Origin of the sequence: Parasedimentitalea huanghaiensis (genome assembly GCF_009753675.1) — a bacterium.
GTDB classification, from domain to species: domain Bacteria; phylum Pseudomonadota; class Alphaproteobacteria; order Rhodobacterales; family Rhodobacteraceae; genus Parasedimentitalea; species Parasedimentitalea huanghaiensis.
Map to the genome: position 1 here is coordinate 1 of NZ_WQLV01000002.1, position 230,686 is coordinate 230,686.

The window sequence follows — 230,686 nt, forward strand, 5'->3', positions numbered from 1 at the left end:
GGAAAAGCCCAGTCGCCTTCGAACGGATGGTGGCTTAAACGAGCACTTGGGGCGGCACGAAAGCGCGACAGGTCCACTCCTTTAGGATGATAACTTCCTCACCCTTTGCCCGGCCTACATCATCACGCTCGAATTTGGCTTTAGCGAACCACTCCTGAAATTTCTCCGATGCCCTGATACGGGTGCTACGGTTTTTCCTAGATCCGGGTGCCGTGTAGCTGTGATTGGATTTGTCGATTAGCCCCGCCTCATGCAGTGTGTTGATGATCGGGATCATCTTCTTAGACAGGTGCAGGGCATTGTACCGGGAGCCTGTTTTCCAAGCATTCACTGACATGGAGACCCCAATACAGAGCTCAGGATCATCCTGCCAAGCCACATACAGATCCAGGATCAACACCCTAAGCTGCTTACGGAACGCCATCTTAGGCTTCGGCCCAGACTTCCCCACCACCTCCGCAGGCAAGTACTTGTCCCAGATCCTCCCCACGAACTCCTTCACCTCAGGATGATCAGACCACCTATGAACGTCTATGGGGCGGGAGTGCCATGGATCTTCTATCTTGCTCATTGTCAAAGGCCTTGGTCAGGAAAGTCTCTAGTGTAGAATACTGGTATTACTTAGGTACCTAGGGGACTTAGGTAAGGACCTCTAGTAGGGGAATAGTACTTAGATCTTCCTATTCTATCTATCTTTATCCATTACTTATACCTATTCAATAGAGGGTATCTTCCTTACCTAGGATCTAGATGGGCTGACGACATGTGTGGGATTAGTTCTTGGGGATCATACTTGGGACGCAGATAGGGCCACTGGATGCCCAGTTCACTGACTGACTAACCTCACTGACGGTCACAGGATAAATCGCCACAGAACCCCACTGAGAGCCCCTATAACAGCCGGGGTTCATCACCTCAGCACAAGGGGCATAAACAGGGGCATTCTGAGCCACAGAGAGCCAGTAATGAGGCTACTACATCATGTCAGGAAGTACTGGCTGGGGTGGTAGGATTCGAACCTACGATCTTCAGTACCAAAAACTGTTGCCTTACCACTTGGCCACACCCCATCAGTGAGCGGCTGTCTAATGTTACTTGCGCGGGCGCGCAAGGGGGTTTGAAGAAAAAGACAGTTCTTTTTTTACTACGCTGTGCGCCATCACTTTGCCCCCCTAACTCAATGGGTCTAACGCGCATCAACCTATTGTCAGTGAAGACAACAATGTCCCCTGCTGGCCAGCGTTATTCTGAACGCACAAATTCCATCATCGGCGCTGCGAAGAACAGCTAACAACTGGCTATAGCCCACAAAATTGGCGCCCAGCTAGAACAAGACTATAGAAGTCTACCGGTCATAGCAGTTTTGCACAGCTACTTACTCTGGCACCCCTGCAGCACGCAGAGCACGTGTCCACTCCCGGCCTGAAGAAACAGCGGTCGCAGGGACTTCACAACGATAGCGGCTGAGTGTGAAATCAGGAGACACCTCCATCAGTTCGCGAACCACATTCCGGGCCTCCTCGCCGCGACCAGACAACTCCAGAGCAATTGCTTTGGTTCGCAATGTCGACGGGAACAACCTATTTGCCTGCAATGAACGATTGGCCAAGGCCAATGCCCGGGCGTAATGCCCTGCAGACAGCTGCACAGTGGCCGACACAGAATCAAAATAGTACCGCTGTGGTCCCAACGGTGACAGGCGTCGGGCGGCGTCTGTGAACTTAACCGCTTCGTCTGGCGCATTCTGAAAGGCCCGCATGTCCCCCATCAGCAAAAGCGCTAATGCCTCATTCGGATTGTCTTTCAAAGCCAGATCATACGAGGTCTGTGCCAAATCAAAGCGAAACAGAAGGTGGCTGGAGATCATTCCTTTGAGTGTATGCGCAAGTGAAAATGCGGGATCCACTTTCAGTGCACTTGCGGCCAGATGGGTGGCCAATTGGGTGTCGAGTTGCCGATCATGCGTCAACCCTTTTTGCACCCGCATCACATACCAGAATCCCATCCAGGTCAGCGCGAGAGGATGACCGGGTTCACGCTGTAACAACACACCAAGCAAATCCTGGGCGGCATTAAACTGGTCTGGCCGCATATCTTGGATCAAAGAGATAGCCGCCATCAATAACGTATGGCTTTCCAAATTGGCCAATGGTTTGAACTGTACAAGGCGAACAGCCTCACCTACCGCTGTCTGCCCGATCTGCTGTGACACATCCTGTAGCGCCTCACATTCTCCAGCCATCAACTCTTCTAGTGACCCGTCGTATTCACGCGACCACAAAACCCGTTCACGGCAGGCATCCTGGAGATCAACTTTGAGCCGGAATTCACGGCCCCTGACATGCACCATCCCTGATACCAGATAGGTCACCCCAGTCACCGAGGCGACCTCTGTCGGGGTTACCGTCTGAGGGTCAAACTGACGCGAGGCCAGATAGGACGTTACAGAGAAGGCCTGACTACGTGACAGATGTCGCACCAGCTCTTCAGAGAGCATCGACCCCAAAGGTGTCGTTCCACGACTGGGGGCCCGGTATACAAACGGCAACACTGCAATTCTGGGCAACAGCTCGTCCAAAACGGCACGACTATACTCTCGGCCCTCCCCCAGCTCAGCCCGACGGCGTGGCGATGAATAACTGGGTTCATCACGAACCTGCAACAACCAGTCAGAAAAGAGCGCTTCGTGGGGGAGCTCGAAGCCATCCATAAAGCTGCCGTTCTCAGAGTTGCCAATCAAGTCGACCTTATCCAGATCTAAAACGACCCGCTCCCGGTTGGCGGAAATAAGCTTGGAAAGCTCGGGGCCCAAATGGCGCCGCAATGTACTTAGCGCGGTGCGCAAACTGGCCTTGGCCTGCTCTGGTTGCGCCAGGCTCCACAGCGTATGCTCTAGAAATGCCCGAGTACGCACGCCGCCATCCGCCTTGGACAACAACGCCATTAGCGCCTGATGTTTAGCCCCTAACGGGATTTCTCCACCACTGGAAGGAAAGACACCAAACGCACCAAAGTGGTTTATTCTTAACACTTTATTCATACTAACTACTCCCCAAAACAACGGGACAAAAAAAACAGTAAAAAGTCGTGTCATCGACCAGTAGATAATAAACACACCGATAGATCAACACACTTAATACACCAATAGGTGTATTAAGTGTTCAACCTTAAGGAGGCTCAGCTCTTTGGTACGTCACCAAATTGGCGACTTCCCTTGGCTGTTGCCGAAACTTGGCAGCCAAGAAAGGCTCTGCTGAGGAAGTACGATTACCACCGTTTACACATCAACGCACGCAGGTCTAACCGCTAGCAGGTACAAAACGATATCCTTCGCCCGAGTTTTCGGCGAATCCAATACCACCCTCGGGCAAGTGGTACCCAATCAGTTTCATTTTCTCATGGCTGATCTGATCTAGGAGCGCCATTCGGGTTTTAGCAGCGGTTTCGCGATCCTGATCAGCGCCAGTTTCCCACCCCGGTCGAGCAAAACTGATATGGTGATTGTTTACTGCATCTCCCAGCACCATGACGCTGTTGTTGCCATCGCGGACCTCAAACGACATGTGCCCAGGTGAATGACCAAAACTGGCACGAGCAGCGACGCCCGGCAAAACTTCCTCTCCGTCACCAAATAGGGTTATCTGCTCCTTTATGATTTCCATTCTACGCCGGGCTCCAACAGCTTGGCTGGTCCGATTGGAGGCAATAGTGTGAACCGTTTCCGGATCGAACCAATAGTCCCACTCCCCTTGCCCCATCAAATGTTGAGCCTCAGAAAACAGTGGGTCATCAAAATCGTCCAACACCCCCCAGAGGTGATCAGGGTGACAATGTGTGAACAGCACATGGGTCACATCTTCAGGGGCCACTCCAACGGCATCTAGAGCATCAACCAGTTGACCAGCCCCCGATTGAAAATCAGGCCCAGAGCCAACATCGAACAACACAATTTTGTCGCCATCCTGCATCAGCGTCACGTTGATGTCAGGGGTCAGCTGATCACTGGATGTCATGCCAAAGTCAGCTAAAACCGGGATCAGATCCGGCTTATCCATCGGCCCAAATATAAACTCACCCGGCAGCGACAGATGCCCATCCGACAGGGTCTGCAGACGCTTGGACCCAAGGTTCAGCTCGGTACTGGCCCAGCTTCGCGATCCCGCTAGGGCCAGACCGGCCCCCATCCCCTGCAATACCCTGCGCCGTGTAACTGTCATACCCCTGCCCTTCGCATTCAACTAGTCGATGTAAACTCACATTCAGATACATGAATAGGACGGAGAGGCCAACAAAAAATGGCCGGACGCTGAGCCCGACCAACAAGCAATCAGTACTCTCAGTTACTGACGGCTCAGTTCTCTCCACATTCCGTTTTCGACCACTGAAATCACGATATCATCAGCACCACGGTGATCGTCCGCCGCATAAGTAATGTCGGTATCAGTCAGTGCATCAAAGTAGCTTAGGCTTTCCATTCCCGCCAGAAATGCCTCTTGGGTCAGATCCGGACCTGCGGCCTCAAGCGCGCGGATCAGAGTATCAGCGGCGGTGTATCCCAGCATGGAAAATCCACTCGCCGGTTTGTCAAATTTGGCATTGTAGTCGGCCATGAACTTGGCCGGGACCTCGTCATCGGCGCGCGCTGTCAGATCAACCCATCCTGCCGAAGCATAGAGCCCCTCTGTCACGCCGCCGGGAACGGCTGCCACCACTCCGAGAAAACCAGCTGAGGTATTGAGGAATTTAACGTCCGTCCAGCCGAGCTTCTTAGCAGTGCCAACCACGGTGATCCCCTGGCGCACGCCCAGCGCCATGGTCACGATATCGCAGCCCGCAGACTTCAACTTGGTGAGTGAGCCAACAAAGTTCAGCTCATCCGGCTTATGCGTCGTCTCGGCAGCAAAACTCAGCCCCAGTGAACTTGTAATTGCCTTGGTGCTATCCGAAATTTCTTTGCCGAAATCTGATGGAATATACATCGAACAGATCTCTTTGGAGTCGAACTCACCAGCCAGATAGCGTACCCCTGCCTGCACCTGATCCCAATAGCTGGAAAACCCGGTGAACTTGTTGTGTGCCGGTTCCTGCAGCATCTGTACAGAGGCAGACAATGGGCTGATGTTTGGGATGCCCTTAGGGTCCAGCAATTTGAACCCTGCAGTGTTCATCGGCGTGCCCAGCGACAGCAACATGGCAAACACCTTGTCGCGGTTCAGTAGCTTGTTATAGCCCTGCATCGCGCGTGGGATCTGATAGCCGTTGTCCTCAACCACAAAACGGATCTGACGGCCATGCACACCACCTGCCGCATTGATTTCATCAAAACGCAGATTGGCACCGTTCACAGCCGGAACGCCGACGGCTGCAAAAATGCCACTCAGATCGTTGACCGAGCCAATAACCACCTCGGTGTCGCTGACCCCTTGAGTATCTGCATGAGCGGAAAACCCAACTCCAACGGCCAGTGCCGCTGCCGTCAGTACGGATGTCACTTTAGTCATTCAAAGTTCTCCCTATGATATCGTCCTCGTGCGGGGAAACCGCACCTCAATACATTTGATCGATCAATGCCTTGTGCTTCTGCTCTACCAGATTTCGTTTCAACTTCATGGTGGCAGTCAACTCATCGTCTTCGGCAGTCAGCAGCACATTGATCAGGCGGAATTGTTTAATCTGCTCCACCCGGGCAAATTCATGGTTCACGGCTTCGACCTCACCCTCGATCAACGCTACAACTTCCTGCGCGGCACAGAGCGATGCAAAATCGCTGAATGGTATCTTATGATCCTGAGCAAATTTTTCCACGTTTTCCTGATCAATCATAATCAGACAGCTCAAATATTTGCGCTGATCACCGATGACCACTGCATCAGATATGTAGTGACTGAACTTCAAACGGCTTTCGATCTCGGCGGGGGTAATATTCTTGCCCCCGGTAGTGATAATGATATCCTTGATACGACCAGTGATCGTCAAATACCCATCTTGATCCACCTGCCCGACATCACCTGTTCGCAACCAACCATCGCTGGTATATGTTTCGGCAGTCTTTTCAGCGTTGTGCCAATAGCCCTGAAAATTGTTCAAACCTAGCGTTTGGATCTCTCCATCGTCTGCAATGCGTATTGTGATGCCAGGAACTGGCTGTCCAACCGAGCCCAAACGGTTCGCCTCGACGGTATTGACCGCTGTCAATCCAGCGTTCTCGGTCATACCATATCCTTCGACGAGCCGGACACCAATCGACCAGTACCATTTTAGCAACTCGGGTGAAATCGGCGCCGCCCCAGAGCCACCGCGGCGCATCCGGTCCATGCCCAACATTCTGCGCAGATTCCGAAGAACCAGCACATCCCAAAACAAGTAGCGTGCGGCAACCCTTCCAGGTACAGGCAGGTTCTGCATCAAATAATCTGCACGCGCCATACCCGCCTTGATGGCGCGGTTAAATGCCCATCGCCCTATCGGGGTGGCCTCTTGCATCAGCACCATCACCTTGGAATAGATTTTCTCCCAAACCCGAGGAACTGCAAAAAACGTCGAAGGAGAAACTTCACTCAGGTTGTCGAATACCGTTTCCGGGCTTTCGGCAAAGTTCACCGTACAAGAGGCGGCAAGCGGCAGATATACCGACACATTTCGTTCAAGAATGTGGCACAACGGCAAAAAACACAGCAACTCATCGCTTCGCATGAAAGTCAACGCTCGCGCGCTCGCTTCCATGGTGCTTAGTATATTTTCATGGCTTAGCATCGCCCCTTTGGGCTGGCCAGTGGTACCTGACGTGTAGATCAAAAGAGCCGTATCATCAGGTTGAGATTTGGCAATCTCATCTCTGAAACATCCCGGATTTTCAGCTTCAAAGGTCCGACCGACTTCATACAGATCTTCGATAAATAAGCACTTGCTATGGTTCAGGTCATGCAAGCCCTCTCGTTCAAAGATAACCACCCTGGCCAGCCCTGGCACCTCATCTTGAATTTCCAGAAACTTATCCAGTTGCTCGTCGTCTTCAACGAATAGGACACGGCTTTCACTATTATTCAGAATGTAGGCCAGCTGCGCTGGGGAATCTGTGGTGTAGACCCCCGAGGCAATCCCACCCACACCTTGAATACCCATGTCAGCATAGATCCACTCCTTGCGGTCTTCGCTCAGAATGGACACCACTTCTCCGCGCTGCAGTCCCAGAGCGCGGAGACCTAGGCCAAGCCATTTGGCATGTGTCCAGTAATCGGTCCAGGAACAGGCCTTCCAGATGCCCATGTCCTTTTCTCTGTGCGCAGTCTGGTCACCCAGTTCAGAGCAGCGCCGTGCGAATAGTTTTGCAATGGTGTCACAGCCGTCCACCCGAACAGGGCGCACCCCCGGAGTGGCATTATAAGACACACCATTCAGCGTTACCTGAGGATGTGGAGCCATATGCATATCCATCATGCGCTCTTTACCGCCATGTTTTCTTGCGCTTCCAGCGTCGCTCGTCACGCTGACCCGCCTCTTGGTGGCCCAGGTAGAACGCCTTGATGTCCTCACTCTGCATCAATCGTTCTGCGGTTCCGTCCATTACAATCCGCCCGATCTCCATCACATAGCCAACGTTAGCCAGATCCAAAGCGATACGAGCATTTTGCTCGACCAGCACCATAGTCACTTTTTCTTCAGCGTTCAGTCTTCGCAGAATCGCAAAAATTTCTTGTACAAGCAGCGGTGACAACCCAAGCGAGGGTTCATCTAACAACATAATTTCAGGGCTCAGCATCAGCCCGCGGCCAATCGCCAACATCTGTTGCTGACCACCCGACAACGTACCCGCCTCTTGCCCGCGCCGCTCGGCCAGGATTGGAAAATAGTCGAAAACCATTTCGCGGTCGCGTTGCACCCCAACCTTGTCATTGCGAGTATAAGCGCCCAGTGTCAGGTTCTCGTCCACCGTCAACAGTGGAAACACTTCACGCCCCTCGGGAACATGCACGATCCCATGCTGCACTATACGGTGCGGCTCCTGCCCCTGGATCTCACACCCCTTGAATATCACCTGCCCCTTTTCGGGATCCATGATGCCCGATATTGTCTTTAACAGTGTCGATTTACCGGCCCCATTGGCACCCAGAACCGTTACGATCTGGCCTTTTTCAACTTTCAACGACACGCCGCGAATGGCCATAATTGGACCGTAGAAACTCTCAAGGTTCTTGATTTCAAGCAGCGCATCACCCATCACACCGCCCCCACACCCAGATAGGCCTCGATCACCGCAGGGTCAGCCTGTACTTCAGCAGGGGTGCCTTCGGCCAGCTTGGCGCCATCCGCCAGTGCAAGAACTCGATCACTAACCGAAGACACCAACCCCATGTCATGCTCGACCATCAGCACGGTAATGCCCATCTGCTTGCGGATGTCATCAATCCACCAACGCATGTCCTGCGTTTCCTCAACCGAAAGCCCCGAGGCCGGCTCATCCAACAGAAGTAGTTTCGGCCCTGTTGCCAATGCACGCCCCAGCTCAACCACCTTGCGCACCCCGTAAGGCAAACCCGCAATCATCTTGTCGCGATAAGGCTGCAGATCCAGAAAGTCGATCACCTCCTCCACCACCTCGCGATGCGCGATCTCTTCGCGCCGCACGCGTGGGGCAAAGAACAGTTCTTCAACCAGCGATGTTTTGCGGTGCCGGTGCCGCCCCACCAGAAGATTCTGTAACACAGTGGCATGGTCAAACAGTTCAATATTCTGAAACGTCCGTGCGATACCCAAGTCCGCCACCTGATCCGGCGCCCGGTCCAGCAGGTTCTGTCCGTCAAAGGTGATACTGCCCGAAAATGGCTGATAAAACCGCGAGATCAGGTTGAACACTGTGGATTTTCCCGCCCCGTTTGGCCCGACGATGGCATAGACCTCGCCTTCCTCGACCGACAGACTTAAGTTGTTCACCGCCACCACGCCGCCAAACTTCAGCGTCGCCTCCTTGATCTCCAACAGACTCATCGCAGGCGCTCCGTTTTCAGATAGCTTTTCTGGCGCCGGAACATGTCCTTGCGAGCAAAGGGAAACAGTTCAAACCAGGTGCGAATTTTCAGCCAACGGCCATAAAGCCCCATCGGTTCAAACAGAATGAACAGGATCAAAATCAGCCCGAATACGCCAGTCTCAAGCCCCGGAATAGCGACGCTACCGCCGATCATGGCACCTTTCGCAATCGACAAAACTTGCGGGAGGAACGCCACCACCACCGCGCCAAAGAACGCACCGTGGATAGACCCCAACCCGCCAATCACAATCATCATCAACAGGGTGATTGATATCACCAGCGAGAAGGTCTCGTTGTTGAAGGCCCCCGCGTAATACCCCATCAATGCCCCGGCCCAGCCTGTGATCATGCAGGACAGGCCAAACGCCTTAACCTTGGTCCGCGCAATATGCACGCCCATCGCTGTCGCTGAAATCTCGCTGTCCCGCACCGCGGCAAAGGCCCGGCCCAATGGCGCGCGCAACAAGTTGCGATAGAACAGCGTACAAATCATCGTCACCACCAAGACCAGGTAATAAAATCGCACAGGCATCGTCCAACGCTCTATTTCGAGACCGAATATGGTGATCACAGCGGGAAATTTACCAGACACGCCGCCAGTCCAGGGATCTAGCAGTACAATGATGTCATCCGCCAGGATCGACAGAGCAATGGTGGCAATCGCTAAATAAATCCCATGCAACCGCAGTGCCGGAATGGCAATAATCGCGCCAACCACACCGGTGATCACCCCGGCAAGAGGAAAAGCCACAATAAATGGCAGGCCCGCTTCGATCAGAATGGTGTTTGTGTAGCAGCCAATCGCCAGAAACGCCGCATGGCCCAAGCTAACTTGGCCGGTCTGACCGGTCAGAAGCATCAGACCAAGTCCTGCGATGGCCCAGATCAGCACATTGGTGACCTCGCCGATGTAGAACTCGTCCAGCAGCACCGGCAACAAAACAGCCAGTGCCAGCAATGCTGCATAAACTGCCAAGGTCCAGCGATCCGGGAACAGTCGGATGTCATCGTTGTATGAGGTTTTAAACAGGACACGCATGGGATCAGACCTTTTTGACCCGGACCTGGCTAAACAGCCCATTGGGTCGGAACACCAGAACCAGCAACAACAAAACGTATGGCGCGATTTGCGAATACCCAGCCGCGAAATAACGCGAGGCAAAGGGTTCAATCACTCCAACAATAAGCCCACCAACAAGCGCCCCGGGCAGCGATCCAAAGCCACCTATCACCGCCGCAGCAAAGGCCTTAATGCCCAATAAACCTGCATTGGGATCTATCGCCCCTTTTGAAGCGAACAAAATGCCCGCGATGGCTGCTGTTGCGCCTGACAGTCCCCAAATCAGCCCCTGCACACGCTTCACCGGGATACCCATGTAGTAAGCCGCCATTTGATTTTGGCTGGCAGCCTGCATCGCCAAACCCAGCTTGGTACGCTGAAAAAACTGAAACAAGAAAAGTGTTAGCAGCACCGTCACCACGATCACTGCGACATCCGCCATCCCAAGCACCACACCGCCAATGTTGATGTCTCCAATACTCAATGGGCTTTCCAATGTCTGTGGTTCGTGCCCCCAGATCACCCCGGCAACAAAGCGGATCACAAAACCCAGCGCGATGGTCAGGATCACCACCGCAGTCTGGCTCTGCCCAAACAACCGCCGCAACACGAAGAAATCCAGCAGATAACCCAGCGCAGCCATGACCAAGATAGCCAGCGGCGCGGCCACCCAGAACGGCAAGTCCATATGTTCAGCATTGGTCAGGCCCAGGGTCACAAATGCCCCCAGCATCATAAAATCGCCCTGAGCAAAGTTCACCGCTTCTGTGGCTTTGTAAATCAAAACAAACCCAAGTGCGATCAGACCATACACACAGCCATTTGCAAGACCACTGACAAGCAGCTGCAAAACTTCCAATGTGCCCTCCCCTACTTTTCAAAAGCAGTATTTCAACTGGGCTTTGCCGGGTAAACATCCCCGCACTTAGAATTTAGGCCCCTTCATAAGTGCGAGACCCAAGAGCAAAAATTCAGGCAATCCAACCCAGTTGCAGCCGCTTCATCCAACAGATCGTAGTAAATTCATCGAAACAATGTTATCTTTGTAAGCTTCCAGCGGTTACCCAAAAACTCAAAGCTCTTTTTACGCTACGTTACGTAAAACAAAACAACTAGCCGTATAATTGCTGCAACTTTGCCAAACCCATCATCCACAAAGCTCTCGCAGGGTATCACAGAACCGCTGAGCTGCTGGGGACAACTGGTGTTCACTTCGGATGCACAGGCCAACAGGGCCAAGCGTGCTACCGGTGTTGATGGGTAGGTGGCTCAACACCCCTGCCTCCAGTTCAGCCCGTACCACGCCATGACTGATAATCCAGACCGCTTTATGCGCCAAAGTAAACCGCCGACAGAATGTCGAGGACACCGTTTCAATTGGAAACCGGGGGGGTAAGATCCCCTGTTCCAAGAGCATCCGATCAACATAGGGTCGAATAATCGATCCTTGATTGGGCATCAACACAGGGAAATCCTGAAACGCCATGTCCGGCAATCGGCCGAATTGGGTTAACGGATGGTCTGCCGCCACCACTGCAACCACGCGTTCGCGAAATAGGGGGTCAAAATCCACCCCTGCCATATGTTCCGGCGCAGGAAGCCGCCCAACAACGACATCCAAAAAACCCCGCCGAAGCTGATCCAGCAGGTACTGATTGTCGCCACTCATCACAGAGAACCGACTATGACTGCCTTCCTCTCGCAATTGCGCCAGCGCATCAGGTACAACTGTAGCTGATACCGTCGGCAAGGCACCGATCGCCACCTTGGGACCCTCAGCCTCGCTCAGCCCCTGCAACATCGAAACCCCGTCACGAGCCAGCGCCAGACTGCGCCCAGCAGGATCTCGAAACATCTCACCATAGGCCGACAATCGGATACCGCGACCATGTTTTTCAACCAATTTTTTGCCGCAAACAGTTTCAAGTTCGCGTAAAGCGCGGGTTACGGCAGGTTGGGTCATTCCCAGTGCATCAGCGGCTTGCGTAACACTAGACTTGCGAGCAACCTCAACGAAGACTTCCAAGTGCCGCAGCTTGAGATGATCCGACAAACGCATATCATTTCCGATATAAAAAGATCCAATAATTCACATTATACAGGTCAATTTTGATATGCGATACTAAGGAAAAGGGAAGGAGTGGCAGATGTGCAATTCTCGTTACGATCAAGGGATGAAAGTACGCCGCGCTGTGTTGGGCAACGCACACGTTGATCGCGCAGAAGCGGCAAAGACACCCTTTGACGAGGGATTTCAAAATCTTATTACAGAAGGCGCCTGGGGCACAGTCTGGTCCAGCGAAGGTATCAGCCAACGTGAACGGTCAATGCTAACTCTGGCCCTGCTCGCTGCGCTAGGTAACTTTGACGAGATCCCAATGCATATTCGCGCCACAGCCCGAACTGGCGCAAGCAAACAGGACGTCATCGAGGCCTTCCAGCATGTCGCTATTTACGCAGGCGTTCCACGCGCCAACCACGCGCTAAAGCTGGCCAAACAGACCTATGCCGAAATGGAAGCTGAGCAAGCCGCCGACTGAGGAGACCCCAAGATGACAAAACCAGCTGAATTCTATCAACGCGACCGTGAATGGCATCCGCCAGCATTGGATCGCAACTATAAGACTTCGGTGGCACGCTCGCCACAATACCCGCTGATCAGTTTAGAAAACACCGCCAGTGAGATCACTGGCCCGGTGTTTGGTCACAACGACTTTGCTCCAACTGACAATGACTTGCTAACCAACTACGCTCAACCCGGGCAGGCCCCGGTGGGGGAGCGTATCATTGTGCATGGCCGGGTCCTGGATGAAAACGCGCGCCCAGTTCCAAACACTTTGGTTGAGATTTGGCAGGCCAATGCCAGTGGCAAGTACCGCCACAAAAAGGATGCTTATCTGGGGTCGATGGACCCCAATTTTGGCGGCTGTGGCCGCACCATGACGGATAGCGACGGTTACTACTACTTCCGCACAGTCAAACCCGGCGCCTATCCTTGGCGCAACTGGGTCAACAACTGGCGGCCGGCGCATATTCATATTTCGGTCTTCGGAACTGGCTTTGCCCAGAGATTGATCACACAGCTATATTTCGAAGGCGACCCACTGATTGATCAATGCCCGATCGTCAAAACCATTCCCGATCCCGACGCCGTCCAGCAGTTGATTGCAGCGCTGGATATGAACGCCAGCATCCCGTTGGATACCCTCGCCTATAAATTCGATATCGTATTGCGGGGCCGCCGCTCCAAGCTGTTTGAAAACCGTTTGGAGGGCAACTGATGAAACAGAAACTGAACTACCTGAAAGAAACGCCTTCGCAAACCGCTGGGCCTTTTGTTCACATCGGCTTGGCCCCGGGGGCCGCCGGCTTTGATATCTACGATCAGGAACTTGGCACCGACATTGCTGGCCCCAATGCCTGCGGCGAACGTATCCGGGTTGAGGGGCTGGTCATCGACGGAATCGGCTCGCCGGTCAAAGATGTGATGCTGGAAGCTTGGCAAGCCAATGCCACTGGCTCCTATGCCCATCCCGAACATCCGGGCGATGTCGAAGACGGGTTCCGCGGTTGGGGGCGAGTAATCACCAATTTCGAAACGGGTGAATGGGGTTTTGACACGATCAAACCCGGCCCTGTGATGGGTCGCTACGGGCAAATGATGGCGCCACATATTAACTTGTGGATTGTGGCACGGGGTATCAATGTTGGTCTGAACACCCGATTGTATTTCTCGGACGAGGAAGAAGCGAACTCAGCTGATCCTGTAATCAATCTGATTGAATGGGAACGACGTAGGAAAACACTGATCGCACAACGCGTGGAACGTGATGGTGCAACCGTTTATCGTTTTGATATCTGCCTGCAAGGCGACAATGAAACCGTATTTTTTGACATCTGAGGACTTTGCTAAATGAGTACCCCCTGCATTATCTGCGTCGCGATTACCGGCTCGGTTCCGCGCAAGGAAAACAACCCGGCGGTGCCGATCACCGTAGCTGAACAAATCGAAAGCACTCATGAAGCTTTCGAAGCGGGTGCCTCAATTGCACATTGTCACGTGCGCAACGATGACGAGACACCAACGTCGGACCCCGAGAAATTTGGCCGTCTGCTAGAAGGCTTGAACACCCACTGTCCCGGCATGATTGTGCAACTGTCTACTGGTGGGCGATCTGGTACCGGCAAGGACCGTGGCGGCATGTTGTCCCTGCGTCCCGACATGGCATCGTTGTCAGTAGGGTCTAACAATTTCCCAACACGAGTTTACGAAAACTCGCCTGATCTGGTGGATTGGCTTGCCTCTGAGATGCGCACCTATGAGGTCAAGCCAGAGGTCGAGGCCTTTGACCTGTCCCATATCCACCAGGCGGTGAAAATGAACCGTGAGGGGCGCATTGCGGGCACCCTATACGTGCAGTTTGTCATGGGTGTTAAAAACGCCATGCCCGTCGATAAGGATGTATTCGATTATTACGTCAAGACTATGCAACGTCTTGCCCCCGAGGCCCAGTGGTGCGGCGCAGGTGTTGGGCCGGGTCAAATCCAAGTCAACGAGTGGGCCATTGCCGCCGGCGGCCACACCCGGACTGGGCTGGAAGACAACATGCGCCTGAACCGCGAAACCTTGGCACCTTCGAACGCCGCACTGGTCGCGCGTGCTGCTGAACTGTGTGAAAAGTATGAGCGCCCAGTTGCAAGCTGGCGTGAAGCGCGCGAAATTCTTGGGCTGCGCGCCGCCTAAAAGACCTACGGCCGCCGATGAAACATTGGCGGCCGTAGTTGGATTTACTCTTCGGCCTAAAGTACCAATCCGTCAGGTCATCCCGGAACTGATCCCCGATAGATCGCTTAATATCGGGCAGTTGGGACGGTCATCCCCTGCACAGCACTCCACCAGCTCCGTCAAGGTATCGTGCATCATCTGGAGGTCGCTGATTTTGGCTTCAATCTTGGTCAGATGCTCCTGAGCAAGATGTTTAACATCGGCACTGGCCCGACTTTCATCGTGATACAGCGCCATCAGCATACGACAGTCCTCTATCGTGAACCCCAGCGCCCTTGCCCGCCCAAGAAAAGCCAACTTGTGCAGATCGGCAGCAACAAAACTGCGGTAGCCATTGGCCGAACGTAGGGGCTTAATCAGGCCAATATCCTCGTAATAACGGATAGTCTTGGCAGGCAGGCCAGAGCGAGTGGAAACGTCTCCAATATTCATGATGTGCGTCCTATTCTGCTGGGCTGGTGGCCAGCCTTAGACAGTGCATCAGTCATGTCAACAAGTGTCAAACCTGCCGTTCCCTCGACCTGCGCACTGGCAGTCGCGAGGTTGACCGACGCCGACACAACGCCATCGACGCTGGCGAGTGCACGTTCTGCGCGCCCTACACAGCTAGCACAGCTAAGACCGGTCAGTTGTAATGTGATTTGGGTGGCGGTGGACATGGGAAACCCTTCTGCAGTCATTCCTATGTTATGCCATATGGAGGTTCCCGTCACAGGAAGGTCAAGGGCCGATTGAAGAAAATCTCCAACTAGGCGAGAAAATCTTCTGACAGCCTGAGACGACCAATTCAAGATAGTGTGCTGTGTTCAATTCAATGGTCTAGATGCCGCTACTGATCTCTACTTGTCGCATTATAGCAGCTGAGATGCTCCTCGCTAATGCTAGATAACTTGCGTGGTATAGTGAGCTTGGATAAGTCTTGAAAAACACTTCGTTACGCTTTGGGCAAACATTGCCCCCCCCAAAACGATAGCTAACCGCCATCACAACACTTGGTCCAGCACCAACAGAACAAAGGAATTTAAGATGATGAAAACGCGCGCCGCTGTTGCTGTTGCACCTGGTCAGCCATTGCAAGTCATGGAGGTCAATCTGGAAGGCCCTCGCGCTGGTGAGGTTCTGGTTGAAATCAAGGCCACAGGCTTGTGCCACACTGATGAATTCACCCGCTCAGGTGACGACCCCGAAGGCATATTTCCCGCGATCCTTGGGCACGAAGGTGCTGGCGTGGTGATTGAAGTTGGCGAAGGCGTGACCAGCCTGGAAGTCGGTGATCATGTAATCCCACTATACACGCCAGAATGTCGTGAGTGTGACTATTGCCTGAACCCAAAGACCAATCTGTGCCAGTCGATCCGCTCCACCCAGGGACAAGGACTGTTGCCCGATGGATCAACAAGGTTCTCGATGCTGGATGGCACCCCAATCCATCACTACATGGGCTGCTCCACTTTTGCGAACCATACCGTTGTGCCTGAAATCGCGTTGGCCAAAGTTCGCAAGGACGCTCCGTTTGACAAAATCTGTTACATCGGTTGTGGCGTCACCACGGGTATCGGCGCGGTAATCAACACCGCCAAAGTAGAAATCGGCTCAACCGCCATTGTGTTTGGCCTTGGCGGCATCGGTTTGAACGTAATCCAAGGGTTGCGTCTGGCCGGGGCTGATCAGATTGTTGGCGTTGACCTAAACGCTGGCAAAGTCGAAATGGCGACGAAGTTCGGTATGACCGATTTCGTCAATCCTGCGGATGTAAGTGGCGACCTGGTTGCACATTTGGTTGAACTGACCGGCGGTGGCGCTGATTACACTTTTGACGCCACAGGCAATGTCAACGTAATGCGCACTGCGCTAGAAGCCTCCCATAAGGGTTGGGGGGAAAGCATCATTATCGGCGTAGCACCAGCCGGGGCCGAAATTTCGACCCGCCCGTTCCAGCTGGTCACTGGTCGTTCCTGGCGCGGAACTGCCTTTGGGGGGGCATCAGGACGTACTGATGTGCCCAAAATCGTTGATTGGTACATGGATGGTAAGATCGAGATCGACCCGATGATCACGCATAAGTTGACACTCGACCAGATCAACGAAGGGTTCCAACTGATGCACGATGGAAAATCAATCCGCGCAGTAATAGAATTCTAAACCCCAACACAGCACTTTTGACCTAATCGAACGCGGGCATTCAGCCCGCGTTTTTTTTCGCCCTTCCTCCGTCAAGGCTCAGCTTGACTTTCTTTTCTTCGGAATATAACCATCTAGTTATGCAAGTAACAACCAGCTCCATGCCCCCACAGAATCTCGACGCAATTTTTGCGGCACTGGCTGACCCAACCCGGCGGGCCATTTTAACCCGTCTTGCCAGTGGCGAGGCAGGAGTGAACGAACTGACCGAGCCATTCGAGATGAGCCAACCGGCAATTTCCAAACATTTGAAAGTTCTGGAACGCGCCGGACTGGTTGAGCGCGCGATAGACAAACAGCGCAGACCCGCCCGACTAAAAGCCAAACCTATGGCAGCCGCGGTAAACTGGCTGGAAGAATTTAGGGAGTTCTGGTCGTCAAGTTTCGACCAGCTTGATGATCTTTTGACGACATTGAAACAGACTGAATTAAAGGAGCCAGGGAATGAGTGAATTACCAACATATGTATTGGAACGAGAATTTGATGCGCCCCGCGAAATGGTATGGCGCACCTGGACAGAGCCAGAATTGTTAGCCCGCTGGTATGGCCCCGGCGCAGAAACCATAATTCACGAACTGAATGTTACACCGGGCGGGCTGTGGCTTAACGAAATGAAATGGGGCGGTAAGTCCAACTACGAACGCGTGGAATACACCAAGGTCGATCCACCCGCGCTGTTGGTCTGGCTCCACTCGACAGCAAATTCTGAATGGGAAGCTTCTGCTAATTCGATGATGCCAGATTGGCCTCTGGTGCTGCTCACCACTGTGACATTCACCGAGAAAGACGGCAAAACTCAACTCCGCCTCACCTGGCAACCTCATGAAGCCAGCGCAGCGGAACTTGCCTGCTTTGCCGCAGCTATTGGTGGAATGGACAAAGGTTGGGCATCCGGAATGGAAATTCTCGCCGAACTGTTGGTCGAGCTACAAGACTAGGCAAAGCCACCAAATCTACTCCACAACAAAGATGCACCTGCCCCGCTGCTGGCAGGTGCTTTTCAAACGTTCCAATATCTGCCTCTTCCAGATCGGTTCGGCGTGAAGCTGTTGACCCATCTTCTGAGCTAAAACATTCAACACTGTGATTTGATGACTGGTCTTAAGGCACAGACTTGCTACATTACGCCCTGCCCCAGCTACACTTACCACCAACAATCCAATGAAAGGCCGAATGCCGTGAAGTTTCAGTCAGTTGATATCGGAAAAGCGGCCTCAGCGGCGACCATAATCTTTCGCGCCCTGCGCAAGTCGATCATCGAGGGCGACCTGAGTGATGGTGATCCCCTACGCCAAGATGAAATCGCCCGTGCATTTAACACGTCCCGTATTCCAGTACGCGAAGCGATCACAATGCTGGAACAACAAGGGCTGGTTAAAGCAGTACGTTATAAAGGTGCTGTCGTGGCCTGCTTGTCGATGCAGGAAGCCGACGAAATATTTGATTTCCGTTGCCTTTTGGAACCCGAGGTCATTCGCGCTGCAGTCCCTAAAATGACACCCGAAATATTGAACACTGCGCGCGGACATTTGGAACAGTTTGCGGCCGCTCAAGATCCAATGGAATATGGTAATCTGAACCGGCTCTTTCACTCAACCCTCTATGCTGCAAGTGAAATGCCTTACCATATCTCAGTAATAGAGAACTCAATGGATCGGATCGACCGACACCTGAGGGCGCAATTGGTGATGACGGATGGCATTGAACGCAGCAACCAAGAGCATCTGGAAATTCTAAGTGCATGTGAAATTGGTGACGCTGAGAAAGCCGCGCAGCTAACCTATACTCACATTCACGACGCAATGGTTTCGCTACAGGAACAGTTGCAGTCCAGCAAATGAAACGGGGGCCGAAGCCCCCGATCTGTTCTCATAGCGAATGATAGCAAGCCACTTGTTGTGCATCACCTTCCAGTTCCCGCCGTGGAGGGCGGTAAGCATCCCAGACTGATTTCCTAGTGACGTTAATCGGTCATGCCGCGTTCACCTGCCGGATGAAAGCAAAAGAATTCGACACAACGCCAAGGAACTTGAGCAGTCGGGAGTGTGTTGCGAAACATCAGCGACCCACAATGATCAGATCTTTGGGGAACTGGGTCAGTGACCGGTACCCTGTTTCGGTAATAAGCACATCATCTTCGATACGCACGCCAAAATTGCCGACGTCATATAGACCCGGTTCATTGGTATAAACGGTGCCGGCAGGTAGAACCTGATGGTTGCCACGCATGATATACGGCGCTTCGTGAACGTCGCGTCCCAATCCGTGGCCAGTCTTCGTGCGGATACGGTCCGCATAGGGCGAAGCTTCCAGTACACCGGTAACAACATCGTCAATATCGTGCGCAGTCACACCGGCGCGGGTCATATCCAGACCAGCCAAATTGGCCGCAAGTACGGTGTTGTACACATCGCGCGCCTCGTCGCTCGGTTCACCCACAAACACGGTTCGGGTAATATCGGCAGCAAACCCGTCCTTACGACCACCAAAATCAAATAGCAGCGGGTCGCCTTGCTGCACCTTGTAGTCGCCAGCGTGGGCATGTGGCATCGCGGAATTCGGACCAGCAACAACAATAGGTGAGAACGCCATTCCATCAGCCCCTTCGGAGAACAGAGCCTGGATCAGCGCACTTTCGATTTCTTTTTCGGTCTGTCCTACGCGCACACCATCAAGCACTCGGTGCAACGCACGCTCGGACAGAGCAATCGCAGCTTCCAGCGCGGCGACGTCTGCATCAGTCTTGATCATCCGCAATCCGGAAATTTCAACTTCGGCATCTATGATCTCCAGTTCGGGCTGCGCCTTTCTCAGCGCATGATGCACAAAAACCCGCATCACCTGACCTTCGACAGCGAGCCGCCCCATGGGCATATGCTGCGCCAGCGCTGCAAAGGCATCCGCATACCCATCCTGATCGCGCCAATCGAACACTTCACCGTCAAATCCAACCAAATCCCAAGAGCTCAGCTCAAGATTGGGAACAATAGCAGCGGAAGGACCCTCTGCTGCAATGATCAGTACAAAGGGGCGCTCGTGGCTCATAAAAGTATGACCCAGGGCGCGGGTGAAGTTGGGACCTGGAACCAGTGCCAGCGCATCAACAGCCAAAGTTTTGGCCAACTGGCGGTATTCGGTTAGTGAATTCGGCATTGCTTGTCTCCGGAAAGCATTAATGTGAACCGAGGCCCGACTTGGGCTCCGGCTTGGTTCGGTTATCCAATTCGCCGGAAAACCCGCAGAAAATGTGGCCACTTGGTGGGTGAACTTTGTAGTCGCTGACTTTGTTGCACATTGGCATGTAAACAGACGAGTGCGCGATAGCCACCCCGCTCGCCCGCAGCTTTGGATACCAAGCCGAAGCATCAGGGGGGATTGCAAAAATCAGTTTGTCGATCCCGGCGTTGTCTTTCCAATAGCTATCATGCGCTTGATAAACAACTTACGCATTCAGTTCATAGTGCATTCAATCTGCGATCTACACTGTCAATCCGTTCAAAGCCCAATCTTGCGCAGCTCATATGGGAAGGATTGAGCGCTAACGGCGACATATTATCAACCGCTTGCGCCCCCCCACCTTTGGATCCCCACTCAAAAAAGGCGCTAAAACGAAAAACTTCCCATTTTGACCTGATTTTGAACGTTTCCATCGGATGGAAGTAGGCATAATGTTGACCTTATCCCCCCCAGGGGGATACATGAAGTATGTCCCAGTCCCATAAGCACAGCTCACACCCGCAAATCTCAGCGCGTCTAAAACGCGCCAATGGTCACCTGTCTGCGGTCATTGCCATGATCGCAGATGGCCGCCCATGTAATGACATTGCACAGCAACTACAGGCCGTTGAAAAGGCCATCACAAACGCCAAACGGGCGTTGATCCACGATCACATCGACCATTGCCTTGACTCAAACGACAGCGATCAAGTTATCGACACAAAAAGCTTCAAAGACATAACCAGGTATCTGTAACCCATGCTGAGCGTTCTTAAAAATCGAACCTACCGCCATTTATTCGCAGCTCAATTGATTGCACTCATGGGCACCGGAATAGCGACTATAGCTCTTGCCCTGCTCGCATATGATCTGGCCGGAGACCGGGCTGGGTTGGTCCTTGGCATGGCGCTAACCATCAAAATGGTCAGCTATGTGACTATTGCGCCGATTGCCTCAGCATTGGCCGAAACCCGCTCTCGACGGGCCTGGTTGGTCAGTTTGGATGTCATCCGCGCCGCTGTCGCCTTGGCATTGCCTTTTGTAGACCAGATCTGGCAAATCTATGTACTGATCTTCATGCTACAGGCCTCTTCAGCAGCATTTACGCCAGCATTTCAGGCCTCGATCCCGGATGTGCTGCCAGATGAAGAAGACTATACAAACGCGCTATCACTGTCGCGGCTTGCATATGACCTGGAAAATCTAATTTCGCCTGCCCTGGCGGCTGCACTCCTGTCAGTCATGGCCTTTAGTACAATGTTCTTTGGCACAGCTCTTGGGTTCATAGCTTCGGCCTTACTGGTCCTGACCATTGCATTACCTTCGCCAAAACCAAGCCGCAGCCGCGGTATTTATGACCGCACAACCCGAGGGATACGCATCTATCTGACAACCCCGAGATTACGTGGGTTACTTGGGCTCAGCATGGTGGCATCGGCAACTGGCGCTATGGTAATTGTCAACACCGTGGTGGTGATACGCGGCGAACTCGGCCTGAGTGAGAACATGGTCGCACTGGTCCTGGCTAGCTTTGGTGCAGGCTCGATGCTTGCGGCCATGGTTCTACCGCGGCTTTTGTTACGTAGGTCAGACCGCCCTATTATGTCAGCAGGGGCCATCCTGGCAATTTCTGCCCTAAGCTTCCTAGCGGTGAAAACGCAGTTGACCGGTCTGTCTCTGACAGCTGTGTCAATAACCTGGCTGGCAATCGGGATTGGCTATTCGGCAATCCTGACCCCATCAGGTCGACTGCTGCGTCGGTCAGCCCAACCTGCGGACAGACCGGCCATTTTTGCGGCGCAATTCACACTGTCTCATGGCTGCTGGTTGGTGACCTACCCAATGTCTGGATGGCTGATGAGCCAGTATGGTATTGTGATCTCCCTTTGGGGATTGGCTGTACTGGGGTTGGCCGGGCTAGTTTTTGCCTGGCAACAATGGCCAGCGCAGGCCGAGCCCAATAGCGTCAGTTCCCCACCCAATCAGAACTAGGTGCTAAAGGGGGTAGAGCCTACGGATGATTTTCTACGAAAATAATCGGTCGCAAAGGACGACTATATATGAAAATTCGTCCAAATTGGAACGAGTTACGCGATCAAACATTTTGGCCGTCACCTTCGTTCGTGGCTGTCATTTTGACCCCGTAGCCCCATAGCTTACGTGCATGTTTCAGCACCTCTTCACAATTAACAGTATCCAACTGAATGCCATTGCGCACCAAATGCGTCAGCTTCAACTCTCTGTCACCACGCAAGTCCACATCGGTTACCTGAATATCCGGTTCCAGATGGGCCAGGTTATAGGATTGGGCTAAATCACGGCGAATATCCCGATAGCCCGCCCGATTATGTATCTGGCTGACCAGTAGACTGGGATGTTTGGCGTCATTGGTAAGGGTGAAGAGTTTGAATTTGCGGATGAGGTGCGGAGACAGGAATTGCTGAATAAAACTCTCATCCCTGTAATTTGCCCAGGCATGCCGCAGCACCCCCCTCCAGTCAGGGTCTCCCGCAAAATCGGAGAACCATTCGCGATCTTCATCGGTTGGTGATTGGCATATCCGTCTGATATCCACCATCATTGCAAAGCCCAGCGCGTAGGGATTGATGCCCCCATATCTTGGATCGTCATACTCCGGTTGCAGCACAACATTGGTATGACTGTGCATCATTTCCATATATGCACCCTGCGTCAGCTGACCCCGCTCATGAAGCTTATTGATGATGTAGTAATGCACAAAAGTCGCGCAACCTTCATTCATCACCTTGGTCTGTTTTTGCGGGTACAGGTACTGCGCTAGGCAACGTACAATGCGCAGAATTTCGCGCTGCCACGACCGTAGGATCGGGCTGTTTTTCTCAAGGAAGTACAGAATGTTTTCCTGCGGCAAGTTCAGCTCTTTTTGTCGGGCACTGATCTGTGGGTCTTCATCCTCGCCGTCCTCGTCCTCATGACGCATTGTGCTGTCTGTCCACAAATCCAGCAAGCTCTGGCTACTTTCATACCCATCACGTACCCGCTGCATCGCCTGCCTCTCCGCAGCGGTGGGCTGCGGTGGGCGTCCATACCGAAACACCCCTTGTGCTTGCATCGCATGGGCGGCATCCAAAATCTCTTCAACTGCGTCCAGTCCGTAACGCTCTTCGCATGCAGAAATGTAGTTTTTTGCAAAAGCCAAGTAGTCATGGATCCCGGCCGCATCGGTCCATTGCAGAAACAGATAGTTGTTCTTAAAGAAATGGTTATGCCCAAAAGCCGCATGTGCCATCACCAGCGTCTGCATCGCCATGGTATTTTCTTCCATGTTGTAACTGATGCAGGGGTTTGAGTTTATGACGATCTCATAAGCCAGTCCCTGTCGACCCGTCCTATACAACGTATCATCGCGGACAAAATGTTTGCCGAATGACCAGTGTTGATACATCAGTGGCAGCCCCGCGCAGGAGTAGGCATCCAGCATTTGCTCGGACGAAATGATCTCTATCTGGTTTGGATAAATTTCCAGTCCCAGATCGTTCAGCGCGATGTCCTCAATCGCGTCGCGCGCCTTCTCCATCAGTTCAAATGTCCATTCTGGCCCGTCAAACAACACCTTGTTGGTGGTTTCAGCTGCCTGCATGCTGCGCCCCTTTTATTTTGGGTAAAAAGAACTCCCGGAATATTGGATAGATATGAGAGGGCAGCGAGACCCTCTGCATTTCAAAATGCTGAACTTTGCTTTTCACCTGTCTGTAGGCCTGCCAAAGATCTTCACCAGCTTCTGCATTGCTTAACAGCATGTCGGCGTCTTCATCGACGATTTCGACATAAGCATAAAACTGACAAACCGGCAGCAGGTCCTGTAACAGCAGAGTCTTGCACCGCTGCGAGTCATTGCCAAAGTTTTCCCCGTCTGACGCCTGGGCACCATAGATGTTCCACTCATCTGTCGGATAGCGGTCTGCAATAACCTCTTTCATTTTCTCCAACGCTGTTGAAACAATAGTCCCTCCGGTTTCGCGGGCATAGAAGAACGCCTCTTCGTCTACTTCCTGAGCGTGATGGGTGTGGCGAATAAACACAATCTCAGTCTGCTCATAGCCTCGTGTAAGAAACAGATGCAGCAGCAGGAAAAACCGCTTCGCCAGGTCTTTTTCACGCTCTTGCATAGAGCCGGAAACATCCATCAGGCAGAATACAACAGCCTTGGAGTTACGGATCTTTTCAGGAACATAGGTATCAAATCGTAAATCCAACGGATCGATGTATCCAACCACGCGGCGTTTACGTTCGATGCCTTCCAGACGCGCCTGCAACTCTTGCAACAGTTTCTGCTGCTTGGCCGTCAAAGGCTCTTTCATCTCCAGTTCTTCTATCTGGCTTTCTATCTGTTTCTGGGCCGCCATGGTTGGCCGCTGCAAGGCGATACGGCGCCCCAGAGAATTGCGCATGGTGCGAACTAAATTCAGGTTATTAGGGGATCCGGCCGTGGTCAGCCCAGCGCGGCGTGTACCAACAGTAAGCGTTTCAAAGGTGTTCTTTTCAACCAGATCCGGAAGTTCCAGCCCATCGAACAGGATCTCCAGGTATTCGTCCTGCGACAGGGTAAAGGAGAATTCATCCTCCCCCTCGCCATCTTCGGACGCCTTACTCCCGCCCTGCCCCGCCCCACCTTGAGGTCGCGGGATGGTGTCACCAACCACAAATTCCTTGTTGCCCGGCAACACATGGTGACGCAGACCACCTGTGGCAGAGTGGGCCAGGCGCGGCTCCTTTAACCCTTTGGCAGGGATAGTGACTTTTTCACCCTCATTCGGATCACCACTGTCCTGCTGCAAAGTTTTGCCGCGCACAGATCGGTCAACGCGCTCTTTGATGTTGTCGCGTGCCCGGCGTAGGAACCGTTGCCGGTTGCCAAGACTTTTACCCTTTGGGTTGCGGCGCCTGTCAATGAAGTGATGCATCTAGCCCGCCTTGTTCACCCGCATGTACCATTCAACCAGCCGCCGAACTTGACGGTCGGTGTAACCATGGCTTCGCATACGATCGACAAACTCAAGATGCTTGCCCTCAGTTTTACTGTCTTTTTTGCTGCCAAAACTGATCACCGGTAGCAGTTCTTCGACCTGTGAGAACATGTGGCGTTCAATTACGTCTCTTAGCTTTTCATAAGAGTTCCATGCCGGGTTACTGCCACTGTTCGCGCGATGACGCAGTGCAAACTTGACCACTTCGTTCCGGAAATCCTTAGGATTGGCGATACCCACGGGTTTCTCGATCTTGCTAAGCTCACTGTCCAAAACATCACGATCATACAACTGGCCTGTATCTGGATCCTTATAGTCCTGCTCTTCAATCCAGGCATCCGCATATGAAATGTAGCGATCAAACACGTTCTGCCCGTATTCGGAATAGCTCTCCAGATAGGCTTTTTGGATCTCGTTACCGATGAACTCTTCATAGCGAGGAGCCAGCTCAGTCTTGATGAACTCCAGATACAGCGTCTCGGTCTCTTGCGGGAACTGCTCACGCTTGATCATCTGTTCCAGAACAAACATCAGATGCACTGGATCCGCAGCCAGCTCTTCAGTGTCAAAATTAAACACCGAGCTCAGGACCTTAAATGCAAATCGGGTAGAAACCCCTGTCATGCCCTCATCAACGCCAGCCCGATCTTGATACTCCTGCACTGTCTTGGCTTTGGGGTCTGTATCTTTCAGGCTTTCGCCATCGTAGACCCTCATCTTAGAATAAAGATTGGAATTTTCATGTGGCTTCAAACGGGACAAGACTGAGAAGCGGCTGAGAATTTTCAACGTCTCCGGGGCACAGGGCGCAACTTTCAGCTCACTGTTGTCCAAGAGTTTTGCGTATATTTTCGCTTCTTCCGTAACGCGCAGGCAATAGGGCACTTTGACGATACTTACACGGTCAATAAAGGCCTCGTTGTTTTTGTTGTTCTTAAAGTTCTGCCATTCACTTTCATTTGAGTGCGCTAACACCAATCCGTTAAAGGGGATGGCACCAAAGCTCTCGGTGCCCATATAGTTGCCTTCTTGGGTGGCGGTCAGCAATGGATGCAACATCTTGATCGGAGCTTTGAACATTTCGACAAATTCCATCACCCCCTGCGTCGACCGGTTTAGCCCACCCGAAAAACTATAGGCGTCCGGGTTATCCTGGCTAAAGTGTTCCAGCATGCGAATGTCGACCTTCCCAACCAAGGTCGAAATATCCTGATTGTTCTCATCACCGGGCTCGACTTTGGCGACACAAATCCGACGCAGCCGCGAGGGATGTAGGCGCACCACCGAGAACCGGTTGATATCACCATCAAATTCATCCAGTCGCTGCACCGCCCAGGGTGACATCAACCCAGGAAGCCTGTGCAGGGCAACACCATATTCCTGCTCCAGTATTTTGCCCATACGAACCGGGTCAAACAGCCCCAGTGGTGATTCAAAAATCGGCGAAATTTTATCGCCAGCCTTTAGGACATAAATAGGCTCATCTTCAACCAGACGCTTCAGACGTTCCGCCAGAGAGGATTTGCCACCTCCAACCGGTCCTAGAAGATACAATATCTGCTTACGCTCTTCCAAACCCTGGGCTGCGTAGCGAAAAAAGCCCACGATGCGTTCTATGGTATCATCCATGCCATAGAAATCTTTGAATGCGGCATAGCGCTTGATAGTGCGGTTTTGAAAAATCGGACCCAACCGTGCGTCTTTGGATGTATCCACCAGCTCTTCCTGGCCAATAGCTTTCAACATCCGTTCCGCAACACTGGCATATAAGCCAGGGTCATCGCGGCACCCGTTCAAATAGTCCTGCAGTGACATTTCCTGTTCACGTGTTTCGCCGTACTGCTCGGCAAAAAGTTCGGCAAGGTCTTTCATTTGATACTAGCCTCCTAGATTGCGACCGCCCGTATGGGTTGAAACCCCCTTCTCGAACAATTGCACCCAGCTAGGGCAAAACTGTCCAAGTTGTTCTATAGTCTGAAACTATTCAGTGCCGGTGTCGGCAATCGACGAACCTAAGGTTGCGCAAAATGGCAGTGTTCAGCGTGCGAATTCGGTTTTCGTCATCACGATATTGCCTGTAACCATGCTCCAATTACGAAGACCATATTAACTAAAACTGGTGTAGTTTTGCTTAATTGCCATAAAGTTTTAATAGAACGATTGTTCACTATACAGAGAGCATTGCTGGCGCGGCATCGAGAACAACCAGCATTTATTGGCCGGTCTGCATCTTTGGCCGAAGGCTAACTGGCCCAATTCCAGCGCCCAATCCACATACACTGCACAGTTTCAGAGCCGCGCAAACATGTAGCAGCCCCAAACTCGGCACAATTTGCCCTTAATTGACGAGACCGTTAACCATTTGGTAACTTGTGAAGCAAACGAGTTACACATTCGACAAAGATCAATGAAGATGAGGCAAACAAGACACTACCTGGCCTAATTCCGGGTAGGAATATCCATTCAAACTATAGACAAATGACTTAAAATTGTCGCATGATACACCAAAATAGGCCGCAAAAGACGGTCGATGAGCGACAATACAATCAGGCACCTGCGTAGCTAAGCTACGGATAACAGGTAAATTAGCGAGCGGTAAAACTATGAGCACTGTCGGATACATCGTCCGTGATATGACGGGCACGAAACAGCACGGCAATTTCGCCGAAGGCACTCCCTCCACCATTGATACAGGTTTGTCAAAAGACATATCCCTGAATCTTGCCCCTTCGGATGTTGAAAGCTATGCGCGTCGCGGACAAGATCTGCACATCACGCTGGCCAACGGTGAAAGCCTTGTTCTGGACGGTTACTTCAACACATCGGCAACTGGCGGCAAGAACTTGTTCTTAAGCCAGGAAGGTGAATTTATCGAAGTGGTTCTGGAGGATCGCGCCGAGGGGATGCTGTTTGCATCTTATGAGTCGCTGGATCTGACCGGAAAATGGAGCGCCTACGACGAGATGGTGTTCCTTGACGTTGATCGCATCGAACCTGTTGTTGCCCCTCTGATTGCCGCGCCCTTTCTCGGTGGCGGCGTCGCAGCCGGAGCCGCAGTGGTTGGTGGCGCAGCTGTTCTAGGCGGCGGAGGAGGCGGCGGCGGAGGATCAACTGATACGACGCCACCTACAGTTGACATCACTGCGGGCACTCAATCCACTGGTCATGTTGTCAATGCCGACGACCATACCAACAATCCGACGATCACCGGCACGGGCGAGCCCGGCGCAACGGTTTCATTGGAAATTAACGGCACCACACGAACCACAACGGTCGCTAACGATGGTAGCTGGTCGGTTAGCTTTGACACCAGCGAGATCTCAACTGGTGAATATGACACCAACATTACCATTGTTACAACTGACGCGAGCGGCAACAGCACCACCACGACTGATGTACTGGAAGTCGACACCATTGCCCCGACGGCCTCAACCGACACAGTTGAAGGTGACGATGTTATCAACGCCGTAGAAGCCTCTGATGGTGTTGTACTGACGGGCACAGGTGAAGCTGGTGCCTCGATCGAGGTCACGTTCCAAGGTGAAACCCAGACGACCACTGTTGCCAGCGACGGCAGCTGGTCTGCCAGTTATGCAGCGTCAACCATCACTGCGGGCACCTACGACAGCACCATAACTGTAGTGTCGACAGATGCGGCCGGGAACAGCTCGACTTCGACACACACAGTCACAGTCGACACCACAACCAGCATTTCCATAGATTCACTATTGGCTGGCGACAACGTCATAAACGCAGCTGAACATAGCAGTGGCGTGACAGTGACAGGCACCGCCGAAGCGGGCTCAACTGTAGTTGTCACCCTAGGGTCGGTGACCCATACGGTTACCACAGACGCAAGCGGCAACTGGTCCTCGACATATTCCAGTGCCGAGATTCCAACCGGGACATATACGTCCACTTTAACCGCTGTTTCGACCGACCTGGCTGGCAACACAGCGACCACCACAGGATCAGTAGCCGTTGATACAGTCGCTCCGACCGCAACTGTGAATACCGTCGAAGGCAACGATGTCATCAATGCAGCCGAAGCCTCGAACGGAGTCCTGCTAACTGGCGCCGGCGAGCCTGGAGCGTCGATTGATGTGACATTCCAAGGTGTAACACAGTCTACGACAGTTGCAGCCAACGGGAGCTGGTCAGTCAATTATGCGGCATCCAGCGTTGCTGCAGGCACCTACGGCAGTGTTGTCTCTGTCGTCACCACAGATGCAGCTGGCAACAGTTCGACTACCACGCATAATGTTGCAGTAGATACCGAAACAAGTGTCACACTCGATGCTGCTGTTGCTGGTGACAACATCATTAATGGTTCCGAGCGTAGCAGCGGTGTGACCCTGACAGGAACCGCCGAGGCGGGTTCCTCTGTGATTGTAACCTTGGGCGCGGTCAGCCACACGGTGACTGCTGATGCCAGTGGCAATTGGTCCTCAGCATTTTCCAGTGCTGAAATCCCATCTGGCGACTACAATGCTACAATCTCTGCAGTTTCAACCGATCTGGCTGGCAATACCGCGACTGCAACTGGAAACGTTGCGATTGACACAAGCACTTTTGTCAGTATCGACGGCAACCAAGCTGGCGGAGACAACATCGTAAGTCTGGCCGAAGCACAGGCCGGTGTCACGTTGACAGGCGTTGCCGAACCTGGAGCCACGGTTATCGTAACGGTTGGTGGGGTCAATCGTACCGCAACAGTGGATGCCTCAGGAAACTGGTCTGCCTTGTTTGAATCCGGCGCGATTGCAACGGGCGAATACAGCACAACAGTTAGTGTGACCTCCACAGATTTGGCCGGAAACTCTCGGACGTCTACAGCACCTTTGACAGTTGACACGTTTGTCGACAACCCAGAGGTGACAACTGTGACGTTCAACGGCAGTGGCGATGTTCGCCGCATCAGCACCGAGGGCATTGGCGACACTTACACTGTACATAGTCTGGAAGCCGGAGGCGTTGTCGGCGTCCCAGCCGCAACGCAGGATCCACTTCTTCCGTCAGAAACCGAATTCACCTTTGGCACAGCTGTCTCAGATGGGACACATCTGGTGATCTCGGGCGCAGACGCTGTGGGCAACAGCGCGAGCACCCTATTGGTGCTCGAAGACAACGCAACAGAGGTCGGATCAACCGACCACACTGGTCTGTCGCAATTCAACGTCGATACTGTGAACCTCGATTATGCCGAGAACGTAAACCTCACCCTGACCGAAGCTGATATCAGAGCTCTGTCCAACAACTCTGATACCGTGACAATCCACGGCGGCACTGACGATACTGTCAATGTGTCTGGGGCGGTCGCCACTGGCGCGACACAGGTGCACAATGGTCAAGTCTACGATGTCTACACCATCGGCAGTGACGGCGCGACTTTGGTGATCGAAGACGACATCAACGTGATCATCTGATCATCCGACCCGGCGGCCCATTGCAGGCAGCCGGGTCCAACAAAAAACCCGAAAACAAACGGGCAAGAGGGCACAATGCACTTGGGACGACGTATCAGCGCGATTGCACTGCTATGCAGCCTGTCTGCTTGTGCAGACACATTGCCGTTCTTGAACAACTCGGCCACTGACACTGACACATCCCAACAAAGCAACTTTTCCCAACCGGAAGGGGATCAAAGCTCCGAGGTGATCGCCACCTTGCTAGAGCGCCGTTCCTTGCTGGAAGAAGGAAGTTCTTATGATACCGTCGGCACTGCGGCACTTGACGCGTCAGCGCGATCATCCGAAGCAGAACTGACAAGCGCAAAACTCCGGGCTGAAGCCAGCTTGAAAAACTGGCTTCCTACCCTTGGCCCCTCAGTCAGTCTGACCGATCTGGGAGACCTGGTGGCTGGGATTCTGATTGAACAGGTATTGTTCGACAACGGACGCCGTAAGGCCGAACGTGAATTTGCAGCCGCAGACGTTGAAGTCGCGGCCGTAAACCTGTCAATCGACATGAACAATAGGGTTGAAACCGCAGTAGCGCTTTATGTATCAGCCCTACGTGGTGACGAGAAAGCAGCTTTGGGCAGTCGTGCCTTGGGCAGAATGCAAGAGTTTGAACGGGTCGTCCGTGGCCGTGTCGAAGGCGGCGTATCAGACGGCGCAGACCTAAGGGTGGTTCAAAGCAAAATAGATGGCATCCGATCAGCGCGTGCAACAGCAAATGACGCGGCAACGACTTCACGCGCCGAGCTCAAGGCGCTGACCGGACAAGAGTTCGACATCGCACCCACCCATTTATCGCTGGGCACACCCGCCGAAGGCTCTCATTTCTTGACTGTTCTAAAGGCCAGCGCAGAAGCGACCCGTGCGGTCGCCCAAACCAAAGTTGAGCGCTCCGGGCTGCTGCCTCAGGTGGCGGCTGCGGGAAGTGTCACCTCTGACGGTTCTGGTGCGGGACTGACACTGGATATGCCGACGCCACTTGGTTTTGGCACTCCGGCCCTTCTGAAAGCCATTGAATCGGCTCGTGAAACTGCCCAAAGGCAGGTCGCAGAGGCGGAAGAAGACGCACGCCGCAACTATAGCCGCCAGACCCAGAGACTGGCGTCATACCGTCGGCAAGAAGCCGAGGCCGCCTCCCTAGCCCGCACCAGCCGCGAGACTTATCAGCTGTTCCAAGCACAGTTTGATGCTGGACAGCGCTCTGTTCTGGATGTGGTCTCAATTTATGAAGAATGGGTACAGCGCGAACATGCCCATATCGATGCCAAATACGAAGTCGTGCTGATCCAACTGGCACTTGCCCGGGATCTTGGCATTTTGGCGGACGGAGATGCAATTTGACCCAGTTTGAGGATCAAAAACCGCCTGCCAAAAGCAAGGCCAGAAGCAACAGCGCAGGTGTTGTGAAGATGACCAAGGCGGTGACCCTGACAATGGGCCACTCCAAACCACCAGCATCTGACCAAGCTATTGCCAATCCACAGTCGCAGGTCTCAGTGCAGCCCCCTGCCCCGGTTTACAACAATAGTGACAGTCAGGAAGTCAACGCCCTGATCGAGGGCACAGCTGCCCGCATCGAACACCGCGCCACTCTTATTTCTACCTTTGCGGGCCTGAAAGGCACCGAGGTGCCTGTCAGCGATTTGAGCGAATATCTGTGGACGCACAGCCCCGGCGAAGAAGTCACTCTTGATCTGCTGGCCGATGCCCTGGAAACCACAGGCATTCTTCCCAAGATCAGCCACAATGCCCAGGTTCGTCCTGAGACATGGCCGGCGCTGACAATGATGCGCGGAGGTCAATGTGTTTTGGTGTTGTCGCAGAACGGTGACACTCTCTCTATCTTTGACACCACCTGCCCGGACAACCGCGCTGAAGTTCCAGTGAGTGAATTTGCGCCGGTTTTTAGCGGAACCACACTAACCGGGCGCGCCTCGCTGAAGCAAATGGCAGCACGCCATACGCCCAAACTGGCCAATGATCACTGGTTCTGGGGCGAGTTCCCAAAATATCGCCGCCAAGTCGGTGAAATCATGCTGGGATCACTAGTGTCCAACCTGTTGGCGGTCTCTGTCGCCTTATTCTCCTTGCAGGTCTATGACCGGGTGATCCCGCACCAGTCTCAGGCGACATTGTGGGTCCTAGCGATGGGTGCACTTCTCGCCATCGGTCTAGAGGCGATGTTGAAGCTGGCACGCGCGCGATTGACAGACGCGGCTGGTCGACAGATCGAATTGTCGGTGCAACGCAACCTGATGCAGCGTCTCATCGGGATGCGTTCGGATAAAAAGCCGCTCCCGCCTTCGGGTTTGTTTGCCGCGATGCGGGATTTTGGCTCGGTGCGCGAGTTCTTTACGTCCTCCACCATCGCCACCCTGGCTGACGTGCCTTTTGTTGCCGTATTCTTGCTGCTTGTCGCTTCAATTGCCGGGCCGATTGTCTGGGTCATTGTATTGGGCGGCATACTGATGCTGTTACCCGCCTATTTCATGCAGAAACGCATGATTGCCTTAACCCGCCAAACCCAGGGTGCAAATGCCAAAGCCGGACGTCTGCTGCACGAGGTGGTGAGCGAACTGGACACCCTGAAAACGCAACGCGGTGAAGAGCGTATGTTGCGGATCTGGGATGAGCTGAATGCACTGTCATCGCAGTCCTCAACTGAACAGCGTCGCCTGTCTAGTGCCCTGACGTATTGGTCGCAGGGCATTCAGCAGGTTACTTATGTTGCGGCGGTGGTGCTTGGCACATTCATGGTGTTTGCCGGTGAGTTCACAGTAGGAACCATAATCGCCACCGGGATCTTGACCAGCCGCACCCTGGCTCCGCTGACCCAATTTGCTGGTACAATGGCCCGCTGGACCAATGTCAAAGCTGCACTCGAGGCATTAGACGCCATTGCGCTGGCACCGCAGGAAAAAGAGGCAAATCGGTCCTATTTGCGCCGCCAGACGCTGCAGGGGCGGTTTGATCTGCGCGAAGTTGAATACCGTTATGAAGAGGATGGCGCTCCAACTTTGGATGTCGCTGGCATCGCTATTACCCCAGGCCAGCGCATCGCGGTGCTGGGGGCCAATGGCTCAGGTAAGTCAACACTGCTAAAGGTACTCTCGGGCCTGTATAGCCCCGATCGAGGTCGAGTGATGATAGATGGCACCGACATGGCCCAGATCGACCCCCGCGATTTGCGCCGAAATGTCGGGTATCTCAGCCAAGAAGTTCGGCTGTTCACTGGCTCGCTACGTGACAACTTGAATTTAAACCAGCTGGAACGCAACGACGAGCGACTGCTACACGCGCTGGAGTTTGCCGGCCTTGGGGCCTATGTGCGCGGCCACCACAAAGGGCTTGACCTGCAGATCAGTGATGGCGGCGAAGGGCTGTCTATAGGGCAACGGCAATCCATCGGCTGGGCGCGGCTGTGGCTGCAAGACCCATCCGTTGTGCTCCTGGACGAACCCACCGCCGCGTTGGATCAAACGCTTGAACGCACTTTGGTCAGTCGGCTCGAGACATGGCTACAGGGTCGCACAGCCGTGATTGCCACCCACCGGATGCCAATCCTGTCACTGACCAACCGGACCTTGATCCTGCAAGCGGGCCGCATGGTTGTGGATGGACCGCGTGATCAGGTCCTGGCTCATCTGGCTGCCGGGGAAGGTAAATGAGCGAAGCCGAAGAGGATCTAGCCGCATCGACGCGCGGTGCCAGCCGGATCATCTATCTTGTCGGGCTCGCTCTGGTTCTCTTTCTGGTGTGGGCCGCAATTGCCTGGGTTGATGAGATTGTACGCGCTGATGGCGAAGTTGTCTCTTCGTCGCGTGCTCAGATTGTACAAAACCTTGAAGGTGGTATCCTCGCCGAGCTTAATGTTCATCAGGGCGATACAGTGGCAGCCGGTCAGGTCCTCGCCAAGCTACAAGATACCAAGTTTCGGGCCGCGAAAGACGACCTGCAAGACCAGATCGACGCACTTGAAATCCGTCGCCTGCGCCTCGAGGCCGAGATGGAGGGCGCATATGATTTTATGGTCCCCGAAGAACTGGCGAAACGATCCGCCCAGACACTGTCATCGGAACGGGCATTGCTAAACGCACGCCAAACCAATTTTGCAGGCCGCCGCGATGGCGCCCGCGAGATTATGGATCAGTTGCAAGACGAGCTGACCAATATGGAACAGCTATACAAGAAGAAGATCGTCGCCCTGATCGAAGTGAACAAAGCCAAACAAGCTGTCAGCGACGCGCGTCTGAAGTACAACGAAATCGGAACTCAGGCTGGCTTGGAATTAGCCGAGGAGTATTCACAAACACTGCAGGATCTGACCTCGCGCAGGCAGGACCTGCGGCTGGCACAGGATCAACTAAACCGGACTGTGATTACCTCACCTATGGCTGGCATCGTTAACAGTCTTGCTATCACAACGATTGGCGGTGTCATTCGCCCGGGCGAAGAAATTCTGGAAATCATTCCAATGGGCGAAGAGCTGTTTGTCGAAGCGCGCGTAAAGCCGGAGAACATCGCTAGTGTCGAACCCGGTCAGGACGCGACGATAAAACTGTCGGCCTATGACTACACAATCTACGGCACCCTCAAAGGCAAAGTGGATTTTGTATCGGCTGATACGTTTGAAGATGAACGCAACCCTCGAGCTCCGCCCTATTACCGCGTGACTGTCAGGGTTGATAGATCAGGTTTGACCGAGAGACAGCAAGACATCGAGATCCGCCCGGGCATGCGAGCGACGGCCGAACTTCAAACCGGTTCAAAGACCATCCTGCAATACCTGCTCAAACCGCTTTACAAATCCCGCGAGGCATTTCGGGAACCCTAAAAGCACCAACGGCTTGCATCCCCCAGGATACAAGCCGCTGTTGGTGTTAGCGCAGATCGACAACGTTGCCCGGTGGGTTAGCCCGCCCGGCGGATCAGCAGCTGTACAGCTTGGTCAAGTGTCGTCCCAATAGACACTCGTCTGTTCCCCATCGCCGCCTTGGCTGACACAACCGAGACGACCCTTGGTGCCTGTCCAGGTGTCACCGCTAGCACCGGCGCACCGGAGGCTCCAAATTCAACCCGGCAAGACATAACCAAGGTCTCACTCTGGCGTGCAAGCACATGGCAGGGCTGTTCCAGGCTCGGTTTGGTAGCTTGCAGGTGGGTATAGGACAGCACCCCCACCGCATCGCCCCTCTGAGGAGCAGCAGCCATGGCAAAAGGCTGGATTTCACTTCCACTTATTGGCCGGTCCAGTCGAAGGACGGCGATATCATGCCCAATCTGCGACTGCCCTTGGCGCCGAAACTGATACTTAGGGTGCACAGCAACCTTGGTAACCGTTCTAGCAGCTTTTATCCTTCGACCATTTAGGCCCGCCTCAAATCTGATCGACGTTGGTTTGATTGCCCGGCCAGAATGCTGATCATAAACGCAATGCGCCGCTGTCAGCACAAGGTTCGGCGCAATCAATGCACCGGTACACATACTTCGCCCAGCAATGTTCAGCCGACCTACGGCCTCCCATCCCGGTACGGATCTGACGCTTACAGACGGATCACCCGCCGTCGCGCCTTGCGGCAATGCCCACATAAGGCAAACCGCGACCACTCCAAAAAATAGTCTCATCATCCACTCCAAATTCCCACGTCGTCATCGTCATTCAGGCGTGCGGCTGGAATGAGGCCCAATGTTGCAAAGCATGGACTAATTCATGGACAGATTGTGACAGTCTTAACAATTTACTAACCCCCCAGGTTATTGTTTCCCAACATGCCAGTAAAACATGGGAATTACACAGGGTTTCGGTAACATTCGTTAACTTTTTTTCTAAATTACTAATAAAACATGAGTTTATTTCTTAAGCCACCACCCCCGATTGTTAGGGTTTGGCACGGTCTTGGTAACAATTTGGCGATTCGAATCCTCTGCTTCACCGTAAATTTGGGCAGCATCTCCCTTATTGAGCCAAGATTTGGTCCAAAATCGGAGTTCAAAAACCTTAACGAAGGCCCCAATCTGTTAATGAGGCACACGCGGCCTTTTAGGATGAGAACAAACACAACAGGGCTCAGCCCAAGATGTGCTCATTCATGAGGCCGCAAAATGTTGCATTAGCAGAGCTATAGATGGTGCAACCCTTCTGTTTTCAGGTCGAATTGGGAATTTCCCTGTTCAAGCCCAAACCCCGCACCATTTTGTTTCTCCGACAGTCGCGGCCTGGGCACAATTTCAAACAATGGAAAACCGGTCCGTTTTCGGCTATGCTCTTGGTCTGGGAGATGCGCATGACACAACGACTTGCCGCCGTTCTTGCTGCCGATATGGTTGGTTATAGCCGCCTTATGCAGGCCGATGAAGCGGGTACCATTGCCCGACTGCGCACCCATAGGCTGGAACTGGTCGACCCAACCATCCTCGAAAACCGTGGTCACATCATCAAAACTACCGGGGACGGTATGCTGGTTGAGTTCTCCAGTGTCGTTGATGCGGTGCAATGTGCCGTCAAAATTCAAACCATCATGAAGCGTCGAAATCGGGATGTGGCGCAGGACCAACGCATTGAATTTCGTATCGGTATCAATCTGGGTGATATTGTTTTCGAAGAGGGTGATATTTTTGGCGACGGCGTAAACATTGCCGCCCGCCTGGAACAACTGGCCGGGACAGGTCAGGTCTGTGTATCTGGCGCAGTGCACGATCAAGTGTCGGGCCGACTTGGGGTTTTCTTTCAAGATCTTGGTGAGCAACACCTGAAAAACATGAAGCGTCCGGTCCAAGCTTATCAGGTCAAACTCGACATCCAGCAAGCTAGTGACCCTCTCCATGAGGAGCCACAGCCAATCGCCACCAGTAGTGCTATCAAACCAACAATTGCGGTGTTGCCCTTTGACAATCTAAGCGGAGATCCTGAACAAGAGTTCTTTGTTGATGGTTTGACCGAAGATATCCTGACTGAACTGAGCCGCCGACATGAACTGTTTGTAATCTCTCGCAATTCGACCTTTGTCTACAAAGGTCAGGCAGTGAACCTGCGCGATGTGGGCGAGAAGCTGGGCGCGCAGTATTTGGTTGAGGGCAGTGTTCGCAAGTCTGGCCAGCGGCTACGGGTGACAGTGCAGTTGATAGACACTGCAAATGACGCCCATATCTGGGCCGAGAAATACGACCGGACCCTTGATGACATTTTTGCCATTCAGGACGAAATCACCGCAGCCATTGTGGCAACACTCCCAGGTCGGATCGAAGCCTTGCAGCAGGATCAGGCCGCGCGCAAAAAACCAGGGAGCCTCGCGGCCTATGAGTGCATGTTGATGGCCAAAGTCCTGCACCACCGCAGCTGTCAGGAGGACAACGCCAAGGCACTTGATCTGGTCAACCGCGCCATTGCACTGGATCCAGAATATGCCCATGCCCATGTCTGGCGCGCCTGCATTCTGGCACAAGGCTGGGGCTATGGATGGTGCGAGGACAAAGACGCGACCTTTGCCTTGGTGCAAGAGTCCAGTCAACGCGCAGCCCAATTCGACGACAACGATGCAGACATTCACCGCGTACTGGCGGCAATCGACATCATGCATCACAAGTTCACCCGGTCCCTGTACCATCAAGAGCGGGCATTGGAGCTGAATCCAAATTATGATCTGGTGGTCGTGCAGATGGGTGAGCTGTATACTTGGACCGGAAGCGCCGCCAAAGGGGTGGAATGGATCACCAAAGCCATGCGCTTAAATCCACATCATCCCCTACGGTTCTGGAGCCATCTGGGCAAAGCGCATTTCACTAACAAAGACTATCGCGCGGCGCTTGCCGCTTTTGACCATCTACCCACCCTGGATGCCGCACAGCATGCTTTTGTGGCTGCCTGCCATGGTTGGTTAAGCGATCCGCAATCAGCAGCAACACAACTTGAGCAGTTGCTAGAGCTAGATCCAAACTTCGGCATGGAAGAGCTGCAGGCCACCCTGCATTACCAAGATGAGGCCGACCTAGAGCACATATGTACGGGCTTGCAAAAGGCAGGTTGGAAGGAATGCACTACGAGCCAAAACAGTGATCAGCTCCAGCCCACATGACCCGGCCCGCGCGGCAAAGATCGGAATTTATACGATAAATTAATTGGGCAAAACTGGATTTCGCATCCTCCCCTCCTATCCTTATCTCCAATTGTCGATTGCCTAGGCGTTTCAATCGCCACCAGTCGACGCGGACAGGCGGGATATTTCCGATATGGTCATTGCGATTGTTCTGGTTCTTATAGTTGTGGGTTCGGTAGCCTTTCACATGCTCAGCCCGTGGTGGTGGACCCCCATTGCATCAAATTGGGGCTATATCGATACCACTCTGGTCGTCACCTTTTGGATCACCGGCATCGTCTTTGTAATGGTAGTGCTGTTTTTGGCCTACTGTGTCTTTGCCTTTCGCCATCGCGAAGGTCACAAGGCAATATTCGATCCCGAGAACAAGCGGCTAGAAGTCTGGCTGACCGTCATCACCGCCATCGGTGTCGCAGCCCTGTTGGTGCCAGGACTATTCGTGTGGAAGCAATTTGTCACCGTACCGGACAACGCCACCGAGGTTGAGGTCGTAGCCCAACAATGGAGCTGGAACTATCGGCTTCCCGGAGAGGATGGCCGACTTGGCACCTCGGCGGTGGAACATATCAGTGACGAAAACCCGCTGGGCATCAATCCCTTTGATCGCTTTGGCAAGGATGACGTGATCATCGAAGGCGGAGAACTGTATCTGCCCAAGGGACAGCCGGTGAAGATGCTGCTGCGGTCGATTGACGTGCTTCACAATTACTACGTGCCCGAGTTCCGCGCCAAAATGGACATGGTTCCCGGCATGGTCACCTTTTATTGGTTCACACCCACCCGGATCGGAGAGTTCGAGGTCTTATGTGCCGAGTTCTGCGGCACCGCTCATGGGTTTATGCGTGGCGACGTCTATGTGGTGAGCCCCGAGGACTATCAGGAGTGGCTAACGGAACAGGACACCTTCGCTGATTATGCTGCAGCCACAGAACCCGAACAGGACACCCAAATTGCACAGAACAGCCAGCCCTAAAGTCGCGGGGCAGATAAGGACATAGAACCATCACCGCCGCAGGTGAGGACACACAGGAGGAACAGAATGGCCGACCTGCCCCATGACACGGACCCTCAACTGCCGCCGGCCGAGGTTGCGGATGTTATGCCGCCCCACGCGCACAGTTGGTGGAGCCACTATGTCTTCTCGCAGGATGCCAAATACATCGCCATCCAATATTCCGGCACTGCAATCGCCATTGGGCTGGTTGGGCTGGTGTTAAGCTGGCTGATGCGATTGCAACTTGGGTTTCCCGGCATTTTCGACTTCATCACCCCGGATGCCTATTACCAGTTCATCACCATGCACGGCATGATCATGGTGGTATACCTGCTAACTGCGGTGTTTCTGGGCGGGTTTGGCAATTACCTGATCCCATTGATGGTAGGCGCCCGCGACATGGTGTTTCCCTTCGTCAATATGCTGAGCTTCTGGATCTATCTGCTGGCGGTGCTGGTGCTGGTCGCCAGCTTCTTTGCCCCAGGTGGTCCAACCGGCGCAGGCTGGACACTGTACCCGCCACAAGCGATCCTGTCCGGCACGCCGGGCGGCGCGCAGTCCGGGATTATCCTGATGCTGGTGTCGCTGATCCTGTTCATCATCGGTTTTACCATGGGCGGGTTGAACTATGTGGTCACGGTGCTGCAGGCCCGCACCCGTGGCATGACCATGATGCGGTTGCCGCTGACCGTCTGGGGTATTTTCACCGCAACGGTGATGGCCTTGCTGGCCTTTCCCGCCCTACTGGTCGCTGCCATCATGATGTTGTTTGACCGACTGCTGGGCACCTCGTTCTTTATGCCCGCCCTGGTCGAGCTGGGTGAGACGCTGAGCTACGGCGGCGGCAGTCCCATCGCATTCCAGCACTTGTTCTGGTTTTTTGGCCACCCCGAGGTTTATATCGTTGCCCTGCCCGCCTTTGGCATTGTGTCGGATCTGCTTGCGGTGCATGCGCGTAAAAATGTCTTTGGCTACCGCATGATGGTCTGGGCCATCGTCGGTATTGGCGCGCTCAGCTTTATCGTTTGGGCACACCATATGTATGTCAGCGGCATGCACCCCTATTTTGGGTTCTTCTTTGCCACCACCACGCTGATCATTGCGGTACCAACGGCGATCAAAGTCTATAACTGGGTGCTGACCCTGTGGAAGGGCGACATCCACCTGACCCTACCCATGCTCTTTGCGCTGGGGTTCATTGTCACCTTTGTCAACGGCGGGCTGACGGGTCTGTTCCTGGGCAATGTGGTTGTAGATGTGCCGCTGTCGGACACCATGTTTGTGGTGGCGCATTTCCATATGGTGATGGGGGTCGCGCCGATCATGGTGATCCTGGGCGCGATCTATCATTGGTACCCGTTGATGACCGGTCGGATGTTGAACCAGGCCATGGGGCATTTCCATTTCTGGATCACCTTTATTGGGGCCTATGCCATCTTCTTCCCGATGCACTACGTTGGGCTGGTTGGTGTGCCGCGGCGGTATTACGAGATTGGCGAGCCTGCCTTTATGACCACACCAGTTGAAGGCCTGAACGCCTTTATCACTGTGGCGGCACTGACGGTTGGCGCAGCGCAGATGGTGTTCCTGTTCAACCTGTACTGGAGCAGCCGCCATGGTCGCGTGGCAGGGTCCAATCCCTGGAAAGCAACGACACTGGAATGGCTAACCCCTGTGGTGCCGCCAGAACATGGCAACTGGGGCGACGATCTGCCGCTGGTCTATCGCTGGGCTTATGATTATAGCCTGCCCGGCGCGCCCGAGGATTACATCGTTCAGACCGATCCCGGACCTAAAACCCCGGCGGCGGGGCCGCTATGACGGTCATCCTGACCTTTTTGGCGACGATTGCCGGGATTGCCGGGTGGTGGCTGTCACGACAGGGATTGATGTCAAAACCCTGGCTGGAATCCGTTGGTCCAGTGCCACAAACCGATCCATCGCATCCGCCGCCGTATCGGCTGGGGACTGCGGTGTTACTGGCGGTGATCGGCGGATTGTTTGCCATGCTTGGCAGCGCCTTTGTCATGCAGATCGACGAGACTCCCTGGCAATTGGCCCCGCTGCCCGATCTGATTTGGCTCAACACCGGCCTGCTGGTGCTGAGCAGCTTGGCCCTGCATTTTGCATCCCGCGACGAGGGCCAAGGCAGACAGATCTGGTTGGTCGTTGGCAGTGTGACAGCAGTCGGGTTCCTACTGGGGCAGCTACAGATTTGGACCACGCTGACCCAGAACGGCTATGAATTGTCCGGCGCGCCCGCTGCCAGTTTTTTCTATCTGATCACTGGGTTACACGGACTGCATATACTGGGCGGGCTGGTTGCCTTGGCCTGGGTCTGGCTAAGGCTGTCCCCAACCGACGAGCGCACGGACGGCGAAGCCCCCATCGGCTTATGCGCCTTGTACTGGCATGGGTTGCTGGTGATCTGGCTGCTGCTTTTGGCCCTGTTGTTGGGGCTTGGAAATGAATTTCTGGCGCTGTGCCGCAGCGTTTTGACCTGAGGAGGAGATCCTGATGCAGGAGGCACCCCTGAAACCACCCTCAAACCCGCCAACACCGGGACTGCAGGGGTTTGTTGAGGACTGGAGCTCGGATCAGCGGGCGTTCAAAAAAGTGTCCTGGGGCAAAGCGATGATGTGGATTTTTCTGCTGAGCGATACCTTTGTTTTTGGCTGTTTTCTGGTCGCCTATATGATTGCACGCAGTTCAACCGTGACAGAATGGCCCAACGCCAGCGAGGTCTTTGCCCTGCATATCGGAGGGGTGGAACTGCCCTTGATCCTGATTGCTATCATGACCTTTGTGCTGATCACATCGTCAGGCACCATGGCGATGGCAGTGAACTGCGCCTACAGTCGCGCGCGTAAACCCACCGCATTGCTGATGGTTCTGACCGCCGCACTGGGGGCGGGTTTTGTTGGCATGCAGGTGTTTGAGTGGTCAAAACTGATCCATGAAGGCGTGCGGCCCTGGGGTAATCCCTTTGGTGCAGAACAGTTTGGCGCCAGCTTTTTCATGATCACCGGCTTTCACGGCACCCACGTTTCGATTGGGGTGATCTTCTTGCTGATTGTAGCACGCAAAGTCTGGAAAGGTGAATTTGACCGTGATGAGCGCACCTGGATGTGCAGCGGCAAGGGCGACTACGAAGCGGTCGAGATCATGGGCCTGTACTGGCACTTTGTTGATCTGGTCTGGGTGTTCATCTTTGCATTTTTCTATCTGTGGTAGGGGGTCGACATGTCGCAATCCGAGGATCATGAAGAACATCAACAACATCCGCTGAAGCTCTATTTCGCGTGTTGGATCTTGCTGTTTGTCCTGAGCGCGGGATCTTACTTTGTCGATTATGTGCAGCTGCAGGGGTTATTACGCTGGAGCTTAATCCTGATCTTCATGATGCTAAAAGCCGGGCTGATCGTGGCCGTGTTCATGCACATGGCTTGGGAACGCTTGGCGCTGAGCTATGCCGTTGTGCTGCCACCGATCGCTATTTTGATGTTCATGGTGATCATGATGTTTGAATCCGACTACACGGCGCTGACCCGGATGGAGGAATTCAGCCCTTAGGATCTATGGCTACAGATCCGTCTATCCGAACCAAACGGCGGTATAGGTGCCAGGTCGTGTGCCCCAAAACAGGTAGGGCCACAATCAACCCTGCCAGTGCCGGCAGGCTACCCAGTATCAGGATCAGCGCAACGCAAACTCCCCAGCCAAGCACAGGCAACGGGTTCTTCAATGTAGCCAGAAGCGACACAGCAACCGCAGTTCTAAGGCTCACATGTTGATCCAGCAGCAGCGGGAATGCGACGACAGTTGTCCCCAACGCAGTAAGCGCAAAACAAAACCCAATCAAATGACCGAGGATCAGCAAACGCCAACCCCTGCCCGTCCCTATTACGTCGGCCAGCAATGCCAGTGGTCCAGAAGGGGCGCTGCTGCTTCCAAACAGCGATAGATACAACCATTCAGCTGTCAGCAACCAAGCAAAGAATAGCACCAGCAGCCATAGTGCCAGCATTCCAATGGTTGGAAACGCAGGCGAGCGCAGGGCGCTGAACCAATGTTGCCACTCGATTTCCAACCCCAACTCTCGGCGACGGCTGATTTCGTACAGGCCCAATGCTGCAACCGGCCCAAGCAAGGCAAACCCAGCCAACAGCGGATAGATCAAATGCCATGCGTTTCCTTGTGATGCCCAGAGAAACAAAGCCAACCCAATCACCGGGTAGATCAACAGAGCAAAAAAGTAATGCGAGGGCTTCTCGAGGAAGTCCTGCAATCCACAGCTCAGCACCTCTGGGATGTCATGCAGCCCAATCCTGCACACAGAAATTATGGTACCTTTGCGGTGCATTGCGTCGGTGGGTTGAGAGAGTGTCATCTGGCCTCCTGTCAGGTCGGGCAGAAACAACCCTCCTGACAAATTCAACTGGGCCACATGGGGACGGAGTCAAACAACAGGCCCGCAAATTGCGAGCCTGTTGGGTCATCTTATCTGTTGCTGTTTTCAGTTCACCTAAAGTCAGGCCCGGCGCAAGGAATGCTCTGGCTCTACAAATGGATCTGGTACAGCACCCTCGTCGCCCATCTCGAACCTGGTCACGATGCCCGACAAGTTCTGCGCCTCCCGCTGAAGCATCTGGCTCGAGGCAGAGGCCTCTTCAGCCATAGCAGTGTTTTGCTGTGTCACAGCATCCAACTGCTGCATCGCACCGTTGATGTTCTCTAGCCCCGTGGATTGCGACCGGACACCATCCGAAATTTCGGTAACCAGATCCGAAACGGAGGTCACCTGAGTGATGATGCTAGACAAAGCCTCTCCGGCACGACCAACCATCTCGACCCCATGCGAGACATGTTCCTCGCTGGCATTTGTCAGTTCCTTGATCTGACCCGCTGCCGTCGAAGCGCGCAACGCCAGTGCCCGTACTTCGGACGCCACCACCGCAAAACCACTGCCGGCACTCCCGGCCCGGGCCGCTTCTACACCCGCGTTCAGGGCCAACAGATTGGTCTGGAAAGCGATGTCATCGATCATACTGATGATTTTTGAAATCTCATTGGATGCGTCCTGAATTTTGTCCATCGCTTCAACCGCCGAAGTCACCACCACATTGCTCTTTTCGGCTTCTGCACGCGCACTTTGCATGGTCTCATCCACTCGTGTGGCACGATCGGCTGTAGCCTTGACCCCATCAGAAAGATCATGGATCGCATTTGCCGTTTCTTCCAATGTGACAGCTGCGCTTTCGGTGCGGTGCGCCATATCCGTCGCAGCAGATCGCTGTTCCGCCGAATAGCTGTCAACGTTTTGAGAGGCGTTCACAACGCTCGACATCGACTCACGTAGGTTGACCAGACTGTGGTTAAAGTTTTCTCTCAGGGTTTCATAATTCGACACAAACGGGGTCTCGATATCGCAGGCCAGATTGCCGCGCTCCAACTCCGACAGGGCTCCACTCATCGTCTCAACAACATATGCAGTTTTTCTGGCGGCCGCGGCTTCGCGTTCTGATGCTATGTCGGCTTGTTTCAACCGGTCGCGAAAATCCGCCATACTGCGCGACAGATCGCCAAGCTCATCGCCCCGTTCCCGTCCGGATATTTCGATTTCATAGTCCCCTTCGGCCAAAGCATTGGTAACGCCGCGAAGACCCTGGATCGGTTTTGTAACCCGGCTTGCGGCAACCCAAGATACGATTGTGGCAATGACAACTGCGGCGGCAATCATGCCGATGGCGACTAAGCGCATTTCTCGCACCACAGCAAAGGCGGCACTTCGATCTGTTTCCATTACCAGTGACCAAGAGTAGCCAGGAATGTCCAACGGCTTAACCAAGGCAATCGCTTCTTGCCCATTGGCTCCGGTCACACTCTCAAAAAGTGCCTCCTCCCGAGCGATGGCAGCTTGTATATGCGCAGCTTCAGGGAGGGGGTCTGATACATTAAACAGGCCTTCAGTAATCGAAGGACTACGCGCCAACCCATCTTCACTGATCAAAAAGATGTTTTGATGAACTTCGCTTTCTAGGTTCCCAGCCAGTGCATTAACAACTCGCTCACTGGACAGCTGAACAGCCAAGACACCAACAACAACTTTCTTTTTGCTCAAGATTTGTATGGCTAAGAATGCCCCCGGTGCCCCACCAGTCACATCATACGCAGCGAAATCAGACGTGATGATATCCCCTGGTGCTGCCAGAAGGGTCGCTTGGAACACCTGACCCAGACCAGATTCTGCGTTTGGTCCAGTTGAGAAATCCTGCGCAAAGTCATCCCGTTTGTTCACCGTATACAACAGGCGGCCCTCGGTGTTCAGCAGGTAGATATCCTCATACCCGTTCAAACGTAGCGAGCGCAGAAAGGTTGGGTGATAGCTGTTGTGTGCCTGGCTATAATATTCCCCGTCACCCGGATCGACCAACTCGGCCCGTTGGTCCTCAGCGTTTGGATTGTTGGTGATATACGTACGCGTCAAATACCCGACAGGCTCTTCTTCGATCATTTTGTAGACACGGTCAAAATTGCTGATGGCCCGGAACGTCGTCGGCTGATCCGCATTCATCACCAAGTCGCGGCGCACCGCATCTATCAGTGTACTCAACGCCTGTTGGCCTGCATTGGTTGCCGTTTCATGAGACAAATACGCATTCTGCCGAATGTTCTGCTCGGCCATTCTGTAAACTAGGAATGATACAGTAACCAAAAAGGTTGCGGTCAAGGCAACCATGATCAACGGCAGCTTAAGTGTAAGCGACAACTTGGGGGCCTTGAGCATTCGTAATGTCTCCTAAAAATTTCCCCCGCACCAACGGATGTGAGAGTCACACAATCGGTACGCTCAAGAACCCTGCCATTTCTTTAATGATAAAAATTTCGGAAATTCAGAATTGGCGAAATTGACGACAGCCAAACCTCGAAACAGAGGTAAGTTCAACGTACGACTACACTTAAGGTTGCAATTCAAACCGATCCGCGTCGTAAAAAGCCGTTACAAAACACCCACCTATTAGTGCGTAAAACGCACTACCGATTTTCCAGATCACTTCAGATTTGCTCGTAATGAGGGAAAAGCGGATCACAACGAAAAAAATGCTCAGTGCCCGCGAAAACAATCAGGGTGGGCGGTTCCCACTTTCAATTGCGGCCCTAGCTCTACCTTTTCGAAGTATGCAGGCCAACTAACGGGGAACCATACAAAATGGGCAACGCTCCAATTTGAGAGCATTGCCCAACTTCAATGTCAGTATTCGATAGCCGAATAAGATTTTAGTCCAGATCGCGACCTTCTGTATCGGACATGTCGAACCCTAAGTGGCGAGCAACAGTAAAGACGTCCTTGTCGCCGCGGCCACACATGTTCATTACGATAATATGGTCCTTAGGCAGGTCCGGTGCGATCTTCATCACATGCGCCAAGGCATGGCTTGGCTCCAGCGCGGGAATGATGCCTTCCAGCGCACAGCTCAACTGAAAAGCCTCTAGCGCTTCAACGTCTGTGATCGACACATACTCGGCACGTTTGGTGTCATGCAGCCAGGAATGCTCTGGCCCGATGCCTGGGTAATCAAGACCAGCCGAAATTGAAAACCCTTCCATGATCTGCCCATCTTCGTCCTGCAGCAAATAGGTGCGATTGCCGTGCAACACTCCGGGACGACCGCCAGTCAGCGAGGCACAATGCTGCATGTCGTCGTTGACACCCTTGCCGCCAGCTTCAACACCAATGATCCGGACCGACTTGTCGTCGAGGAACGGATGAAACAGGCCGATGGCGTTTGAGCCACCACCAATGGCGGCAATCACGGTGTCCGGCAGACGACCTTCGCCTTCCTGCTCGGCCAACTGCCAACGGACCTCTTTGCCGATGATCGACTGGAAATCACGCACCATCGCGGGATAGGGATGTGGCCCCGCCGCCGTACCAATACAGTAGAATGTATCTGCAACGTTGGTCACCCAATCACGCAGGGCGTCGTTCATCGCGTCCTTCAAAGTACCACGGCCTGAGGTCACCGGGATCACTTCGGCACCCAACAGGCGCATGCGGAATACATTGGGGGCCTGACGCTGTACATCGTGCGCGCCCATGTAGACGATACATTTCAAGCCAAACTTGGCACAGACGGTGGCAGTTGCAACGCCGTGCTGCCCGGCACCGGTTTCAGCAATGATCCGCGTCTTACCCATGCGTCGTGCCAGAATAATCTGACCCAGTACATTGTTCACTTTATGCGCACCGGTGTGGTTCAACTCGTCGCGCTTCATATAGATCTTGGCACCGCCAAGATGCTCAGTCAGCCGCTCAGCATGGTACAGAGGGCTTGGACGACCAACATAGTGCGTCCACAGATCCTTCATTTCAGCCCAGAAACTGTCGTCATCCTTGGCCCGGTTGTATTCTTCTTCAAGGCTCAGGATCAGCGGCATCAGCGTTTCAGATACAAACCGCCCGCCAAAGATACCAAAACGACCCTGTTCATCAGGTCCGTTCATGAAGCTGTTAAAAAGATCTTCGGCCATGGTTTCTTCCTTCTTCGCGTCGCCGCCCATGAGTATCGCGGGTACCTGCACGGGTAAAGAGAGGCACTGCGGAATCCACGATATAAACAGAGAATTTCAAGGGCATTAGCCCTGCTTGCCAAGTGCCGACCTGGTAAAGCTTTCGATCAGCGCCTGATCTTTAACACCAGGGGCGCTCTCAACCCCGGAAGAGACATCAACCTGAGATGTACCCGTCATCCGGATCCCCTCGTTCACGGTTTCTGGCGTCAGCCCCCCTGCGAGCATCCATGGCCGTTGCCAATACTTGCGGCCTGCCAGCAGCCGCCAGTCAAACGCCAGCCCGTTTCCTCCGGGCAGATCTGCATTCTTGGGTGGTTTGGCATCAATCAGTAGTTGGTCAGCTACAGCAGAATAGATGTCAATTTGTGGGAGGTCCGCCTCGTCGGCAATGCCGATAGCCTTCATAACAGGCAATCCGTACCGAGCTTTGATTTCCGTAACACGCTCAGGGCTTTCGGATCCATGTAACTGCAACATATCTAGTGGTACTGCTGCGGTAATGGCGTCCAACTCACTGTTGCTTGCATTTACCGTCAACGCCACCTTGCACACCCCCATTGGAGCCAGCGCAGCCAATTCGGCTGCGTCTTCCAACGATACATGCCGTGGGGATTTAGCAAAGAACACAAAACCGACATAAGCCGCACCCGCCTTGGCTGCGGTTTCAATGTCGTCAGCTGTGCGCAAGCCGCAGATCTTAACCCGGATATCACTCATTGGATTAGCCTCAGCTGGCGTCGTCGAGAATGGCCAGAACTTCGTCTTTGCCTTCGTTCTTTTGCTTTTTCAGCTTGTTCACTTCCCGCGACAGCTTACGCACTTCGCGGGCTTGCCCACCAGCAGCACGTCGATGTTTGTGCTCACGAATCCATTCCCAGATGAATCCAATGATCAATCCGGAAGCTACCCCGCCCAGAACCACAACAAACAGGGGAAGTCCGATGGAGGGATTAAATCCCAACAACTCAGCAACTGCGTCAGGCATCAACTTTAGATCTACAATGGCACGATTGGCCAGACTCACCGAAATCAGAATGATCCCGAGAGCGCCCCAGAAGGCATAGCGAACATAACGCATCAATTTATTTTCCGTTCAAACGGTCCCGCAGCAACTTGCCGGTCTTAAAGAACGGGACATGCTTTTCATCAACTTGGACCGTTTCACCAGTACGAGGATTGCGTCCAACCCGCGAGTCGCGCTTTTTCACCGAAAAGGCACCAAACCCACGCAGTTCGACCCGATCACCACGCGACATGGCGCCAGTGACTTCCTCGAATACCGTATTAACGATCCGCTCAACGTCTCGTTGATACAGGTGCGGGTTTTCGTCTGCAATCTTCTGAATCAATTCCGAGCGGATCATAGTTTCGGCCCTCCCAAGCCAACGGCAAAAAGCTGTGTGATTTGAAACAACTATAGGAAATAAATCTAGAATCGGGAACAGAAACTGCGCACCCCCAGTATGAAAACGCACCACATTTGGCACTTTTCCGCTGACATCGAACCCAATTCGGGCAAGTCGTCTCTCATTTTCAGGTACTCGAACGATAGAGGCGGGCCTCAGCTAAGGCTGAAAACTGTTGATTCGGAACCCCAACTAATCACCCTACCAATGCCGCCTCGATTTCAATTACCCAACAATCACAAAAAAGGCCCCGCTATTACACGGGGCCTCTCTAATTTCGATACGCTAGCGAAGCGGAAGATTAGTCGCCAGACTTCAGTGCTGCGCCCAGGATGTCGCCCAGCGATGCGCCGGAATCCGAGGAGCCATACTGCGCCACTGCTTCTTTTTCTTCAGCAATTTCGCGAGCTTTGATCGACAGACCCAGACGACGTGTCTTGGAGTCGACGCTGGTGATGCGAACGTCGACTTTGTCGCCAACGTTGAAACGCTCAGGACGCTGCTCAGCACGGTCACGCGACAGATCGGAGCGACGGATAAAGGACTTCATACCTTCATACGCAACTTCAATGCCGCCTTCTTCGATCGCGGTGACTTCAACAGTCACGATTGAACCGCGCTTCACGCCGCCAACAGCTTCAGCGAACTTGTCGCCACCCAGGGCTTTGATCGAGAGCGAGATACGCTCCTTTTCAACGTCCACTTCGGAGACAACGGCCTGAACCATGTCGTTCTTGTGGTAGCTCTGGATCGCATCTTCGCCGCGCTCGTCCCATGACAGGTCGGACAGGTGAACCATGCCGTCGATGTCGCCTTCGAGACCAATGAACAGACCGAATTCGGTGATGTTCTTGACTTCGCCTTCGACTTCGGTGCCCTCGGGGTTGGCTTCTGCGAAGACTTCCCATGGGTTACGCTGTGTCTGCTTGAGACCCAGGGATACGCGACGCTTGGAGCTGTCGATATCCAGAACCATAACTTCCACTTCCTGGCTGGTCGAAACGATCTTGCCAGGGTGGATGTTTTTCTTGGTCCAGGACATTTCGGACACGTGAACCAGACCTTCAACACCTGGCTCCAGCTCAACAAATGCACCGTAGTCGGTGATGTTGGTGACGCGACCAGTGTGCACTGTTTCCAGTGGGAACTTCGCAGCAACCAGATCCCAAGGATCGTCCTGCAGCTGTTTCATGCCCAAGGAGATACGGTGAGTCTCTTTGTTGATCTTGATAACCTGGACCTTAACGGTCTCACCGATTGTCAGGATCTCGGATGGGTGGTTCACACGACGCCATGCCATGTCAGTGACGTGCAGCAGGCCGTCTACGCCGCCCAGGTCAACAAACGCACCGTATTCAGTGATGTTTTTCACAACACCATCAACAGCCTGGCCTTCGGTCAGGTTGGCGATAACTTCAGCGCGCTGTTCGGCACGCGACTCTTCGAGGATCGCACGACGCGATACAACGATGTTGCCACGGCGACGGTCCATTTTCAGAACCTGGAACGGCTGCTTCAGACCCATCAGTGGGCCAGCGTCGCGCACGGGGCGAACGTCAACCTGCGAACCGGGCAAGAACGCAACTGCGCCGCCGAGGTCGACAGTGAAGCCACCTTTGACGCGACCAAAGATTGCGCCTTCGACGCGCTCTTCGCTTGCGTATGCTTTTTCCAGACGATCCCAAGCTTCTTCACGGCGGGCCATCTCACGCGAGATAACAGCTTCGCCTTTGGCGTTTTCAGCGGAACGCAGGTAGACTTCTACCTCGTCGCCAACAGCCAGTTCAGCTTCTTCACCAGGATTAGCGAATTCTTTCAGATCAACGCGGCCTTCCATCTTGTAGCCGACGTCGATGATAGCTTGGCCAGCCTCGATTGAGATGACTTTGCCTTTTACAACGGAACCCTCATCAGGGGTGTCCATTTCGAAGCTTTCATTCAGAAGGGCTTCGAAGTCCTCCATAGATACGTTTTGAGCCATGAGGTCTCATGTTTCCTTTTACATTTGTTTTCTGGCCGTGCGGTTGTCTCCGCCGGTCTTGGGGTTTGGTCAGTATGGGCGCCGCGCAAACGGTATAAGCAAACAAACACAAAGGGCCGGAGGATACCCCAGCCCTGCTCATAATGCCGTGTGGACGTTAGCCGCCTCTATACTGACAGCGCGCGATATATTCGGATTCTCTTGTCGGTGCAAGTGGAACCGTTGTTTGCAACCGCGCATTTTACGGAAGATAATAGTCGAAACGGCCCTCGCTCGGCACATTTTCAGTCACCTCAGCACTCGCGAATACAGCTGCTTAAGCTCCCACCAGACCCCAACCGACATTGTCGTTCCTAGGATGACGGGCGACCAGAACAAGCTGGAACTTGGTGATAAAACAGCAATAGCCAAGAAACCGCAGTGACTAATTTCATGCGAACCGTTCAGAAAACACTAGAGCCTAGGGCATTCTTTGCGCTGATATCTCTTTCAATGCAACCTGCAGCGCCTGCTCGATGCTCAACTCGCTGGTGTCTATCGTCAGCGCATCCGCGGCTGGCTTCATCGGTGCCTCGGCCCGGTTCATATCGCGATCATCACGCGCCATAACATCGGCAAGAACGGTCTCCAGAGAGGTCACCTCGCCCTTACCAGTCAACTCCAGAAACCGCCGCTTCGCCCGCACTTCTGCGCTAGCGGTAACGTACAGCTTAACCTCGGCATTGGGGCAAATCACGGTACCAATATCGCGCCCATCCAACACCGCACCGCCAGCGCGGCGGGCAAAAGCGCGCTGAAAATCGACCAGTGCAGCGCGCACTTCGGCAATCACGGCTACTTTGGAGGCTGCTTGTGCCACCTCGGCCGTGCGCAGGTCGTCGCGGTCCAGGTCCTCGGCTTGCAGGGTTATAGCGGCCTCGATGGGCTCAACCCCAGCCAACACCCGCGCCCCAACTGCGCGATACAACAAACCAGTGTCCAAATGAGCAAAACCAAACTGAGCGGCTATCGCTTTGGAAATAGTGCCCTTGCCCGCAGCGGCAGGCCCGTCGATTGCAATAGTGAAGGTATCAGTCATTTGCTTGTCCAGCCTCGCCAACCCGACCGGATCAAGCCCGCCAGTACAGCGAACATAGCAACCGAGGTCAGGACAGATTTCATTACCGTCGAACGAGAGGCCGAAGCTATGGTCAGATCACTGGTATCGCCTGACAACAGCAGGGCCACCCGCATGTTTTCCAAGTAGTCCGATCCCATTGCGGCCAGTACCACAAAGACCAATAGCGTCAGCAGCCAGCCCTTGGCATAGAGATGCTGCAACGCGCCGATCAGCACAAAGCCAAGAAGCGCTGGATAGGCCATATCCAGCAGTCGTTGAGGACCGGTGTAGAGCGCCCGTCCTTCGGCCCCCAGTGCAGATAGAAAGGCGCGCGCCTCCTCAGCGCTATAGCCCATCGGGCGCAAATCAAACGGTGGCAGACCGCCTGCGGATTGCGTAATGCTCGGCAAAGTCCAGACGATCATGACAGCGTAAACACCAAGAGCCGCAGCAAAGACACCCCAGTATATCTGCCGACCTTGCATCAGCCGTGGCTCAACTTGGCGCCCAATGCACCCATCAGCGGTTCAAATATCGGAAACGACGTTGAAATCGGGCCGCCATCATCCACTGTGACCGGATTTTGGGCTGCCATGCCCAGCACCATAAAGGCCATTGCGATACGGTGATCCAGCTGGCTGGCGCATGTTGCCCCACCTGGCACACCTTCGGGGCCCAAACCTGTGACCTGCCACCAATCCTCGCCCTCGTCCACAGTCACGCCGCAGGCGCGCAGCCCTTTGGCCATGGCGTCGATGCGGTCGCTTTCCTTGACCCGCAGTTCTTTGACCCCGGCCATCATGGTCTTGCCAGTAGCATGGGCAGCCACAACCGACAGGACCGGGTATTCATCGATCATCGAGGCGGCCCGCGCAGGCGGCACCTCGATGCCCGTCATGTTAGGCGAGTACTTGGCGCGCAGGTCGGCAACAGGTTCGCCGCCTTCTTCGCGCTCATTCTCATATGTAAGATCAGCCCCCATGTCGCGCAGGGTAGTAAACAGACCGGCACGGGTCGGGTTCAGGCCAATACCGGGGACCAACACGTCCGAGCCTGGTGTAATAATTGCAGCGCAAACTGGGAACGCAGCACTGGACGGATCACGCGGCACTGCAATCACTTGTGGTTTCAACTCAGGCTGACCAGTCAAGGTGATCTCGCGGCCTTCGTCGGTGTTTTCAATAGTGATCTCTGCGCCAAACCCGGCCAGCATCCGTTCAGAGTGATCGCGCGTGGCTTCTTTTTCGATAACGACGGTCTTGCCCGGCGCGTTCAGGCCAGCAAGCAGCATTGCTGATTTCACCTGCGCTGAAGGCACCGGCACCACATAGCGCACCGGCACTGGATCAGCGGCCCCGACGATGGTCATGGGCAGGCGCCCACCCTTGCGGCCAACGGCTTGAGCGCCAAACAGTGCCAGCGGGTCAGTGACGCGGGCCATTGGACGGCCATTCAAACTGGCATCACCCGTAAAGGTCGCGGTGATCGGCTGTGTTGCCATTGCCCCCATGATCAGCCGCACACCGGTGCCGGAATTGCCACAATCGATCACATTGCCCGGCTCTGCAAAACCGCCAACACCAACGCCAAAGACCGACCACTCGCCGCCACCGTGGTTCACCACTTCGGCGCCAAAGGCCTGCATGGCCTTGGCTGTGTCCAGCACATCTTCGCCTTCCAACAACCCGGTAATCTTGGTTTCACCAATCGCCATCGCTCCCAAAATAAGGGAACGATGTGAAATCGACTTGTCGCCAGGCACCTCGGCCACGCCTTGCAACGGGCCGCAGCGGTGAGAGATCATCGGGGTTGGGGCGCCGTGTGCAGACATTCGTGCGACTTCCTTATGTGAGCGTTAGCAATTTCCTACTCAATCACCCCAGCCCGGTCCAGAGCGATTTATCTTCACTGCCCCCATCCAGCCAGACTTCTGGGTTGGTTTGTGCAATTTGCTTGAACAATTCCTCACCCAAAGTATTGCGCAGCCGAATGCTGACGGCACGTTCACTCAATTCCTCCTGCCGGGTCATATAGAAGTCCGAGCCAAACAAAACTCTGGAGCGCAACCGCCGGCTTGCGACATCATCGCCTTTCAGCAACATGCGCAGGATCGGTGCAAAAGCCTCGAAATGGAACATGGTGTAGGAAATGTCGGTCCAAAGGTTGGGGAATTCACCGCCCCCAATCATCTCGCGGATCTGTTCCATCCAGTTTTCTTTGCCACGGGTGTCTTTCGCATTGGAATAGGCCGTCCAGTCAACCTGCCCCCCAAAATGGGCAAAGCACAGGCGCATTTGAGGGAACTTTCGTAACACCGGCAGGTACGCATGTGGTCGGGTGTATCCATCACCTTTGTAATCACACACATAACGCCCCTGTACCCCGCCACGAGAACAATGGGTCATCACTGGCAATCCCAGTTCAATCACGCGTGGATAGATTTGCTGCATCAGCAAAGGGTTATCAGGTGCAAAGCCAAGCCTTGGGTAGATCTTCAGCCCTTTGAACTCCAGTTCATTGAGGGCGCGCAAGCATTCCGCAACACTTACAGGGTCGCGCGGATCAACCGTTGCAAATGGCACGACACTGCCAGCAGGCTCTGCCGCATCCCTAAGCTGGGCCAGTTCATCATGCTGGTCTTTCAACCCCACAGGTACCGGACCACGTTCAATTTTGGACATATCCATTGGCAGCACCACAAACCGTGTACCGCGAGGATAGTGCCGGACCACATCAGCAAGAATATGCGCCTGCGAGGGCTGCGAGCCCTGCAATAGAAACTGATGCAGGCGTACCACTTGTTCCGAGATGTGTTCTTGCCCGATTGTCCGCAGAAACTTGGCCAACCCTAAAACGAGCCCCGGTTCACTGCGCAAAAACCGTATCGCAGGAAACGGAAAGCTCCGCGGTATATGCTGTGCTGTAAAGGTATGAATATGGCAATTTGTGATACGAATATCCGACATGAAATAGCTCCCTAAAATATCAGGCGAGCATGACATGCCGGATCACTGAATCAAAGCCGTTTGAACGTCAGGTAATGTGGTGTCCGGCCTTCGCGCAGGGCTTTCTGCTCGTATCGGGTGGACAGCCAATCATCCCATGAATCCCTCCAGTCCGTAGGCCCTTCTGCCAGCCACTCGAATCCTGCTTTGGGCACTTCTTCAAGCGTTTGGCGCACATAATCAGGGATGTCGGTGGCAACCCGAAAGATGGCTCCGGGTTTCAACACCTGCGCCAGCGGCTCAAGATGTTCCTGCGTCACAAAACGGCGGCGGTGATGGCGGCTTTTGGGCCAAGGATCTGGATAGAGCAGAAAGGCGCGTGAAATCGACGCCTCGGGTAAAACATCCATCAGATCCCGCGCATCACCGGGGTGCACTGCAATGTTCTCGCATTTGGCCTGACGAATTTTGCCCAACAACGTGGCAACACCGTTGATATACGGCTCGGCGCCAATGATCCCGACATCCGGATTGGCCGCAGCCTGATGAACCAGATGTTCGCCGCCGCCAAACCCAACTTCAAGCCAAACGTCCCGACCACCGAACAGCGCCTGCAGATCCAGATTATCTCGGTTGGGGTTCTCGTCCCAACCCACCGCACCGGGACTGAGCAGCGCAAGATCCTCGTCCAGATAGACCTTCTGGTTGGGCTTCAGTGTTTTGCCCTTAAACCGGCCATAAAAATTGCGCCATGGCGCTCCACTCGCGTGGGCGTCGCCCTTAGGTTTGTCACTGGAGGTCTGATCGTCGGACATCTGCGGTTTCCTGTTTGGCGCTATGGCAATACTAGCAGCTCCTGTGCCGCAACCATCCGGCTGGGTCAAGTCACCCGGCGATGGTCAGTTTGCCATCGGGCTTTCGCGCAGCACCCCAGCCGCAATCATTTTCAATCGCGACGGATACCATTCGCCGCCAGACTCAACCCGCAGAGTTTCGATCGCAAAGCCGGGGTCGACCCCCCGTTCCACCAGATAGGCAAGATGTTCATAAATCTCAGACTGAGTATCCGCGTAAATCCAGCTGCCAAAGTCGAAAGGCGAGTCCCAGGCTTCGTCTTCCTTCCAGCTGTCGTAGTATTTCTTGACCGAATTAGAGGACCAACTCCGTTGGTGAAATCCTATTTTTGACCCCAACATCATCCGACGCCGATCTCCCGCAAGGAAGACATCAATACAGGCGCTTACACATTCACCAGCCACAACCGTGTCGAGACCGAAATCGATAACGATCCAGGCCATTTCCTCGCCAGCGTAAACACTGCCACCACTGCTGTTCAGGCGTAGTTCGGTGACATCGGGATGGCTGCTCAACACGGTCCGCAGCGCCTCGATGTCGTCGTTGGTCATCTCGGCATTACTGCCTTTGATTTCGGTTTCGGTATCATAAATCAGCACATGCCCGTCGATGGTAAATTTCTCCGGCAACGTGTCCTTGGCCCAGAGGGACAAAGGGCTTGCAATCAAAAAACAGACCAGCAGGGTTCGAAACATAGAAGGATCCAATCGTAAGCTAAGTAACGATTTTAATTATGCCTATGTTCGTGCCTTCAACCAAGCGTCAATTGCAACCTGCCTTGTTGGCCGGATTTTGCCTGGTTCACGGCAGAGAAAAAGGCAGGCACGCGGCCCGCCTTTTCAGTGTCATCAGATCTATTATCAAACCGCTTTTTTCAGCGCCTCAACCAGATCAGTCTTTTCCCAGCTAAAGCCGCCGTCGGCCTCTGGCGCGCGACCAAAGTGACCATAGGCAGCTGTCCGCTGATAGATTGGCTTGTTCAGTCCCAGATGCTTTCGAATCCCGCGCGGCGTCAGGTCCATGACCTGGTCGATTGCCTTTTCGATGGCTGCGGCATCAACATCACCTGAACCATGAGTATCGGCGTAAATCGACAGTGGTTTAGATACGCCAATCGCATATGACAGCTGGATGGTGCAGCGTTCGGCCATACCCGCTGCCACCACGTTTTTAGCCAGATAGCGCGCTACATAGGCCGCTGAACGGTCAACCTTAGTCGGATCTTTGCCCGAGAATGCACCGCCACCATGCGGCGCAGCACCACCGTAGGTATCAACGATAATCTTTCGTCCTGTCAGCCCAGCGTCGCCGTCAGGTCCACCGATGACAAACTTTCCGGTTGGGTTGACGTGCCATTGGGTAGCATCAGTCAGCCAGCCTTCGGGCAGAACTTCGGTGATGTAGGGGGCGACCAGTGCACGAATGTCACCCGAAGTCAGCGTTTCGTCCAGGTGCTGTGTTGACAGCACGACCGAGCTAACACCGACAGGCTTGCCGTTTTCATAAACGACAGAAAGCTGCGACTTTGCGTCCGGGCCCAAAGCCGGCTCGGTGCCGTTTTTGCGAACTTCGGCCAGACGACGCAAAATCGCATGCGAATACTGGATCGGAGCAGGCATCAACTGCGGCGTTTCAGTTGTGGCATAACCAAACATAATGCCCTGATCGCCAGCGCCTTCGTCTTTGTCGCCCGCGGCATCAACACCCTGCGCAATATGCGCGGACTGTTCATGCAGCAAGTTGGTTACTTCCACTGTTTCGTGGTGAAATTTTTCCTGCTCATAGCCAATATCTTTGATACACGCGCGGGTGATATCTTCGATACGATCCATATAGTCGTGTAGTTTCTCCTGATCGGACAGTCCGACTTCGCCGCCGATCACCACCCTATTGGTGGTTGCAAAGGTTTCAGCTGCAACACGGGCCTCAGGCTCTTCTGCTAAGAAAGCGTCCAAAACGGCATCCGAAATGCGGTCGCAAACCTTGTCAGGATGCCCCTCGGAAACGGATTCCGAGGTGAAAGTAAAGTTCTTACGGGTCATGAAAATGCTCCATTGGGTTTCGCCTACCACGTCAGGAAGCCGTTGTGGTGGGTATTGGGCGGAAATACGCGGCTTTTACGCGAGGGTCAATCTATAAGCAGCAACGGTTAATTAGCTATGTGCAAGTTGCGTTAGACCGGTGCCTCCACACCACTATGCCAGCTAGCAACAGCAGAAGCAAAAACACAGGCAAATCGCCAACACGGCTGTACAGCGTCGGGGGTAGCGGCTGTGGCAGGACAGCATCAACGAAACCCGCTTCTCCCAGCGGTAGGCTTTCGCGTATCCGACCGTGGCCGTCGATCATTGCCGAGACTCCAGTGTTTGCCGCACGGATCATCGGCAAACCCTGTTCTGCTGCGCGCATCTGAGCCTGCACCAGGTGCTGATAGGGACCGGAATAGATGCCAAACCAAGCATCGTTGGTGATCTGAACCAACATATCGGGCCGCTCGGGCGCCTTGTTCACAAGCTGGGGAAACACTGCCTCATAGCAGATAAGTGGCAGAGCCTTACCAATTGCCAGGTCCAATATCTGAGCGCCCTGCCCCGAAGTATAGCCTGAACCGGCCTGCGAGGCAAAACCAGCAATGCCAAAACGTGCGAAAAAATCACCAAAGGGTACATATTCTCCAAAGGGCACCAGATGGGTTTTGTCATAGATCTGGTTCGTCGAACCTTGTTCATCCAGCACCAGCAACGAGTTGAAATACCGTAGCCCCTCAGAGCGTTGAATTCCTGTAATTACCGGCACTCCATCTGCGGCATTCGCAATCGCCGCCAGAGTTTCGTCAGCATAATTCAATAATTGCGGCACAGCGGTTTCCGGCCAAACGACCAGATCCGGACGCGGTGTAGCAGAGGTATACCCCAATTGCCGACGTACAAATCCCCAGCGATAATCCGGGTGCCATTTTTGGTCCTGAGGGGCATTTGGCTGCACCAAGCGCACCACATTCTGTGTCAAAAGCGGCTCAGCTGGCGACGGCAATAAAACCATTGCGAAAAGTGCCAGTAGCGGTGGAATACCAGCCAAAACCGGGCGGCGAGGAAGCAAACCAAGCGGCAGCACAGCTGCCAATGTCAAAAAAGCCAGCCCGTGCGGCCCAATCCAAGGCAATAAAACGGCAGCGGGACTATCGATCCAAAACTGACCAAAAGCTGCCCAGGGCAAGCCGCTGAAAAGATACGCCCGACCAAACTCGGCCAGCGACCATGACACAATTAGCGCCAGCACGCGCAAACTGCTGTGGAAAGCCCGTGCTGCTACTCCAAAGGCTACAGCCCAGAATAGCGCTAGTCCCCCTGCTAAGAAGAACAACGCAAACGGCGCCATCCAGGCGTGCCGGTCCGGATCAACTTGAAACGGTTCGACAATCCAGGACAGCCCAAATCCAAAATATCCAAGCCCAAACAGCCAGCCAATCCATGCTCCGCTGCGAACTGAAGTGGCCCTAAGAAATTGTAGCGACACCAGCCCCAAAGCGAAGGGCACGGCCCACAAATACTGCAGAGGCGCTAATGCCAGCGCCAGTACAATACCAAGCCCGAGACTCAGGAGAGTTGTAGCGGACCGAATTAGGATCGGTCCGTTCGCCAGCCGCTGAACTGCAATCACCCTGTTTTGTCCGGCAGTCGCACCCGAAGCCGCTTAATTCGGCGTGGGTCTGCATCCATCACCTCAAATTCCGGCCCATCCGGGTGCAGCACAACTTCGCCACGGGCAGGCACACGGCCGGACAACATGAACACCAAGCCACCCAGTGAGTCGATTTCTTCTTCATCTACGTCCTCGTGACTGGTCAGTGAACGGCCAATTTCAGCCTCGAATTCATCCAGCGGCGTGCGCGCCTGAGCAATGTAGCAACCCGGCTTTTCCTTGAACCATGTCTGATCTTCACCGGTATCATGTTCATCTTCGATCTCACCCACCACCTGTTCGATCAAATCTTCGATGGTCAGAAGCCCGTCCACACCACCATACTCATCGATCACCAGAGCCATATGGCGGCGTTCGGTCTGCATCTTGGACAACAAGACCCCGATGGGCATAGACGGTGGCACAAACAGCAGCGGTCGTAACATCAACTTGAGATCAAAATCACGGTCATCGCTGCTAAACCCATGGGTCAGCGCAAGGTCCTTGAGATGAGCAAACCCCAGCGGCGTATCCAGCGTACCCTCATAGACCGGTATCCGGGTCAATCCACTGTCGCGGAACATCTGCACCAACTCTTCCATCGGAATGGTGATTGGGACGGCCATAATTTCAGCCGTGGGAATTGCCACGTCTTCGACCCGCATCCGGGAGAGATTGATTATGCCATGGGGTTGAGCCAGCGAGACCTGCTGCACAACGTGACCGTTGGCTTTAGGCTCTTCGTTGGAAGTTGTCTGTGTCCAAGACCCGAATATTCGACCGAGAAACCCGGTATCTTGTACAGGTTCCGCCCTGGTATCGTTCGGCTGCGCGCGTTGCGCCGCGTTAGAACTGCCGTCTATATCGCCCATTTTTCCTATCCGTTAGGTCCCGTTCAGGGACTGTCATTTTCTGTATATGGGTTATCCACACCCAATTTGCCAAGTATCTCGACCTCTATGGCCTCCATCAGAGTGGCATCTGGGTCACGAATGTGATCATAACCCAATAGATGTAAGACCCCGTGAACGACCAAATGAGACACGTGATCCTCCATTGGCTTACCTGCATCTGCAGCTTCGCGAGCGCAGGTGTCATATGAAATTGCGACATCCCCGAGAGGGATCTCACCGGTAAAATCAGGCTCAGGCTTATCGGGTTTTCCACCCGCCAGTTCCGGCGCAAGGTCTTCAGCTGGCCAGCTGAGCACGTTGGTTGCCGTGGGTTTATCACGAAATTCGCCATTCAACTCTGAGATACGCGCATCGTCACACCCCAGAAGGGAGAGTTCGCAGATGTCTGAATCGATCCCGAGATGAATTAATGTGGTGGCAATGACCTTGGCAGCCAGAACGTTAAAGCCATCCTGCTGCCAGCGGTCGTCTTCTATACTGATTTCAAGGATCATGGTTCGCTTGCATAGGTTGGGGGCCAGCCCCCAAACCCCCGGGATATTTCTGGCTAGATGAACAGGGGAAGGGTTCAGGCTTTGTCATCAGCCTCATAGGCTTCGATGATGGCGGCGACAAGTGGGTGGCGCACGACATCCCGCGAGGTGAAATAATTGAAGCTGACTTTTGGGATCACTTTCAACAGGCGCTCGGCATCCTGCAGGCCAGAGGGCACGTTTCGTGGCAGGTCGATCTGGGTGCGGTCGCCGGTAATCACCATACGTGATCCTTCACCAAGCCTGGTGAGGAACATTTTCATCTGCATGGTGGTGGCGTTTTGTGCCTCATCCAGAACAACATAAGCATTTGAAAGGGTTCTCCCGCGCATAAATGCCAGTGGTGCGATTTCAATCCGCTTTTCTTCCAACAGTTTGGCCAATTGCTTACTGGGGAGGAAATCGTTCAGCGCATCGTAGAGCGGCTGCATGTATGGGTCGACTTTGTCTTTCATGTCGCCGGGCAAATAGCCCAGCTTTTCGCCGGCCTCGACCGCTGGGCGCGATAGAATAATTTTGTCCACATGCCCGGTAATGAACATGGAGACACCCACAGCAACAGCCAGATAGGTTTTACCAGTACCGGCAGGGCCGATACCAAAGGCCAGTTCATGAGCAAACAGCGACTGGACATAAGCCTTTTGTGCGTCTGTGCGGGGTTCGACCAGTTTTTTGCGGGTCTTGATCTCGACGTTTCCGCCTTTGAACATTTCCAACTGATCACCGGGAGATTTTTCCTGACTGGGCGCCATCCGCAATTCGCGATCTACATCGCCGTGTTCAACCACCCGGCCGCCTTCCAACCGCTGATACAACGCCTGTAAAATCTCTGCCGCACGTTCCTTGGCATCCGCAGGTCCAATGAGTCGTAACTGATTGCCACGACGGACAATCTGTATCTCTAGCTTTTTTTCGATATCAGCCAAGTTGCGATCATATTCACCGCACAGATCTATCAGCAGGCGATTGTCGGGAAATTCCAGCAGTACATCCAGATCTGAGGGTTGGTCTTCTGTTGGGTTCAGGATGCCAAGGGCCAAACTGATCTCCTGTTTTGGGCGTTACCTTTATACTGTGACTCTGCGTGAGCCGGGGTGCAAGCACCAGCGCGGTATTTTTACACAATTGAGACAAAAACGGCCGCCTATAGGGGCGGCCGCTTAAAGATCAATGCCAAACAAGACTACAGCGCGTCAGGGAAAGAAGATCCGCTTTTATATGGGCCAGTAGCGGTATTACGTGGCAACTCACTGTTACAGACGGGTTTGCCATCAGGCGTGCGGCGCAGATCGGCGTAGCCTTCAAGGCCATCGTCGATCAACCAGTGTTCACAGCCTTGGGGATCAACCCAGATCCCAGCCTGCATCCGAGACAGATCGCCAGAACTGGCATCACCAAAATGCTGGTCAACAGTTTTATTGCCTGTCTCAGAACAAGCGGACAACATAGCTACAGCAGCGACAAGCGCAGCGGCTTTGGACATTTGCATGAGTTCTCTCCCTCAGCGCAGGCAATAAATTTCAACACGGCGGTTCTTCGCCATGTTAGCGGCACTGGTGTTCGGCACGGCAGGATCGCGTTCACCATAGGCACGGACGTCGGCGATACGCGCTCCGACTGAGCTACCAACCCGCGCAACTGCATTTGCACGCCGTTCAGACAGGCGGATGTTATACTCGTCGGATGCCCGACTATCGGTATGGCCGACAATGACGAAGGTACGCGCATTGGCTGTCTTAAAGAACTCTTGCAGACGTTGCTTGCCGGCAGCATTAATTGAATGCCGGTCAGTCGCAAAGAACTGATCGGTGGGCATAACGCCGCAAATGTTACCACGGCGGCACACAGGTTTGCCATCTGGCGTCACATGGGGCGACATGAAGCCTTCGGCACCGTCATCCATCACCCAGTGCTCACAACCATCCGGGTCAACCCAGATCGTTGGCACATAGCGTTCCCCTACAACAGTTCGTGTTTGTTGCGCCTGCACCGGCGCGGTCAACAGCCCCAGGGTGGTCGCGACAGCGGCCAGCGTGGCAAGTGCACCCTTCGCTTTGAAATTCAACACAACGAGATATCCTTCACCTAAGTTCCCCCACAACGCCGCAAAGCCCCACAACGCGACGCGCACAATAAATATATTCTACCCAACTTTTAGACATTTAACCTGCGTATTCATATGCTTTACAAATTAAATTATGCCAGATCCCTGAACACTCAAGCGTTTTTGGGCGGATTGTGTTCAATTTAACTCCTTAATCCAGCATTACCTCTTAAAGGAGGGCCGCCCATCAATTGATTTCTCATAGGCGAGTCTCTCAACGGATAAGCTCACCCGCCAGCGAATTGGTTGAAGAGGCCATGATGCGCACCCGTGCCAGATCGCCAACCTCTCTATTGCAGTCAGACACATGAACCGAATGCAGGTAGTCTGATTTGCCAACCATCTGCCCCGACAAACGGCCAGGCTTCTCGAGCAAGACACCGACTTCGCGCCCAACCATGCTTTCTTGGATCTCACGCTGCTGTCGACTCAACAAGGCTTGCAAGCGCTGCAACCGTTCGGAAGCTTCTGCATCATCGACCTGAGGCCTTTCTGCAGCGGGCGTCCCCGGCCGGGTAGAGTATTTAAAGGAGTAGGCAGTGCCGTATTTAACCTCTGCGATCAAATCCAATGTCGCCTGGAAATCCGCCTCGGTCTCTTCTGGGAAGCCAACGATGAAATCACCGGACAACAAGATATCCGGCCGCGCGGCTCTGATTTTTTCCACCACACGCAGGTAACTCTCGGCTGTATGACTGCGGTTCATCCGTTTGAGGATCTTGTCAGATCCCGACTGCACCGGCAGATGCAGATAGGGCATCAGTTTGGTACATGTGCCATGCGCCTCGATCAGGTCGTCCATCATGTCGTTGGGGTGCGAGGTGGTAAAGCGGATCCGCTCCAACCCGTCGACCTTATCCAACTGCCAGATCAACTGCGCCAGTGTCAGGTCTCCGTTTTCACCGGCGCCGTGATAGGCATTGACGTTTTGCCCCAACAGGGTGATCTCGCGCACGCCCCGCTCAACCAGATCACGCGCCTCTGTCAAAATACGATCTGCCGGGCGCGAAACTTCGGCACCACGGGTATACGGCACCACGCAGAAAGCACAGAACTTGTCACATCCTTCCTGAACGGTCAGAAAAGCGGTCGGGCCACGCTTGGCCTTTGGGCGGCTTTTTAGCTTTTCGAATTTGTCTTCTTCCGGAAAATCTGTGTCGAGCGCCTTTTCTCCCTGCCGGATCTTAGTCTCCATTTCCGGCAGCCGGTGATAGCTTTGCGGACCAACCACCAGATCCACCATTGGCTGGCGGCGCATGATCTCCTGACCTTCGGCCTGTGCCACACAGCCAGCAACACCAATTTTCAAATCGGGCTTGGCCGCCTTCAATCCCTTAAAACGGCCTAATTCAGAATAGATTTTTTCGGCCGCTTTTTCGCGAATGTGGCAGGTATTCAGCAGGATCATATCCGCATCATCGGCGGTTTTGGCTTCCACATACCCCTTCTCGCCCAGCGCTTCGGCCATGCGCTCGCTGTCATAGACATTCATCTGACAGCCATAAGTCTTGATAAACAGCTTCTTCGGGGCGCTCATTAGGTCAGCCTTTCAGCACGGGAGGGAAGTAGCCGCCTGCCATAAGGGCAAAAGCGACTGCTTGCAATGCCGGCGCAATTAACCGATTTTGACACAAAACGCCAGTACGGCAGGGACAAGCAGGCATGATGTACACTTCGCTGGATGATTTTATTGACCAAAGCAAAGACCTGCTGGTCAAAGGGCCGGTGGCTCTGATCTTCGTAGAAGATGAAGTCGAAATTGCCACCACCCTGCGCCACCATCTACAAACGGGCTTCAACACTGTACTCGCGCTGATGCCGGATGCTTTCGATCTGCCCAAAGACATCATGTCCAAGGTACACCGCATACCCTATGATGCAACTCGGCCACAGGCGGTGTTTAACGCAGTTAACAAAGTCATCTCCGCAGCAGAGCCCGGGTGCTGGCTCTACTACTGCTACAACGCCGAATACCTGTTCTACCCATTCTGCGAGACACGCAGCATAGCCGAAATGCTTAGTTTTCACACCGAAGAACGTCGTGAGGCAATGTTGACCTATGTGATCGACCTCTACGCTGGGGATCTGCAGGCCACGCCCAGCGCAGTCTCACTGGAACAGGCCTATCTGGATAAGTCCGGCTATTACGCCCAGGCGCGGCCAGACCCGGAGACGGGTCACCCCCGTGACCGGCAGCTTGATTTTTTTGGGGGGGTGCGCTGGCGTTACGAAGAACATATCCCTCAGAGCAGCCGCAAGATCGACCGAATTTCACTCTTTCGCGCCAAAGCGAACCTGAATCTTTTGCCTGATCACCGCTTTGACGATCAGGAATACAATACCTACGCCTGCCCCTGGCATCACAACCTGACGGCTGCAGTCTGCTCCTTCAGAACGGCCAAAGCACTAAAGCGAAACCCAGGATCTTCGTTTGATATCGACAGTTTCCGCTGGCACAACTCGACCCCGTTTGAATGGCACTCGCGTCAGTTGCTGGATTTGGGATTGATGGAACCGGGCCAGTGGTTCTAAAACGCCACTACTACTCAGATCCGGTCTTCATCTAGCCCTAAATATCCCGGGGGAGCCGCCCAAAGGGTGGCGGGGCAGCGCCCCCATTTTTGTTCAACGCTGCAGTAACATCGGAAACCAATCTTGGCGCAGCCGTTGACCTGGTACCATCTCATGCCCCGGATAAGGCGGCGATGTGGGGCCCGGGCGCTCAACATAGCGTGCATCATCCCCCACTAAGCGCAGCGAAAACGCGCGACGGCGGGATTTGCTCGTATTGCCACGCGCCCCGTGCAGAGTTTTAAAATTAAACGCGACCGCATCACCGGGCTGCATTGGGTATTCAAGCACCGTCATGCCCTCGGCATCAGGATCCGGGACAGGCATGTACTGCCCATCATCGGCAAAGAAATCCTGCTCTGACACCCAACGCGTTGGCAACACCTCTTTTTCCCACCTATGTGACCCGGCAACACAGCGCAGCGCCGCATTGGTCACCTCGTCGAGCGGCGACCAGAAGCTAATGGTCTGTTGTCCTTCGACGAAATAATACGGCCCATCCTGATGCCAGGGCGTCGCCATAGAGGTCCCCGGCTCTTTGACCAACACATGATCATGGAACATCTGTACGGACTTGGATCCCATCAGATCTGCAGCGACCTCAGCCACCGGTGAGGTTTCTATTGCGTCTTTGAACTCACTTATCCGGGTCCAATTGCAATAGTCGTCAAAGAACCTGCCGCTTTCGCCCGCCTTGTCGTTGTTCGACGCATAGGGACCAGGATCTTCCATGTTAACCGCCACGCCAGCGCGGAGCTGCTCCACCTGATTGGCAAACAGCCCACGGATCAACACGACCCCGTCACGTTGATACTGGTCGATGTGGTCCTGAGTGATGAGAGGGTGAACCATGGTGGGCTCCTTTAACTATCTGGTTTGTCCTTGCCTGCAACCTGCCCCGCCAGACATATGCTTTCAAATAATATGTTTTAACTATACCCTTAATCTCATGTTATACCTCACCCTACGCCACTATGAATATGTTGCAGGTGTTGCCCAGCACGGTGGGCTGACAGCTGCAGCTGAGGCCCTGCACGTCAGCCAGCCTGCTCTGTCGACTGCGCTGGCTCGAATCGAAGAGCACTTGGGACACTCCTTGTTTCTACGCCGTCGCGGTGCCGCCCTGATATTGACCCCACAGGGGCGTGACTTTGCGGCCCGAGCACAAACTCTGCTTGATCAGGCGGCATTACTGGAAAACCCGACGTTGCCCCTCAAAAGCGCGCAGCCTCTTTGTTTTGGCTGCTTCTCCGACCTCGCGCCCTTTTTACTAGCTCCAGCTCTCAGAACCCTACGTGCGGCCCTTCCCGGACACCGCATCGATTTTCGGGCTGATCCCTTCGATCCGCTGATCTCGGCATTGGGCAAAAGCGAAATAGATCTGGCTATCAGCTACGACCTTGGCCTGGATGCCAGCTTCAACCGCACTGAACTCTGCCGTCTCACACCAAATGCATTGGCGACCCCCGACCACCCTGTTTCGGTGCAAGCCTCTGTTACACTGGCTGAACTGGCCCAGTTTCCGCTGACACTGTCACATGAAGGGCTGTCCGTGCAGCACATGTTATCCTTGTTTAAGGCACAGGGTCTGATGCCAAAAATCGCCCATCGCGCAGCATCGCTAGAATTGCTCAGAAGCCTTGCTGCCAACGGCGAGGGCATTGGGATTAGCTACAGCTTGCCACCCGGGTCACTCAGCTATGACGGCAAACCGCTCAAGGCGATCCCCATCTCCGACCCAGAAGCGCGTGAACCCATCGTTCTGATCAGTCATGGTCAGATGCCAAAAGACAGCCCACTTGGCGTCGCTTTGTCTGCATTGTCCAAAGAGTTGCCAAAATACCTGGCGTCCCGTTAGCTTTGCGTCAAACCCTGCGCAGGCGGATCACCACATCAACCGAGGCAATCTCAACCCCGTCTGGGGCCTTGGGCAATCGCTGTATCACCAGTTGATCCGCCGGAGCATCCGATAGCCGCCCTTCGTCTTCCCAGAAGAAATGAGGGTGATCATGGGTGTTGGTGTCAAAATAGCTCTTAGAGCCATCAACGGTAATTTCCTGCAACACCCCTGCCTCACAAAATGCGCGCAGCGTATTGTAGACGGTTGCAAGGGAAACCGCAGCGCCCTCGGTCTGCGCTGAGTCAAACAGGCTTTCGGCGGTGACATGGCGGTGATTGCCATCGCCGACCAGTAGCTCTGCCAACGCAACCCGTTGCCGAGTCGGCCTTAGGTTGGCTGTTTCCAGCCAGTTGGTTGCGATTTTCACGCTATTTGGCGTCATCAGCAGATCCTGCATCGTGTTGCTGCCTGCATATATAGGGGAAAGTCACCCCCAATTTCAAATGAAATTCATTCGCAACTACGCTGAACCACTTGCCTCACGCACTCGACCTGCACTTGCAGGACCCTTTCGCAGGGTGCTACATGGACTTAACACCATTTGATATATCAGGCAGGAGATGCGCCAGTATGGCCGATTACCCCAGCAGCTTTGACAAAGACGACTTGCTGAAATGTGCCCGTGGCGAGCTATTCGGCCCCGGCAATGCGCAGCTCCCTGCCCCGCCGATGCTGATGATGGACCGTATCACCGAAGTCAGCGGTGATGGCGGCGCCCACGGCAAGGGCCACATTGTGGCCGAGTTCGACATCAACCCCGAGCTGTGGTTTTTTGACTGCCACTTCCCCGGCAACCCAATCATGCCCGGCTGTCTGGGCCTTGATGGTTTGTGGCAGTTGACCGGCTTCAACCTCGGCTGGCGCGGCTGGCAGGGTCGCGGCTATGCGCTGGGTGTGGGCGAGGTCAAACTGACCGGCATGGTCCGCCCCGAGCGCAAAATGCTGACCTACAAAATCGACTTCACCAAAGCGATCCAAACCCGCCGCCTGACCATGGGGGTCGCCGATGGCATCGTCGAAGCCGACGGCGAAGTGATCTACGACGTCAAAGGCATGAAAGTCGCGCTCAGCGAGAGCTGATTGCGTCGACATATGGAGAAATTTGATAGAGAGGCTCTATCGGCCTCTTTATTGAACCTCATTTCATTCGAAAACCCCGTTTGATTTGCCTGAAAGAGATCTTTTCTATCGTTGCCCAGAACGGATATACCTTAAAAAACTTCCTGCAAATGTCGACTTTGTTTAGCTGCCGTCTTTCACGTATTCCAACAACTTCAACGGAGAGAGTTATGCACCTATTTAAGACAGCCAGCGCGGCAGCCAGTTTCGCCTTATCGGTTTTTGTTGTTACTCCCTTGGTCTCTCAAGAATTACCGTCCATCTATCCAGGCGTCACGACGCTAGGTGAGCGCACTATCCCCGCACCAGTCGGCCTATCACCTGAGATGCTCGAAGTTGTAAAGGAACGGCAAATTCCACCGTTCATCCCAGCCCCAAATAACACCGATGATTGGCTGGAATTTCAAGCTATGTTCGACAAGGCGGGTGTAGAGCTTGGCCTTGCAGCCGTCGCCCACAACGAGGCGACTTACGAAGTAAAAGACATTGCTGGAGTGCGCACATACGTAGTCACACCAAAAAAAGTCAATGACCGCTGGGGGGATCGTGTTTTCGTCCACATCCACGGAGGAGCCTGGGTATTCGGTGGTGGCGACAGCGCCCTTCGCGAAGCGGTATGGGCTGCAAGCGGGCTTGGTGTGAAAGTGATTTCTGTCGACTACCGTCGACCACCGCTCCATCCTTTTCCAGCCGCAATCGAAGACTCTGTAGCTGTTTGGCAAGAGATCCTCAAAACTCAGGACAACTCGCAAACAGCTCTGATAGGCACATCTGCCGGAGGCAACATTTCACTCGGCACGGTGCTCCGTCTAAAGGAACTTGGGCTACCACTTCCGGGCGCCATATTTGCAGGCACACCGTCGACGGACCTTCAGAACATCAGTGATACCTGGCGCACATTAGAGGGGTTAGATCCGCTTGGCGCGAGGAAAGAAGGAGGCGTCATTCAAGGAGCTATAGATCTCTATGTTGGCACCTCGGATCCCTCAAACCCGCTCCTATCGCCTATCAATGGCAATCTGAACGGGTTTCCACCAACTATACTCATATCAGGTACACGGGATATTCTACTAAGCGATACGGTCCGAATGCACCGAGCCTTAAGAGGAGCTGGAGTAACCGCAGATCTCCATGTATATGATGGTCAAGCACACGCTGACTATATGCAAAACCTCCTCCGCCCCGTGCCGGAAGCTACAGATGCTCAGCGCGAATTGTACGAATTTTTTGATAGGCACTTGAAGTAAACGAAGTTGCAACTCGATTATCACGGAACATCCGATTGCCAGCACGGCCGCTAATCGGCCTGCGGGCTCGTTCAGTGCCTCACCCACCTCGCACCAGGCCTTTGCAGAACCTTGTAAGACACAAGCAAACAAGGGAGTGCACGTCTGCGTCCCATCGTCATCACTCGACTAGGATTGTCTTCTATACCGGAGGTTAAGCCGGAAATGTCACCTGCGATGTCAAAGGCATGCAAATCACGCCCTGCGAGACTTAAAGCGAACCAATTTCGTTGAATGGGAAGAGGCCTAGAGCCTTTTCCCTTTTAAAATTTCGTTTGCTCGAGCGGCTTCTACAAGCCCAATACGGACTGAATTCAAAATTGCAGAAAGCAATTTCTAGGCTCCTCTGCTTGTGATGAGCCGTATTTTTAGTTGCGTTCTGCTTCCACCCCAACTTTCCTGACTAAGACCGCAAGCGGGAGAAGCCAGACATGACGAACCGAAAGCTCTACCTCGGGCCTCTAACCGACAACAGACGTTGGGATAAGGTCGACATCCGCGCCGATGATGTATTCGTCGTGCCCCCCCCCGAAATGCGGAACCACCTGGATGCAAACCATCGTGTCTCTGCTTTTTTCCGGTGATCCTGAGGTCGAAACAGAGTTGTCTGTCAAAATGCCATGGGTCGACATCCGTATCCGCGAGATGTCCGAAGTCGCGGAGAGGCTCGAAGCCATGCAGCATCGACGCAGCATGAAAAGTCACACACCGATGGACGGGCTGCCGTTCGACGATCAGGCGCAATACATCTGCGTGTTTCGCCACCCTCTTGACGCGCATTTCTCGTATCGCAAACATGTACACAACATTTCGATGACATGGTTCGACACATGGTTTCCCGAGGATGATGCCGAAGGCATCACAATCCGCCGCTTTCTGGACGGTGGCGCAGAGGGCTTCGATGGAGATGCGATGCCGCTCGCGAATATCCTTCAGCATTACAAAGCCGTCTCGGCCCTTGCTGAGCGGCCCAACGTGTCACTTTTTCACTACGCGGATATGACCACAGATTTAGCAGGCACGTTCACCAGAACGTGTCAGATTTGCTGGGCATTTCCCACACCGAAACAGACATGGAGCAACTTATTCAGGCCGCAACGTTCAACAACATGAAGGGCAAAGCCGAACGTTTTGCTCCATCCGGTGGCAAGGGGTTCGTCAAGTCGGACGCTGAGTTTTTTCACAGCGGCACCAGCGGCAAATGGCATGGCAAACTGACGAATGATGAATTGGCCGCTTACGACGCAATAATGGATGAATACTTGTCTCCAGAGGACCGCAAATGGTTGGAGTATGGCTCGGAGGGCGCCGCCTAAGGGTAACGCCCCAACTCACCACGCAAGTCTGGTTTGTCCCCGCTGCATCTTGTCACCAATAGCTGGGCCAGAACACTTGTACAAACCAGGTTCGAAGGGCCAATCTAAAATTGCGCATTGTTCCCACTCTGTTTTGTCTATGCTGCAATCAAAGTGAAGGTCAAACGACCCTATCAGCCGACATTTGCCCCAACTTTCAAACAACACATAAAGCCAACGCCACTGCAACCTATCTTGCACCTCACCTCTGCAGTGCATAGTAAGACATAAGCAAACAAGGGAGTGCACGTATGCGTCGTGTCGTCGTCACCGGACTGGGAATTGTCTCCTCTATCGGGAATAACGCCGCCGAGGTTCTGGCCTCGCTCAAGGCAGGTAAATCTGGCATCGAAGCCAGCCCTTCAATGACCGAACACGGCTTTCGCAGCCAGGTGGCCGGTACGCTGAAAATCGACACCAAGGAACTGGTGGACAAACGCACCCTGCGGTTCATGGGCGACGGCGCGGCCTATGCCCATATCGCCATGAGCCAGGCGATTGCCGATGCAGGCCTGAATGACGACCAAGTGGTCAACACCCGTACGGGTCTGGTGGCCGGTTCCGGCGGCCCGTCAACCAGCGCCATGCTGACGGCCCACCAGGTTGTTGCCAAAACCGGCGCCACCAAACGCATTGGGCCTTTTGCGGTGCCAAAATGCATGAGCTCGACCATCTCTGCCAACTTGGCAACAGCGTTCAAGATCAAGGGTATCAACTACTCGATCACCTCGGCCTGTTCGACCTCACTACATTGCATCGGCAATGCGGCCGAGCAGATCATGATGGGCAAGCAGGACGTGATGTTTGCTGGTGGTGGTGAAGAGCTGGACTGGACCCTGTCCTGTCTATTCGACGCCATGGGCGCGATGTCATCCAAGAAGAACGATGACCCAACAGCCGCCAGCCGCGCCTTTGACGCCAACCGCGATGGTTTTGTCATCTCGGGCGGTGGCGGCATTGTGGTTCTGGAAGATCTGGAGCACGCCGTTGCGCGCGGTGCGAAAATCTATGCCGAGGTCACCGGCTTTGCCGCAACATCCGACGGCCACGATATGGTTGCCCCATCTGGCGAAGGTGGCGAACGCGCCATGCGTCTGGCACTTGAAACCCTGCCAGAAGGTCGTTCGGTATCCTATATCAACGCCCACGGCACCTCGACCCCAGTCGGCGATGTCGGAGAAGTCGAAGCGGTGCGCCGCGTCTTTGGCGAAGGCTCCACACCGCCGATCTCGTCTACCAAGTCGATGACCGGCCACGCACAGGGCGCTGCTGGCGCATTGGAAGCCATCTTCTGCCTGTTGATGCTGGACAATGATTTTATCACGCCATCAATCAACGTCGACGAGCTGGATCCGGCGATCAACGAAGGTGAGATCGCAACGGCCTATGTAGAAAACGCCGGTCTGGACAGCGTCATGACCAACAGCTTTGGTTTTGGCGGTACCAACGGATCGATGATCCTAAGCAAGTACAAAGGGTAATCGGATATGTCTGGACCACTACAGGGCAAGCGCGGCCTGATCATGGGCGTCGCCAACGAGCGTTCTATCGCCTGGGGCATCGCCAAAGCTATGGCCGAAGCCGGTGCCGAACTGGCCTTCACCTATCAGGGTGAGGCCTTTGGCAAACGCCTGCAGCCACTGGCTGAAAGCGTCGGCAGCGACTTCATGGTCGACGTCGATGTCACCGATGACGCCTCGCTGGATACTGCATTTGAGCAACTTGGCAGCCGCTGGCCCACCATCGACTTTGTCGTCCACGCGATTGCATATTCTGACAAGAACGAGCTGACTGGTCGTTTCCTCAACACCAGCCGCGCCAACTTCAAGAACTCGCTGGATATCTCTGCTTATTCCTTCATCGAGGTTGCCCGTCGGGCGCATCCGCTGATGGTTGATAATGGCGGCACGCTGCTGACCCTGACGTATCAGGGCTCAAACCGGGTCTGCCCCAGCTACAACGTGATGGGCGTGGCCAAAGCGGCGCTGGAATCCGCCACCCGTTATCTGGCCAACGACCTCGGTCCCGAAGGCATTCGCGTCAATGCGATTTCGCCCGGCCCGATGAAAACTCTGGCTGGCGCCGCGATTGGTGGTGCGCGCAAAACCTACAAGCACACTGATCAGAACGCACCAATGCGGTCAAACGCAACGCTTGAAGCTGTAGGCGGCACCGCTGTCTATCTGGCGTCTGATGCTGGTGCTTGTACCACAGGCGAGATCATCCGCGTTGACGGTGGGTTCCATGTGCTGGGTATGCCGCAGCCCGATCACCTGTAAACAACCGACCTCAGACATTACATCAGGGCACCCTATGGGTGCCCTTTTCATTTGATTAACCCGCCATCGCAATCTGCATTTCAGCTGCCAAATCCGCAACCAAATCCGCGGCTGGCATGCTGCGCGAGCGCGGCGCCCCCATCCCAGCCCACTGCGCGCCAAACCCGGTTGAACCCGCCGCCTTTGCGGCCGCATTCAGTGCTTTACCTGCGTCATAGGCAATCGGATAGTCTGGCACTTGGACATCGCCATTTTGTGCCGCCCAAACTGTGAAATCATTTGCCAAACAGCGCGCGGCACGCCCAGAGATCTGCGCCAGCATCATGGTGTCCTTAGCCGCATCCGAATGTAGGGCAGTGCGATAGCCGGCATCAGCCAGACTCTCTGGACAGTCAATAAACGCCGTGCCCAACTGCGCCGACGACGCCCCGACTGATAAAGCCGCCGCGATATCGGCCCCATCCATCAACCCACCAGCCGCAATCACTGGAATATCCAAAGCCGCCACCAGCGTTTGCGTCAACTCCAGTGCCGGCAGCCGTTCATCCGCGCCTTCAGGATCAAACACACCACGATGACCACCGGCCTCCCAGCCTTGCGCCACCACGCAATCTATGCCCGCGGCCTGAACCTGCCGTCCCTCAGCCAAGGAGGTGGCACTGGCCAACAATATCACACCTGCGTTGTGAAGCGCCGAAATGACCGCAGCAGGTGGCAATCCAAAGTGAAAGCTCACCACTGATGGACGTTCTTGCACCAACATATCCTGCATATCAGTGTCTGCGCTGAAGCTTTTATAGATTTCATGCAGTTCAACTGGTGGAGCAGCAGAAAAGCGTTCAAACAGAGGTGTCAATTTTGCTAGCCACGCGCCCTCGACTTCTGCATCAGCCTGGGCCGGCGGATGACAAAACACATTGACGTGGAATGGCTTATCTGTGGCCGCGCGGATTTCGTGGATCATTGCGCGGGCTTGATCGACACTGGCGGCGCCAATGCCTACGGCGCCCAATCCACCAGCATTGCTGACTGCGACAGCCATCGCCGGAGTGCTCACCCCAGCCATCGGGGCCTGAAAGATCGGCCAGCGCAGGCCGATCTTCTTGGTCAATTCATTATGCACCGCGCCCATTCCACGTCTCCCTGCCTGTTAGCGGCAAACAAAACCCGGATTAAACGATGGTGCAACCCCGTGAGATCAGTTGATCGAGACCAGTTCGATTTCAAATGTCAGGTCTTTACCCGCCAGCGGGTGGTTGGCGTCCAGCGTAACAGTCGCCTCATCAACTTCCACCACTGTCACCGGCAGTGCATGTCCGTCAGGCGACTGCATCTGCAACTGAGTTCCAATTTCCAATGGGATATCGTCCGGAATTCCTTCACGTGGGATGGCCTGACGAGCGTCCGGGTTCAACGGACCATAGGCTTTGGCGCAGGGGATCTGGATCGTTTTCTTACTACCGGCAACCATGCCCGGCATTTCTGCATCCATACCTTCGATGACCATGCCGCTGCCAACTGTGAATTCCAGCGGATCGCGACCTTCAGAGCTGTCGAAAACACTGCCATCCAGCAGGGTTCCGGTGTAGTGGATGCGCACGGTGTCGCCGGTTTTGACCTCGGTCATAGGGGGTCCAATCTGTCTGGAACTTCAAAGCGCGCTAACCTAATCCCTGACCGCGAAATGTAAAGTCCAAGCACAGCGGTTCAGGTCTTTGTGTGGCATACAATATCCTGCTTCCCCCCTGCACAGGCCTGTGTCACTGTTCCCGCAAGGGAGAACGACATGCCAATCACAACCTGTATTTTTGATGCCTATGGCACCTTGTTTGATGTCTCAGCCGCCGCCCGACAGGCCGCGGCAGAGCCGGACTTCCCGCAACTGCGCGACAGCTGGATTGAATTGGCCAACCATTGGCGGCTGAAGCAACTGCAATACACTTGGCTGCGTGCAATCACTGGCGCCCATGCCGATTTTTGGGAGGTCACCCAAAACGGGTTGGACTGGGCGCTCGAGGCCATCGGGTTGGATGGTGACGACAAGCTGCGACAACGGCTGCTGGATCTTTATTGGCAGTTGCAAGCCTATCCCGAGGTCCCTGCAATGCTAAAGGCTCTGAAAGAGGCCGGGCTAAACACCGCGATCCTCTCCAATGGGTCTCCAGCCATGTTGGACGGTGCTGTGCAATCCGCCGACATCGGCAATGTGCTGGACGATGTGCTGTCGGTTCAAAGCGTCGGCATCTTCAAACCTGATGCACGGGTCTACGATCTGGTCGGCGCTCGTTTTGGCTGTGCCAAGGACGAAGTGTTATTTGTCTCTTCTAACGGTTGGGATGCCGCAGCGGCCACTGGCTATGGGTTCATCACCGCCTGGGCCAATCGCGCAAGCGAACCCGTCGACAGGCTCCCCTGGACACCCCGGTATATTCTGTCCGACCTCACGACAATTCCGGAACTGGCCGCTGGCTAGATAGCCTGAACAAGAACTCCAAGATACTATCCAAGAAAGTCTGCCCCATGACATCCATTGCCATGATCGAAGCCGCCGCACAGCGACTAAAGGGCCACGCCCGGAAAACACCGCTGTTGTCCTCCCCCTTTCTGGATGACATCGCCGGACGTCGCGTTCTGGTAAAACCGGAATGCCTGCAGCATACCGGATCGTTCAAGTTTCGCGGTGCCTGGTCTGCCCTGTCGGCGCTGGACGAGGTCGCGCGCAAGAAAGGCGTCATCGCCTATTCCAGCGGCAACCACGCACAGGGTATTGCCCATGCCGCCAGCCTGCATGGCGCACCTTCCGTGATTGTAATGCCTGCCGATGCGCCAAAGCTGAAAATCGACAACACCCGCGCCTTGGGTGCTGAGGTCGTGCTGTATGATCGCGCCAGTGAAGATCGCGATGCCATCGGTCAAAGTCTTGCGAACGAACGGGACCTGACGCTGATTAAGCCGTTTGACGAACCACTGGTGATCGCCGGTCAGGGCACCGTTGGACTAGAAATTGCCAGCCAAGCGGCCGAACAGGGCGTCACCGAAGGCGAGGTTCTGGTCAATTGCGGCGGCGGCGGTCTGACCTCGGGCATAGCGCTGGCGCTGGAATCCCACGCGCCACAGATGCAGGTCCGTCCTTGTGAACCACAGGGCTTTGATGACGTCACGCGCTCGCTGGCATCAGGTCAAATTGAGCGCAACACGCAGACCGCCGGTTCGATCTGTGACGCCATTCTGACACCCGAACCAGGGCAAATCACCTTTCCCATCCTAAAGCGGCTCTGCGGCCCCGGTCTGGTTGTGAGCGAAGACGAAGCCCTGCACGCCACTGCGCTGGCATTTTCGCGGTTAAAGATCGTACTGGAACCCGGCGGTGCCATCTCCCTGGCCGCAGCCCTGTTTCACGGTGACAAACTGAACAGCGAAACGGTGATGGTGGTTGCCACGGGCGGCAATGTGGACCCCGCAATGTTCACCGAGGCGCTTCAACGTTTCAACTGACGCATCTTGCCTGTGGCTTCGCCCTTTACCCCCCAGCGCCTCCCCGGTTACATGTGCGCCAAACAATACAAAGAGGCAAACCATGCACATCGCAGATCTGGGAGATGTTCAGCTACACTATCGGGTTGACGGCGATCCGGATGGCGCGCCGGTTGTCTTTGCCAACTCGCTGGGGACCGATCTGAGGTTGTGGGATGCAGTGCTGCCATTGCTGCCAGCCGGGGTGAAGCTGATCCGCTATGACCTGCGTGGCCACGGGCTTTCCTCGGTGCCATCCGCGCCCTATTCCATGGGCACGCTGATCCGGGATGCCGAGCAACTGCTGGATTTTCTGGACATCCGGGACTGTATGTTTGTCGGGCTATCCATTGGCGGCATGATCGCACAGGGCCTGGCCGTGAAACGGCTGGACCAAATCCGCGCGCTGGTTTTGTCGAACACCGCAGCAAAAATTGGCACCGCCGATATGTGGAAGCAGCGTGTCCAGGCGGTGAACCAAAACGGTATCGAACCGCTGGCCGATGCGATCATGGACCGTTGGTTTGCTCGTGGATTTCGCGCCTCTCCGGACATCACCCTGTGGCGCAATATGTTGGTTCAACAATCCGCCGCTGGTTACGCGGGCTGTTGTTCAGCCATTGCCGGCACTGATTTTTACACCCCAACCAGCGGTTTGCGTCTGCCCACACTGGGTATCGCTGGATCTGAGGATGGCGCCACACCACCCGATCTGGTGCGCGAAACAATTGACCTGATCCCCGGCTCCTCGTTCTCTCTGATCCGCAAGGCAGGCCACCTGCCCTGCGTTGAACAGCCTGCTGAATACGCAGCCCTCTTGTCCAGGTTTCTTGATGACACCGGCCACATTGCAAAGGACACCTAATGGCAGCCTCCGTTTTTGACAGCCAGCTTTATGGCGACCTTTTCACCAGCGGCGACGCTGGCAGGCTATTCACCGATAGCGCCGAGGTCCGCGCCATATTGCTGGTGGAAGGGGCCTTGGCCAAGGTTCAAGGGGCCGCCGGGGTGATCCCCGCAGACAGCGCCGCTGCCATTTCGCGCGCCGTGATGGAGGTACAGGTAGATCCTTCCAGCCTGCGCAAACCCACTGGCCAGAATGGCGTGCCAGTGCCGGGTTTGGTCTCGGCATTTCGTGCAGAGATGAATGCTCCCGAACACGCGCAATATGTCCACTGGGGGGCCACATCACAGGACATCATGGACACGGGCCTGATGTTACGTCTGCGTCAGGCGCTGATGCTGATCGAGGCCGACCTTCTGTCCACAACCCAGTCGTTGGCTAAGCTGGCCGACGCACACGCAGATCTGCCGATGCCTGCCCGTACCTACGGTCAACATGCGACACCCACCAGTTTTGGCGCGGTTGCCGCAAGTTGGGGTGCGCCTTTGCTGGCGTTGTTGCAAGAACTTCCCAGCCTGCGCGACACCTGCCTGCTGGTTTCATTGTCCGGCGCAGCGGGTACAGCCGCGGCTTTGGGCATGCAATCCGCAGATCTGCGCGCAGAGCTTGCCAAGGCCCTATCACTGGGGGATCCGGGCCGCAGTTGGCACACTGACCGCAGCCCGATTCTGCGCATTGCGGACTGGATGCTGCGCGTAAATCTGGCGCTTGGCAAAATTGGTGAAGATTGCACCGCTCTGGTTCAGACCGGCATTGGAGAACTCGTTTTGAGTGGGTCCGGTTCCTCTTCGACCATGCCGCAAAAACAAAACCCGGTAGCGCCTTCCGTTCTGATTGCCTTGGCCAGGCAAAACACGGCTTTGATGTCTGTGCTGCACTCTGCCTCCATGCACCAACACCAACGCGATGGCGCCGCATGGTTCAGCGAATGGCTGTGCCTACCGCAGATTGTTCTTGCATCAGCAAGCGCAGCACGGGTCAGCCGCGAGCTGTCTGCCGGTATCACGCCCAACCCTGCCGCCATGCACTCTGCACTAAACGCCGGGTTCGACATGATCCACGCCGAAGCCCTTAGTTTTGCGTTGACCGAAACCCTGCCACGCCCCGAGGCGCAGGCCATCACCAAAACGCTGTGCAAAGAGGCCGCAGCTACGGGTACACCCCTACGCACACTGGTAAAACGCGACTATCCACAACTGGATTCCGCCGCTCTCTTTGATGCCGACCAACAACTGGGACAGGCCCCAACCGAAGCCCGGTGTTTTGCCACCGACGTTGCGGCATCTCTGGCAGATCCCACCTCCTGACACCTTCCCCCTGCTGCAGGCCGCCGCTACGGTCACGTCCAATCTAACCAGAGAATGACTAACGATGCGCCTGCCCTTTCTGTTTATCCTGACCACCGTGATGATCGATGCCATGGGCGTTGGTCTGATCATGCCCATCATGCCTGGCCTGATTGTTGAGGTGCAGGGCGGCAGCCTGGCCGATGCAGCCCTATGGGGAGGTATTCTGGCCACCTCTTTTGCGGTGATGCAATTCCTGTTCAGCCCAATCCTTGGCAACCTGTCTGATGCCTACGGCCGTCGGCCGGTGCTGCTCTTGTCCCTGTTTGTCATGGTGCTGGACTATGTGCTGATGGCGCTGGCCCATACCATGTGGCTGTTGCTTTTGGGGCGTCTGATCGGTGGCATCACTGCGGCGACCCATGCCACGGCCGGGGCCTATATGGCCGATGTTTCTGATTCCAAAGAAAAAGCCGCCAACTTTGGCATGTTGGGTGCCGCGTTTGGTGTTGGCTTTGTGCTGGGTCCTCTGGTTGGCGGTCTATTGGGCGAATTGGGCACCCGCGCGCCCTTCTATGCCGCCGCCATATTGGCTGCCATGAACTTCACCCTTGGCTGGTTTGTGATGAATGAAACCGTCACCGACAAAACCCGACGCGCCTTCGACTGGCGTCGTGCTCATCCTTTTGGTGCGTTCCGCTCCATGGCGCGTATCCCCGGCATCCAACGGCTGCTTTGGGTCTATTTCCTGTATTCCGTTTCGATCTATGTCTATCCGGCCATCTGGTCCTATTTCACCGAAGAACGGTTTAACTGGTCGCCACAGATGATCGGAGTGTCATTGGCCATTTTTGGCTCGATGATGGCCTTTGTGCAGGGCGGGTTGCTGCGCCATGTGATCCGCCGCTTCGGCGAACGCAATGTCGTCATTTACGGTCAGATCTTTGATTTTGTCGGTTTCAGTTTTCTGGCCTTCATTACCAGTGGCGTACTGGCGCTGATCCTGACCCCAATCACCGCAATGGGTGCCGTGGTGACACCGGCTTTACAGGCGATCATGTCGAAAATGGTCGACGACAATCAACAGGGCGAATTACAAGGCGTCATGACCGCCGTCAACGCGCTGGCGATGATAATTTCCCCAATGATGATGGCCTCCGTCTTTGCTCAGTTCAGTCGCGAAGGTGCTCCCATCTATCTCCCCGGTGCGCCGTTTCTTGTTGCATTGGGATTGATGGGAATTGGGTTGTTTATTTTTCTGCGCACCAAAACCTCCGTGGCGTCATAACGACCTGTTCTTGACGTTTTCTGTCTTGCGGCATCCGCGGTTGCGGGTCACCGTATTGGCAACAAACGGGAGAATTTCATGCAAACCATCAAGGCCGCAGTCTGCCGCGAATTCGGTGCACCATTGGTGGTCGAGGAGGTGCAGCTGGCGGCACCTGACATGGGAGAAGTCGAGGTTACGCTGGATGCGGTTGCGATCTGCCACAGCGATATTTCCTATGCCGAAGGGGCATGGGGGGGGCAGTTGCCCGCAGTTTATGGACATGAGGCCGCCGGGGTCATCAGCGCTGTTGGATCTGGTGTGTCGGATTTTTCTGCCGGTGATCCAGTTGTGGTCACCCTGATCCGCTCCTGCGGCACTTGCCCCAGCTGTGCGGGCGGCAAGCCAACAATCTGCGAAACATCATACAACGGCGATGGTCCTTTGCGGACCTCCGACGGTAAACCGCTGGAGCAGGCCATGGCCTGTGGAGCCTTCGCCGAAAAGGTCGTGGTGGACCAACGGCAGATTGTGAAAATCCCGCACAATCTGGGCAAAGACGTCGCCTCACTGATTTCGTGCGGAGTAATCACGGGGGTTGGTGCTGTGGTCAATGCTGCCCAGCTGCGCCCAGGTCAGGATGTCGTGGTGATCGGCGCTGGCGGTGTGGGACTCAATGCCATTCAAGGGGCCCGCATCGCAGGGGCGCGCCGCATTGTTGCGGTAGACATGAGCGAAGAAAAGCTAGCGATTGCCAAGGAATTCGGTGCGACCCATGGCGTTCTGGCCACCCAGGACCAACCCTGGCGCGCGTCCTACAAGGCGCTTGGCGGGCGCGGCGCCGATGCGGTGCTAATCACCGTTGGCGCGATTCCGGCCTACGAGCAGGCGCCGCGCTATCTTGCTCGTGGCGGCAAGGCCATCATGATTGGCATGCCGCATTCCGGCGCCAAGGCAAGCTATGAACCTGTGATGCTGGCTGCCGTGGGTCAGGGATTGATTGGTTCCAAAATGGGGGATGTGGTTATCCAACGGGACATTCCCTGGATGATCGACTTGTATCAGCAGGGTCGGCTTAAACTGGATGAATTGATTTCCGGTCGTTGGTCACTGGAACAAATCAACGAAGCGATTGCGGATACCAAAACGGGCAGCGCCAAGCGCAATGTCATCCTGTTCAATCGCTGAACCTGCTTCCATTGTAGGGTGTGTGCTTGCACGCACCTTTTCCAGCAGTGGTGCGTGCAAGCACACACCCTACGCAAAACGAGAGTTCAGCCCATGAAACTGCAAGATCTCGATGTCATCATCACCGCGCCACCAGCTCCGGGTTGGGGGGGGCGGTATTGGATATTGGTCAAACTCACCACTGATACCGGCGTCACCGGCTGGGGCGAGTGTTACGCCGCCTCGGTTGGGCCAGAGGCCATGACCCATGTCATCCGGGACGTTTTTGAACGCCACATGGCAGACGAGAACCCTGAAAACATCGAGTTGATGTTTCGCCGGACCTATTCATCGGGATTTACCCAGCGTCCAGACCTGACGGTGATGGGGGCCTTTTCCGGGTTGGAAATCGCTTGCTGGGATATATTGGGCAAGGATCGGGATCGTCCCGTGCATGCCCTGATTGGCGGCCGGATGAATGACCGCATCCGCGCCTATACCTATCTCTACCCGCTCCCCCACCACAGCATGTCAGAGTTCTGGGCCTCACCCGAGATGGCCGCAGAGAGCGCAGCCAGACTAGTTGAGCAGGGATACACAGCGGTAAAATTTGATCCGGCCGGTCCTTATACTATGCGCGGCGGCCATATGCCTGCGATGAGAGATATCTCGACGTCCGCCGCCTTTTGCAAAGCCATCCGCGAGGCGGTCGGGGACAGCGCCGATCTGTTGTTTGGCACCCATGGCCAGTTCACCACCGCTGGTGCCATCCGGCTGGCACAGGCCATCGAACCCTACGCCCCCTTGTGGTTCGAAGAACCTGTCCCGCCAGACAATGTCAACGAAATGACGAAAGTTGCGAGTGCAACAAAGATCCCGATTGCAACCGGCGAAAGGCTGACAACAAAAGCCGAGTTTGCACCGGTTCTCCGGTCGGGTGCCGCCAGCATCCTGCAACCGGCCTTGGGCCGTTCTGGGGGCATCTGGGAAACCAAGAAAATCGCCACCCTGGCCGAAGTCTACAACGCCCAGATCGCCCCTCATCTTTATGCGGGCCCCATCGAGTGGGCGGCCAACATCCAGCTGGCGGCCTCGATCCCCAACATCCTGATGGCGGAAAGCATCGAAACGCCCTTTCATAGCGACCTGATCAAAGGCACGATCCAAGTCGAAGAAGGCTTCATTTCTCTGCCCACTGCGGCGGGACTGGGAATTGAGGTAGACGAAGCATTGGCCCGCGCCCACCCCTTCACTGGCGCGGATCTTCATCTCAATATGCAGGAGACCCCCTGCAGCTATGTTGGACCAAACAGTTTCGCTGGAGGCGCTCCGCCATTGGATGAATAGGGAAATGACAAGGGGGTGACTTCCCTATTCCGGTTGAGGCACTATATAGCGAGCAACCTCAGCAGGACTAAAGTGACGTGACCTCCCAGACTCCCGAACAGATTGCAGCGGATCCGCCAACAGACATGTCCCAAAGCGCGGCTCAAGCGGCCGCCTTTCTCAAGACTCTGGCACACGAAGGGCGATTGATGATCCTGTGCCACCTGAGCGCAGGTGAGAAATCTGTTGGAGAGCTGGAGGCCCTGCTGGATATCCGTCAGGCCGCTGTCAGCCAGATGTTGGCCCGATTGCGCGACGATGGGCTGGTCGCCACCCGGCGCGATGGCAAAACCATCTATTACTCGCTGACTGACGGTAACACCGAACAGGTGATCAATCTGCTGTATGGCCTGTTCTGCGGCGCTGAGTAGAGATATAACTAGGCCTCGGTTACAAACCGCAATCAGTTTGATACATACCCAGCCACAACCTGCAGCAATTTGAATGCGGTGGCCGCGTCGTTCTCGACCACCGCAAAGAATTCCTCTTCCCCAATACGAAGACAGGTCAAATCGCTTTGGGCAATCATGCTCAGCGATCGGGGTTCTTTGCGGATCAAGCCCAATTCACCAACCAAGCGTCCGGGACCAACCGTCGCAATCAATCGGTCCGCCTGCCCCTCCGCAGGTAAGTATAGGCCCGCCTCACCTTCCAGGATCATATAGGCACCATCACTGGCCTCGTCGTCCTTCAGAAACACAACCTCGCCCACATCAGCTTGATACCAACGTGCACTAAAGGCCAACAGCCTCAGCTGACGGCGATTCAAGCCAGAAAACAGTTCAGTTTGCTCCAGTGCGCGCAGCTTGCGCGCCAGATCGGCGCTGGCGGCTCCATCTTCAACCACAGCATCCTCGACCTCATCAGTGACCAACCGGCCCTGACGCAACTCGTAGTAGACGTCAAAGACCTCGGGACTTTCGAAACTGTCGCTAAGATAGATCAGAGTGGTATCCGGCAGCAGGCGACGCAGGTTCTTGTGGACCGATATGCGGGTATCCAGATCATAGCTCGACATTGCTGAATCCAGGATTAGAATATCAGGCCGTTTGACGGTGGCACGCGAGAAGGCCAGTGGTTCAGCAAAGCTGGCAGCCAGCCCCTGCCCGCCGAGCGCAATCGGCAAATCAAAAATCAGTTCAACCACCAAATCACGGACACCCTGGTCTACCAACAGCTCTGCCACCAGTTTGCGCAGCTCATCACCTTTGGCCCCAGCAAGGTCAGAGATTTTGCCAAACAGAGCGTTTTCCATAACCGTCAGCCCAGGTGCGAACTGTTCAATGTTCAACGGTACAAACAGATCGCCCAATGTGGCCATCAGTCGGGTAGAATGACTTTGGCGGAACGTCAAAATGCGGCTCTGCATATCTTCGCTAAAGGCAGGCCCAATCTGTTCTGCTGAAATCCGGAACGGTACGATCAGCAATTGCGCCAGCTCTTTGTGGTCCAATACATCCGCTCCTTTGGAACGGGTTTTCTCAACAAGCGCCAAGGCGGCCTCGTAGGCAGATGGCTCTAGCCCCAATTTTCTGAATAGCGGATGGTCAGTACCGTCCAAGCCAAAAATCTGGCGCAGCATATCGACCACGTCCTGAGTCAATGCCACCAGATCTTCATCCAGGTTCAGCTCTTTGATCAGATCCAAAAAATCGGTCTGCTCAGCCAGAACCGTTTCGGTGATTGGCGCATGTGGCGTGGCATAAAGAAGGTTCTCTGCCACAGGCAGGGCCGGATTGTACTGATCAGGCTTCAATAAAAAGGTGTGTTGGAGAAGACCTGCATCGCGCACAGCCTGTTGCACCTGCGCGCGTACCTTTACCAATCTGCCGCTCAAAATCGGATGTGTTTTGGGATCGAAACGTTGCTCCATGCCACGCCTGAACAGGGCGGTCTCCGAACCGATACCTTCTACCAGTTTCAACCACCAATCGCGCAGCTCACCCTCGTTGGTGAATCCGGCCAAGGATGGATCCAGCCAAGGGGCATCATGCGGATCAGGGCTGTTGCCCGCTTTCTTTGCTTTTTCAAACTGTACAGCGTTACGCGCCTCGCCGCTGGGCCGGGGCCGCATTGGCATCATCACGTTGTCACCAAAAGAGCCCTGAAACAGCACTGGCCGCGAGGTCGCATGTCCAATACGCGCAGCAATAACCGCCTGATGAAGCTTGCTCAGATCATGACCCGCAACAGAGACCGTTCCAACCGAAGGCAACAGTTCCCGGGTCAACAGTTCTGCCATCGCACGACGGTCTTCTTCTGACGGCGCTGCGATACCCACCACTTTGCCAGCCGGCAGTCGGGCGCTGAGATCTTCGAGAACAAGATTGCCATCGGCATCACGTACGTTGACGCTGTCCAGAACGACATCGCCTTTGAGATGCACCAAATCGTCAGGCTCTCCCACCATCAGCGTCTCATCCACCATGCCTGCTGGGGCAAACCGCTCCATGATCACATCCCAACGCAGGCTCATGTCCTGGGTCTGATTGTAATAGGCCAGCAGCTCTTTCCATGGCGAAGCAAGATCTTTGTAAGCCGCCAGTGCCGCGACCAGCGCGCCCAGCGAAACCGAGCCTTGCAGCACCAGATAGCCGCCAATTGCGTAGAATAGAAATGGCGTTAATTGCGTGATGAAGTTGTTGAGGAACTTCATAAAGAATTTCTTCTGGTAGATCTCTAGGCGGATATCATACAGCCGCCCCAAACGCGCGGTGATCACCGCCATCCGGTAACGCCAGCCACCGTTGATCCGCAACGTGGACGCCCCGGCGGCGCTTTCACCGATTTCAGCGGCCAGTGCGCGCACCTGTTTTATACGTTTCTTGTTCAACAGGTTGATACGCCGCTGCAACATCGGGATCAGCCAGCCCTGCAACGGGATCAGCGCCACGGCGGCCAACCCGAACCAGACATTTTGCAAAAACAGGAACGACAAGATGGTGATCATCTGCCCGGCCTGCAGGACCGGTTGACTGATGGCATCCCCCATCAGCCCCCCCATCGGCTCACTTTCGGCAGTGATCATCGACACCAGCTCACCCTGGCTGACCCGTTCGAAGTAAGGTTGTGGAAACCGCAGAACCCGGGCAATCAACTGATAGCGAAACCGCCGCAGCATGCGCTCCGCCAGTACGCCCTTCATGGTGTTGATGCGCATTTTCATCAAACCATGTACCGTCACTGCCAATAGAAACCCGCCACAGAGCAACCAGAGATAACTCAGCTGATCAACCGGTCGTCCCAGCACGTCAATGATAGACGTCTGCGCACCAATGGCATCATTGATGATCCGCTTGGGAAGTTCGAGTGTCAGGAAGAGTAGTGGAAACAGCGTCGTGGTTACCAGCAGCAAAACCAACTGGTCACGTTTAGAGTATTTCCAGATGAAACGGAAAAGCGAGCGCTCGATGGGACGGCTCCGTTGTGGCTGAGAAAAAATGTTTCATTAATGCCTAGCGCGATTTTACCAGAACAGGCAATGGTTTTGAGCATTTCCCGTAGTTGAAATCCCGTTGCGGAACATATTTCAATGCCCGTTTGCCATTGCCAAAAAAATCCGTAAGCTTCTGAAACTTACATTGTTAAGGGAAACCGTCTCGTGCCGGAATATGTCGGATCTGTACTGCTGCTGCTGTGTCTGTTTCAGATCAAGCATATGTTTGCCGATTTCTACATGCAAACTCCCAAAATGCTGTCTGGCCGGGGTGAGTATATGCATATGGGGCGGGCCCAGCATGCAGCTGTGCATGCCCTTGGCTCAATTCTGGTATTGGTCTGGTTCGGCGCCCCCACCGCATTCATCATAATCCTCTGCGCCTTGGAATGGGTTGTCCATTTCAACATAGATTACTGCAAGGCCCGCTTCTCTGAGGTCAAGAAGCTGACCCCCACCATGGGTCTATTCTGGTGCGCTATGGGGACAGATCAAGCGCTGCATCATTTGACCTATCTGGCGATGGTCTGGGCCTGGGTTGAATACGTCGCGACCTAATACCTAAAGCTGCCCTCTTGGGGCTCTGCCCCAAACCCCGGGATATTTCTGGCTAGATGAAAGCGGATCCTGATCAAGGTGACACTGGTTTGTTGTGTTTGATAGTGCGCAGGACCAAATTGGTTTGGGCGCTGGCCACGGCAGGCAACTGAAACAGGAACTGCTCCAGAAATAGATTATAGGCCTCCAGGTCCGGAGCTAAAATTCGCAGGTGATAATCGGCCTGACCTGTTGTGGCATAACACTCTTGCACCAAGGCGCTGCCCTCAACGGCGCGGATGAATTCAACAAGCTTTTCCGGGTCGTGCCGGGTCAGGTGCACATGCACGATGGCCTGAAACCCCAGTCCCATCGCTGACGGGTTAACGATGGCCCCATAGCGTTCAATCACGCCGCCCGCCTCCAGCGCCCGCACCCGCCGCCACAGTGCCGAAGCCGACATTCCAACAGCTTCAGCCAGATCTGCATTCGACATACGGGCATCCTGTTGCAGAAGCGTCAGAATTCGCCGATCTCGGTCGTCGATATTCATGTATTGAAACCTCAATTCGAAACTTACCCAAATTTCGGTCAATCTACCCAAAATTTCAACATACGCCAGATAGATTGAAAACATTACCCACAAATACTGGTTTATCATTTCGGCAACACAACAGATCGCGCAAGGGATGTCCGCCATGACCCAGCTGACCCACAAATTTCTCCAATACCAACTGGATGACCGTTACGCCCATGAGACCGGCCGGGTTTTTTTAACCGGCACCCAAGCCCTGGCGCGGGTCATGCTGGATCAGGCACGGCGCGATAGAACAGCAGGGTTGGACACTGCTGGTTTTGTTTCGGGCTATCGCGGCTCACCACTTGGCGCTGTTGATTTGGAGTTCTGGCGGTCCAAGCAGCGGATGGAAGACAATCGCATCACGTTTATGCCCGCCGTAAACGAAGATCTGGGCGCCACGGCAGTGCTGGGAGCGCAGCAGGCGGTGCTAGACCCCGAGTGTGACGTCGAGGGTGTGTTCTCGATGTGGTATGGCAAAGGTCCGGGTGTTGACCGTTCAGGGGATGCGCTGAAGCACGGCAATGCCTATGGATCATCCTCCAAAGGTGGTGTTCTGGTGGTAGCAGGTGATGACCATGGTTGCGTCAGTTCTTCGATGCCGCACCAGTCCGACGTCGCCTTTATGTCCTGGTTCATGCCCGTGCTAAATCCTGCAACGGTCGACGAATTCCTCACCTATGGGGAATATGGCTTTGCCCTGTCGCGCTATTCCGGCACTTGGGTTGGGTTCAAGGCTGTGTCGGAAACCGTGGAAAGTGCCCGCTCGGTTGAGCTGGCGCCGGATCGAACTTTCACCCTACCTGAATTGCCCCCGTACCCCGGCGGGCTGCATGTGCGCCCAACCGACTTGCCCAGCCCTGAAATCGAAACCCGCATTCGTGCGAAACTAAAGGCAGTACGCGCCTTTGCAGAGGCCAATCCAATTGACCGTCGGATTTACGATCTGCCCAAGGCAAGTTTTGGGTTTGTCACCACCGGCAAGGGCCATTTGGACCTGATGGAAGCCTTGCGCTTGCTGGGTTTGGACGAAGAGACCTGCCGCCGCTTGGGTATCGACGTCTACAAAGTCGGCATGGTCTGGCCCCTGGCCCGCCCTGAAGCACTGCGCTTTGTAAACGGCAAACAGGAAGTACTGGTGGTCGAAGAAAAGCGCGGCATCATCGAGTCACAATTCAAAGAATATTTCTATGACTGGCCCGGTGACAAACCAGAAAAGATGACCGGAAAGTACGACAGTCAGGGTGAGCCTCTGATCCCCTGGACCGGTGAGCTGAGCCCCTTGATGCTGGTGCCAATTGTCGCCGCGCGTCTGGACCGGTTCTTCCCCGGTGAAAATCTGCCAGCCAGGGCGAAGGCACTGACCGAAACACCGCCCAATCTGCTGAATATTTCAGGTGCCAACCGGACGCCGTATTTCTGCTCTGGTTGCCCGCATAACAGTTCAACCAAACTGCCCGAAGGCAGCACCGCAAAATCTGGCATTGGCTGTCACGTGATGGCCAGCTGGATGGACCGCGACACTGCTGGCTATGCCCAAATGGGCGGCGAAGGCGTCACCTGGTCGGCTGCGTCGCTGTTCAACGGTGGCAAGCACGTATTTCAGAACCTTGGCGAAGGCACCTGGTACCATTCGGGATCGCTGGCGATCCGGCAGGCCGTCGCAGCAAATACCAACATCACCTATAAAATCCTCTATAACGATGCCGTAGCGATGACCGGCGGTCAGCCGGTGGATGGCCCGGTCAGTGTTTCGGGAATTGCGCAGACCTGCCGCGCCGAGGGGGTGGAACGCATCGCGCTGGTCTCCGATGACATCGGCAAGTTCTCGATCTCTGATTTTCCCGCAGGCACCACATTCCATGATCGAAGCACTTTAGATGCTGTACAACGGGAGCTGCGCGAGATCCCCGGTGTCACTGTGCTGATCTATGAACAGACCTGCGCCACTGAGAAGCGCCGCCGCCGTAAACGGGGTACAATGGACGACCCCAAGAAGTTCGCCATAATCAACGATCTGGTCTGCGAAGGCTGTGGCGATTGCTCTATTGAATCCAACTGCCTGAGCGTCGAACCTAAAGAGACGCCATTTGGTCGTAAGCGCAAGATCAACCTGTCCAGTTGTAACAAGGACTTTTCCTGCCTGAACGGGTTTTGTCCCAGCTTTGTCACCGTTGAAGGGGCCACCCGTCGAAAGAAACAGCCCGCTGATTTGGATGCCGCGCAGCTGGTTGCCGGCCTGCCCACTCCTGATCTTCCGGCGTTGACGAAACCGTTTGACCTGCTGGTCACAGGTGTTGGCGGCACCGGGGTCGTCACAGTTGGTGCCTTGATCACCATGGCTGCGCATCTGGAGGGCAAAGGCTCTAGCGTGCTGGACTTCACTGGTTTTGCGCAGAAATTTGGCACTGTTCTTAGCTATATCCGCCTGTCATCGACCCCCGAAGCGGTCAATCAAGTCCGCATCGACCAGGGCGCCGCAGACGCGGTGATCGGCTGCGATATCGTGGTGAGTTCCGCCCCAAAGGCCTCGATCCATTACAACGGCGACACGCGCATTGTGCTAAACCGGGCAGAAATGCCCACCGGTGACCTGGTACTTCGGCGCGATGCCGATTTGAAGACAGATATGCGCGAACAGGCCATTGCCTCGGTTGTCGGGACAAACAACCTGTCTGGGTTCAACGCCAACGAAGCTGCAGAAACCCTGTTGGGCGATGCGGTGCTGGCAAATGTGATGATGCTGGGCTTTGCCTGGCAACAAGGGTTGGTACCTGTCGGCGCGGGCGCACTGGACCAGGCCATTGTTCTGAACGGAGTGGCCATTGAGAAGAACCGTCTGGCCCTGGCGATCGGCCGCGCCATTGCTGTTGACCCAAAACTGGTGGCCGACCACTACGACGAAACGCCCGCACCCAAGGAAACACTGATCGACTTGATCCAGCGCCGCGCCACATTCCTGACCGGCTATCAGGATGTCGATTACGCCAAACGCTATTCCACCTCTCTGTCAAAATTTCGCAAGTCCCTGCCCGCAGCGGCTGCAGAAGAACTGGCACCATTGGCAGCAAAGTCCTTGTTCAAACTGATGGCGTACAAAGACGAATTTGAGGTGGCCCGACTACTGACCAGTCCAGACTTCAAGCATCAGATCGAAGGTGAGTTCGAAGGCGACTTCACCGTCAAATACCACCTAGCCCCACCGCTTCTAAGCCGTAAGGTAGATGGTCGCGGACGCCCGCTGAAGCGCGCATTTGGCGCCTGGCTGCGGCCTGTCATGTCGATACTGGCCAAAGGCAAACGTTTGCGCGGCAGCTCGCTCAATATCTTCGGCTATCACGCAGAGGCCAAGCTGCACCGGGAGTTGCTGACATGGTTCGAAGCCGCTCTGGATCAGGTTGCGCAAAACTATAGCGCAGGCACCCACAATCGCTGCCGGGATATTCTCGCAGCGCCAATGGAAATCCGCGGCTATGGTCCCGTTCGGCTAGAAGCTGCTAAATCGGTAAAAGCCGCCGCAGACAAGGAACTTGCATCTCTCAAGGGCTAGCTCCAACACCCATTCCACAGATATGGAGTGGGGCTCCCCCCCACTCGACCCAGCGTGTAGTGTCGTCAAGGATCCCAAAACTGTAGCGAATAGCTGGAAAATTCTTCCAACTCACCCGGTTCCGGCTCACACCCAGTGAACACCTTCAAATACTCAGAGGTCATCGCCAACCGGTAGCTGCCACTTTCGTTCAGCCCCGCCATGTCATACCCCAACTGCATGTAATACAACGCCTTGGCACGCGCCTGCGCCTCGACCTCAGGGAAGTCATAGCGTTGGAACATCTCAGTCAGGGCCTCCACCCGACGGGCGTCAGATCGATCCAGCAAGTTGCGCACAGGCCCAGAGCGGCGCGCCCAGTCCCGCACAGCAAAATCCAGTGATGTGTTAAACAAGTCAGGATTGGCAGTGCAACGCCAGACATTCAAAACAGCGGCAGTCACGGTCTTGGCCTCAGCCTTGGCCTGCCCCACCAGTCCAGCGGTATTGGTCTGTTCCCAACTCTTCAACAAGGCATCCAGCAAATCCTGTCGCGTTTTGAAGTACCAGTAGAACGACGACCGCGAGACCGCCATCCGTTCAGCCAAAGCCAACACTTTGACCCGCTCAACCCCATCCGAAATCAACACATCCATCGCCACATTCAACCAGTCATCGCGGGTGACTTTGATATTGCCCACAAGGGGTTCAGCTTCGGGGTCATCGCGGCGCAGAACTGGTTTCGGGGACATGGTCTACCTTTCGTATTGAGCAGCAAAAGCAATGAGCGAATGAACGTTAGACCTGCGCGCTTGGGCGAGATTTGATCCCTGCGTGCCAGGCTAACGTAGCAGTATTCCCTTCAGGAATACGCGTTTTGATCACACGGGCAAATTCGACAAACACAAAAGCGCTGATGTCTGCCAGAGTGAACTCCGCAGTAGCCAGATAGCGGCTTGTTTGTAGCCGCTGTTCCAGCAGGTCAAAGAACCTGGCAGTACGATCCAATCCGCGCGTCACCAGTTCTGGCACCTGCGCATAGTCCACCGGTCCGGGAATTGCACGATCTTCAAAAAATGGGTTGGAGTTCCGCAAAGCCTCGGCGATTGGCATACCACCTTGCTGTTCGGCAATCGCATTCCACATCAGCACCATCCCTTTTTCTTCAGCGGTGTCTCCCATCAAAGGCGGGTTAGGATGGGCCGCTTCCAGATAGGCGGCAATCCCAAGATTTTCGGTCAGCATGGTGCCATCATCGGTGATCAACACCGGCACAGTCGCGTTTGGGTTTATGGCTTTAAAAGCCGAACCCAGCTGCTCACCCTTGGCGATCGAAATGTCATGACTTTCGATCTCTAGCCCCTTTTCGGCGATGAACATCCGTGCCCGGCGCGGGTTGGGAGCTGTAGAACAGTCGTAAAAAATCATTACCAGCTTCCTTGCCGCACTTGGTTGGACACAGCCTAGGCGGCAACCCCACATCCTCGCAACCAGATATCGCGGTGACAGCGCACTGGCAGCGCAAGGTCACTTTACGGGATGTTTTCATCGACATGTCACCTTCTGCTGCAATCGCGATTACCGCTGGGCGTAACGTCCCCGGCAACAGGATCAGGGCCCCGTTGGACCGGGGCGCTAACGAGATGCATCTACGCACGGGGGATAAAATCCCCGGCCTAACCCGCTTGCGCGGTACCGCCGCTCGTAACCAGATTATGGAATTGAACGATCACTTATATAGAACAACCGCCAAGGATGCCTCCTTGGCGGACCACTTCACCTGTGCAAACAACAACGCAGGCGACCAATCAGCGACGATAGATAAAGCAGCGTTCTTCAACAGCACCTTCAGGCAGCGCAACCTCGGTCAGGGTATCGAAATACATCCGGTCAGATGAAACCATTAACCCACCCGGCGCCATCAGCGGTTCGATCAATGGCGAGACGAACCGGGCAAAGATATCGTTCTTTTGACGGTTATGCCCCCCCAGATCTGCGTGGACCAAACTGGCCACCGGACCAAAGCGCTCCAGTGACTGTGGCAGGGTTTCACGCACATCACCTAAAATGACCCTGTCTTCGGGCGGAGTGCTGTCAGGGTGAGAGGCCACCGCACGTTCAAAAACAAAGATGTCGCGATTTTCGACGTAACGGCGCATGTGGTGGTAGGTGCGGCCATTGCCCAACCCCAGCTCAAACACCGGACCCGACATTGCCGCCGTTTCAGAAATAGCAAAATCCAGACAGGCGCGTTGCGACACCATTCGGTCAATAAACAGATCAAGACGGGACGACATGAGCAAACTCCTTTTGGCCTGAAAATGCGCTTCAGGTTAATCCAACCCCATGTGCCAGAGAATGACGCAAATGTGTAGCGCAATGGAATACCAGAGCTCCAACTTGCTGAAATCTGTTTTTTTGATACCTAAACGGTTGAAATTCCCCGCTTGTGCACCGTCTCTGGACAAATGGGGTTTGACTAGTGAGGCCCCGGCACGCGATGGTGGCAAAAAACAAGGGGGAAGATCATGATAGCGGCACAACAAATGGTTGGGTGGGGCTGAATGCAGCCTTTGCTATCAGTAGGAAATCTCAGCATTGGCTTTGGCGCTGGTGAGCCCGTGGTTCGTGACGTCAGTTTTCAGGTGAACCCTGGTGAGACGCTGGCGCTGGTTGGCGAAAGTGGCTCAGGCAAAACAGTGACCTGTCGGGCCGTTTTGCGGATTCTGCCACGCGCTGCTCGTATTCATTCTGGCACCGTCCGATTGAATGGCAGCAACGGCGTGCAAGAGCTAACAACACTCAGCGAACGTCAAATGCGAAACGTGCGCGGCAATACAATCTCGATGATCTTTCAAGAGCCGATGCGATCACTGTCGCCGCTACACCGGATTGGCAATCAGGTCTCCGAAGTGCTGTGGCTACATGGACGAACCCGAGAAGCCGCAGCCCGTAAAGAAGTGCTGGAGTGTTTTGAGCGTGTCGGTTTCCCAGACCCAGAACGCGCCTACAAGTCTTATCCGTTTGAACTGTCCGGCGGTATGCGTCAGCGCGCAATGATTGCCATGGCCATGGTCGCTAAACCTGACTTGTTGATCGCGGACGAGCCAACAACTGCACTGGATGTCACGACGCAGGCCCAAGTCCTGGGGCTGATGAAAGAACTGCAACGCGACACAGGTATGGCGATGATCCTGGTCACCCATGATCTGGGCGTTGTGGCCAATATGGCCGAACAAGTTGTGGTGATGCACAAAGGCCAAGTGATGGAGTCCGGAGCAGCCGAACCCCTGTTACGCTCGCCTGCCCATGCCTACACTCAGCAGCTATTTGACGCTGCACCAGCCATCCCGGCCAATCCAGTGAACGCACCAGAGCTGCCACTGGACGATCTGATCCTGCAGATGAAATCCGTCTCAAAAACCTATTCAATGCGCGCAGGCAAAAGCTGGAAGGCTGAGACCAAAATCCACGCCTGCCGCGGCGTCGACTTTTCGCTACAACGCGGTAAGACATTGGCGATTGTAGGCGAAAGTGGCTCGGGGAAAACCACTGCTGCACGGATTGCTTTGGGCGCAGAGCTGCCCGACGAGGGTGGCGAAGTACTGTTTCGCGCCACATCACAATCCAATCCCATTGGCGTACATCACATGTCGCGCGCTGCCCGCACTGCGTTCCAGCGCGAAGCGCAGATGGTGTTTCAGGATCCCTATTCATCCCTGTCACCACGGATGCGGATTCTTGACGCGCTGGTTGAACCCCTTGATATCCATGGTATCGGTTCCAAGCTCGAACGCCGCGACCAGGCGGCTGATATGCTGAGATTGGTGGGGCTTGATCCGGATATGCTGCAACGCTATCCGCATGCCTTTTCCGGTGGTCAGCGCCAGAGATTGTCAATTGCCCGGGCGCTGATGTTAGACCCGTCGCTGTTGGTTTGTGACGAGCCGACTTCGGCCTTGGACGTCTCTGTGCAAGAACAAATCCTTCAATTGCTGGAAGACATCCGTGACCGTAAAAATCTGTCTTATCTGTTCATCAGTCACGATCTCGCTGTCGTCGCCCGGATAGCGGACGAAGTGGCCGTGATGCGGGCCGGACTGGTGGTTGAACAAGCGCCGCCGGACACATTATTCCACAACCCAAAACACCCCTACACCAAAGCATTGATTGCTGCTCAGCCCGAGCCGGACATTGACCGGCCTATTGATCTCAAATTGGTGGCCCTGGGTGCTGGCTCGCCCGAAAGCTGGCCCGATCATTTTCGTTTTTCCGACACCGAGATACCGTCATTGGTACAGGTGGAACCCGGACATAAGGTACGTTGCCATGTTTAATTTCCCAAAATCAATTTGTGCACTGGCCGTTGCGGCGCTGATGACCCCGCTAAGCAGCTTAGCGGCACCCGATGTGCAAGAAAGTGACTTCTGGAGTCAGGAAGTAGATGCCGGCAATCTGCCCCCCGCCGCTGATCGCGTCCCCGAAGTACCGCTTATGGTCGACCTGGCCGCGCGAGATCGCACTCCGGGGGTACAGGGTGGCACTCTGAACACCATGATCACGCGTTCCAAAGACATTCGTCAAATGGTGGTTTATGGCTATGCCCGGCTCGTCGGGTATGATGCCAATTACGAACTGCGCCCCGATCTGTTGATGTCGTTTGAAAACGAGGACAACCGCCGCTTCACCCTGAACCTGCGCCCCGGCCACCGTTGGTCCAACGGCGACGCTTTTACCTCGGCAGATTTTGAATACTGGTGGAATGATGTTGCCAACAATACCCTTCTCAGCCCCACCGGACCGCCAGATTTTCTGCGCATCGAAGGCGAGTTGCCCCGCGTCAGTTTCCCCGACCCGCAGACTGTTATCTATGAATGGGACAACCCTAACCCCAACTTTCTGCAAAGTCTGGCACAGGCCCGCCCGCCCTTTATTTTCCGCCCGTCGGAGTTCCTGAAAAAGTATCACGCTGATTACGCCGATCCGGAGCAGCTGGCGTTCGAAGTGGATGATGCCCGTGTCAAAAGCTGGGCCGCACTGCACAACAGACGCGACAACATGTACAAGTTCGACAACCACGAACTGCCAACTTTGCAGCCCTGGATGAACTCCACCTCGGGCAAGAAAATTCGGCACATGTTCGTGCGCAACCCCTACTATCACCGCATCGATAAGAACGGCGTCCAGCTGCCTTACATTGACGTGGTCGAAATGGAGATCGTGTCTGGCGGACTGGTCGCCGCCAAATCCAACGCAGGCGAGGCTGACTTGCAGGCGCGCGGCCTGGGCTTTCGCGATATCGCTATCTTGCGCAAAGGTGAGGCAGATGGTGGCAACTATGAAACCTACCTTTGGGGCACTGGCACCGCATCACAAATCGCCATCTATCCCAATCTGAACGTAAATGACGATACTTGGCGCGCAGTGCTCCGCGATGTCCGGGTCCGCCGCGCCCTGTCGTTGGCTATCAACCGCGACTCCATCAACAAGGCTCTGTACTTCAAGCTTGCCAAACCAGGCGCCATGTCTGTGCTCGAAAGCAGCCCTTTCTTTGATGCCGACTTGCGTGCAGCTTGGGCCTCTTGGGATCCGGAAATGGCCAACAGCCTACTGGACGAAGCCGGCCTGACCGAAAAAGACAAGTACGGCATCCGCAAGCTGCCCGATGGGCGCCCAATGGAGTTTGTGATCGAGACCGCCGGGGAACGTCAAGAGGTTGAAAACGCCCTGCAGATCATCACGGATGACTGGCGTGATGTTGGTGTCAAACTGATCATGCGCCCGCTGGACCGTGACATTCTACGCAACCGGGTATTCTCTGGCACCTCCATGGCTTCGGTCTGGTTCGGCTGGGACAACGGGCTACCGCAGTCTTATACCTCTCCTTCCTATTTGGCGCCAACCGATCAAGTCTTTCTGGCATGGCCTAAATGGGGTCAGTTCTATCAGACCGGTGGAGAAGCAGGCGAAACACCAGACTTACCCGAAGCCCAGCGGTTGATGGAGCTGTTCCACAATTGGGAAATCGCCACTTCGGATGCGGAACGCACAGCAGCTTGGGAAGAAATGCTCAAGATCCACTCGGAACAGGTTTATGGTATCGGTATTCTGGCCGGCGCGCCGCAACCCGTTGTGGTCAACAAGAATCTGCGCAACGTCCCAACCAAAGGCATCTGGGCCTGGGAACCGGGGGCTCACTTTGGCGTCCACCGTCCGGATGAGTTTTTCTTTGAGGGTGGTGACGGCTGATGGAGATCCTGCGCTACGCGATCTACCGGTTTGGCACCATGCTGCTAACGCTGCTGGTGGTGTCGGTGATGGTCTTTGCCATCATCAACCTGCCACCCGGTGACTATCTCAGCAACCAGATCGCCGAGCTGCGGGCCTCGGGACAATCGGCAGGCGTGGCCAAGGCCGAATTCCTACGCACAGAATATGCACTCGACCGTCCGCTTTATCAGCAATACCTGATCTGGGTTGGCTTCATCCCCGGCCCGCACGGCTTTTCCGGCTTGATCCAGGGAAATTTTGGCTGGTCGTTTGAGTTTGACCAACCGGTCGCCGAAATCGTTGGTGACAGCCTATGGCTGACTGTGCTTGTCAATCTGGCTGCGGTTCTGTTTGTCTACCTTGTCGCATTGCCGCTAGGTGTCATCGCCGCCGCGCGATCCCGCACATGGGTTGACTACACCTCGGCCTTTGTCGGCTATCTTGGGCTTGCGACCCCCAACTTTCTTCTGGCGCTGATCCTGTTCTACTATGGGCACAAGTATTTCGACCTGCCCATTGGCGGTTTGATGGACCCGATCTACGAAGGCGAACCGCTTAGTTGGGACAAAACCAAGTCGATTCTGATCCACCTGATTGTTCCCACCTTTGTCATTGGTACATCCGGTGCCGCCGCCATGATGCAACGCCTGCGTGCCAACCTTCTGGATGAGCTGGGCAAGCCTTATGTGGAAACAGCTGTGGCCAAAGGCATGGCCCCGGCCCGGATGTTGACCAAATACCCGCTGCGCATGGCTTTTAATCCCTTTGTCGCCGACATCGGGAACCTGCTGCCTTCGATGGTTTCCGGTTCTGTTTTGGTCTCGGTGGTGCTGGGCCTGCAAACCATCGGCCCCACACTGCTGACCGCGCTTAAAACACAGGACCTGTTCCTGTCGGCCTTTGTGCTGATGTTCGTCGCCTTGCTGACGCTGATGGGCACAATGATTTCAGACGTGCTGCTGGTGCTGCTCGATCCCCGCATTCGATATGAGGGGCGTGAGACATGACCGAACTTCCTGATGGTCGCTTTGTCGACGACGCCCCTTATGACGCCAACGTTTCGCTGCAACAGCTCGAGCGCACAGATCTGGACGCCCCCAACTGGGTGCTGATCTGGCGCCAGTTCAAGACCCATAAGCTGGGCCTGATCTCGGGCATCTTCCTCCTGGTCAGCTATCTAATGCTGCCCTTTGCGGGCTTCATCGCGCCTTACACCGCCAACGAACGCCACCCCGATCATCTCTATTCGCCGCCCCAGTCGATCAACTTCTTCCACGAAGGTGAGTTTATCGGCCCCTACATCTATCCGATGACGTCCGAGGCCAATCTGGAAACCTTCCAGTGGGAGTTCGTGCCGGATACCGACAACCCCGCCAAGCTTGAGTTCTTTTGCGAGGGCAAGGAATACGGGCTGGCTGGCTTCATCCCGACCAACACCCACCTGTTCTGCGCCCCCGGTGATGCCACAATTTTCCTTTGGGGCTCTGACCGGTTGGGACGCGACGTGTTCAGCCGGATTTTATACGGCGCACAATTGTCCCTGACCGTGGGCATCATCGGCATCACCGTGTCGTTCCTGCTGGGTATCACCTTTGGATCAATAGCCGGATACTTCGGTGGTCGAATTGATTGGTGCGTCAACCGGGTGATTGAAATTCTGCGCTCGCTGCCAGAGCTGCCACTCTGGTTAGCCCTATCCGCAGCGGTGCCATCAAACTGGGGACCAGTGGCGGTGTTCTTCATCATCTCGGTGATCCTCGGCATTCTGGACTGGCCCGGCTTAGCCCGTTCCGTACGCGCCAAGTTCCTGTCGCTACGCGAAGAGGAATATGTCCGCGCCGCCGAAATGATGGGGGCCAGCCCCGGTCGGGTCATCCGCAAACACATGCTGCCCAATTTCATGTCACATCTGATTGCATCAGCGACCCTGTCGATTCCGGCAATGATCCTTGGCGAAACAGCGCTGTCTTTCCTTGGCCTCGGCCTGCGGGCGCCGGCGGTAAGTTGGGGGGTGATGCTGAATGACGCCCAGAACCTCGCCTCAATCGAGATCTACCCCTGGACCGCCATCCCAATGCTACCGATCATTATCGTGGTTTTGGCCTTCAACTTCCTTGGCGATGGGCTGCGCGACAGTCTTGACCCGTACCAGCATTGACCCTGCTGCGCACCCTACCTGACCCTGCGACCTACAAGGTTACCGGGTCAGGCCAACTTCCCAGCGCCTTTGCGGTGACAGAGCTGGCCACGGCCTCGCTGGCTGCAGTCGGATCAGAACTGGCTGGGCTGATACGGGCTCTGGACCTTGCCAAACAGCAACCGCAGATCACGGTTCATCAGCGCCTCGCATCGCTGTGGTATGGCTACAGCTTCCGTCCCAGCGGGTGGGACATGCCCAGCCTTTGGGACGCCATCGCCGGTAACTATCAATGCGCTGACGGCTGGATACGCCTACACACCAACCTGCCCCATCACCGTGCCGCGGCTTTACAGGTGCTTGATTGCGCAAATACCCGGGATGCCGTGACCACCGCAGTGCGCAAATGGCAAGGGGACGCATTGGAAGGCGCCATTGTCGACGGTGGTGGTGTTGCTGCCGCCATGCGCTCCCAGTCTGATTGGCTGACGCACGCTCAAGGTCAGGCCGTCACCTCAGACCCCTTGATCGACTGGGTAGCGCCACGCACAGTCGCCATGCGCCCCCGACCGCAAGCCACCGCAGAACGACCATTGGCTGGGCTGCGCGTGCTTGACCTGACTCGTGTTCTGGCCGGCCCGATTGCAACCCGAACTCTGGCTGGGTTTGGCGCAGAGGTGCTGCGGATTGATCCGCCCGGCTGGGATGAACCGGGCGTTATCCCCGATATTTCGCTGGGCAAACGTTGCACCTATCTTGATCTGTGCCATGCACAGGACCGCCGCACATTTGAAACCCTTCTGGCCAATGCCGACGTGTTGGTGCATGGCTACCGCCCCGGCGCACTTGATGGGTTGGGCTATGATCTGGAAGCCCGCGGTCAACTGGCTCCGAACCTGATTGAGGTCACCCTGAATGCCTATGGCTGGAGTGGGCCTTGGGCAAACCGACGTGGTTTTGACAGCTTGGTCCAGATGAGCAGCGGCATTGCGGAGGCCGGGCGTCGCTGGTCCGGTTCCGACATCCCGACACCGCTACCGGTACAGGCGTTGGATCACGCAACCGGGTACCTGATGGCCGCTACTGTCCTGTCTGCCCTGACCGCCGCCACTCAAGGAAACCCAGTACCTCAGGCGCGCCTGTCGCTTGCGCGCACTGCTACATTGCTGGCTGATCTGTCAAAAGATGCGGTAGGCTCGGATATCACCTCCGCGCAGAATAGTGACTTTGCGGCCCTGCCCGAACACAGTGGCTGGGGGATTGGTCAGCGCCTGACCGCCCCACTGTCGCTGTCCACAACCTCGATGTCATGGGACCTTCCCGCCAGCCAACTCGGCACATCCGGCGCAATCTGGCTCTGACGCGCTGCGGCCTAGCCGCAGCGCCATGCCCAACGTCAAACGGGCCGCGACAGCGGCCCAGTGCGACGGCGGGAGCGTTTGGGTGTTTGAAAGCGGCTAGCGGTCGTCGCCAGCCCCACCACCTTCGTCCAACAGATCCCCATCCATCGCAGCTTGCACCGCACCGGTTACCGCCTCTTTCTGTTTCTGGTTCAGATCTTCGGGTTTACCTTCAGCCAGGCGTACAGTGACCTCGCGGTGGGCAAAATGGATATCCTCGCGCTCGAACAATTGACGGATTTCTTCGTAGACCTTTTTGCGCACCAGCCATTGATCCCCCGGTTTGGTCATGAATTTGACCCGGATGATCATCGCAGAGTCCTGCATTTCAATCACGCCCTGCGATTTCAGGGGTTGGATAAAGTTATCACCAATCACCGGATCGTTCAGCAGTTCTTTGCCTAGTTTCTTGATCAGCTTACGCACTTTTTCGACATCGGTGTCATAGGTCACCCGCAGCGGCAACTTCATGATCACCCAGTCACGGGAATAGTTGGTCAACACCCGGATTTCACCAAAGGGAATGGTCTGCAACGCGCCCAGATGGTGCCGCAGCTGGAACGACCGGACCGAGATCTTTTCAACCGTGCCCTTCACATCGCCAATGTCGATGTATTCCCCTTTGCGGAACGCATCATCGACCAGAAAGAATGCGCCTGAGAAGATGTCGCGCACCAGAGTCTGCGAACCAAAGCCGATGGCCAGACCAACCACACCCGCACCCGCAAACAGCGGGCTGACGTTGATGCCCAGCTCCAGCAGCACAATCAGGCCAATGGAAACCACAACCACCGCCAGAATTGCCCCCCGAAACAACGGCAGCAGTGTTGCCAACCGGCTGGCTCCTGTTTCGCCCCCCTCATCGCCGAGTTCACCATCCTCCGTATCGACGGTCTCTTCCGCGATCTTGCTGTCGATCCAGATCCGGAACAGGTGATAGATGATATAGCCGATGAACAGAATAGAGATAACATCCGTTACTCTTTCACCAACCGAGTCAGCCATCCAGTTCACATCTGGATTCCAAACCCGGATCAGTGCAAAGCCACCGACCACAAAAGCCAGAATACCTGCCACCCGGCGCGCCAGATCCTCAAAGGTGGCAATCGGATGCACCGGACGGGCTGGCCGTATATCATCATCTATGGGCATCATTTCCATGCCCTCGGCCTCGGCCAGTTCCTCGTTCAACTGTTGCACCTGACGCGACCGATCAAAGAAGCGTTCGATCACATAGTTTATGACCCCGTAAACAATCAGGATCAACGTCAGCACCATATAGGTTCCCACCATCAGTGGGATCGGTGCTTCGCGTTCCAGCACCAGATCAAACGCCAGGTTCAGCCAGCCAAACATCATATAGGCCATCACAAGTGGGGCCCAGATGGTGCTTAACCCCTGCACCAGCCAGCTACATTCAGCCTTTGGCTTCCCGGCGCGGATCGCATTGGTAATGGCGCGGGCATTGAAAAGCACCATTGCCAGATTGCCGATGGTTGCGACCAGGGTCAGCACACCATGCACCAATGCATACAAATTGTAGTTCAAGCCAAAATCACCAACCCAGGTGGCAAACAGGATCGAACAAATATCATAGGTCGCCAAAATGGAGGCCCAAAGATACAGGCGTCTGGCGTCACGGTCTGAGAAAACCGGAATACGGTACTGGCTAAGATAGGGTGAAAGCACCATGCGCCACAGGTCCGACGCGGTGCAGGCCAGGAAATAGGCTGTGTAAACCGCTGTAACAGTAAATTTAACCGAGCTGTCCTCGGCGGGGCCAAAAATTAGATAGCCCGCCAGCCCCGCAAAAATCATCGCAAAGATGGTGGCTCCCATCCCCATGACAAATCGAAACACCAAGAATGGCATTTTATCGCGATAGCCTTCGGGGTCGGCTTTGACCCGCCCGACAACCAAACGCTTGGCGATCCGTTTGCCGTAGATCTCAATTGAGAGCCAACGACCAATCAACAGCAGAAACACAGACCAGCCCAAGATCTCCAGATAGGTTCGAATGCGTCCGTCCGGGCTGGTCTGTTTCAGAATATACGCTACTTCCACTTTGGCATAGGGTAAGGCTGCCAACCTGCTGCGCAGCTCTTGACGGAACTTGTCGACTTCGGATTGCACCTGCATCAACGCAGATGGCCCCCCCATCCCATCCGCCGACTCGTCTGCCGCCTGATCCTCGACACTGCCGCCAACCAACTGACCTCGACCATCCAGAACAATAACACCAACGCCACTGTCGGCGGCCAGTTCGATCGCCTTGGCCAGTGCTTCGGCGCTGCTGGCGTCATCGCTTTGTGCAGCCAGGGGTGAGGCCAGCGGAACTGCCAGCATCAATGCCAGCAAGCCGCTCAACAGAAACCGAAAAAACAAATGTGTCATGGGAAAGATGGTCCTCGGGTGATTTGTGCAAAAATAGCCCAGCCGAGGCAGCAGCGCAAACCCAACGACCATACGCAACTTTGTGCATTGTTGACCCCCGGCTGATTGCATGTTTTTTGCGCGCAGGCTATACATTTTGTGTTCGCGAGCCTCCGGGCGCGGAGGTCCGTCTGCAACGCAATTTGCAACCGGGTGTTCCGCAGGGACGCGCGAAAAAACATGGACCGTGCCTGACCCCAATTTTGGGAGCTGGCTGCGCAACCTGAGGCGAACAATGGCCGAGCAGACAAGGGGTTTCCCTTCACCGCATCTGGCGCCGCTATGGGCGGTGCACCGACTCGCGCGGCCTGCCTTCTATTGCATTGCCGCAGGCCAAAATAGCCCTGTCGCGATCTTACTTATTGACCCATCCGCTCAGGCTCGACCATGACAGTTCAAACTCCCACCATCTCGCCCGCGACCAACGATTCACGCCCGCCCCGGGTGATGCTGTACAGCCATGACACATTTGGCCTGGGCCACCTGCGCCGGTCCCGCGCACTGGCCGGAGCCATCACCGCCGCTGACCCTAACGCCTCCGCCCTGATCCTGACCGGCTCTCCCGTGGCTGGTCGGTTTGCCTTTCCCACCCGCGTAGACCACGTGCGCCTGCCCGGCGTTATCAAACGCTCGGACGGGTCTTATGCCTCCCGCACCATGGGGATGAGCATTGATGAAACCACAGACCTGCGTGCTGGACTGATCCGCTCGACCGCCGAGCAATATGACCCCGACATCCTGATTGTTGACAAAGAACCAACCGGCTTTCGCGGAGAGCTACTGCCAACGCTGGACCTGCTTAAATCGCGTGGTCGCGCGCGGCTGGTGTTAGGACTGCGCGACGTGCTGGACGAACCCGATGTTCTCGCCGCCGAGTGGCAGCGCAAAGGCGCGATTCCGGCCACCGAAGGCTTCTATGACGAACTTTGGGTCTATGGGCTGCGCTCGATTTACAACCCAACATCCGGGCTTGACCTCAGCCCAGATGTTCAGGCTCGCACTCATTACACCGGTTATCTGCGCCGCGATCTTGGCACTTTGGGCGAACCACCCGAGCAACCCTATATTCTGATCACACCGGGCGGCGGCGGCGATGGCGCTGCAATGGTGGATCTGGTGTTGGCCGCCTATGAACGCGACCCAGATCTGAACCCACGCGCTGTTCTGGTCTATGGGCCGTTCCTGTCCGGTGACACCCGCGAGCAATTCGAAACCCGTGTCGCCCAACTGAATGGACGGGTCACTGCCGTAGGATTTGAATCCAAGATCGAAACCCTGTTTGCCGGAGCGCAGAGTGTGGTCTGCATGGGGGGGTACAACACCTTCTGCGAAGTGCTCTCGTTTGACAAGCCCGCAGTCATCGTGCCGCGCACCACGCCACGTCTGGAGCAATGGATCCGTGCAAGCCGTGCTGAGCAGTTGGGCCTGATTGCGATGCTGGACGAAGACCGCGATGGCATGACCGCTGACTCGATGATCCGCGCCATTCGGGCACTGGATCAGCAAAAGCCACCTTCAGCGGCCATATCAGATGGGCTGCTTGACGGGTTGGACTATGTCACCAACCGTGTCGCAAGCCTGCTTGCCAGTGCCCAACAAGAGACGACAGAATGAGCAATACATCTCCGCCGCTAGCGGTTTTGGTCAAGGGCTGGCCTCGCCTGTCCGAAACATTTATCGCGCAGGAACTTGTCGCGCTGGAAGCAGCCGGACATAGTTTTGAGATCTGGTCACTCCGTCATCCCACCGACGTCAAACGCCATCCGTTACATGACCAGTTGCAGGCACAGGTAAATTACCTGCCCGAATATCTGTATCAGGAACCGGACCGGGTCTGGCGTGCACGAAATGTAGCGCAGACCCTGCCCGGCTATGCCGAGGCCTACCGGATCTGGCGCACCGACCTGAAACGCGACCCCTCCCATAACCGCATTCGCCGCTTTGGGCAGGCCTGTGTCCTGGCAGCTGAAATGCCGGATGCAGTGCTGGGCATGTACGCGCATTTCCTTCACACGCCGTCATCGGTTGCACGCTACGCCGCTATCATACGCGGATTGCCATGGAGCTTCTCAGCCCATGCCAAAGACATCTGGACCTCACCCGATTGGGAGATTTCGGAAAAGCTGTCCAGCGCCCATCACGGCGCGGCCTTTGGAGCAACCTGCACCGGGTTTGGCGCCAAACATCTGCAAGAGATGTCGGACGATCCAACCCGCGTTGACCTGATTTACCACGGCCTTGATCTAAGCCGATTTCCCGCCGCGCCGGATCGGGTCTGGCGCAAGGCGGGTGATCCGCTGCATCTGATGTCAGTCGGGCGTCTGGTTGAGAAAAAGGGCTTTGACAACTTAATTGCCGCACTCGCCTTGCTGCCCGAGGGATTGGATTGGCACTGGACCCATATTGGCGGCGGTGACCTGAAGGTGCCTCTTGAAGACATGGCCATAAGGGCTGGGATCAATCACCGGATCAACTGGCGCGGCGCCTGTGACCAGCCCGAGGTGATTGCCGCCATGCGCGCAGCTGATCTGTTTGTCCTGCCCAGTCGCATCGCCAGTGATGGGGATCGAGATGGGTTGCCCAACGTGCTGATGGAGGCGGCGTCGCAGCGCCTGCCAATCCTGTCCACCGCAGTATCAGCAATCCCAGAATTCATCACCACAGGCACCCACGGATTGCTGTCAGATGATGCGCCCGAATGCCTGGCTGAAGCCATGCTGCAAATTGCACGGCATCCGGATCAGGCGGCTGAGATGGCTGAGGCGGCATTGTCCCGGCTGAAATGTGAATTTGGTATGAGCCCCGGCATCACCCGCCTGTCCCAACGTCTGACTGCGATGCTGGCAGGCCAATGATCACAGGGGCGGGCCGACGGGTTGCCTTTTATGCGCCCCTGAAATCGCCGCACCACCCGGTACCGTCGGGTGACCGGGAAATGGCACGCAATTTGATGGCCATTGTTGCTGCAGGCGGCGCATCTGTTGATCTGGTTTCCGAGCTGAAAATCTATGACAAGCAAGGGGACCGCGCGTTGCAAGAGGATCTGCGCGCGCAGGCAAAAACTGAAGCCGATCGTCTGATCCATACCCTGCCAGACATGGATCTTTGGGTCACCTATCACAACTACTACAAGGCCCCAGATCTTATTGGCCCCATCGTGGCCCATACCCGCAAAATCCCCTATGTACAGATCGAAAGCACCCGCGCCACCAGTCGGTTATCCGGGCCGTGGGCCGGGTTCGCCACCTCCGCCCATAGGTCCTGTGATGCGGCTGATGTGATCTTCTATCTGACAGCCAATGACCTGATCACCTTGAAACGTGAGCGTTTTGAAAACCAGAACTTGGTGCATTTCCCACCCTTCCTGCCAGCAAAAACGCTTCCGTCGGCGGCCCGTTTGACAGGTCCTATGTTGACCGCAGGCATGATGCGCAGCGGCGACAAACTGGCCTCATACCAGATCATCGCCAAGACCCTTGTGCATCTAACCGGAGACTGGTCCTTGCAGATTGCCGGCGACGGGCCAGCCCGTGCCGAGGTCGAAACACTGATGGCCCCGTTTGGCACGCGCGTTACCTTTCTCGGCCAGCTGGACCGCATACAGATGGCAGCGGCCTACGACAGAGCCAGCCTTTTCCTGTGGCCAGGCGTAAACGAGGCCTTTGGCATGGTCTACCTCGAGGCCCAAGGCCACGGATTGCCGGTTGTAGCGCAGGATCGGCCGGGCCTGCGGGATGTATTACTGCCCGGCACCTACCCAACACCCGAGGATGGCCCAAAGGCGTTGGCCCATCAAATTACTGGCCTTCTGACCGATCCGGCCCTGCGTGCCAGCCTTGGCACAGCCGCGCGTAGGATGATATCCAAGACTCATTTGGCACCTGCCGCAACTGCGCGGTTTTGGTCTGCCGTTACCCCCCTTCTGGAGGCTACCACATGATCCGCCTTGCTCTTTTGCGCCATGGTCACACTCACTGGAACCGCGCAGGCCGCATTCAGGGCCGCAGTGATATTCCACTGGATGATGAGGCTCGCGCTGACCTTGCTGCCTTTGCGCTGCCCGCGCCGTGGGATCACGCGGACCTGTGGTCCAGCCCCCTGATGCGCGCAGCGGAAACCGCCCGCATTGTGTCAGATCGCGAACCACAAACCGCGCCGGCCTTGACTGAAATGTTTTGGGGAGACTGGGAAGGCTCCCATGGGCTGGACCTAAAGGCGGACCCCAACAGCGGGTTTCGCGATATTGAACAATGGGGCTGGGACTATCGTCCGCCAAATGGGGAAACGCCGGGAGAGGTCTGGGCGCGTATCTCCCCTTGGGTTGCCAGCCTGCAACGTGACACCGTCGCAGTTTGCCACATTGGCATTATGCGGATGATCCTAGCGCGTGCCTATGGCTGGAACTTTGACGGCCCCGCCCCCTTCAGAATCAAGCGCAACCGGCTGTTTGTTGTCGAAATCGATGGTGACACTCTGACCCCCCTCGCAGAACCAGTGCGTCTGACGAAGCGTACAGCCGCCGTATGAAAGTTCTGATTGCTGTAACCCACCTGTTAGGCACCGGCCATCTCAGCCGGGCGCTGACGCTGGGCCGCGCCTTTGCTGACGCGGGACATCAGGTCCGTGTGGCCTCAGGTGGGTTTCCAGCAGCACAGCTAAACACGGACGAGGTTGAGCTGTTGCAACTGCCACCCCTGCGATCTGACGGAGTGGATTTCACCCGACTGCTGGATGAGACCGGAACGGTCACAGAAGCCGCATATTATGCCCGGCGGCAGACCGCCCTTTGTGCAGCGCTCTCTGACATGCAGCCGGATATACTGATCACTGAATTATACCCCTTTGGACGGCGCAGTCTCGCTGCCGAGTTTCAGGCATTGCTGCGAACAGCCCATGCGCAGCCCCGTCGCCCGGTGGTGCTGGCATCAATCCGCGATATTCTGGCACCACCTTCTAAGCCCAAAAAGGCCACACAAGCAGACGCGATGATCGCCGAGTTCTACGACGCGGTGCTGGTCCATTCGGACCCGGTCGCCACCCGGCTGGAAGTCAGTTGGCCGGTCTCAGAAATGTTGCAAGCCAAGCTACGATACACAGGGTACGTTGCCCCACCCGCTGCGATGCCTCATCCGCAGAATGCTGGGCGTGGCGAAGTTTTGGTCAGCGCCGGTGGCGGCAGCGTCGGCGATGCGCTGTTTGAAACCGCATTGCTTGCTGCCGCGCAGATGGCGGATATCCCGTGGCGTCTGTTGGTTGGTGGCAGCGATGCGACCGACCGGATCGCACGCCTAACCGCCAAGGGATCACCTGCAGTCATCGAAGCCGCCCGCCCTGACTTCCGCCAGATGCTGCCACTCGCTGCGGCCTCAGTCAGTATGTGCGGCTACAATACGGCGCTGGATCTGCTTCAGGCTGGAACGCCATCTGTTCTGATCCCGTTTGATGCGGGTAAAGAGGTTGAGCAGGGATTGCGCGCTGAGAGCCTGTCGCCTCTGGACGGCATCGAAGTCTTGCGCAGCAGCGATCTGACACCAGCGAGCCTCTGCACAGCCCTTAACGCCGCCATAACATCCCCCCGCCGCGCGACAAATGAGCTGCAGTTTGACGGCGCTGCCCGTGCGGTTGAGATCTCCATAGGCATGGCCGAGGGCCGCGCATGAGTACTGACTGGGCCGCGTTGGATCAAGAATTGCAGACTTGGGTGGATCAGGGTCTGACATTGCCGCTGTGGTGGCGCGATGATGACGCGATTGCTCCCACCGCAGAACTGGATCAGCTGACCGCCCTCTCAACCAAACTGGGTCTGCCCGTACATCTGGCAGTGATCCCGAAGGGCGCAACCAAAACGCTTGCTCACTATCTGACTGAGACCACTCAGCTAATCCCGGTGGTGCATGGGTGGGCCCATCTCAGCCACGCTCCGAAGGGTGAGAAAAAGGCCGAATTTGGGGCGCATCGCCCGGTTGATGAGATCATAAAAGACGCCAGCCAGGGACTGAGCGACCTGCAGAAGTTGTTTGGGCCGGAACTGGTCCCGATGTTTGTGCCCCCCTGGAACCGGATCGCCGCCGAAGTGGTTCAGGAGCTTCCCGGCCTTGGCTTTACTGCGCTATCGACCTTTACCCCGCGCAAAGCTCCGCTCGCTGCCGAAGGGCTGGCGCAGATCAACACCCATGTGGACCCGATCCACTGGAAAGGCAGCCGCTCGGTGGTGCCGCCGCAACAGCTGCTGGATCAGGTAACCAAACAACTGAATGCCCGCCGCTTAGGACGGGCTGATAACACAGAACCCTATGGTATTCTGACCCATCATCTGGTTCATGACGCCAAGATCTGGCGCGTTACCGAAGCTCTGATCGCGCGCCTGATGGCTGGCCCTGCCCGCCCCTGGACCTTTGACACAAGGAATTTGATATGAGCCGACTGGATTCTATGCTCCGCCGCTTTACCGCCCAGCGCGATGGGCTGAATTGGGCTGCCGAACAGATATCAACGCAGGACGGAGATGTGTTGGATATGGGGCTGGGCAATGGCCGCACCTATGACCACTTACGTGAGGTCCTGCCTGAGCGTCGCGTTTGGGTGATCGACCGTGTTCTTCAATGCCACCCCTCTTGTGTACCTCCCAAGGAAAACTTCCTGCAAGGCGAGGCCGAGCCGATGATGGCACAACTAGCAGAACAGGGTCACAAAATGGCACTGGCACATTATGACTTTGGCTTTGGTGTGAAGGAAGAGGACGTCGCTGAAGCCGCGCGCCTGTCCCCCACCATCGCTGCCGTCATGGCACCGGGTGGGATCATTGTTTCAGGTCAGCCACTGGTGGGGTTTGAACCCCTGAAAGCACCTGAGAGCATTCCACCCGAGCGTTACCTGTTCTACAGGGCAGCCTAATCGCAGATCATCCCGCGCTGGCCCTCTGAGCGATCACGCGTATACTAGCGCGAAAATTGTATTCAAGGATCAGTGTTCAGAGGGTTTCAATGATGTTTATGGAATATGTTTACGCCGCATTGGCCCTGTTGCTTGGCTGTGCCGTTGTCGCCGCGATCTTGTATGGGATGTTTTCCAAACCCACGCCGCACAAAAAGCTCAGATCACGCAGCGGCTTTACGCATGGCATTGATGATGTGTCTGTTCCGGGTGATGGTACCAACGACTGACCTATAAGTTGGCTTTGAAGAAATCCAAGCCCGCCCGCACCCGTGCGGGCAGATAAGAACGACTGGGATACAAGGCCCAAACTCCTGTCTCAAACATTGTGGCGGTGGCCTGCCAGTTGGGGAACAGATCAACCAGCTGACCCGTGGCCAGATCATCTGCAACCAGCCAATCGGCCAGCAGGGTTGGGCCCAATCCCAAACGTGCGGCCTCGCGCAGGGCCAATGGGTTTGATATGATCAACGACCCATCAACCTCGACTTCAACCTCTGCGCCCTGAAGATCGCGAAACTGCCAGCAACTACGGTACACTGGCAAGGACAGACGCAGGCAATCGACCTGGGCCAAGTCGCTGGGATGGTTTGGTGCAGGGCCACGGGTCAGATATTCGGGCGCTGCACAAACATGATAGCGTGCCCCTTTCAGGCGGGTTCCGATCAGATCTCCCTTGGGAGCGGGTGCCAACCTGATGGCTATGTCGATCCCCTCACCAACAAGATCCACATTCAGGTCACTGAGGTGTAGATCCAGCTGAATACCGGGTAATTCCGCCCGAAACTGGGGTAGCAACGGCAACATGCAAACCTGTCCAAAGGCCACCGAGGCCGAGATCCGCAACGGCCCAACCGGGTGCTGGCGCTGTGCTCGAGCCTCTTCGTTAGCCAGCTCCAGCTCTTGGACCAGAGGCGCGATGCGGGTCAGATAGCTCTCCCCCTCTTCGGTCAGGTTCAGACGCCTTGTACTGCGCTGGAAAATTCTTAAACCCAGCTCCGCTTCGGCTGTGGCCAAGGTTCGCGAAACCGAAGACGGATCCAAGTCCAGCACGCGCGCAGCACCAGCGAGACTGCCTTGTTGGGCGACGAGCAGCAGTGTGTTGAGTGTTGATAGATCCATTCGTGCAATATGCGCATGAATATAGTGAATGATCGACCATGTTTTGCAAAATTCGCACCGTCTATCTGGAGCTCATGTTTCTACACGGAGACCGAAATGAGTGACTTAGCAAGAAAAACCATCATCATCACAGGTGCCAGCCGAGGTATTGGCGAGGCCACAGCCCGCCACATGTCAGAGCTTGGCGCAAACGTCGTATTGGCTGCACGCAGCGTTGATGCAATCACAGCCCTGGCCGATGAACTGGGATCCAATGCATATGCTGTTCCTTGCGATGTCAGTGACTGGAAGCAGGTCTCAGAGCTGATCAGCACCGCACAAGCAAAGTTTGGAACGGTGGATGTGCTGATCAACAATGCTGGTGTGATCGACCCGATTGCCCGGATTGAAGACAGTGATCCGGCGGCTTGGGGCATTGCCACCGACATCAATGTCAAAGGTGTCTATCACGGGATGCGCGCCGCCATTCCGGTTATGGTGGCACAGGGTCACGGAACCATTCTCAACATCTCATCTGGTGCGGCGACCGGCGCTCTGGAAGGCTGGAGCCATTACTGTGCAACCAAGGCTGCAGTCCTGTCGCTGACCCGCTGCGGCGACGAAGAGTGCCGGGCCCAGGGCCTGAACGTCATCGGCCTTAGCCCCGGTACCGTGGCCACTGATATGCAACGCAACATACGGGACTCGGGCCTGAATCCCGTCAGCAAACTCGATCCCTCGGTTCATATCCCAGCGGATTGGGTGGCAAAGTCTTTGGCCTATCTTTGCGGACCGGGCGGCGATGCATGGCGCGGCCAAGACTTCTCACTCAAGTCAGATCAGGGTCGTGCCGAGATCGGCTTGCCATCTGTATCTGGCTAATCATCCCGGGTCTGCGACACTAAAAGCCTCTATCACCCTGCAGCAAGAGGGGCTATATGCCCCTCAAACGCAAATGCTAAAGGGAACACCCCGATGTCCTTTGACCGCAAGATCAAAATTGCCCCCTCCATCCTTGCTGCCGACTTCGCCAACTTTGGCGCCGAATGCGCAGCCATCGAAGCCCAGGGCGCCGACTGGGTGCATGTGGATGTGATGGACGGGCATTTTGTGCCCAATATTACCTTTGGCCCGGCAACTTGTGCCGCCATCCGCCCCCACATCAAGGGCGTAATGGACGTGCACCTGATGATTGCCCCCGTCGATCCCTACATCGAAGGCTTTGCCAAGGCTGGTGCAGATGTGATCACCGCCCATGTGGAGGCCGGTGCACATACTCACCGCACCCTGCAGGCGATCCGCGCGGCAGGCGCCAAATCTGGCCTGGCATTGAATCCCGGCACTCCGGTGTCCGAGGTTGAGTACTATCTCGACATGGTGGACCTGATTTGTGTGATGACGGTGAACCCTGGTTTTGGCGGGCAAAAGTTCATTCACAGCCAGATCGAAAAGGTCAAACAGTTGCGCGCACTGATTGGCGATCGTCCCATCCACATTGAGATTGATGGTGGTGTTGATCCGGTTACTGCGCCACTGGTTGCCGCTGCGGGGGCAGATGTTCTGGTGGCTGGCTCAGCAGTTTTCAAAGGTGGCTCTGTCAGCAACCCTGCCCCCTATGGTGAAAACATCCGCAACATTCGCGCAGCGGCCGAAGGCGTCTGGGCATAGGCGTTAGGTGTAGGGTGCGTGCTTGCACGCACCTTGACGCTACAGCGGTGCGCGCAAGCGCGAACCCTACATAAGCTGCGGGGCAAAGTGGTCCAACAGTTTATGCTTCAAGATCTTGCCTGTTGGCGCGGCGGGTAACGACCGGGCCATGACAATCCGCGAGGGTCGCTTATAGCCCGCCAGTTGGTCGGCAACAAAAGCGCGTAGATCAGCCTCGTCGGGTTCATCCCCATCTGCCACCTGCACAAAGGCAAGCACCTGTTCATCGCCCTGCACTCTGCGTCCAACAACAGCGGATTGCACCACCTGCGGATGAGCGTTCAGGGCTGCCTCCACTTCAGGTGGGAAGACATTGAACCCACCATGGATGATCAGCTCTTTGGCCCGGCCTTCAATGTGCAACATTCCAGTGTCATCAAGACGTCCCAAGTCGCCGGTCCGTAACCACCCATCATCATCAAGCACCTTCGCCGTTTCCTCGGCACTTTGATAATACCCCAGCATGACATGTGGACCGCGTGTCAGCACCTCACCCAGCCCGGCTCCGCCGCCTTCGACATCTTGATCTACTCGAACCTCGACCCCGGGCAAAGCAGGACCAACCGAGATGTCAGGATCCCCAATCAAACTACGGGTCGCACAGATGCCAGCGGTGGTCTCGGTCATGCCATACCCGTTTTGCAAGGCCACGCCATAAAAACCCTCTGCCCGGCGTTTCCAGTCCGGGTCCAGTGGCGCGGCCCCAGAAGAAACATAGCGCAGCGGGCAGTCTTGCAGGCTCTCATGACCCTGCTCGCGGGTGTATTGCATCAGCAAGGCGTGCATCTGAGGTACAGCCGACAGCAGTGTTACCCCACCCTGTAACGCCAGATAAAGTTTCGCAGGACTGAACCGTGTTTCAAGCCGCACCTGAGCCCCAATATAGATCGCAGCCGTCACCACCGAGGCCAAACCGAACACATGAGTCGTCGGCAACACACCATAGATGACATCTTCCTCCGTCATATCGCGCAGCTGGGCCGAGGTTTTGCCGCCAAAACACATATTGGCATGGCTCAGCATCACCCCCTTGGGAGCGCCGGTGGTCCCCGTGGTATACAGCAGCACGGCCAATTCCGGATCATCATGGGGCGTGCTGGGATAGGGTAACGCCAGATGCAACTGCCCCCAAACTCCTTCGCAGGGTACGGCGTTCAACCGCACGGCATGGCCTGCTGCCTCCTCTGAAACTCCAGTTGTGGCCAACAAGGCCGCTGGGCGCGCGTGGTCCAGAATTCGGTTTACTTCTGCCGCACTCATCCGGGCGTTCACCGGCACCGCTACGGCCCCAAGGCGCGAGATTGCAAACAATGCCGCCACCGCAGCACAGCAGTTTTCCGACAGCACAATCACGCGATCACCAGCTTCGACACCATGGGATCTAAGCTCAGCCGTCAGAGCCTCGCAGGCCACTGATAGATCGCGGAAATTCCAACGGGTTCCTGTTGTGTCAGAAAACGCCGGTGCGTTTGGACGAAGGGCGCACTGCCCATCCAGAAATCCATGCCATTTATCCACAAAACACTCCTTAAGTGGGCAGTCTCAGGCCCCTGAAACAGAAAATTCGGCGTATTGAGCGAAAGGCACTCTAGGTCACTTACATCCGGCACCAGTGCCCCCGATGGGCAGGGTTATTTGCGGTCGCCAGCCAACAGGTCGGCGCTCACGTTGACCATTGGTAAGGTATTCCACCATGTGATGACTCATTAAAATATGTACACTTAGTTAATCCTTTCATCTCTGCCGTGAATGTGACAGCGATCCAGTCTTTCCAGCAAATTGTGCTGGATCGCGACCGATTCTTCATGCTTTCGCCAAGGCGCACAGTGTTGTTAAATTTGAAATTTCTGGCAGCTCCCGGCTTTGGCAATCACTGCTCTCAGCCGTTCCACCTGACCAGCCAGCGTTCTAACGCGGCTTCGCAATCGCGTCGCGTCAATGGGATTTCAGCCGTTTTTACAGTTCTGGCAGGCCCACCCAAACCGTCACTCATCCAGTCTTTGACCGGGAGCTCCTCAACATCACCACGATGCACCCGCACCGTTTCAATGCTGACATCATCAATGCCACGCGCATCACAATCCAGCAGCAGGTTTTCGTGTCCCTTGAACACCACGCCTGTCAGGTCGCGCACCTGAACGCTGGTGCCAAACAGCTTGGCCTCGACGTGGATGCAGGCATCGATCTTGCTGCTGTAGAAATCGAATATACGATACAGTCGGTAGTCGCGGCTTTTCTGGTGTTTCTCGACATAGTCCTGTGCCAGCTCGGTGCAGATTGCATCGCGATCCACCCCGTCAGCCCAAGCCCCGGTGGCGGAAAAACTGATCAGAATTGCAAATAACCAACGCATACTCATCCCTCACATCATGAATATGTTGATCTTTGCGCGGAATGGTTTTGAAGTCCACTATTGAGGAAGCGCAGTGCACTTACTCATCCCCGTACGCGTTTGAAGATCCCCGTTGCCGTAGCCAGCAACGCACCATCCTCGTCTCGCAACTCTCCATTCACATAGGCAATACTGCGGCCTCCGCCGGTGGCTTTTGCTGTGGCGATCACTGGCCCAGACCGCGCGGCGGCGACATAGGAGATGTTCAGCGAAACAGTGACCAGATTGGGATGGCTTTCACGGTCAAAAAAGGCCGAAGCAGTGTTGCCGCAGACCACATCCAGCAGGGTAGCCACAATGCCACCGTGCAAGACTCCGATCCGGTTCTGGTGTTGTGGCTGCAGGTCCAGTGTAACCTCACACGACCCTGCCCGGGTATCCATTTGGGTGCGGTAGCCAACCAATTGCTGGCAGCCCGGGTCGTTGATCTCACGGAAGGGATCAGGTGGTGCTGAGGTCAATAAACTGCTCCAAGTGATAGTCGGCATCGCCAAACCGGTGGTCAGCCATAGTGATACGTTTTGCGATATGGGCGAGCTCGTATTCCTGGGTCATGGCAATACCGCCGTGCAGCTGGATCGTTTCTTCGGACACCAAACGCCCCGTGCGGGCGACCAAATTGCGGGCAGCTGCGATGTGCAGCTCGCGCTGGTACGGTTCACCCTCTAGATGGCCGGCTGCGTTGATGACGGCAGAACGCGCTTGTTCCAGCTCGATCAAAAGGTCGGCCATGCGGTGTTGCAGCGCTTGGAAGCTGCCGATAGGACGACCAAACTGCTGGCGGGTTTGCAGGTAGTCACGGGTCAGCACGGTTGCGGTCTCCATTGCACCCAGCGTTTCAGCGGCCAGAGCAACCGAGGCGGCGGCGGCACGTTCGGTAATCACCGGATAGGCCTGCCCGGCAACACCCAGTCGCGAGGATGCCCGTAGGGAGACATTATCCAATTCGACCTCTGCTGCGCGCCCACCTGCCAGTAAGGGATAGCCGCGCAGTGACAGGCCGGGTGTATCGGCAGGAACTAGGAACAGAGAGATCCCATCCTGATCCATCACCGCACCATCTTCACGAGCTGAGACAATCAGAAAACCGGCGGCCTCGGCATTGACCACAACCGCCTTGCGGCCAGACAGGACGATGCTGCCATCCTGCATCTTGGCGGTGGTTTGCACATGCGACAGGTCATATCGGCTGGCGGGTTCACCATGGGCAAAGGCAAGAAGCAGAGAGCCGTCGATCACCTGCTCCAGCAGGGTTTTCTGAGCCTCTGTTCCAAGGGCTGCAATCAACCCACCGCCAAGCACGGCACTGTCCAGAAACGGTTCTACCACACCTGCGCGGCCCAGTTCCTCGAATACCACGGCGATGTCAAAACCGGCACCGCCATAGCCACCCTGATCCTCGGTGAACAGTGCGCCGATGATACCCAGCTCCGCCAGTTGCGTCCAGATTTCGGCGCTGTATCCGGTATCGCTGTTCAGGATGTCGTTGCGCACTTGGGTGGTGTAGCGGTCAGTGAGGAACCGGCGCAGGCTGTCTTGCAGCATCTGGCGTTCATCCGTCAGATCAAAGTTCATGCGCCCCCTCCCAGTTTGACCTTGGCAATGATGTTGCGCTGGATCTCGTTGCTGCCGCCAAAGATCGACAGTTTGCGATTGTTGAAGTACTGCGCTGCAACATGGGTCGTGCCTTCGGGGCCAATGGGCGATTCATTGCTGCCTTCCACCGCTTCGGAGGCAAAGGGCATCGCGTAGACACCCGCAGCACGGCGGGCGAGATCGTTGATTTCCTGTCGGATTTGCGTGCCTTTAACCTTGAGCATCGAGCTTTCCACCCCCGGCGCCTGACCTTTGGCGGCCCCCGAAATGATCCGCAGGTTGGTGGTGGACATGGCCATCAAGTCAATTTCCGCGCGCGCTACGCGAGCGGCAAAATGTGGGTTTTCAATCAACGGGCGGCCCCGATGCATCTGGCTGCGGGCCAGCCGCTTCACCGCTGCCAGCCCGGCCTGACTGAACCCGACCCCAGCGATATTGGTGCGCTCATGGGTCAGTAGGTACTTGGCGTAGGTCCAGCCCTTGTTTTCCTCGCCGACCAGATTTTCCACCGGTACACGGACGTCGGTGAACCAAACCTCGTTCACTTCGTGAGTGCCATCCAGCAGGATGATTGGGCGAACTTCGACGCCCGGAGTATCCATGTCGATCAACAGAAACGAAATCCCGGCCTGCTGTTTGACGGTAGGGTCGGTGCGAACCAGACAGAATATCCAGTTGGCGTATTGCCCAAGTGTGGTCCAGGTTTTCTGGCCGTTGACTACGTAGGTGTCACCATCCCGCACCGCCTTGGTTTTCAGCGAGGCCAGATCAGACCCAGCGCCGGGTTCGGAATACCCCTGACACCACCAATCCTGGCTCGACAGAATTCGGGGTAGATAGTGATCTTGCTGTTGTTTAGAGCCGAATTTCTGCAAGACCGGCGCCAGCATCGACAGACCAAAGGGCACGATACGCGGCGCATGGGCGCGGCAACACTCGTCCTCGAATATGTGCCTCTGCACCGCGTTCCATTCACAGCCGCCAAACTCTTTTGGCCAGTTGGGGGCCAGCCAACCCTGTTCATTTAGCAACGCGTGCCAGCGCTCGTAGGTGTCTTTGCTAAGGCCCCGCCCATCGCGAACGGTTTGCGCCAATTCGGGCGGCAGCTTGTCAGCGAGAAACCCGCGCACCTCTGCACGAAAGGCCTGCTCTTTGGCAGAGAAACTCAAGTCCATGGACACTCCTCTTATCACTGTCTGGCTCGGCGGCACGCCGGGCAGCCCCCCCAAAAAAGGTCGAGCGCCGCCCTAATTTTATTGCCGTGACTTTAGTAGATCTCGAACAACCCAGCTGCGCCCATGCCGCCGCCGATGCACATGGTGACAACACCCAGCTTAGCGCCACGCCGCTTGCCTTCACGCAGGATGTGGCCGGTCATGCGGGCGCCGGTCATGCCAAACGGGTGGCCAATGGCAATTGAGCCACCGTTGACGTTGCATTTCTCGTCGTCGATGCCCAGCTTGTCGCGGCAGTAAATCGCCTGGCTGGCAAAGGCCTCGTTCAGCTCCCAAATGTCGATATCGTCTACCTTGAGCCCATGGCGTTCCAGTAAACGTGGTACTGCGAAGACCGGACCAATGCCCATCTCGTCTGGTTCACAACCCGCAACGCAGAAGCCTTTGAAGGCCCCCATGGCTTCAAAGCCCTGCTGCTCGGCTTGTTTGCTATCCATCAGCACCAGTGCAGCAGCCCCATCTGATAGCTGCGAGGCATTGCCGGCGGTGACAAATCCACCTTCGCGCACGGGATTCAAACCGCGAAGACCTTCGATCACAGTATTCGGGCGGTTGCAGTCATCACGGGCTACAGTTGCCTCGTGCATCGAGATTTCACCGGTTTCCTTGTCCTTGATCGCCATGGTGGTCTGCATTGGGACAATTTCATCGTCAAACAGACCAGCCTCTTGCGCGGCGGCAATACGCTGTTGACTGCGCAACCCGTATTCATCCTGTTTTGCGCGGGTGATGCCATAGCGTTCGGCCACCACATCTGCAGTTTCGATCATCTGCATGTAGATTGCTGGCTTGTGCTCAGCGATCCAGGCCTCCTTCGCGGGGCGCAGCTTAGGCTGCACCATCGAAATGCTTTCAACGCCGCCCGCAACCATCGGGCCTGCGCCCTCTGCGGTGATGGCGTTGGCCGCAAGGGCAACCGTCTGCAGGCCGGATGAACAGTAGCGGTTCACTGTCATACCTGCCGCCGAAATAGGAAGACCTGCCCGCATCGCGATCTGGCGGGCGATATTCCCACCTGTCTCGCCTTCTGGAAAACCACAGCCAATGGCGCAATCTTCGATCATACCGGGGTCGATCCCGGCCCGCTCCACCGCAGCCTGCACCGCATGGCCGCCCATGGTGGCACCATGGGTCATGTTGAATGACCCGCGAAATGACTTGGCCAGCCCGGTGCGGGCTGTTGAGACAATAACTGCCTGTTTCATATCAAGAGTTCTCCCGGTTCAGATCGTCAAACGTGCGGCCTTCGGCCACCAGTTGCTGCAATAGCGGCGCGGGCTGCCAGAAATAGTCGTCCTCTTTGGCGTAGGCCATGATATCCGCCAAAATGCCATCCAGCCCTTCGATGTCAGCCCATTTCAACGGACCACCGCGATAGCGCGGGAAGCCGTAGCCAAACAGCAGCGTCATATCCACGTCCAGCGGTCGCTGGGCGATGCCTTCGCCCACCACTTTGGCGGCCTCATTCACCATGGCGCACATGTAACGGCGGGTGATTTCGGCGTCCGTAAAGTCGCGTGGAGTGATCGCCAATTCAGCCCGGTTGGCCTCGATCAATGCAGGCACATCCGGGTTTGGCGTGCCACCGCGTTTGCCAGCCTCATAGACGTAGTAGCCCTTGCCGGTCTTTTGACCGAAATGGCCATCTTCGCACAATTTGTCAGGGAAACTGGGCACCCGTTCGCGAGCATCCCGCGTTGGTGCCAGTCGCTTGCGCGAGGCCCAGCCGATGTCCAGACCCGCCAGATCAGCAACTGCAAACGGCCCCATGGCAAAGCCAAACCCTGTCAGGGCTTTGTCGATCTGATAAGGGCTGGCGCCATCCAAGATCATATGATCAGCACAGGCGCGATAGGTGGACAGGATGCGGTTACCGATAAAGCCATCACAGACGCCAGCACGCACCGAAATCTTGTTCAACATCTTACCCAAGGCAAAACCAGTAGCGACCACATCAATGGATGTTTTGTCCGCGACCACCACTTCAAGCAATTTCATCACATGCGCAGGTGAGAAGAAGTGCAGGCCAATGACATCCTCGGGGCGTTTGGTACAGGCGGCGATTTCATTGACGTCCAGATAGGAAGTGTTGGTGGCGAGAACAGCGCCAGGCTTGCAGACCTCATCGAGTTGCGTGAACACGATTTTCTTTACCGACATTTCTTCGAACACGGCCTCAACAACCAGATCTGCATTGGCCAGAGAGGTGTAGTCGGTGGCCAGCGTCAGGGATTGGTTGGTCAGTGCTTCAAACTGATCTGCACTGATCTTGCCACGCTTGACGGCCCCTTGCAGGTTACCCGCAATCCGGTCTTTGGCAGCTGTGGCAGCCTCGTCGGTCATTTCCAGCATGGTTACACTCAGCCCAGACAACAGCGCCGCAGTAGCGATACCTGCGCCCATGGTGCCACCACCAATAACGCCGATATCCGCCAGCGCCCGGGGTGCAACGCCTTTCAGTTCGGGCAGCTTGGAAACCGCGCGCTCGGAGAAGAACGCATGGACCATGCCCAGCCGCTGATCCGAGTTCATCAGCTCCATGAACAATTCGCGCTCGCGCTTGATACCTGCTTCAAAACTATCAGCCTCGCAGGCAGCCTGTACCGCCCGCATGGCTGTCGCCGGGGACAGTTGACCCCGGCCCTTTTTCAGCAGCGTCTCATACCGCACGTCAAAATCGATGGCTTCAGGCGCGGGCATATCACCGACTGCACGGCGCGCTGCACCAGCGTCCAGCAATTCCTGTGCATAGGCCAGGCCGATTTCGCGTGGCTCGCCCTCGGTGACACGATCAATGATGCCTTTTTCCAGCGCTTCACCTGCCTTGATTGGACGACCAGAGGTGATCATGTCCAATGCAGCTTCGGTGCCAGCGACGCGGGGCAAACGCTGCGTGCCACCTGCGCCGGGCAAGATACCCAGATGCACCTCAGGCAATCCCATTTTGGCACTGGGCACGGCGATGCGGTAATGTGAGCTGAGGGCGACCTCTAGCCCACCACCCAGCGCAGTACCATGCATCGAGGAAACCACAATCAGAGGTGAAGCTTCGATCCGGTTACAAAGATCCGGCAGACCCGGATCCAACATTGGCTTGCCAAACTCGCGAATGTCGGCACCGGCAAAATAGGTGCGCCCGTCGCCATAAATCAGCACCGCTTTGGCCCCGTCATTTTCCGCCTGTTGGATGCCGGCCAGCAAGCCCTTTCGCACATCAACCCCCAATGCATTCACCGGGGGGTTCTGCGCAGTCAGCACCGCAATATCGCCTATTTTTTCGTATTTGATTGCGTTGCTCATCCGCTGTTCCTTTATCCGTGTGGGCGGCAAATGTGCAGCACCCTTATGTTAATCCGATCTAGACATAGATGAGCGCACCCCGCCAAGCCCCTAGCCCGGCGAGGGCGCCCATACCTCACGTCACTTGTTAACGATCTCTCAGTGCCGGGGCCAGATCAGATCACGGCCTGTTCTAACAACGGTTGACCTGCTGGGATCCGATCAAAGGCAAATGGCGACAGATCCAGCGTTTCATACCGCCCTGTTGCGATCCATTCGGCCAGGCCGCGTCCCATCGCCGGTGCTTGCTGCAGGCCGTGACCAGAGAAGCCATTGATCATCATGAAATTCGAGACCTCCGGATGGGCCCCGATGATCGCGTTTTGATCCAGCGTGTTATAGGCGTAGTGGCCAACCCAGCTTTGGATCAGTTTCAACGCCTCAAACTGCGGGATACGTTCTGCAATGGCGGGCCAGACTTTCTCCTCCCACAAAGAGTGGTCTTCGATGAAGTCATCAGGCGCGACTGCCGGATCTTCAAACGGCGGGCAGCCAGCCATGTAATACTTGCCTTCACTGCGCACATGGACCCCCGACGGGTCAACTGTCAGCGGCAGGTCAACGTCCAGCGGTCGCGCTGCCTCGAACACAAATGTATAACGCTTGCGCGGCTCCACCGGCAGTTCAAGCCCCGCCATCTGGGCGACCTGCCCGGCACGTGGACCTGCGGCATTGACCACGTGGCCCGCCCCGATCCGGGTGCCATCAACCAGCACAACGCCGGACACTTGATTGCCCGAGCGTGAAATTCCGGTCACTTCGTTGTTGATAAATTCAACACCACCAGCGCGTGCTTTGCGACGCCACCAGTCGAACATGCAGCCGCCATCAAAGTAGCCCTCATCCACCGGGTTATGACTGCCGATCCGAATGCCATCGAGATTATAGAACGGAAACTGTTCAGCCAGCATGTCGCGGGTCAGGATTTGGGTTCCGGCCCCTTCTGCAGCCTGCATCTGTTGCGCTGCCCGCAACACCTGCTCGCCCTCGGCGGTGGCCGCCAGATACATATAGCCAAAAGGCTGCATGTGAATTTCCGGAACGTCCGGGTCACCGCCCATGTATTGACGGAAATTGTGCACATAGTCGGCACCAAACTGGCTGACCTGAACGTTGATCGGCTGGGTAAACTGCTGGCGGATGCAGCTGTTACTATGGGCGGTTGAACTGAACTCATAGTCGGGCGCGCGCTCAACAACCAGAACGGTGCCATCAAAGTCCGGGCGATTGGCCAGGAACCAGGCCACCGAGGCCCCCATCATGGCGCCACCGATGATGACAACGTCATAGGATTTCAGTTTAGGTGTAGTGTCAATTTGCATGGGAAAAATCCGGCGTTAGAGGTCTTGCCAACAGCTGTATCCATGCGGCGCTGTTTGGCAAGCTCTGTGAACACCCTGCGGCCCATCGCGACCCGACGTCCTATTTCAATTTGACCGTTCCATCTGCCAGCCAGTCATCAAACACGTCCAGTGCTTGGGCCGTGAAAGCCGCGTCATTGATGTGGCAATCCAGCTTGGTCAGAGCCACATTTTCTGGGCATCGCGCCGTAATTTCATCACAGAAAGCGGCCAGTCCTTCCGCATCATGCAGGTCTCCACCGGGGCGGTCCCACTCGTTGCAGCCATGTTGCGGCAACAGCAAGGCAACGGGCGCTGTCGCGCTGGACAGCTTGTCACAGATCGAGCGCGCCACCTGTCGGCGTTCGTCAGCATCCAACACGGCCGAGGTTAGCAACCTGTTGTGGGCATGGGTGGGACGGTCGGCGAGCGCCGGTGGAGTCGGCTGCCAGCCAACAATGTCGATGAGGTCGTAACAACCCGGAGCCACCAGTTGTGGCGTTCCTGATCTACCCGCGTTGGTCATCCGGTCAGCCCCGGCGGACAACCCACCAAACATGTGGTTTGACACCTCTTGAGGTGCGAAGTCGAACACAGCGGCAAAGGCGCCTTCTGCCGCGAGACTTTCAAACGCCCGACCGCCCATGCCAGTGGCGTGAAATACCGCAACTTCGAATCCGCGTTCTTCCAACGCCGGCTTCAGGTCGACCATGTAGCGCAAAACGGTTTTACCAAAGGATGTCATACCGATCAGCGGGCGGTCGGGTTTTGGCGATTCCACCGCGCGCGCTGCGCCCAGCACCGCGCCGGCGGCCTGCGACAGCGAGGCTTTGCAGATGGAGTTCAGCCCATAGAGCCCGCCAGCCCAGAGGATCATCTGCACATCGCTGGGCAGACGTTCGGGTGGGATCAACGAAGAGAAGGAAACTGTGGAGACAACGTATTTTGGCACTCCAACCGGCAGCGCCGCGCAAAGATCCAGCGCCAGATCGGTGCCCATAGTGCCACCCAGAACGATCACGCCATCTATGCGCCCATCGCGGTACAGCTCCAGCGCCTTGGGAGCAGAGCCACGCGCCATGATCTGCATCGCGGTGTTTTCATCTCCAGAGTCGATGGCCTCTTGAATGGAGCTGCCACCCGCCTCAGCCACCTGATGTTTGCTGACATCCGTTGGCTGGCTTGGATCTCCCAACACGCTGACATCCATGGTCAGCACCTTGCCCCCCTGCCCGCGGATCACACCCGCCAGATAGCCAAGTTCTTCATCTTTGGTGTCATAGGTTCCGGCGACCAGAATTGTCTTGCTCATAGCTGTATCCACGCGGTTTTCAGATCTACGTATTTGTCGAGGGCATGCAGCGATTTGTCATGGCCGTTGCCCGACTGGCCGACCCCGCCCAGCGGCACGGTATTATCTGCGCCGCCATAAGTGTTCACATGTACCACCCCGGCGCGGATGCCTGCGACCATACGGTGGGCACGGCTGAGGTCGGCAGTCCAGACCCCTGAAGCCAGTCCAAAATCAGTGGCATTGGCCAATGTTAGGGCCTGTTCTTCACTCTCAAATTTAGTCACAGAAAGCACCGGTCCAAAGACCTCGCGCTGGAACAGAGCATGTTCTTGCGCCACATGGGTCACAATGGTTGGCGCCATATAGGTGCCCCCGGTGTCTTGCAGGATGCGGGTGCCCCCGGTGATCACCTGCCCGCCCTCGGCGCGGGCCATATCCATAAAGGACAGATTGCGGTGCAGCTGGTCCTCGGAATTCACCGCACCAATTTGGGTATTCAGGTCCAGCGGATCGCCTACCCGCAGCGCCTCAGCCTCACCCTTGAGCATTTCGACAAATTCGTCGTGGATGGAGGCCTCGACCAACAGGCGCGATCCAGCAACGCAAACCTGCCCTGAATTGCGGAATATGCCCGCTGCCGAGACCTTGGCGGCCTTGGCCAGATCCGGTGCGTCGGCAAAGACGATATTGGGGGATTTACCGCCCAGCTCCAGATAACATCGCTTCAGGTTCGAGGCAGCGGAAGCCTCGAGCAAGCGACGCCCGGTTGTGCCTGAACCGGTGAAGGTCAGGACATCAACGCCCATGGATTTGGACAGGGCTGCGCCGGTTTCGACACCGCTGCCCGTGACGACGTTCAACACACCGTCAGGCAATCCACATTCCGAGCAAATCTCTGCCAGACGCAACAAGGTGAGCGAGGCCGTTTCGGCCGGTTTCAGTACCACCGAATTGCCCATCGCCAATGCCGGGGCAAGCTTCCAGGCGCCGATCATCAGGGGGAAGTTCCACGGCACAATCGCCCCCACCACCCCGACTGGCGCGCGGTGCACAAGGCCCAGAACATCGGGCGCGGTCGGGGCGATCTCGCCGCCCACTTTATCCAGTGCCTCGGCATAGTAGCGGAAGGTTCCGGCGGCGGATCCCGGTTCGGCCTTGAAGGCCATGTTAAACTCTGTGCCGTTGTCCAGCACGCCCAGCACAGCCAGTTCCATCGCCTCAGCCTCGATCCGGTTGGCGATGGCGTGCAGCACCTTCTTCCGTGCGGCGGGGGACTGTTTGGACCAGCGGCCATCGTGGAATGCCCGCCGCGCCGAAGCGACAGCGTTCTCCACATCTGTTGCAGACGCGCCCTGCAGCGTGGTTAGAACAGATCCGTCAATCGGCGAAGTAACTTGGAGTGGCGCGCCCGAACCTGCTTGCCCCTTCCCTTCAAGAAAGAGCTTTTGCGGCGCAACATCAGCCCGCCGAAGTTTGTTGATGAGGTTTTGGTCTGCCATTCGGCCTCCTTGCGTTCCTTGCGGTCCTTCAACACGCGGATGGTATGGGCCACCAGAACGATAACGATGATGAGAAACAGGATGAACGCAACTGGGCGGTCAATGAAGTCCAGTGGTTCTTTCACGCGGGCCATGCCAGCCCGTAATTTGACTTCCATGATCCCGCCCAAAACCATGCCCAGAATGATCGGCACCGCAGGCAAGGATAGCCGTTTCAGGATATATCCAATCATGCCAAAGGCAGCGGCCATGACACAGTCGGTGGCCGAATTACGCAGGCTATAGACCCCGACAAAACTGAGGGTCAGGATACAGACGCCAAGGAAACGGTTGGGGATCTTTACCACTTTGATCAGCGATTTAGTCGCCATCAACAGGAATATCAGCACCAACACATTCAGGATCAGCAGGGCCAGATACAGCGCCACCACAAAATCCATGCGGTTCTGAAACAAGGCCGGACCCGGCACCACGTTGTGCACGTAGAACACCGACAGCATCATCGCGGTCAGCGCCTCACCGGGAATGCCCAGCGCGAGCAGCGGTACCATGGCGGCCGCAGGTACCGCGTTGTTGGCCGTCTCAGCCGCGATCAGGCCTTCGGAGGAGCCATTGCCAAAATCCTGTGGCCGTTTGGAGGTTTTCTGAGCGTAGGTATAGGACATGAACTGGGCGGTGAATTCTCCTACGCCCGGAATCATCCCCATCAGCACACCAAAGCTGGCCGACACGGTTGCGATCCGCGGGTGACGAGACAGTTCACGCAGTCCCTGGAACATACCGCCGCGCAGTTTGGTGAGATGCACCTTCTCGTCTTCATCCATCAGCAGAACAAAGGCTTGGGACAGGGCAAACAGACCCAGCACCACCACAATCAGGTTAATACCACTGCCCAGGAAATCCTGATCAAAGGTATAGCGTTGCGAGTATTTCACCGGTTCCAGCCCGATGGTCTGGATAAAGATACCAAAGGCCGCCAATGCGCCGGCAATCAATGCCTGGCCACGGTGGGCCACCACCACCAGAATGATCCCCAACAGCGCCGCGAGGAAGATTTCACGCGAGCCAAACAGGGGGGCCACCTTGGCCAGCAAGGGGGCAAACAGGATCAGGCAGACCACTGAGAACACGCCGCCATAGAAGCTGGCCGAGTAAGCCAACGACAACGCGCGCCGCGGTTCACCCCGTGCGGTCATCGGGTAGCCATCATAGGTGGTTAGCGCGTTCACTGCGGTACCGGGCGTATTGATCAGGATCGCCGGTATCGCGCCGCCATACATCGAAGATCCATAAATCCCCAGCAGCACGGTCAGACCAACAATCGGGTCCATCGAAAACGTGGCAGGAAGCAGGATGGCAATGGCCACCGCCGGTCCAACGCCTGGGATGGCGCCAATCAGCACCCCTCCGACCGAACCAGCCAGTAACGCCAGCGCCACGTCCCAACGCATGAGAATTTCGAAAGCGGAAAGAATAAGATCCATCAGAGATACAGTATAAAGAAGCTGCGCAGAGCGCCGGGAAGATACTCATAGATCGCGCCGCCGGGGATTTTGACGCCCAACAGGCTCTTGAACAGCACCACAGTCAGCAGTGCAAAGCCGAGGCTCAGCCCCATCATCAAGCGGCCGCGATAGCCCATGCGCCAGCTTAGTGCCGGAACAAAAGCCAGTGTCACTGGCAGATACCCAAGCAGTGGCACTGCCAGGACATAGGCCATGAACCACAGCACATATTCGAGAACCTTGCCCCAGTTGCGCACTTCGTGCATGTCATAGCGGCTGACCCGGCGCCAAGGCAGCAGGTACAGATGCAAGCCACCCATGAGCAGCATGCCCCCCAATCCAACTGCTGGCCAAAACCGAGGCTGGGCTACAAACTTTGTTTTTTCAACCCATCGGGTTTGACCCGTGATCTGGCTGAGCAGCAGCAGGGCAATAACCACAAAGGCCAGGGCAAAAACCAGCTGTCCGCGTCGGGGTCCGACAAATCGGTGTTCACGTTCTGAGGGCATGTCAGGGATCTATCGTACAGTGTGGGCGGGCCAGAAGATGCACCTCTGGCCCTGCCGTTGATTACTGGAGCAGTTCGCCGATACGGGCGATGGTATCGATGTCGGCGGCCACACGAGTTGCCGATTCATCCGCACCCTGCCAGTAGACCAGCGCGCCGGTTTCCTTGGCAACGGCCTGGGCACGGTCGCTCATCACGGTTTTCTGTGCCACAGCGATGATTTTCTCGCGGACGTCCTGTGGGGTGTCCTTGGTCACAAACAGACCATTCCACAGTGCGATGTTCAGGCTATCGTCCAGCTCACCAATGGTGGGGGCGTCCGGCACCAGTGCGATACGTTCATCGGTGATCGAGACCAGAACTTTGACCTGATCCAGACAAGGCAGGATCAGCTGCAACGTGGTGTTGATCACATCGGCATCACCCGAGGCCAGCGTGTTGCAGTCCAGCGCGTCAAAGGCCGCATCCGATCCCCAGCTAAACCCGGCATTGACCGCAAAGGCCTTGGTCACTTGGGTTGGGGTCAGAACATCGCCAAAGTGGCCCAGCGCCACGTCGTTGGATTTGGCGTGCTCAGCCAGTTCAGCCATTGATGAGTACGGCGCGTCGGCGCTGGTGGCGATGACAAATGGGTAGGTCAGGAAGATCCCAAGCGGATCGAACTTGGCCGGGGTCAGTGGTGGGATGTCGATCTGGTGGCCGACAACCGGCACACCAATCACAAACGACCCCACGGTGTAGCCATCCGCCGGTGCATTGGCGACTTCGATAGCGCCGGGGAATGGACCACCACCTCCACCGGGTTTGTTCACAACTGCCGCTGCGACGCCGTATTCCTTTTGGAAGTCATCGGCGATCATCCGTGTCAGCACATCCTCTAGATCACCGGGAGGCCACGGCACGATGAAGTTCACCGGCTTTTCAGGATATTCCGCTTGGGCCGCCCCAACGCTGAGTGCGATGGCTGCTGTGGCCAATGCGCCCTTGAACAGATTGCTCAGTTTCATGTGATCCTCCCAGATACATTTCAATAGCTGGTTCATTATTTGAACCGTTGGTTTGAATTTAGATTGACAGCCTACCCACTTATCTGTCAACAAAATTGCATCAACGGCGCATCTTTTTCCTGATGGGCCCTCCTAAGCACCCAGAAACGGAGCCCGTACAGCAACATGGGAACAGTATCCAAAGCCCTGTCTTTGCTGACATATTTCAATCACGGCAGGACCGAAATCGGTCTCAGTGATCTGACTCGCCTATCCGCGATGAACAAGGCAACTGTCTATCGGTTGATGACGGAATTGACGGAATCAGGATTCGTTGAACAGGCAGGAAGTGACAGATCGTACCGGCTCGGCCCACAAGTTCTGCGTCTTGCCGCACTGCGCGAAGCGGCCGTTCCCATCCTGTCGGTGTCGCGCCGGGTGTTGCGTGATCTGAGTGATGAAACTGGCGAAACCACCCACCTGTCACTTGTACAGGGCAGCCAGCTGAATTCGCTATCGCATGCCTATTCGCCACGCCATGCCACTAAGGTGATGATGGAAGACGCCGAGGTTCTGACCTATCATGGCACCGGATCAGGACTTGCAGTGCTGGCCTATGCCGCGCCTGATTTTATCACCCAAGTGCTGGCACAGCCTTTGCAAGCCCATACCGCGCAAACCGAAACCGACCCTGACCGGATCCGCAGCCAGATTGCATCCGTGCAGGCCTGTGGCATGGCCCAGTCGATTGGGGGGTTTGAGGCGGATGTGCATTCTCACGCGGTGCCGATATTTGGCCCCGACCAGCAGCCGATTGGGGCACTTGCTGTCGCCGCACCAGTGTCCCGCATGAGCGCAGAGCAAAAGCAGCTGATCCCAGAGGCCCTGTACCGCGCAGGTCAGACCCTAACCCATCGCATTGGTGGGTCTTCGCCCGCCAGCTATCCGCAAAACGCGCCGGGATGACCCGTCGCCCGCACAGATACCAACCCCCGCTACAGCTGGGGGCCAGTCAGGAGCAAACCCGATGAAAGATTCCAACTTCCTCAAGGAAATGAACGCCCGCTCGATATGGCATCCCATGACCCATCCGGCCGACAGCCTTGCAAACCCGCCGGCCATCATCACTGGCGCCGCCGGCGTACGCATCACCGACATCGACGGCCATGAAACCGTTGATGCTGTTGGCGGGCTGTGGAACGTCAACCTTGGATTTTCTTGTCAGCCGATCAAAGACTCCATCGCTGCGCAGCTTGATGTTTTGCCCTATTACTCCACCTTTCGCGGCACCACCAACGATCAGGTGATTCAGCTCGCCGAAGAGCTGCGTACCTTCTTTGAGCCAGATGGGCTGACTCGCGCCTTTTTCACTTCAGGCGGATCGGATTCGGTGGAAACCGCGCTGCGACTGGCGCGCCAGTATCACAAGATCCGCGGGGAAGCCGGGCGCACCAAATTCCTGAGCTTGAAAAAGGGCTACCACGGCACCCACATGGGCGGCGCATCGGTCAACGGCAACGCCAACTTCCGCACTCAGTACGAGCCGCTGTTGCCCGGCTGCTTTCATATCCCCGCACCTTACACCTATCGCAACCCGTTTAACGAGAGCGACCCGGAGCGACTGGCGCAGCTGTGCCTTCAGGCCCTGGAAGACGAGATCGCCTTTCAGGGCGCCGGCACTATTGCTGCCTTTATCATGGAACCCATTCTGGGGGCTGGTGGTGTGATCCCCCCTCATGCCAGTTTTATGCCTGGCGTACGTGAGATCTGTAGCCGTAATGGTATCCTACTGATTGCCGATGAGGTGATCACCGCTTTTGGTCGCACTGGCAGCTGGAGTGGCTCGCGTCACTGGGGCGTGCAGCCTGATTTCATGTGCACCGCCAAGGCGATCACCAATGGCTATTTCCCCTTTGGCGCGGTGATGATCGCCGAAGGCGTGGCAGAGGTGTTTGAAAACGATACCACAGGCAAGGCCGCAATCGGCCATGGCTATACTTACTCCGGCCATCCGGTTGGCGCCGCTGCTGCACTGGCCTGCCTTGAGGAAACCAAACGCCTGAATGTACCGGACAATGCCGCTGCGCGCGGTACTCAGCTGTATCAGGGTCTGCTGGAGCTGCAAAAGAAATACAGCCTGATTGGTGATGTTCGTGGCGGACATGGATTGATGTGCGCCATGGAGCTGGTCTCAGACCAGGCCAGCAAAACCCCTATCGACAAGAAAACCATCGGTGCGCTTCAGGAAGCAACCTATCAAGCCGGTGCAATGGTGCGGGTTTCGGGGCCCAACATCATCCTGTCACCGCCCTTGGTGCTGACTGAGAGTGACGCCAATGTCATTCTCACAGCGCTGGACGCCGGCTTTGCCGCTGTTGCCTGACCTTTCAGTAGGCCACAACCGCGCCCGTCCGTAGGGGGGGCGCCACCAGATACCATGGCGGGCCCGAAGCATGCTTCGGGCCCGCGCTGTTCATCGCGCCGCTGCGCGGCGCAGAGGTGAAGGACTGTCAGGTCCCGACGGACATCAATTCTGGGATCCATCGCGGCGCCACAGCCCGAAAAGTGCGAGCCAATAGCCTGCAAACAGAGCCACTTGGATCCAATATGGCATCGTACTTTGGTCTGGCGTTAAAACCTCAGCCAAGGCTTCGGAAAGGTTGACCGAAGACAATCCAAGAATCGTCACCCCCATGACCACCAGCGCAGTTGGCACCGCGTCGCGGCGACGCGCAGCTTGATAGAACAGCGCGACATAAGCCAGCACCGCAAAGCTGATGATCTTGTCCTTGTAGCCATAAAACGGGGTGTCGTAATACACGAACAGCAGTGGATACTTCAACCCAAAGAAATGCGCCGCTGCCATACAGCAGAAATACAAAGCACCTGCCATAAAGGCGATACGTGTCAGAGAGGAGTTCATGGGGATGATTGCCTTGAAGGGTTTGTAATTCGTGTCACGCCTCTGGCACAGCCAGAACCAACCCGTCCAGATCGGGGTGGGCTTCAATCTGACAGCTCAACCGGCTGTTGCTGCGGCGGTCTCCGTCGGCCATGTCCAGCATGGCGTCCTCAAAATCACCAACCTCACCGGTTTTGTCCGCCCATGCATCGTCAACATAAACGTGGCATGTGGCGCAGCTAAGCGTGCCGCCACATTCGCCCACCACCCCTTGCACATTTTGTGCGACAGCCGCCTCCATCAGATTTTGGCCATAGTCGATTGTTGCCGCAACGGCAGAGCCGTCCGGCAGGTTCCAGGTCACTTTCATGTGGCTTACTCCTCAAACAAAATGAACATAGAAGTCGCGCAGCCCATCACCTTCGAGGTCCCGGGTTTTACGCACTTCTTTTTGCTTCATGTAGACATGGTTGGCGACCAGCTCCGCCCCCACCGCTTCAGTCAGGACTGTATCGCGCTGCAGGTCCGCAGCGGCCCCTTTCAAATCGATTGCAGTGCCTTCGCGGGCATCTGTTCGGTCAAACCCATCACCGGTTTCCATCGGAGGCAGCTCATAGCCTTTTTCAAACCCCAGTCGCGCCGCCTGTAGCACTGCCGCTGTGGCGGTATAGGGGTTGGCCGAAGCATCTGCCATCCGGTGTTCCAACCGCGCCTTGGCTCCGCCCTCGGAACTGATACGGGTGGTCACATTGCGATGATCGCCGCCCCAGTTCTGCCAATAACCCGACAACGATCCCGGTTGCAGCCGCATATAACTGTTGGCGGTGGGCGCAATCAGCCCGGCCAGCCCTTTGTGATGGTGGATCATCCCACTCAGGCAGCCGCGAGCCAAGTCGTTCATATGCTCCGGCCCTCCGCGCGGGCCTGACGACAATGCGTTGCCGCCCGCCCCATCCGCAAACGAGAAATTGACATGCATGCCAGAGCCACCGGCCTCGGGAATGGGTTTGGGCATAAAGGTCAACACGATGCCATATTCCAGGGCAATTTCGCGCGCCATCAGGCGGAACAACACAATATCGTCCACTGCTTTGACCGCGTCGCCAAAGGTCAACACATACTCAAATTGCGGGCTGTCGAATTCCGCGGTGATCATTTCCAGCGAGAATCCCATCTCGTCCGCCATCGCCCAAATTCGATCATTGAACCGCAACGGATCGGCAAAGGGGCCTGTGCCATAAACCACCCCACCGGGGGCGTCATAGGGCACCAACCGCCCGTTGTCGTCTGCTTGCAGCGCAAAAGCCTCGAGCTCAATCCCGACCTTGGGGGTCAGCCCATGTTTCTGCCAGTCTGCCACCGCACGTTTCAGCGTGCCACGTGGGCACAACGGTAGTTTGGCACCCTCGTCATCATACAGGTCTCCCAACACAATTTTGGTTGAGGCATGCCAACTGTCGCGGATATCGTCATGGCGCCAACGCAGCTCCATATCCGGCAAACCCTGTTTAACCATTGATCCCGGCGCGTCCAAAAGATCGCGGTCATAGTGAGTACCAAACACAGATCGGCAAAACCGGGTGCTGTCATCGCCAATTTTTGAATGTGGCAGGTATTTGCCACGCATGATGCTTAGATGATCGCAAAATAATGCGCGCAGACGGGTTTTCATATTGGTGTCCTTTCGAGTTGGACCAATTGGCATCTGAGTAGGGTGTCACGCCTGACCAATTCCGCCAAGGTCAGGCGTGACCCGGCTTAGCAGCCAGGCAAACAACCCGATTGTTAAGCGCGCGTCACTCGTACCGGCAGCGATTTAATACCGCCGACGAAGTTCGAGCGCAGGAATTGCTGCTGGCCATCGGGTTCGATGGATTTAATCCGCTTGGCCAGTTCCTGAAACAGAACGGTTACCTCCAACCGGGCCAGCCACATCCCCAGACAGACATGCGGACCGCCCTGCCCAAAGGCCAAGTGTTTATTAGGGCTACGCATCAAGTCGACCCGGAACGGGTCGTCAAATACCGCTTCGTCGCGGTTGGCTGAGGACCACCAGTACAGCACCTTATCGCCTGCGCGGATGGTCTTGCCATGCATATCGAAATCCTGCGTTGCCGTGCGCCGGAAATACAGAGCTGGCGTCGCCCAGCGAATGATCTCATCTGCCGCAGTGTCCCAAACATCACCGCCTGCCTGCATTTGCGCCAGCAGTTCAGGTTGATGGCACAGGGCTTGAAGGCCGGCCGCAATGGAATAGCGGGTGGTGTCGTTTCCTGCCGCCACCACCAAACAGAAGAAGTTGCGGAACTCTGCATCTGAAATCACCGAGCCATCTTTGGCGGGTTGCAGGATCATGTTGAGAATGCCCGAAGTGTCTCCGGCGGCCTCTTTCTTGGCCATCAAATCCTTGGCGTAAATGTACAGTTCTGCCCCAGCCGGAGAGTTGAAGGGCATCATCCGGAACTCATCCGTTTGCATTTTGTCCAGCACATGGCTGGTAAAGTCGGGATCGGTATTGGCGATCAGCGCGTCGCCCTTTTCCACCAACCATGGCAGATCCTCTTGCGGCAAACCAACAACCCGGCCCAACATCCTCATTGGCAGCTGACGTGCAATCTCTTTGACCGCATCAAAACTGCCCTTCTCCAAAGCTGGATCAAGGATTTCAGCGCAGAGGTCGCGGATTTCCTGCTCGTATTGCGCCATCATGGTTTTGGAAAAGGCTTTGAGCAATTTCATCCGGGTTTTGCTGTGCTCTGGCGCGTCTGTTTCCTGAAAAGTGCGCCGGGCCATATATTCTTCGTAGCTCTGGTCTTCCATGCGGATGCCCCGCGCCGAGGAAAACACCACAGAATTTTTGTTCATTGCAGCAATGTCGGCGTGGCGCGTGATCGACCAGTAGTTTTCACCACCTTCATATTCAGTCCAGTGCAGCGGGTCATCGCGGCGCAGCCGGGCAAAGGTGTTGTGCGGTGCGCCCTGTGCAAAGGCATCGTGGCTACTGAGATCGGCGTACCCGTCGTCAGTTGGCGTCCAAAGGGTCATGTTGGGCCTTTCCAGATTTACTTGCTTTGTGTATATTAATGACAGCTATAAATATGTAAATGAAAAACTTGTAGGTAAATCCATGCACTTGGCCATTCTGATGACCAATACCGATTCCGGAGACTTTGCCGATAGCCATCCCAAAGATGGTGAGAAATTCACCAACCTGGTCCATATGGTACGTCCAGGTTGGGAAGTTTCGGTATTCCCGGTGAAGGACGGTGAATTCCCGGATGATATTGCGGGATTTGATGGCGCGATGATTACTGGCAGCCCAGCCTCGGTGCGTGGTGATCATGACTGGATTCCGCCACTGCTGCAGTTGATCCGTGATATGAATGATAAGCGCCACCCTCTGTTTGGGGCCTGCTTTGGCCATCAGGCCATCGCATTGGCGCTGGGTGGGTCGATGGCGCAAAACCCAAAGGGTTGGGTGCATGGGTTAACCCACAATACAATCGTGGCTCGTCCTGAATGGGGGCAAGACCTGCCAGACCAAGTTGGACTTTATGGCTCACATATTGAATGCGTGACCGATCTACCGAAGGGCGCGGTGCAAATCGCTGAATCTGATACGATGATCACCGGGTTTGCGATGGGCAATCATATTTATACAACCCAACATCACCCGGAAATGAGCCACGGTTTTATCTCTGCCCTGACCGAGGAATTACGTTCAACTCTTGGACCCGAAGTTTTTGAACGCGCCATAGAAAGTTTACAGGCCCAATCAGATCAACAGGTGTTTGCCGAAAGCATTGCCAGGTTTTTTGAACAGGGTCGTCGCTGGTCAACGGTGCGTGCAAGCACGCACCCTACACCCGGATCACAACGACATCAGTCTGTGTAGGGTGTGTGCTTGAACGCACCACCACCCCGGCCAAGGTACTCAAACCGTGAGGTCAGCCAAGAGCTGCCAACAAGTCCATGACGGTTACCTGATCAAATTGAACATGGGACGCCATCGCGGCCTCGGCCCCGGTACGATCATGGGCAAAGATCAAGGTGGCAATCTGACGATGCTCCCGTGCGGATTGGGCGATCGAGCCGGGGTAGCGGTAGCGCGCCCGGTAATAGGCCATCAATTTGCGGGCATTGGTCTTGATCATCTCAACCAAAAACGCATTTCCAGCGCCCAGTGCCACGGTCTCGTGAAACTTCAGGTTCAGTTGGTAATAACCATTAGGGTCACCATCTCCCTTGGCTGCAGCGTGAATCTCGCAGGCGGAAACTGCTGCTTCCAATGCCTCACCTTGTGCTGGTGACAATCGGCGAGCCGCAAGACCCGCGGCCTGGCCCTCCAACCTGGCGTGGACTTCCAGAATAGCCAGAAACTCTTCCAGCGTTGGTTTGAACAGAATTGCGCCCTTGCGCGGCAAACGCCGGATCAATCCAGTGGCTTCCAGCTGTATAAACACCTCCCGCACAGGCGTACGGGACACACCATGGCGCGCCGCCAGTCCGGCCTCATCCAAGACATCGCCGGGATTCAATTGCCCACAATCAATATCCGCAAGGATTGCGTTCAAGAGCTGCTCTGTCTGCCCGGCCATAACTCTGCCCCGTTTGGTGTTTTCCCTAGACTATTCGCAGTATAACGCTGAAACAACAAAGAGTGTGTCATAGGGGCTCTGCCCCCGCCTTCGGCTCCCCCGGAGTGCTTTCAGCAAAAAGAAACCAAAGGTCAGGCGTCTTCACGCATCCACAAGTACAGAGGTAGCGCCAAAGATAGGCCAACTGTAAAACCTGCGGGCAGGACCAGCCACCAATGCTGCAGGCTCTGTCGTTGGGCGTCCTGCCAGCTCCAGACCCAGAACACGACCATTGAGATCAACACATCGGCGGAAAACCCAGCGGCCGCGCCATTGGCAAACAGCCCCAGAATAAATGCATTAATATCAAGTCCATTCAGGGCAAAGAACGAACCGAAGAACAGCCAGGGCACAAGTGTCCCAATCACGGCTGCAGCGACGTAAAACCTGCGCATAGCTTTCTCTCTCACTGATCTGTGGTGTTCTGGGGCACAGGACCGCGGTATTTCACGGTCAGCCCGGCATCAATTTCGTCCGGTTCATAGACCCCAAGCAGAATACCTTTGCGCCCCGATTTGCCGCGGCCTGACATGATCTGCTCATCCGACAGTGTAATCCGTTGAGACATTCGCAGCGCCCATTGGTGCAGCCTTTCGTACATCATCTCGCGGACGTCAGTATGTTCTGCACTGGTACCTAGGTCGACCAGCTCGTTGGGATCGGCTTCCAGATCAAACAGCATGGGCCGCAATCCGCCTTCGGCGTGCATCAACTTCCAGCGATGGTCCGTCACCATGAACAGCCGGGCATCTTTGGGCGCCAACCCCAGTTTTGCGCTTAATGGCATTGTGGAATAGTCGAATTCGGCAACAGCATAGTCGCGCCATTCCGGGCTTTCGCCGTGCAGCCAAGGCTGTAAGGATCGCCCTTCCAGAATATGCGGCACAGGCGCACCTCCCGCGACCTCCAGAAAGGTTGGTGCCAGATCAATGGCCTCGACCAGTGCGTCACAGGTGGAGCCGCGGCTGACGTCAGCCTGTTCTCGTGGGTCGTAGATGATCAGGGGCACCTTGATCGACGGCTCATGAAACAGGTTCTTTTCGCCCAGCCAGTGATCACCCAGATAGTCGCCGTGATCCGAGGTCACTACAATCATGGTATCCTGCATTTGGCCGCTCTGTTCCAGATAGGCAAACAGCCTTCCCATCTGATCATCGGCCTGTTTGATCAGTCCCATATAGGCCGGGATCACTTTTTGGCGAACTTCATCCCGAGAGAAGGCCTTGCCGATTTGGTTGTTCATCATACCATCGAACACCGGATGCGCATCCTCGCGTTCAGCATCCGAGCGCACAACGGGCAGCACATGTTCCGGGCCATACATATCGTGATACGGCGCGGGCACGATATAGGGCCAATGAGGTTTGATATAGCTGAGATGCGCGCACCACGGACCTGTCGCCTGTTCTATAAACTCTATTGCTTTGGTGGTGAGCCAGGGCGTTTCACTGTCTTCTTCAGCAATATTGGCTGGTTTGTCTGCATTGGCCATAAACCAACCCGACGCAATGTCATTGCCTTCTACCCCGGCATTGGCAAAATCATTCCACGGATTTTCACCCGGATAGCCCTTAGATTTCAGGTACTCATTATAAGGACTGCGCTTTACGTCATAGCAACCGTCCGGCCCTTCGGCCCAAAGCCCATCGTCGCGTACCCAGGGGTCAAAGCCACATTCGCTTTGGCGCACTCCGATCACGCTATCCGGGGCCAGCCCCAGCCGCTCCATGCCTTCAGCATCTGCCACCATATGGGTTTTGCCGATCAAATGGCAGCTCATCCCGGCCTTGCGGAGATGATCGCCCATGGTCCATTCGCCCACCCGCAGCGGGTAGCTGTTGAACTGCACCCCATGGCTGGAAGGATAGCGGCCGGTATAGCTGCTCATTCTTGACGAGCCACAGGTGGGCGATTGCACATAAGCGCGGGTGAAACGGACGCCCTTGTCGGCCAGCGCGTCGATATGTGGGGTGTGCAAATGCGGATGACCGGCGCAGCTAAGGTAGTCGAACCGCAACTGGTCAAACATGATGTAGAGAATGTTCATATCGGCCCTCCTCCGGCGCAGTGCATCTGATGAACAAGTGAAGGAAAATGAGGGACGGTGCAAACTAGTTTGGGCCAATGCTCAAAATTGCGGCTACATTCGGTCCGAGCCCTCGTGTTACTCCCCCCTTAACAATTACGTCTTCGGTCCTTAGCTTGACCCACAAGCAGACCTTATTTTGAGTATTTTCATGTCAGCCTCCTTTGTTGAAGTATCTATTCGCCCTGCCCGCCTCTCAGACTGTTCCAGCCTTGCGGCCCTTTCAATTGAGGTTTGGCTCGGCACCTATATCCGCGAAGGCGTAAATGCGTTCTTTGCCGACTATGTCTTGGCCCACTACACCGTTGAACAGTTCGCCAGGGCCCTGAAAGATCCGGCCGAACGCGTGCTGGTTTCCGAAAATTCGATTGGGATTGATGGCTACATCCGGATCACCAACGATCAGCCCTGCCCCGCCAACCATCCGTCAACAACCGAGATCACAACCCTATACGTGCAACCGCGACATCATGGAAATGGCATTGGCCAAGAATTGCTACACGCTGGACTGGACCTCTGCCGAGAGATCGAATGGGACACACCGTGGTTGGCTACGAACTCTGAAAATACCAATGCACTCTCGTTTTACAAAAAGCAGGGCTTCACAATTGTTGGGCAGACCCATTTTGAAATCGAGGATCAGCGATATTGCAACGAGGTTTTCGCTGTATGCGCATGATCAATTGGCTTCTTTAGACGCAAACAGGTAAAAATCATGATTATCAGACCCTCTCTTCCTACAGATGCACCGGGTATCAGCCGCGTGTTGACGGCCTTAACGGCCGCTGGGCTTCGCGTTTCGCCAAGTGACACCGATTTTGCCCTTAACAACTACATCGAAAACCCAAACGGGATTGAATGCAGCGTGGCGACGGATCCAGAAGGTTCTATTCTGGGCTTTCAAGCCCTTTTGATGGCAGTTGAGGGAAACCACTACGGGGTGACACCTGGCTGGGGAATCATTGGCACCCATATTCACCCAGAGGCAATCCGTCAGGGCATAGGCGGCAAGTTGTTCATTGCGACGCGAAGTGCAGCCCTGAAGGCCAATCTAAAGTTCATCGATGCAACGATCCAAAACTACAATACCGGCGGTTTGGCCTACTATGAGTCAGTAGGCTTTCGCACTTACGAGACAAACGAAGACGCAATCCGCAAGGTCTTTGATCTCAGCTGAGCCCACAGACGTGTTACAAGAAATCTGAAAGTCTGGAATTTTTGTTACATTCACCTTGCCGCGAATCACATTACTTCCTATTACTGACCTAACGGTCGGCTTATTAAATGCCGCAACAGGAGACGCGAACACCATGGATGCATTTATCTGCGACGCTACCCGGACCCCGATTGGACGATATGGCGGGGCGTTATCCTCTGTGCGCACCGACGATCTTGCTGCCACTCCGATTGCCGCGCTGAAGGCCCGTAATCCACAAGTGGACTGGGCCAGCATCGATGATGTCATCTTTGGTGACGCCAACCAGGCTGGCGAAAGTAACCGCAACGTGGCCCGCATGGCCGCGCTTCTGGCAGGTCTGCCAACAGATGTTCCCGGCACCACCGTGAACCGGCTTTGTGCATCGGGCATGGATGCGGTTGGCATGGCGTCTCGCGGCATCCGTGCGGGCGACTATGACATGGCGATTGCTGGCGGTGTTGAAAGCATGAGCCGAGCACCCTTTGTGATGCCCAAGCAAACCGCAGCCTTTGGCCGCAGTAACGCGGTGTATGACACCACCATTGGCTGGCGCTTTGTAAACAAGAAGATGCACGAGATGTACGGCACCGACTCGATGCCGCAGACGGCAGACAATGTGGCCGCCGACTACAATATCAACCGCGAAGATCAGGACGCCTTTGCCGCGCGGTCACAAGCCCGCTGGGCCGCCGCACACGAGGCTGGCCTGTTTGGCGATGAGATAACTCCGGTTTCCGTGCCACAGCGCAAGGGTGACCCGATCATTGTCGACACAGATGAACACCCCCGCCCCGGTACTGGTGCTGATAAATTGGCCAAGCTGCGCGGAGTGAATGGTCCCGACCTGACGGTGACTGCGGGCAATGCCTCCGGCGTAAATGACGGTGCCGCCGCAATCCTGATGGCGAACGAAGCCGCCGCCGCCAAGAACGGGCTAAAGCCGATGGCGCGCATCGTGGGCATGGCCGCTGCTGGGGTTGAACCGCGTATTATGGGCATTGGCCCGGTTCCTGCCACCCGCAAGGTGCTGGCCCGCACCGGGCTGAGCATTGAGCAGATGGATGTGATAGAATTGAATGAGGCCTTTGCATCGCAAGGGCTGGCGACATTGCGGGAGCTTGGCCTGGCCGATGACGCACCCCATGTAAACCCCAACGGCGGTGCCATCGCGATTGGCCACCCGCTGGGGATGTCTGGTGCTCGGCTGGTGCTGACCGCTGCTTATCAGTTGCAACGTACCGGCGGGCGCTATGCGCTGTGCACCATGTGCGTTGGCGTTGGACAGGGCACCGCCCTGATCCTGGAACGCGTATAAAGCGCAATCCGAAAAGTGGGGGCCGGTTTTCGGCCTCCATTGCGCGACAGAAAACTTGGAGATCTGACTATGTATGCACAGATGGTAAAATCCGAAGCAGCCCAAGACGACCCCGAAAAGCTGGCAGCTTTTCAGGCGCGTATTGATGCGGGGGAGAAGATCGAGCCCAAGGACTGGATGCCTGCGGCCTATCGCAAGACGCTGATCCGTCAGATCGGCCAGCATGCGCACAGTGAAATCGTTGGCCAACTGCCCGAGGGCAACTGGATCACCCGCGCCCCGACACTGGAGCGCAAAGCAATCCTGCTGGCCAAGGTTCAGGATGAGGCTGGTCATGGGTTGTACCTGTACTGTGCTGCGGAAACTCTGGGTGTGTCGCGGGATGAAATGACCGAGATGCTGCTGGATGGCCGCATGAAGTACTCGTCGATCTTCAACTACCCCACTCTGAACTGGTCCGACATCGGTGCGGTTGGCTGGCTGGTCGACGGTGCTGCGATCATCAATCAGGTACCACTTCAGCGGACTTCCTTTGGCCCCTATAGCCGGGCAATGATCCGGGTCTGCAAGGAAGAAAGCTTTCACGCACGTCAGGGATTTGATGCCATCCGCAAGATGGCCGAGGGCACGCCAGAGCAAAAGAAGATGGCGCAGGATTCAGTGAACCGCCTGTGGTTTCCGGCGCTGATGATGTTCGGCCCGTCCGACAAAGAGTCGGTGCACTCAGAACAGTCGATGGCCTGGAAGATCAAGATGAACACCAATGACGAGCTGCGTCAGAAGTTCGTCGACCAGACCGTGCCACAGATCGAATTCCTGGGCCTCGATCTGCCAGATCCAGGCATCAAGTGGAACGAAGAGCGTGGCCACTACGACTATACCGACCCCGACTGGTCTGAGTTCTTTGACGTGATCAAGGGCAACGGCCCCTGCAACGTGGACCGGCTCGCCGCCCGCAACAAGGCCTGGGACGATGGCGCCTGGGTACGCGACGGATTGATGGCCCATGCGCAAAAGAAACGCGCCGCAAAAACGGCAGCCGAGTAATGTCTGAGAACCTGACAAACAGCAGATACCTGATCTCCTCGTTCAGCGCGCGTTGGGCGCTGACGGTAGTCCTGCTGTGTCTTCCTCTGGTTCCCTTTTTCCCTGGGACTATCCTCGTTTTGCCCGGCTGGCTGATATTGGCCGCGATTTTCTACGCGGGCATGGGCACTTACATGGAGAAACCAATAGTGACGCTCCTACGCCAATGGCTCATCACAGCAATTTCCGCGTATCTTATGGCGTTTTTGTGGATCAAGGCCTTCTCATCCGGACAAATCGGATATGGTAATCGTCTCCAAATCGACGGGGCCCAAATCACGGTTCTTGGACACTGGACCCTCATACAAACCGCAGTGGTTTTTGCGTCTTTCATTGCCGCAGCCATTACAATTCCCAGACTTATTCGCTTCACTTTGAAGGAGACCACCCAATGAAAAACGAATGGCCCCTTTGGGAAATTTTCATCCGCGGACAACATGGCATGAGCCACCGGCACGTCGGTAGCCTGCACGCCCCGGATGCGGAAATGGCAATCAAGAACGCGCGTGACGTTTACACCCGGCGCAACGAAGGTCTGTCGATCTGGGTGGTCGAAGCCAACCACATCGCCGCCTCATCCCCCAGCGACAAAGGCCCGCTGTACGAACCCAGCGAAAGCAAAGTGTACCGTCACCCGACCTTTTTCGACATCCCTGACGAAGTGGGGGCCATGTGATGACTCGCGACGAGGCATTCCTGCAGTTTCTGCTGCGGATGGGGGATAATACCCTGATCCTTGGCCACCGGGTCAGCGAATGGTGTGGCCATTCTCCGGTACTGGAAGAGGACATCGCGCTGGCCAACACCGCGTTGGATCTGATTGGTCAGACGCAATTCTGGCTGGGCTTGGCTGGTGAAGTTCAGGGCGACGGTAAATCCGCCGACGACATTGCGTTTCTGCGCGACGTTTGGGACTTCCGCAATCTGCTGCTGGTCGAGGTGCCAAATGGCGACTTTGGCCGCACATTGATGCGCCAATTCCTGTTTGACGCTTGGCATTCGATCCAACTGGGGCATCTGATGAAATCGTCGGATGAACGTGTTGCTGCCATCGCGGAAAAAGCAAGTAAAGAGGTGGCCTATCACCTTGAACGCTCGGCTGACACTGTAGTTGGTCTGGGTGATGGCACCGAGGAAAGCCATCGCCGGATGCAAGAGTCGCTGGACTATCTGTGGCCCTATGTCGGTGAAATGTTCCAATCAGATGAGGTCGACGCCGAAATGGTTGCCGCCGGGATTGCTCCGGACCCAGCCAGCCTGCGCGACGACTATGATGCGCTGATCACACGTATTCTGGCTGATGCGACGCTGACCATTCCGGACAGCCGTTTTGGCCACAAGGGTGGCCGCACTGGTAAGATGCACACCGAACATCTGGGGCATTTGCTGACACAGATGCAATGGCTGCAACGCGCTTATCCGGGGTCTAACTGGTAAAGTCTTAGGGCAGCGACTGACCCTGGGTGGGTGCGTAAGCGCCCTCCCGTGGGGAGGGTCGGGCTCTGCCCGGCCTATCAGCCGGGCCTGGCATCAAGGGTAAAGGTAATCACATGAGCCAACTGCAAGAAAAGCCAAGTGTGACCCAGATCTGGGAGTGGCTGGAAGCCGTGCCAGACCCGGAAATCCCTGTGATCTCGCTGGTTGATCTAGGCATCATTCGCGACATCAAATGGAACGATGACACCCTGACCGTCGCTGTGACCCCTACATACTCGGGCTGCCCAGCCACCTCGATCATCAATCTGGATATCGAAACCGCCCTGCGCGACCACGGCATCGAAAAACTAGAATTGAAACGCCAGCTTTCGCCAGCGTGGACCACCGATTGGCTATCCGACAAGGGCCGCGCCAAGTTGGAAGAATACGGCATCGCCCCGCCGCAACCCGCAGGCGGGCCAGAACGTTGCCCCAACTGCCACAGCAAGAACGTCACCAAAGTCAGCCAGTTTGGCTCGACCCCGTGTAAGGCCCACTGGCGCTGCCAGGACTGCCTTGAACCTTTTGATTATTTCAAGTGCATCTGAGGAGACACCCATGGCGCGCTTTCATGACCTGACTGTTACAGACATCCACAAGACCATCCGCGACGCTGTCGTGGTGACACTCAAGCCCGTCAATGGCGCGGCAGAGCATTTTGATTTCACCCAAGGCCAGTACCTGACCTTTCGCCGCGATTTTGAGGGTGAAGAATTGCGCCGGTCTTATTCGATCTGCGCGGGCAAGGATGAAGACATCCTGCAGGTGGGGATCAAACGGGTTGACGGCGGCGCTTTTTCTACTTGGGCCAATACCGAGCTGAAGGTGGGCGACACCCTGCAAGCGATGCCGCCGATGGGTAGCTTTTTCACGCCACTCGAAGACGGTGCGCACAAACAATATCTTGGCTTTGCGGGTGGATCGGGCGTGACCCCGGTATTGTCTATCCTGAAAACCACACTGACGGCTGAACCCAACTCGCGGTTTACGCTGGTCTATGCCAACAAAGGCGTGAACACGATCATGTTCCGCGAGGAGCTGGAGGATCTGAAGAACCTCTATATGGGACGCTTGAACGTGATCCACATTCTGGAAAGCGACGCGCAGGAAATCGACCTGTTTACCGGGTTGGTGACCGAGGACAAATGCGCCCAGCTGTTTGAGCACTGGATCGACATCGAGAACACCGACACTGCCTTTATCTGCGGCCCCGAGCCAATGATGCTGGGCATTGCATCCGCCCTGCGCACCGCGGGCATGGACGACGCCCAAATCAAATTCGAGCTGTTCGCCAGCTCGCAGCCCGGTCGCGCCAAGCGCAAGGTCAGTGCAGCAGATGCAGCCAGCGGCGGCAACCAAACCAAGGCGGCGATCACACTGGATGGCGCGACCCGCACCATTGAAATGGGCAAGGATCTGTCGATCCTCGATGCGGCACTTGAAAACGCGATGGACGCGCCTTTTGCCTGTAAGGCCGGGGTTTGTTCGACTTGCCGGTGCAAGGTGATTGAGGGCGAAGTGGAAATGGCCGCCAACCACGCACTTGAGGATTACGAGGTCGAAAAGGGCTATGTGCTGTCCTGTCAGGCCTATCCGGTGACCGACACCGTTGTTGTAGATTACGATCAATAGGGAGGACGCGACCATGGCAGACGACATGAGCATTGAAAGCTACCTAGCCGCTGGCGGCGTTCTGACCAGCCCCAGCAACACGCCCCCCCGTTACCGGGCAGAACTGATGAAGATCATGGCGATTTTTGTCGACAGCGAACTGGCCGGCACCGCTGGCTTTGCCGAAATGATCAACGCAGGCCCCGGCGTGCGGGATCGCATGGCCGCCGCGCAGATTGTATTGGAAAAGACCGCGAACGCCAATCGTGTGCTCGAGCTGATGGGAGAGTTTGGCGCCAATACTGAGCGGTACGTCAGCCATCACCCCTGGACCACGCGCCTGCCCCGTGACGCCGACATCGGTCAGCAGCGCAGTGACCACGATATGCGCTTATCAGTTTTCAACTACCCACTTCATGGCTGGGCAGATGCGGTTGTGATGAACTTGTTGATGGGTCTTGCCGCTGCGGTGCAGCTTGAGGAGCTCTCGCATGTCTCCTACCAACCCCTGGCCGAGGTATTTCGCACTATAGCCCCAATCGAGGCCGCGCATACCGAACTCGCTGACAAGGGTTTGGCGCTGTTGTCTGAACACGGTGATCGCGCCGCGCTGCAAGACTCCGTAAACTACTGGTGGCCCCGCGTCGCCGCCAGCTTTGGTGATGAGAGTTCTCAGAAATTCGAGGGCCTCAAGGCCATGGGCCTGCGCAAGACCAGCAATGCCGCGCAAAAAAACCGCTGGCAGGACGAGGCCTCTGCCTCGCTGGTAAAACACGGGTTAAAGCCAGCGCACTGAGAATCGGCGCGTTGATCTCCCGCCCGGTCAAAGGCATAAATGCCTTGCCCCGTTGGGCATGGCGCGCCTAGCGGCGCGCGCCCAGAACCTCCACTGCACCTGCCGCAAGAATAAGCAAGCTCCCCGCCCCCTGACGCCAACCAAACGGCTCCCCCGCCCAGATTGCAGCCGAAGCAACCCCGACCACCACCTCGCTCATCAGGAGCAGACCAACACGGCCCGGAGACAACAGGGTCGCGGGCCAGATGGTCAGAAACAACATCGGCAGGACGTACAACGCAGCCAGCAGCGCCCAAGGCGTCGCGAGACCCAGCATCGCGCCAGAGGGCACTCCGCCAAATTGCCCCCCACCAAGCGCCACCAACGCCAGGGACACAATCAGACTGCCGAGAATAAACGCAAAGACCTGCGTGGATACGGCCACCGCACCCATACGATACAGCTGCAAGGTGCCAAAGGCCCAAGCAAGCCCTGACAACAACGCCAGCACATCGCCCAGATTGCGCGGCAGAGGCAGGCCGTCACCGCCGCCCAACACCACCAGCAGCCCTATGAGGCCCAACACCAACGCTAACCCGCGCGCCAAGGTCAGTCGTTCGCCCAGCAACATCAGCCCCAGCACTGTCCCCCAGACTGGCGTCAGGTAAAACAGCAACACAGCGCGCACCACGTCGGTCATCAGCAGGCTTGTGGAATAGAGGCTGAATGCCCCGCCAGTCAGCAGGCCGCAGAGTATCAATTGCCGCCAATGCGCACTCAACGATGCCCGCACAAGCCAAGCCAGCGGGAACAATAGCAGCGTCGCGGCGCTATAGATTAGCACACCCGGCCAAGCGCCTTCCAAGCCAAACCCGGCCAGAAATCGCAACGGCAGCCAGATCACCCCCCATAAGGCCCCGCCCAGCACCAACGCGGCGCTGGCGGCTTCTGATCGTACTGTCAAAGCGCGCAGCCTGTTCATACTATTTTCCAAAAAGACTGAATTGCGCCACCATGTCCACAACGCGGGGTCTACACAAGCCTTAGACAGAGCAGTCGAACAGAGTTTCTGGACGCCCCATTGTGTTGCCAAAACCCACAGTGGAATCACACTCCCTGCCGCCGATGATTTTAGCGCGCAAGCATAACTCTGGCTCAGCGTACGCGTGCCTGCGGTGCAGTCATCCTGTCAACGAAACAGACGTCGAAGGTACGCATCCCCCCATAGTGCGCGAGGTCTGACAAACGTCCTGCCACATCAGCCTCTATCCGCAGTCGGCAACGAGCCAACTCAAAAAACTAGCAGCAATAAACCATACCTATGCTAACCATCGAAGCCGAAATCCACTCGAACGATCCTGAGTAGGCTCTACTATGAAGTCGACGAAGCCACCGACGTGGTTCACCGGATCGTCGAGATGATTGACGACGGACGGGCAATAGGTGGCAGTATCAAACTTGCCGAGCGAGAAGGCCCAGGCTGTCGCGAACCAAAATTTCGATCGCTCGTTCATGGTCCTTTTTTAAACAATCCGGAGCCCCCCCCGAGCCGCTTACCCCCTCATCCCGAGAGGAATTTGAAAAGATGTGGAACAACGCAACCGACAAGCCTTGGCCTGAATGAAAAGTCTTTCGGCAGCAGCTAACTATTTTTCGGCAGACCGTCGCGCCGTTTGCGGTACAAAGCAACGTGGTCACTACAATGCATAAAGGTCTGGACGACTGACCCATCTCTGCCTAGGCTTCGCAAAACTCCATTTCTTTCTTGAGGCACCCCCATGGCAACCGGCAGCAATATCCGCACCTATTTCAACGGCAGCTGGCAGGACGGCAATGTCCCTATCATGCGGGCGGCAGATCACGCGGCCTGGCTTGGCTCCTCTGTGTTTGACGGGGCGCGCCTGTTTGATGGCATGACCCCGGATCTGGATTTGCACTGTGCCCGCGTCAACCGTTCGGCTGAGGCCCTGATGCTGGCCCCTACCGTCACCACCAAAGACATGGTTGCGATCGCGCGCGAAGGTCTGGCGATGTATGATAAAGGCGCAGCGGTCTATATCCGACCGATGTACTGGGGCATCGACGGAGATGTGACCGCCATTGTACCCTCAACGGATACCACAGGGTTTGCACTGTGCCTGGAGCAAATTCCGATGGCCGCGCCAACAGCGACCACCACCCTGACCCGCTCCCGGTTCCGTCGCCCGGTATTGGACAGTTCAGTGGTCAATGCCAAGGCAGGTTGCCTGTACCCCAACAACGCCCGGATGCTGGCTGAGGCGCGCGCCAAGGGATTTGCCAACGCACTGGTACTGGATGCACTGGGCAACGTTGCCGAAACCGCCACCACCAACGTCTTTATGGTGCGGGATGGTGAAGTGTTCACACCGATCGCCAATGGAACCTTCCTCAGCGGGATCACCCGTGCCCGCCACATCACAAATCTGCGCGCCAATGGCGTCACCGTGCACGAAACGGTGCTGGGCTATGCTGATTTTGAAGCGGCAGATGAAGTCTTCTTGTCTGGCAACATGAGCAAAGTCACCCCGGTCACCGCATTTGACGACTGCCAGTACCAAGTTGGACCCGTCGCAAAACAAGTGCGCGAGATGTACTGGGACTGGGCCCAATCCAATGGCTGACACCCGTCAAGGCATCGTGACCCTTGTCATTGGGGTGATCGGTGCTTTGGTGGCGCTCAGCCTAAACATGCCCATGGCCCTATTGGCCGGGCCCGCCGTGGCAGTTGCGATGGCCGGTCTGTGGGGCATTCAGACAAAGATTGCCTCGGGACTTCGCAACGCTGGTTTTTTACTGGTCGGGTTGAGTATCGGATCACTGATTGGTCCAGATAGCATCCACGCTATGATGCGCTGGCCTATTGCCTTTGCAATACTGGGTGTTCTGACACTGATCACGCCGTGGATCGGGCAGTGGCTTATTCCCCGGCTGTTGCCGTTTGACCGGCACGAAGCCTTCCTTGCCTCTGCTCCGGGCCACCTGAGCCTGGTTATTGCTCTTGCCGACAGCTTGTCCCTGTCTTTGACCCGACCCGTGGTTTTAGCCTCTATCCGCCTTATGGCGCTGACGCTGGTGATCCCCCTTGCCGCGCAGGCTGCTGGAATGGATATCGGCCCCGGCTTGCCTCGTGGTGTTATCACCTCGTCTTGGATCTGGGTCCTAATACAGATTGCCGGAGCGGTGGCTCTGTCACCAATTTTGCACTGGCTAAAGCTGCCGGCCCCAACCCTGTTGGCCGGAATACTGGTGGCAGCGACAACTCACCTTGCCTCGCTGACCACCGGAACACTTCCGGACTGGCTGGCACAGGGTGCCCTGATTTTGATGGGCAGCCTGATCGGCACCCGGTTTAGTGGCATGAGCTGGCAAGAGCTGCGCCACAGCCTGTTGGCGGGCCTCACTATCGTCGTGCTGACTTCGGGACTCGCTATTCTCTTCGCGATACCAGCCGCCCATGTTTCAGGACTACCGATCATCGATGTTTTACTTGGATTCGCACCCGGTGGTCTGGAAACAATGATCATTGTCGCGGCAGCGATGGGGGCTGACCCCAGTTTTGTTGCAGCCGCTCATGTGTTTCGCCTTCTCGTACTCGCAATTGTTCTGACGCTTTATGCAACAAAAATCCACAAACAGTCCGCTAAGGAAATGAATGGACAGCGGCCAAGCCCTCGGGCAGATTAAGTAAGATTGTGGAGGACCGTAATGCGCAAATTTCTTGTGGTGCTGGATGACAGCCGTGAATGCCTGAACGCCATGCGCTTTGCCGCTATGCGTGCGGCCAGTACTGGCGGTGGAGTAGAGATCCTGTCGGTCATTCCACCGGATGAATTCAATCACTGGATTGGCGTCGGTGAGATGATGCGTGAAGAATCCCGTGAGCGTATCCACGCGCATTTTGAAGTTTTTGCCAAATGGATGCGCGATCGTCAGGGTATTGACCCGGTCTTGGTCATCCGCGAAGGCGAACCCGTACCGGAAATCATCGCCCAGATTGAGGAAGATCCTGATATTGGGGTGCTGGTTCTGGGTGCAGGCAATGACCGCAAGGGTCCCGGCCCACTGGTGAGCCAACTCAGCCGCTCGTCGGGTAGCCTGCCTATCCCGATTACGGTGGTGCCGGGCGATCTGTCCAAAGAAAAGCTGGAAGCGATCACCTGAACCTAGAACGGCGCGAGAACCAAAGACTGTGTCGGCCGTCACGCGCAGGGGTGGCAGCTACACATGGGGTGGCATTGCGCGTGAAAACAGGACACACAAAGATTAGAATCGTTCTAATCCTTGACTTGCCCTGCCGTCGAGCGCATATCGGTATCAGCTTTACGGAGACCCAACATGTTTATTCAGACTGAATCCACGCCGAACCCGGCGACGCTGAAATTTCTTCCGGGTCAGACGGTGTTGGAGGTTGGCACAGCTGACTTCCCGACCGCAGAAACAAGCGGAAAATCACCTCTGGCAACACGCATTTTTGCGGTAAGCGGCGTTGCTGGCGTGTTCTTTGGCAATGATTTTGTCACTGTGACCAAGGCCGAGAATGTAGAGTGGGACCATATCAAACCTGCCATTCTGGGGGCAGTGATGGAACACTACCAGTCGGGTCAGCCAGTGATGGCCGATGATGGTGCAGCCCCAGCTTCAGGTCATGCTGAACACTCCGGGGAAGATGGCGAAATCGTCGACCAGATCAAAGAACTTCTGGACAGCCGCGTCCGCCCGGCCGTGGCACAGGATGGTGGCGACATCACCTTTCATGGTTTTGACCGCGGCGTTGTATACCTGCACATGCAGGGGGCCTGCGCTGGCTGCCCCTCTTCTACCCTGACCCTAAAGATGGGTATCGAAAACCTGCTGCGCCACTACATCCCCGAAGTGACCGAGGTCCGGCCCGTTGCCGTCTGAACCACTGATACTGGGATTTGACACATCGGCCGCGCATTGCGCGGCCGCTTTGTTGCAGGGCGACCGGATCCTTGCTGAACGGCTGGAACTGATGAATCGCGGTCAGGCCGAGCGGCTGATGGTGCTGCTGGAAGAGGTTTTGGCCGAGGGCGGCGCCAGTTGGCAAGATCTAACCGCGATTGGTGTGGGTGTTGGCCCCGGCAATTTCACAGGCATCCGCATTGGAGTCTCTGCTGCCCGCGGATTGGCGCTAGGGCTTGAGATCCCTGCCGTTGGTGTGACCGGTTTCGACGCTCGCAAGGCAACGGGTGAACTTGCTGCGATCCCCGCCCCCAGAAAGCAAGTCTATGCTGCCCTACCAGGCCAAGCACCGCGTCTAATGCCTGCGCCTGAAGCAGCCCAGGCCGCACGCGATGCCGGGCTGACCTTTGCGCCTGAGGCAAGCCCACCAGAACTCGCCGCCGCCATTGCGCGGTACGCAGCTTTGCACTTTGAAACAGTGACCGAAGCCCCCGCGCCGCTGTACCTGCGCGCAGCAGACGCAGCCCCATCGCGAGACGTGCCCCCGGCATTGATTGATGACTAACGCACCGACACCACAGACCATGGCTGCCACCCATGCGGCGGCGTTTACGCAATCCCGCCCATGGTCCGAGGCTGAATTTGCCGATTTGTTGGACAGCCCATTTACGTTTGCGGTGGGTGATGCACGCTGCTTTGCGCTGGTGCGTGTAATAGTGGACGAGGCTGAGCTACTGACCATCGCTACCCACCCTGAACACCAAAACCAGGGATTAGCGCGCGCTTTGATGTTGGATTGGCAAAGCATCGCAATGCAACGCGGTGCGCAAACCGCCTTTCTGGAAGTGGCCGCAGACAACGACGCAGCGTGTCACCTTTATCGCTCAGCGGGCTACTCATCTTGCGGGAATCGCCCCGCTTATTATGCGCGCGAAACCGGTCGATCAGTGGATGCGATACTGATGCGACGGGCCATAACGCCAAACAAATAGCCCTTGACCCAAGGCCAAGAGGCCGGAATCACACCAAATGGTCAAAAAGCGGTTGACCCCCTGCCCGGGCTACGGCCTTAATTGCTGCACCCTTTGAGAAACATCTCATACTTGGGCGGCTGGCTTTGCTAAATGCCCCAAACAAAAACAAAACCGGGAGTACCCAAATGACTCTGATGAAATCCCTGATGGGAGCCGCTGCTGCTATGGCACTGACCGCTGGCGCAGCTCTGGCCGAGCCAGCCCTGATCTTTGACCTTGGCGGCAAGTTCGACAAATCCTTCAACGAGGCTGCCTTTAACGGCGCGCAGCGATGGGCCGAAGAAACTGGCGAAACTTTCCGTGAGATCGAACTGCAGTCCGAAGCTCAGCGTGAGCAGGCTCTGCGCCGTTTTGCCGAAGTGGGCGCAAACCCGATCGTCATGGCTGGCTTTGCCTTTGCTGATGCACTTGGTCAGGTTGCTGCTGATTACCCTGACACCAAGTTTGTCATCATCGACATGGTTGTTGATGCGCCAAACGTGCGTTCGGTTGTGTTCAACGAGCACGAAGGCTCGTATCTGGTTGGCATGATGGCGGCTCAGGCTTCCAAGTCCGGCACCGTTGGCTTTATCGGCGGCATGGACATTCCGCTGATCCGTAAGTTCGCTTGTGGCTATGCCCAGGGTGTTATGGCTGCAAACCCAGACGCCAAGGTTATTGCCAACATGACTGGTACAACACCAGCTGCATGGAACGACCCGGTAAAAGGCTCTGAGCTGACCAAGGCCCAAATCAGCCAGGGTGCTGACGTGGTGTATGCTGCGGCTGGTGGGACCGGTGTAGGCGTTCTGCAAACCGCAGCTGACGAGAACATCCTGTCGATCGGCGTAGACAGCAACCAGAACCACCTGCACCCAGGCAAAGTTCTGACCTCGATGATGAAGCGCGTCGACAATGCTGTGTTTGCAGCCTTCACCGATGGTGTTGATATGGAAACCGGCTTTAACGTCATGGGCCTGGCCAATGGCGGCGTCGGCTACGCAATGGACGACAACAACGCATCGCTGGTTAACGCTGACATGCAGTCCGCTGTAGATGCGGCATCGGCAAAGATCGCCAGCGGCGAACTGGCTGTGCACGACTATATGTCCGATGACAGCTGCCCGGCTCTGAACTTCTAATCCGGTTCTTTTATCAGTGATGCAGGCGGCCTGGCTGCCTGCATCAACGTGATATCCGCTGAAACAATCTATTTCGCCCATCCCGACACTTGGACCATTTGGTCCGTCAGTTCTGTCCGGTCGGCTTTTCAGGTTTACCAACACATGACAAAACCCGCCGCCATTGAGTTAAAAGGCATCTCCAAAGCCTTTGGCCCCGTCCAAGCCAACAAAGACATTTCGATCAGCGTTGCCCCCGGTACCATTCACGGTATCATCGGTGAAAACGGCGCGGGAAAATCCACCCTGATGAGCATCCTGTATGGGTTCTATAAGGCTGATAAGGGGGAAATCTGGATCAACGGCAAGAACACCGTGATCCCGGATAGCCAAGCCGCGATTTCTGCCGGTATCGGCATGGTCTTTCAGCACTTCAAGCTGGTGGAAAATTTCACAGTGTTGGAAAACATCATCCTTGGTGCCGAAGATGGCAAACTGCTAAAACCATCACTGTCCAAGGCCCGCAGAATTCTGAAAGAACTGGCCGCCGAATATGAGTTGAACGTCGACCCTGACGCGCGCATCGATGAAATCGGTGTTGGCAAGCAACAGCGGGTCGAGATCCTCAAGGCCTTGTACCGCCAAGCAGATATTCTAATTCTGGACGAGCCCACCGGAGTTCTCACTCCCGCCGAAGCCGACCAACTATTTCGAATCCTTCACCGACTCCGTGAAGAAGGGAAAACCATCATCCTGATCACCCACAAGCTGCGTGAGATCATGGATACCACCGACACAGTCTCGGTTATGCGTCGTGGTCAGATGACCGCCACAGTCAAAACTGCTGAAACCAGCCCCGCCCATCTGGCCGAGTTGATGGTAGGCCGCAAAGTGCTGCTGCAGGTCGACAAAGTACCCGCTAAACCCGGAGCGCCGGTGCTGGAGATCGAAAATCTTTCGGTTCGCGACGAGGACGGTGTTGAACGGGTCAAAGGCATCAACCTAGAAGTCCGTGCGGGAGAAATCCTTGGCATTGCCGGGGTTGCCGGCAATGGCCAATCAGAGCTTCTTGAGGTTCTGGGAGGGATGCGGAGCGGTACTGGCTCCATTCGCATGCAGGGCGCAGAACTGCCGCTACATGGGCCCGGCTCTCACGGTCAGGCACGTCGCCGCGCCCATATCGCACATGTACCCGAAGATCGGCAAAGCGAAGGCCTGATCATGGACTTTCACGCTTGGGAAAACGTCGCGTTTGGCTATCACCGCGACCCAGCTTACCAGCGTGGTATGTTGATGGATAATGCAGCCTTGCAGGCAGACACAGAAGCCAAGATGGCAAAGTTCGATGTGCGACCGCCGGATCCATGGCTTGCGGCCAAGAACTTCTCAGGTGGGAACCAGCAAAAAATTGTTGTTGCGCGAGAAATTGAACGCAACCCGGAATTGCTTTTGATCGGCCAACCCACGCGTGGCGTCGACATTGGCGCCATCGAATTCATTCACAAACAGATCGTCGAGCTGCGTGATCAGGGCAAAGCAATCCTGCTGGTGAGCGTTGAGTTAGAAGAAATCCTGTCACTGTCCGACCGTGTGGCGGTGATGTTTGATGGTCACATCATGGGCGAGCGCCTACCGAATGAGACCGACGAAAAAGAACTAGGCCTACTAATGGCCGGTGTTGCCGGGGAGGCCACATAAGATGGACAAAATGCCCAAATGGGCCGATGTGGTGCTGATTCCCTTGATCAGCCTGATATTGGCCGCAGCCATTTCTGCACTGGTGATCCTCGCAATTGGCGAAGATCCAATTGCCGCGGTCAAGTTGATGGTCGATGGTGCACTCGGGTCAACCTATGGCTGGGGTTATACCCTGTATTACGCGACCAATTTCCTGTTCACCGGTCTGGCCGTCTCCGTCGCCTTTCACGCCCGCATGTTCAACATCGGCGGTGAAGGTCAGGCGATGCTGGGCGGATTGGGGGCAGCCTTGGTTTGTCTCTATATTCCTTGGCCACATTGGTCGATTGCCCTGATTGCAGCCGCAGCAGGCGCCGCCATTTTTGGCGCAGCATGGGCCGCAATCCCGGCCTATCTGCAAGCCAAGCGCGGCAGCCACATCGTAATCACCACCATCATGTTCAACTTTATCGCCGCAGCGGTGCTGAACTATGTACTGGTCAACCTGCTGCGTCCTGCCGGATCGATGGACCCAGCAACTGCGCGCTTCCCCGAGGCGACGCATCTTCCGTCCTTGCATGATATTCTGGCCCCGCTTGGTATTGCCTTCAACAAGGCCGGACCAGCAAATGTTAGTTTCCTGGTCGCCATCGCGGCCTGCTTTGCAGTGTGGCTGCTGATCTGGCACACCAAACTGGGCTTTGAAATCCGCGCCTTCGGAAAATCGGAACAAGGTGCGCTTTATGCCGGTATTTCCCCCGTGAAGATCACCATGATCGCCATGCTGATTTCCGGTGGGTTAGCAGGCATGATGGCCACCAATAACGTAATGGGCGAAGCGGAACGGCTTGTTCTGAACTCGACCGAAGGCGCTGGCTTTATCGGCATCGCGGTGGCCCTGATGGGGCGCTCGCACCCCTTTGGCGTATTCCTTGCCGCCATCCTGTTTGGGTTCCTGTACCAGGGCGGAGCTGAGCTGGCCCTTTGGACCAAAATCCCGCGTGAAATGATTGTTGTCATTCAAGCGCTGGTAATCCTGTTCACTGGAGCACTGGACAATATGGTTCGGATGCCACTTGAGAAAATCTTCGTTACGCTGCGGAAGGGGAAAGCTTGATGGATTTCCTGACACTTATCCAAGTGCTGGACAGCACCGTTCGTCTGTCCACACCTCTGCTTCTGGCGTGTTTGGCTGGTCTGTTCTCTGAACGCGCTGGTATTTTCGACATCGGTCTTGAGGGCAAGATGCTGGCTGCAGCCTTCTTTTCCGCTGCAATCGCGGCTGTCACCGGCAATGTCTGGCTCGGACTGTTAGCAGGTGTCACCGCATCTCTGGTTCTTAGCGCTCTGCACGGGTTGGCATCGATCACCTTTCGCGGCAACCAGCTGATCTCAGGTCTGGCGGTAACGATGCTGGCTCAGGGCTTTACAGTTTTGGTTGCGCAAAGCTGGTTCAAACAGGGGGGGCGTACGCCGTCGTTGCTGGCTGAGGGCCGGTTTGGCCCGATCACCTTCCCCTTTGCCGATAGCGTCGCTGGCGTGCCATTCATCGGCCCGATTTATTCGGAATTGCTGTCTGGTCACTCGATCCTGGTCTACGTGGCCTTTGCGGCGGTTCCCGCAACCTGGTGGATCCTGTTTCGAACCCGGTTTGGCCTTCGTCTGCGCGCAGTTGGCGAAAACCCGGCGGCCGTAGATACAGCGGGTGTGTCCGTTGTTGGCCTGCGCTTTGCTGCAGTGATGATCTGTGGCTTGCTTTGCGGCTTGGCCGGTGCCTACCTTGCCACCTCACTACAGGCGGGCTTTGTCAAAGACATGACTGCAGGCCGTGGCTATATTGCTCTGGCAGCGCTGATCTTTGCCAAATGGCGTCCCTGGCACGCTATGGGTGCCTGCCTGTTGTTTGGTCTGTTGCAGGCCGTAGCACTTCGGTTCCAGAACATCGAATTGGGCGGTCTTACCATCCCCGTTCAGGCCATGGACGCCCTGCCCTATATCCTGACTGTGGTGATCCTGGCTGGCTTTGTCGGCAAGGCCATTCCACCAAAAGCCGGTGGCGAACCCTATGTGAAAGAACGCTAGCCAAAAACCGCTTCAGCCCTACCAACGCCCGGTCCTGTGCCGGGCGTTGTCTTTTCTGACAACGGGAACTCCCGCCCGTCGCTTGCGCATCTGCGATGCCCGCTCCCGTTGGGCCTGGCGCCGTGCGCCGCACGGCGCCAGGCCCAAGTTTGTTCAGGGTGTACCGGCAAAGCCGGTACACCCTGCAACCGCGGGAGATTTCCTTGGCTGAAGATCCACCGACTACAATAGGTCCAGTTTTGCCACGCAGATCAGTCCTGCGTGCTGCAGGGCGGCATCGGCAGTTGATTTTACGTAAATCTCCGGTCTAACTAGTTCTTATGCAGATTTACCTTCCTATCGCCGAAGTTTCGGTCAACGCTTTCCTTCTTCTCGGATTGGGGGGCATGGTCGGGATATTGTCCGGCATGTTCGGCGTTGGCGGTGGCTTTCTGATGACGCCGTTGCTGTTCTTTATCGGCATACCACCCGCCGTGGCGGTCGCCACCGAGGCCAACCAGATTGTGGCCTCTTCCTTTTCGGGGGTCCTGGCGCATTTCCGAAGGCGAACGGTTGATATCAAAATGGGGCTGGTCTTACAGGCCGGTGGTCTTGTGGGCGCCGCGCTGGGGGTCTTGGTTTTCAATTACCTGAAGGCCATGGGACAGGTCGATCTCCTGGTTAAACTTTGCTACGTAGTTTTCCTTGGCGTCGTCGGCGGCCTCATGTTTATTGAGAGCCTCAATGCTATCCGCAAGTCCAAGAAAGCTGGCGGAGCCCCCGCTGCACGACGTCAACGCAGCTGGATTCACGCCTTACCATTGAAGATGCGGTTTCGCACGTCAGGTCTGTACATCTCAGTCATTCCACCTGTTATGGTCGGCATTTGCGTCGGTATTCTGGCTGCCATCATGGGCGTTGGCGGCGGATTTATCATGGTCCCAGCAATGATCTATATACTGGGCATGCCCACTAAGGTCGTGATCGGGACCTCGCTGTTCCAGATCATTACAGTGACCGCCTTTACCACCATGCTGCATGCCACCACCAACTACACAGTAGACATTGTTCTGGCGGTGCTTTTGCTGATCGGTGGCGTCATTGGCGCCCAGATTGGGACCCGGATCGGTGTCTATATGAAGGCCGAGCAACTGCGGATCCTGCTTGCGCTGATGGTCCTTATTGTCTGCGGCAAGCTTGCTCTCGACCTGTTGCTGACCCCCTCCGAGCTGTTCTCGCTTGGCGCCGGCGGAGGACATTAATCATGCGTCGCTTGCTCATCGCTGCCTTGATATTTGCCCTGCCGGTTCAAGCAGCCGAAGAAGAAGTTGTGTTAGGCCTCAGCCAGGACCGGGTTGCAATCACAGCTGACTTTGATGGCTCCGAGATCCTGATTTTTGGGGCAGTGAAGCGTGAAACGCCAATCCCTGACACTGAACCCCTTGAAGTCATTGTCACCGTATCGGGCCCCGACCATCCGGTACTGGTACGACGTAAAGAGCGTAAACTGGGTATCTGGGTCAATGTGGACGCGGTCTTGGTTGATTCTGCACCCAGCTTTTATGTCGTTGCCACCAGCGCCCCATTCGACCAAGTGCTGACGGATATCGAAGACCTGCGCTATCGCGTTTCGATTGAGAGGGCCATTCGTTCGGTCGGGGCGGCCATGCATATCCGCGGAGCTCAGGAATTTGCTGACGCAGTAGTACGGGTACGGGCGAACGAACAGCTTTATGCTGTGCGCGAAAACACTGTAGCCGTTGATCAGCAGACGCTGTTTCGCACGGCCATCGATATGCCGGCCAATTTGACCGAAGGCGATTATACTGCCCGTATTTTTCTGACCCGAAGCGGCAAGGTAGTTTCCAGCTATGAAACCACCATCGACGTGCGCAAGGTTGGGCTCGAACGGTTCTTGTTTACCATGTCACGCGAACAACCGTTTCTCTATGGGCTAATGTCGCTGGCAATTGCTATCGCTGCAGGTTGGGGCGCCTCTGCAGCCTTCCGGCTGTTGCGCAACAACTAAAAACCGCATCCACCACCGAGGGGTGGATGCAGTCGCGCGCCTATTTAGCCGCGCCCGATATAGGGCATTTTGGTTGCCATCACTGTCATAAACTGCACGTTTGCTTCTAGCGGCAGTTGCGCCATATGCAGCACCGACCGTGCGGCATCTTCGACTGCAAAGCTATGCATTGGTTCAGCCTCAGGATCATCCTGTTGCAACCGATAGCTAAGATCCTCGACCATAGGTGTACGTGCGTTGCCAATATCAATCTGTCCACATGCAATATCAAAGGGACGCCCATCTAGGGACAGGCTGCGCGTCAACCCAGTGACCGCCGCTTTGGTCGTGGCATAGGGCACCGAATTAGGCCGAGGGACATAGGCCGCAATCGACCCGTTATTGATGATCCGCCCGCCCTGTGGGAACTGATGTCGCATCTGCCTAAACGCAGCACGGGCAGCTAGGAACATCCCGTTGAGGTTGACGTTCACCGAGGCAAACCAATCATCCAACGCAATTTCATCGATGGTGCCGCCGGGGGTGAAGATACCGGCATTATTGAACATCACATCCAATCGCCCGGCCTGCATGGCAAACCGGTTAAAGGCACCATCAACAGCTGCCGGATCGGTCACATCCGCAGACAGAACAACCGCGTTGGCGTGGCCCTCTGCCACCTCTTCCAGTGCAGATTTCCGCCGCGCCAATAAGCCAACAGTCCAGCCTTCGGCCAAGAACAATTCTGCAACGGCCCGACCGATCCCCGAGCTGGCGCCAGTAATTAAAATCGTTTTCATTCGCTTTCGATCTCCAATTTCAGCGTCGGTGCCGGTACCCCTCGCAAATCATCCACGCGCAACGGCGCGCTTGGTTTGGCCAGCCGGTTGCGAACGACCCAGATCAAGCGTTCCTGTGCCCGGGTAATCGCGACATAGGCCAGCCGTTTCCACAGCGGTTGCCCAGCTTCAACCCGGCCCATCCGCGCTGCAACGAAAAGATCAGGTGCAAACACTTGGGTGGTTGCCCATTGAGACCCCTGCGCCTTGTGTATGGTCACAGCCGCACCATGCAGAAAGGTTGCCCCCATGCGAGCCGCGAAGGGAATAAAGGGTTCTTCTTCCTCCGGTTTTTCAATCTTCACAATCGAAGCCGCCGATACTTGTGGGTCTTCGGCCCCCATCACATGCAACCGTGAAAAACCCGGCTTGCGGCCTGGCCCAAGATAGATCACCTGCGCCCCTTTAATCAGACCACGCGCCTCGAGGTCCAAGCGCTTCTTGCGGTGCTTCATTGGCAGTTCGATACCGTCGCAGATCAACGGTTCACCCTCCATCAACTCATCTTCGGGCGCCCCATGTACGGTTCGAAACGCATTGATCAGCTTAATTCGGGTCGCATTGCGCCAGACCAAAACCGGAGATCGCGCCATCAGGTCAACCTCGACCCGTTGCCCCCAGACCACGCGCTCGTCCCGCCTGGCGGTATCTTCGATCATCCGCTCAAAATCCTGAAATGTCAGTTGCGGATCGGCAAGGGCATGAGCAAGGTCCAGGATCGGATTGTCAGCATCCTGACGGTGAATACGGTGCAACTCCAACTTGCGCTCTTCGGGTAGCGCATCAAACACCATAGAACCGGATTGATTTACCGGTGCCAACTGGGCTGGATCGCCAAACAACAACAAGTTTGGAAAGATCTCTTTCAGATCATTAAACTGCCGCTCATCCAGCATCGAGGATTCATCAACAAACCCAATGTCCAATGGTTCTTCGCGACGTTTCCATCCGGTAATAAAGTCTGATCCGCGTAAACCTGCAGACGCCAGCGCACCGGGAATTGATTTATTGCGCTCATAGAACGCTGCCGCACGGGCCAGTGCCTCTTCCGTCAGCCCCTCAATTTCCGGAGGGTCGCCTTTGCCGGTCAACCATTCGGCCAACCGCTCATATTCTGGATCATACATAGGCGTATATAGAATACGGTGAATTGTAGTTGCAGGAACGCCTCGCAGCCGGAGAACCGAGGCTGCCTTGTTTGTAGGTGCCAGAATTGCCAGCGTACGACGGTCACCTTTTTTGCGGCTTTCATAGTCCCCTGAAACCACTTCCACCCCAGCCTGTTCTAAAGCTTTGTACAGCTCTGCCAGTAAAAGTGTCTTTCCCGATCCGGCCTTGCCGATCAGGGCCATCACGCCTCCTTCGCCGCGGGGGGGCTGCAGCAGGCCATCGTCCAGGTCGATACCTGCATGACGCAACATTTCAATTACGCTGTCATAAGCAGCGGCTTGGTCTTCTGAGAACTGAATGGGGAGCGATGTCATGGCGCGACCCTACAGGCGTGGGGCTGGCTTCACCAGAGGCCAACCCCGCTATCCCCCCATTCTATTAAGCACTCATTGCCATTGGTTGTTCAGCTGACATGCCAAAAGACCGATCAAACCACATTTGCGACTGTTCGGGGGTGATCCCCGCCCGCTGTGCAACATTTAGGTAGATCTCACGCGAGTACTCCCACAGGCCAAGACTAATTCGGTCACGACCTTCGCCAATGCTACCAATCACTTCAGGTGAAAAACCCAAGCTGCGGTAGATTCGGATCATTCTGTGGTCAAAAACACCCGTCAGATGCTCAACACTAAAGTTGCGCATGATCTCTGTTCCACCAAGGGTCAAGGCCCCGGCCACATGCGAACTCGCCTTGCGTGAGAGGCAGAACCTTGTGCATTCCCAAATCAATGGGCTACAAATATGAGTTCCACCGTTAAGGTTACTAAACACATCATTAACCATAACTGGACCTGTGGTTGGTAAAAAGCGCATGGACCCGCCATGTGATCCATCCGCCTCCTCCCAAATTACGTAGAGCGGATTCAAATGATCGTATTGGTCGCGTTCTTCGCCGTTTTCATCAACGTTTACTGCCCAGCCAAGCCGGGTTTTGAATTGATCAGCCCTATCCTTGAACATGGAATTTGCCAGATCAGAAAATTTATGTAGGTCCGTAGCGTAAATATAGCGCAGCATAGCTGTCCCCTTTTGGATTAAAGTGGGGAAAACCTACGGTCAGAATGGTTAATGGTTCATAATTTTAACGTTAAGAAATGGAAACAGACCGTTAAACAACAATCAGCCCGCGTGCCATTGCCTGAGCAATTGCATGTGTGGTATTTTGCGCGCCCAGTTTATGCCGGGAACTTTCAATATATACTCTAAGGGTATGTTCGGAAATTTCCAGCGTCTCTGCCACTTGTGCGCGACTGTGCCCCATCGCCAACAGCGTCATGGCGTCGATCTCACGCGGGGACAAAGCGCGCGACTGTTCTGGTGCCCGCTCGGTTTCAAACTCCAATGCCTTTCGGTTGAAGAAATGCGCCATCAGAATCAAGTCGCGACTGCGCTTTTCTGTAAACTTTTCCCAAGCTTCATCTGAACAATTGTGACTGGTTGTAAAAAGAGCGAACTGCCCGTTGGGGCCTCGGATTGGCACCGAGTACCCCTGGTTCCCAACACCATGCTCCAGAGCGTCATCAAGAAATGCTCTTGCAGGCTTACCACTCCAATCCAGCCGTTTCCAATCTACAGGGTGGAAGCGCTGAAAGCAGCCCGCAATTACCGGATCAACTCGAACGTAGTTTTTGTCTTGGTATTGATCGATCCAGGCTTGAGAATAGGTTCCAAAATAGTAGTGGTCGCCAGCGCTATCGACCCAGTGGTACATCATGTGATCAATAGCAAAGAGGTCGCGCACTCTTTCTATGATCTCCTGAAGACCCTCAAGAGTGTTGGTCACCTCCAACGACTCTAAGATTTGATCCAACCTGACTCTGTTCGCCATCCGTTTGCGCACCAGCTTTTTCTTCCTGAGACGAAATTTCAGCCTGTGCAACTTTGAGTGTTTCCCCCAAGTGCTCAGCCACAGCCCCGAGACCATTTGCAGTGGCAAAGGCTTGAAGGTCAACGAGAACGTCTAGCAACCAGTCATTTTCAGTCATTGCAGTGCCCTATTCCGCAAAATTATCGTCAACCGGCAATAACATGCATACATACGACATGAATACTCGCCGTTTCTTACTCCCCCAAAATAGTGAGGCTGAGTATTTCAAGCTTATGAAATCAAACATCACGTCCATTGGTTGTGAAAACGCCCACAAATCAGCAAGTGATTCGCGGGCGTTGGGTACTATTGGCCTGCAAGCAAAGCCCGCAACTGCGAGACAGGCGTTATTGACCTGCCTCCAGAACGTCCTCAAGGGTGCGCAAGCCAGTTTTTGGCGCCTGTACCAACACCGACATATTGCCCGGTTTATGTTCATTGCGGAACATTTTCATATGGGCGTCTGGCAGGTCGGACCAAGAAAACACCTCGGACATACAGGGATCCAAACGGCGCTCCAGCATCAGTTTGTTAGCCGAAGCTGCCTGTTTCAGGTGGGCAAAATGACTACCCTGCAAACGCTTTTGGTGCATCCACATGTATCGCACATCCAGCGTCAGGTTGAACCCAGTGGTTCCTGCGCAGATCACCACCATGCCGCCCTTTTTACAGACAAAGGTCGAAACCGGGAAGGTCGCCTCGCCGGGATGTTCGAACACGATGTCGACGTTGTTCCCTTTACCTGTAATTTCCCAAATCGCCGCGCCAAACTTGCGGGCTTCTTTGAACCAAGCGCCATATTCCGGGGTGTTCACCGTTGGCATTTGCCCCCAGCAGTTGAAATCTTTGCGGTTCAAGACACCCTTGGCGCCCAGCCCCATCACAAACTCGCGTTTGTCTTCGTCTGAAATCACCCCAATCGCATTGGCGCCAGCGGTATTGATCAATTGGATTGCATAAGAGCCCAAACCACCTGATGCACCCCAAACCAAAACATTCTGTCCTGGTTTCAACTCGTGTGGGTGGTGGCCAAACAACATCCGATACGCGGTCGCAAGCGTCAGTGTATAACAAGCGCTTTCTTCCCAGGTCAAATGTTTGGGGCGTGGCATCAGTTGCTGCGCCTGCACACGCGTGAACTGCGCAAACGAACCATCCGGCGTCTCGTAGCCCCAAATCCGTTGGCTGGTCGAGAACATCGGATCGCCACCGTTACATTCTTCGTCTTCACCATCATCCTGATTGCAGTGGATCACGACTTCGTCGCCAACTTTCCACTTTTTAACCTTGTCACCCACTGCCCAAACAATCCCAGCCGCATCAGATCCGGCAATATGATAGGGTTGCTTGTGGCCATCAAAAGGGCTGATTGGTTGCCCCAAGGCAGCCCAAACACCGTTGTAGTTAACACCAGCGGCCATCACCAGAACCAACACATCGTGACTATCTATTGCAGGGACATCTACAACCTCTTGCAACATCGCACTGTCCGGATTGCCGTGGCGCTCTTTTCGGATAGCCCAAGCATACATCTGTTTGGGGACATAGCCCATAGGTGGCATCTCACCCATCTCATACAGATCTTTTTCAGCGGCCTCGTACGATAGCGTATCAATGTTGGTATCCAGAGCCATAACAGCCTCCAATTTGCCTCGTTATGCCGCGACGCAGAATCGTGGCTTTATCTAGGAAATAGAAACGGGCGAGAAATAAAGCAACCGTTTTCGCCGCATTTTTGAAATTTTATAACTCGTCGACGCCACTTCGGCATTTTCAGCTCTCGGTTTTTGGTTTCCTGCCTCCAACATCCAGCGCTCGCAACAATCTGAAGTAAAGTGTGGAGCTATCTCAAAAGGGTTCAAGTGGAAAAACAGCCCCACATACCTCTTGCTTGGTCCTACTTGGTTATGTGGAATTTGCTGAAACACCGAAACGATCGGGCAAGTCAGATAGCAAATCAACGACACCGAAAACCGTTATTCAGCGCTGGCACCCGCACACATCTGAAAACTGAAACGTTAGCTTCTTCGCCTGAAACCGCGATTAGGCTTGTCACAACCAATTGTTGCCACATCAAAAATCTGTACTAATATATATAGAGGAACAGTGCTTAACCTGCGCAGGCCTCATCAGAGGGCAGCGCCAAAAATGCAACTCTGATAAGAAAGAACCCCATGCTTTCCAAACGCCATCTACTCACCGTTTTAACTGCATTTGCAATATCCGCAACAACGGTAATTCCAGCCGCTGCCTTGGATCGACGAGTGCGTATTGTAAATCAAACGGGTTACGTTCTGGTCGAATTCTATGGATCCAATAAAGGGTCGCGCTCATGGGAAGAAGACATCCTGGGCCCTGATGTATTAGGGTCAGGCCAATCTGTGATGATCAATTTTGACGATGGTACCGGCTATTGCAAATTTGACTTCAAGGCCGTGTTCGACGACGGCGACGAGTTAATCAGGAAAAATGTCAACATCTGCGAAATCGGCACATATACCTATAATTGACGCGCAGGGTAGCTCTAGAACACAAGCAAGCGCACCTATCAGAAGTAGGTGCGCTTTTTTGAGCGAAAATTATCAATTGCCGCAATGCAGCGAATTGACAGGGGTGTATTCTTTCACGTATCCAGCTCGAGACGAAATAAAATTTCAATCGAGACGCGGGGCGCCTGATGACAAATACAGACCACCAGCACGGTAAGTCAGATCGCCCTTGGTTGATCCGGACTTACGCAGGCCATTCTACCGCCACGGCTTCAAACGCGCTGTACCGCAGTAACCTTGCTAAAGGCCAAACCGGTTTATCAGTTGCTTTTGATCTGCCAACCCAAACCGGATACGACAGCGACCACACGCTGGCCCGTGGCGAAGTGGGCAAGGTAGGCGTCCCTGTTTGTCACTTGGGTGACATGCGCGCCTTGTTTGACCAGATCCCTTTGGATCAGATGAACACCTCTATGACGATCAACGCTACCGCCCCTTGGCTATTGTCGCTTTATATTGCTGTAGCTGAAGAGCAAGGCGCAGATATTCGCGGCCTTCAGGGCACTGTGCAAAATGATCTGATCAAGGAATACCTGAGCCGAGGCACCTATATTTGCCCACCTAAGCCCAGCCTGAAGATGATCGCGGATGTCGCCGAGTACTGTTATAGTAACGTTCCCAAGTGGAATCCGATGAACGTCTGTTCTTATCACCTGCAAGAGGCAGGCGCGACGCCAGAACAGGAACTGGCCTTTGCTTTGGCCACCGGACAGGCCGTGCTGGACGAATTGCAACCACGGGTTCCAGCCGAAGATTTCCCGGCAGTGGTTGGGCGAATTTCATTCTTCGTCAACGCTGGCATCCGCTTTGTCACCGAAATGTGCAAGATGCGCGCCTTTGTCGATCTGTGGGATGAGATTTGCGAAACCCGTTATGGTGTTAGCGATCCAAAGTTTCGCCGGTTTCGGTACGGTGTACAGGTCAACTCTCTGGGATTGACCGAACAACAGCCAGAAAACAATGTTTACCGTATTCTGATCGAAATGCTGGCCGTCACCCTGTCAAAGAAAGCCCGCGCCCGTGCGGTACAATTGCCTGCCTGGAACGAAGCACTGGGATTGCCCCGGCCCTGGGATCAGCAATGGTCGATGCGGATGCAGCAAATTCTGGCCTACGAAACTGATCTTTTGGAGTATGAAGACCTATTCGAGGGCAACCCGGCGGTTGACCGTAAGGTTGAAGAATTAAAGACCGGCGCTCGCGCTGAACTGGCCAACCTAGATGGCATGGGCGGCGCAGTGGCATCGATCGAATATATGAAGTCACGTTTGGTGGATTCTAATGCCGAACGATTGAACCGGATTGAACGTAACGAAACCATAGTGGTTGGCGTCAACCGCTGGACTGAGGGCGAACCCTCGCCGTTGCAAACGGAAGATGGCGGCATCATGGTTGTCGATCCTGCTGTCGAACAAGAACAGATTTCTCGCCTGAACGATTGGCGGCAAAATCGTGATGACTCTGAGGTGCAAACAGCCTTGGCGGCCTTGCGGGCAGCAGCCAAAGCCGGTGACAATATCATGCCACCATCAATCGCCGCAGCCAAAGCTGGCGTCACAACTGGCGAATGGGCAGAAGAGATGCGCAAGGCCCATGGAACCTATCGAGGCCCCACCGGTGTATCAGGTTCGGTATCCAACAAAACCGAAGGCTTGGATGATCTGCGCGAAAAAGTGGACGCCGTCAGTGACAAATTGGGGCGTCGTTTGAAATTCCTTGTCGGGAAGCCAGGACTGGACGGCCACTCAAACGGTGCTGAACAGATTGCCTTTCGTGCCCGAGACTGCGGGATGGATATATCCTATGATGGAATCCGCCTGACGCCCGCCGAACTTGTGGCCGCAGCGATCGAAGATCAGGCCCATGTAGTTGGCCTGTCGATCCTGTCGGGGAGCCACTTGCCATTGGTTCAGGAAACAATGGACCGCATGCGTGCCGCCGGCCTAGCGCATATTCCGGTGATCGTCGGTGGTATCATTCCTGACGATGATGCGAATACTCTAAAACAAATGGGTGTTGCCCGCGTTTATACCCCAAAAGATTTCGAACTAAATTCAATCATGGGTGATATCACGATATTGGCGACGCCCTAAATGGTTGTAGAATAATAATAAAAATCAGGCGGCAACACAAAAAATGAGAAAAAGGCGCTTAAATACGTCTCCCAATTGGGCCATAAGCTGATACGCGCTAATTAGTTGGCGTAGGTACTACAAATTGGAGACTCAAATGACCCTCAACCTTGCGGAAATGTCGCGCAAAGATCTTCTGCAACTCAAAACTGATGTTGATGAAGCCCTAAAATCCGCCGAACAACGTGAGCGTCTAGCCGCATTAAAGGCTGCAGAACAGGCCGCCGCAGAATTCGGTTTTTCGCTTGAGGAAATTTCTAATGGCGGACGTTCGTCAGGTAAGCGTTCAAAAGCTGCACCCAAATATCGTAATCCGGCGAACCCAGAAGAAACCTGGACCGGTCGGGGTCGCAAGCCGCATTGGATTCATACTGCCTTGACTTCTGGCGCCGATATCTCTGATCTGGAAATCTGATCCAGAAGCGGAGATTTAAAACATGACGATTCATATTGGTGCCGCAAAGGAAGATATTGCGGAAACCGTCTTATTGCCGGGCGATCCCTATCGCGCAAAATGGGCGGCTGAAACCTTCCTGTCGGATGTGCGTCTGGTGAATGAAGTGCGTGGGATGCTGGGGTTTACGGGAACCTGGAAGGGACATCGTGTCACCATCCAGGGCAGCGGTATGGGAATGCCGTCGCTGTCGATTTACGTCAATGAGTTGATCCGAGACTTTGATGCCCAGACTTTGATCCGAATTGGATCCTGTGGTGCCATGCAGGATAAGATCAAACTACGTGACGTAATTGTAGCTATGACCGCCAGCACCCTGAGCACCCCATCCCGTGGGATCTTCAAAGAGCTGAACTTTGCCCCCTGTGCAGATTGGTCCTTGTTACGCGCAGCAGTCGGCGCAGCCGAGGCCAAGGGATCTACACCTCATGTTGGCGGCATCTATTCCTCGGATGTGTTCTATGATGAACGCCCTGACCTGAATGAACAGATGGTGCGGCATGGCATTCTGGGCGTCGAAATGGAAGCCGCTGAACTGTATAATCTGGCCGCGCGCCATGGACGGCGCGCACTGGCCGTACTGACAGTGTCTGACCATCTGATCACCGGCGAAGAGCTACCTTCGGATCAACGGGAACGCAGCTTCGCCGAAATGGTGGAGATTGCTCTGGAGGCAGCCTTTAGCTGACCCCACTGCGCGCCCGCTCTCCCATTGGACCGGGGCGCCGCGCCAAAAACGACATTAGCCGTGCCGGATACCCATCTGGCACGGCATTTTTAATTGAGGTGCGATTGGTCAGTGCAAACCGCCAGGCTTTCAAAGTGGGGAATGCCGCCAGAATCTCCTGATCTAAAATGAGATCAAAGGTATCAAAGTATCGAAAAATTGTTCCCCAGACCGCATCGACCATATGGAATTGTTCGCCTTGGAATAGTGGGCCGTCCAATTCTGCTTCAATCCGCGACAATTTGGTCGATAGCGCAGATCGCGCCTGAGCAAATGATTTATGGTCGGGCGCATTGTAAAATATTCCAATTGTTTTCAAAACATCCGAACCAAATTCGATCCATGCTCGATGTCGTGCCTTGTCCAGTGGATCGCTGGGATGCAGCGTGCCTGGGGTGACTTCGTCCAAATACTCGACAATTACCTGACTTTCAAAAAGCACGCGGCCCTCTGCTTGAAGAAGCGGAACCCGCCCCAGCGGAGAAATCCTCTGGAACCACTCAGGTTTGTTGGCAAGATCGATATAGCTACGACGGTGCGGGATTTGTTTTTCTGTCAGCACAATGACGGCGCGCTGCACATAAGGGCAAAGATCGTGGCTGATCAGGTGGTAGTCAGTCATTGGGTACTCCATGTAGATGCATTTGCATCGATATGGCATCGCCAACTTGCATGTCAATGCATTTGCATCTAAATAGCAAAGATGACCAATCCCAATTCACCCGCCACAGCCAGCTGGATCGCATTGTTTCGCGCGCAAAAACGTGCTCGCACTGCGATTGATAGCGCCCTGAACTCCGCTAACCTGCCCCCGCTTGAACAATACGACGTTCTTTGGGCACTGGAGCAGGCAATGCCACTTGGGTTACGACCCTACGAGTTGGAACAGGCCGTGCTCTTGCCTCAACACGGCATTTCGCGGCTGACCAGCCAGATGGTGAAACAGGACCTGTTGGTCCGCCTCCCCTGCCCCGATGATAAACGTGGGTTCCGGCTGGTGCCCTCGGACAGCGGACTGCTGCTGCGACAGCGCATGTGGCAGATCTATCAACCGGTAATCACCGATTTTTTTCAGGCAAAGCTTGCCCCGGATGAAGTCCAAGAGCTGATGCAACTGCTGTGTCGTACCGGTTAACGCCCGTGACTGCCGTCATATTGGTTGACCGGAGGGCTGATCCAATCCTTTAGCGTCCCAGCTTCCGGGGCAAACATTTCGACCAGGAGCGGATGACAGCTAGCAGTGTCGCTTGAGTGTTCAGAACTGCAATCCCCACCGGGACAGGCGCTCAGCGCGCCCAACAGGTCGATCTCAGCAAAAAACTCCAGATAGTCACCGGGACGAACCGGCGAAGCCTTCATGAAATACTGTCCTGTGTCGCGTGTAAAACCAGTGCACATGAACACATTTAGCACATCGTGCACATGTGGCTCCGCCTCTGCCAGAGAGACGCCCAGATGGTCAGCCAGTGCTCGGGTCAGGTTGGAATGGCAGCAATAGTGATACTGGTTCCCTGCCAACAGGTTTCCTGTGTATGGATCGCAACGCGTCCCAATCACATCGTGCACCGAACCACCAAAATCATCGATCCCATACCAGCCCAAGGTATCATGGATGATCGTTGCCATTGGTCGTAGGTAGGGAAAGCTGGTCCACATGCGCTCGCCTGTGGTGATGTGTGTACCGTGCAAGGCCCGCGACTTGCCTGAATAGAACCGCTCTGCCAGATCGTTTTTGTTCCACAGGTTCAAGTCCCCAACCTGAGGGCCTTCGACAGACGAAATGCGAAAAAAATGGCCTGCAGGCACTTCAAAACACGCGGCGTCGCGGGCTGGAACCAGCACCTCACCCGTTTTGACTGCCGTGCCTCGAGCCTTGCGATACGTCTCTAAATCCGCCACAGGCAGGCTGTCATTGGGATAGCAAATGACGGGCGGCACGGCACGGCGGGCAGACGCATCCGCGGGAGCGTCTGCAGAATTATAATTGGCAGTTTGGGGGGCAGGTTTATTCATGTCAAAGGCTCCATCTTACGCGCCCATCAACACCTGCCATGCATCCCAGTGCAAGCCCAATTGCATCAGCGGCAATACTCTTCGCCCGCTGGACCAAACACTTTCATTCGCGTCCGCACCAATCAGATATCTCCGGTTCGTTTGCAGCATTGGGCGTGGCGCCGCGTTTTACGCGGCGCCACGCCCAACGGAAGGAAGGCATTTTAATGTCAGACGACGGGCGGGAGCGTCTGGGCCTGCAGATCAGCAATCCACCATCAATGTTTTATTTGGACGGGTGCTACCAAAAACTAAAACTCAGACTCTCTGGGGCCAGGCATATCTCGTCGCTACAAGATTGCAGTGTTAGCGTAACTGCGTTTGCGCCCACTTTGATTGGTACGCTCAACTCTATCCTGCCCTCATAGAGCGCCAAGAGCGATGCCTCGTTAAACGACAGCGTCGTAATCAGTGGATCAGGATAGGCATCTGATCCAATATCAGTTCCATTGACCTCCAGCGTGGTCGGAATGAAATAGGCCTCCAGCGGTTCATGTGCATTGATATGCCAGCCCTCCGCTATCTCGATGTTCAAGTTTAGCAGCCCCTCACCTCGGTCAATCACAGTCGAAACCAGCACCGCACCATTGGCGATGGCACGAACGGGTCCAACATCCCCACGGTTTTGTGCATCCACGGCCGCTATCGCTGCTATCCGTCGCACTGGTGCCGCTAGTGCCTGCCCCGATAGAATGTCTGTCAGCGCATCTGCTTGTTGGCTAAAAAACACATCCGAACTGCGTCGTGCCAAAGCGCTCAACAACAACTGTACCTGCGCACTCCCTGACGGCAACACGCCATCATCCAGCTGGATATAGTCGCCCAATCCCTGCGCCTCACTATTCATTTGGAACAGACCATCGCTCTGCTGAAAATGCTCTACCAGATAGTGCCCGATGCGCTCCGCCTCGGCCAGCCAATTGCCTGCCGGGTCAGCATCGGCCAAAGCCACCAAAGCTCGCCCAAATCCAGCATAGTCCGGCAATTGCGCGTCGATACTGGCGATACCACCGGTATTCACCCGGTAATAGCCTTCGCCATTGCGCATTTTGGCCAGGATAAATCGCGCAGACGACTGTGCCGCAGTCAGATATTCAGGTCGATCAAAGGCTCGCGCCGCCTGCACCAATGTGACAATCATCTCCGCATTCCAGCTTAGCAGGATTTTATCATCCCGGCGGGGCTTGGGTCGGAGCATGCGGGCTTGGCGCAGCAGTTCAAGCCCTGTATCCAGCCGCTCAACATCCACCTCTTCGCCACTCAATTGCAGCGTACTGGCTCCTTCAAAGTTACCGTCCTCTTCAACGGTTAAGGCGTCGATTAAAAACTCCGACTCTGCCCCAGCATGGGTGCGAACCTGAGCGGGCGTCCAGACGTAGAATACACCCTCTTCCAGCTCGCCGGTCGTTGTCAGGGAATCCGCATCCTCAGCCGCATAGAAACCGCCATCCGGCGCGGTCATATCTCGCAGCACATAATCAAACGCTCGTTGTGCTGCCCGGGCAAAACTTGGGTTCGGCTGCAAGCTATCTAATCGCAGCAGCACCCGGCCAATCAACGCCTGATTATACAACATCTTCTCAAAGTGAGGCACGGCCCATGCATTATCCACCGCGTAACGGTGAAACCCACCACCAACCTGGTCGTGCAGCCCACCATTGACCATCCCGGCAGCAGCTATCTGCACCACCTCCAACAGCTCAGCATCAGAGCTCCGTTCCGCCTGATCCAACAAAAACAGCAAGCTGCTTTCCTGCGGGAATTTAGGGGCTACCCCAAACCCACCATTAAAATCATCCATAGTTGCCAGAGATTGTTGGGCCAGCTGCGTGGCTATCTCAGCCGTCAGCGGATACGCCGCCGCCTTGCGGCCCAAATACTCGCGGACCACATTCCCAAGCGCCGTAGCGTTCTCTTCGATGTCAGGCCGATCATCGCGCCACATGGTGCTAAGCTGTTGTAAAATAGAAAGGAAGGTATCCGGTGGATAGTAGGTACCACCATAGAACGGCTGCGCCTCACTGGTCAGAAATACCGAGTTTGGCCAACCACCTCCACCGGTGACGGTCTGAGTAACCAGCATGAACTGTTCATCCAGATCAGGGCGTTCTTCCCGGTCGATTTTGATCGCCACAAAATGCTCGTTCAGAAACGCGCCAATCTCATCGTTTTCAAAACTTTCCTCTTCCATCACATGGCACCAGTGACACGACGCATAGCCGATGGATAAGAAAATTGGCTTACCCTCGGTCCGGGCCTTGTTCAGGGCTTCGGGTCCCCAGGGGTACCAATCCACCACGTTGTACAGATGTTGTTTCAGATAGGGCGAGGTTTGACCCACAAGGTGGTTGGCGGCCCGGTCCTGTGCAAGCACCGGGCTGGCCAACAGAAATAGCGCAACAATAATGGATTTCATGAAAAGCTCCTATTTCGAGCTGCCTAACATGTATGCGCCAGCCTCTTCCCTCACAAACCCGCGAGGAGAACGACCCATTGACAATGACCGGTCAAAATCACTGATTGGGTTGCTTTAGCGGTTCTGTTGGTCACCCAGGCATTCCCGGGGACTGTTCTCGCCAAGGTCACGTGCTCCGCAAAAGGCGCAGCGCCATTCGCCCACGCGCTTGTCTTGACGCCACCGGCAATTGCGGGTCAGCGTCGAGGTTTGGTGGCGCCACACAAAGTAGCCCAACACACCAGCCAACAAGAGAAGTAATAGAATGGGCATGATGCCTATCTAGCGGGTGATCTCAGACCTGAACAACAGCTTTTGCGCTGAATGTTGCAAGTCCCGCACAACACCGCTGATTATCTCACCTTAGGCCGCTGAGTAATACGGTACAAAAGGACTTCCCGGCCGGTCGTCTTTCGGCTGGTTCAACCTCTGCACCAGCTCTACTTGAGGCGTATAATAGGCCCAGGCTGCGTCCAAAATCTTCAGCGCTTCTTGCGCCTGTTTGCTGGGCAACTGCTTAACTGTCTGCATCTGATGTCTCCCGAGTAATAAGAGGACGTTCGCGCTTGCAGAAAAGATAGGCGCAGCCAACGTTGGTGACATCACATGTTATCGCAGTGTTGCTATGCAAATACCGCATGGCATCTATTGTTGGGCCAGGTTGAGAAGGCAAAATGCAAAACGCCACCCAATTCAGGGTGGCGTTGCAGTGCATGAATGTGTTGGACGCGTTACAGCGTGCGCTCCAGCATCATCTTTTTGATGTTGGCAATGGCTTCTGCCGGGTTCAAACCTTTGGGGCAGGTCTGAGTACAGTTCATGATGGTGTGACAGCGGTACAGCTTGAACGGATCTTCCAGCTCGTCCAGCCGCTCACCTGTTGCTTCATCGCGACTATCAATAATCCAGCGGTAGGCATGCAGCAGTGCGGCTGGCCCAAGGTAGCGGTCGCCATTCCACCAGTAAGATGGGCAAGAGGTTGAGCAACTGGCGCACATCACACATTCATACAGACCGTCCAGCTTCTTGCGGTCTTCGATGGTCTGCTTCCATTCCTTGGCAGGGCGATTGGTCTTGGTTTCCAACCAAGGCATGATGCTGGCGTGCTGAGCATAAAAATGCGTCAGATCCGGGATCAGGTCACGCACTACGGGCATATGCGGCAGCGGATAGATCTTCACATCACCCTTGATCTCATCCATGCCGTAAATGCAGGCCAGCGTGTTGATACCGTCGATATTCATCGCACAGGATCCACAGATACCCTCGCGGCAAGACCGGCGGAACGTCAGCGTCGGGTCAATCTCATTTTTGATCTTGATCAGCGCATCCAGCACCATCGGACCACAGGTGTCCATGTCCAGGAAATAAGTATCCACCCGCGGATTTGCGCCATCATCCGGAGACCAGCGGTAAATCTGGAATTTACGAATGTTGTTGCTTCCGCTGGGTTTCGGCCAGGTCTTTCCCGTAGTAATTTTTGAATTCTTCGGGAGTGCGAGTTCGACCATGATCTGTCTCCTTGCTTAGCCGCACACCAGCTGAGCCGTTACGGCACCTTGCTGACAGCAGTTCATTTCGTCGGATGCCGGCGCCAAATCTGTGACGACGCCGAGCGTGTGAATTCCACCTGCACCATGGCAAGTGGACTTTGTTCTTAAAGATGTGGAACTGGTGGCCACATTTCGGTCTGGGCACAAATCAGTCATTTCCTGACCTTTTCAGATTGAGAATTCGCCCCAGCGATCCGCGCCAATAACGCCGCATCACGGGGAAACAGCCGTTCCAGTCGATCAGTCAATGCTGTGTCATGAGCCGCCAACTGTAACACAGCGGCAAATTCCGGTTCTTCGGCCATCTGCTGCCAACGTCGGTTGGTCTGCAGTTTGTCCACACTATCGGCTTCTTTCTGAAAGGAAGAACCGCCGCCGTAGCGTTGCACCCGGCCCAGCGTATTGTCTCGCACAGGCAGATTGAGCTGGTTCAAAATCGCAGCCCGATAGCTCTCGTCTCGCATCCAGTCGTCATAGCAAATACAGGTATGTTGCAGCGTCTCAGCTTGCTCGACCTGTCGCAATACGCCGGAATAGATATCTATAGAGTGCAACAGGATCGCATTTCGGCGTAGCAGGCTGTAGCCCGTGTTGGCCTGCATCTTCTTCAGCAGTGACGCCGCCCAGTTCAAAAAACTGCGATAGATCAGCACATCGCCAGACAGAAGCGTTTCATCAAACGGTCCCGATACGGCGCGCTTAGGCGCAAACTCGGCAGTCGTGACATCTTCATAGGAAATCAACAACATCGCGCCATCACCGGCTGTTCCCGCAACCGATGCCAGATCCTTTTGCGCAATCTGGTGTGAAACCAGTTCACCATCTAGTTCAATGGCCCGGAAACTCTTGAGCGGATCTGTGGCGGGTTTGCAATTGTTCAGGAATACAGAACGCCCCGTTGTCGCATTCCGCTGCAACCAATTGGCAATTGCGTGGTTTCCCGAACGTCGCATCCCAAACATTCGCAGCGCCTGACCTGGCGCAAACCCCAGCCGTGCCCACTCGTTGGGTTGTTCTATCGCCCGGGCTCCCATCAGTTATCCCCCGAAAGAGAGGATCGAATGGTTGAGCCCCCCCGTAGGAACTCGATAGCTCGCTGTTGTTGAGCCGCAGTTAACTGCTTCCAGAGTTGCGTATCCCCTGGCATAAGGGGGTATTGTGTGGGTAAGTCAAAATTCCCGCTCACGGCATTTGCCTCGGGAACGGGCGCTCTGCTTGACTGCACTTGGGTATAGCTTGCACCACCACCAACTGCGATCAGACAGTCATTGTAGCGACTTTCATAGATGCCTTTGGAAATACCAGAACCAATTGCGGCTCCGATCGACGACGCCATCGCATTCCCACCAGAATAGCTCTGGTTCGCACTGGCTTGCCGTACACGCTGCATCCCTGCGTCTAAGTCATCGCGACATTCTTGCACTGTTGTCGGGGCAGGTCCCTGTTCTGCTGGGGCCGAGCATCCTGCGATGCCCGCCGCCAGACAGGAAACCAAAACGAACCGGCCCCTTACAATCATCAGAATGTCCGAGCCTTTGGCGCGATTTTCTTCAGGCTGATACCGCCCTGGTCTTCTGTGGTCAGCGGATCAACGACAACTGGACGTGGACTTAGATCAACCTTGGTCCCATCAACCCGGCTGATGGTGTGGACCCGCCAGTTTTCGTCGTCCCGTGTGGAATAGTCTTCATGCGCATGCGCACCACGGCTTTCCTTACGGGCTTCGGCACCATGGATGGTAGCCAAAGCGTTCGGCATCAGGTTGGTCAGCTCCAGCGTTTCCATCAGATCCGAGTTCCAAACCAGCGACCGGTCTGTGACTTTCAAGTCATCAAGTTTACCCGCAATAGCGGTCATCTTTTCGACGCCTTCGGTCAGTGTTTTCGAAGTCCGGAATACAGCAGCATCAGATTGCATGGTTTTCTGCATTTCAAGACGCAGCTCTGCGGTGGCGACATTCCCCTTGGCATGGCGCAGCGCATCAAAGCGATCAAACGCGGCATCAATCGAGGCCTGGTTCAGCACTGGGTTCGGCGCATCTGCATCCACCACTTTACCGGCCCGAATGGCCGAGGCACGGCCAAACACAACCAAGTCGATCAGCGAGTTCGACCCAAGACGGTTGGCACCATGCACCGAGGCACAGCCCGCTTCACCTACGGCCATCAAACCCGGCACAACAGCGTTGGTATCTTCAGCGGTGGGGTTCATCACCTCCCCCCAATAGTTGGTTGGAATACCACCCATGTTATAGTGCACCGTCGGGATCACCGGGATCGGTTCCTTGGTGACGTCGACACCAGCGAAGATCTTGGCCGACTCGGAAATACCCGGCAGGCGTTCTGCCAAAGCTTCTTGTGGCAAGTGTGACAGGTTCAGGTGAATGTGATCACCCTCGGTGCCAACACCGCGACCTTCGCGGATCTCCATCGTCATCGAACGCGATACGTAATCACGCGGGGCAAGGTCTTTGTACTGGGGCGCATAGCGCTCCATGAACCGTTCGCCTTCAGAGTTGGTGAGGTATCCACCTTCACCGCGTGCGCCCTCGGTGATCAGACAGCCTGATCCGTAGATGCCGGTTGGGTGGAACTGAACAAATTCCATATCCTGCAGCGCCAGACCCGCACGGGCCACCATGCCGCCACCGTCACCGGTGCAGGTGTGGGCCGAGGTGGCGCTGAAATAGGCGCGTCCATAACCGCCAGTGGCCAGAACAACCATCTTGGCGTTGAACACATGCATGGTGCCGTCGTCCAACTTCCAGCAGACAACACCCTGACACTGTCCATCTTCAGACATTATCAGGTCGATGGCGAAATATTCGACGTAGAATTCAGCGTTATTCTTCAGCGACTGACCATACAGCGTGTGCAGGATCGCGTGACCGGTCCGGTCCGCAGCTGCACAAGTTCGCTGCACCGCAGGGCCTTCACCAAATTCAGTGGTATGGCCACCAAATGGGCGCTGATAGATCTTGCCTTCTTCAGTCCGCGAGAAGGGAACTCCGTAATGTTCCAGCTCGTAAACCGCCTTAGGGGCTTCACGCGCTAGGTATTCCATCGCGTCTGTGTCACCCAGCCAGTCCGAACCTTTGACCGTGTCATACATATGCCACTGCCAGTTGTCCGGGCCCATGTTCGACAGCGAGGCCGCAATGCCCCCCTGTGCCGCAACGGTGTGCGAACGGGTTGGGAAAACTTTGGTCACACAAGCGGTGCGCAGACCTTGCTCTGCCATGCCCAGAGTCGCACGTAGCCCAGCGCCGCCGGCGCCAACCACTACTACATCATAGTCATGGGTTTCGTATTCGTAAGACGCCATTGGTCAGTGCTCCGATATCAAAGGGCGATGCGGGCGATGGCAAACAGGCCAGTCGCTGCGGCGGCGTAAGAGATGCAGATCATCACAATGATGGCGATTTTCTGTGCTAACCCGTGGACATAGTCCTCGATCATCACCTGTGCGCCATCTTTGAAGTGTTTAAAGGTAACGGCGATCGTCAGGGCCGCCACAATCGCCGGGAAGGGACGACCAAAATAGGCGATGACCTCGTCATGCTCTTCGCCCAGCATCGGGCCGAATGTGAAGACAAACAGCGGGATCAGGATCAGCAGCGCAACAGCGCTGACCTTCATGGCCCAGAAATGTGCGGTGCCGGACTTGGCGGATCCCAGCCCTACGGCGCGTTTACGGTCAGTAAGATGACGCATCTCGTCTCTCCTCTTACGCGATGACCAGAACGGTCAGAATAGTGAGAACAAACGAGCCGACAATGACCGCCCACCCCAGTTTGGTCGCGGTTTCCAGTTTAAGCCCATGCCCGGCATCCCAGATCAGGTGCCGCACGCCGGCCAGACTGTGATACCACAGCCCCCACAGCGACAGTAGCATGACCAGTTTCCCCAAGAACGAGGTCAGGATGCCATCAGCGATGGCGAAATACTCAGGCGAGGTTGCCGCAGCAAGAAACCACCAAACCACCAACAGCGCAGACACCAGCAATGCATTGCCAGTGATCCGTGTCAGGATCGAGGAGACCGAAGTCAGCTGTGGACGATAGATACTCAAATGAGGCGAAAGCGGGCGATTGCCCCGATTGACATCGGCCATGGTGGCTCCTTTGCGGTTGGCTGTCGGTGTTTTAGCGAATTTTTGCGCGCTGTCACCCGAAGGATTGGTAAACAGAGGCGGATATTTTGGCTGTTGGCGCTAAAATCCCACACTTGTGATCACAGCATTCCGAGACGTGATCACATTTTCCACGTCGCAGAGTTATTTCGCAGAATCAATCGACTTATTGCAAATCAAGGCAAATCACCTAAGTCAGCGGTCTGACGTGCAACTTCACGCAGCAGCTTCATGCGGATCCGGCTGGGATAATCGGCGAAGGTCGTCGCAGTTGCAACAAATGCGCCATCTCCCTGAATTACATTCTCATAATAATAGCTGGTTAAATCAGCATCGCTCTGTTCAATCGCCAATGCATTGACCATAACCTCTGCCTCGATCAGCTTCGGCCGCAGGTCGGCAGGATGGCGGCCTTCGTTAGAGGTGCCATCTCCAGACAGATCGATCACGCGCCGGGCGCAGTCTGAAACTGCATCAAATTGAGACAGTGCAAGATGCAGAGCCTCACCAATCGCTGTAGAGTAATTTCGCCAAGGACGCTCTACTTGCTCGATCCGGCTCACCAGTGCATCAAGCGCTGCAAAATCGCTAATTTCCACCCAGGGGATGCTCACCTCTTGCCGAGTAGTACCCGACCATTGCAACAGCAGAACTTTTGCCTGCCCCCGCACCAAAGCTTCTGCAACAACCCCATCGCGCAATCCTTCGGCCAGGCCATCCATCTGAATACGATATTCGTTGGTATCCACCGAACCTGAAATATCAACCGCCAGCACCAATGCCAAATCACAGGCAGCGCTGGCTACAGGTGCCGTTAGCAATGACGAGATAAAAAAGACGCGCGAAAAAAACATACCGCAACCCTAGCAAGTAAGTTGCCAAAATCCGATCACTTTTACGCCACTGCACGCCAGCCTGTCAGATCCGCTCTTCATCTAGCCTGAAATATCCCAGGGGTTTGGGGGCAGAGCCCCCAATCTTAAAGCGGCATCAAGGCCCAGTAATCCAGATCCAGCAGCACATGTGGCAAATATTTTCCATCTTCGCCCTTAATGGAAAATGGCTCCCCGCCAGCAGTCGCAACCAAGCGCAATCGAATGGCCCCAACACCGGGGGCAGATGTCTCTGCCTTATCCAGAACTTCAGACCAGGCCCGCACCGTCATCCCCGAAGTGCAGGGGTTGGCATGCGCGCCACCATTCAACCCAACAATCATCTGCGCATTGGCCAACCCGTTAAAAGACAGGGCCCGCGCCATGGAAATCACGTGTCCACCATAGATCAGGCGTGACCCATCAGGCCGCGCCGTGGTGTCGAAATGCACCTTGGCTGTGTTCTGCCACAGTCGCGTGGCCAGCATGTGCTCAGCTTCTTCGATAGTGACGCCATCCACATGATCAATTTTCTCGCCGACGGCATAATCGCCCCAGCGGTGCGTCTCTCCTGCCTGAGAAAAATCGTAGTTTGAAAAATCGAGGCCTTGAGGGATCACCAGTTGATCCACGCTCAGCACTTTGTTTAGCTCCGGGATCACTGGCGATGGTGCTGGCGCATCAAGATCCGATTTGCGCAGCATCACCCAACGCACATATTCCAGCACGGTCTCGTCCCGCTGGTTCACCCCGCGGGTACGTACCCAAACCACACCGGTCTTTCCATTTGAGTTCTGCTTGATCCCAATCACTTCGGACTCGGCCCGCAGGGTATCCCCTTCATAAACAGGCAACAGCCAGCGTCCTTCGGCATAGCCAAGGTTCGCAACCGCATTCAATGACACGTCGGGAACTGTCTTGCCAAACACCAAATGGAATGCCGCCAAATCATCGATTGGCGACTTTGGAAGACCAGACCGGCGGGCAAATTCATCCGAGGAATACAGCGCATGGCGTGCAGGATACAGCGCATGGTACAGCGCTCTCTCACCACCGGATACAGTGCGAGGCACTGCATGGCGCAGCACATCGCTAACGTTGTAATCTTCAAAAAAGCGTCCCGAATTTGTTTTCGCCGGACTGGTCTTAGTCATACTTAGTGGTCTCCCAATTTGGTGTCGGGGGTGTAGGTGCCCTCGACGTCTTTCACCACCGATTGCCCACACCGCATGATGCCCTTGACCGGGTCAAAGGTCTGGGTTGGACCGCCATACAGTTCCCAACCTTTGTTCAGCGCATCCGTAACCTTGTGGCAAAAGGCCGAAGTGTCGTCTTCACTCAGAAATCTATAGAGTTTCATAATCGTCTATCCTGGAAAGGGCGAAGGCCCGACAAGCCCGTGTACATAGCCAATCACGGCAAGCAGCACGATTGAGGCGACAAAGAACATACCGTCTTTGGCCAGTGATCCATTTTTGCGTGGAGACCAGTCCGGTTCAGCACGATTGATCACCACGACCTCCACTACACCCCAGATCAGCAAACCACCAAACAGCATGATCGACGCTTGGTCTCCATTGACCAGCAGATGAGCCAATGCCCACAGGCGAAATCCCATCAGCATTGGGTGCCGCACACGCGACAGCAACATGCCCTTGGTGCCTGCTGGGCTCATCGCCCAGATACCAATCAACACCAGCAGGTTGTTTACATGCACCAAGTAACTTGGCGGCACCCAAACGTTGATAAACGGTGCAGCCCGATAGCCGACAACCATCAGCACCACACTCGCCACCAATGCAAGCGCAACCAGCCCTTGCCCTTTTTTTCCTAACGAGGCACGTGCCTCGGGCATGATCCGTTTGAACAGATGTGCTCCAATCCAGAGCAGGATGCCTACGACCAGTAATGTCATTTCAGTTTCCCATTATGTTAACCGAGTTAACACCTAGGCGGAAACTGCGGCAATTGCATCCGCTTTCGCGATTATCTCGCGCGCGGTTGCAACGTGCAGGTTTTCGACGATCTTTCCGTCCACGACAGCAACCCCCTGCCCTGCGGCTTCAGCCTCGTCAAAGGCTACGATCTGGCGGCTGGCCAGGTCGATTTCCTCCGCCGAGGGCGCAAAAGCGGTATTGGCCACATCTACTTGCGCCGGGTGGATCAGTGTTTTGCCATCAAACCCCATATCACGACCCTGACTGCACTCTGCTGCCAACCCTTCAGCATCCTTGAACGCGTTGTAGACGCCGTCAACAATCACCAGTCCCTCGGCCTTGGCCGCCAGCAAACACAGACCCAGCCCTGCCATCATTGGCAAGCGGTCTGGGCGAAACCGTGTTTGCAGCTCTTTCGCCAAATCATTGGTGCCCATGACCATGCCCTGCAATTTTGGGTGCGCAGCAATGGCAGCAGCGTTTAGCATACCCCGTGGCGTTTCCATCATCGCCCACAACGGCACATCACCCGTGATCGCGGCCAGCGCATCCAAATCTGCCGGATCCGATACTTTGGGCAACAGAATTGCGTCACACCCCATTTGTGCGGCAGCCTTGGCATCGTCACTGCCCCATTGGGTATCCAGCCCATTGATCCGCACAATCCGCATTCGGGCGCCGTAGCCCCCTGCCGCCAAGGCCTGCGCCAGTGTCTCGCGTGCGGCCTCTTTTTCGCTGACAGACACGGCATCTTCCAAATCAAAGATGACCGCATCAACCGGCAGGACTTTGGCTTTTTCCAGCGCCCTAGATTTTGACCCGGGGATGTAAAGTACCGATCGAAAGGGGCGCGAGCGCGTGTCCATAGCATGTCTCCAGGTTGTAAAGTTGCGAAATCGGTAACGATTCGGTCACAAAATTACAAGAGAAAATTCGCCGCAACGCAGCATTAGATATTTTTTTGCCAGCGTTCCCAATGGCTAAGACCTTAAAAATATAGCCCGGACGCAATATTAAGACATTGTCAGCACATCTTTGACACACTTTGGAAGTCGGACCCACTTCCTTCCAGCCAGAACGGCGTAGATCGTGGTTTAGAATGGATCAATGGTCCGGCGTAACGTCAGAAACCGGCTCGCTACGGAACTATCGAGGGTAGTGCGTGATGAAGTTCACGTAGTTACAGGCCACACCGGAAAAAGGGTAAAACCCATGATGAAGACGATGATCAAATTGACCATGAGCCTCGGGCTCACTGTACTGGTTGCTCAGCAAGCGACCGCTCAACAGAACAGAAATTGCGCCCCGCGCGAAGCTGTCGTCGAACGGCTTGCCACCACTTACGGCGAAAGCCGCCAAAGCATCGGCCTAGGCGAACAGGGCATGGTGATCGAAACCTTTGCGTCAGATGATACTGGCACCTGGACGATCACAGTAACCACCCCCAATGGACTGACATGCCTGGTGGCATCCGGACAGTCATGGGAAGAATTGGCCGAAGCACTGCCCCCACAGGGCAACGACGCTTAACCGCCATTGTTGATGAACAGCGCGCGGGGTTCTGCTCGACCCCATGACCTATAGGTTGGTCTAACAGAAACCCCACGCGCCTGATGCCCCCGCACCCTCAGTCAAACCGGTGCGGGAAAGAAACGGCACAGTTAGCCGTGTCCGCCATCTTTACCTATTGCGGACCCATCACCATCGACGCCGTTGGTATGTCCAGGGCTGCCATTGTCATGGCCGTTTCTGCCACCACCGCCGTTGCCACTTCCCGAATTGCTCCCCGGTCCGGCTTTCGCGGATGACCGTCGCCAGCAGAGGCATTTCCGCCATGCACATTGCGCTGCCTCCAACGTTATCGCAGACATGACCTTCATTCGGAACGCAGTCTCTACCGGCAAAGGTCCACGCTGTAAGTGTTCCAAGAATACCAATGAAGTCTGCCCTCCCCATCCGGTTCCTGTCGCGTCATATCTTCGGCAATCTTTCCTGAGATCCGCCAGATCGGCCTTTTCTCGTTCCCCTCCCTTGCAACATGCGCACCCTGAGGTGCATCCGTCGACTTGGGACGACAATCTTCGCGGGAATCACAGCCTTAAACCCGTTTTATACATGCGACGCCCAGCTAATGCGCCCGTTTGAGTTCCACACTGTGATCACAAAAATGAAAAACATTATTACCCCCAATATCGTTTCCAAGGCCCCGTAACCCTCTAATTTACAAGTTATTTAACGTTATCAGCAACAAACCAGTCCGGATGCTGCGACGCCGCGCTGCAGCGCAGAACTCTTGCGCGAGGGCGCAGAACGCCGTAGGCATCCGGCAAATTTCAACCGGACCGGAGATACATCCCATGGCACGACCCAAAATCGCCCTCATTGGCGCAGGTCAGATTGGTGGCACTTTAGCCCATCTCGCTGCAATGAAAGAACTCGGCGACGTCGTTCTTTTCGATATTGCTGAAGGCACACCGGAAGGCAAAGCACTGGACATTTCACAGTCTGGCCCATCCGAAGGTTTTGACGCCACGCTAAAGGGTACCCAGTCCTACGCCGACATTGCAGGCGCCGACGTTTGCATCGTCACCGCTGGCGTACCACGCAAACCCGGCATGAGCCGTGATGATCTGCTGGGCATCAACCTGAAAGTCATGAAGTCCGTTGGTGAAGGTATCCGTGATCACGCTCCGGACGCTTTTGTGATCTGCATCACCAACCCGCTGGACGCCATGGTTTGGGCATTGCGCGAGTTTTCCGGCCTGCCCCACGCCAAAGTCTGCGGCATGGCTGGCGTTCTGGATTCTGCACGCTTCCGCCATTTCCTGGCCGAAGAATTCAACGTTTCGATGAAAGATGTCACAGCATTTGTGCTAGGCGGCCACGGTGACACTATGGTTCCGCTGACACGCTACTCCACTGTGGGCGGCATTCCACTGCCTGATCTGGTATCCATGGGCTGGACCACACAGGAAAAACTGGACGCTATCGTTCAGCGCACACGCGATGGCGGTGCCGAAATCGTTGCCCACCTGAAAACCGGTTCCGCGTTCTACGCACCGGCTACCAGTGCGATTGAGATGGCCGAAGCCTACCTGAAAGACCAGAAGCGCGTTCTGCCATGTGCAGCCTACGTTGACGGCGCTCTCGGTCTGAACGGTATGTATGTTGGTGTCCCAACTGTCATTGGCGCTGGTGGCGTCGAGCGTGTTGTCGACATCCAAATGAGTGCTGATGAGCAGGCAATGTTCGACAATTCTGTAAACGCTGTCAAAGGTTTGGTCGAAGCTTGCAAGGGCATTGACGGCTCACTGAGCTAATCACCCATCCGGATTTGTCTAAAAGGCCCGCACCTGCGGGCCTTTTTTTGTGTCAGAACCTTTTTCCATGGCATCATGCTGGTTTGACGTGGCGCCAATAAGCGAAGGCACACAACAGACCAACGCCGACTTCCAATGCCATCGCGACCAGCAAGTTGGAATGTGGCATCCCATCCATGGCCATGCTGATCAGCCGCCCGATCCCGTACGATAGATATAACATCGCTGCCGCGACCAAAACGGCAGCCCGGATTTTCGGCACCCCAACTGCAGCCAACATCGCTAAGCCAAAGACAATTAACACCATCGCCGGAGCCCTGATTTCACTCAACAGGCTGGCACTGTGGCCCAGTTCAATTTCAGACGACGCGTAAAAAGCCACTGGCGAAAACCCCACCAACAGACCGATGCCAAGGGCAATACCGCCAGCAACAGCCAGAACCCATTTTTCACCCATAGTATTTTTCATTCTGTCATTTTCCTTTTGCCAAAAAATTTTCCACACACTTTACATTGTGTAAAGTTGACAATCATCGAAATATGGGTGACTTGACATCATGTCAACCACACACACCAACACCAGAACCAAGATTTTACAGGCCACGCTTGATCTCTTGTTTTCCGAACCGCCTGCAAAAACCCGCATGTCAGATGTTGCCACGCAGGCAGGCGTGTCTCGTCAAGCGGTCTATCTTCACTTCAAAAACCGGGCAGACTTGCTGATCGCTGCAACCCATTTTCTCGACGAAAAACTGGACACCGATGCACGTCTCGCTGCCAGTCGCACCGCGCAGTCCGGGCGAGATCGGCTACAGGCATTTGTAACGGCCTGGGGCAACTATATTCCCGAAATCCATCGGATTGCCAAAGTCCTTATATCCATGAGTGAGACGGACGAAGCAGCCGCCAGCGCATGGGAAAATCGTATGCAGGATATGCGTGAAGGATGTGCAGCCGCAATCGACGCATTGAATGCCGATGGCACGCTCTCACCTGATTTCAACACCGAGGACGCCACCGACGTGCTATGGACGATGCTATCCGTCCACAACTGGGAGCACAGCACCGGCGCCTGCGGCTGGAGCCAGAAAAAGTATTTGACAATGCTAGCCCTCACCACCCAAAAATTATTCTATGCAGACCCGGTTAAGGCACCATAATCCCAGAGGATTTCCAACTCTTGGCCACTTGCCGTAAACGCGCCCAATGAATGTGCTTCATTTCCTTGTTGGCCATTCCAGCGACAGCACCTAACGAGACCACGTTTTCTTTCAAAGAACGTTACGTGCGAATCAGTTTTAGGAACGTTTTGGTAATATGTGATCACACCATTCTGGGCCGTGATCACAAAATCGAAAAATCTTAGCTATTTCTCTGTCCCTTGTAAAATAACCCTTTAACCACTGGGGTTATGACGTCGTATAACCACAACAATCGTAGTCAGACGGGACAGTTTCAGATGAACATCCACGAATACCAGGCCAAGGCCCTCCTTCGCAGCTATGGCGCACCGGTTTCAGACGGTCGCGTTGTGCTCAAGGCAGAAGACGCAAAAACCGCCGCAGGCGAAATGGACGGCCCGCTTTGGGTGGTCAAGGCGCAGATCCACGCAGGTGGTCGCGGCAAGGGGACTTTCAAAGAAGCCGACGCTGGTGAAAAGGGCGGTGTTCGCCTGGCCAAGTCAGTTGAAGAAGCCGCAGACGAAGCCAAGAAAATGCTGGGCCGCACCCTGGTCACGCACCAAACCGGTCCTGCTGGCAAGCAAGTGAACCGCATCTACATCGAAGACGGCTCGGGCATTGAAACCGAACTGTACCTGGCGCTGCTGGTTGATCGCCAGACATCTCAAGTGTCCTTTGTCTGCTCCACCGAAGGTGGCATGGACATCGAGGAGGTTGCCGAAGCAACCCCTGAAAAGATCCTGTCGTTCTCTGTTGATCCGGCTACGGGTTATCAGGCGTTCCACGGTCGCCGCATCGCGTTCTCGCTGGGCCTCAAGGGTGTTCAGGTCAAGCAGTGTGTCAAACTGATGGGCCAGCTCTACACAGCCTTCCTTGAAAAAGACATGGAGATGCTGGAGATCAACCCACTGATCGTTACCGACTCTGGTGATCTGAAAGTGCTCGATGCCAAGGTATCTTTCGACGGCAACGCCCTGTACCGCCACGCTGACATTGCTGAGCTGCGCGACGAGAGCGAAGAAGACGCCAACGAGCTGGAAGCGTCTAAGTACGACCTGAACTACATCACCCTAGACGGCGAAATCGGCTGCATGGTGAACGGTGCTGGTCTGGCGATGGCCACCATGGACATCATCAAACTCTACGGTGCCGAGCCTGCAAACTTCCTTGATGTTGGCGGCGGCGCCACCAAAGAGAAAGTCACCGAAGCGTTCAAGATCATCACCTCTGACTCCAAGGTCAAAGGCATCCTGGTCAACATCTTCGGCGGCATCATGCGCTGTGATGTGATCGCCGAGGGCGTTGTTGCCGCGGTCAAAGAGGTCGGCCTGCAGGTTCCGCTGGTTGTCCGTCTTGAAGGTACCAATGTCGAAGCCGGCAAAGAGATCATCAACAATTCTGGTCTCGACGTGATCGCAGCCGACAACCTGTCGGACGGCGCTGAAAAGATCGTGAAAGCGGTTAAGGGCTGATCAGTTGCGCGTTCGGGTACACTCACTGCTAATTGCAGCCCAATTCAGCTTGGTGGGAGCAGCAGCCAATGCTGCACCCATTAGGCAAATTGCTGAATATTTTGATCGTGCATGCACCCTTACAAAATTTCAGTACGAATTGACGGGCGGAGGTCAGTATTCATTCACCTCTGGCTGGAGTGGCAAGAGTGTGATGGCGCCAAGTTTCAATCCAGATGAAAAAATGGATGGTTTGAACTTGGATGCCATAGGCGCCGTCCAGTGGTCTCAACCAATGACATTCCGGTATGGAAAACCTGAAATCTCATGCGACCTGACCTTCGAACACACTTTAAGCGAAGAAGAGTTTAGTCTTCTTCGCGGCCTTGTGACGAAGAACGGTGCAGATCACTACGACCAACAACTCGACACCTCTGAAGCTGATCAACAGTTCGGAACTTTCCAAGCACACGAAAATGCAAACGTAACTCTGAGCGGCTCCGCAGAAAAGGGTCAATTGACCCTCCGGGCCACTGCGACGCTAGCTAATTAAGGAGATCGCCACATGGCAATCCTCATCGACGAAAACACCAAAGTCATCTGCCAGGGCCTGACCGGCTCGCAGGGTACTTTCCACTCTGAACAGGCCATCGCCTATGGCACCAAGATGGTTGGCGGCGTAACACCCGGCAAAGGTGGCATGACCCACCTGAACCTGCCCGTCTTCAACTCGGTCCACGAGGCCAAGCACGTTACCGAAGCCAATGCTTCCGTGATCTACGTGCCGCCTCCCTTTGCCGCTGACTCGATCCTCGAGGCCATCGACGCCGAGATGGAACTGATCATCTGCATCACCGAAGGCATTCCTGTGCTCGACATGATGCGTGTTCAGCGCGCGCTGGACGGCTCCAAGTCTCGCCTGGTTGGCCCTAACTGCCCCGGCGTGATCACGCCTGATGCTTGCAAAATCGGCATCATGCCCGGCCACATCCACAAGCGTGGCTCGGTTGGCGTTGTGTCCCGTTCGGGCACCCTGACTTATGAGGCGGTCAAGCAGACCTCTGACATCGGTCTGGGCCAGTCCACCGCTGTGGGCATCGGCGGCGACCCGATCAAGGGCACCGAGCACATTGACGTGCTGGACATGTTCCTGGACGACGATGAAACTCAGTCGATCATCATGATCGGTGAAATCGGTGGTTCCGCAGAAGAAGAAGCTGCTGAGTTCCTGGCTGAGCAGAAGAAGAAAGGCCGTTGGAAGCCAACTGCTGGTTTCATCGCGGGCCGTACAGCCCCTCCAGGCCGCCGCATGGGCCACGCTGGCGCGATTGTTGCCGGTGGCAAAGGTGGAGCCGAAGACAAGATCGAAGCGATGAAATCCGCTGGCATCGTTGTTGCAGACAGCCCCGCCGGTCTGGGCGAAGCTGTTCTGAAGGCGATCGGCTAATCATGCTGTCTGCCCGAGCATATGCTCATAGGGCAGCGCCCGACCGGGGTGGGTGCGAAAGCACCCGCCTTGGGGGCGGGCGGGTGCTGCCCGGCGTGGCCGGGCGGGCAACCACTCCATCCAAATTTCCGCATATTTCCCAAGATCTTGTCGCCAAAAGCGCCCAATTGGCTCTTTTTGCCGCAGGATCTACCTTGCGTTTCACCAAATCGAAACGTCTGGCAGCAACGCTGCCCCAAATGACCCTAGGTCTCCTACACAACGGTCCCACTCTGCACGAGGTAACCCAATGACCGACCAAAGCCCCAACGACCTCTTCCATGCGTCCTCTTTTATGCAGGGGCACAATGCCGAGTATCTGGAGCAGCTATACGCCCGTTACGCCAATGACCCCAACGCAGTAGATGCGGCATGGGCCGAGTTTTTCCGCCAGATGGGCGACGCCGATCTGGACGTAAAGGCCGAGGCGCAAGGCCCCTCCTGGGCGCGCAATGACTGGCCGCCGGTTCCTGACGATGATCTGACAGGTGCGCTGACGGGTGAATGGGCAGCTCCGGTTGAAACCAAAGCGGCTGGCAAGAAGATTGCCGAAAAAGCTGCCAAAACTGGTGTCGAAGTGTCCGATGATGCGATCAAGCGGGCCGTGCTGGACAGCATTCGCGCGCTGATGCTGATCCGCGCTTACCGGATCCGGGGGCACCTGGTGGCAGACCTGGATCCACTGGGTATGCGCTCGACCGTACCGCACCCGGAACTGGACCCGCGCACCTATGGCTTTACCGATGCGGACATGGATCGCCCGATCTTTATCGACAATGTGCTGGGACTGCCCCTTGCCTCGATGCGTCAGATTGTCGACATCGTCAAACGTACCTATTGCGGCACTTTTGCACTGCAATACATGCATATTTCCAACCCGGCTGAATCCTCGTGGTTGAAGGAACGGATCGAGGGTCTGGGCAAGGAAATCCAGTTCACCCGTGAAGGCCGTAAGGCAATCCTGAACAAGATGGTCGAAGCCGAAGGGTTCGAAAAGTTCCTGCATGTGAAATACATGGGCACCAAACGTTTTGGTCTGGATGGCGGAGAAAGCCTGATCCCGGCGATGGAACAGATCATCAAGCGCGGTGGTGCGCTGGGTGTGCGCGACATCGTGATCGGCATGCCACACCGGGGCCGCCTGTCGGTGCTGGCCAATGTGATGCAAAAACCCTATCGCGCCATTTTCAACGAATTCCAGGGTGGCAGTTTTAAACCCGAAGACGTGGATGGTTCGGGCGATGTGAAGTACCACCTTGGTGCCAGTTCGGATCGTGACTTCAATGGCAACATTGTCCACCTGTCCCTGACTGCCAACCCCTCGCACTTAGAAGCGGTGAACCCGGTTGTCATCGGCAAGGTTCGCGCCAAGCAGGACCAGTTGAAGGATGCCGACCGGACCCAAGTCATGCCAATTCTGTTGCACGGCGATGCCGCCTTTGCCGGTCAGGGTGTTGTGGCCGAATGTTTCGCCCTGTCAGGTCTGCGCGGTCACAAAACCGGCGGCACTATGCATATCGTGGTCAACAACCAGATTGGTTTCACCACTGCACCGCACTTCTCGCGCTCTTCGCCCTACCCCACCGACAACGCGCTGGTGGTCGAAGCGCCGATCTTCCACGTCAACGGTGACGACCCCGAAGCGGTCGTGCACGCCGCCAAAGTGGCCACAGAATTCCGCCAGAAGTTCCACAAAGACGTCGTGCTCGACATCTTCTGCTACCGCCGATTTGGTCACAACGAGGGCGACGAGCCCATGTTCACCAACCCGGTGATGTACAAGAAGATCAAGACCCACAAGACCACGCTGTCGCTCTATACTGAGCGCCTGGTCAAAGATGGCCTGATCCCCGAAGGCGAAATCGAAGACATGAAGGCCGCATTTCAGGCCAAGTTAAACGACGAGTTTGAGGCCGGTAAGGATTACAAGCCCAACAAGGCCGACTGGCTGGATGGTCGCTGGAAACACATGGACACCAAGGACGAAGATTACCAGCGCGGTAAAACCTCGGTTTCCCCAGAGACCTTTGCCGAGGTCGGTGCAGCGCTGTCCCGACTGCCCGAAGGCATTCCGGTACACAAAACCGTTGGCCGTCTCATGGATGCCAAGAAACAGATGCTGGCTGACGGGGCTGGTTTCGACTGGGCCACGGCTGAGGCACTGGCTTTTGGATCTTTGCTAACCGAAGGCTACCCTGTGCGCCTGTCTGGACAGGATGCCACCCGTGGCACCTTCTCTCAGCGTCACTCCGGCTTGGTCAATCAAGACACGGAAGAACGCTATTTCCCGCTGAACAATATCCGCGCAGGTCAGTCACAATACGAAGTCATCGACTCGGCCCTGTCCGAATATGCGGTGCTCGGCTTTGAGTATGGCTATTCGCTGGCAGAACCCAATGCGTTGACCCTGTGGGAAGGCCAGTTTGGCGACTTTGCCAACGGCGCGCAGATCATGTTCGATCAGTTCATCTCGTCCGGTGAAAGCAAGTGGCTGCGGATGTCCGGTCTGACCGTTCTGCTGCCGCACGGGTATGAGGGCCAGGGTCCCGAGCACTCTTCGGCGCGACTGGAGCGGTTCCTGCAGATGTGTGGTCAGGACAACTGGATTGTCGCCAACTGCACAACACCCGCGAACTACTTCCACATCCTGCGCCGTCAAATGCACCGGAGTTTCCGCAAACCGCTGATCCTGATGACCCCAAAATCACTGCTGCGCCACAAGCTGGCGGTCAGCAAGACCGAGGAGTTCACCACCGGGTCCAGCTTCCACCGGGTACTGTGGGATGACGCTCAGCACGGCAATTCTGACACCCAACTGGCGGCAGATGACAAGATCAAGCGCGTGGTTCTGTGTTCAGGCAAGGTCTACTATGACTTGCTGGCCGAGCGTGACGCCCGTGGTATCGACGATATCTACCTGATGCGGGTCGAACAGTATTATCCGTTCCCGGCCATCTCAATGGTCAAGGAACTGGGACGTTTCAAACAGGCTGAGATGGTCTGGTGTCAGGAAGAGCCTAAGAACCAGGGTGCCTGGACCTTTATTGAACCCAACATCGAATGGGTGCTGACTCGTATCGGCGCCAAACATACTCGCCCGGTCTATGCCGGACGCGCCACATCGGCCTCTCCTGCTACAGGTCTGGCCAGCCAACACAAAGCCCAACAAGCTGCGCTCGTGAATGACGCGCTGAGCATCGAAGGAAACTGATCCATGACCACCGAAATTCGTGTGCCCACCCTGGGTGAATCGGTCACCGAAGCCACGGTTGCCACCTGGTTCAAAAAGCCCGGCGATGCAGTTGCTGTCGACGAGATGCTCTGCGAGCTGGAGACCGACAAGGTCACCGTAGAAGTGCCCAGCCCCAGTGCTGGAACAATGGGCGACATCATCGCCGCTGAAGGGGACACCGTCGGCGTCAATGCACTGCTGGCCACCCTGTCCGTAGGTGGTGCAACTGCAACAGCAGCGCCAGCAGCCGCACCAGCGGTCGCTGCTCCGGCTGCGGGTTCTGGCAGCACCGATGTGATGGTGCCAACCTTAGGTGAATCCGTGACCGAAGCCACCGTGGCCACCTGGTTCAAGAAAGTCGGCGATACCGTCGCACAGGACGAAATGCTCTGTGAATTGGAAACCGACAAAGTCTCTGTCGAAGTTCCCGCCCCAGCCGCTGGTGTGCTGACTGAAATCACCGCTGCCGAAGGCTCCACGGTGGATGCCACTGCCAAACTGGGCGTGATCTCGGGTTCTGCTTCAGCAGTCGCGGCGGCGCCAGCCTCTGCCCATGCTGCAGTTGCGGCTCCTGCCGCCGCAGGCAAAGACGTCGCCAATGCGCCATCGGCGGAAAAGGCGATGGCCGAGACCGGGCTAAGCGCCGCTGCCGTCACTGGCACCGGACGCGACGGTCGCATTATGAAAGACGACGTAGCCCGCGCTGTTGCCGCCGCAGCCGCCGCGCCAGCCCCTGCTCCGGCTACTGCCGCCCCAGCACCTGCACCACGTGCTCCGGTCGCTGCCGACGATGCATCCCGCGAGGAACGTGTCAAAATGACCCGCCTGCGCCAGACCATCGCTCGCCGTCTGAAAGAAGCACAGAACACCGCTGCCATGCTGACCACCTATAACGAGGTCGACATGACCGAGGTGATGGCGCTGCGCAAACAGTACAAAGACCAGTTCGAGAAGAAACACGGCGCCCGTTTGGGTTTCATGTCCTTCTTTACCAAGGCCTGCTGCCACGCACTGAAAGAAGTGCCTGAGGTCAACGCCGAAATCGACGGCACCGACATCGTGTACAAGAACTTTGTCCACATGGGCGTTGCGGCCGGCACACCAACTGGCTTGGTTGTACCGGTGATCCGCGATGCCGATGCAATGTCATTTGCGGATATCGAGAAAGCGATTTCGGAAAAAGGCAAGCGCGCCCGTGACGGCAAGCTGTCGATGGCCGAAATGCAGGGTGGCACCTTCACCATCTCTAACGGTGGTGTCTACGGCTCGCTGATGTCCTCGCCGATCCTGAACCCGCCACAGTCGGGGATCCTTGGCATGCACAAGATCCAGGACCGCCCGATGGCGATCAACGGTCAGGTTGTGATCCGTCCGATGATGTATCTGGCCCTGTCCTATGACCACCGCGTTGTCGACGGCAAAGGCGCCGTGACCTTCTTGGTGCGCGTCAAGGAAGCGCTGGAAGATCCACGTCGCTTGTTGATGGATCTGTAAGAGGCTAGTTTTGACCGACCGTTCCCAACATCGGGCAGCGCAGGACCGCCGGGTGGGCGAGAAGCGCCCGCCCGAGGGGGGCGGTCGGGCGCTGCCCGAGCCGCGAGCGGCCCGGGTTGGAGATTAACATGGCCAAGCGGCGAACTCGTGAGGAACTGCGCGCTGAGTTTATTAGGATGCTCGACATCTGGACCCATGTCCGCAGTTTCCTCCTGCTGCAAATGCAGGACATCGACGGGATGGACCCGGATCAGGATCTCCCAACCAGCGACGCGCTCTTGGACAAGTTCGATAACGGCCCCGGCACCTCCAGCCAACACCTCTGCGGTCTTCAGCAGGCCTTAAACAACTGGCTGGTCGGCTTGCCCAATGCGCTCAAACACGGCGAGGCCACCGCCACAGCTTTCCTCGCTCGCTACACATCAGCCTCCGGGCGGGATTTTTTTGACGACATGGGCGACCCCAAACGCAAACTGCAGATGATCATGAACCGCGGCCAATTGCAGGACGAAGATGACTATCACCTGCTCAAAAACGCGCTAGACGACGCGCCGGATATTCTCCCGGCCAAGGACATACACCGCGCCAATGACCTGCTTGGCAGCTACGAAAGCCAAAAGAGGGGCACCCCATGATCTTTCTCCCAGGCCAGCACGCATTCGCCGCATCCGCTCAAGCCCGCTGCCGTTTTCCCAACGCCGCGTGCAATCCAAATCCGCTAGCTTACTCCCCAAGCCTGCGACCCCGCACACCAACAGGAGGCTCATGACCAACTCAGATCCCCAGCTTCATCTGGCCCCAAATATCCCGGGGGAGGCCCGCATGGGCCGGGGGCAGCGCCCCCTCCCCGCTCACAACTAAGACGCACACATGGCCTACCGCGATCCTGAACAACTGACCTGCCCCTCTTGCGCCAAACGCGCAGAACTGGTCTGGATTGTTGGAACAGGCCCAAACACCCAACCCGGCGAGGGTGCCGCCTATGTCCAGATCCTGGACCCCGGCCCCTGGCAGGAACAGACAACGAATACCGCCCCCGCGTGGCATGGCACCTTGACCTGCCCCGCCTGTGGCGCAACCGTATTGACCAGGCCCTGACAGGGCAAAAGGAGATCTTAAATGGCAAGCTATGACGTCATCATCATCGGTGCAGGCCCCGGCGGCTATGTATCGGCCATCCGCTGCGCCCAGCTGGGCCTGAAAACCGCCATCGTCGAGGGCCGCGAGACCCTGGGCGGCACCTGCCTCAACGTGGGCTGTATCCCCTCCAAGGCGCTGCTGCACGCAACCCACATGCTGCACGAAGCCGAGCACAACTTTGCCACCATGGGCCTAAAGGGCAAATCGCCTTCGGTCGACTGGAAGCAGATGAAGGCCTACAAGGAAGACGTCATCGGCCAGAACACTGTCGGCGTCGAATTCCTGATGAAGAAGAACAAGATCGACTGGCTGAAAGGCTGGGCCTCGATCCCTGCCGCCGGTCAGGTCAAGGTTGGTGACGATGTGCACGAGACCAAGAACATCGTGATCGCCTCGGGCTCGGTTGTCTCGTCGCTGCCAGGCGTCACCGTCGACAACGACGCTGGCGTTGTGGTCGACAGCACAGGTGCGCTGGACCTGCCTAAGGTGCCCAAGAAAATGACCGTTATTGGCGCAGGCGTCATCGGTCTGGAGCTGGGCTCGGTCTATGCCCGTCTGGGGGCTGAGGTCACCGTGGTCGAATACATGGACGCCGTCTGCCCCGGCATGGACAAAGATGTCCAGCGGGCCTTCAAGCGGATCCTGGAAAAGCAGGGCCTTAAATTCATCATGGGTGCTGCGGTTTCGGGCGTTGATGCGTCGAAAACCAAGGCCAAGGTGAAATACGCGCTGAAGAAGAAACCAGACGAAGAACAGGTTCTGGACGCCGACGTGGTGCTGGTTGCCACAGGCCGCAAGCCATACTCTGACGGTCTGGGCCTGGACGCACTGGGCGTGAAAATGACAGAGCGCGGCCAGATCGCCACCGATGCCCACTGGGCCACCAACGTGCCCGGCGTCTATGCCATCGGTGACGTGATCGAAGGCCCAATGCTGGCCCACAAGGCCGAAGACGAAGGCATGGCCGTCGCTGAAGTATTGGCAGGCAAACATGGCCACGTGAACTATGGCGTCATCCCCGGCGTGGTCTACACAACGCCTGAGGTTGCCACCGTCGGCCAGACCGAAGACGCGCTCAAGGCCGAGGGTCGCAAGCTGAAGATCGGCAAGTTCATGTTCATGGGCAACGGCCGCGCCAAGGCGGTTCACCAGGGTGAGGGCTTCGTGAAGCTGATCACCGACAAGGAAACCGACCGCGTCCTGGGCGCCGCCATCATCGGCCCCGGCGCTGGCGACATGATCCACGAGATCTGTGTCGCGATGGAATTCGGCGCCTCCGCCGAAGACATCGCCCTAACCTGCCACGCCCACCCGACGTATTCCGAGGCGGTCCGTGAGGCAGCCCTGGCTTGCGGCGACGGCGCGATCCACAGCTAAGCTGTTGGTAGTGAAGAATAGGAAGGCCTCCCGATTTGGGGGGCCTTTTTTGTTGTGGCAGTGTCAGCTTTTCTGGCGTGGGCGGTTTGGTACCGGATTACTCAATAAACTCCCAAAATACTCTCCGAAGCGTTTCAATTTTTCTGCGGCCAATGTCGGTTAAACAGGACTAAGCCACCATTCGTTGAGCCTTGCGCAATGCCCCCTAAGCGGCCATCGCTGTTTGGCTCGTCGGCTCGAAAGCGGTCCTTCTCTGCGATGGCGAATAAGTGGGCTGTAAAAAGGGAAGCTGCCATTCCAGAAAAAAGTTAACCTTTACCTCATTCGAGAGAACCACACAGCTCGAAGGAAGTTTTTAAATGACCCAAAGATAGGCTTGGACATTGGGATCAGATCGCGGATAGGTTGTCCTGGAGAGAACATTGAGATTTTTATGCCCATTCCAGAATTTGCTGATCACGGTGGTTTGCCACCCTTCGTAAACGGTCATCCTACATTGCCAAACGCTCGCTCACCGTTTTCAGCGACCATGCAGGAAGTCGTAGAGCGTTTTTGTACGTCTGAACACCGTGCTAAACTATTGAAGGGATTAAACGAATATAGAAAGCACCTCCACTCCGGCGGCTTTGTCAGTGGATCACAGTGGATTGATGGTAGTTTTGTCGAAGATGTGGAGAGAACGCAGAAACGCAATCCCAACGATATCGATGTAGTGACCCTCTATAATAGGCCAATAAAGTATCAAGCCGACCCGTTATCATGGGCTGCGGACTATACAAACTACCTTCGGAACCAATTTTTTGATACACTTGCTATGAAGCCAGCCTATCTTTGTGACACGTACGATATCGATCTTGACGCCGGATCAAGGCCGCTTGTGAGGAACACAACGTACTGGTTTGGGCTGTTTTCCGATATGCGCGGAAGCGGTTCGAAGAAAGGAATTCTCGAAGTGCCGCTTGCGGTTGATCCAATGGAGTTTACTGCGGTTGACCACGCGATTGGGAGTAGGTTCAGTGTCTGATCTTCAGTCCATCACATCGTTAGAGAGGCAGAAAGCTGAACTGGAGGCTTTGGTAAGCGAGGCCAACGCGGATGGAGATGTGGTCGGGCGCTTGAACTTCGAGACTCGACATCGTGTTGTCTCCAAAGAACTGGAGGCACTCAGAAGCAAGGACGATCAAGTAGCTGAGGTTGCGCTTTTGTTTGATGGTGCACCAGTAGACGGCACGCGGACAATTGATGCAACTTTCGCGGCTCAGGCGCTGAGCTATTTCCAGTCGATAGTAACGACCTTATTCGCCTCAAGCCTTAAGGGCGAACTCGCTCAGCGGGGTAAGATCAAAGGCTCGGAATTGGCTGCACTGAATATTCGTGGCGTTGCTACTGGCTCCTTTGGGTTTATCTTGGAAGAAAAGGACGCACGCCAGTCCAGCGCGGTAAAAACTACAGTAAGAGAGTCATTGGAAGAGGCCACCTTGTTGTTCGAGGAACTTACGCAGATTGAAGAAGACGATTTTCTCATTGATATCGATGAAATAAACCCACGTGTATTCAATGCGTTGGGTAGGTTTTTCAGTCACCTGGAAAAAAGTGAAGCGTCTCTTAAGGCGAATCTTCCAGACCGGCAAATGGTTTTTGATCGGGCTGGAATCGAACGTGCCTATCGGCGTATATCTGAGACCAATGTCAAAATTGACACCGTTGAATGGGTCGGGACGCTGGTTGGGCTTTCACCGATAAAGCGAACTTTCGATTTCAAGCGTGACGGCGCTGACGAAATCGTATCCGGCAAATTCAGCCACCAAGTAAGCCAAGACTATCTGGAACGAATTGAAAGCCAAGACGGAATCACATTGGGCGAGCGGTTCCGCGCGAGCATCGAGATTGGTACGATCCGAAAGCCGGACGGAACCATTAGCGTCAGCTACACGGTTACAGACCTAGAAGAAATGCGGTCAGATTAACCACCGCTTTGTGTAGCTATTGGCGTTTGCTATTCCAGATAGGTATTCAATGACTTGTGCGCCGGTCCTCAGGCCTTTTGCTCGCCGCTAAAGTTCGCAATCGCGTGCCACATCGCTGCAACACCGATAGTCGCTGAAAATCGGTTCTGGGCCGTCTCTTCGGCTTTGCAAAGTCTGTTTCCTGCGTATAGCTGCCCTTGGGGCATCGCACAGTATTGGTAGGATTGGCCTCAAACCTGACCTTCGCCACCAAAGCCCTCTCGGCGTCCCCCCAAATTCCCAATTGACCGACGCCCCAACTTCCCACACCATCACAACATGCAAAAACAGGAGGAAGAACATGGCTACGTACCGCTGTGGAGCTTGCGGCATGGGTGTGAATGCGACCTGCGCCGACTGTAACGAGCCGCTCGTCAACGACACATTGGAGCTGGATGATGGCAGCAAGGTGCAGATCTCGCGCTGCCCCAAATGCGAAGGCAAGATCAAATCGCCCCTGTGCTGCGGGCAGGATATGACCTGCGAGACCTGACACCTGATCCGGGGCGGTGTGCAAAGCAGCCCTGGCCTGCGGCGACGGTGCGATCCACAGCTAAGCTGTTAAGACAGACGCGAACCAAGGGCAGTCCCAAACGGGGCTGCCTTTTTTTGGTTTCCGGCCCGCTCACCCTTACCAAACAATTTTCTGGGCCTACGACCGCTTCCAGCTAGTTTGCCTCATATACGTACAAAGGAGATATGAAATGCAGAAACTGTTAGCTGCTGCGTCTCTGACCTGTGCGATAATTCTTGGCAATACACTGCCAGTTTTTGCGCAGACAAACTCAGACTACGAAGCCCTCATTACAAAGACTGATACGCCAGAGTATATGGTGGATGGTGCAAAACGTATCGACCACCTGGAGGCACACGAGCTCTATCAAAAAGGCGCGGTGTTTATCGACCTCAGATCCAGCTGGAGATACGATCGAGCGCATATTCGTGGTGCTGTTGGACTTGAACTGAACTCTCAATTTTCCAAGGAACGCCTGTCTGAACTCGCAGGGAAAAATCAGAAAATTGTGTTCTACTGCAACCACTCAGCCTGTGATCGTTCAGCCATCGCCAGCGCCAAAGCACTCACCTGGGGCTACACCGATGTCTATCACTTCGCAGATGGGTGGTCTGCCTGGTCAGGATCTAACTATGATCAGGACTAATCTGTGATGTCCCCATTTCCGCCGCACCCATCTTGTTAGCTCATTCCAATGTGGGTGCGTTGCCCAGACAATAAAGGCGGCTTCAACGCACCGCCCTTTTCTATTTCTGCTGACCAGTCTTGGCCTGTTTGCCGCTTTGGGTTCTGAGTGACTTGCGCAGCCGCCTCCCCGCTTTGACAAAGGGAACCGAATACAGTTTCCAGCAACTGTCCATCTCCATTGACTTCATTCCAGCCACACCAAATTTCACATCCCGGTTGTCCTCTGGCATGATGTATGTGCCAAAAATCACATCCCAGATTGGGAAGATAAAGGCAAAGTTCTTGTCAAAATGATCAGGATGGCAGCTGTGGTGCACATGATGGTGTGCAGGGGATGGAAACACCATCGACCAGCGCCCGGGCCAGCGCAGCCAGATATGCGAGTGGCGGAGGTTGTAGGCCAAGATATTGAACAGGAACATCAACAACGGCACACCCAGAATGGTTGGTGTATTTGGCAGGTAGCCGATCAGGTTGTAAGACAACCCGATTACCACGCCATACCCCGCACCAATGCTAAGCGTATAAAACAGGTTATCCACCGGGTGTTCACGGTAGTTCGATATCGGGTGCATGACCTCTGCACTGTGGTGAACCTTGTGAAATTCCCACAGGATTGGAACTTTGTGCTGCAGATAATGCGCTGTATAGCCAATCAAATCCCCAACCATAATGGTTACAAACATATAGCCGATGGTCAGCAGCAAGCTGGTTGAGGCCCCGGCATTTGATGGAATCGACGTCATTGACTGACCCGTGACCCAGCGAAAGCAGGTGGTCGTGATGAAGGCAAGCAGGCCAAACAAAAGAAAATGACCTATCAGCTTATGAAAAACGAAGTACCGCAGATCCAGCCAGGCGGAGGGATGTTGCCAGACCGATTTTGGAAAGAGAAAGGCCAAAAACGATCCCTCGGCCTCTGTGCCCTGCGCGCCGTTCCTGCGATGTACAAGGTAGATCGCAAAAGCCGCCAAAACAGATGTCGCTATATAGACGTAGAAAATTCGTTGCTTGGGATCGGCAAAATGCAGAAATACGCTCGTAGCATATTCCAAATAATACGATAGAAAGTCAAAAGTCGCCTGCATCTGATCCCTACTCCGCAGTCTTGGTCTGCACTGCCGCTGATGGTTTTACTGTCGATTGTCCTGAATCATGTGGTTTTGCGTCCAGGCTAAACTCTCCTTAGGATATCACTGCGGCAAAATCACGGCATGCAGGCAACGTTCTTTTCGTAGGTACGTTTCTATACCACAATTGATTGGGTTAACCGGCCCGATGCAGGCAAGTAATTTCAACCAGCATATTTTCCGACGGAACTGTACTTGATCTGCGTATCATCTCCATTGTCCCAGAAGGAGATTGTCTAAATGCACCGCCTCATTGCGACTTTGTTGGCCAGCTGGCTTTTTGTCAGCGGCGTCTCTGCCGAAACCTACACTGCTGATGTCTGGGCTGATAACTGGTTCGCCTTTCATGTGAATGGCACCGAAGTTGCCCATGACAGTGTTCCAATCACCACCGAACGCTCCTTTAACGCTGAAAGTTTTGCATTTCAGGCACAGCGCCCATTCACCATTGGGCTTATCGCAAGAGATTTCAAAGAAAACGACACAGGTCTGGAGTACATTGGTTCTCGGAGACAGCAGATGGGGGATGGCGGTGTCATTCTTCAAGTAAGGGATACGGGTGGTAGAACTATAGCTGTCAGCAATGAAGACTGGCGGTGTCTGATCACCCACGAAGCCCCGTTGAATAAATCCTGCGCCAGAGAGCGAAATCCGGTTGCCGGCCAGGGCCCTTGCGGTTTCACAGCTACGGCAGAACCACACGGGTGGAGCGCACCTGGATTCGATGTTTCTCACTGGCAAGCTGCAAGCGTTTACTCGGAACGGGATGTCCGCCCCAAAGACGGCTATGATCGCATTCGCTGGGACCGGAATGCACGCTTGATCTGGGGGCCGGATCTGGAAACCAACAACACTTTGCTGTGTCGTTTGACTGTAAGGTAACTGCTTGCTGGCGCCCCCACCTGTTGGGGGCGGTAACTTGGTTCAAGCCGATAACGGAACGGGTCTGCGCACGATGAACCACACCTCTCTTAGTCAATGTTACACTGCGCGCTATTCAACCTCAGAACGAACCAAATTCTAGCACCTCAAAACCTGAAAAATCGTCTGCATGGATCCGTGAAACGTGTATTTTTCATCACTTACCTCTGCTTAACCGCGAATATGGGGGCGTTCCGTAGAAAGATCCAAATGCCGATTGTTCTTTTTCATTTGGCCGAACGCTCTATTTGCGCTCTAGTTAGACTCTGTTTCTTAACTCGTACCCGTTCAGGAAGGACATGCCATGGCCGTTTCTCTTCAAGTGATTTATCCAATCAGCGAAGGCACTACGTTTGACTACAGCTATTACACCACCAAACATTTCGACCTAGTTGGCGAACATATGGGCGAACACATAGAAACCATGTTCGTCACCAAAGGGTTGGCTGGCGGCCCAGATACTCCACCAGGGATCTATGCCGTGGCAACTTTGGTGTTCGAAAACCAAGATGCGCTGAATGCTTCAATGGCGGCCGCGCCGCCGGTTCTGGCCGACATCGCCAATTTCACCAATGTTCAGCCGCAGATGCTGATTGGCGAAGTCATCAGCTAAGCTGAGCACCAATACTCAACAAAGGGGGTAACCCATGGGTTACCTTCCGAACTGATACTTAGAAAAGCTGCTCCACCAGCAACAGCCACACCGGCAGAGTAAGGAATGCCAGCGCAGTTTGAATGGTAGTGATTGCAGCCATCAGTGGCGCGTCACCCCCCATTTGCCGGGCCAGAGTATAAGATGCCGATGCAGTAGGCGAAGCCGCGAAAAGCACGGCAACAAATGTTTCAAGCTCCGTAAGTCCGAAAAATCGCGCCAGAAGCACGGTGATCAGAGGGAACACGATAAACTTGCCGCAGATTGAAAGTGCCAGCGGCAAACCTGAGGCCTGCATGGCGCGCAACCGTAGATTTGCACCAACGCACATCAATACGATAGGCAGCGCCGCGTTTCCAAGCAGCCGGGTTGTGTCGTGCAGCACCGGGACTTCACCTGCCCCCAGAATGTTAAAGGACACCCCCGCCAGCACAGACACAATTAGCGGGTTACGGGCCAGATCGCGCAGCACCATCAGCAGCACATTTCCCTCGCTCTCGCCTTTGTTCAGAACCACCATCAACGGAACAACAGCGAGGTTCGTAACTGGAATAAGAAGCGCCATTGCCAGCGCACCCAGAGACAACCCATCTGAACCAAACAGGCTCCCTGCGATCGAAAGCGCAATAAAGGCGTTGTGACGGGCTGCACCCTGCATCACCGAACTGGCGCTACTCCCCGGCAATCCAGCTAGTTTTGCCACGCCAAGCCCGAACACCAGCGCAGTAGCCATACCACCAATGATGACCACCGAATAGGATCCGACTAACCCAGGGGACAGTTCAATCGTCGACGTTTTGTAAAACAGCAACGCGGGCATCAGTACCCAGTAGACCAGCTTGTCGTTCAGGTTCCAGAATTCAACATTCGGAATACCGTTCCGGCGCAGCAGATACCCCAGCACAATAAGAAGAAATATCGGAGCGATTGATATCAGAACGGGCGCCAGCGTCATTCTCGTATTCCTAACTGTTCAGTTCAGCAGCAGTAGATACTTGCGCCAGTCTGATCGCTAATTCCGCGAGTGTAATTACCACATTGTTGCAGCAGCTCGCGCCCCCCATGCATCGTCATAGGGTTGCCCACCCTCTTCGCCATTGGTCATCTCGGCCAGTATGTCCCCGACTTTGGGCAAATCCTGACTGTGATCCTGACCATTCCAGGTTCCAGCCCTCAACAGGGCACGGGCGCATTGGACGTATATTTCATCTATGGCAATCACAGTCACAGTGGCCGGCAGTTTGCCCGTCGTCTTCTCAAACCGCGCGCGCAGATCCGGATCTGCAGTTACCCGCGCATGCCCATTGACGCGCACAACGTTATTCGAGCCCTGCACAAGGAACATCAGTGACACCCGACCATCGCGCACGATGTTGCGCAGGCTGTCCAGCCGGTTATTGCCCCGCCAATCCGGCAGCGCCAATGTACCGGGATCCAGCTCCAGTACCACGGGCCCATCATCGCCGCGTGGCGTGTCATCCGTGCCTTCGGGGCCAACAGTCGTCAACATACACAGGCGCGAGGCCATGATCCATTTCCGATAGGTTGGCGTCATCCTCCGTGCAACCTTGCGCAAGGATGGCGCCCCAACTTGGCCATACAGGCCCTCTAGTTCATCAACGCTATTGATGTAGTCCATTTGGTTCAAACCCCGCTTCACGCATCAGTTCATCCGAACGTTCTTCGACGCGCTGCTCCAATGTTTTCATAAATTCCTTGCGGTTCATCCCTGGTTCAATTGGATCCAGAAACTCCACCACAGCGACGCCGGGGTGCCGCGTTATGCCCTTGCGTGGCCACATCACCCCCACATTGGTAGCAACTGGAACACAGGTCTGTTGCAATTGTTCGTAAAGCACTCCGGTGCCAACCTTATAGTCGGCCTTAACGCCCGGCTTGACGCGAGTCCCCTGCGCATAAATGATCAGCTGCCCTGCTTCCTGTCGGCCCGCATCCACGTCCCGAACCATCTTTTCAATGGCAGCGCCACGTTTGCCCCGGTCAACGGCAACACAGTCCAGCAGTTTGGCATATTGCCCGATCACCGGGGTGCGCAGTATTTCCTTTTTCATGATGAACTTAGCCGTCGGAAGCGCGGTAAAGATCATCATGATATCCAGAAAGGACTGATGCTTGGCAGCAATCAGGACTTCTCCCTCAGGTGGCGTGCCGCGTACTTCGCAGCGAATGCCAACCATCCAGCGCGCAGTCCAGAAAATCCAGCGCGAGTAAGTCTTGCAACAGGTTCGGGCGCCCTTTTTGCTAAAAATCGCCCAAGGCGCAAACATCAAGCCAATGATAAACATCATCGGATACATCTGCACACTGAACAGCAGCGCTCTAAACCGCTGAAGAGGTGTCATCACGTCAAAGCTCCCAATCTTTTCTTAGCGGCACGGCTGGTCGCTACAAAGGCCACCAAAGCCCCCAGCACCGGTATCGCAAGCGGCATAAGCCACCCCCAGCCTACAAATCCCAATCCAGTCAGAAATCCGCCCTCTTGGGACGCTGCAGGCATCAGCCAGACGCCGATCATTCCAAACACGACGCCAACACCACAGCCAACCAAAGCCCGCAAGGTAAACCGACGCACAAAGGCATGCGCAATATAGCTGTCCTGTGCACCCACCAGCCGCAAGACCTCGATCACCTGCGCATTGGCAGCTAATGCCGCATTGGCAGCAAGGGTGATCATGCCAGCCATGGCGCCTCCAATCAGCAGGATCGAAAACAGCCCAAGACGGCGCAGGCTTCGCGCCGCGTCAACCAGCGGCTTGCGCCAGCGGCTATGGTCATCCAGCACTGCGCCCGGCACTTCAGCCTGAAGGCGCAATCGCAGCCCTGTCTCGTCATATCCGCTTTCGGTCTCCAGCACCTCAATCAACTGGGGCACTGGCAGGCTGTCCAGCGGCAGCTCGGCACCAAACCAGGGCGCCAACAGCGCCGCCTGCTCATCCGCCGTCAAGGCCCGCGCCGAGGCAACACCCGGTGTTTGTTGCAATACAGTCAATGCCGCCTGCGTTTGTGCCGCCCGCTGATCAGCTGGGGCGTTGATCCGCAGCGTCGCCGCGCGTGCTAACTCATCTGCCCAACGATCTGCCAATCGACCCGACGCCAGTGACAGCGCCAGCGCAAACACCGCCAGAAAAGCCATCGCAGCCGCGACAAACAGTGTCAGCTGTGCGGTGAACCCACTAGGAGGCACCACCCGATCGGCCTGTGCGTCCCCAACGACCAACCTGCGAATACGACCACCGCTCATAGATCTGCTCCTGCCAGTTGCAGTCGCTTTTCAGAAATCCGCAGCACCCGTGTCTGCACCTGATTTTTGGCAGCCCGGATCAGCGCCAGATCATGGGTGGCAACCAGAATAGTCTTGCCCATACGGTTCAGCTCGACCAGCAGCTGCAATAGGCGCTGGGACATTTCCCAATCAACGTTACCAGTTGGCTCATCGGCAATAATCACTTCAGGCGACAAAATCACCGCCCGCGCCAGCGCTGCGCGCTGACGTTCACCACCTGACAATTCCGGCGGATTGGCATGCGCTCTCTCGGAAAGACCCACCCAATTGAGCAATTCCTGCAAATTGTCCTGTTCCTGACTTAGGTCTTTGCCCGCAACTGTCAGCGGTAAGGCAATGTTCTCCTTCACAGGCAGGTGGTCCAAGAATCTACAATCCTGATGCACGACACCAATTCGACGCCGTAGCAGAGCCATCTGGTTCCGGTCGAGCCCTTTGACGTCCATATTGAACGCTCTTACTCGCCCCGAAGTTGGGCTAAGAGCCCCATAACACAGCTTTAATAGCGTTGTTTTACCCGCGCCCGAGGGACCGGTGAGAAAATGGAACGACCCTGGTGACAGCTGCGCTGACACATTAGTCAGCAGCTCTCCACCACCATAGTTATAGCCTACATTGTCCAGCTCGATCACGGTTGCCCCCTGATGGTATTCAGGCTGTTGTGCCTCAGTGTCGGGGTAGTTTCAATGGGCAGGTGCTGTTGCGCGCAATCCCCGACGAAACAACCTAGCCTAATCACAGGTGAATTGCCTCTTTCTTGGCAGCCCGGAACTGCTTATGGTCGCTTAACAAAAATAGCATCCGGCAGGGACTTAGCGTCCAGGAGAGACAGAATGCGGCTGACATGTCCAAATTGCGAAGCCCAGTACGAGGTTCCAGACGAGGTCATCCCCTCCGAGGGTCGCGACGTACAATGCTCCAACTGCGGTGATACCTGGTATCAGGCCGGTTCCAACACTACGACGGCTGAGGTTCCTAACGAGGCTCCGATTAAATCATCTGAGCCCGCCCCCGCTCCTGCCGAGGCAGAGGCAGAGGCGGAAGCCGAACCACCTGTCACCGAAGACAATGCTGTTGCCGGGGAGCAAGATGCGCTCTCAGATGACAGTACAGGCCCCGAACACTCGCCAGAGCCGGAGCCGGAGCCGGACCACATTTCGGAACCTGAAGCCGAGGATCCTATAGAGGAAGCTCCGCAACATACCTTAGGTCTGGCGCGTGGGATGGATCCGTCAGTCACGGGCATCCTGCGCGAAGAGGCTGAACGCGAAGCCCAGTTACGCGCTGCAGAAAGCGCCGAATTGGAAAACCAACCGGACATAGCGTTGGAAACCGATTCCGACGACGAAACATCCCGTCGTGCCAATCAAGCACGTGATCGCATGGCCCGGATGAAAGGGGAAAACCCAGCGCTGCGAGCTGCTGCTGAGAGCGGCTCACGGCGTGGTCTGCTGCCCGATATCGAAGAAATAAATTCAACTTTGCGGGCCGGGAGCAACCCGACGGTCGCAGCCAGCGACACGACTGACCATCCACTCCCAGCCCAACGGAAAAGCGGGTTTTCGCGTGGATTTGCCGTTGTTCTGATCTTGGTTCTGGCGCTCGTGATGATCTATGCCAATGCGCGCCAGATTGCTGAAACCTTGCCACAGGCTGACCCCTACCTCAGCTCCTATGTCGCGATGGTTGATCAGGCCCGATTGTGGTTGGATGCCAAGGTAAGCAATACACAGTAACCAACCAGCTGGTCTCCACATGCGTCACCGATCACGGCTCAACAACTGGCAGTAAATACCCGTAGGGTGCGTGCTTGCACGCACCGCGTCTTTTTAGAACCGATCAAGAAGCCGTTGCAGGTATCCTCGTTCGCCGTCGCTGCGCTCACGATCATCAGCTCGGCGGCGAATCTCTTCCAAAAGGTCCCAGGCCCGGCGATATGCGCTGCCTTCACCTATCTTACTGCCATCATCGCCGATGCCGTCCCGGCCTTCAGGGGTATCCCGCCCCAAAGGATCCGTCCGGTTACCCTGACTGGCACTGTTGCGTCCAGTTTGGTTGCTGGACTGGCCTTGCTGCTGCTCAGCCATCGCTTCGCCCAGTGACCGCATTCCTTCACGTAACCGCTCCATGGCTTCAGCCTGGCGATCAATCGCTTCAGCAAGATCCCCCTGGTTCAAGGCCTGTTCTGCGCCTTCCATGGCCCGCCCCGCGTCCTCCAACGACTGCCGCGCTGCCGCGCCATCTTCGCTTCCGCCCAATGGCAACCCATTTTGCTGGCGTTGTAGTTCCTGGCGTAAAGCCTGCTGGCGCTCTGCAAGGCTGTCTCCCTGGGTCTGAGAGCCGCCCGAACCGCCCCCTTCACCGGTGGCCTCATCCTGACCTTCTGGGCCGTCCCCTTGTTGACCTTGCTGACTCTGACCACCTTGTCCACCTTCGTGGCTCTGGCCCTGCCCCAGACCACCATTGCGGCCCTGGTTGCCTTCGCTCTCTCCACTACGCGCACCGGGATTAAATTGTTCCTGCAAGTCGCGAAATGCCTGATCCGACAACCCCTGTTGCTCGCGCAGTGTATCGGCCAGCCCTTCCATCGCCTGCTGACCTTCGCTGCCACCTTCACCAGGTTGCGCATTGGTCATGCGCATATTTTCCATCATTTCCTGCAGCTCTTGCAGCGCCTGTTCCGCCTCGGCCATGCGGCCCTGCTCCATCAGCTCTTGAATGCGGTCCATCATCGCCTGCAGATCATCCTGGGACAGCTGCATCATATCATCCGGCATATCGCCTGGATCCATCATCTCACCGTTGGCTTCGGCTTCACGTTGCAGCTGGCGCATATAGTCCTGCGTCGCATCGCGCAGCTCTTGCATCAACTCAGCGATTTCCTGATCGCTGGCCCCGTCCTTCATCGCCTGACTCAACCGCTCTTGTGCTCTGCGCAAGCGCTCCAGCGCATCGCCCACGTCACCGTCCTCCAGTAACAGAGCCAGATCCCACAACGCCGTTGCAATTTCGTCTTGCCGCTCTTGAGTGAACCCAGCCGCTACATAGCTTTCCAACCTACGCAAAATCATCCGCATCCGTAAGTAAGCCGAAGGATTGCGGAACTGATCTTCCGGGTGGTGGGACAGGGCCCGTAATATCTGCGCCACCCTTGGTGCATTTGCGCGCGACCACAACAGATCACGCCGCTGTTCAACTACGGCCGCTGCCAGTGGGTCAAAGAAACGTCGTGCCAATAACGGCGCACCAAACCCGGCAGCAAAGCTTGTTTGCTCTGCCCCATCCTGTGCTGAAAAGGTATAAACCACCGGCAGATTGGCCCAGGGATGTTGTGAAAAATCCTCGATCAGGAAATCGTTAAACGCACGTCTGTCGCCGGTCAGCGGCAGCGGCAGGTCCAGAACAATATCTGCACGCGGATCTGGATCAATCACCAAGCCATGACGCCGGTTCAGGGCCAGTAGATCAAGTGCGATGCGCACCTCTCCTCCAACGACACCATAGTCATCTTCGGCTGCATAGGGCAGTGACATGGTCCCATCCGGCTCGATTTCAGGTTGCCCCGACACCGCAATCTGCGGCGGCAGGTCACCGATCACATCGACCTGCCAACTGCGCCCGCCATTGCCTTTGATGGACAGTTCGCCCGCCTGAGCAATCACAAACTCTTGCTGGGCATCTGCAGCAGAGGGCAGATCTTCAACCCGCCCTGACACGGTTTCTGCCAGGGTCAGGGCCCCGGCCTGACCATAAAACCGCAGCGTGACTATGCTGCCTTGCGGCAGTCTCAACGCATCTCCTTCGACGTCATTCAGGTATCGTGTTGGCAGTCCGGTGTAACGGGGTGGCTGCAACCAGCCTTCCCAGGTTGGCCCGGTCATCGCTATCCCCGCCCCCGGCGTCATATCGCGCACTGTTCCAATCCGCCAGATTGAACCAAACAGCACCGCGATAACCATCGCCAACAGCGCGACATAGCGCAGTGCGAAGGGGTCAGAAGCCGCAATTTTCAAGTTGGGGGATGGCGCCCTCGCCTCTGCCGCACGGGCGGTCATACGTATCTTATGGGCCTGCCACAACGCAGCTGAGGCCGCATCTTCACTGCCAATGGCTTGATCATCAAGCAACGCATTGATCGGCCGGCCAGGCAGGGTTTCATCCAGCCGCATTATCGCCTGCTCCCGGCTCGGCCAGTGCAGGTGACGCAGCCCCCAGATCAAAGCTACGAGACCGCTTAGAAAAGTCACGACCGCCCCGGCCCAGACCAGTTCGACCACCAAAAGCTCGTGCAGACCCAGCATCAGTGTTGCCAGCGCCAGCATCACAACCGAAGCCAGAGGCCAGAACGCCCGCAACAGTGTCTCTGCAACCATCCCTGACCGCGTCAACATCAGCGGCCAACGCAGGGTGGCTAGTCTGGGATCATGTCCGGGTGTTGCGGCCATTGTTCGATGTCTCCAACGGGCCCGCGCCAGATTGCGTCAGAGCCACTCGGGTATGCTATCGCGATTTATCATTTCGTCAAAGCTTGGCCTTGCGCGGATAACCGCGAATTGATCACCATTCACCAGAACCTCGGGGATTAAGGGACGTGAATTGTATTCGCTGGCCATCACCGCGCCATAAGCACCAGCCGACCGAAACGCCACCAAATCGCCAGCAGCCATCGGCGGCAGGTTCCGCTGCTTGGCAAAAGTATCCCCACTTTCACACACTGGGCCGACGATATCATAGGGCTGCGTTTCAACCCCAACCTCTGGTTCAACCACCGGAACAATATCATGATGCGCCTCATACATAGCCGGACGGATCAAGTCGTTCATCGCGCCGTCAATGATCAGAAAATCGCGGTCTTCACCTGATTTCACATAGATCACTTCGCTGACCAGCATCCCAGCATTGCCTGCGATCAGACGGCCCGGCTCAATCTCAATCTCGCAGTCCAAGTGACCAAGCGTTTTCTTGATCAGCGTACCATATTCTACCGGCAATGGCGGCGCATCATTGGATTGGGTGTGATACGGAATGCCCAGCCCCCCGCCCAGATCCAAACGCCGGATGTTGTGACCTTCAGCCCGCAAGACCTCGGTCAGTTCCGCGACTTTTTGATAGGCCTTCTCAAACGGCTCCAGCTCAGTCAGCTGAGACCCGATATGCACATCAATACCGATCACGTCTAACCCCGGAAGGGCTGCAGCACGGGCATAGACTTCAACAGCACGGGAGATCGGAATGCCGAATTTGTTCTCGGACTTACCAGTAGCAATCTTGGCATGGGTCTTGGCATCCACATCCGGGTTCACCCGCACGGTGATCGGCGCAACCATGCCCAGCTCCAGCGCAACCACGTTGATCACTTCCATCTCAGGCTCGGATTCGACGTTGAACTGGCGGATACCACCGCTCAGCGCGACCCGGATTTCCTCGGCTGTTTTGCCGACGCCGGAAAACACAATTTTGTCACCGGAAACGCCTGCCGCCTTGGCGCGTAGGTATTCACCCTGGCTGACCACGTCCATACCCGCACCGACCTGCGCCAGCGTTTTCAAGATCGCCTGATTGCTGGCGGCCTTCATCGCATAGCAGACCAGATGGTCGATCCCCTCCAGCGCATCATCAAACAGCTTAAAGTGCCGCTGTAGTGTTGCGGTGGAATAGACATAAAACGGAGTTCCAACGTTGGCTGCAATTTCGGCCAACGGGACGTCTTCGGCGTAAAGCGCGCCATCGCGATAGAGAAAATGATCCATGTCTGCGCATAGACCGATTTGAGGGCGCAGATCAATGATTACCAGCCAAATTCACGCCCCAAGCGCTCCCGTCCGAGGCCAGACATCTCATATGCCTGTCCCCAGTTGGGCCCGGCACCGAACCTCTGGTTCAGCGTTTGCGCTTCGCTCGATTCACTTCCTGTTGCATCGACAAATATCTTGTCCGAAAATCGTCGCTATTGCTTCGGTCACATCTGGCCCCCAAATAGCAGAGAATCCATTCCTGTTTCATGCAGCCAATATGTGCTGAGAGCCCGCAATGATCATTGCTACGGCACGCCCGAAAGTCAACTTTCATTACATACGACACAAACGTGACAAAGCCACATTCAATACTACCAAAGGCTTGTTTCACGAGCCGTTTCTCCCGCCTTGATCGTCATCCTAAGTCGATTTAGAATAAGAGGTTTCTGTTTTGTAGCATGCATTCCACAAGAAGCGTTTGTTAGTGAACCGAAAGTGGATGGAGATTTATGTGATGAAGGATTGGATTTTTACTTTTTCTTCTATGTTCCGCAAATTTTGGCAATCTTTGGCAAATTCACGGGTTGCAAACCGCGCACAAGTTCTTGGAACCATCCTCGCTTTCTTCATTGCATTGGTCGCGTTTGTTTGGCCTGACCGCGTAAGTGAACATATCAACACTTTGCGACAAAGTGCTACGGCTACAGAAGAGGCAATGGTCGCAATTGAAGGGGTAGCTCAAACCTTAGAAGAACAGGCCAAGCGAACCGTCAGTCCGCTACAACAACTGACCGATCTCGGGTACCAAATCTCGTATTTTGACAGTGCAAGCGAAATGTTTTCACGAGCCATTTCTGACGGGAACTCAAAGGCAGCCAACCTCATAGTCGACGCCAACTTGCGGCTTGAACACTCGGTCATTATTGACAATGATTTACCGATAGACGTGTGGGAAAAGCTCGTCGGTTATAGAAATTGGCCCAATGGAATGGATACTTGCAACCAAGCGGCCTTCCTAACTTTGAGATCTCTTGAGGGTAGCAGACATCAAAACTTCCTGTTTCTTCAGGCCGAATGTGCAGATATTGTTCGCGACAAGCTGCATGTGGAAGATTCCGCAATCCACGCTTCCTTAGAGCAGAAAGTGCAACGAGATCGCGACGCCGCTGAAGAACAAGCGCGAGCCAATAACCTTGCTATGGCTGCAGAACAAAGATGTTTTCAGTATTATACGTCCTCCGACTTTCGTTTTGAGATGGAGGCAGCACTCGTTGAATACATCTTGACGAATGGAAAACGTTGGAACCCGCCGAAATTCGAACTGACGGCGAACGAGAAAGATGCAGTTTACCCAGGTTACGACTATTATCCTCACTACCAACAGCTACTGAACTACGCCAACCGTGGTGAGCTAGGAGTTCTCCGCGGACGGTTGGCCCTAAATAGGCCAAAACGCATTTCTTCTGTTAACGAAGCGTTTGAATATGCACTGAACGGTTGGCCCGAGGCAGATTGCGGTCAAATCGAAGCCATATCACAACGTTAGTAAACGTATTAGAAGTTGTTTTACCGCCTTACCAAATGATGCACAGATCCAATTCTTTCACTTCCATTGGCATCAAGTCAGATGAACAGGTGGGCTGTGGAAATCGCGGCTGTCATCAAGTGCCTAATTTGTTGAAAACATCTTCTAAACGATTCAAAGGAATGTAACAGCCATAGATGGCACGCAACTCCGACAGCAGACATCGGAGCGACTGCGATGGCGCTGACAGAGTAACTGCACTGTCCCACATAGCTGACCTTGGGCGGCACACAGCGAATGGCAGCAGTTAGAGGTTAAACCGTATCATACAGATTTAACCCCTTCCCTCGACCCGCCAGCCTCGGATCAAGGACCGCACCGCGGCCGCGCGCAGGCGCGGTTTATCCTTGAGGCGGGGATGGCAGACCATACACTTGAACGGGTTCCTGAGGGGCAGACCTGCCCTTCAGGAACCTCTCAGCAAAAAGAAAACGCCGCGCAAAGCGCGGCGTTGCGCCCAAGGCTGCCAAGGGCTTCAGCTTTAGCTGAGAGGCACCGCGCAGGGGCGGGAGAGCGTGGGTGTTACTATCAAAAGCCCAAATAGATCCCCAGCGGACCTTTGTTCAGGCCAACACCACCACGCGTATGTACACCGCTATTAGAAACACTAACACCGGCATTCAGCGACGGTTGAACCGGTTCGCCATCCACACCACACGCGCTTAGAACACCTACCGCCACCAGAGATAACATCCATTTATGCATTTTCGGTCTCCTTTTTCGGATGAGGCAGCAGATCACGCCTTCAGAATTTCAGTCCAGCGCGCGATCTGCTGGCGCACCTGCGCCGGGGCGGTTCCGCCATAGGACATGCGCGAGTTTACCGAATTTTCAACCCCAAGCACAGAGAAGATATCGTCGGTAATCCCAGCATGCACACCCTGCATATCCTCAAGGCTCAGGTCCGGCAGATCACAGCTGCGGTCTTCGGCCATGGCGACCAATGTACCAGTGACATGGTGCGCATCGCGGAACGGCACCTTCAGCACCCGAACCATCCAGTCAGCCAGATCGGTCGCAGTCGAGAAACCCGAACCAGCAGCAGCCGCCAGAGAGTCGCGGTTGGCGGTCATGTCTTTCACCATGCCCTCCATCGCGGCCAGGGCCAGCATCCAGTTGTCAGCGGCGTCGAACACCTGCTCTTTGTCTTCCTGCATATCCTTGGAATAGGCCAGCGGCAGACCCTTCATCACCATCATCAGCGCAGTATTGGCACCAAAGATCCGGCCGACCTTGGCACGGATCAGCTCGGCCGCGTCAGGATTCTTTTTCTGCGGCATGATGGACGAACCAGTCGAGAACCGATCCGACAGGGTGACAAAGCGGAACTGGGCAGTGGACCAGATCACCAGTTCTTCGGCAAAGCGGCTCAGGTGTACGGCGCAGATCGAGGCCGCACTCAGGAACTCCAGCGCAAAGTCACGGTCTGATACGGCATCCAGCGAGTTGGCGGCAGGCCGGTCAAAGCCCAGCGCGGATGCAGTCATGTCGCGGTCAATCGGGAAAGACGTCCCGGCCAGAGCCGCAGCACCCAACGGTGATTCGTTCATCCGGGCTCGAGCATCGCGCACGCGCGACAGATCCCGTCCAAACATTTCCACATAGGCCATCATGTGATGGCCCCAGGTTACCGGCTGCGCCACTTGCAGGTGGGTAAAACCGGGCATCACCCAATCGGCACCAGCTTCAGCCTGCGCCAGCAGCGCTTTGATCAGTGCCAGCAGACCTGCCTCAGCCGCGTCCAGCTGATCACGCACCCAGAGTTTGAAATCGGTGGCGACCTGATCGTTGCGCGACCGGCCAGTGTGCAGACGACCCGCAGGTTCGCCGATGATATCCTTCAGACGGGCCTCCACATTCATGTGGATGTCTTCCAGCGCGGTGGAAAACTGGAAAGTTCCGTTGTCGATTTCTGACAATACGGTGAGCAGGCCTTCCCTGATCGCCTCGGCATCGTTATCGGTGATCACGCCTGTTGCGGCCAACATCGCCGCATGGGCCCGCGAGCCGGCAATGTCCTGCGCCGCCATCCGCTGATCGTATCCGATCGAGGCATTGATTGCCTCCATGATCGCGTCCGGGCCAGCGGCAAAGCGGCCGCCCCACATTTGGTTCGAGGATTGGTCTGTCATGGTAAGATACCCGGAGATAAAATGCGTCTGTTACGTCTGATCCCCCTTTATATCGCCCTGAGCTTGGGTGCAAATGCCGCTCTTGCCGTCGAACTGCCAGAGCTGGAAGCGATGCGCGTCGGAGACATGAAGAAGCTGAACTTTCACAGCACGCCTAAGGAAGTTTCGGACAAAGAGTTCTATCTGGCCGATGACGCTGGACTCGGCACTCTGGCTGATTACAAAGGCAAGATCGTTCTTCTGAACTTCTGGGCGACCTGGTGTGCGCCTTGTCGGGCTGAAATGCCTATGCTGGAAGAACTGCAAGTGGAGCTGGGAGGAGATGATTTTGAGGTCGTGACCCTTGCCACTGGACGCAATTCTCCGGCTGGAATTGTCAAGTTCTTCGACGAAGCAGGCATTGCAAATTTACCTCGCCATCAGGATCCTAAACAGGCGGTCGCGCGCGAAATGGCAGTCCTCGGCTTGCCGATTACCGTGATTCTGGATCGCGAGGGCCGGGAGATTGCCCGGCTGCGCGGCGATGCACATTGGAATTCTGACAGCGCCAAGGCGATCCTTTCGGCCCTGATCGCCGAACAATAACGCACTATCTTGTCCTCAGTAGCCCCACCCATTCGGGGCTACCCACCTAGAGGAGGATAAATCATGCATCCCGTTGTATTACTCATAGGTCGTTTGCCACATGTGATTGGCAATGTGGCACTGCAATTAGATCATCTGCCCATCGAATGGCTCGGCGCGCATGATCATGCCGAAGTCGTACGCCAGCTGGAAAGTGAACCCCGAATCGCCTGTGTCATAATGGGTGCGGGGCTGGATGATGACATCCGTGGTGATTTAATTGGTATTATCGCATCCCTGCGGCCAGATGTTTGTATTCACCTAAAAGATCGCACCTCAGGGCCTGACGGGCTGGTTCCTTTTGTCGAGCGCGTCGTTCAGCAAGAGCTACTGCCACAAAGTGACCGTATGGCAATGACCGTGTAAACTTTAGTTGGTAGAATTGTCTTCACGCAATTCCATCTTTAGCTGGAAGCTGTCTAAGACGATTTTGGTCTGCCCAGGGCTGGGCTACTATTTTCCATAAAATGCCGTTTTTAATCACCGCTTTACCCTTTTAGAGGAACCTCCTCATCAACGCACAACGTAATCCGACTCGGATGAAGGATGAGGGCCAGAAGGTGAAAAAGGGGCAAAAGTTCAAGGCAGAGATGCCCGAAGGGGCTGACAATCCACTCAATGCAGCCGTTGTCAATCGCGATCATTCGACACTCGATATTGTGGCAGAAGCGATCAAGCACAATCAAACTATGCTGGCTTACCAGCCTGTTATGCAAGCATTGCCTCCACATGGCGCGGCCTTTTATGAAGGCTACATTCGGGTATTGGATTCTACAGGCAGAGTTATTCCCGCACGCGAATTCATGCCTGTGGTCGAAGATAAAGAACTTGGTCGGGTCCTGGATTGTCTAGCACTGGAACACGGTTTTAAAGCACTACGTCAAAACCCTGACATCCGCGTTTCTATAAACATGTCAGCCCGGTCAATCGGTTACGGCCGCTGGATGCGCGTTGTTAATCGGGTTTTGAAGAAAGATTCCACATTGGGTGAACGTCTGGTGCTGGAAATCTCAGAAGCTTCAGCCATGGCTGCGCCTGAGTTGGTGATCGATTTCATGGACCGGATGCAGGAACATGGCATTGCCTTTGCGCTCGACAATTTTGGGGCGGGCACCTCGATCATCAAACATTTCCGCGAATTTTTCTTTGATGCGGTCAAAATCGACGGCCAGTTCATTCGCGGGATCCACGCCAATCACGACAATCAAGCGGTGACACGGGCACTGGTCGGTGTGGCCAAACAATTCGATATGTTGATTGTGGCAGAATCGGTCGAAAGCGCAGCCGACGCCGAATTCCTGGTGTCAATTGGTGTCGATTGCCTACAAGGCTATCTCTACGGTGCCCCATCAGTAAGCCCCCCTTGGATCGAAGAGCTAAAACAGCGCACCCGCGCCTAGCCCAAGCATTCCAACAGCTACGTAATAATACCCAGATCCCCCGGAACTGGGTATTTTTTGCTTGCAGCAATTGACACAGATGCCCCGTCTGAGACACCCTGCCCACTGCTGCACCTGCAGCAATTCGTAATTTTACATCCTGCAAGGGAGGGGAATGCCAGATGCTGCGGCTGCAAAATCGACGCCCGGCGCCATACCATTTCCCACAGCACAATTAATGGCAGAGGACCCATATCAATGACCAATGTTGTAATCGCATCCGCCGCGCGTACCGCCGTCGGCAGCTTCGGCGGAGCCTTCGCCAACACTCCGGCCCACGATCTGGGCTCGACCGTTCTGCAGGCCGTTGTTGAACGCGCCGGTATCGAAGCCGGCGAAGTTTCCGAAACTATTCTGGGTCAGGTTCTGACCGCAGCTCAGGGTCAAAACCCTGCCCGTCAGGCCCACGTCAACGCCGGTCTGCCAATTGAATCCGCCGCTTGGAGCCTTAACCAAGTTTGTGGTTCAGGCCTTCGCGCCGTAGCATTGGGTGCTCAGCACATCATGTTGGGCGACGCCGACATCGTTGCTGCCGGTGGCCAGGAAAACATGACCCTATCCCCCCATGCCGCACATCTGCGTGCCGGTCACAAAATGGGCGATATGAAATACATCGACACCATGATCCGCGACGGGTTGTGGGATGCGTTCAATGGCTACCACATGGGCCAAACCGCTGAAAACGTTGCCAACAAGTACGAAATCTCACGCGACGAGCAGGATGCTTTTGCGGTTGCCTCTCAGAACAAAGCCGAGGCAGCGCAAAAGGCTGGCAAGTTTGCTGACGAAATCACCGCCTTTACCGTGAAGCACCGCAAGGGTGACATCACCGTCGACAGTGATGAGTACATCCGCCACGGCGCCACGATTGAGGCGATGCAGAAACTGCGCCCGGCCTTTGTGCGCGACGGCGGTTCGGTCACAGCGGCCAACGCATCCGGCCTGAACGACGGTGCGGCGGCGACTCTGTTGATGTCAGCCGACAACGCTGAAAAGCGCGGCATCACCCCACTGGCCCGCATTGCATCTTACGCAACCGTTGGTCTGGACCCGTCAATCATGGGTGTTGGCCCGGTTTATGCATCCCGCAAGGCCCTGGATAAAGCTGGCTGGAGCGCCAGTGATCTTGATCTGGTTGAAGCCAACGAAGCCTTTGCCGCACAGGCCTGTGCCGTAAACAAAGAAATGGGTTGGGACCCGGAAATCGTCAACGTCAACGGCGGTGCCATCGCAATCGGCCACCCAATTGGCGCTTCTGGTTGCCGCGTGCTGAACACCTTGCTGTTTGAAATGCAGCGACGCGATGCCAAAAAAGGGCTGGCTACCCTGTGTATCGGCGGCGGCATGGGTGTGGCCATGTGTGTCGAACGCCCATAAGCTTTAAATTTCAACTCGGTATCAAGGGCGTCCTTCGGGCGCCCTTTTTCTTTGCACCACACAATTCACTGCGGAATTTGCGGGCGGAACACCGCTTAACAAGTTCCCCTTAGGTTTTTTCACAACTTGCGGTTAAGCTTTTCATGCCCATGTCATAGTCAGTATGCGACAATTTATGCGGCACTGCGGCAATTTGCTTGCGCAATAATATTGCGCATAAGATACTAAAACTGTAGCAAGATTACCAAGTAAAATATTACCAGAGGATTCTCCATATGGCACGAACAGCTCTCGTCACCGGTGGCTCGCGCGGAATCGGCGCAGCAATCTCCAAGGCCCTAAAGGCCGAAGGCTATAATGTCGCCGCGACCTATGCCGGTAATGACGAAGCCGCATCGGTGTTTACCGAAGAAACCGGCATCAAAACTTACAAATGGAATGTCGCCGATTACGAGGCCAGCAAAGCAGGTATTGCGCAGGTCGAGGCTGATCTGGGCCCGGTAGATATCGTGGTTGCCAATGCTGGCATCACCCGCGACGCCCCCTTCCACAAGATGACACCGGAACAGTGGCATCAGGTTGTCGACACAAACCTGACCGGTGTGTTCAACACGGTCCACCCAATCTGGCCTGGTATGCGCGAGCGCAAGTTTGGCCGTGTCATCGTGATCAGTTCTATCAACGGTCAAAAGGGCCAGTTTGCTCAGGTTAACTATGCCGCGACCAAAGCGGGTGATCTGGGGATCGTCAAATCCCTGGCCCAGGAAGGCGCGCGCGCGGGCATCACAACCAATGCAATCTGTCCCGGCTACATCGCCACTGAGATGGTTATGGCTGTGCCTGAGAAGGTACGCGACTCGATCATCAGCCAAATTCCTACTGGTCGCTTGGGTGAACCCGAAGAAATTGCACGCTGCGTGGCGTTTCTTGCTTCGGAAGAGTCCGGCTTTATCAACGGATCAACGATCTCAGCCAACGGCGGCCAGTTTTTCGTTTAAACAATCTTTGATCGTTGGCGACTTAACACCTCGCTCACAAACAAGGGCCGGTCCAATTGGACCGGCCCTTTCCATATCCCGTAAGGACGCGCGCGCTGCGCCCAGCGGGAAATCAGGTTAAGTGGAGCTTAGCTGACAGCCCCCAGAGCCGGGGTCTGTAGTGCCCGGCGCGACCGAAACACCCATTTCCATGCGCTGCGCATCATTTGACCGCGTTCAGCATGTGCACGAGCGATGGCATCCCGGGTGGCAGCATTGGCGCTATATTCCAGCATTTCAGCTCTCCTTCGGTTCAGGTCAAATTATCTGCACCCAACATGGACTTTACTCACAAAAGCTACAAACGAGACTTTTCATATGTTCAGTTAAGTATTACTTGTGTGAAAATGTCTGAACGCCTCCCCCCACTTACTGCGCTACGTGCCTTCGATGCTGCAGCACGCCACATGTCGTTTTCACGTGCAGCCGACGAGCTAAACGTGACCCCTGCAGCCCTTTCTTTTCAGATCAAATCGCTGGAGGAACACCTCGGGCAACCATTATTCCACCGATTAAACCGGGCGGTTGAGCTGACCGAAGCTGGTAAAGCACTGGCGCCAGGCGCATCAGAAGGGTTTCAAACTCTGGCCGCCGCATGGACTGCAACACGCCGCCTGCAAGACAATACCAACTTGACCGTGACAGCAGGCCCGGCCTTGACCGCAAAATGGTTTGCACCTCGCCTGTATGAATTTGCCCGCGCCCATCCAGAAATTGATCTGCGGTTTTCCGCAACGCTGCGCATGGTGGACCTGACACGTGATGATGTTGACGTGGCAATCCGGTTTGGCGACGGCGAGGATAAGGACCTATACAGCGTCCCGGTCCGCAATGAATGGCTGACCCCCGCAATGTCGCCGGAACTGGCAGCCACATTTCCCACCCCAGAGAACCTGAAAGAGGCTCCACTTATCTTCGACGATTCGATTAGCTTTCTGCGACCCTGCTGCGATTGGCCAACTTGGTTTCGGGCAGTAGGCATTGATCACACACCCGTGCACGGCACGCATTTTTCAAATGCCGATCACGCCGTTGACGCCGCTATCGCCGGAGCCGGCGTGGTTTTGGGACGCCGCGCAATGATCGTTAAAGATCTGGCCGAGGGTCGGCTTGTCGCGCCATTCAAAACAGCCATCGAAACTAACGGACGGTTCCGGTTCCTATGCCTGCCCGGTGCCGAGACGCGTCCAAAAGTAGCTGCGTTCCGTGATTGGTTTCTTGCTGAAATCGATAAAACGGCCCATATCTCGGATGAGTTCAACATCATCCCTGTCGAGGATATCCCCCCCGTATGACCAGATCCAAGGCTACCGCTGTAGGCTTTGTCGCAGTATTGCTGTGGGCTCTGTTGGCCCTGCTAACCGTTGGGTCAGCCCCGACGCCTCCGCTTTTATTGAACGCGATCTGTTTTAGTGTTGGTGGTACTTTGGGACTAATTTGGACTGCCGCCAGTGGCAAGCTGGGGCAGCTGCGCAACGTGTCATGGAAGATCTATGTCTTTGGCACCGTTGGGCTCTTTGGCTATCATGCCCTATATTTCTCGGCCTTGCGGCTCGCCCCCGCAGCCGAGGCTGGTTTGATCGCCTATCTGTGGCCCTTGCTGATTGTTCTTATGTCAGGATTACTGCCCGGCGAGACCCTTCGGCGCGGACATTTAGTCGGTGCAGGGCTCGGGTTTGCAGGGGCGGCAACCATCATCGCTGGCGGTGGTACAGGGTTTCAGGTGCAATACCTGCCCGGGTATGGCTTGGCTCTCTTGTGTGCGCTGACCTGGTCTGGATATTCGGTTGTCTCCAGACTTGTGGGCAGCGCTCCAACAAGTTCTGTCGCCGTGTTCTGCGTTGCAACTGCTATCGCATCCTGGGGGTTGCACTTTGCTCTCGAAGACACAGTCTGGCCCGTGGGGGCCTTGGGTTGGACTTCAACGCTGCTGTTGGGGCTGGGCCCCGTGGGTTTGGCGTTTTACGTTTGGGACATTGGTGTAAAACAAGGCGATATTCAGATGTTGGGCACCAGTTCGTACAGTGCACCTCTGTTATCAACTTTGGTTCTGGTTTTAGCAGGAATAGCAGCCCCATCCTGGGGGTTGGCTTTGGCGGCAGCCCTAATCACTGCGGGCGCGGTAATTGCTGCAAGATCCAGCGCAGCAACGTCACGACGCGATGCATCCAACACGTCGGGCAAGGGATAGCGGTGTCGATTTACCGGATTGGGCGGGGCCAAACGGCCCCTACCCGCGTCTCGTCAGGTCAGTTCGACTTGTGACAGGCGTTCGATCTCTTCCTTGAGTTTCAGCTTCTGCTTTTTCATCTCGGCAATTTCGAGCCCGTCCGTACTGGGTGCGCGTTGCGCAACATCCACTTCATCACTCAGGTGCTCGTGCTTCTTTTTCAGTTCAACCAGATGCGAGCTGATGCTCATGGCAATCCTCCTTAAGAGCTAAGTTTGCCTGACAAGTGGACCACAAGATTAGACATCTGTCACGCTGCAGACGCATTCATTTGTCATGAAACTGTTGCTTTCGGCCAGTTTATGCCTGTCGCCCAACCCAAATTGGCAAAGGGACGCCCAGCTTACCGCGACCTCGGCCAATCCAGCGCAGCCCCCTTGCGCAGGATGTTCGCTATACAGGGTCGATAGCTATCCCCATCCGCCTCGTGACGGTCGCCCTCATGCAGGATCAGCGGTGCATGCAAGCGAAATGCGGCGCGACCTGACTTGCGGGCGCGCAGGATCAACAGCTCGGGTGCACGTCCAACCCGTGCGGCAAGCGGCAGCACCTCGATCGAACCCAATCGGCTATCACAGGCCATCAACATTTCAGGCAGTCGATCTACACGCTGGATCATGTGCAGAAATCCCTGCGGGGCCAAACGCCTTGCGGCAACTTCAATCCATTGCGCCAAGGGAGTCTGCTCTCCCAGGGCGGTGGCCCGTCCTAAATTCGCCGAAGAACTATGGGCGCCGCGCGCATAATAGGGAGGATTGGCAAGAACATGATCAAATTGGCGCTGACGCAGATCATCAGGCAGCCCGGCCAAATCGCCCTCCACCACCTTGATCACAATTTTGTTCTCAGTGCCATTGCGACGGGCCAGTTGGGCATAGCTGGATTGCAGTTCAACACCGGTAAGATCGATACCGGGAACACGCGCGCCAAGACACAACAAAACCTGCCCCGCACCACAGCCCAGTTCAAGAATACGCTGCCCGCTACGCGCCGGAACGCTTGCTGCCAGCAACACTGGGTCAACACCTGCACGATATCCGTCTTTGGGTTGCCACAAACGCAACTGCCCCCCAAGGAAGTCGTTGCAGCTTAGTGCGCTATCCTCAAATTCACTCATCGTCCCAGTGGGATTTCATTGTCAAGCATCACCCGCTCGGCGGCCGCATGATCGTCAACACGCACCATCAGACGGCGTGGAAAAATACCAATGCCACCTTCAAGGATGCTCATATTTACGTCCACCTGAAAGCAGTCTATATCCTCCCCCTGAAGAAGGGCGGAGGCAAAGGCCATGATGGTCGGGTCGGTGCTGCGCAGAAGTTCCTTCATAAGATGGGATCTAAGGGCAAGCTTGGTAAAATGTCGAGCCTTGCAATCGGGAATATGATGAACCAGAGCATGGCACAAAAGCCGCACGAACAATTGGCGGCCACCCTGAGCGATGAAATGGATGCAGTGAATACACTGATCCGCACCCGGATGGCCTCCAAACACGCCCCGCGCATCCCCGAGGTTACGGCGCATTTGGTTGAGGCGGGCGGCAAGCGGTTGCGGCCGATGTTGACGCTGGCCGCGGCCAAAATGTGTGGCTACGACGGTGAGCACCACTTAAAGTTGGCTGCCACGGTTGAGTTCATTCACACGGCAACCCTACTGCATGATGATGTCGTGGATGAAAGCGGCCAACGCCGAGGTCGCCCCACCGCCAATCTGCTGTGGGACAACAAATCTTCGGTTCTGGTCGGCGACTACCTGTTCTCTCGCAGTTTCCAGCTGATGGTCGAAACCGGGTCTTTGCAGGTGCTGGACATTCTGGCCAATGCCTCGGCCACCATTGCTGAAGGTGAAGTGCTGCAGATGACCGCGGCCCAGGACTTGAAGACGGGTGAAGACATCTATCTGCAAGTGGTCCGCGGTAAGACCGCAGCGCTGTTTTCAGCAGCCACCGAAGTAGGCGGGGTGATTGCCGGGGCTGATGATGCGCAGGTCAAGGCCCTGTTCGACTACGGTGACGCGCTGGGAATTGCATTTCAAATTGCAGATGACCTGCTGGACTATCAGGGCGATGCCAAGGCCACCGGCAAAAACGTCGGCGATGACTTCCGCGAACGCAAGCTGACATTGCCAGTGATCAAAGCTGTTTCGCAGGCCACTGATGAAGAGCGTGAATTCTGGAAACGTACCATCGAGAAGGGCCGTCAGGAAGACGGAGATCTGGAGCACGCCCTAGAACTGATGGATAAGTACGGAACTTTGGCGGCAACGCGAGATGATGCCCATGGCTGGGCCAACAAGGCCAAAGACGCGCTGAGCGTTTTACCAAAGCACCCCATTCGGCAGATGCTGCACGATCTGGCAGATTATGTAGTTGCACGGCTAAATTGAGGGGGCTTACAGGGGGCTCTGCCCCCTCTTGACCCGATGGGTCAATTCACCCCCGGAGTATTTTTGACAAAAAGAAGCGTGGGGTTTGGGAATTGAATACAGCGCTTCGAGACAGGATTGAACGTGAGAGCGGCTGCTCGGGACAGGACCTGTCCGGTTTTGACTTTGAGTGGGTCCATGGCGAGGACGAGCTGTCGTTTAATGATTGCACAGTGCGTGACACCCGGATCAAGGGGGATACCCTGATTGCCAGCAGTTGGAACAACTGCAAGTTCATCAACTGTGAATTTAACGGCGCCAACCTAAGGGACTCCCGATTTGAAGGATCTGTGTTCTTTGAGGGGGCAACCGCCAGCGCCACCGCGTTTCGCTATTGCGACTTGGGCCGTGCGAAGTTTTCAAACTGCAATATGGCAATAATCAAGATTAGCGGCTGCGAAGGCTATGATCTATCGTTTGACGACTGCCAGATGCGGGGAGTGGAGATTGAGAACACCAAGTTTGTGCAGACGGCGGGCAGGCGGAAGTTTGGAACCGTGCGGTTTAAAACCTGCCAATTGGCGGATGCCATATTTGACAAGCTAGACCTGACCGCCTGCAGGTTTGACGACTGCGATCTGTCCTACGCCACGTTTCAACGGTCACGACTGGTCAATGCGGTAATGCGCGACTGCAATCTGCTTGGCCTTGAAGTAACAGACGCGAATTTCGCCGGAGCGGATCTGCGTGGGAGTGATCTGGATGGATTTCAGCTGTCTGATCTGAACAGCCACGCCGGCATGATGGTCTCTGCGGGGCAACAACATCATTTGCTGGGTAGTCTTGGCATTGACGTGTCGCCGGATGGCAGTTGAGCTGATCGTTAGCTCAACTCGGTTGCGACGCACCACCATTCGGGATTCGCGGATCCGACTTCATAAGCAGCATGATGGGCCGCTTTCATTGTTGGATAAAGTGCAAAACAGGTTGCCCCGGACCCCGACATACGCGCAAGCATCACGTTTCCTGTGCAGTTTAAATCTGCCAACACTTGGTCAATCTGACGCGCAATCGCAGCGGCGGGAACCTGCAGATCATTGCGTTGCTCGGACAACCAGTCTGCAACGTCCGCTGGGGTGGCAAAATCGGGGATGTGCAACGGCATTGGCGGATTGTCACGCCGTGCCATTGCAGAGAAAACACCGCCCGTTGGGACATGAACACCGGGGTTGACCAAGACTGCGGGTAGTTTTGGCAGCTCAACCGGGCTGATCTGCTCGCCGATCCCCTGCATCCGCGCCGCCCGTGCAGCCATACAAACAGGGATATCGGCCCCCAGCGAAATCGGGAGTTCTTCCGCGACCTCCACACCCTGTGCAGAAAGAGCGTTTAGGACTGCAGCAGCATCAGACGATCCGCCACCAATGCCAGCCCCATGAGGTAATGCTTTGTCCAAACCTATCCGACCGGACCAGCCTGCGCCTTCGGCCGCCTTCCAGACCAGATTGCGCCGGTCTGTTGGAACCCCATCTGCAAATTCGCCTGTGACCTTGATCGACAGATTATCTTGCGGCGACATCACAATCTGATCCCCCACATCCGCAAAGACCACCAAACTGTCGAGCAAATGGTACCCGTCGCCCCGCTGGCCGGTCACATGCAGTGTCAGATTAATCTTGGCCGGCGCAAAGACCTTAACCGTCATTGGCCAGTTTCAATGGCTCTTCGCCTTCTTCAGCTAGAACCTCATCCAGGCCAATTTCTAGCTTACGGCGGATGCGGTCAGGATCAGCTTCGCTGTCAGTGTCTTCGGGATCAACAAAGGACAGCGCTCGCTTCCACTGAAATTCCGCCTCCAGATAGCGGCCCACAGCCCAGAACACATCGCCAAGATGATCGTTGACCACAGCATCTACGGGCATCAACTCAACCGCCTGCTCCATATGGCTTACGGCCTCATCGTAGCGGCCCAGACGATACAGCACCCAGCCGAGTGAATCGACGATATAGCCCGACTCGGGTCGTGCAGCGACGGCACGTTCGATCATTTCAAGCGCCTCGTCCAACTTGATCTGCTTTTCAACCAGCGAGTAGCCCAGATAGTTCAAAACTTCGGGGCGATCCGGGTTCAGCACCAATGCTGCACGAAAATCTGCCTCTGCCCGGTCCCATTGATCCAACCGCTCCAGACTGATTCCACGCGCATAAAGCAGGAACCAATTGGCCGCGTTGTGTTGATCCAAGTAGGTCATCGCACTGTCATATGCAGTAACCGCAGCCGCATAGTTTTCCTGTTGCCGCTGCAGATCTCCCAGTGCGGAATAAACGGTTGGCTGAGCAGGGAATTCACGGATCAGCTGTTCGAGAACCTCGATCGCAGCGTCAGGTTTTGCAGCCCGGCGCAGCGCCTCGGCACGGCCCATTTCGGCGGCATGATAATCAGGGTGACCAACTGGCACTTGTTTATAAGTTGCAACCGACAATTCATACCGCCCTAAATTGTCCAGCAGATCTGCGCTTAGAAGCACTGAATCCACGTGGGTTGGGCTCAGCGCGCTGGCCATACGGGCGTAAATTAGAACGTATTCATCCGCCGCTTCACCACTAAGTGCGGAGGCAACGGTATAGAACACTTCGGCAATGCCATCCGTGACCGTGGGGGTATGAGTAAAGGGCAGAGTTTCGTCTGCGGTAAGACGATCAAAGAGATTGGACAGCCCCGGATCCAACTGCGTACCAAAAGCATTTTCTAATGTGGCAAGCGCTTGTTCGTTACGACCCAGTTGCGAGAGGATTTGCACCCGAGCCAACGCAGCACGGCGCGTTATCAGTGTCAGCCGACCATCGTTGGCCGCAAACATTGCTTCTGCCGCCTCGTAGTCCCCGACAGATGCCAATGCCAACGCACGGTGGTACTGCGCAAACATCCGCAGCCCCTCGTCTTCGCCAACACTGTCAAACTGTGCCAATGCCTCGGCGACCGAGCCAGCCCCTAAAAGAGCCCAACCCATCATCAATCCGTCGACCAATGGGCCAATGCCCTGTGTCACCAAATCGCGATCCAGCAGCGATTGATAGTCCTGAGCCTGACTGAAGCCGCCCGCCATTACTATATTGGCAACCTGGCTGCTGACATTTTCATCCCACATCCGCTGCGCGACAGGTAATGCTCGGCGCAATTCACCCAGCGCCAGTTTGGAAAACACCACGCTTTCCATCAACACCACATTTCCCGAATCACGCACCAGCGCTCGGGTGTAATAGTCTGCTGCAGCAGAAAAATCGTTGTCAAATGTGGCAGCACGGCCCGCCAAATAGGCCCCGGCTGGTTCTTGCGAAACGGCCGGAGTCACCGGTCCAAATGCCATAGAAAGGGCCAGAGCCGCCGTTGCGGCGCGTCGGAATGGGAAAGTCACCGGATCGAATGCCTCGCTGCTATAGGTTTTTTACTAAGCTAGGCGCTCAGGACTAAGGACGCAATGGTGCGAGGCGCTCCGCCGCCTTGTTGCACGAATTTTTGCTTATCATGGTAAACTTTTGACGGCTGGCTGAGATCGCAAAAAAGTTAGGCATTGCGAATGGTGAAACGAAGTATCCCCAGGATTATTAGTCCAATAGGAACCCAAAGAAAGACACCCAACAGGTAAAATCCGAGAGACCATAATGGATAGATATATTCGCCGACATCTGCGCCGAATACCATACATTCTTCTGGACCTTTAGCCCGAATCTTGCAGCCGCTCGCTTGGGCAACCTGGGCAACCAAAAAACCAATCACCCAAAGCCCTGCAGGCCAGAAAACTATTAGCAGCGTCAGAAAACCAGATAGTTCACCACGCTTTTTAGGCATGTCAATTGTACCTGTTGCCTGAATAATTTAGAGAGCAATCATTTAGTTCAGACAAACATTACAACACAGTTTATCTTTAAGCCAAGACCATAACCAAGTTACCAAAAAACATGCTCCACCCGACCGCGCAAAGCGCGATCGGAACGGATAATTTATAGGCTTACATGTTCGGGTAGTTCGGCCCGTCGCCGCCCTGCGGGGTGACCCAGGTGATGTTCTGGCTGGGGTCCTTGATGTCGCAGGTTTTGCAGTGCACGCAGTTCTGGAAGTTCACTACAAACTCGGGCTTGCCGTCCTTTTCCACGATCTCATACACACCAGCCGGGCAATAGCGCTGCGCTGGCTCGTTGAACTTGGGCAGGTTGGTGCCGATTGGCAGGTTAGGATCAGCCAGTTGCAGGTGGCAGGGCTGGCTTTCTTCGTGGTTGGTCATCGCAAAACTGACATTGGTCAGGCGGTCAAACGATAACTTTCCATCCGGCTTTGGATAGTCGATCATCTTGTGCTTGCTGGCCTCTTCAGTAGCGAGAGCGTCGTTCTTGCCGTGTTTGACGGTGCCAAAGAACGAGAAACCAAACAGCGTGTTGGTCCACATGTCCATGCCACCCAGCATCAGTGAGGCCGTCAGGCCATACTTGGACCACAGCGGTTTAACGTTACGCACCTTTTTCAGGTCTTTGCCAATGACGCCCTGACGCACTTCTACCTCATAGACAGTCAACTCATCTCCGGAACGATCAGCCTTGATCGCGGCAAAGGCAGCCTCAGCCGCGGCTTTGCCCGAGAACATGGCATTGTGGTTGCCCTTGATGCGCGGCACGTTGACCATACCAACTGAACAGCCCAGCAGCGCCACACCCGGCGCCACCATCTTAGGCATCGACTGATAGCCGCCTTCGGTAATCGCACGGGCGCCATAGGCAACGCGTTTCCCCCCCTTCAGCAGCTCTGCCACCATCGGATGGTGTTTGAAGCGCTGGAATTCCATGTAGGGGAACACGTTTGGATTGCGATAGTTCAAGTGCACAACAAAGCCGACGTAGACCTGATTGTTATCCAAATGGTAGATAAATGATCCGCCGCCCGCGTTGCTGCCCAATGGCCAACCCATGGTGTGCGTTACAGATCCTTCTTTATGCTTGGCCGGATCGATTTCCCAAATTTCTTTCATGCCAAGGCCAAATTTCTGCGGCTCGTGACCTGCTTGCAGATCATATTTGGCAATGACTTCTTTCGACAGAGACCCGCGCACACCTTCACCAAGGAAGACATATTTGCCGTGCAGCTCCATACCGGGTTCATAACCGGAACCGGGGGTGCCATCCGCGTTCTTACCAAACTCTCCAGCAACAACGCCTTTGACTTCACCCTTGTCACCAAAGATCAGCTCGGAACAGGCCATTCCGGGGAAGATTTCAACACCCAGCTCTTCGGCCTGCTCTGCCATCCACCGGCAAACATTACCCATCGACACGATGTAGTTGCCGTGGTTGTTCATCAGTGGTGGCATCGGAAAATTGGGGATACGGACCTGACCGGCCTCACCCAGCATGAAGAAGTTATCGTCCTTGACCGGCACCGTCAGCGGCGCGCCTTTGGCTTTCCAGTCGGGGATCAGCGCATCCAGTCCGCAAGGATCCAACACAGCGCCGGATAGGATATGCGCGCCCACCTCGGACCCTTTTTCCAGCACAACCACATCCAGATCAGCGTCCAACTGTTTCAGGCGGATGGCAGCGGACAGACCTGCAGGGCCAGCCCCAACGATCACCACATCATATTCCATCGCTTCGCGTTCAAACTCGGCCATCAGGCGCTCCTTGGCTATATTTCGCTACCGGCCCCGTTGGGCGCAACATTGTTTCGCGACTGATAAGCCATCCTTGGATGGCGAGGTCAATCCAAACTCTACGTTAGTCCCCGTAGAACAGGCTTTTAGGACCAAAAACCCGTCAATTTCCGTCACTCAAGGATCATTTTCCGTCTCAGCCCGATCCCCCATCAAATAGCGGGGGCCCTGCCCCTTTTGCGCAGCACGGTCTTTGGGGTTGTACAGCGCGCATTTTG

Annotated in this window: 223 protein-coding genes, 1 tRNA gene and 1 riboswitch (1 of these 225 cut by a window edge); of the genes, 112 read left to right on the top strand and 112 right to left on the bottom strand. The window is 55.5% G+C overall.

Annotated features, from left to right (window positions below):
• Positions 1–34: 34 nt before the first annotated feature.
• The 11 genes from GO984_RS03645 to pcaQ all read right to left on the bottom strand — a co-directional run bounded on the left by GO984_RS03645 (position 35) and on the right by pcaQ (position 12,147).
• The gene (locus tag GO984_RS03645; protein WP_157021232.1) at positions 35–571 is read right to left on the bottom strand and encodes a hypothetical protein; all 537 of its coding nucleotides are present in this window, start codon (positions 569–571) and stop codon (positions 35–37) included.
• A gap of 424 nt (positions 572–995) precedes the next feature.
• Positions 996–1,070 (bottom strand) — tRNA-Gln (locus GO984_RS03650).
• 305 nt (positions 1,071–1,375) lie between these two features.
• Positions 1,376–3,040: a transcriptional regulator gene (locus GO984_RS03655; RefSeq protein ID WP_157021233.1), complete on the bottom strand. Its 1,665-nt coding sequence runs from the start codon at positions 3,038–3,040 to the stop codon at positions 1,376–1,378.
• A gap of 259 nt (positions 3,041–3,299) precedes the next feature.
• Positions 3,300–4,217 carry an MBL fold metallo-hydrolase gene (locus tag GO984_RS03660; RefSeq protein ID WP_157021234.1) on the bottom strand — a complete coding sequence of 306 codons (918 nt, stop codon included), beginning with the start codon at positions 4,215–4,217 and terminating at the stop codon, positions 3,300–3,302.
• A gap of 123 nt (positions 4,218–4,340) precedes the next feature.
• Positions 4,341–5,501, bottom strand: coding sequence for an ABC transporter substrate-binding protein (locus tag GO984_RS03665; protein ID WP_157021235.1), 1,161 nt, complete (start codon positions 5,499–5,501; stop codon positions 4,341–4,343).
• Positions 5,502–5,547: 46 nt separating this feature from the next.
• Positions 5,548–7,434, bottom strand: a complete 1,887-nt coding sequence (locus GO984_RS03670; RefSeq protein ID WP_157021825.1) for an AMP-dependent synthetase/ligase — start codon at positions 7,432–7,434, stop codon at positions 5,548–5,550.
• Between the two features lie 10 nt (positions 7,435–7,444).
• Entirely contained in the window at positions 7,445–8,218 is a 774-nt protein-coding gene (locus GO984_RS03675; RefSeq protein ID WP_157021236.1) for an ABC transporter ATP-binding protein, read from the bottom strand.
• Positions 8,218–8,985, bottom strand: coding sequence for an ABC transporter ATP-binding protein (locus tag GO984_RS03680; protein WP_157021237.1), 768 nt, complete (start codon positions 8,983–8,985; stop codon positions 8,218–8,220). The genes GO984_RS03675 and GO984_RS03680 overlap by 1 nt, the downstream gene beginning before the upstream one ends.
• Entirely contained in the window at positions 8,982–10,067 is a 1,086-nt protein-coding gene (locus GO984_RS03685; protein ID WP_157021238.1) for a branched-chain amino acid ABC transporter permease, read from the bottom strand. Before GO984_RS03685 ends, GO984_RS03680 begins: the two co-directional genes overlap by 4 nt.
• A gap of 4 nt (positions 10,068–10,071) precedes the next feature.
• Positions 10,072–10,947, bottom strand: a complete 876-nt coding sequence (locus tag GO984_RS03690; protein ID WP_157021239.1) for a branched-chain amino acid ABC transporter permease — start codon at positions 10,945–10,947, stop codon at positions 10,072–10,074.
• 288 nt (positions 10,948–11,235) lie between these two features.
• Positions 11,236–12,147 carry a pca operon transcription factor PcaQ gene (gene pcaQ / locus GO984_RS03695; RefSeq protein WP_157021240.1) on the bottom strand — a complete coding sequence of 304 codons (912 nt, stop codon included), beginning with the start codon at positions 12,145–12,147 and terminating at the stop codon, positions 11,236–11,238.
• Positions 12,148–12,235: 88 nt separating this feature from the next.
• Here pcaQ and pcaC point away from each other — a divergent pair, with 88 nt between their 5' ends.
• From pcaC to GO984_RS03715, 4 genes are read left to right on the top strand one after another with little or no spacing between them, the layout of a single operon-like run.
• Entirely contained in the window at positions 12,236–12,628 is a 393-nt protein-coding gene (pcaC, locus tag GO984_RS03700; protein WP_157021241.1) for a 4-carboxymuconolactone decarboxylase, read from the top strand.
• A 12-nt stretch (positions 12,629–12,640) separates the two neighbouring features.
• Positions 12,641–13,369: a protocatechuate 3,4-dioxygenase subunit beta gene (gene pcaH, locus GO984_RS03705; RefSeq protein ID WP_157021242.1), complete on the top strand. Its 729-nt coding sequence runs from the start codon at positions 12,641–12,643 to the stop codon at positions 13,367–13,369.
• A complete protein-coding gene (pcaG, locus tag GO984_RS03710) occupies positions 13,369–13,989 on the top strand; it encodes a protocatechuate 3,4-dioxygenase subunit alpha (RefSeq protein ID WP_157021243.1) in 621 nt (206 codons plus the stop codon). Before pcaH ends, pcaG begins: the two co-directional genes overlap by 1 nt.
• A 12-nt stretch (positions 13,990–14,001) precedes the next feature.
• Positions 14,002–14,832 carry a 3-oxoadipate:acetyl-CoA acetyltransferase gene (locus GO984_RS03715; RefSeq protein ID WP_157021244.1) on the top strand — a complete coding sequence of 277 codons (831 nt, stop codon included), beginning with the start codon at positions 14,002–14,004 and terminating at the stop codon, positions 14,830–14,832.
• Between the two features lie 72 nt (positions 14,833–14,904).
• Here the strand turns inward: GO984_RS03715 and cueR are convergent, their stop codons facing one another.
• Both cueR and GO984_RS03725 read right to left on the bottom strand, forming a co-directional pair.
• Positions 14,905–15,306: a Cu(I)-responsive transcriptional regulator gene (gene cueR, locus GO984_RS03720; protein WP_157021245.1), complete on the bottom strand. Its 402-nt coding sequence runs from the start codon at positions 15,304–15,306 to the stop codon at positions 14,905–14,907.
• Positions 15,303–15,533, bottom strand: coding sequence for a heavy-metal-associated domain-containing protein (locus GO984_RS03725; RefSeq protein WP_157021246.1), 231 nt, complete (start codon positions 15,531–15,533; stop codon positions 15,303–15,305). The genes cueR and GO984_RS03725 overlap by 4 nt, the downstream gene beginning before the upstream one ends.
• A gap of 370 nt (positions 15,534–15,903) precedes the next feature.
• On the opposite strand from GO984_RS03725, the gene GO984_RS03730 reads away from it, so the two are divergent.
• The 4 genes from GO984_RS03730 to GO984_RS03745 all read left to right on the top strand — a co-directional run bounded on the left by GO984_RS03730 (position 15,904) and on the right by GO984_RS03745 (position 18,897).
• Positions 15,904–17,016: an S-(hydroxymethyl)glutathione dehydrogenase/class III alcohol dehydrogenase gene (locus tag GO984_RS03730; RefSeq protein WP_157021826.1), complete on the top strand. Its 1,113-nt coding sequence runs from the start codon at positions 15,904–15,906 to the stop codon at positions 17,014–17,016.
• Positions 17,017–17,156: 140 nt separating this feature from the next.
• Positions 17,157–17,507, top strand: coding sequence for an ArsR/SmtB family transcription factor (locus GO984_RS03735; RefSeq protein WP_157021247.1), 351 nt, complete (start codon positions 17,157–17,159; stop codon positions 17,505–17,507).
• The gene (locus tag GO984_RS03740) at positions 17,500–17,994 is read left to right on the top strand and encodes an SRPBCC family protein (RefSeq protein ID WP_157021248.1); all 495 of its coding nucleotides are present in this window, start codon (positions 17,500–17,502) and stop codon (positions 17,992–17,994) included. The genes GO984_RS03735 and GO984_RS03740 overlap by 8 nt, the downstream gene beginning before the upstream one ends.
• 240 nt (positions 17,995–18,234) lie before the next feature.
• The gene (locus GO984_RS03745; protein WP_167740213.1) at positions 18,235–18,897 is read left to right on the top strand and encodes an FCD domain-containing protein; all 663 of its coding nucleotides are present in this window, start codon (positions 18,235–18,237) and stop codon (positions 18,895–18,897) included.
• 217 nt (positions 18,898–19,114) lie between these two features.
• Here GO984_RS03745 and GO984_RS03750 read toward each other — a convergent pair whose 3' ends face one another.
• A complete protein-coding gene (locus GO984_RS03750; protein ID WP_157021250.1) occupies positions 19,115–20,209 on the bottom strand; it encodes a M24 family metallopeptidase in 1,095 nt (364 codons plus the stop codon).
• A gap of 552 nt (positions 20,210–20,761) precedes the next feature.
• Here GO984_RS03750 and GO984_RS03755 point away from each other — a divergent pair.
• Together GO984_RS03755 and GO984_RS03760 are read left to right on the top strand one after the other, a co-directional pair.
• Positions 20,762–21,028, top strand: coding sequence for a metal-sensing transcriptional repressor (locus GO984_RS03755; RefSeq protein ID WP_157021251.1), 267 nt, complete (start codon positions 20,762–20,764; stop codon positions 21,026–21,028).
• 3 nt (positions 21,029–21,031) lie between these two features.
• Positions 21,032–22,264 (top strand): MFS transporter, encoded by a 1,233-nt coding sequence (locus tag GO984_RS03760; protein WP_157021252.1) that lies wholly within the window; start codon positions 21,032–21,034, stop codon positions 22,262–22,264.
• A 103-nt stretch (positions 22,265–22,367) separates the two neighbouring features.
• Here the strand turns inward: GO984_RS03760 and GO984_RS03765 are convergent, their stop codons facing one another.
• The 3 genes from GO984_RS03765 to GO984_RS03775 are packed head-to-tail and all read right to left on the bottom strand — an operon-like array spanning position 22,368 to position 27,150.
• Positions 22,368–23,891 carry a SpoVR family protein gene (locus GO984_RS03765; protein ID WP_157021253.1) on the bottom strand — a complete coding sequence of 508 codons (1,524 nt, stop codon included), beginning with the start codon at positions 23,889–23,891 and terminating at the stop codon, positions 22,368–22,370.
• Positions 23,878–25,215 (bottom strand): YeaH/YhbH family protein, encoded by a 1,338-nt coding sequence (locus tag GO984_RS03770; protein ID WP_157021254.1) that lies wholly within the window; start codon positions 25,213–25,215, stop codon positions 23,878–23,880. The genes GO984_RS03765 and GO984_RS03770 overlap by 14 nt, the downstream gene beginning before the upstream one ends.
• Complete coding sequence (locus GO984_RS03775) at positions 25,216–27,150, bottom strand: PrkA family serine protein kinase (RefSeq protein WP_138161565.1); 1,935 nt, start codon at positions 27,148–27,150, stop codon at positions 25,216–25,218. It abuts the gene before it with no gap.
• A gap of 731 nt (positions 27,151–27,881) precedes the next feature.
• Here GO984_RS03775 and GO984_RS03780 point away from each other — a divergent pair.
• The 4 genes from GO984_RS03780 (at position 27,882) to GO984_RS03795 (ending at position 35,571) form a co-directional block, all read left to right on the top strand.
• Entirely contained in the window at positions 27,882–30,704 is a 2,823-nt protein-coding gene (locus GO984_RS03780) for an Ig-like domain-containing protein (protein WP_157021255.1), read from the top strand.
• A gap of 75 nt (positions 30,705–30,779) precedes the next feature.
• Entirely contained in the window at positions 30,780–32,078 is a 1,299-nt protein-coding gene (locus GO984_RS03785; RefSeq protein WP_157021256.1) for a TolC family protein, read from the top strand.
• A 92-nt stretch (positions 32,079–32,170) separates the two neighbouring features.
• The gene (locus GO984_RS03790) at positions 32,171–34,405 is read left to right on the top strand and encodes an ATP-binding cassette domain-containing protein (RefSeq protein ID WP_425339639.1); all 2,235 of its coding nucleotides are present in this window, start codon (positions 32,171–32,173) and stop codon (positions 34,403–34,405) included.
• Positions 34,402–35,571 carry an HlyD family type I secretion periplasmic adaptor subunit gene (locus GO984_RS03795; protein ID WP_157021257.1) on the top strand — a complete coding sequence of 390 codons (1,170 nt, stop codon included), beginning with the start codon at positions 34,402–34,404 and terminating at the stop codon, positions 35,569–35,571. The genes GO984_RS03790 and GO984_RS03795 overlap by 4 nt, the downstream gene beginning before the upstream one ends.
• 77 nt (positions 35,572–35,648) lie before the next feature.
• On the opposite strand, the gene GO984_RS03800 is transcribed toward GO984_RS03795, so the two are convergent.
• Positions 35,649–36,362, bottom strand: a complete 714-nt coding sequence (locus tag GO984_RS03800) for a trypsin-like serine peptidase (protein WP_157021828.1) — start codon at positions 36,360–36,362, stop codon at positions 35,649–35,651.
• A gap of 659 nt (positions 36,363–37,021) precedes the next feature.
• Between GO984_RS03800 and GO984_RS03805 the strand changes: the two genes are divergently transcribed.
• The 6 genes from GO984_RS03805 to GO984_RS03830 all read left to right on the top strand — a co-directional run bounded on the left by GO984_RS03805 (position 37,022) and on the right by GO984_RS03830 (position 43,397).
• A complete protein-coding gene (locus tag GO984_RS03805; protein ID WP_157021258.1) occupies positions 37,022–38,809 on the top strand; it encodes an adenylate/guanylate cyclase domain-containing protein in 1,788 nt (595 codons plus the stop codon).
• Positions 38,810–38,963: 154 nt separating this feature from the next.
• Positions 38,964–39,803, top strand: coding sequence for a cytochrome c oxidase subunit II (locus tag GO984_RS03810; protein ID WP_157021259.1), 840 nt, complete (start codon positions 38,964–38,966; stop codon positions 39,801–39,803).
• A gap of 66 nt (positions 39,804–39,869) precedes the next feature.
• Positions 39,870–41,645, top strand: coding sequence for a cbb3-type cytochrome c oxidase subunit I (locus tag GO984_RS03815; protein ID WP_157021260.1), 1,776 nt, complete (start codon positions 39,870–39,872; stop codon positions 41,643–41,645).
• The gene (locus GO984_RS03820) at positions 41,642–42,328 is read left to right on the top strand and encodes a cytochrome c oxidase subunit 3 (RefSeq protein WP_157021261.1); all 687 of its coding nucleotides are present in this window, start codon (positions 41,642–41,644) and stop codon (positions 42,326–42,328) included. The genes GO984_RS03815 and GO984_RS03820 overlap by 4 nt, the downstream gene beginning before the upstream one ends.
• A gap of 13 nt (positions 42,329–42,341) precedes the next feature.
• Positions 42,342–43,058, top strand: coding sequence for a heme-copper oxidase subunit III family protein (locus GO984_RS03825; RefSeq protein WP_157021262.1), 717 nt, complete (start codon positions 42,342–42,344; stop codon positions 43,056–43,058).
• Positions 43,059–43,067: 9 nt separating this feature from the next.
• Positions 43,068–43,397: a cytochrome C oxidase subunit IV family protein gene (locus tag GO984_RS03830; RefSeq protein ID WP_157021263.1), complete on the top strand. Its 330-nt coding sequence runs from the start codon at positions 43,068–43,070 to the stop codon at positions 43,395–43,397.
• Here the strand turns inward: GO984_RS03830 and GO984_RS03835 are convergent.
• The 21 genes from GO984_RS03835 to miaB form a co-directional block, all read right to left on the bottom strand.
• The gene (locus GO984_RS03835; RefSeq protein WP_157021264.1) at positions 43,387–44,214 is read right to left on the bottom strand and encodes a DUF2189 domain-containing protein; all 828 of its coding nucleotides are present in this window, start codon (positions 44,212–44,214) and stop codon (positions 43,387–43,389) included. The genes GO984_RS03830 and GO984_RS03835 overlap by 11 nt on opposite strands.
• A gap of 141 nt (positions 44,215–44,355) precedes the next feature.
• Positions 44,356–46,611, bottom strand: coding sequence for a methyl-accepting chemotaxis protein (locus tag GO984_RS03840; RefSeq protein ID WP_157021265.1), 2,256 nt, complete (start codon positions 46,609–46,611; stop codon positions 44,356–44,358).
• Positions 46,612–47,102: 491 nt separating this feature from the next.
• On the bottom strand, positions 47,103–48,356 hold the full coding sequence (trpB, locus tag GO984_RS03845) for a tryptophan synthase subunit beta (RefSeq protein ID WP_157021266.1): 1,254 nt from the start codon (positions 48,354–48,356) through the stop codon (positions 47,103–47,105).
• Positions 48,357–48,461: 105 nt separating this feature from the next.
• Positions 48,462–49,115, bottom strand: coding sequence for a phosphoribosylanthranilate isomerase (locus GO984_RS03850; RefSeq protein WP_157021267.1), 654 nt, complete (start codon positions 49,113–49,115; stop codon positions 48,462–48,464).
• Positions 49,116–49,125: 10 nt separating this feature from the next.
• A complete protein-coding gene (locus tag GO984_RS03855) occupies positions 49,126–49,476 on the bottom strand; it encodes a LapA family protein (protein WP_138161550.1) in 351 nt (116 codons plus the stop codon).
• 4 nt (positions 49,477–49,480) lie between these two features.
• On the bottom strand, positions 49,481–49,762 hold the full coding sequence (gene ihfB, locus GO984_RS03860) for an integration host factor subunit beta (RefSeq protein ID WP_127749944.1): 282 nt from the start codon (positions 49,760–49,762) through the stop codon (positions 49,481–49,483).
• A 343-nt stretch (positions 49,763–50,105) separates the two neighbouring features.
• Complete coding sequence (gene rpsA, locus GO984_RS03865; protein ID WP_171021592.1) at positions 50,106–51,785, bottom strand: 30S ribosomal protein S1; 1,680 nt, start codon at positions 51,783–51,785, stop codon at positions 50,106–50,108.
• 460 nt (positions 51,786–52,245) lie between these two features.
• A complete protein-coding gene (gene cmk / locus GO984_RS03870) occupies positions 52,246–52,863 on the bottom strand; it encodes a (d)CMP kinase (protein ID WP_157021268.1) in 618 nt (205 codons plus the stop codon).
• Positions 52,860–53,369 carry a hypothetical protein gene (locus GO984_RS03875; protein ID WP_157021269.1) on the bottom strand — a complete coding sequence of 170 codons (510 nt, stop codon included), beginning with the start codon at positions 53,367–53,369 and terminating at the stop codon, positions 52,860–52,862. Before GO984_RS03875 ends, cmk begins: the two co-directional genes overlap by 4 nt.
• Positions 53,369–54,715, bottom strand: coding sequence for a 3-phosphoshikimate 1-carboxyvinyltransferase (gene aroA / locus GO984_RS03880; protein ID WP_157021270.1), 1,347 nt, complete (start codon positions 54,713–54,715; stop codon positions 53,369–53,371). Before aroA ends, GO984_RS03875 begins: the two co-directional genes overlap by 1 nt.
• A gap of 43 nt (positions 54,716–54,758) precedes the next feature.
• On the bottom strand, positions 54,759–55,850 hold the full coding sequence (locus tag GO984_RS03885) for an amidohydrolase family protein (RefSeq protein WP_167740214.1): 1,092 nt from the start codon (positions 55,848–55,850) through the stop codon (positions 54,759–54,761).
• 50 nt (positions 55,851–55,900) lie between these two features.
• Positions 55,901–56,644, bottom strand: a complete 744-nt coding sequence (gene trmB / locus GO984_RS03890; protein WP_157021272.1) for a tRNA (guanine(46)-N(7))-methyltransferase TrmB — start codon at positions 56,642–56,644, stop codon at positions 55,901–55,903.
• A gap of 84 nt (positions 56,645–56,728) precedes the next feature.
• On the bottom strand, positions 56,729–57,379 hold the full coding sequence (locus tag GO984_RS03895) for a COG3904 family protein (RefSeq protein ID WP_245231001.1): 651 nt from the start codon (positions 57,377–57,379) through the stop codon (positions 56,729–56,731).
• A gap of 165 nt (positions 57,380–57,544) precedes the next feature.
• Positions 57,545–58,726, bottom strand: coding sequence for a methionine adenosyltransferase (metK, locus tag GO984_RS03900; protein WP_157021273.1), 1,182 nt, complete (start codon positions 58,724–58,726; stop codon positions 57,545–57,547).
• A 5-nt stretch (positions 58,727–58,731) separates the two neighbouring features.
• A riboswitch (SAM-SAH riboswitch) is annotated at positions 58,732–58,780 on the bottom strand.
• Between the two features lie 61 nt (positions 58,781–58,841).
• Positions 58,842–60,341 (bottom strand): apolipoprotein N-acyltransferase, encoded by a 1,500-nt coding sequence (gene lnt, locus GO984_RS03905; protein ID WP_167740251.1) that lies wholly within the window; start codon positions 60,339–60,341, stop codon positions 58,842–58,844.
• Complete coding sequence (locus GO984_RS03910; protein ID WP_157021274.1) at positions 60,341–61,237, bottom strand: hemolysin family protein; 897 nt, start codon at positions 61,235–61,237, stop codon at positions 60,341–60,343. The genes lnt and GO984_RS03910 overlap by 1 nt, the downstream gene beginning before the upstream one ends.
• 23 nt (positions 61,238–61,260) lie before the next feature.
• Positions 61,261–61,773, bottom strand: a complete 513-nt coding sequence (gene ybeY, locus GO984_RS03915) for an rRNA maturation RNase YbeY (protein WP_157021275.1) — start codon at positions 61,771–61,773, stop codon at positions 61,261–61,263.
• Between the two features lie 74 nt (positions 61,774–61,847).
• Positions 61,848–62,852, bottom strand: coding sequence for a PhoH family protein (locus GO984_RS03920; protein WP_157021276.1), 1,005 nt, complete (start codon positions 62,850–62,852; stop codon positions 61,848–61,850).
• 143 nt (positions 62,853–62,995) lie between these two features.
• A complete protein-coding gene (locus GO984_RS03925; protein ID WP_157021277.1) occupies positions 62,996–63,301 on the bottom strand; it encodes a hypothetical protein in 306 nt (101 codons plus the stop codon).
• Between the two features lie 12 nt (positions 63,302–63,313).
• Positions 63,314–63,877 carry an OmpA family protein gene (locus tag GO984_RS03930; RefSeq protein WP_209279382.1) on the bottom strand — a complete coding sequence of 188 codons (564 nt, stop codon included), beginning with the start codon at positions 63,875–63,877 and terminating at the stop codon, positions 63,314–63,316.
• Positions 63,878–64,130: 253 nt separating this feature from the next.
• Positions 64,131–65,453 (bottom strand): tRNA (N6-isopentenyl adenosine(37)-C2)-methylthiotransferase MiaB, encoded by a 1,323-nt coding sequence (miaB, locus tag GO984_RS03935; protein WP_157021278.1) that lies wholly within the window; start codon positions 65,451–65,453, stop codon positions 64,131–64,133.
• Between the two features lie 125 nt (positions 65,454–65,578).
• On the opposite strand from miaB, the gene GO984_RS03940 reads away from it, so the two are divergent.
• Positions 65,579–66,448: a glycosyltransferase family 2 protein gene (locus GO984_RS03940; RefSeq protein WP_157021279.1), complete on the top strand. Its 870-nt coding sequence runs from the start codon at positions 65,579–65,581 to the stop codon at positions 66,446–66,448.
• A 93-nt stretch (positions 66,449–66,541) separates the two neighbouring features.
• Here the strand turns inward: GO984_RS03940 and GO984_RS03945 are convergent, their stop codons facing one another.
• Complete coding sequence (locus tag GO984_RS03945) at positions 66,542–67,339, bottom strand: phytanoyl-CoA dioxygenase family protein (protein ID WP_157021280.1); 798 nt, start codon at positions 67,337–67,339, stop codon at positions 66,542–66,544.
• Between the two features lie 97 nt (positions 67,340–67,436).
• Here GO984_RS03945 and GO984_RS03950 point away from each other — a divergent pair, with 97 nt between their 5' ends.
• Positions 67,437–68,345: a LysR family transcriptional regulator gene (locus GO984_RS03950; protein ID WP_157021281.1), complete on the top strand. Its 909-nt coding sequence runs from the start codon at positions 67,437–67,439 to the stop codon at positions 68,343–68,345.
• 7 nt (positions 68,346–68,352) lie between these two features.
• Here GO984_RS03950 and irrA read toward each other — a convergent pair whose 3' ends face one another.
• Positions 68,353–68,769: an iron response transcriptional regulator IrrA gene (irrA, locus tag GO984_RS03955; protein ID WP_157021282.1), complete on the bottom strand. Its 417-nt coding sequence runs from the start codon at positions 68,767–68,769 to the stop codon at positions 68,353–68,355.
• 188 nt (positions 68,770–68,957) lie between these two features.
• On the opposite strand from irrA, the gene fabA reads away from it, so the two are divergent.
• The 6 genes from fabA (at position 68,958) to GO984_RS03985 (ending at position 74,426) form a co-directional block, all read left to right on the top strand.
• Entirely contained in the window at positions 68,958–69,467 is a 510-nt protein-coding gene (gene fabA, locus GO984_RS03960; protein ID WP_157021283.1) for a bifunctional 3-hydroxydecanoyl-ACP dehydratase/trans-2-decenoyl-ACP isomerase, read from the top strand.
• 80 nt (positions 69,468–69,547) lie between these two features.
• Complete coding sequence (locus GO984_RS03965; protein ID WP_209279377.1) at positions 69,548–70,753, top strand: alpha/beta hydrolase; 1,206 nt, start codon at positions 69,548–69,550, stop codon at positions 70,751–70,753.
• A gap of 546 nt (positions 70,754–71,299) precedes the next feature.
• The gene (locus GO984_RS03970; RefSeq protein WP_280818098.1) at positions 71,300–71,905 is read left to right on the top strand and encodes a sulfotransferase domain-containing protein; all 606 of its coding nucleotides are present in this window, start codon (positions 71,300–71,302) and stop codon (positions 71,903–71,905) included.
• Entirely contained in the window at positions 71,866–72,108 is a 243-nt protein-coding gene (locus GO984_RS23800) for a sulfotransferase domain-containing protein (RefSeq protein WP_157021285.1), read from the top strand. The genes GO984_RS03970 and GO984_RS23800 overlap by 40 nt, the downstream gene beginning before the upstream one ends.
• Positions 72,109–72,398: 290 nt before the next feature.
• On the top strand, positions 72,399–73,628 hold the full coding sequence (gene fabB, locus GO984_RS03980) for a beta-ketoacyl-ACP synthase I (protein WP_157021286.1): 1,230 nt from the start codon (positions 72,399–72,401) through the stop codon (positions 73,626–73,628).
• A 6-nt stretch (positions 73,629–73,634) separates the two neighbouring features.
• The gene (locus GO984_RS03985) at positions 73,635–74,426 is read left to right on the top strand and encodes an enoyl-ACP reductase FabI (protein ID WP_157021287.1); all 792 of its coding nucleotides are present in this window, start codon (positions 73,635–73,637) and stop codon (positions 74,424–74,426) included.
• A 55-nt stretch (positions 74,427–74,481) separates the two neighbouring features.
• On the opposite strand, the gene GO984_RS03990 is transcribed toward GO984_RS03985, so the two are convergent.
• Positions 74,482–75,558 (bottom strand): NAD(P)H-dependent flavin oxidoreductase, encoded by a 1,077-nt coding sequence (locus GO984_RS03990; RefSeq protein WP_157021288.1) that lies wholly within the window; start codon positions 75,556–75,558, stop codon positions 74,482–74,484.
• Positions 75,559–75,624: 66 nt separating this feature from the next.
• A complete protein-coding gene (locus GO984_RS03995; protein ID WP_157021289.1) occupies positions 75,625–76,053 on the bottom strand; it encodes an FKBP-type peptidyl-prolyl cis-trans isomerase in 429 nt (142 codons plus the stop codon).
• Between the two features lie 159 nt (positions 76,054–76,212).
• Here GO984_RS03995 and GO984_RS04000 point away from each other — a divergent pair, with 159 nt between their 5' ends.
• The 8 genes from GO984_RS04000 (at position 76,213) to GO984_RS04035 (ending at position 84,320) form a co-directional block, all read left to right on the top strand.
• Positions 76,213–76,899 carry a haloacid dehalogenase type II gene (locus tag GO984_RS04000; protein WP_157021290.1) on the top strand — a complete coding sequence of 229 codons (687 nt, stop codon included), beginning with the start codon at positions 76,213–76,215 and terminating at the stop codon, positions 76,897–76,899.
• 47 nt (positions 76,900–76,946) lie between these two features.
• Positions 76,947–77,921, top strand: a complete 975-nt coding sequence (locus tag GO984_RS04005) for a threonine ammonia-lyase (RefSeq protein WP_157021291.1) — start codon at positions 76,947–76,949, stop codon at positions 77,919–77,921.
• A gap of 82 nt (positions 77,922–78,003) precedes the next feature.
• Positions 78,004–78,804: a 3-oxoadipate enol-lactonase gene (gene pcaD / locus GO984_RS04010; protein WP_157021292.1), complete on the top strand. Its 801-nt coding sequence runs from the start codon at positions 78,004–78,006 to the stop codon at positions 78,802–78,804.
• Positions 78,804–80,150: a lyase family protein gene (locus GO984_RS04015; RefSeq protein ID WP_157021293.1), complete on the top strand. Its 1,347-nt coding sequence runs from the start codon at positions 78,804–78,806 to the stop codon at positions 80,148–80,150. Before pcaD ends, GO984_RS04015 begins: the two co-directional genes overlap by 1 nt.
• A 64-nt stretch (positions 80,151–80,214) precedes the next feature.
• Entirely contained in the window at positions 80,215–81,417 is a 1,203-nt protein-coding gene (locus GO984_RS04020; RefSeq protein WP_157021294.1) for a TCR/Tet family MFS transporter, read from the top strand.
• A gap of 78 nt (positions 81,418–81,495) precedes the next feature.
• Complete coding sequence (locus GO984_RS04025) at positions 81,496–82,584, top strand: Zn-dependent alcohol dehydrogenase (protein ID WP_157021295.1); 1,089 nt, start codon at positions 81,496–81,498, stop codon at positions 82,582–82,584.
• A gap of 93 nt (positions 82,585–82,677) precedes the next feature.
• A complete protein-coding gene (locus GO984_RS04030) occupies positions 82,678–83,910 on the top strand; it encodes a mandelate racemase/muconate lactonizing enzyme family protein (RefSeq protein WP_157021296.1) in 1,233 nt (410 codons plus the stop codon).
• Between the two features lie 125 nt (positions 83,911–84,035).
• Positions 84,036–84,320 carry an ArsR/SmtB family transcription factor gene (locus GO984_RS04035; RefSeq protein WP_157021833.1) on the top strand — a complete coding sequence of 95 codons (285 nt, stop codon included), beginning with the start codon at positions 84,036–84,038 and terminating at the stop codon, positions 84,318–84,320.
• A 32-nt stretch (positions 84,321–84,352) separates the two neighbouring features.
• On the opposite strand, the gene GO984_RS04040 is transcribed toward GO984_RS04035, so the two are convergent.
• Complete coding sequence (locus GO984_RS04040; protein WP_157021297.1) at positions 84,353–87,310, bottom strand: ABC transporter transmembrane domain-containing protein; 2,958 nt, start codon at positions 87,308–87,310, stop codon at positions 84,353–84,355.
• Between the two features lie 240 nt (positions 87,311–87,550).
• On the opposite strand from GO984_RS04040, the gene GO984_RS04045 reads away from it, so the two are divergent.
• Entirely contained in the window at positions 87,551–87,943 is a 393-nt protein-coding gene (locus GO984_RS04045) for a DUF3307 domain-containing protein (RefSeq protein ID WP_167740217.1), read from the top strand.
• 73 nt (positions 87,944–88,016) lie between these two features.
• Here GO984_RS04045 and GO984_RS04050 read toward each other — a convergent pair whose 3' ends face one another.
• Positions 88,017–88,475 (bottom strand): Lrp/AsnC family transcriptional regulator, encoded by a 459-nt coding sequence (locus GO984_RS04050; RefSeq protein WP_157021298.1) that lies wholly within the window; start codon positions 88,473–88,475, stop codon positions 88,017–88,019.
• A 145-nt stretch (positions 88,476–88,620) separates the two neighbouring features.
• Here GO984_RS04050 and GO984_RS04055 point away from each other — a divergent pair, with 145 nt between their 5' ends.
• On the top strand, positions 88,621–92,049 hold the full coding sequence (locus GO984_RS04055) for an indolepyruvate ferredoxin oxidoreductase family protein (protein ID WP_157021299.1): 3,429 nt from the start codon (positions 88,621–88,623) through the stop codon (positions 92,047–92,049).
• Positions 92,050–92,114: 65 nt separating this feature from the next.
• Here the strand turns inward: GO984_RS04055 and GO984_RS04060 are convergent, their stop codons facing one another.
• From GO984_RS04060 to GO984_RS04070, 3 genes are all read right to left on the bottom strand, one after another.
• A complete protein-coding gene (locus GO984_RS04060) occupies positions 92,115–92,780 on the bottom strand; it encodes a TetR/AcrR family transcriptional regulator (RefSeq protein ID WP_157021300.1) in 666 nt (221 codons plus the stop codon).
• 46 nt (positions 92,781–92,826) lie between these two features.
• Positions 92,827–93,456: a glutathione S-transferase family protein gene (locus GO984_RS04065; protein WP_157021301.1), complete on the bottom strand. Its 630-nt coding sequence runs from the start codon at positions 93,454–93,456 to the stop codon at positions 92,827–92,829.
• Between the two features lie 380 nt (positions 93,457–93,836).
• Complete coding sequence (locus GO984_RS04070; RefSeq protein WP_157021302.1) at positions 93,837–94,325, bottom strand: class I SAM-dependent methyltransferase; 489 nt, start codon at positions 94,323–94,325, stop codon at positions 93,837–93,839.
• Between the two features lie 267 nt (positions 94,326–94,592).
• On the opposite strand from GO984_RS04070, the gene GO984_RS04075 reads away from it, so the two are divergent.
• Genes GO984_RS04075 through GO984_RS04095 form a run of 5 tightly spaced genes read left to right on the top strand, consistent with a single transcriptional unit; the run spans position 94,593 to position 101,796 of the window.
• A complete protein-coding gene (locus GO984_RS04075) occupies positions 94,593–96,365 on the top strand; it encodes an ABC transporter ATP-binding protein (protein ID WP_157021303.1) in 1,773 nt (590 codons plus the stop codon).
• Entirely contained in the window at positions 96,358–98,277 is a 1,920-nt protein-coding gene (locus GO984_RS04080) for an ABC transporter substrate-binding protein (RefSeq protein ID WP_157021304.1), read from the top strand. The genes GO984_RS04075 and GO984_RS04080 overlap by 8 nt, the downstream gene beginning before the upstream one ends.
• Positions 98,277–99,305, top strand: coding sequence for an ABC transporter permease (locus tag GO984_RS04085; RefSeq protein ID WP_138161511.1), 1,029 nt, complete (start codon positions 98,277–98,279; stop codon positions 99,303–99,305). Before GO984_RS04080 ends, GO984_RS04085 begins: the two co-directional genes overlap by 1 nt.
• A complete protein-coding gene (locus GO984_RS04090; protein ID WP_157021305.1) occupies positions 99,302–100,456 on the top strand; it encodes an ABC transporter permease in 1,155 nt (384 codons plus the stop codon). The genes GO984_RS04085 and GO984_RS04090 overlap by 4 nt, the downstream gene beginning before the upstream one ends.
• The gene (locus tag GO984_RS04095; RefSeq protein ID WP_157021306.1) at positions 100,453–101,796 is read left to right on the top strand and encodes a CoA transferase; all 1,344 of its coding nucleotides are present in this window, start codon (positions 100,453–100,455) and stop codon (positions 101,794–101,796) included. Before GO984_RS04090 ends, GO984_RS04095 begins: the two co-directional genes overlap by 4 nt.
• A gap of 96 nt (positions 101,797–101,892) precedes the next feature.
• Here the strand turns inward: GO984_RS04095 and GO984_RS04100 are convergent, their stop codons facing one another.
• Entirely contained in the window at positions 101,893–104,229 is a 2,337-nt protein-coding gene (locus tag GO984_RS04100; RefSeq protein WP_157021307.1) for a mechanosensitive ion channel family protein, read from the bottom strand.
• A gap of 426 nt (positions 104,230–104,655) precedes the next feature.
• Here GO984_RS04100 and GO984_RS04105 point away from each other — a divergent pair, with 426 nt between their 5' ends.
• The 8 genes from GO984_RS04105 (at position 104,656) to GO984_RS04140 (ending at position 111,431) form a co-directional block, all read left to right on the top strand.
• A complete protein-coding gene (locus GO984_RS04105) occupies positions 104,656–105,882 on the top strand; it encodes a glycosyltransferase family protein (protein WP_245231002.1) in 1,227 nt (408 codons plus the stop codon).
• Positions 105,879–107,123 (top strand): glycosyltransferase, encoded by a 1,245-nt coding sequence (locus tag GO984_RS04110; protein WP_157021308.1) that lies wholly within the window; start codon positions 105,879–105,881, stop codon positions 107,121–107,123. Before GO984_RS04105 ends, GO984_RS04110 begins: the two co-directional genes overlap by 4 nt.
• Positions 107,120–108,208 carry a glycosyltransferase family 4 protein gene (locus tag GO984_RS04115; protein WP_157021309.1) on the top strand — a complete coding sequence of 363 codons (1,089 nt, stop codon included), beginning with the start codon at positions 107,120–107,122 and terminating at the stop codon, positions 108,206–108,208. The genes GO984_RS04110 and GO984_RS04115 overlap by 4 nt, the downstream gene beginning before the upstream one ends.
• Complete coding sequence (locus GO984_RS04120) at positions 108,205–108,795, top strand: histidine phosphatase family protein (protein ID WP_138161505.1); 591 nt, start codon at positions 108,205–108,207, stop codon at positions 108,793–108,795. The genes GO984_RS04115 and GO984_RS04120 overlap by 4 nt, the downstream gene beginning before the upstream one ends.
• The gene (locus GO984_RS04125; protein WP_157021310.1) at positions 108,792–109,928 is read left to right on the top strand and encodes a glycosyltransferase family protein; all 1,137 of its coding nucleotides are present in this window, start codon (positions 108,792–108,794) and stop codon (positions 109,926–109,928) included. The genes GO984_RS04120 and GO984_RS04125 overlap by 4 nt, the downstream gene beginning before the upstream one ends.
• Positions 109,925–110,686 (top strand): polysaccharide deacetylase family protein, encoded by a 762-nt coding sequence (locus tag GO984_RS04130; protein ID WP_157021311.1) that lies wholly within the window; start codon positions 109,925–109,927, stop codon positions 110,684–110,686. Before GO984_RS04125 ends, GO984_RS04130 begins: the two co-directional genes overlap by 4 nt.
• Positions 110,683–111,162: a class I SAM-dependent methyltransferase gene (locus GO984_RS04135; RefSeq protein WP_138161502.1), complete on the top strand. Its 480-nt coding sequence runs from the start codon at positions 110,683–110,685 to the stop codon at positions 111,160–111,162. The genes GO984_RS04130 and GO984_RS04135 overlap by 4 nt, the downstream gene beginning before the upstream one ends.
• An 89-nt stretch (positions 111,163–111,251) precedes the next feature.
• The gene (locus tag GO984_RS04140; RefSeq protein ID WP_157021312.1) at positions 111,252–111,431 is read left to right on the top strand and encodes a hypothetical protein; all 180 of its coding nucleotides are present in this window, start codon (positions 111,252–111,254) and stop codon (positions 111,429–111,431) included.
• 1 nt (position 111,432) lies between these two features.
• On the opposite strand, the gene GO984_RS04145 is transcribed toward GO984_RS04140, so the two are convergent.
• A complete protein-coding gene (locus GO984_RS04145; protein ID WP_157021313.1) occupies positions 111,433–112,323 on the bottom strand; it encodes a LysR family transcriptional regulator in 891 nt (296 codons plus the stop codon).
• A gap of 96 nt (positions 112,324–112,419) precedes the next feature.
• On the opposite strand from GO984_RS04145, the gene GO984_RS04150 reads away from it, so the two are divergent.
• On the top strand, positions 112,420–113,184 hold the full coding sequence (locus GO984_RS04150; RefSeq protein WP_157021314.1) for an SDR family oxidoreductase: 765 nt from the start codon (positions 112,420–112,422) through the stop codon (positions 113,182–113,184).
• Between the two features lie 93 nt (positions 113,185–113,277).
• A complete protein-coding gene (rpe, locus tag GO984_RS04155) occupies positions 113,278–113,970 on the top strand; it encodes a ribulose-phosphate 3-epimerase (RefSeq protein ID WP_157021315.1) in 693 nt (230 codons plus the stop codon).
• A 66-nt stretch (positions 113,971–114,036) separates the two neighbouring features.
• Here the strand turns inward: rpe and GO984_RS04160 are convergent, their stop codons facing one another.
• From GO984_RS04160 to GO984_RS04220, 13 genes are all read right to left on the bottom strand, one after another.
• Positions 114,037–115,527 carry an AMP-binding protein gene (locus tag GO984_RS04160; RefSeq protein ID WP_167740218.1) on the bottom strand — a complete coding sequence of 497 codons (1,491 nt, stop codon included), beginning with the start codon at positions 115,525–115,527 and terminating at the stop codon, positions 114,037–114,039.
• Between the two features lie 361 nt (positions 115,528–115,888).
• The gene (locus GO984_RS04165; RefSeq protein WP_157021316.1) at positions 115,889–116,362 is read right to left on the bottom strand and encodes a hypothetical protein; all 474 of its coding nucleotides are present in this window, start codon (positions 116,360–116,362) and stop codon (positions 115,889–115,891) included.
• 83 nt (positions 116,363–116,445) lie between these two features.
• Positions 116,446–116,862: a PaaI family thioesterase gene (locus GO984_RS04170; RefSeq protein ID WP_245231003.1), complete on the bottom strand. Its 417-nt coding sequence runs from the start codon at positions 116,860–116,862 to the stop codon at positions 116,446–116,448.
• Positions 116,843–117,976: an acyl-CoA dehydrogenase family protein gene (locus GO984_RS04175; RefSeq protein WP_157021318.1), complete on the bottom strand. Its 1,134-nt coding sequence runs from the start codon at positions 117,974–117,976 to the stop codon at positions 116,843–116,845. The genes GO984_RS04170 and GO984_RS04175 overlap by 20 nt, the downstream gene beginning before the upstream one ends.
• The gene (locus tag GO984_RS04180; protein ID WP_157021319.1) at positions 117,973–119,172 is read right to left on the bottom strand and encodes an acyl-CoA dehydrogenase family protein; all 1,200 of its coding nucleotides are present in this window, start codon (positions 119,170–119,172) and stop codon (positions 117,973–117,975) included. The genes GO984_RS04175 and GO984_RS04180 overlap by 4 nt, the downstream gene beginning before the upstream one ends.
• A 92-nt stretch (positions 119,173–119,264) precedes the next feature.
• On the bottom strand, positions 119,265–120,437 hold the full coding sequence (locus GO984_RS04185) for an acetyl-CoA C-acyltransferase (RefSeq protein ID WP_157021320.1): 1,173 nt from the start codon (positions 120,435–120,437) through the stop codon (positions 119,265–119,267).
• A gap of 1 nt (position 120,438) precedes the next feature.
• Entirely contained in the window at positions 120,439–122,532 is a 2,094-nt protein-coding gene (locus GO984_RS04190) for a 3-hydroxyacyl-CoA dehydrogenase NAD-binding domain-containing protein (protein ID WP_157021321.1), read from the bottom strand.
• 155 nt (positions 122,533–122,687) lie between these two features.
• A complete protein-coding gene (locus GO984_RS04195) occupies positions 122,688–123,893 on the bottom strand; it encodes an NAD(P)/FAD-dependent oxidoreductase (protein WP_157021322.1) in 1,206 nt (401 codons plus the stop codon).
• A 100-nt stretch (positions 123,894–123,993) separates the two neighbouring features.
• Positions 123,994–125,223: a Tm-1-like ATP-binding domain-containing protein gene (locus GO984_RS04200; protein WP_157021323.1), complete on the bottom strand. Its 1,230-nt coding sequence runs from the start codon at positions 125,221–125,223 to the stop codon at positions 123,994–123,996.
• On the bottom strand, positions 125,220–126,686 hold the full coding sequence (locus GO984_RS04205) for an aldehyde dehydrogenase (protein WP_167740252.1): 1,467 nt from the start codon (positions 126,684–126,686) through the stop codon (positions 125,220–125,222). The genes GO984_RS04200 and GO984_RS04205 overlap by 4 nt, the downstream gene beginning before the upstream one ends.
• On the bottom strand, positions 126,569–128,188 hold the full coding sequence (locus tag GO984_RS04210; RefSeq protein WP_157021324.1) for a tripartite tricarboxylate transporter permease: 1,620 nt from the start codon (positions 128,186–128,188) through the stop codon (positions 126,569–126,571). Before GO984_RS04210 ends, GO984_RS04205 begins: the two co-directional genes overlap by 118 nt.
• Positions 128,188–128,718, bottom strand: coding sequence for a tripartite tricarboxylate transporter TctB family protein (locus GO984_RS04215; RefSeq protein WP_157021325.1), 531 nt, complete (start codon positions 128,716–128,718; stop codon positions 128,188–128,190). Before GO984_RS04215 ends, GO984_RS04210 begins: the two co-directional genes overlap by 1 nt.
• A 61-nt stretch (positions 128,719–128,779) precedes the next feature.
• Positions 128,780–129,724 (bottom strand): tripartite tricarboxylate transporter substrate-binding protein, encoded by a 945-nt coding sequence (locus tag GO984_RS04220; RefSeq protein ID WP_157021326.1) that lies wholly within the window; start codon positions 129,722–129,724, stop codon positions 128,780–128,782.
• 165 nt (positions 129,725–129,889) lie between these two features.
• Here GO984_RS04220 and GO984_RS04225 point away from each other — a divergent pair, with 165 nt between their 5' ends.
• On the top strand, positions 129,890–130,669 hold the full coding sequence (locus GO984_RS04225) for an IclR family transcriptional regulator (protein WP_157021327.1): 780 nt from the start codon (positions 129,890–129,892) through the stop codon (positions 130,667–130,669).
• 61 nt (positions 130,670–130,730) lie between these two features.
• Entirely contained in the window at positions 130,731–132,086 is a 1,356-nt protein-coding gene (locus tag GO984_RS04230; protein WP_157021328.1) for an aspartate aminotransferase family protein, read from the top strand.
• A 144-nt stretch (positions 132,087–132,230) separates the two neighbouring features.
• On the opposite strand, the gene GO984_RS04235 is transcribed toward GO984_RS04230, so the two are convergent.
• The 4 genes from GO984_RS04235 to GO984_RS04250 form a co-directional block, all read right to left on the bottom strand.
• Entirely contained in the window at positions 132,231–132,626 is a 396-nt protein-coding gene (locus GO984_RS04235) for a hypothetical protein (protein ID WP_157021329.1), read from the bottom strand.
• Positions 132,627–132,660: 34 nt separating this feature from the next.
• The gene (locus GO984_RS04240; protein ID WP_138161483.1) at positions 132,661–132,975 is read right to left on the bottom strand and encodes a 2Fe-2S iron-sulfur cluster-binding protein; all 315 of its coding nucleotides are present in this window, start codon (positions 132,973–132,975) and stop codon (positions 132,661–132,663) included.
• Between the two features lie 12 nt (positions 132,976–132,987).
• Entirely contained in the window at positions 132,988–134,277 is a 1,290-nt protein-coding gene (locus GO984_RS04245) for a type I glutamate--ammonia ligase (protein ID WP_157021330.1), read from the bottom strand.
• A gap of 113 nt (positions 134,278–134,390) precedes the next feature.
• Complete coding sequence (locus GO984_RS04250; protein WP_157021331.1) at positions 134,391–135,650, bottom strand: cytochrome P450; 1,260 nt, start codon at positions 135,648–135,650, stop codon at positions 134,391–134,393.
• Positions 135,651–135,750: 100 nt separating this feature from the next.
• Here GO984_RS04250 and GO984_RS04255 point away from each other — a divergent pair, with 100 nt between their 5' ends.
• On the top strand, positions 135,751–136,500 hold the full coding sequence (locus tag GO984_RS04255; RefSeq protein WP_245231004.1) for a type 1 glutamine amidotransferase: 750 nt from the start codon (positions 135,751–135,753) through the stop codon (positions 136,498–136,500).
• A gap of 52 nt (positions 136,501–136,552) precedes the next feature.
• On the opposite strand, the gene GO984_RS04260 is transcribed toward GO984_RS04255, so the two are convergent.
• From GO984_RS04260 to GO984_RS04270, 3 genes are all read right to left on the bottom strand, one after another.
• Positions 136,553–137,203 carry a GntR family transcriptional regulator gene (locus tag GO984_RS04260; protein ID WP_157021333.1) on the bottom strand — a complete coding sequence of 217 codons (651 nt, stop codon included), beginning with the start codon at positions 137,201–137,203 and terminating at the stop codon, positions 136,553–136,555.
• Positions 137,204–137,334: 131 nt separating this feature from the next.
• Positions 137,335–137,637, bottom strand: a complete 303-nt coding sequence (locus GO984_RS04265; protein ID WP_157021334.1) for a DUF2834 domain-containing protein — start codon at positions 137,635–137,637, stop codon at positions 137,335–137,337.
• 11 nt (positions 137,638–137,648) lie between these two features.
• Positions 137,649–139,289 (bottom strand): sulfatase-like hydrolase/transferase, encoded by a 1,641-nt coding sequence (locus GO984_RS04270; RefSeq protein ID WP_157021335.1) that lies wholly within the window; start codon positions 139,287–139,289, stop codon positions 137,649–137,651.
• Between the two features lie 190 nt (positions 139,290–139,479).
• On the opposite strand from GO984_RS04270, the gene GO984_RS04275 reads away from it, so the two are divergent.
• From GO984_RS04275 to GO984_RS04320, 10 genes are all read left to right on the top strand, one after another.
• Positions 139,480–140,007 carry a GNAT family N-acetyltransferase gene (locus tag GO984_RS04275; protein ID WP_157021336.1) on the top strand — a complete coding sequence of 176 codons (528 nt, stop codon included), beginning with the start codon at positions 139,480–139,482 and terminating at the stop codon, positions 140,005–140,007.
• 36 nt (positions 140,008–140,043) lie between these two features.
• Positions 140,044–140,505 (top strand): GNAT family N-acetyltransferase, encoded by a 462-nt coding sequence (locus tag GO984_RS04280; protein ID WP_157021337.1) that lies wholly within the window; start codon positions 140,044–140,046, stop codon positions 140,503–140,505.
• Positions 140,506–140,638: 133 nt separating this feature from the next.
• Positions 140,639–141,841 carry a 3-oxoadipyl-CoA thiolase gene (gene pcaF / locus GO984_RS04285; protein WP_157021338.1) on the top strand — a complete coding sequence of 401 codons (1,203 nt, stop codon included), beginning with the start codon at positions 140,639–140,641 and terminating at the stop codon, positions 141,839–141,841.
• Between the two features lie 69 nt (positions 141,842–141,910).
• Positions 141,911–142,888, top strand: coding sequence for a 1,2-phenylacetyl-CoA epoxidase subunit PaaA (paaA, locus tag GO984_RS04290; RefSeq protein ID WP_157021339.1), 978 nt, complete (start codon positions 141,911–141,913; stop codon positions 142,886–142,888).
• Positions 142,888–143,322: a hypothetical protein gene (locus GO984_RS04295; RefSeq protein ID WP_157021340.1), complete on the top strand. Its 435-nt coding sequence runs from the start codon at positions 142,888–142,890 to the stop codon at positions 143,320–143,322. Before paaA ends, GO984_RS04295 begins: the two co-directional genes overlap by 1 nt.
• On the top strand, positions 143,319–143,603 hold the full coding sequence (paaB, locus tag GO984_RS04300; RefSeq protein ID WP_157021341.1) for a 1,2-phenylacetyl-CoA epoxidase subunit PaaB: 285 nt from the start codon (positions 143,319–143,321) through the stop codon (positions 143,601–143,603). The genes GO984_RS04295 and paaB overlap by 4 nt, the downstream gene beginning before the upstream one ends.
• Positions 143,603–144,364: a 1,2-phenylacetyl-CoA epoxidase subunit PaaC gene (gene paaC, locus GO984_RS04305; protein WP_157021342.1), complete on the top strand. Its 762-nt coding sequence runs from the start codon at positions 143,603–143,605 to the stop codon at positions 144,362–144,364. Before paaB ends, paaC begins: the two co-directional genes overlap by 1 nt.
• A gap of 113 nt (positions 144,365–144,477) precedes the next feature.
• The gene (gene paaD, locus GO984_RS04310; RefSeq protein ID WP_157021343.1) at positions 144,478–144,951 is read left to right on the top strand and encodes a 1,2-phenylacetyl-CoA epoxidase subunit PaaD; all 474 of its coding nucleotides are present in this window, start codon (positions 144,478–144,480) and stop codon (positions 144,949–144,951) included.
• A 10-nt stretch (positions 144,952–144,961) separates the two neighbouring features.
• Complete coding sequence (locus tag GO984_RS04315; RefSeq protein WP_157021344.1) at positions 144,962–146,035, top strand: 2Fe-2S iron-sulfur cluster-binding protein; 1,074 nt, start codon at positions 144,962–144,964, stop codon at positions 146,033–146,035.
• A gap of 13 nt (positions 146,036–146,048) precedes the next feature.
• The gene (locus GO984_RS04320) at positions 146,049–146,810 is read left to right on the top strand and encodes a Phenylacetic acid catabolic protein (RefSeq protein ID WP_157021345.1); all 762 of its coding nucleotides are present in this window, start codon (positions 146,049–146,051) and stop codon (positions 146,808–146,810) included.
• Between the two features lie 67 nt (positions 146,811–146,877).
• Here the strand turns inward: GO984_RS04320 and GO984_RS04325 are convergent, their stop codons facing one another.
• Positions 146,878–147,771 (bottom strand): DMT family transporter, encoded by an 894-nt coding sequence (locus GO984_RS04325; protein ID WP_157021346.1) that lies wholly within the window; start codon positions 147,769–147,771, stop codon positions 146,878–146,880.
• Between the two features lie 796 nt (positions 147,772–148,567).
• Between GO984_RS04325 and GO984_RS04330 the strand changes: the two genes are divergently transcribed.
• The 12 genes from GO984_RS04330 to GO984_RS04385 all read left to right on the top strand — a co-directional run bounded on the left by GO984_RS04330 (position 148,568) and on the right by GO984_RS04385 (position 159,634).
• A complete protein-coding gene (locus GO984_RS04330; RefSeq protein WP_157021347.1) occupies positions 148,568–149,431 on the top strand; it encodes a branched-chain amino acid aminotransferase in 864 nt (287 codons plus the stop codon).
• The gene (locus tag GO984_RS04335; protein ID WP_157021348.1) at positions 149,424–150,494 is read left to right on the top strand and encodes an AbrB family transcriptional regulator; all 1,071 of its coding nucleotides are present in this window, start codon (positions 149,424–149,426) and stop codon (positions 150,492–150,494) included. Before GO984_RS04330 ends, GO984_RS04335 begins: the two co-directional genes overlap by 8 nt.
• A gap of 21 nt (positions 150,495–150,515) precedes the next feature.
• The gene (locus GO984_RS04340; RefSeq protein WP_138161464.1) at positions 150,516–150,971 is read left to right on the top strand and encodes a universal stress protein; all 456 of its coding nucleotides are present in this window, start codon (positions 150,516–150,518) and stop codon (positions 150,969–150,971) included.
• Between the two features lie 174 nt (positions 150,972–151,145).
• Complete coding sequence (locus tag GO984_RS04345; RefSeq protein WP_157021349.1) at positions 151,146–151,712, top strand: NifU family protein; 567 nt, start codon at positions 151,146–151,148, stop codon at positions 151,710–151,712.
• A complete protein-coding gene (gene tsaB / locus GO984_RS04350) occupies positions 151,702–152,298 on the top strand; it encodes a tRNA (adenosine(37)-N6)-threonylcarbamoyltransferase complex dimerization subunit type 1 TsaB (protein WP_157021350.1) in 597 nt (198 codons plus the stop codon). Before GO984_RS04345 ends, tsaB begins: the two co-directional genes overlap by 11 nt.
• Positions 152,291–152,725 carry a GNAT family N-acetyltransferase gene (locus tag GO984_RS04355; RefSeq protein ID WP_245231005.1) on the top strand — a complete coding sequence of 145 codons (435 nt, stop codon included), beginning with the start codon at positions 152,291–152,293 and terminating at the stop codon, positions 152,723–152,725. Before tsaB ends, GO984_RS04355 begins: the two co-directional genes overlap by 8 nt.
• A 167-nt stretch (positions 152,726–152,892) precedes the next feature.
• Positions 152,893–153,888, top strand: coding sequence for a BMP family lipoprotein (locus GO984_RS04360; RefSeq protein ID WP_157021351.1), 996 nt, complete (start codon positions 152,893–152,895; stop codon positions 153,886–153,888).
• A gap of 144 nt (positions 153,889–154,032) precedes the next feature.
• Positions 154,033–155,565, top strand: coding sequence for an ABC transporter ATP-binding protein (locus GO984_RS04365; RefSeq protein ID WP_157021352.1), 1,533 nt, complete (start codon positions 154,033–154,035; stop codon positions 155,563–155,565).
• A gap of 1 nt (position 155,566) precedes the next feature.
• Positions 155,567–156,661 (top strand): ABC transporter permease, encoded by a 1,095-nt coding sequence (locus GO984_RS04370; RefSeq protein WP_157021353.1) that lies wholly within the window; start codon positions 155,567–155,569, stop codon positions 156,659–156,661.
• Positions 156,661–157,626, top strand: coding sequence for an ABC transporter permease (locus GO984_RS04375; protein WP_157021354.1), 966 nt, complete (start codon positions 156,661–156,663; stop codon positions 157,624–157,626). Before GO984_RS04370 ends, GO984_RS04375 begins: the two co-directional genes overlap by 1 nt.
• A gap of 320 nt (positions 157,627–157,946) precedes the next feature.
• Positions 157,947–158,867, top strand: a complete 921-nt coding sequence (locus tag GO984_RS04380; RefSeq protein WP_157021355.1) for a sulfite exporter TauE/SafE family protein — start codon at positions 157,947–157,949, stop codon at positions 158,865–158,867.
• 2 nt (positions 158,868–158,869) lie between these two features.
• The gene (locus GO984_RS04385) at positions 158,870–159,634 is read left to right on the top strand and encodes a TIGR02186 family protein (protein WP_157021356.1); all 765 of its coding nucleotides are present in this window, start codon (positions 158,870–158,872) and stop codon (positions 159,632–159,634) included.
• Positions 159,635–159,678: 44 nt separating this feature from the next.
• On the opposite strand, the gene GO984_RS04390 is transcribed toward GO984_RS04385, so the two are convergent.
• The 6 genes from GO984_RS04390 to ccrA form a co-directional block, all read right to left on the bottom strand.
• Positions 159,679–160,413: an SDR family oxidoreductase gene (locus GO984_RS04390; RefSeq protein WP_157021357.1), complete on the bottom strand. Its 735-nt coding sequence runs from the start codon at positions 160,411–160,413 to the stop codon at positions 159,679–159,681.
• Entirely contained in the window at positions 160,410–161,936 is a 1,527-nt protein-coding gene (locus GO984_RS04395) for an AAA family ATPase (RefSeq protein ID WP_157021358.1), read from the bottom strand. The genes GO984_RS04390 and GO984_RS04395 overlap by 4 nt, the downstream gene beginning before the upstream one ends.
• Positions 161,937–162,000: 64 nt before the next feature.
• Positions 162,001–162,639, bottom strand: coding sequence for an acyl-homoserine-lactone synthase (locus GO984_RS04400; RefSeq protein WP_157021359.1), 639 nt, complete (start codon positions 162,637–162,639; stop codon positions 162,001–162,003).
• Positions 162,640–162,730: 91 nt separating this feature from the next.
• The gene (locus tag GO984_RS04405; RefSeq protein ID WP_157021360.1) at positions 162,731–163,450 is read right to left on the bottom strand and encodes a helix-turn-helix transcriptional regulator; all 720 of its coding nucleotides are present in this window, start codon (positions 163,448–163,450) and stop codon (positions 162,731–162,733) included.
• Positions 163,389–163,607 carry a hypothetical protein gene (locus GO984_RS04410; protein WP_157021361.1) on the bottom strand — a complete coding sequence of 73 codons (219 nt, stop codon included), beginning with the start codon at positions 163,605–163,607 and terminating at the stop codon, positions 163,389–163,391. Before GO984_RS04410 ends, GO984_RS04405 begins: the two co-directional genes overlap by 62 nt.
• Positions 163,608–163,836: 229 nt before the next feature.
• Positions 163,837–165,123, bottom strand: a complete 1,287-nt coding sequence (ccrA, locus tag GO984_RS04415; RefSeq protein ID WP_157021362.1) for a crotonyl-CoA carboxylase/reductase — start codon at positions 165,121–165,123, stop codon at positions 163,837–163,839.
• Between the two features lie 540 nt (positions 165,124–165,663).
• On the opposite strand from ccrA, the gene GO984_RS04420 reads away from it, so the two are divergent.
• From GO984_RS04420 to deoD, 4 genes are all read left to right on the top strand, one after another.
• Positions 165,664–165,999: a hypothetical protein gene (locus GO984_RS04420; RefSeq protein WP_157021363.1), complete on the top strand. Its 336-nt coding sequence runs from the start codon at positions 165,664–165,666 to the stop codon at positions 165,997–165,999.
• Between the two features lie 167 nt (positions 166,000–166,166).
• The gene (locus GO984_RS04425) at positions 166,167–168,131 is read left to right on the top strand and encodes a protein meaA (protein WP_157021364.1); all 1,965 of its coding nucleotides are present in this window, start codon (positions 166,167–166,169) and stop codon (positions 168,129–168,131) included.
• A gap of 136 nt (positions 168,132–168,267) precedes the next feature.
• Positions 168,268–168,585 (top strand): H-NS histone family protein, encoded by a 318-nt coding sequence (locus GO984_RS04430; RefSeq protein ID WP_157021365.1) that lies wholly within the window; start codon positions 168,268–168,270, stop codon positions 168,583–168,585.
• Between the two features lie 22 nt (positions 168,586–168,607).
• Complete coding sequence (gene deoD, locus GO984_RS04435) at positions 168,608–169,312, top strand: purine-nucleoside phosphorylase (protein ID WP_157021366.1); 705 nt, start codon at positions 168,608–168,610, stop codon at positions 169,310–169,312.
• Here the strand turns inward: deoD and GO984_RS04440 are convergent.
• A complete protein-coding gene (locus GO984_RS04440) occupies positions 169,305–169,973 on the bottom strand; it encodes a glutathione S-transferase family protein (protein WP_157021367.1) in 669 nt (222 codons plus the stop codon). The genes deoD and GO984_RS04440 overlap by 8 nt on opposite strands.
• An 81-nt stretch (positions 169,974–170,054) precedes the next feature.
• Between GO984_RS04440 and GO984_RS04445 the strand changes: the two genes are divergently transcribed.
• A complete protein-coding gene (locus tag GO984_RS04445; RefSeq protein ID WP_157021368.1) occupies positions 170,055–170,486 on the top strand; it encodes a MarR family winged helix-turn-helix transcriptional regulator in 432 nt (143 codons plus the stop codon).
• Here the strand turns inward: GO984_RS04445 and GO984_RS04450 are convergent.
• From GO984_RS04450 to GO984_RS04515, 14 genes are all read right to left on the bottom strand, one after another.
• Positions 170,483–171,364, bottom strand: a complete 882-nt coding sequence (locus GO984_RS04450) for an urea carboxylase-associated family protein (protein ID WP_157021369.1) — start codon at positions 171,362–171,364, stop codon at positions 170,483–170,485. The genes GO984_RS04445 and GO984_RS04450 overlap by 4 nt on opposite strands.
• Positions 171,365–171,644: 280 nt before the next feature.
• On the bottom strand, positions 171,645–173,819 hold the full coding sequence (locus tag GO984_RS04455; protein WP_157021370.1) for a DUF255 domain-containing protein: 2,175 nt from the start codon (positions 173,817–173,819) through the stop codon (positions 171,645–171,647).
• 402 nt (positions 173,820–174,221) lie between these two features.
• Positions 174,222–174,389 (bottom strand): hypothetical protein, encoded by a 168-nt coding sequence (locus GO984_RS04460; RefSeq protein ID WP_157021371.1) that lies wholly within the window; start codon positions 174,387–174,389, stop codon positions 174,222–174,224.
• Between the two features lie 200 nt (positions 174,390–174,589).
• Positions 174,590–175,369: a succinate dehydrogenase iron-sulfur subunit gene (locus tag GO984_RS04465; RefSeq protein ID WP_138161439.1), complete on the bottom strand. Its 780-nt coding sequence runs from the start codon at positions 175,367–175,369 to the stop codon at positions 174,590–174,592.
• 194 nt (positions 175,370–175,563) lie between these two features.
• On the bottom strand, positions 175,564–176,445 hold the full coding sequence (locus GO984_RS04470; RefSeq protein ID WP_157021372.1) for a hypothetical protein: 882 nt from the start codon (positions 176,443–176,445) through the stop codon (positions 175,564–175,566).
• Positions 176,445–176,930, bottom strand: a complete 486-nt coding sequence (locus tag GO984_RS04475; RefSeq protein ID WP_157021373.1) for a hypothetical protein — start codon at positions 176,928–176,930, stop codon at positions 176,445–176,447. Before GO984_RS04475 ends, GO984_RS04470 begins: the two co-directional genes overlap by 1 nt.
• Positions 176,930–178,735, bottom strand: coding sequence for a succinate dehydrogenase flavoprotein subunit (gene sdhA, locus GO984_RS04480; RefSeq protein WP_157021374.1), 1,806 nt, complete (start codon positions 178,733–178,735; stop codon positions 176,930–176,932). The genes GO984_RS04475 and sdhA overlap by 1 nt, the downstream gene beginning before the upstream one ends.
• A 17-nt stretch (positions 178,736–178,752) precedes the next feature.
• Positions 178,753–179,124 carry a succinate dehydrogenase, hydrophobic membrane anchor protein gene (gene sdhD / locus GO984_RS04485; RefSeq protein WP_138161435.1) on the bottom strand — a complete coding sequence of 124 codons (372 nt, stop codon included), beginning with the start codon at positions 179,122–179,124 and terminating at the stop codon, positions 178,753–178,755.
• Positions 179,125–179,137: 13 nt separating this feature from the next.
• Positions 179,138–179,524, bottom strand: a complete 387-nt coding sequence (gene sdhC / locus GO984_RS04490) for a succinate dehydrogenase, cytochrome b556 subunit (RefSeq protein WP_157021375.1) — start codon at positions 179,522–179,524, stop codon at positions 179,138–179,140.
• Between the two features lie 194 nt (positions 179,525–179,718).
• On the bottom strand, positions 179,719–180,396 hold the full coding sequence (locus tag GO984_RS04495; protein ID WP_157021376.1) for a DUF1194 domain-containing protein: 678 nt from the start codon (positions 180,394–180,396) through the stop codon (positions 179,719–179,721).
• A 125-nt stretch (positions 180,397–180,521) separates the two neighbouring features.
• Positions 180,522–181,568 (bottom strand): MaoC family dehydratase, encoded by a 1,047-nt coding sequence (locus tag GO984_RS04500; protein WP_157021377.1) that lies wholly within the window; start codon positions 181,566–181,568, stop codon positions 180,522–180,524.
• Positions 181,569–181,570: 2 nt separating this feature from the next.
• Positions 181,571–181,774: a DUF1737 domain-containing protein gene (locus GO984_RS04505; protein WP_157021378.1), complete on the bottom strand. Its 204-nt coding sequence runs from the start codon at positions 181,772–181,774 to the stop codon at positions 181,571–181,573.
• A 6-nt stretch (positions 181,775–181,780) separates the two neighbouring features.
• A complete protein-coding gene (locus GO984_RS04510) occupies positions 181,781–182,329 on the bottom strand; it encodes an NnrU family protein (protein WP_157021379.1) in 549 nt (182 codons plus the stop codon).
• Positions 182,330–182,362: 33 nt separating this feature from the next.
• The gene (locus GO984_RS04515) at positions 182,363–183,217 is read right to left on the bottom strand and encodes an HpcH/HpaI aldolase/citrate lyase family protein (protein ID WP_157021380.1); all 855 of its coding nucleotides are present in this window, start codon (positions 183,215–183,217) and stop codon (positions 182,363–182,365) included.
• A gap of 349 nt (positions 183,218–183,566) precedes the next feature.
• Here GO984_RS04515 and GO984_RS04520 point away from each other — a divergent pair, with 349 nt between their 5' ends.
• From GO984_RS04520 to mdh, 3 genes are all read left to right on the top strand, one after another.
• The gene (locus tag GO984_RS04520; protein WP_245231021.1) at positions 183,567–183,881 is read left to right on the top strand and encodes a hypothetical protein; all 315 of its coding nucleotides are present in this window, start codon (positions 183,567–183,569) and stop codon (positions 183,879–183,881) included.
• A gap of 137 nt (positions 183,882–184,018) precedes the next feature.
• Positions 184,019–184,159: a hypothetical protein gene (locus tag GO984_RS04525; protein WP_157021382.1), complete on the top strand. Its 141-nt coding sequence runs from the start codon at positions 184,019–184,021 to the stop codon at positions 184,157–184,159.
• Positions 184,160–184,708: 549 nt separating this feature from the next.
• Positions 184,709–185,671, top strand: coding sequence for a malate dehydrogenase (gene mdh / locus GO984_RS04530; RefSeq protein WP_157021383.1), 963 nt, complete (start codon positions 184,709–184,711; stop codon positions 185,669–185,671).
• A gap of 73 nt (positions 185,672–185,744) precedes the next feature.
• Here mdh and GO984_RS04535 read toward each other — a convergent pair whose 3' ends face one another.
• The gene (locus GO984_RS04535) at positions 185,745–186,140 is read right to left on the bottom strand and encodes a DUF4345 domain-containing protein (RefSeq protein ID WP_157021384.1); all 396 of its coding nucleotides are present in this window, start codon (positions 186,138–186,140) and stop codon (positions 185,745–185,747) included.
• Between the two features lie 88 nt (positions 186,141–186,228).
• On the opposite strand from GO984_RS04535, the gene GO984_RS04540 reads away from it, so the two are divergent.
• The 13 genes from GO984_RS04540 (at position 186,229) to GO984_RS04600 (ending at position 200,198) form a co-directional block, all read left to right on the top strand.
• The gene (locus tag GO984_RS04540; RefSeq protein ID WP_157021385.1) at positions 186,229–186,831 is read left to right on the top strand and encodes a TetR/AcrR family transcriptional regulator; all 603 of its coding nucleotides are present in this window, start codon (positions 186,229–186,231) and stop codon (positions 186,829–186,831) included.
• A gap of 299 nt (positions 186,832–187,130) precedes the next feature.
• On the top strand, positions 187,131–188,324 hold the full coding sequence (gene sucC, locus GO984_RS04545; protein ID WP_157021386.1) for an ADP-forming succinate--CoA ligase subunit beta: 1,194 nt from the start codon (positions 187,131–187,133) through the stop codon (positions 188,322–188,324).
• Positions 188,325–188,376: 52 nt separating this feature from the next.
• Positions 188,377–188,856: a hypothetical protein gene (locus GO984_RS04550; RefSeq protein WP_157021387.1), complete on the top strand. Its 480-nt coding sequence runs from the start codon at positions 188,377–188,379 to the stop codon at positions 188,854–188,856.
• Between the two features lie 12 nt (positions 188,857–188,868).
• Positions 188,869–189,750, top strand: coding sequence for a succinate--CoA ligase subunit alpha (gene sucD / locus GO984_RS04555; protein ID WP_157021388.1), 882 nt, complete (start codon positions 188,869–188,871; stop codon positions 189,748–189,750).
• Positions 189,751–190,039: 289 nt separating this feature from the next.
• A complete protein-coding gene (locus GO984_RS04560) occupies positions 190,040–193,000 on the top strand; it encodes a 2-oxoglutarate dehydrogenase E1 component (RefSeq protein WP_157021389.1) in 2,961 nt (986 codons plus the stop codon).
• A gap of 3 nt (positions 193,001–193,003) precedes the next feature.
• Positions 193,004–194,515, top strand: coding sequence for a 2-oxoglutarate dehydrogenase complex dihydrolipoyllysine-residue succinyltransferase (odhB, locus tag GO984_RS04565; RefSeq protein ID WP_157021390.1), 1,512 nt, complete (start codon positions 193,004–193,006; stop codon positions 194,513–194,515).
• Positions 194,516–194,643: 128 nt separating this feature from the next.
• Positions 194,644–195,150, top strand: coding sequence for a hypothetical protein (locus GO984_RS04570; protein ID WP_157021391.1), 507 nt, complete (start codon positions 194,644–194,646; stop codon positions 195,148–195,150).
• A 235-nt stretch (positions 195,151–195,385) separates the two neighbouring features.
• A complete protein-coding gene (locus GO984_RS04575; RefSeq protein ID WP_157021392.1) occupies positions 195,386–195,613 on the top strand; it encodes a hypothetical protein in 228 nt (75 codons plus the stop codon).
• Between the two features lie 21 nt (positions 195,614–195,634).
• On the top strand, positions 195,635–197,032 hold the full coding sequence (gene lpdA, locus GO984_RS04580) for a dihydrolipoyl dehydrogenase (RefSeq protein WP_157021393.1): 1,398 nt from the start codon (positions 195,635–195,637) through the stop codon (positions 197,030–197,032).
• A gap of 433 nt (positions 197,033–197,465) precedes the next feature.
• Entirely contained in the window at positions 197,466–198,056 is a 591-nt protein-coding gene (locus tag GO984_RS04585) for a DUF6932 family protein (RefSeq protein WP_157021394.1), read from the top strand.
• Positions 198,049–198,999 carry a hypothetical protein gene (locus GO984_RS04590; RefSeq protein WP_157021395.1) on the top strand — a complete coding sequence of 317 codons (951 nt, stop codon included), beginning with the start codon at positions 198,049–198,051 and terminating at the stop codon, positions 198,997–198,999. The genes GO984_RS04585 and GO984_RS04590 overlap by 8 nt, the downstream gene beginning before the upstream one ends.
• Positions 199,000–199,339: 340 nt before the next feature.
• Entirely contained in the window at positions 199,340–199,531 is a 192-nt protein-coding gene (locus GO984_RS04595) for a hypothetical protein (RefSeq protein WP_157021396.1), read from the top strand.
• 211 nt (positions 199,532–199,742) lie between these two features.
• On the top strand, positions 199,743–200,198 hold the full coding sequence (locus tag GO984_RS04600) for a rhodanese-like domain-containing protein (RefSeq protein ID WP_157021397.1): 456 nt from the start codon (positions 199,743–199,745) through the stop codon (positions 200,196–200,198).
• Between the two features lie 100 nt (positions 200,199–200,298).
• Here GO984_RS04600 and GO984_RS04605 read toward each other — a convergent pair whose 3' ends face one another.
• Positions 200,299–201,327, bottom strand: a complete 1,029-nt coding sequence (locus GO984_RS04605; RefSeq protein ID WP_157021398.1) for a sterol desaturase family protein — start codon at positions 201,325–201,327, stop codon at positions 200,299–200,301.
• Between the two features lie 282 nt (positions 201,328–201,609).
• On the opposite strand from GO984_RS04605, the gene GO984_RS04610 reads away from it, so the two are divergent.
• Positions 201,610–202,251: a PEBP family protein gene (locus GO984_RS04610; protein ID WP_157021399.1), complete on the top strand. Its 642-nt coding sequence runs from the start codon at positions 201,610–201,612 to the stop codon at positions 202,249–202,251.
• A 343-nt stretch (positions 202,252–202,594) separates the two neighbouring features.
• A complete protein-coding gene (locus GO984_RS04615) occupies positions 202,595–202,903 on the top strand; it encodes an EthD family reductase (RefSeq protein WP_157021400.1) in 309 nt (102 codons plus the stop codon).
• Between the two features lie 58 nt (positions 202,904–202,961).
• Here GO984_RS04615 and GO984_RS04620 read toward each other — a convergent pair whose 3' ends face one another.
• From GO984_RS04620 to GO984_RS04640, 5 genes are all read right to left on the bottom strand, one after another.
• Positions 202,962–203,897 carry an AEC family transporter gene (locus GO984_RS04620; RefSeq protein ID WP_245231006.1) on the bottom strand — a complete coding sequence of 312 codons (936 nt, stop codon included), beginning with the start codon at positions 203,895–203,897 and terminating at the stop codon, positions 202,962–202,964.
• 75 nt (positions 203,898–203,972) lie between these two features.
• A complete protein-coding gene (locus tag GO984_RS04625; RefSeq protein WP_157021401.1) occupies positions 203,973–204,581 on the bottom strand; it encodes a pyridoxamine 5'-phosphate oxidase family protein in 609 nt (202 codons plus the stop codon).
• Positions 204,565–205,305, bottom strand: coding sequence for a lysophospholipid acyltransferase family protein (locus tag GO984_RS04630; protein ID WP_157021840.1), 741 nt, complete (start codon positions 205,303–205,305; stop codon positions 204,565–204,567). Before GO984_RS04630 ends, GO984_RS04625 begins: the two co-directional genes overlap by 17 nt.
• Positions 205,305–206,204 (bottom strand): cell division protein FtsX, encoded by a 900-nt coding sequence (locus GO984_RS04635; RefSeq protein WP_157021402.1) that lies wholly within the window; start codon positions 206,202–206,204, stop codon positions 205,305–205,307. Before GO984_RS04635 ends, GO984_RS04630 begins: the two co-directional genes overlap by 1 nt.
• A complete protein-coding gene (locus GO984_RS04640; RefSeq protein WP_167740219.1) occupies positions 206,201–206,878 on the bottom strand; it encodes an ATP-binding cassette domain-containing protein in 678 nt (225 codons plus the stop codon). The genes GO984_RS04635 and GO984_RS04640 overlap by 4 nt, the downstream gene beginning before the upstream one ends.
• A 201-nt stretch (positions 206,879–207,079) precedes the next feature.
• Here GO984_RS04640 and GO984_RS04645 point away from each other — a divergent pair, with 201 nt between their 5' ends.
• Positions 207,080–207,982: a zinc-ribbon domain-containing protein gene (locus GO984_RS04645; protein ID WP_157021403.1), complete on the top strand. Its 903-nt coding sequence runs from the start codon at positions 207,080–207,082 to the stop codon at positions 207,980–207,982.
• A gap of 93 nt (positions 207,983–208,075) precedes the next feature.
• Here GO984_RS04645 and GO984_RS04650 read toward each other — a convergent pair whose 3' ends face one another.
• Together GO984_RS04650 and lysA are read right to left on the bottom strand one after the other, a co-directional pair.
• Positions 208,076–210,691, bottom strand: coding sequence for a TIGR02302 family protein (locus tag GO984_RS04650; RefSeq protein WP_157021404.1), 2,616 nt, complete (start codon positions 210,689–210,691; stop codon positions 208,076–208,078).
• Between the two features lie 36 nt (positions 210,692–210,727).
• Positions 210,728–211,996, bottom strand: coding sequence for a diaminopimelate decarboxylase (gene lysA, locus GO984_RS04655; RefSeq protein WP_157021405.1), 1,269 nt, complete (start codon positions 211,994–211,996; stop codon positions 210,728–210,730).
• Positions 211,997–212,495: 499 nt separating this feature from the next.
• Between lysA and GO984_RS04660 the strand changes: the two genes are divergently transcribed.
• Complete coding sequence (locus tag GO984_RS04660) at positions 212,496–213,527, top strand: hypothetical protein (protein ID WP_157021406.1); 1,032 nt, start codon at positions 212,496–212,498, stop codon at positions 213,525–213,527.
• A gap of 567 nt (positions 213,528–214,094) precedes the next feature.
• Here GO984_RS04660 and GO984_RS23325 read toward each other — a convergent pair.
• Both GO984_RS23325 and argH read right to left on the bottom strand, forming a co-directional pair.
• The gene (locus tag GO984_RS23325; RefSeq protein ID WP_167740220.1) at positions 214,095–214,271 is read right to left on the bottom strand and encodes a hypothetical protein; all 177 of its coding nucleotides are present in this window, start codon (positions 214,269–214,271) and stop codon (positions 214,095–214,097) included.
• 32 nt (positions 214,272–214,303) lie between these two features.
• Positions 214,304–215,698, bottom strand: coding sequence for an argininosuccinate lyase (argH, locus tag GO984_RS04665; RefSeq protein WP_157021407.1), 1,395 nt, complete (start codon positions 215,696–215,698; stop codon positions 214,304–214,306).
• Positions 215,699–215,719: 21 nt separating this feature from the next.
• Between argH and GO984_RS04670 the strand changes: the two genes are divergently transcribed.
• The 5 genes from GO984_RS04670 to phbB all read left to right on the top strand — a co-directional run bounded on the left by GO984_RS04670 (position 215,720) and on the right by phbB (position 220,136).
• Positions 215,720–216,283 carry a TlpA disulfide reductase family protein gene (locus tag GO984_RS04670; protein WP_157021408.1) on the top strand — a complete coding sequence of 188 codons (564 nt, stop codon included), beginning with the start codon at positions 215,720–215,722 and terminating at the stop codon, positions 216,281–216,283.
• 63 nt (positions 216,284–216,346) lie between these two features.
• The gene (locus tag GO984_RS04675) at positions 216,347–216,688 is read left to right on the top strand and encodes a hypothetical protein (RefSeq protein ID WP_157021409.1); all 342 of its coding nucleotides are present in this window, start codon (positions 216,347–216,349) and stop codon (positions 216,686–216,688) included.
• Positions 216,689–216,882: 194 nt separating this feature from the next.
• Positions 216,883–217,722 carry an EAL domain-containing protein gene (locus GO984_RS04680; protein WP_167740221.1) on the top strand — a complete coding sequence of 280 codons (840 nt, stop codon included), beginning with the start codon at positions 216,883–216,885 and terminating at the stop codon, positions 217,720–217,722.
• A 237-nt stretch (positions 217,723–217,959) separates the two neighbouring features.
• Positions 217,960–219,138 (top strand): acetyl-CoA C-acetyltransferase, encoded by a 1,179-nt coding sequence (locus GO984_RS04685; protein ID WP_157021410.1) that lies wholly within the window; start codon positions 217,960–217,962, stop codon positions 219,136–219,138.
• A gap of 275 nt (positions 219,139–219,413) precedes the next feature.
• Positions 219,414–220,136 carry an acetoacetyl-CoA reductase gene (gene phbB / locus GO984_RS04690; protein WP_157021411.1) on the top strand — a complete coding sequence of 241 codons (723 nt, stop codon included), beginning with the start codon at positions 219,414–219,416 and terminating at the stop codon, positions 220,134–220,136.
• Positions 220,137–220,264: 128 nt separating this feature from the next.
• Here the strand turns inward: phbB and GO984_RS23330 are convergent, their stop codons facing one another.
• Entirely contained in the window at positions 220,265–220,411 is a 147-nt protein-coding gene (locus tag GO984_RS23330) for a hypothetical protein (RefSeq protein ID WP_167740222.1), read from the bottom strand.
• 111 nt (positions 220,412–220,522) lie between these two features.
• On the opposite strand from GO984_RS23330, the gene GO984_RS04695 reads away from it, so the two are divergent.
• Positions 220,523–221,470 carry a transcriptional regulator GcvA gene (locus GO984_RS04695; protein ID WP_157021412.1) on the top strand — a complete coding sequence of 316 codons (948 nt, stop codon included), beginning with the start codon at positions 220,523–220,525 and terminating at the stop codon, positions 221,468–221,470.
• Positions 221,467–222,366: an aromatic amino acid exporter YddG gene (yddG, locus tag GO984_RS04700; protein WP_157021413.1), complete on the top strand. Its 900-nt coding sequence runs from the start codon at positions 221,467–221,469 to the stop codon at positions 222,364–222,366. The genes GO984_RS04695 and yddG overlap by 4 nt, the downstream gene beginning before the upstream one ends.
• A gap of 53 nt (positions 222,367–222,419) precedes the next feature.
• Here yddG and GO984_RS04705 read toward each other — a convergent pair whose 3' ends face one another.
• From GO984_RS04705 to GO984_RS04715, 3 genes are all read right to left on the bottom strand, one after another.
• Positions 222,420–222,596 carry a YdcH family protein gene (locus GO984_RS04705; RefSeq protein WP_138161397.1) on the bottom strand — a complete coding sequence of 59 codons (177 nt, stop codon included), beginning with the start codon at positions 222,594–222,596 and terminating at the stop codon, positions 222,420–222,422.
• A gap of 152 nt (positions 222,597–222,748) precedes the next feature.
• Positions 222,749–223,522 (bottom strand): tRNA1(Val) (adenine(37)-N6)-methyltransferase, encoded by a 774-nt coding sequence (locus tag GO984_RS04710; protein WP_157021414.1) that lies wholly within the window; start codon positions 223,520–223,522, stop codon positions 222,749–222,751.
• The gene (locus GO984_RS04715; RefSeq protein ID WP_138161395.1) at positions 223,519–223,734 is read right to left on the bottom strand and encodes a putative signal transducing protein; all 216 of its coding nucleotides are present in this window, start codon (positions 223,732–223,734) and stop codon (positions 223,519–223,521) included. The genes GO984_RS04710 and GO984_RS04715 overlap by 4 nt, the downstream gene beginning before the upstream one ends.
• A gap of 57 nt (positions 223,735–223,791) precedes the next feature.
• Between GO984_RS04715 and GO984_RS04720 the strand changes: the two genes are divergently transcribed.
• Together GO984_RS04720 and GO984_RS04725 are read left to right on the top strand one after the other, a co-directional pair.
• A complete protein-coding gene (locus GO984_RS04720) occupies positions 223,792–224,790 on the top strand; it encodes a polyprenyl synthetase family protein (protein ID WP_157021843.1) in 999 nt (332 codons plus the stop codon).
• A 92-nt stretch (positions 224,791–224,882) separates the two neighbouring features.
• Positions 224,883–225,644 carry a pentapeptide repeat-containing protein gene (locus GO984_RS04725; protein WP_157021415.1) on the top strand — a complete coding sequence of 254 codons (762 nt, stop codon included), beginning with the start codon at positions 224,883–224,885 and terminating at the stop codon, positions 225,642–225,644.
• 8 nt (positions 225,645–225,652) lie between these two features.
• Here the strand turns inward: GO984_RS04725 and GO984_RS04730 are convergent, their stop codons facing one another.
• The 5 genes from GO984_RS04730 to soxR form a co-directional block, all read right to left on the bottom strand.
• The gene (locus GO984_RS04730; RefSeq protein WP_157021416.1) at positions 225,653–226,474 is read right to left on the bottom strand and encodes a 4-(cytidine 5'-diphospho)-2-C-methyl-D-erythritol kinase; all 822 of its coding nucleotides are present in this window, start codon (positions 226,472–226,474) and stop codon (positions 225,653–225,655) included.
• Entirely contained in the window at positions 226,464–228,137 is a 1,674-nt protein-coding gene (locus GO984_RS04735) for a tetratricopeptide repeat protein (RefSeq protein WP_157021417.1), read from the bottom strand. Before GO984_RS04735 ends, GO984_RS04730 begins: the two co-directional genes overlap by 11 nt.
• Before the next feature lie 197 nt (positions 228,138–228,334).
• Positions 228,335–228,619 (bottom strand): hypothetical protein, encoded by a 285-nt coding sequence (locus GO984_RS04740; protein ID WP_157021418.1) that lies wholly within the window; start codon positions 228,617–228,619, stop codon positions 228,335–228,337.
• 160 nt (positions 228,620–228,779) lie between these two features.
• On the bottom strand, positions 228,780–230,429 hold the full coding sequence (locus GO984_RS04745) for an electron transfer flavoprotein-ubiquinone oxidoreductase (RefSeq protein ID WP_157021419.1): 1,650 nt from the start codon (positions 230,427–230,429) through the stop codon (positions 228,780–228,782).
• Positions 230,430–230,585: 156 nt separating this feature from the next.
• Positions 230,586–230,686 carry the 3' portion of a redox-sensitive transcriptional activator SoxR gene (gene soxR / locus GO984_RS04750; RefSeq protein ID WP_138161390.1) on the bottom strand. Its footprint extends 367 nt past the window's final position, so the window shows 101 of its 468 coding nt (coding positions 368–468); the start codon falls outside the window, past its right edge; it ends in the stop codon at positions 230,586–230,588.

What these genes read in the sequence shown, in the direction of transcription:
- GO984_RS03645 (WP_157021232.1), bottom strand. Translation starts at nt 571, where the DNA reads ATGAGCAAGATAGAAGATCCATGGCACTCCCGCCCCATAGACGTTCAT.
- GO984_RS03655 (WP_157021233.1), bottom strand. Translation starts at nt 3,040, where the DNA reads ATGAATAAAGTGTTAAGAATAAACCACTTTGGTGCGTTTGGTGTCTTT.
- GO984_RS03660 (WP_157021234.1), bottom strand. Translation starts at nt 4,217, where the DNA reads ATGACAGTTACACGGCGCAGGGTATTGCAGGGGATGGGGGCCGGTCTG.
- GO984_RS03665 (WP_157021235.1), bottom strand. Translation starts at nt 5,501, where the DNA reads ATGACTAAAGTGACATCCGTACTGACGGCAGCGGCACTGGCCGTTGGA.
- GO984_RS03670 (WP_157021825.1), bottom strand. Translation starts at nt 7,434, where the DNA reads ATGGATATGCATATGGCTCCACATCCTCAGGTAACGCTGAATGGTGTG.
- GO984_RS03675 (WP_157021236.1), bottom strand. Translation starts at nt 8,218, where the DNA reads ATGGGTGATGCGCTGCTTGAAATCAAGAACCTTGAGAGTTTCTACGGT.
- GO984_RS03680 (WP_157021237.1), bottom strand. Translation starts at nt 8,985, where the DNA reads ATGAGTCTGTTGGAGATCAAGGAGGCGACGCTGAAGTTTGGCGGCGTG.
- GO984_RS03685 (WP_157021238.1), bottom strand. Translation starts at nt 10,067, where the DNA reads ATGCGTGTCCTGTTTAAAACCTCATACAACGATGACATCCGACTGTTC.
- pcaQ (WP_157021240.1), bottom strand. Translation starts at nt 12,147, where the DNA reads ATGCGTTTGTCGGATCATCTCAAGCTGCGGCACTTGGAAGTCTTCGTT.
- pcaC (WP_157021241.1), top strand. Translation starts at nt 12,236, where the DNA reads ATGTGCAATTCTCGTTACGATCAAGGGATGAAAGTACGCCGCGCTGTG.
- pcaH (WP_157021242.1), top strand. Translation starts at nt 12,641, where the DNA reads ATGACAAAACCAGCTGAATTCTATCAACGCGACCGTGAATGGCATCCG.
- pcaG (WP_157021243.1), top strand. Translation starts at nt 13,369, where the DNA reads ATGAAACAGAAACTGAACTACCTGAAAGAAACGCCTTCGCAAACCGCT.
- GO984_RS03715 (WP_157021244.1), top strand. Translation starts at nt 14,002, where the DNA reads ATGAGTACCCCCTGCATTATCTGCGTCGCGATTACCGGCTCGGTTCCG.
- cueR (WP_157021245.1), bottom strand. Translation starts at nt 15,306, where the DNA reads ATGAATATTGGAGACGTTTCCACTCGCTCTGGCCTGCCTGCCAAGACT.
- GO984_RS03725 (WP_157021246.1), bottom strand. Translation starts at nt 15,533, where the DNA reads ATGTCCACCGCCACCCAAATCACATTACAACTGACCGGTCTTAGCTGT.
- GO984_RS03730 (WP_157021826.1), top strand. Translation starts at nt 15,904, where the DNA reads ATGAAAACGCGCGCCGCTGTTGCTGTTGCACCTGGTCAGCCATTGCAA.
- GO984_RS03735 (WP_157021247.1), top strand. Translation starts at nt 17,157, where the DNA reads ATGCCCCCACAGAATCTCGACGCAATTTTTGCGGCACTGGCTGACCCA.
- GO984_RS03740 (WP_157021248.1), top strand. Translation starts at nt 17,500, where the DNA reads ATGAGTGAATTACCAACATATGTATTGGAACGAGAATTTGATGCGCCC.
- GO984_RS03750 (WP_157021250.1), bottom strand. Translation starts at nt 20,209, where the DNA reads ATGCCGAATTCACTAACCGAATACCGCCAGTTGGCCAAAACTTTGGCT.
- GO984_RS03755 (WP_157021251.1), top strand. Translation starts at nt 20,762, where the DNA reads ATGTCCCAGTCCCATAAGCACAGCTCACACCCGCAAATCTCAGCGCGT.
- GO984_RS03760 (WP_157021252.1), top strand. Translation starts at nt 21,032, where the DNA reads ATGCTGAGCGTTCTTAAAAATCGAACCTACCGCCATTTATTCGCAGCT.
- GO984_RS03765 (WP_157021253.1), bottom strand. Translation starts at nt 23,891, where the DNA reads ATGCAGGCAGCTGAAACCACCAACAAGGTGTTGTTTGACGGGCCAGAA.
- GO984_RS03770 (WP_157021254.1), bottom strand. Translation starts at nt 25,215, where the DNA reads ATGCATCACTTCATTGACAGGCGCCGCAACCCAAAGGGTAAAAGTCTT.
- GO984_RS03775 (WP_138161565.1), bottom strand. Translation starts at nt 27,150, where the DNA reads ATGAAAGACCTTGCCGAACTTTTTGCCGAGCAGTACGGCGAAACACGT.
- GO984_RS03780 (WP_157021255.1), top strand. Translation starts at nt 27,882, where the DNA reads ATGAGCACTGTCGGATACATCGTCCGTGATATGACGGGCACGAAACAG.
- GO984_RS03785 (WP_157021256.1), top strand. Translation starts at nt 30,780, where the DNA reads ATGCACTTGGGACGACGTATCAGCGCGATTGCACTGCTATGCAGCCTG.
- GO984_RS03790 (WP_425339639.1), top strand. Translation starts at nt 32,171, where the DNA reads ATGGGCCACTCCAAACCACCAGCATCTGACCAAGCTATTGCCAATCCA.
- GO984_RS03795 (WP_157021257.1), top strand. Translation starts at nt 34,402, where the DNA reads ATGAGCGAAGCCGAAGAGGATCTAGCCGCATCGACGCGCGGTGCCAGC.
- GO984_RS03800 (WP_157021828.1), bottom strand. Translation starts at nt 36,362, where the DNA reads ATGAGACTATTTTTTGGAGTGGTCGCGGTTTGCCTTATGTGGGCATTG.
- GO984_RS03805 (WP_157021258.1), top strand. Translation starts at nt 37,022, where the DNA reads ATGACACAACGACTTGCCGCCGTTCTTGCTGCCGATATGGTTGGTTAT.
- GO984_RS03810 (WP_157021259.1), top strand. Translation starts at nt 38,964, where the DNA reads ATGGTCATTGCGATTGTTCTGGTTCTTATAGTTGTGGGTTCGGTAGCC.
- GO984_RS03815 (WP_157021260.1), top strand. Translation starts at nt 39,870, where the DNA reads ATGGCCGACCTGCCCCATGACACGGACCCTCAACTGCCGCCGGCCGAG.
- GO984_RS03820 (WP_157021261.1), top strand. Translation starts at nt 41,642, where the DNA reads ATGACGGTCATCCTGACCTTTTTGGCGACGATTGCCGGGATTGCCGGG.
- GO984_RS03825 (WP_157021262.1), top strand. Translation starts at nt 42,342, where the DNA reads ATGCAGGAGGCACCCCTGAAACCACCCTCAAACCCGCCAACACCGGGA.
- GO984_RS03830 (WP_157021263.1), top strand. Translation starts at nt 43,068, where the DNA reads ATGTCGCAATCCGAGGATCATGAAGAACATCAACAACATCCGCTGAAG.
- GO984_RS03835 (WP_157021264.1), bottom strand. Translation starts at nt 44,214, where the DNA reads ATGACACTCTCTCAACCCACCGACGCAATGCACCGCAAAGGTACCATA.
- GO984_RS03840 (WP_157021265.1), bottom strand. Translation starts at nt 46,611, where the DNA reads ATGCTCAAGGCCCCCAAGTTGTCGCTTACACTTAAGCTGCCGTTGATC.
- trpB (WP_157021266.1), bottom strand. Translation starts at nt 48,356, where the DNA reads ATGGCCGAAGATCTTTTTAACAGCTTCATGAACGGACCTGATGAACAG.
- GO984_RS03850 (WP_157021267.1), bottom strand. Translation starts at nt 49,115, where the DNA reads ATGAGTGATATCCGGGTTAAGATCTGCGGCTTGCGCACAGCTGACGAC.
- GO984_RS03855 (WP_138161550.1), bottom strand. Translation starts at nt 49,476, where the DNA reads ATGCGTTATGTTCGCTATGCCTTCTGGGGCGCTCTCGGGATCATTCTG.
- ihfB (WP_127749944.1), bottom strand. Translation starts at nt 49,762, where the DNA reads ATGATCCGCTCGGAATTGATTCAGAAGATTGCAGACGAAAACCCGCAC.
- rpsA (WP_171021592.1), bottom strand. Translation starts at nt 51,785, where the DNA reads ATGGCTCAAAACGTATCTATGGAGGACTTCGAAGCCCTTCTGAATGAA.
- cmk (WP_157021268.1), bottom strand. Translation starts at nt 52,863, where the DNA reads ATGACTGATACCTTCACTATTGCAATCGACGGGCCTGCCGCTGCGGGC.
- GO984_RS03875 (WP_157021269.1), bottom strand. Translation starts at nt 53,369, where the DNA reads ATGCAAGGTCGGCAGATATACTGGGGTGTCTTTGCTGCGGCTCTTGGT.
- aroA (WP_157021270.1), bottom strand. Translation starts at nt 54,715, where the DNA reads ATGTCTGCACACGGCGCCCCAACCCCGATGATCTCTCACCGCTGCGGC.
- GO984_RS03885 (WP_167740214.1), bottom strand. Translation starts at nt 55,850, where the DNA reads ATGTCGGATATTCGTATCACAAATTGCCATATTCATACCTTTACAGCA.
- trmB (WP_157021272.1), bottom strand. Translation starts at nt 56,644, where the DNA reads ATGTCCGACGATCAGACCTCCAGTGACAAACCTAAGGGCGACGCCCAC.
- GO984_RS03895 (WP_245231001.1), bottom strand. Translation starts at nt 57,379, where the DNA reads ATGTTTCGAACCCTGCTGGTCTGTTTTTTGATTGCAAGCCCTTTGTCC.
- metK (WP_157021273.1), bottom strand. Translation starts at nt 58,726, where the DNA reads ATGACCCGTAAGAACTTTACTTTCACCTCGGAATCCGTTTCCGAGGGG.
- GO984_RS03910 (WP_157021274.1), bottom strand. Translation starts at nt 61,237, where the DNA reads ATGGGCGATATAGACGGCAGTTCTAACGCGGCGCAACGCGCGCAGCCG.
- ybeY (WP_157021275.1), bottom strand. Translation starts at nt 61,773, where the DNA reads ATGATCCTTGAAATCAGTATAGAAGACGACCGCTGGCAGCAGGATGGC.
- GO984_RS03925 (WP_157021277.1), bottom strand. Translation starts at nt 63,301, where the DNA reads ATGCAAATGTCCAAAGCCGCTGCGCTTGTCGCTGCTGTAGCTATGTTG.
- miaB (WP_157021278.1), bottom strand. Translation starts at nt 65,453, where the DNA reads ATGAGCGCCCCGAAGAAGCTGTTTATCAAGACTTATGGCTGTCAGATG.
- GO984_RS03940 (WP_157021279.1), top strand. Translation starts at nt 65,579, where the DNA reads ATGATGTACACTTCGCTGGATGATTTTATTGACCAAAGCAAAGACCTG.
- GO984_RS03945 (WP_157021280.1), bottom strand. Translation starts at nt 67,339, where the DNA reads ATGGTTCACCCTCTCATCACTCAGGACCACATCGACCAGTATCAACGT.
- GO984_RS03950 (WP_157021281.1), top strand. Translation starts at nt 67,437, where the DNA reads ATGTTATACCTCACCCTACGCCACTATGAATATGTTGCAGGTGTTGCC.
- irrA (WP_157021282.1), bottom strand. Translation starts at nt 68,769, where the DNA reads ATGACGCCAAATAGCGTGAAAATCGCAACCAACTGGCTGGAAACAGCC.
- fabA (WP_157021283.1), top strand. Translation starts at nt 68,958, where the DNA reads ATGGCCGATTACCCCAGCAGCTTTGACAAAGACGACTTGCTGAAATGT.
- GO984_RS03970 (WP_280818098.1), top strand. Translation starts at nt 71,300, where the DNA reads ATGTATTCGTCGTGCCCCCCCCCGAAATGCGGAACCACCTGGATGCAA.
- GO984_RS23800 (WP_157021285.1), top strand. Translation starts at nt 71,866, where the DNA reads ATGGAGCAACTTATTCAGGCCGCAACGTTCAACAACATGAAGGGCAAA.
- fabB (WP_157021286.1), top strand. Translation starts at nt 72,399, where the DNA reads ATGCGTCGTGTCGTCGTCACCGGACTGGGAATTGTCTCCTCTATCGGG.
- GO984_RS03985 (WP_157021287.1), top strand. Translation starts at nt 73,635, where the DNA reads ATGTCTGGACCACTACAGGGCAAGCGCGGCCTGATCATGGGCGTCGCC.
- GO984_RS03990 (WP_157021288.1), bottom strand. Translation starts at nt 75,558, where the DNA reads ATGGGCGCGGTGCATAATGAATTGACCAAGAAGATCGGCCTGCGCTGG.
- GO984_RS03995 (WP_157021289.1), bottom strand. Translation starts at nt 76,053, where the DNA reads ATGACCGAGGTCAAAACCGGCGACACCGTGCGCATCCACTACACCGGA.
- GO984_RS04000 (WP_157021290.1), top strand. Translation starts at nt 76,213, where the DNA reads ATGCCAATCACAACCTGTATTTTTGATGCCTATGGCACCTTGTTTGAT.
- GO984_RS04005 (WP_157021291.1), top strand. Translation starts at nt 76,947, where the DNA reads ATGACATCCATTGCCATGATCGAAGCCGCCGCACAGCGACTAAAGGGC.
- pcaD (WP_157021292.1), top strand. Translation starts at nt 78,004, where the DNA reads ATGCACATCGCAGATCTGGGAGATGTTCAGCTACACTATCGGGTTGAC.
- GO984_RS04015 (WP_157021293.1), top strand. Translation starts at nt 78,804, where the DNA reads ATGGCAGCCTCCGTTTTTGACAGCCAGCTTTATGGCGACCTTTTCACC.
- GO984_RS04020 (WP_157021294.1), top strand. Translation starts at nt 80,215, where the DNA reads ATGCGCCTGCCCTTTCTGTTTATCCTGACCACCGTGATGATCGATGCC.
- GO984_RS04025 (WP_157021295.1), top strand. Translation starts at nt 81,496, where the DNA reads ATGCAAACCATCAAGGCCGCAGTCTGCCGCGAATTCGGTGCACCATTG.
- GO984_RS04030 (WP_157021296.1), top strand. Translation starts at nt 82,678, where the DNA reads ATGAAACTGCAAGATCTCGATGTCATCATCACCGCGCCACCAGCTCCG.
- GO984_RS04035 (WP_157021833.1), top strand. Translation starts at nt 84,036, where the DNA reads ATGTCCCAAAGCGCGGCTCAAGCGGCCGCCTTTCTCAAGACTCTGGCA.
- GO984_RS04050 (WP_157021298.1), bottom strand. Translation starts at nt 88,475, where the DNA reads ATGAATATCGACGACCGAGATCGGCGAATTCTGACGCTTCTGCAACAG.
- GO984_RS04055 (WP_157021299.1), top strand. Translation starts at nt 88,621, where the DNA reads ATGACCCAGCTGACCCACAAATTTCTCCAATACCAACTGGATGACCGT.
- GO984_RS04060 (WP_157021300.1), bottom strand. Translation starts at nt 92,780, where the DNA reads ATGTCCCCGAAACCAGTTCTGCGCCGCGATGACCCCGAAGCTGAACCC.
- GO984_RS04065 (WP_157021301.1), bottom strand. Translation starts at nt 93,456, where the DNA reads ATGATTTTTTACGACTGTTCTACAGCTCCCAACCCGCGCCGGGCACGG.
- GO984_RS04070 (WP_157021302.1), bottom strand. Translation starts at nt 94,325, where the DNA reads ATGTCGTCCCGTCTTGATCTGTTTATTGACCGAATGGTGTCGCAACGC.
- GO984_RS04075 (WP_157021303.1), top strand. Translation starts at nt 94,593, where the DNA reads ATGCAGCCTTTGCTATCAGTAGGAAATCTCAGCATTGGCTTTGGCGCT.
- GO984_RS04080 (WP_157021304.1), top strand. Translation starts at nt 96,358, where the DNA reads ATGTTTAATTTCCCAAAATCAATTTGTGCACTGGCCGTTGCGGCGCTG.
- GO984_RS04085 (WP_138161511.1), top strand. Translation starts at nt 98,277, where the DNA reads ATGGAGATCCTGCGCTACGCGATCTACCGGTTTGGCACCATGCTGCTA.
- GO984_RS04090 (WP_157021305.1), top strand. Translation starts at nt 99,302, where the DNA reads ATGACCGAACTTCCTGATGGTCGCTTTGTCGACGACGCCCCTTATGAC.
- GO984_RS04100 (WP_157021307.1), bottom strand. Translation starts at nt 104,229, where the DNA reads ATGACACATTTGTTTTTTCGGTTTCTGTTGAGCGGCTTGCTGGCATTG.
- GO984_RS04105 (WP_245231002.1), top strand. Translation starts at nt 104,656, where the DNA reads ATGACAGTTCAAACTCCCACCATCTCGCCCGCGACCAACGATTCACGC.
- GO984_RS04110 (WP_157021308.1), top strand. Translation starts at nt 105,879, where the DNA reads ATGAGCAATACATCTCCGCCGCTAGCGGTTTTGGTCAAGGGCTGGCCT.
- GO984_RS04115 (WP_157021309.1), top strand. Translation starts at nt 107,120, where the DNA reads ATGATCACAGGGGCGGGCCGACGGGTTGCCTTTTATGCGCCCCTGAAA.
- GO984_RS04120 (WP_138161505.1), top strand. Translation starts at nt 108,205, where the DNA reads ATGATCCGCCTTGCTCTTTTGCGCCATGGTCACACTCACTGGAACCGC.
- GO984_RS04125 (WP_157021310.1), top strand. Translation starts at nt 108,792, where the DNA reads ATGAAAGTTCTGATTGCTGTAACCCACCTGTTAGGCACCGGCCATCTC.
- GO984_RS04130 (WP_157021311.1), top strand. Translation starts at nt 109,925, where the DNA reads ATGAGTACTGACTGGGCCGCGTTGGATCAAGAATTGCAGACTTGGGTG.
- GO984_RS04135 (WP_138161502.1), top strand. Translation starts at nt 110,683, where the DNA reads ATGAGCCGACTGGATTCTATGCTCCGCCGCTTTACCGCCCAGCGCGAT.
- GO984_RS04140 (WP_157021312.1), top strand. Translation starts at nt 111,252, where the DNA reads ATGATGTTTATGGAATATGTTTACGCCGCATTGGCCCTGTTGCTTGGC.
- GO984_RS04145 (WP_157021313.1), bottom strand. Translation starts at nt 112,323, where the DNA reads ATGGATCTATCAACACTCAACACACTGCTGCTCGTCGCCCAACAAGGC.
- GO984_RS04150 (WP_157021314.1), top strand. Translation starts at nt 112,420, where the DNA reads ATGAGTGACTTAGCAAGAAAAACCATCATCATCACAGGTGCCAGCCGA.
- rpe (WP_157021315.1), top strand. Translation starts at nt 113,278, where the DNA reads ATGTCCTTTGACCGCAAGATCAAAATTGCCCCCTCCATCCTTGCTGCC.
- GO984_RS04165 (WP_157021316.1), bottom strand. Translation starts at nt 116,362, where the DNA reads ATGCGTTGGTTATTTGCAATTCTGATCAGTTTTTCCGCCACCGGGGCT.
- GO984_RS04175 (WP_157021318.1), bottom strand. Translation starts at nt 117,976, where the DNA reads ATGAACTTTGATCTGACGGATGAACGCCAGATGCTGCAAGACAGCCTG.
- GO984_RS04180 (WP_157021319.1), bottom strand. Translation starts at nt 119,172, where the DNA reads ATGGACTTGAGTTTCTCTGCCAAAGAGCAGGCCTTTCGTGCAGAGGTG.
- GO984_RS04185 (WP_157021320.1), bottom strand. Translation starts at nt 120,437, where the DNA reads ATGAAACAGGCAGTTATTGTCTCAACAGCCCGCACCGGGCTGGCCAAG.
- GO984_RS04190 (WP_157021321.1), bottom strand. Translation starts at nt 122,532, where the DNA reads ATGAGCAACGCAATCAAATACGAAAAAATAGGCGATATTGCGGTGCTG.
- GO984_RS04195 (WP_157021322.1), bottom strand. Translation starts at nt 123,893, where the DNA reads ATGCAAATTGACACTACACCTAAACTGAAATCCTATGACGTTGTCATC.
- GO984_RS04200 (WP_157021323.1), bottom strand. Translation starts at nt 125,223, where the DNA reads ATGAGCAAGACAATTCTGGTCGCCGGAACCTATGACACCAAAGATGAA.
- GO984_RS04210 (WP_157021324.1), bottom strand. Translation starts at nt 128,188, where the DNA reads ATGGATCTTATTCTTTCCGCTTTCGAAATTCTCATGCGTTGGGACGTG.
- GO984_RS04215 (WP_157021325.1), bottom strand. Translation starts at nt 128,718, where the DNA reads ATGCCCTCAGAACGTGAACACCGATTTGTCGGACCCCGACGCGGACAG.
- GO984_RS04220 (WP_157021326.1), bottom strand. Translation starts at nt 129,724, where the DNA reads ATGAAACTGAGCAATCTGTTCAAGGGCGCATTGGCCACAGCAGCCATC.
- GO984_RS04225 (WP_157021327.1), top strand. Translation starts at nt 129,890, where the DNA reads ATGGGAACAGTATCCAAAGCCCTGTCTTTGCTGACATATTTCAATCAC.
- GO984_RS04230 (WP_157021328.1), top strand. Translation starts at nt 130,731, where the DNA reads ATGAAAGATTCCAACTTCCTCAAGGAAATGAACGCCCGCTCGATATGG.
- GO984_RS04235 (WP_157021329.1), bottom strand. Translation starts at nt 132,626, where the DNA reads ATGAACTCCTCTCTGACACGTATCGCCTTTATGGCAGGTGCTTTGTAT.
- GO984_RS04240 (WP_138161483.1), bottom strand. Translation starts at nt 132,975, where the DNA reads ATGAAAGTGACCTGGAACCTGCCGGACGGCTCTGCCGTTGCGGCAACA.
- GO984_RS04245 (WP_157021330.1), bottom strand. Translation starts at nt 134,277, where the DNA reads ATGAAAACCCGTCTGCGCGCATTATTTTGCGATCATCTAAGCATCATG.
- GO984_RS04250 (WP_157021331.1), bottom strand. Translation starts at nt 135,650, where the DNA reads ATGACCCTTTGGACGCCAACTGACGACGGGTACGCCGATCTCAGTAGC.
- GO984_RS04255 (WP_245231004.1), top strand. Translation starts at nt 135,751, where the DNA reads ATGACCAATACCGATTCCGGAGACTTTGCCGATAGCCATCCCAAAGAT.
- GO984_RS04260 (WP_157021333.1), bottom strand. Translation starts at nt 137,203, where the DNA reads ATGGCCGGGCAGACAGAGCAGCTCTTGAACGCAATCCTTGCGGATATT.
- GO984_RS04265 (WP_157021334.1), bottom strand. Translation starts at nt 137,637, where the DNA reads ATGCGCAGGTTTTACGTCGCTGCAGCCGTGATTGGGACACTTGTGCCC.
- GO984_RS04270 (WP_157021335.1), bottom strand. Translation starts at nt 139,289, where the DNA reads ATGAACATTCTCTACATCATGTTTGACCAGTTGCGGTTCGACTACCTT.
- GO984_RS04275 (WP_157021336.1), top strand. Translation starts at nt 139,480, where the DNA reads ATGTCAGCCTCCTTTGTTGAAGTATCTATTCGCCCTGCCCGCCTCTCA.
- GO984_RS04280 (WP_157021337.1), top strand. Translation starts at nt 140,044, where the DNA reads ATGATTATCAGACCCTCTCTTCCTACAGATGCACCGGGTATCAGCCGC.
- pcaF (WP_157021338.1), top strand. Translation starts at nt 140,639, where the DNA reads ATGGATGCATTTATCTGCGACGCTACCCGGACCCCGATTGGACGATAT.
- paaA (WP_157021339.1), top strand. Translation starts at nt 141,911, where the DNA reads ATGTATGCACAGATGGTAAAATCCGAAGCAGCCCAAGACGACCCCGAA.
- GO984_RS04295 (WP_157021340.1), top strand. Translation starts at nt 142,888, where the DNA reads ATGTCTGAGAACCTGACAAACAGCAGATACCTGATCTCCTCGTTCAGC.
- paaB (WP_157021341.1), top strand. Translation starts at nt 143,319, where the DNA reads ATGAAAAACGAATGGCCCCTTTGGGAAATTTTCATCCGCGGACAACAT.
- paaC (WP_157021342.1), top strand. Translation starts at nt 143,603, where the DNA reads ATGACTCGCGACGAGGCATTCCTGCAGTTTCTGCTGCGGATGGGGGAT.
- paaD (WP_157021343.1), top strand. Translation starts at nt 144,478, where the DNA reads ATGAGCCAACTGCAAGAAAAGCCAAGTGTGACCCAGATCTGGGAGTGG.
- GO984_RS04315 (WP_157021344.1), top strand. Translation starts at nt 144,962, where the DNA reads ATGGCGCGCTTTCATGACCTGACTGTTACAGACATCCACAAGACCATC.
- GO984_RS04320 (WP_157021345.1), top strand. Translation starts at nt 146,049, where the DNA reads ATGGCAGACGACATGAGCATTGAAAGCTACCTAGCCGCTGGCGGCGTT.
- GO984_RS04325 (WP_157021346.1), bottom strand. Translation starts at nt 147,771, where the DNA reads ATGAACAGGCTGCGCGCTTTGACAGTACGATCAGAAGCCGCCAGCGCC.
- GO984_RS04330 (WP_157021347.1), top strand. Translation starts at nt 148,568, where the DNA reads ATGGCAACCGGCAGCAATATCCGCACCTATTTCAACGGCAGCTGGCAG.
- GO984_RS04335 (WP_157021348.1), top strand. Translation starts at nt 149,424, where the DNA reads ATGGCTGACACCCGTCAAGGCATCGTGACCCTTGTCATTGGGGTGATC.
- GO984_RS04340 (WP_138161464.1), top strand. Translation starts at nt 150,516, where the DNA reads ATGCGCAAATTTCTTGTGGTGCTGGATGACAGCCGTGAATGCCTGAAC.
- GO984_RS04345 (WP_157021349.1), top strand. Translation starts at nt 151,146, where the DNA reads ATGTTTATTCAGACTGAATCCACGCCGAACCCGGCGACGCTGAAATTT.
- GO984_RS04355 (WP_245231005.1), top strand. Translation starts at nt 152,291, where the DNA reads ATGACTAACGCACCGACACCACAGACCATGGCTGCCACCCATGCGGCG.
- GO984_RS04360 (WP_157021351.1), top strand. Translation starts at nt 152,893, where the DNA reads ATGACTCTGATGAAATCCCTGATGGGAGCCGCTGCTGCTATGGCACTG.
- GO984_RS04365 (WP_157021352.1), top strand. Translation starts at nt 154,033, where the DNA reads ATGACAAAACCCGCCGCCATTGAGTTAAAAGGCATCTCCAAAGCCTTT.
- GO984_RS04370 (WP_157021353.1), top strand. Translation starts at nt 155,567, where the DNA reads ATGGACAAAATGCCCAAATGGGCCGATGTGGTGCTGATTCCCTTGATC.
- GO984_RS04375 (WP_157021354.1), top strand. Translation starts at nt 156,661, where the DNA reads ATGGATTTCCTGACACTTATCCAAGTGCTGGACAGCACCGTTCGTCTG.
- GO984_RS04380 (WP_157021355.1), top strand. Translation starts at nt 157,947, where the DNA reads ATGCAGATTTACCTTCCTATCGCCGAAGTTTCGGTCAACGCTTTCCTT.
- GO984_RS04385 (WP_157021356.1), top strand. Translation starts at nt 158,870, where the DNA reads ATGCGTCGCTTGCTCATCGCTGCCTTGATATTTGCCCTGCCGGTTCAA.
- GO984_RS04390 (WP_157021357.1), bottom strand. Translation starts at nt 160,413, where the DNA reads ATGAAAACGATTTTAATTACTGGCGCCAGCTCGGGGATCGGTCGGGCC.
- GO984_RS04395 (WP_157021358.1), bottom strand. Translation starts at nt 161,936, where the DNA reads ATGACATCGCTCCCCATTCAGTTCTCAGAAGACCAAGCCGCTGCTTAT.
- GO984_RS04400 (WP_157021359.1), bottom strand. Translation starts at nt 162,639, where the DNA reads ATGCTGCGCTATATTTACGCTACGGACCTACATAAATTTTCTGATCTG.
- GO984_RS04405 (WP_157021360.1), bottom strand. Translation starts at nt 163,450, where the DNA reads ATGGCGAACAGAGTCAGGTTGGATCAAATCTTAGAGTCGTTGGAGGTG.
- GO984_RS04410 (WP_157021361.1), bottom strand. Translation starts at nt 163,607, where the DNA reads ATGACTGAAAATGACTGGTTGCTAGACGTTCTCGTTGACCTTCAAGCC.
- ccrA (WP_157021362.1), bottom strand. Translation starts at nt 165,123, where the DNA reads ATGGCTCTGGATACCAACATTGATACGCTATCGTACGAGGCCGCTGAA.
- GO984_RS04420 (WP_157021363.1), top strand. Translation starts at nt 165,664, where the DNA reads ATGCTTTCCAAACGCCATCTACTCACCGTTTTAACTGCATTTGCAATA.
- GO984_RS04425 (WP_157021364.1), top strand. Translation starts at nt 166,167, where the DNA reads ATGACAAATACAGACCACCAGCACGGTAAGTCAGATCGCCCTTGGTTG.
- GO984_RS04430 (WP_157021365.1), top strand. Translation starts at nt 168,268, where the DNA reads ATGACCCTCAACCTTGCGGAAATGTCGCGCAAAGATCTTCTGCAACTC.
- deoD (WP_157021366.1), top strand. Translation starts at nt 168,608, where the DNA reads ATGACGATTCATATTGGTGCCGCAAAGGAAGATATTGCGGAAACCGTC.
- GO984_RS04440 (WP_157021367.1), bottom strand. Translation starts at nt 169,973, where the DNA reads ATGACTGACTACCACCTGATCAGCCACGATCTTTGCCCTTATGTGCAG.
- GO984_RS04445 (WP_157021368.1), top strand. Translation starts at nt 170,055, where the DNA reads ATGACCAATCCCAATTCACCCGCCACAGCCAGCTGGATCGCATTGTTT.
- GO984_RS04450 (WP_157021369.1), bottom strand. Translation starts at nt 171,364, where the DNA reads ATGAATAAACCTGCCCCCCAAACTGCCAATTATAATTCTGCAGACGCT.
- GO984_RS04455 (WP_157021370.1), bottom strand. Translation starts at nt 173,819, where the DNA reads ATGAAATCCATTATTGTTGCGCTATTTCTGTTGGCCAGCCCGGTGCTT.
- GO984_RS04460 (WP_157021371.1), bottom strand. Translation starts at nt 174,389, where the DNA reads ATGCAGACAGTTAAGCAGTTGCCCAGCAAACAGGCGCAAGAAGCGCTG.
- GO984_RS04465 (WP_138161439.1), bottom strand. Translation starts at nt 175,369, where the DNA reads ATGGTCGAACTCGCACTCCCGAAGAATTCAAAAATTACTACGGGAAAG.
- GO984_RS04470 (WP_157021372.1), bottom strand. Translation starts at nt 176,445, where the DNA reads ATGGGAGCCCGGGCGATAGAACAACCCAACGAGTGGGCACGGCTGGGG.
- GO984_RS04475 (WP_157021373.1), bottom strand. Translation starts at nt 176,930, where the DNA reads ATGATTGTAAGGGGCCGGTTCGTTTTGGTTTCCTGTCTGGCGGCGGGC.
- sdhA (WP_157021374.1), bottom strand. Translation starts at nt 178,735, where the DNA reads ATGGCGTCTTACGAATACGAAACCCATGACTATGATGTAGTAGTGGTT.
- sdhD (WP_138161435.1), bottom strand. Translation starts at nt 179,124, where the DNA reads ATGCGTCATCTTACTGACCGTAAACGCGCCGTAGGGCTGGGATCCGCC.
- sdhC (WP_157021375.1), bottom strand. Translation starts at nt 179,524, where the DNA reads ATGGCCGATGTCAATCGGGGCAATCGCCCGCTTTCGCCTCATTTGAGT.
- GO984_RS04495 (WP_157021376.1), bottom strand. Translation starts at nt 180,396, where the DNA reads ATGTTTTTTTCGCGCGTCTTTTTTATCTCGTCATTGCTAACGGCACCT.
- GO984_RS04500 (WP_157021377.1), bottom strand. Translation starts at nt 181,568, where the DNA reads ATGACTAAGACCAGTCCGGCGAAAACAAATTCGGGACGCTTTTTTGAA.
- GO984_RS04505 (WP_157021378.1), bottom strand. Translation starts at nt 181,774, where the DNA reads ATGAAACTCTATAGATTTCTGAGTGAAGACGACACTTCGGCCTTTTGC.
- GO984_RS04510 (WP_157021379.1), bottom strand. Translation starts at nt 182,329, where the DNA reads ATGACATTACTGGTCGTAGGCATCCTGCTCTGGATTGGAGCACATCTG.
- GO984_RS04515 (WP_157021380.1), bottom strand. Translation starts at nt 183,217, where the DNA reads ATGGACACGCGCTCGCGCCCCTTTCGATCGGTACTTTACATCCCCGGG.
- GO984_RS04520 (WP_245231021.1), top strand. Translation starts at nt 183,567, where the DNA reads ATGAAGACGATGATCAAATTGACCATGAGCCTCGGGCTCACTGTACTG.
- mdh (WP_157021383.1), top strand. Translation starts at nt 184,709, where the DNA reads ATGGCACGACCCAAAATCGCCCTCATTGGCGCAGGTCAGATTGGTGGC.
- GO984_RS04535 (WP_157021384.1), bottom strand. Translation starts at nt 186,140, where the DNA reads ATGAAAAATACTATGGGTGAAAAATGGGTTCTGGCTGTTGCTGGCGGT.
- GO984_RS04540 (WP_157021385.1), top strand. Translation starts at nt 186,229, where the DNA reads ATGTCAACCACACACACCAACACCAGAACCAAGATTTTACAGGCCACG.
- sucC (WP_157021386.1), top strand. Translation starts at nt 187,131, where the DNA reads ATGAACATCCACGAATACCAGGCCAAGGCCCTCCTTCGCAGCTATGGC.
- sucD (WP_157021388.1), top strand. Translation starts at nt 188,869, where the DNA reads ATGGCAATCCTCATCGACGAAAACACCAAAGTCATCTGCCAGGGCCTG.
- GO984_RS04560 (WP_157021389.1), top strand. Translation starts at nt 190,040, where the DNA reads ATGACCGACCAAAGCCCCAACGACCTCTTCCATGCGTCCTCTTTTATG.
- odhB (WP_157021390.1), top strand. Translation starts at nt 193,004, where the DNA reads ATGACCACCGAAATTCGTGTGCCCACCCTGGGTGAATCGGTCACCGAA.
- GO984_RS04570 (WP_157021391.1), top strand. Translation starts at nt 194,644, where the DNA reads ATGGCCAAGCGGCGAACTCGTGAGGAACTGCGCGCTGAGTTTATTAGG.
- GO984_RS04575 (WP_157021392.1), top strand. Translation starts at nt 195,386, where the DNA reads ATGGCCTACCGCGATCCTGAACAACTGACCTGCCCCTCTTGCGCCAAA.
- lpdA (WP_157021393.1), top strand. Translation starts at nt 195,635, where the DNA reads ATGGCAAGCTATGACGTCATCATCATCGGTGCAGGCCCCGGCGGCTAT.
- GO984_RS04585 (WP_157021394.1), top strand. Translation starts at nt 197,466, where the DNA reads ATGCCCATTCCAGAATTTGCTGATCACGGTGGTTTGCCACCCTTCGTA.
- GO984_RS04595 (WP_157021396.1), top strand. Translation starts at nt 199,340, where the DNA reads ATGGCTACGTACCGCTGTGGAGCTTGCGGCATGGGTGTGAATGCGACC.
- GO984_RS04600 (WP_157021397.1), top strand. Translation starts at nt 199,743, where the DNA reads ATGCAGAAACTGTTAGCTGCTGCGTCTCTGACCTGTGCGATAATTCTT.
- GO984_RS04605 (WP_157021398.1), bottom strand. Translation starts at nt 201,327, where the DNA reads ATGCAGGCGACTTTTGACTTTCTATCGTATTATTTGGAATATGCTACG.
- GO984_RS04610 (WP_157021399.1), top strand. Translation starts at nt 201,610, where the DNA reads ATGCACCGCCTCATTGCGACTTTGTTGGCCAGCTGGCTTTTTGTCAGC.
- GO984_RS04615 (WP_157021400.1), top strand. Translation starts at nt 202,595, where the DNA reads ATGGCCGTTTCTCTTCAAGTGATTTATCCAATCAGCGAAGGCACTACG.
- GO984_RS04620 (WP_245231006.1), bottom strand. Translation starts at nt 203,897, where the DNA reads ATGACGCTGGCGCCCGTTCTGATATCAATCGCTCCGATATTTCTTCTT.
- GO984_RS04625 (WP_157021401.1), bottom strand. Translation starts at nt 204,581, where the DNA reads ATGGACTACATCAATAGCGTTGATGAACTAGAGGGCCTGTATGGCCAA.
- GO984_RS04630 (WP_157021840.1), bottom strand. Translation starts at nt 205,305, where the DNA reads ATGACACCTCTTCAGCGGTTTAGAGCGCTGCTGTTCAGTGTGCAGATG.
- GO984_RS04635 (WP_157021402.1), bottom strand. Translation starts at nt 206,204, where the DNA reads ATGAGCGGTGGTCGTATTCGCAGGTTGGTCGTTGGGGACGCACAGGCC.
- GO984_RS04645 (WP_157021403.1), top strand. Translation starts at nt 207,080, where the DNA reads ATGCGGCTGACATGTCCAAATTGCGAAGCCCAGTACGAGGTTCCAGAC.
- GO984_RS04650 (WP_157021404.1), bottom strand. Translation starts at nt 210,691, where the DNA reads ATGGCCGCAACACCCGGACATGATCCCAGACTAGCCACCCTGCGTTGG.
- lysA (WP_157021405.1), bottom strand. Translation starts at nt 211,996, where the DNA reads ATGGATCATTTTCTCTATCGCGATGGCGCGCTTTACGCCGAAGACGTC.
- GO984_RS04660 (WP_157021406.1), top strand. Translation starts at nt 212,496, where the DNA reads ATGAAGGATTGGATTTTTACTTTTTCTTCTATGTTCCGCAAATTTTGG.
- GO984_RS23325 (WP_167740220.1), bottom strand. Translation starts at nt 214,271, where the DNA reads ATGCATAAATGGATGTTATCTCTGGTGGCGGTAGGTGTTCTAAGCGCG.
- argH (WP_157021407.1), bottom strand. Translation starts at nt 215,698, where the DNA reads ATGACAGACCAATCCTCGAACCAAATGTGGGGCGGCCGCTTTGCCGCT.
- GO984_RS04670 (WP_157021408.1), top strand. Translation starts at nt 215,720, where the DNA reads ATGCGTCTGTTACGTCTGATCCCCCTTTATATCGCCCTGAGCTTGGGT.
- GO984_RS04675 (WP_157021409.1), top strand. Translation starts at nt 216,347, where the DNA reads ATGCATCCCGTTGTATTACTCATAGGTCGTTTGCCACATGTGATTGGC.
- GO984_RS04685 (WP_157021410.1), top strand. Translation starts at nt 217,960, where the DNA reads ATGACCAATGTTGTAATCGCATCCGCCGCGCGTACCGCCGTCGGCAGC.
- phbB (WP_157021411.1), top strand. Translation starts at nt 219,414, where the DNA reads ATGGCACGAACAGCTCTCGTCACCGGTGGCTCGCGCGGAATCGGCGCA.
- GO984_RS23330 (WP_167740222.1), bottom strand. Translation starts at nt 220,411, where the DNA reads ATGCTGGAATATAGCGCCAATGCTGCCACCCGGGATGCCATCGCTCGT.
- GO984_RS04695 (WP_157021412.1), top strand. Translation starts at nt 220,523, where the DNA reads ATGTCTGAACGCCTCCCCCCACTTACTGCGCTACGTGCCTTCGATGCT.
- yddG (WP_157021413.1), top strand. Translation starts at nt 221,467, where the DNA reads ATGACCAGATCCAAGGCTACCGCTGTAGGCTTTGTCGCAGTATTGCTG.
- GO984_RS04705 (WP_138161397.1), bottom strand. Translation starts at nt 222,596, where the DNA reads ATGAGCATCAGCTCGCATCTGGTTGAACTGAAAAAGAAGCACGAGCAC.
- GO984_RS04710 (WP_157021414.1), bottom strand. Translation starts at nt 223,522, where the DNA reads ATGAGTGAATTTGAGGATAGCGCACTAAGCTGCAACGACTTCCTTGGG.
- GO984_RS04715 (WP_138161395.1), bottom strand. Translation starts at nt 223,734, where the DNA reads ATGAAGGAACTTCTGCGCAGCACCGACCCGACCATCATGGCCTTTGCC.
- GO984_RS04720 (WP_157021843.1), top strand. Translation starts at nt 223,792, where the DNA reads ATGAACCAGAGCATGGCACAAAAGCCGCACGAACAATTGGCGGCCACC.
- GO984_RS04730 (WP_157021416.1), bottom strand. Translation starts at nt 226,474, where the DNA reads ATGACGGTTAAGGTCTTTGCGCCGGCCAAGATTAATCTGACACTGCAT.
- GO984_RS04735 (WP_157021417.1), bottom strand. Translation starts at nt 228,137, where the DNA reads ATGGCATTTGGACCGGTGACTCCGGCCGTTTCGCAAGAACCAGCCGGG.
- GO984_RS04740 (WP_157021418.1), bottom strand. Translation starts at nt 228,619, where the DNA reads ATGCCTAAAAAGCGTGGTGAACTATCTGGTTTTCTGACGCTGCTAATA.
- GO984_RS04745 (WP_157021419.1), bottom strand. Translation starts at nt 230,429, where the DNA reads ATGGCCGAGTTTGAACGCGAAGCGATGGAATATGATGTGGTGATCGTT.